The 226,050-nt window shown below is 67.3% G+C and carries 209 protein-coding genes, 2 tRNA genes, 1 pseudogene and 3 riboswitches (2 of these 215 running past the window's edge); of the genes and pseudogenes, 90 read left to right on the top strand and 122 right to left on the bottom strand.

The genetic code is table 11. The features are described from left to right. A protein-coding gene (locus QWY84_RS19035; RefSeq protein WP_290204605.1) for an ABC transporter substrate-binding protein crosses the window boundary here: on the bottom strand, positions 1 to 565 show its 5' portion. The gene continues 371 nt to the left of window position 1, outside the view; the window shows 565 of its 936 coding nt (coding positions 1-565); its start codon is at positions 563 to 565; its stop codon lies off the left edge, out of view. 717 nt (positions 566 to 1,282) lie between these two features. Between QWY84_RS19035 and QWY84_RS20155 the strand changes: the two genes are divergently transcribed. Next, entirely contained in the window at positions 1,283 to 1,618 is a 336-nt protein-coding gene (locus QWY84_RS20155) for a hypothetical protein (RefSeq protein WP_353959916.1), read from the top strand. A gap of 33 nt (positions 1,619 to 1,651) precedes the next feature. Next, entirely contained in the window at positions 1,652 to 2,665 is a 1,014-nt protein-coding gene (locus QWY84_RS19030) for a GGDEF domain-containing protein (protein ID WP_290204603.1), read from the top strand. A 318-nt stretch (positions 2,666 to 2,983) separates the two neighbouring features. On the opposite strand, the gene QWY84_RS19025 is transcribed toward QWY84_RS19030, so the two are convergent. Both QWY84_RS19025 and QWY84_RS19020 read right to left on the bottom strand, forming a co-directional pair. After that, the gene (locus QWY84_RS19025) at positions 2,984 to 4,231 is read right to left on the bottom strand and encodes a hypothetical protein (protein WP_290204601.1); all 1,248 of its coding nucleotides are present in this window, start codon (positions 4,229 to 4,231) and stop codon (positions 2,984 to 2,986) included. Positions 4,232 to 4,289: 58 nt separating this feature from the next. Beyond that, entirely contained in the window at positions 4,290 to 4,778 is a 489-nt protein-coding gene (locus tag QWY84_RS19020) for a GAF domain-containing protein (protein ID WP_290204599.1), read from the bottom strand. Between the two features lie 354 nt (positions 4,779 to 5,132). Beyond that, positions 5,133 to 5,220, top strand: a riboswitch (cyclic di-GMP riboswitch). 91 nt (positions 5,221 to 5,311) lie between these two features. On the opposite strand from QWY84_RS19020, the gene QWY84_RS19015 reads away from it, so the two are divergent. From QWY84_RS19015 to QWY84_RS19000, 4 genes are all read left to right on the top strand, one after another. Beyond that, positions 5,312 to 5,677, top strand: coding sequence for a PAS domain-containing protein (locus QWY84_RS19015; protein ID WP_290204597.1), 366 nt, complete (start codon positions 5,312 to 5,314; stop codon positions 5,675 to 5,677). Next, positions 5,674 to 7,464 (top strand): putative bifunctional diguanylate cyclase/phosphodiesterase, encoded by a 1,791-nt coding sequence (locus QWY84_RS19010; RefSeq protein WP_290204596.1) that lies wholly within the window; start codon positions 5,674 to 5,676, stop codon positions 7,462 to 7,464. Before QWY84_RS19015 ends, QWY84_RS19010 begins: the two co-directional genes overlap by 4 nt. Before the next feature lie 1,430 nt (positions 7,465 to 8,894). Continuing rightward, entirely contained in the window at positions 8,895 to 9,029 is a 135-nt protein-coding gene (locus QWY84_RS19005; RefSeq protein WP_290204594.1) for a hypothetical protein, read from the top strand. Next, positions 9,013 to 9,561 carry an SOS response-associated peptidase gene (locus QWY84_RS19000; protein WP_290204593.1) on the top strand — a complete coding sequence of 183 codons (549 nt, stop codon included), beginning with the start codon at positions 9,013 to 9,015 and terminating at the stop codon, positions 9,559 to 9,561. The genes QWY84_RS19005 and QWY84_RS19000 overlap by 17 nt, the downstream gene beginning before the upstream one ends. A 46-nt stretch (positions 9,562 to 9,607) precedes the next feature. Here the strand turns inward: QWY84_RS19000 and QWY84_RS18995 are convergent, their stop codons facing one another. Further along, complete coding sequence (locus QWY84_RS18995; protein WP_290204592.1) at positions 9,608 to 9,832, bottom strand: hypothetical protein; 225 nt, start codon at positions 9,830 to 9,832, stop codon at positions 9,608 to 9,610. Between the two features lie 336 nt (positions 9,833 to 10,168). On the opposite strand from QWY84_RS18995, the gene QWY84_RS18990 reads away from it, so the two are divergent. Continuing rightward, a complete protein-coding gene (locus tag QWY84_RS18990) occupies positions 10,169 to 10,846 on the top strand; it encodes an endonuclease (RefSeq protein WP_290204591.1) in 678 nt (225 codons plus the stop codon). Between the two features lie 464 nt (positions 10,847 to 11,310). Here the strand turns inward: QWY84_RS18990 and QWY84_RS18985 are convergent, their stop codons facing one another. Continuing rightward, positions 11,311 to 11,466 (bottom strand): hypothetical protein, encoded by a 156-nt coding sequence (locus QWY84_RS18985; protein WP_290204589.1) that lies wholly within the window; start codon positions 11,464 to 11,466, stop codon positions 11,311 to 11,313. A 313-nt stretch (positions 11,467 to 11,779) separates the two neighbouring features. Here QWY84_RS18985 and QWY84_RS18980 point away from each other — a divergent pair, with 313 nt between their 5' ends. Further along, positions 11,780 to 12,286, top strand: coding sequence for an RDD family protein (locus QWY84_RS18980; RefSeq protein ID WP_290204588.1), 507 nt, complete (start codon positions 11,780 to 11,782; stop codon positions 12,284 to 12,286). Between the two features lie 46 nt (positions 12,287 to 12,332). On the opposite strand, the gene lptG is transcribed toward QWY84_RS18980, so the two are convergent. Next, the gene (gene lptG / locus QWY84_RS18975; RefSeq protein ID WP_290204586.1) at positions 12,333 to 13,394 is read right to left on the bottom strand and encodes an LPS export ABC transporter permease LptG; all 1,062 of its coding nucleotides are present in this window, start codon (positions 13,392 to 13,394) and stop codon (positions 12,333 to 12,335) included. Next, entirely contained in the window at positions 13,381 to 14,499 is a 1,119-nt protein-coding gene (gene lptF / locus QWY84_RS18970; RefSeq protein ID WP_290204585.1) for an LPS export ABC transporter permease LptF, read from the bottom strand. The genes lptG and lptF overlap by 14 nt, the downstream gene beginning before the upstream one ends. A 185-nt stretch (positions 14,500 to 14,684) precedes the next feature. On the opposite strand from lptF, the gene QWY84_RS18965 reads away from it, so the two are divergent. Genes QWY84_RS18965 through QWY84_RS18950 form a run of 4 tightly spaced genes read left to right on the top strand, consistent with a single transcriptional unit; the run spans position 14,685 to position 19,739 of the window. Continuing rightward, the gene (locus QWY84_RS18965; RefSeq protein WP_290204584.1) at positions 14,685 to 16,196 is read left to right on the top strand and encodes a leucyl aminopeptidase; all 1,512 of its coding nucleotides are present in this window, start codon (positions 14,685 to 14,687) and stop codon (positions 16,194 to 16,196) included. Positions 16,197 to 16,209: 13 nt separating this feature from the next. Further along, on the top strand, positions 16,210 to 16,644 hold the full coding sequence (locus QWY84_RS18960; protein WP_290204583.1) for a DNA polymerase III subunit chi: 435 nt from the start codon (positions 16,210 to 16,212) through the stop codon (positions 16,642 to 16,644). Further along, positions 16,641 to 16,925, top strand: coding sequence for a hypothetical protein (locus QWY84_RS18955; RefSeq protein ID WP_290204582.1), 285 nt, complete (start codon positions 16,641 to 16,643; stop codon positions 16,923 to 16,925). Before QWY84_RS18960 ends, QWY84_RS18955 begins: the two co-directional genes overlap by 4 nt. A gap of 42 nt (positions 16,926 to 16,967) precedes the next feature. Beyond that, positions 16,968 to 19,739, top strand: coding sequence for a valine--tRNA ligase (locus tag QWY84_RS18950; RefSeq protein ID WP_290204581.1), 2,772 nt, complete (start codon positions 16,968 to 16,970; stop codon positions 19,737 to 19,739). A gap of 81 nt (positions 19,740 to 19,820) precedes the next feature. On the opposite strand, the gene QWY84_RS18945 is transcribed toward QWY84_RS18950, so the two are convergent. The 6 genes from QWY84_RS18945 to ilvN form a co-directional block, all read right to left on the bottom strand. Beyond that, positions 19,821 to 20,051 (bottom strand): DUF2970 domain-containing protein, encoded by a 231-nt coding sequence (locus tag QWY84_RS18945; protein WP_290204580.1) that lies wholly within the window; start codon positions 20,049 to 20,051, stop codon positions 19,821 to 19,823. After that, a complete protein-coding gene (gene rimI / locus QWY84_RS18940; RefSeq protein ID WP_290204578.1) occupies positions 20,048 to 20,545 on the bottom strand; it encodes a ribosomal protein S18-alanine N-acetyltransferase in 498 nt (165 codons plus the stop codon). Before rimI ends, QWY84_RS18945 begins: the two co-directional genes overlap by 4 nt. 19 nt (positions 20,546 to 20,564) lie before the next feature. Beyond that, entirely contained in the window at positions 20,565 to 21,332 is a 768-nt protein-coding gene (locus QWY84_RS18935) for a uracil-DNA glycosylase (protein ID WP_290204577.1), read from the bottom strand. Between the two features lie 43 nt (positions 21,333 to 21,375). Then, a complete protein-coding gene (gene pssA, locus QWY84_RS18930; protein ID WP_435373004.1) occupies positions 21,376 to 22,149 on the bottom strand; it encodes a CDP-diacylglycerol--serine O-phosphatidyltransferase in 774 nt (257 codons plus the stop codon). Between the two features lie 146 nt (positions 22,150 to 22,295). Continuing rightward, complete coding sequence (gene ilvC, locus QWY84_RS18925) at positions 22,296 to 23,312, bottom strand: ketol-acid reductoisomerase (RefSeq protein WP_290204574.1); 1,017 nt, start codon at positions 23,310 to 23,312, stop codon at positions 22,296 to 22,298. Between the two features lie 107 nt (positions 23,313 to 23,419). Next, positions 23,420 to 23,914, bottom strand: coding sequence for an acetolactate synthase small subunit (ilvN, locus tag QWY84_RS18920; RefSeq protein ID WP_290204572.1), 495 nt, complete (start codon positions 23,912 to 23,914; stop codon positions 23,420 to 23,422). A 182-nt stretch (positions 23,915 to 24,096) separates the two neighbouring features. Between ilvN and QWY84_RS18915 the strand changes: the two genes are divergently transcribed. From QWY84_RS18915 to QWY84_RS18905, 3 genes are all read left to right on the top strand, one after another. Further along, positions 24,097 to 24,576, top strand: coding sequence for a DUF4124 domain-containing protein (locus QWY84_RS18915; protein ID WP_290204570.1), 480 nt, complete (start codon positions 24,097 to 24,099; stop codon positions 24,574 to 24,576). A gap of 133 nt (positions 24,577 to 24,709) precedes the next feature. Further along, complete coding sequence (locus QWY84_RS18910; RefSeq protein ID WP_290204569.1) at positions 24,710 to 26,419, top strand: proline--tRNA ligase; 1,710 nt, start codon at positions 24,710 to 24,712, stop codon at positions 26,417 to 26,419. Next, the gene (locus tag QWY84_RS18905) at positions 26,382 to 27,017 is read left to right on the top strand and encodes a lytic transglycosylase domain-containing protein (RefSeq protein WP_353959915.1); all 636 of its coding nucleotides are present in this window, start codon (positions 26,382 to 26,384) and stop codon (positions 27,015 to 27,017) included. Before QWY84_RS18910 ends, QWY84_RS18905 begins: the two co-directional genes overlap by 38 nt. Before the next feature lie 22 nt (positions 27,018 to 27,039). Here the strand turns inward: QWY84_RS18905 and trmH are convergent, their stop codons facing one another. After that, positions 27,040 to 27,711 (bottom strand): tRNA (guanosine(18)-2'-O)-methyltransferase TrmH, encoded by a 672-nt coding sequence (gene trmH, locus QWY84_RS18900; RefSeq protein ID WP_290204565.1) that lies wholly within the window; start codon positions 27,709 to 27,711, stop codon positions 27,040 to 27,042. Positions 27,712 to 27,829: 118 nt separating this feature from the next. On the opposite strand from trmH, the gene QWY84_RS18895 reads away from it, so the two are divergent. After that, on the top strand, positions 27,830 to 28,675 hold the full coding sequence (locus QWY84_RS18895; RefSeq protein WP_290204564.1) for an SDR family oxidoreductase: 846 nt from the start codon (positions 27,830 to 27,832) through the stop codon (positions 28,673 to 28,675). On the opposite strand, the gene apbC is transcribed toward QWY84_RS18895, so the two are convergent. After that, complete coding sequence (gene apbC / locus QWY84_RS18890) at positions 28,659 to 29,753, bottom strand: iron-sulfur cluster carrier protein ApbC (RefSeq protein ID WP_290204563.1); 1,095 nt, start codon at positions 29,751 to 29,753, stop codon at positions 28,659 to 28,661. The genes QWY84_RS18895 and apbC overlap by 17 nt on opposite strands. 105 nt (positions 29,754 to 29,858) lie before the next feature. On the opposite strand from apbC, the gene QWY84_RS18885 reads away from it, so the two are divergent. Further along, complete coding sequence (locus tag QWY84_RS18885) at positions 29,859 to 30,518, top strand: ankyrin repeat domain-containing protein (protein ID WP_290204562.1); 660 nt, start codon at positions 29,859 to 29,861, stop codon at positions 30,516 to 30,518. 11 nt (positions 30,519 to 30,529) lie between these two features. Here QWY84_RS18885 and QWY84_RS18880 read toward each other — a convergent pair whose 3' ends face one another. The 5 genes from QWY84_RS18880 to QWY84_RS18860 all read right to left on the bottom strand — a co-directional run bounded on the left by QWY84_RS18880 (position 30,530) and on the right by QWY84_RS18860 (position 33,268). Continuing rightward, a complete protein-coding gene (locus tag QWY84_RS18880; RefSeq protein WP_290204561.1) occupies positions 30,530 to 31,276 on the bottom strand; it encodes a Rieske (2Fe-2S) protein in 747 nt (248 codons plus the stop codon). A 73-nt stretch (positions 31,277 to 31,349) separates the two neighbouring features. Next, entirely contained in the window at positions 31,350 to 31,889 is a 540-nt protein-coding gene (locus tag QWY84_RS18875) for a superoxide dismutase family protein (protein WP_290204560.1), read from the bottom strand. Between the two features lie 118 nt (positions 31,890 to 32,007). After that, positions 32,008 to 32,544: a molybdenum cofactor biosynthesis protein B gene (moaB, locus tag QWY84_RS18870; RefSeq protein ID WP_290204559.1), complete on the bottom strand. Its 537-nt coding sequence runs from the start codon at positions 32,542 to 32,544 to the stop codon at positions 32,008 to 32,010. Further along, positions 32,531 to 32,998: a molybdenum cofactor biosynthesis protein MoaE gene (locus tag QWY84_RS18865; protein WP_290204557.1), complete on the bottom strand. Its 468-nt coding sequence runs from the start codon at positions 32,996 to 32,998 to the stop codon at positions 32,531 to 32,533. Before QWY84_RS18865 ends, moaB begins: the two co-directional genes overlap by 14 nt. Next, complete coding sequence (locus QWY84_RS18860) at positions 32,999 to 33,268, bottom strand: MoaD/ThiS family protein (protein ID WP_290204556.1); 270 nt, start codon at positions 33,266 to 33,268, stop codon at positions 32,999 to 33,001. 122 nt (positions 33,269 to 33,390) lie between these two features. On the opposite strand from QWY84_RS18860, the gene QWY84_RS18855 reads away from it, so the two are divergent. Further along, positions 33,391 to 33,822 (top strand): SufE family protein, encoded by a 432-nt coding sequence (locus QWY84_RS18855; protein WP_290204555.1) that lies wholly within the window; start codon positions 33,391 to 33,393, stop codon positions 33,820 to 33,822. Positions 33,823 to 33,861: 39 nt separating this feature from the next. On the opposite strand, the gene QWY84_RS18850 is transcribed toward QWY84_RS18855, so the two are convergent. From QWY84_RS18850 to QWY84_RS18820, 7 genes are all read right to left on the bottom strand, one after another. Next, on the bottom strand, positions 33,862 to 34,845 hold the full coding sequence (locus QWY84_RS18850; RefSeq protein WP_290204552.1) for an NADPH:quinone oxidoreductase family protein: 984 nt from the start codon (positions 34,843 to 34,845) through the stop codon (positions 33,862 to 33,864). A gap of 272 nt (positions 34,846 to 35,117) precedes the next feature. Then, positions 35,118 to 36,125, bottom strand: a complete 1,008-nt coding sequence (locus QWY84_RS18845; protein ID WP_290204550.1) for an NADP-dependent oxidoreductase — start codon at positions 36,123 to 36,125, stop codon at positions 35,118 to 35,120. Between the two features lie 41 nt (positions 36,126 to 36,166). Further along, on the bottom strand, positions 36,167 to 37,969 hold the full coding sequence (locus QWY84_RS18840) for an acyl-CoA dehydrogenase (protein ID WP_290204549.1): 1,803 nt from the start codon (positions 37,967 to 37,969) through the stop codon (positions 36,167 to 36,169). Between the two features lie 64 nt (positions 37,970 to 38,033). Continuing rightward, positions 38,034 to 38,744 (bottom strand): TetR/AcrR family transcriptional regulator, encoded by a 711-nt coding sequence (locus QWY84_RS18835; protein ID WP_290204547.1) that lies wholly within the window; start codon positions 38,742 to 38,744, stop codon positions 38,034 to 38,036. Further along, entirely contained in the window at positions 38,741 to 39,442 is a 702-nt protein-coding gene (locus QWY84_RS18830) for a histidine phosphatase family protein (RefSeq protein WP_290204546.1), read from the bottom strand. Before QWY84_RS18830 ends, QWY84_RS18835 begins: the two co-directional genes overlap by 4 nt. A 91-nt stretch (positions 39,443 to 39,533) precedes the next feature. Then, the gene (gene tsaB, locus QWY84_RS18825; RefSeq protein WP_290204544.1) at positions 39,534 to 40,232 is read right to left on the bottom strand and encodes a tRNA (adenosine(37)-N6)-threonylcarbamoyltransferase complex dimerization subunit type 1 TsaB; all 699 of its coding nucleotides are present in this window, start codon (positions 40,230 to 40,232) and stop codon (positions 39,534 to 39,536) included. Further along, positions 40,225 to 41,517, bottom strand: a complete 1,293-nt coding sequence (locus QWY84_RS18820; RefSeq protein WP_290204674.1) for an MFS transporter — start codon at positions 41,515 to 41,517, stop codon at positions 40,225 to 40,227. The genes tsaB and QWY84_RS18820 overlap by 8 nt, the downstream gene beginning before the upstream one ends. Positions 41,518 to 42,032: 515 nt before the next feature. Between QWY84_RS18820 and ectA the strand changes: the two genes are divergently transcribed. From ectA to QWY84_RS18805, 3 genes are all read left to right on the top strand, one after another. Then, positions 42,033 to 42,563, top strand: coding sequence for a diaminobutyrate acetyltransferase (gene ectA, locus QWY84_RS18815; RefSeq protein WP_290204542.1), 531 nt, complete (start codon positions 42,033 to 42,035; stop codon positions 42,561 to 42,563). A 10-nt stretch (positions 42,564 to 42,573) separates the two neighbouring features. Continuing rightward, entirely contained in the window at positions 42,574 to 43,875 is a 1,302-nt protein-coding gene (gene ectB / locus QWY84_RS18810; protein ID WP_290204541.1) for a diaminobutyrate--2-oxoglutarate transaminase, read from the top strand. A 97-nt stretch (positions 43,876 to 43,972) separates the two neighbouring features. Further along, positions 43,973 to 44,362, top strand: coding sequence for an ectoine synthase (locus QWY84_RS18805; protein WP_290204539.1), 390 nt, complete (start codon positions 43,973 to 43,975; stop codon positions 44,360 to 44,362). 108 nt (positions 44,363 to 44,470) lie between these two features. On the opposite strand, the gene fdhF is transcribed toward QWY84_RS18805, so the two are convergent. Genes fdhF through QWY84_RS18790 form a run of 3 tightly spaced genes read right to left on the bottom strand, consistent with a single transcriptional unit; the run spans position 44,471 to position 48,914 of the window. Beyond that, entirely contained in the window at positions 44,471 to 46,627 is a 2,157-nt protein-coding gene (fdhF, locus tag QWY84_RS18800) for a formate dehydrogenase subunit alpha (RefSeq protein ID WP_290204538.1), read from the bottom strand. Continuing rightward, positions 46,624 to 47,298, bottom strand: coding sequence for a 2Fe-2S iron-sulfur cluster-binding protein (locus QWY84_RS18795; protein ID WP_290204535.1), 675 nt, complete (start codon positions 47,296 to 47,298; stop codon positions 46,624 to 46,626). Before QWY84_RS18795 ends, fdhF begins: the two co-directional genes overlap by 4 nt. Further along, positions 47,295 to 48,914, bottom strand: coding sequence for an NADH-ubiquinone oxidoreductase-F iron-sulfur binding region domain-containing protein (locus QWY84_RS18790; protein ID WP_290204534.1), 1,620 nt, complete (start codon positions 48,912 to 48,914; stop codon positions 47,295 to 47,297). The genes QWY84_RS18795 and QWY84_RS18790 overlap by 4 nt, the downstream gene beginning before the upstream one ends. Positions 48,915 to 49,075: 161 nt before the next feature. On the opposite strand from QWY84_RS18790, the gene QWY84_RS18785 reads away from it, so the two are divergent. Further along, positions 49,076 to 50,719, top strand: coding sequence for an acyl-CoA synthetase (locus tag QWY84_RS18785; protein WP_290204532.1), 1,644 nt, complete (start codon positions 49,076 to 49,078; stop codon positions 50,717 to 50,719). Here QWY84_RS18785 and QWY84_RS18780 read toward each other — a convergent pair. The 6 genes from QWY84_RS18780 to QWY84_RS18755 all read right to left on the bottom strand — a co-directional run bounded on the left by QWY84_RS18780 (position 50,716) and on the right by QWY84_RS18755 (position 57,693). Further along, positions 50,716 to 51,408, bottom strand: a complete 693-nt coding sequence (locus QWY84_RS18780) for a PilZ domain-containing protein (RefSeq protein ID WP_290204530.1) — start codon at positions 51,406 to 51,408, stop codon at positions 50,716 to 50,718. The genes QWY84_RS18785 and QWY84_RS18780 overlap by 4 nt on opposite strands. Positions 51,409 to 51,422: 14 nt before the next feature. After that, a complete protein-coding gene (locus QWY84_RS18775) occupies positions 51,423 to 52,271 on the bottom strand; it encodes an HDOD domain-containing protein (protein ID WP_290204529.1) in 849 nt (282 codons plus the stop codon). Between the two features lie 174 nt (positions 52,272 to 52,445). Then, positions 52,446 to 54,359, bottom strand: a complete 1,914-nt coding sequence (yoaA, locus tag QWY84_RS18770; RefSeq protein ID WP_290204528.1) for a DNA repair helicase YoaA — start codon at positions 54,357 to 54,359, stop codon at positions 52,446 to 52,448. Beyond that, on the bottom strand, positions 54,352 to 54,861 hold the full coding sequence (locus tag QWY84_RS18765; RefSeq protein WP_290204527.1) for a tetratricopeptide repeat protein: 510 nt from the start codon (positions 54,859 to 54,861) through the stop codon (positions 54,352 to 54,354). Before QWY84_RS18765 ends, yoaA begins: the two co-directional genes overlap by 8 nt. Next, positions 54,858 to 57,164, bottom strand: coding sequence for a penicillin-binding protein 1B (gene mrcB, locus QWY84_RS18760; protein WP_290204526.1), 2,307 nt, complete (start codon positions 57,162 to 57,164; stop codon positions 54,858 to 54,860). Before mrcB ends, QWY84_RS18765 begins: the two co-directional genes overlap by 4 nt. Before the next feature lie 43 nt (positions 57,165 to 57,207). After that, positions 57,208 to 57,693 (bottom strand): disulfide bond formation protein B, encoded by a 486-nt coding sequence (locus QWY84_RS18755; RefSeq protein ID WP_290204524.1) that lies wholly within the window; start codon positions 57,691 to 57,693, stop codon positions 57,208 to 57,210. Between the two features lie 318 nt (positions 57,694 to 58,011). On the opposite strand from QWY84_RS18755, the gene QWY84_RS18750 reads away from it, so the two are divergent. Then, complete coding sequence (locus tag QWY84_RS18750; protein WP_290204523.1) at positions 58,012 to 60,300, top strand: methyl-accepting chemotaxis protein; 2,289 nt, start codon at positions 58,012 to 58,014, stop codon at positions 60,298 to 60,300. Here the strand turns inward: QWY84_RS18750 and sufU are convergent. From sufU to QWY84_RS18720, 6 genes are all read right to left on the bottom strand, one after another. Continuing rightward, positions 60,288 to 60,749 (bottom strand): Fe-S cluster assembly sulfur transfer protein SufU, encoded by a 462-nt coding sequence (gene sufU / locus QWY84_RS18745; protein WP_290204521.1) that lies wholly within the window; start codon positions 60,747 to 60,749, stop codon positions 60,288 to 60,290. The genes QWY84_RS18750 and sufU overlap by 13 nt on opposite strands. A 22-nt stretch (positions 60,750 to 60,771) precedes the next feature. Continuing rightward, positions 60,772 to 62,028, bottom strand: a complete 1,257-nt coding sequence (locus QWY84_RS18740; RefSeq protein WP_290204520.1) for a cysteine desulfurase — start codon at positions 62,026 to 62,028, stop codon at positions 60,772 to 60,774. Further along, positions 62,025 to 63,353: a Fe-S cluster assembly protein SufD gene (gene sufD, locus QWY84_RS18735; protein ID WP_290204519.1), complete on the bottom strand. Its 1,329-nt coding sequence runs from the start codon at positions 63,351 to 63,353 to the stop codon at positions 62,025 to 62,027. The genes QWY84_RS18740 and sufD overlap by 4 nt, the downstream gene beginning before the upstream one ends. 26 nt (positions 63,354 to 63,379) lie before the next feature. Beyond that, the gene (gene sufC, locus QWY84_RS18730) at positions 63,380 to 64,132 is read right to left on the bottom strand and encodes a Fe-S cluster assembly ATPase SufC (RefSeq protein WP_290204672.1); all 753 of its coding nucleotides are present in this window, start codon (positions 64,130 to 64,132) and stop codon (positions 63,380 to 63,382) included. Between the two features lie 80 nt (positions 64,133 to 64,212). Continuing rightward, positions 64,213 to 65,682: a Fe-S cluster assembly protein SufB gene (gene sufB, locus QWY84_RS18725; RefSeq protein ID WP_290204518.1), complete on the bottom strand. Its 1,470-nt coding sequence runs from the start codon at positions 65,680 to 65,682 to the stop codon at positions 64,213 to 64,215. 13 nt (positions 65,683 to 65,695) lie between these two features. Then, complete coding sequence (locus QWY84_RS18720; RefSeq protein WP_290204516.1) at positions 65,696 to 66,160, bottom strand: SUF system Fe-S cluster assembly regulator; 465 nt, start codon at positions 66,158 to 66,160, stop codon at positions 65,696 to 65,698. A 64-nt stretch (positions 66,161 to 66,224) separates the two neighbouring features. Between QWY84_RS18720 and QWY84_RS18715 the strand changes: the two genes are divergently transcribed. Both QWY84_RS18715 and QWY84_RS18710 read left to right on the top strand, forming a co-directional pair. Next, entirely contained in the window at positions 66,225 to 66,824 is a 600-nt protein-coding gene (locus QWY84_RS18715; RefSeq protein ID WP_290204515.1) for an SH3 domain-containing protein, read from the top strand. Between the two features lie 67 nt (positions 66,825 to 66,891). Then, positions 66,892 to 67,254 carry a hypothetical protein gene (locus QWY84_RS18710; RefSeq protein ID WP_290204514.1) on the top strand — a complete coding sequence of 121 codons (363 nt, stop codon included), beginning with the start codon at positions 66,892 to 66,894 and terminating at the stop codon, positions 67,252 to 67,254. A 17-nt stretch (positions 67,255 to 67,271) separates the two neighbouring features. Here QWY84_RS18710 and QWY84_RS18705 read toward each other — a convergent pair whose 3' ends face one another. The 6 genes from QWY84_RS18705 to QWY84_RS18680 form a co-directional block, all read right to left on the bottom strand. Continuing rightward, entirely contained in the window at positions 67,272 to 67,892 is a 621-nt protein-coding gene (locus tag QWY84_RS18705) for a response regulator transcription factor (RefSeq protein WP_290204513.1), read from the bottom strand. Continuing rightward, entirely contained in the window at positions 67,885 to 69,534 is a 1,650-nt protein-coding gene (locus QWY84_RS18700; RefSeq protein ID WP_290204512.1) for a sensor histidine kinase, read from the bottom strand. The genes QWY84_RS18705 and QWY84_RS18700 overlap by 8 nt, the downstream gene beginning before the upstream one ends. 26 nt (positions 69,535 to 69,560) lie before the next feature. Then, positions 69,561 to 70,985 (bottom strand): dihydrolipoyl dehydrogenase family protein, encoded by a 1,425-nt coding sequence (locus QWY84_RS18695; protein WP_290204511.1) that lies wholly within the window; start codon positions 70,983 to 70,985, stop codon positions 69,561 to 69,563. 13 nt (positions 70,986 to 70,998) lie between these two features. Continuing rightward, a complete protein-coding gene (locus tag QWY84_RS18690; RefSeq protein ID WP_290204510.1) occupies positions 70,999 to 71,694 on the bottom strand; it encodes a TVP38/TMEM64 family protein in 696 nt (231 codons plus the stop codon). Positions 71,695 to 71,803: 109 nt separating this feature from the next. Next, positions 71,804 to 72,448: a DUF3047 domain-containing protein gene (locus QWY84_RS18685; protein ID WP_290204508.1), complete on the bottom strand. Its 645-nt coding sequence runs from the start codon at positions 72,446 to 72,448 to the stop codon at positions 71,804 to 71,806. Positions 72,449 to 72,709: 261 nt separating this feature from the next. Next, a complete protein-coding gene (locus QWY84_RS18680) occupies positions 72,710 to 73,057 on the bottom strand; it encodes a P-II family nitrogen regulator (protein ID WP_290204506.1) in 348 nt (115 codons plus the stop codon). A gap of 300 nt (positions 73,058 to 73,357) precedes the next feature. Between QWY84_RS18680 and cynS the strand changes: the two genes are divergently transcribed. The 3 genes from cynS to QWY84_RS18665 all read left to right on the top strand — a co-directional run bounded on the left by cynS (position 73,358) and on the right by QWY84_RS18665 (position 76,910). Next, positions 73,358 to 73,801, top strand: a complete 444-nt coding sequence (gene cynS, locus QWY84_RS18675) for a cyanase (protein WP_290204505.1) — start codon at positions 73,358 to 73,360, stop codon at positions 73,799 to 73,801. Positions 73,802 to 74,004: 203 nt separating this feature from the next. Beyond that, a complete protein-coding gene (locus QWY84_RS18670; RefSeq protein WP_290204504.1) occupies positions 74,005 to 75,744 on the top strand; it encodes a bifunctional protein-serine/threonine kinase/phosphatase in 1,740 nt (579 codons plus the stop codon). Positions 75,745 to 76,094: 350 nt separating this feature from the next. After that, positions 76,095 to 76,910, top strand: a complete 816-nt coding sequence (locus QWY84_RS18665; protein ID WP_290204503.1) for a formate/nitrite transporter family protein — start codon at positions 76,095 to 76,097, stop codon at positions 76,908 to 76,910. Between the two features lie 150 nt (positions 76,911 to 77,060). On the opposite strand, the gene QWY84_RS18660 is transcribed toward QWY84_RS18665, so the two are convergent. Further along, positions 77,061 to 77,891 carry an SDR family oxidoreductase gene (locus tag QWY84_RS18660; RefSeq protein ID WP_290204502.1) on the bottom strand — a complete coding sequence of 277 codons (831 nt, stop codon included), beginning with the start codon at positions 77,889 to 77,891 and terminating at the stop codon, positions 77,061 to 77,063. A gap of 114 nt (positions 77,892 to 78,005) precedes the next feature. Between QWY84_RS18660 and QWY84_RS18655 the strand changes: the two genes are divergently transcribed. Further along, on the top strand, positions 78,006 to 78,920 hold the full coding sequence (locus QWY84_RS18655) for a LysR family transcriptional regulator (protein WP_290204501.1): 915 nt from the start codon (positions 78,006 to 78,008) through the stop codon (positions 78,918 to 78,920). On the opposite strand, the gene QWY84_RS20150 is transcribed toward QWY84_RS18655, so the two are convergent. Next, positions 78,883 to 79,032, bottom strand: a complete 150-nt coding sequence (locus tag QWY84_RS20150; RefSeq protein WP_353959913.1) for a hypothetical protein — start codon at positions 79,030 to 79,032, stop codon at positions 78,883 to 78,885. The genes QWY84_RS18655 and QWY84_RS20150 overlap by 38 nt on opposite strands. A 558-nt stretch (positions 79,033 to 79,590) precedes the next feature. On the opposite strand from QWY84_RS20150, the gene QWY84_RS18650 reads away from it, so the two are divergent. Beyond that, the gene (locus tag QWY84_RS18650) at positions 79,591 to 79,857 is read left to right on the top strand and encodes a hypothetical protein (RefSeq protein WP_290204499.1); all 267 of its coding nucleotides are present in this window, start codon (positions 79,591 to 79,593) and stop codon (positions 79,855 to 79,857) included. An 841-nt stretch (positions 79,858 to 80,698) separates the two neighbouring features. Here the strand turns inward: QWY84_RS18650 and QWY84_RS18645 are convergent. Then, positions 80,699 to 80,944, bottom strand: coding sequence for a hypothetical protein (locus QWY84_RS18645; RefSeq protein WP_290204498.1), 246 nt, complete (start codon positions 80,942 to 80,944; stop codon positions 80,699 to 80,701). 140 nt (positions 80,945 to 81,084) lie between these two features. Between QWY84_RS18645 and QWY84_RS20145 the strand changes: the two genes are divergently transcribed. Beyond that, entirely contained in the window at positions 81,085 to 81,594 is a 510-nt protein-coding gene (locus tag QWY84_RS20145; protein ID WP_353959912.1) for a DUF3037 domain-containing protein, read from the top strand. Further along, positions 81,558 to 81,992, top strand: a complete 435-nt coding sequence (locus QWY84_RS18640; protein WP_290204497.1) for a hypothetical protein — start codon at positions 81,558 to 81,560, stop codon at positions 81,990 to 81,992. The genes QWY84_RS20145 and QWY84_RS18640 overlap by 37 nt, the downstream gene beginning before the upstream one ends. A 199-nt stretch (positions 81,993 to 82,191) precedes the next feature. Here the strand turns inward: QWY84_RS18640 and QWY84_RS18635 are convergent, their stop codons facing one another. From QWY84_RS18635 to QWY84_RS18610, 6 genes are all read right to left on the bottom strand, one after another. Then, entirely contained in the window at positions 82,192 to 83,472 is a 1,281-nt protein-coding gene (locus tag QWY84_RS18635; protein ID WP_290204496.1) for a hypothetical protein, read from the bottom strand. A gap of 307 nt (positions 83,473 to 83,779) precedes the next feature. Continuing rightward, entirely contained in the window at positions 83,780 to 86,935 is a 3,156-nt protein-coding gene (locus tag QWY84_RS18630) for a type I restriction endonuclease subunit R (protein ID WP_290204495.1), read from the bottom strand. Beyond that, positions 86,932 to 88,080, bottom strand: a complete 1,149-nt coding sequence (locus QWY84_RS18625; RefSeq protein ID WP_290204493.1) for a DUF4268 domain-containing protein — start codon at positions 88,078 to 88,080, stop codon at positions 86,932 to 86,934. Before QWY84_RS18625 ends, QWY84_RS18630 begins: the two co-directional genes overlap by 4 nt. After that, on the bottom strand, positions 88,073 to 89,482 hold the full coding sequence (locus QWY84_RS18620; protein ID WP_290204492.1) for a restriction endonuclease subunit S: 1,410 nt from the start codon (positions 89,480 to 89,482) through the stop codon (positions 88,073 to 88,075). The genes QWY84_RS18625 and QWY84_RS18620 overlap by 8 nt, the downstream gene beginning before the upstream one ends. Continuing rightward, positions 89,472 to 91,181 (bottom strand): class I SAM-dependent DNA methyltransferase, encoded by a 1,710-nt coding sequence (locus tag QWY84_RS18615; protein ID WP_290204491.1) that lies wholly within the window; start codon positions 91,179 to 91,181, stop codon positions 89,472 to 89,474. Before QWY84_RS18615 ends, QWY84_RS18620 begins: the two co-directional genes overlap by 11 nt. 187 nt (positions 91,182 to 91,368) lie before the next feature. Next, the gene (locus tag QWY84_RS18610; RefSeq protein ID WP_290204490.1) at positions 91,369 to 91,665 is read right to left on the bottom strand and encodes a helix-turn-helix domain-containing protein; all 297 of its coding nucleotides are present in this window, start codon (positions 91,663 to 91,665) and stop codon (positions 91,369 to 91,371) included. A gap of 119 nt (positions 91,666 to 91,784) precedes the next feature. Between QWY84_RS18610 and QWY84_RS18605 the strand changes: the two genes are divergently transcribed. Then, positions 91,785 to 92,441, top strand: a complete 657-nt coding sequence (locus QWY84_RS18605; RefSeq protein WP_290204489.1) for a hypothetical protein — start codon at positions 91,785 to 91,787, stop codon at positions 92,439 to 92,441. Between the two features lie 94 nt (positions 92,442 to 92,535). On the opposite strand, the pseudogene QWY84_RS20220 reads toward QWY84_RS18605, so the two are convergent. Then, positions 92,536 to 92,772 (bottom strand): annotated as a pseudogene (locus tag QWY84_RS20220) (competence protein CoiA family protein); the annotation flags it as partial. An 800-nt stretch (positions 92,773 to 93,572) separates the two neighbouring features. On the opposite strand from QWY84_RS20220, the gene QWY84_RS18600 reads away from it, so the two are divergent. Next, a complete protein-coding gene (locus tag QWY84_RS18600) occupies positions 93,573 to 93,773 on the top strand; it encodes a helix-turn-helix domain-containing protein (protein WP_290204488.1) in 201 nt (66 codons plus the stop codon). Between the two features lie 508 nt (positions 93,774 to 94,281). Here the strand turns inward: QWY84_RS18600 and QWY84_RS18595 are convergent. The 10 genes from QWY84_RS18595 to QWY84_RS18550 form a co-directional block, all read right to left on the bottom strand. Continuing rightward, a tRNA-Pro gene (locus tag QWY84_RS18595) sits at positions 94,282 to 94,358 on the bottom strand. Positions 94,359 to 94,400: 42 nt separating this feature from the next. After that, positions 94,401 to 94,757, bottom strand: a complete 357-nt coding sequence (locus tag QWY84_RS18590; RefSeq protein ID WP_290204487.1) for a MerR family transcriptional regulator — start codon at positions 94,755 to 94,757, stop codon at positions 94,401 to 94,403. Further along, positions 94,738 to 95,037, bottom strand: coding sequence for an integration host factor subunit alpha (gene ihfA / locus QWY84_RS18585; protein ID WP_290204486.1), 300 nt, complete (start codon positions 95,035 to 95,037; stop codon positions 94,738 to 94,740). Before ihfA ends, QWY84_RS18590 begins: the two co-directional genes overlap by 20 nt. Positions 95,038 to 95,041: 4 nt before the next feature. Further along, positions 95,042 to 97,420, bottom strand: a complete 2,379-nt coding sequence (pheT, locus tag QWY84_RS18580) for a phenylalanine--tRNA ligase subunit beta (protein WP_290204485.1) — start codon at positions 97,418 to 97,420, stop codon at positions 95,042 to 95,044. Between the two features lie 32 nt (positions 97,421 to 97,452). After that, positions 97,453 to 98,484 carry a phenylalanine--tRNA ligase subunit alpha gene (gene pheS, locus QWY84_RS18575; RefSeq protein ID WP_290204484.1) on the bottom strand — a complete coding sequence of 344 codons (1,032 nt, stop codon included), beginning with the start codon at positions 98,482 to 98,484 and terminating at the stop codon, positions 97,453 to 97,455. Positions 98,485 to 98,621: 137 nt separating this feature from the next. Next, positions 98,622 to 98,981: a 50S ribosomal protein L20 gene (gene rplT, locus QWY84_RS18570; protein ID WP_290204483.1), complete on the bottom strand. Its 360-nt coding sequence runs from the start codon at positions 98,979 to 98,981 to the stop codon at positions 98,622 to 98,624. Between the two features lie 24 nt (positions 98,982 to 99,005). After that, positions 99,006 to 99,203 carry a 50S ribosomal protein L35 gene (rpmI, locus tag QWY84_RS18565; protein ID WP_290204482.1) on the bottom strand — a complete coding sequence of 66 codons (198 nt, stop codon included), beginning with the start codon at positions 99,201 to 99,203 and terminating at the stop codon, positions 99,006 to 99,008. Between the two features lie 71 nt (positions 99,204 to 99,274). Beyond that, positions 99,275 to 99,817, bottom strand: coding sequence for a translation initiation factor IF-3 (infC, locus tag QWY84_RS18560; RefSeq protein WP_290204670.1), 543 nt, complete (start codon positions 99,815 to 99,817; stop codon positions 99,275 to 99,277). Between the two features lie 9 nt (positions 99,818 to 99,826). After that, on the bottom strand, positions 99,827 to 101,752 hold the full coding sequence (gene thrS, locus QWY84_RS18555; protein ID WP_290204481.1) for a threonine--tRNA ligase: 1,926 nt from the start codon (positions 101,750 to 101,752) through the stop codon (positions 99,827 to 99,829). A 115-nt stretch (positions 101,753 to 101,867) separates the two neighbouring features. Continuing rightward, on the bottom strand, positions 101,868 to 103,817 hold the full coding sequence (locus QWY84_RS18550) for a sensor domain-containing diguanylate cyclase (RefSeq protein ID WP_290204480.1): 1,950 nt from the start codon (positions 103,815 to 103,817) through the stop codon (positions 101,868 to 101,870). Between the two features lie 282 nt (positions 103,818 to 104,099). Here QWY84_RS18550 and QWY84_RS18545 point away from each other — a divergent pair, with 282 nt between their 5' ends. Then, the gene (locus tag QWY84_RS18545; protein ID WP_290204478.1) at positions 104,100 to 105,779 is read left to right on the top strand and encodes a methyl-accepting chemotaxis protein; all 1,680 of its coding nucleotides are present in this window, start codon (positions 104,100 to 104,102) and stop codon (positions 105,777 to 105,779) included. 13 nt (positions 105,780 to 105,792) lie between these two features. On the opposite strand, the gene QWY84_RS18540 is transcribed toward QWY84_RS18545, so the two are convergent. Next, complete coding sequence (locus QWY84_RS18540) at positions 105,793 to 106,677, bottom strand: AraC family transcriptional regulator (protein WP_290204476.1); 885 nt, start codon at positions 106,675 to 106,677, stop codon at positions 105,793 to 105,795. A 171-nt stretch (positions 106,678 to 106,848) separates the two neighbouring features. Here QWY84_RS18540 and QWY84_RS18535 point away from each other — a divergent pair, with 171 nt between their 5' ends. From QWY84_RS18535 to QWY84_RS18490, 10 genes are all read left to right on the top strand, one after another. Next, complete coding sequence (locus tag QWY84_RS18535) at positions 106,849 to 108,375, top strand: CoA-acylating methylmalonate-semialdehyde dehydrogenase (protein WP_290204463.1); 1,527 nt, start codon at positions 106,849 to 106,851, stop codon at positions 108,373 to 108,375. A gap of 124 nt (positions 108,376 to 108,499) precedes the next feature. Continuing rightward, positions 108,500 to 109,534, top strand: coding sequence for a DctP family TRAP transporter solute-binding subunit (locus QWY84_RS18530; RefSeq protein ID WP_290204460.1), 1,035 nt, complete (start codon positions 108,500 to 108,502; stop codon positions 109,532 to 109,534). An 18-nt stretch (positions 109,535 to 109,552) separates the two neighbouring features. Next, a complete protein-coding gene (locus QWY84_RS18525; protein WP_290204458.1) occupies positions 109,553 to 110,101 on the top strand; it encodes a TRAP transporter small permease in 549 nt (182 codons plus the stop codon). Further along, positions 110,094 to 111,392: a TRAP transporter large permease gene (locus QWY84_RS18520; protein WP_290204456.1), complete on the top strand. Its 1,299-nt coding sequence runs from the start codon at positions 110,094 to 110,096 to the stop codon at positions 111,390 to 111,392. The genes QWY84_RS18525 and QWY84_RS18520 overlap by 8 nt, the downstream gene beginning before the upstream one ends. 70 nt (positions 111,393 to 111,462) lie before the next feature. Further along, complete coding sequence (djlA, locus tag QWY84_RS18515; RefSeq protein ID WP_290204455.1) at positions 111,463 to 112,218, top strand: co-chaperone DjlA; 756 nt, start codon at positions 111,463 to 111,465, stop codon at positions 112,216 to 112,218. Positions 112,219 to 112,286: 68 nt separating this feature from the next. Then, on the top strand, positions 112,287 to 112,973 hold the full coding sequence (locus tag QWY84_RS18510) for an SOS response-associated peptidase (RefSeq protein WP_290204453.1): 687 nt from the start codon (positions 112,287 to 112,289) through the stop codon (positions 112,971 to 112,973). Positions 112,974 to 113,069: 96 nt separating this feature from the next. Further along, positions 113,070 to 114,485: a cytochrome ubiquinol oxidase subunit I gene (locus QWY84_RS18505; protein ID WP_290204451.1), complete on the top strand. Its 1,416-nt coding sequence runs from the start codon at positions 113,070 to 113,072 to the stop codon at positions 114,483 to 114,485. A 6-nt stretch (positions 114,486 to 114,491) separates the two neighbouring features. After that, a complete protein-coding gene (gene cydB, locus QWY84_RS18500; protein WP_290204449.1) occupies positions 114,492 to 115,496 on the top strand; it encodes a cytochrome d ubiquinol oxidase subunit II in 1,005 nt (334 codons plus the stop codon). 77 nt (positions 115,497 to 115,573) lie between these two features. After that, positions 115,574 to 116,476: an MBL fold metallo-hydrolase gene (locus tag QWY84_RS18495; protein WP_290204448.1), complete on the top strand. Its 903-nt coding sequence runs from the start codon at positions 115,574 to 115,576 to the stop codon at positions 116,474 to 116,476. 111 nt (positions 116,477 to 116,587) lie between these two features. Continuing rightward, a complete protein-coding gene (locus tag QWY84_RS18490) occupies positions 116,588 to 118,213 on the top strand; it encodes an aspartate:alanine exchanger family transporter (protein ID WP_290204447.1) in 1,626 nt (541 codons plus the stop codon). Between the two features lie 155 nt (positions 118,214 to 118,368). Here the strand turns inward: QWY84_RS18490 and QWY84_RS18485 are convergent, their stop codons facing one another. The 14 genes from QWY84_RS18485 to QWY84_RS18420 all read right to left on the bottom strand — a co-directional run bounded on the left by QWY84_RS18485 (position 118,369) and on the right by QWY84_RS18420 (position 134,642). After that, positions 118,369 to 118,899: a hypothetical protein gene (locus QWY84_RS18485; protein WP_290204445.1), complete on the bottom strand. Its 531-nt coding sequence runs from the start codon at positions 118,897 to 118,899 to the stop codon at positions 118,369 to 118,371. A 26-nt stretch (positions 118,900 to 118,925) separates the two neighbouring features. Further along, positions 118,926 to 119,423 carry a hypothetical protein gene (locus QWY84_RS18480; protein WP_290204443.1) on the bottom strand — a complete coding sequence of 166 codons (498 nt, stop codon included), beginning with the start codon at positions 119,421 to 119,423 and terminating at the stop codon, positions 118,926 to 118,928. A gap of 5 nt (positions 119,424 to 119,428) precedes the next feature. Continuing rightward, entirely contained in the window at positions 119,429 to 119,938 is a 510-nt protein-coding gene (locus tag QWY84_RS18475; protein WP_290204440.1) for a hypothetical protein, read from the bottom strand. Positions 119,939 to 119,964: 26 nt separating this feature from the next. After that, the gene (locus tag QWY84_RS18470; RefSeq protein WP_290204439.1) at positions 119,965 to 120,462 is read right to left on the bottom strand and encodes a hypothetical protein; all 498 of its coding nucleotides are present in this window, start codon (positions 120,460 to 120,462) and stop codon (positions 119,965 to 119,967) included. Between the two features lie 75 nt (positions 120,463 to 120,537). Beyond that, positions 120,538 to 121,035 (bottom strand): hypothetical protein, encoded by a 498-nt coding sequence (locus QWY84_RS18465; RefSeq protein ID WP_290204436.1) that lies wholly within the window; start codon positions 121,033 to 121,035, stop codon positions 120,538 to 120,540. A 6-nt stretch (positions 121,036 to 121,041) separates the two neighbouring features. Then, on the bottom strand, positions 121,042 to 123,132 hold the full coding sequence (locus tag QWY84_RS18460; protein ID WP_290204435.1) for a hypothetical protein: 2,091 nt from the start codon (positions 123,130 to 123,132) through the stop codon (positions 121,042 to 121,044). Between the two features lie 21 nt (positions 123,133 to 123,153). Beyond that, positions 123,154 to 124,938, bottom strand: coding sequence for a type VI secretion system Vgr family protein (locus QWY84_RS18455; protein WP_290204434.1), 1,785 nt, complete (start codon positions 124,936 to 124,938; stop codon positions 123,154 to 123,156). Positions 124,939 to 124,964: 26 nt separating this feature from the next. Then, positions 124,965 to 125,666: a PP2C family protein-serine/threonine phosphatase gene (locus QWY84_RS18450; protein WP_290204433.1), complete on the bottom strand. Its 702-nt coding sequence runs from the start codon at positions 125,664 to 125,666 to the stop codon at positions 124,965 to 124,967. Beyond that, positions 125,663 to 126,406 carry a type VI secretion system-associated protein TagF gene (gene tagF, locus QWY84_RS18445; protein ID WP_290204432.1) on the bottom strand — a complete coding sequence of 248 codons (744 nt, stop codon included), beginning with the start codon at positions 126,404 to 126,406 and terminating at the stop codon, positions 125,663 to 125,665. Before tagF ends, QWY84_RS18450 begins: the two co-directional genes overlap by 4 nt. Then, positions 126,403 to 129,951, bottom strand: coding sequence for a type VI secretion system membrane subunit TssM (gene tssM / locus QWY84_RS18440; protein ID WP_290204430.1), 3,549 nt, complete (start codon positions 129,949 to 129,951; stop codon positions 126,403 to 126,405). Before tssM ends, tagF begins: the two co-directional genes overlap by 4 nt. A 77-nt stretch (positions 129,952 to 130,028) precedes the next feature. Then, the gene (gene tssL / locus QWY84_RS18435) at positions 130,029 to 131,318 is read right to left on the bottom strand and encodes a type VI secretion system protein TssL, long form (protein ID WP_290204429.1); all 1,290 of its coding nucleotides are present in this window, start codon (positions 131,316 to 131,318) and stop codon (positions 130,029 to 130,031) included. 127 nt (positions 131,319 to 131,445) lie between these two features. Further along, the gene (tssK, locus tag QWY84_RS18430) at positions 131,446 to 132,792 is read right to left on the bottom strand and encodes a type VI secretion system baseplate subunit TssK (protein WP_290204426.1); all 1,347 of its coding nucleotides are present in this window, start codon (positions 132,790 to 132,792) and stop codon (positions 131,446 to 131,448) included. 45 nt (positions 132,793 to 132,837) lie between these two features. Further along, on the bottom strand, positions 132,838 to 133,320 hold the full coding sequence (gene tssJ / locus QWY84_RS18425) for a type VI secretion system lipoprotein TssJ (protein WP_290204424.1): 483 nt from the start codon (positions 133,318 to 133,320) through the stop codon (positions 132,838 to 132,840). A 59-nt stretch (positions 133,321 to 133,379) separates the two neighbouring features. Next, positions 133,380 to 134,642 (bottom strand): type VI secretion system-associated FHA domain protein, encoded by a 1,263-nt coding sequence (locus QWY84_RS18420; protein ID WP_290204422.1) that lies wholly within the window; start codon positions 134,640 to 134,642, stop codon positions 133,380 to 133,382. A gap of 330 nt (positions 134,643 to 134,972) precedes the next feature. On the opposite strand from QWY84_RS18420, the gene QWY84_RS18415 reads away from it, so the two are divergent. The 12 genes from QWY84_RS18415 to QWY84_RS18360 all read left to right on the top strand — a co-directional run bounded on the left by QWY84_RS18415 (position 134,973) and on the right by QWY84_RS18360 (position 149,680). Then, on the top strand, positions 134,973 to 135,929 hold the full coding sequence (locus QWY84_RS18415; protein ID WP_290204420.1) for a serine/threonine-protein kinase: 957 nt from the start codon (positions 134,973 to 134,975) through the stop codon (positions 135,927 to 135,929). Then, on the top strand, positions 135,929 to 137,089 hold the full coding sequence (gene tssA / locus QWY84_RS18410; protein WP_290204419.1) for a type VI secretion system protein TssA: 1,161 nt from the start codon (positions 135,929 to 135,931) through the stop codon (positions 137,087 to 137,089). The genes QWY84_RS18415 and tssA overlap by 1 nt, the downstream gene beginning before the upstream one ends. Positions 137,090 to 137,125: 36 nt before the next feature. Next, positions 137,126 to 137,665, top strand: a complete 540-nt coding sequence (tssB, locus tag QWY84_RS18405; RefSeq protein ID WP_290204418.1) for a type VI secretion system contractile sheath small subunit — start codon at positions 137,126 to 137,128, stop codon at positions 137,663 to 137,665. Beyond that, complete coding sequence (gene tssC, locus QWY84_RS18400) at positions 137,658 to 139,133, top strand: type VI secretion system contractile sheath large subunit (RefSeq protein WP_290204417.1); 1,476 nt, start codon at positions 137,658 to 137,660, stop codon at positions 139,131 to 139,133. Before tssB ends, tssC (QWY84_RS18400) begins: the two co-directional genes overlap by 8 nt. Before the next feature lie 218 nt (positions 139,134 to 139,351). Then, on the top strand, positions 139,352 to 140,893 hold the full coding sequence (gene tssC / locus QWY84_RS18395) for a type VI secretion system contractile sheath large subunit (protein ID WP_290204415.1): 1,542 nt from the start codon (positions 139,352 to 139,354) through the stop codon (positions 140,891 to 140,893). 23 nt (positions 140,894 to 140,916) lie between these two features. Next, on the top strand, positions 140,917 to 141,741 hold the full coding sequence (locus QWY84_RS18390; protein ID WP_290204413.1) for a type VI secretion system accessory protein TagJ: 825 nt from the start codon (positions 140,917 to 140,919) through the stop codon (positions 141,739 to 141,741). Between the two features lie 33 nt (positions 141,742 to 141,774). Continuing rightward, complete coding sequence (gene tssE / locus QWY84_RS18385; protein WP_290204411.1) at positions 141,775 to 142,272, top strand: type VI secretion system baseplate subunit TssE; 498 nt, start codon at positions 141,775 to 141,777, stop codon at positions 142,270 to 142,272. Next, positions 142,265 to 144,091 carry a type VI secretion system baseplate subunit TssF gene (tssF, locus tag QWY84_RS18380; protein WP_290204409.1) on the top strand — a complete coding sequence of 609 codons (1,827 nt, stop codon included), beginning with the start codon at positions 142,265 to 142,267 and terminating at the stop codon, positions 144,089 to 144,091. Before tssE ends, tssF begins: the two co-directional genes overlap by 8 nt. Continuing rightward, positions 144,055 to 145,089, top strand: coding sequence for a type VI secretion system baseplate subunit TssG (tssG, locus tag QWY84_RS18375; RefSeq protein ID WP_290204407.1), 1,035 nt, complete (start codon positions 144,055 to 144,057; stop codon positions 145,087 to 145,089). The genes tssF and tssG overlap by 37 nt, the downstream gene beginning before the upstream one ends. Before the next feature lie 57 nt (positions 145,090 to 145,146). Further along, positions 145,147 to 147,849, top strand: a complete 2,703-nt coding sequence (gene tssH / locus QWY84_RS18370) for a type VI secretion system ATPase TssH (protein ID WP_290204405.1) — start codon at positions 145,147 to 145,149, stop codon at positions 147,847 to 147,849. 262 nt (positions 147,850 to 148,111) lie between these two features. Continuing rightward, a complete protein-coding gene (locus tag QWY84_RS18365; RefSeq protein ID WP_290204402.1) occupies positions 148,112 to 148,600 on the top strand; it encodes an Hcp family type VI secretion system effector in 489 nt (162 codons plus the stop codon). A 93-nt stretch (positions 148,601 to 148,693) separates the two neighbouring features. Further along, the gene (locus QWY84_RS18360; protein WP_290204400.1) at positions 148,694 to 149,680 is read left to right on the top strand and encodes a hypothetical protein; all 987 of its coding nucleotides are present in this window, start codon (positions 148,694 to 148,696) and stop codon (positions 149,678 to 149,680) included. Between the two features lie 39 nt (positions 149,681 to 149,719). Here the strand turns inward: QWY84_RS18360 and QWY84_RS18355 are convergent, their stop codons facing one another. From QWY84_RS18355 to QWY84_RS18330, 8 genes are all read right to left on the bottom strand, one after another. Beyond that, positions 149,720 to 150,478, bottom strand: a complete 759-nt coding sequence (locus tag QWY84_RS18355) for a tetratricopeptide repeat protein (RefSeq protein ID WP_290204399.1) — start codon at positions 150,476 to 150,478, stop codon at positions 149,720 to 149,722. Positions 150,479 to 150,595: 117 nt separating this feature from the next. After that, positions 150,596 to 151,366, bottom strand: a complete 771-nt coding sequence (locus QWY84_RS18350) for a tetratricopeptide repeat protein (RefSeq protein WP_290204398.1) — start codon at positions 151,364 to 151,366, stop codon at positions 150,596 to 150,598. A gap of 365 nt (positions 151,367 to 151,731) precedes the next feature. After that, the gene (locus QWY84_RS20140) at positions 151,732 to 151,956 is read right to left on the bottom strand and encodes a PAAR domain-containing protein (protein ID WP_353959914.1); all 225 of its coding nucleotides are present in this window, start codon (positions 151,954 to 151,956) and stop codon (positions 151,732 to 151,734) included. A 164-nt stretch (positions 151,957 to 152,120) separates the two neighbouring features. Continuing rightward, complete coding sequence (locus QWY84_RS20215; protein WP_494337368.1) at positions 152,121 to 152,339, bottom strand: metallothionein; 219 nt, start codon at positions 152,337 to 152,339, stop codon at positions 152,121 to 152,123. A gap of 236 nt (positions 152,340 to 152,575) precedes the next feature. Next, positions 152,576 to 153,073, bottom strand: coding sequence for a ferritin-like domain-containing protein (locus tag QWY84_RS18345; RefSeq protein ID WP_290204397.1), 498 nt, complete (start codon positions 153,071 to 153,073; stop codon positions 152,576 to 152,578). Between the two features lie 267 nt (positions 153,074 to 153,340). After that, complete coding sequence (locus QWY84_RS18340) at positions 153,341 to 155,308, bottom strand: AsmA family protein (RefSeq protein ID WP_290204395.1); 1,968 nt, start codon at positions 155,306 to 155,308, stop codon at positions 153,341 to 153,343. A 203-nt stretch (positions 155,309 to 155,511) separates the two neighbouring features. After that, positions 155,512 to 155,588: transfer RNA gene (locus tag QWY84_RS18335), tRNA-Val, on the bottom strand. Between the two features lie 124 nt (positions 155,589 to 155,712). Next, entirely contained in the window at positions 155,713 to 157,350 is a 1,638-nt protein-coding gene (locus QWY84_RS18330) for a methyl-accepting chemotaxis protein (protein WP_290204394.1), read from the bottom strand. Between the two features lie 534 nt (positions 157,351 to 157,884). On the opposite strand from QWY84_RS18330, the gene QWY84_RS18325 reads away from it, so the two are divergent. Further along, positions 157,885 to 158,043: a hypothetical protein gene (locus QWY84_RS18325; protein ID WP_290204393.1), complete on the top strand. Its 159-nt coding sequence runs from the start codon at positions 157,885 to 157,887 to the stop codon at positions 158,041 to 158,043. Here QWY84_RS18325 and QWY84_RS18320 read toward each other — a convergent pair. The 6 genes from QWY84_RS18320 to QWY84_RS18295 all read right to left on the bottom strand — a co-directional run bounded on the left by QWY84_RS18320 (position 158,031) and on the right by QWY84_RS18295 (position 163,975). Next, a complete protein-coding gene (locus tag QWY84_RS18320; RefSeq protein ID WP_290204391.1) occupies positions 158,031 to 158,897 on the bottom strand; it encodes an isocitrate lyase/PEP mutase family protein in 867 nt (288 codons plus the stop codon). The two genes, QWY84_RS18325 and QWY84_RS18320, sit on opposite strands and share 13 nt — an antisense overlap. Before the next feature lie 45 nt (positions 158,898 to 158,942). Next, positions 158,943 to 160,244 (bottom strand): TRAP transporter large permease, encoded by a 1,302-nt coding sequence (locus QWY84_RS18315; protein WP_290204390.1) that lies wholly within the window; start codon positions 160,242 to 160,244, stop codon positions 158,943 to 158,945. Between the two features lie 7 nt (positions 160,245 to 160,251). Next, a complete protein-coding gene (locus QWY84_RS18310) occupies positions 160,252 to 160,719 on the bottom strand; it encodes a TRAP transporter small permease (protein WP_290204389.1) in 468 nt (155 codons plus the stop codon). 76 nt (positions 160,720 to 160,795) lie between these two features. Then, positions 160,796 to 161,812 (bottom strand): TRAP transporter substrate-binding protein, encoded by a 1,017-nt coding sequence (locus QWY84_RS18305; RefSeq protein ID WP_290204388.1) that lies wholly within the window; start codon positions 161,810 to 161,812, stop codon positions 160,796 to 160,798. A 37-nt stretch (positions 161,813 to 161,849) separates the two neighbouring features. After that, the gene (locus QWY84_RS18300; protein WP_290204387.1) at positions 161,850 to 163,178 is read right to left on the bottom strand and encodes a phenylacetate--CoA ligase family protein; all 1,329 of its coding nucleotides are present in this window, start codon (positions 163,176 to 163,178) and stop codon (positions 161,850 to 161,852) included. After that, positions 163,175 to 163,975, bottom strand: coding sequence for a citryl-CoA lyase (locus QWY84_RS18295; protein WP_290204386.1), 801 nt, complete (start codon positions 163,973 to 163,975; stop codon positions 163,175 to 163,177). Before QWY84_RS18295 ends, QWY84_RS18300 begins: the two co-directional genes overlap by 4 nt. 151 nt (positions 163,976 to 164,126) lie before the next feature. Here QWY84_RS18295 and QWY84_RS18290 point away from each other — a divergent pair, with 151 nt between their 5' ends. Then, positions 164,127 to 164,870, top strand: a complete 744-nt coding sequence (locus QWY84_RS18290) for a GntR family transcriptional regulator (RefSeq protein ID WP_290204385.1) — start codon at positions 164,127 to 164,129, stop codon at positions 164,868 to 164,870. A gap of 206 nt (positions 164,871 to 165,076) precedes the next feature. Next, entirely contained in the window at positions 165,077 to 166,324 is a 1,248-nt protein-coding gene (locus tag QWY84_RS18285) for a hypothetical protein (protein ID WP_290204384.1), read from the top strand. Positions 166,325 to 166,384: 60 nt separating this feature from the next. On the opposite strand, the gene QWY84_RS18280 is transcribed toward QWY84_RS18285, so the two are convergent. Beyond that, positions 166,385 to 166,744: a hypothetical protein gene (locus tag QWY84_RS18280; protein WP_290204383.1), complete on the bottom strand. Its 360-nt coding sequence runs from the start codon at positions 166,742 to 166,744 to the stop codon at positions 166,385 to 166,387. Between the two features lie 471 nt (positions 166,745 to 167,215). Here QWY84_RS18280 and QWY84_RS18275 point away from each other — a divergent pair, with 471 nt between their 5' ends. Continuing rightward, positions 167,216 to 168,673: an ATPase domain-containing protein gene (locus tag QWY84_RS18275; protein WP_290204382.1), complete on the top strand. Its 1,458-nt coding sequence runs from the start codon at positions 167,216 to 167,218 to the stop codon at positions 168,671 to 168,673. Then, positions 168,670 to 170,979 (top strand): putative bifunctional diguanylate cyclase/phosphodiesterase, encoded by a 2,310-nt coding sequence (locus QWY84_RS18270; RefSeq protein ID WP_290204381.1) that lies wholly within the window; start codon positions 168,670 to 168,672, stop codon positions 170,977 to 170,979. Before QWY84_RS18275 ends, QWY84_RS18270 begins: the two co-directional genes overlap by 4 nt. A gap of 43 nt (positions 170,980 to 171,022) precedes the next feature. On the opposite strand, the gene QWY84_RS18265 is transcribed toward QWY84_RS18270, so the two are convergent. Beyond that, entirely contained in the window at positions 171,023 to 171,667 is a 645-nt protein-coding gene (locus tag QWY84_RS18265; protein ID WP_290204380.1) for a 2-hydroxychromene-2-carboxylate isomerase, read from the bottom strand. Positions 171,668 to 171,856: 189 nt separating this feature from the next. Between QWY84_RS18265 and QWY84_RS18260 the strand changes: the two genes are divergently transcribed. The 4 genes from QWY84_RS18260 to QWY84_RS18245 all read left to right on the top strand — a co-directional run bounded on the left by QWY84_RS18260 (position 171,857) and on the right by QWY84_RS18245 (position 176,029). Beyond that, the gene (locus QWY84_RS18260; protein ID WP_290204379.1) at positions 171,857 to 172,414 is read left to right on the top strand and encodes an OsmC family protein; all 558 of its coding nucleotides are present in this window, start codon (positions 171,857 to 171,859) and stop codon (positions 172,412 to 172,414) included. Positions 172,415 to 172,514: 100 nt separating this feature from the next. Next, positions 172,515 to 173,384 carry a LysR substrate-binding domain-containing protein gene (locus QWY84_RS18255; RefSeq protein ID WP_290204378.1) on the top strand — a complete coding sequence of 290 codons (870 nt, stop codon included), beginning with the start codon at positions 172,515 to 172,517 and terminating at the stop codon, positions 173,382 to 173,384. 148 nt (positions 173,385 to 173,532) lie between these two features. Further along, on the top strand, positions 173,533 to 174,795 hold the full coding sequence (locus QWY84_RS18250; RefSeq protein WP_290204377.1) for an MFS transporter: 1,263 nt from the start codon (positions 173,533 to 173,535) through the stop codon (positions 174,793 to 174,795). Positions 174,796 to 174,934: 139 nt separating this feature from the next. Further along, complete coding sequence (locus QWY84_RS18245) at positions 174,935 to 176,029, top strand: NAD(P)H-dependent flavin oxidoreductase (protein WP_290204376.1); 1,095 nt, start codon at positions 174,935 to 174,937, stop codon at positions 176,027 to 176,029. 65 nt (positions 176,030 to 176,094) lie between these two features. On the opposite strand, the gene QWY84_RS18240 is transcribed toward QWY84_RS18245, so the two are convergent. Together QWY84_RS18240 and QWY84_RS18235 are read right to left on the bottom strand one after the other, a co-directional pair. Next, positions 176,095 to 176,499 (bottom strand): DUF4168 domain-containing protein, encoded by a 405-nt coding sequence (locus tag QWY84_RS18240; RefSeq protein ID WP_290204375.1) that lies wholly within the window; start codon positions 176,497 to 176,499, stop codon positions 176,095 to 176,097. 128 nt (positions 176,500 to 176,627) lie between these two features. Then, on the bottom strand, positions 176,628 to 177,554 hold the full coding sequence (locus tag QWY84_RS18235) for a LysR substrate-binding domain-containing protein (RefSeq protein ID WP_290204373.1): 927 nt from the start codon (positions 177,552 to 177,554) through the stop codon (positions 176,628 to 176,630). Positions 177,555 to 177,658: 104 nt separating this feature from the next. Between QWY84_RS18235 and QWY84_RS18230 the strand changes: the two genes are divergently transcribed. The 4 genes from QWY84_RS18230 (at position 177,659) to QWY84_RS18215 (ending at position 181,203) form a co-directional block, all read left to right on the top strand. Further along, complete coding sequence (locus QWY84_RS18230) at positions 177,659 to 178,528, top strand: DMT family transporter (RefSeq protein ID WP_290204371.1); 870 nt, start codon at positions 177,659 to 177,661, stop codon at positions 178,526 to 178,528. 124 nt (positions 178,529 to 178,652) lie between these two features. After that, entirely contained in the window at positions 178,653 to 180,098 is a 1,446-nt protein-coding gene (locus QWY84_RS18225) for a TrkH family potassium uptake protein (protein WP_290204370.1), read from the top strand. A 203-nt stretch (positions 180,099 to 180,301) separates the two neighbouring features. Then, positions 180,302 to 180,862 carry a TetR/AcrR family transcriptional regulator gene (locus QWY84_RS18220; protein ID WP_290204368.1) on the top strand — a complete coding sequence of 187 codons (561 nt, stop codon included), beginning with the start codon at positions 180,302 to 180,304 and terminating at the stop codon, positions 180,860 to 180,862. Beyond that, the gene (locus tag QWY84_RS18215; protein ID WP_290204366.1) at positions 180,859 to 181,203 is read left to right on the top strand and encodes a DMT family transporter; all 345 of its coding nucleotides are present in this window, start codon (positions 180,859 to 180,861) and stop codon (positions 181,201 to 181,203) included. The genes QWY84_RS18220 and QWY84_RS18215 overlap by 4 nt, the downstream gene beginning before the upstream one ends. A gap of 52 nt (positions 181,204 to 181,255) precedes the next feature. Here the strand turns inward: QWY84_RS18215 and QWY84_RS18210 are convergent, their stop codons facing one another. After that, on the bottom strand, positions 181,256 to 182,284 hold the full coding sequence (locus tag QWY84_RS18210) for a permease (RefSeq protein ID WP_290204365.1): 1,029 nt from the start codon (positions 182,282 to 182,284) through the stop codon (positions 181,256 to 181,258). A 222-nt stretch (positions 182,285 to 182,506) separates the two neighbouring features. Here QWY84_RS18210 and QWY84_RS18205 point away from each other — a divergent pair, with 222 nt between their 5' ends. After that, complete coding sequence (locus QWY84_RS18205) at positions 182,507 to 183,418, top strand: LysR substrate-binding domain-containing protein (protein WP_290204364.1); 912 nt, start codon at positions 182,507 to 182,509, stop codon at positions 183,416 to 183,418. Positions 183,419 to 183,532: 114 nt separating this feature from the next. On the opposite strand, the gene QWY84_RS18200 is transcribed toward QWY84_RS18205, so the two are convergent. Further along, positions 183,533 to 184,192, bottom strand: a complete 660-nt coding sequence (locus QWY84_RS18200; protein ID WP_290204362.1) for a HupE/UreJ family protein — start codon at positions 184,190 to 184,192, stop codon at positions 183,533 to 183,535. A gap of 106 nt (positions 184,193 to 184,298) precedes the next feature. Next, a riboswitch (cobalamin riboswitch) is annotated at positions 184,299 to 184,506 on the bottom strand. 70 nt (positions 184,507 to 184,576) lie between these two features. Then, a riboswitch (cobalamin riboswitch) is annotated at positions 184,577 to 184,785 on the top strand. 137 nt (positions 184,786 to 184,922) lie between these two features. Between QWY84_RS18200 and QWY84_RS18195 the strand changes: the two genes are divergently transcribed. The 3 genes from QWY84_RS18195 to cobN are packed head-to-tail and all read left to right on the top strand — an operon-like array spanning position 184,923 to position 191,629. Beyond that, positions 184,923 to 186,668, top strand: a complete 1,746-nt coding sequence (locus QWY84_RS18195) for an AAA family ATPase (RefSeq protein WP_290204361.1) — start codon at positions 184,923 to 184,925, stop codon at positions 186,666 to 186,668. A gap of 29 nt (positions 186,669 to 186,697) precedes the next feature. Further along, complete coding sequence (gene cobW / locus QWY84_RS18190) at positions 186,698 to 187,759, top strand: cobalamin biosynthesis protein CobW (RefSeq protein WP_290204359.1); 1,062 nt, start codon at positions 186,698 to 186,700, stop codon at positions 187,757 to 187,759. A gap of 12 nt (positions 187,760 to 187,771) precedes the next feature. Further along, complete coding sequence (cobN, locus tag QWY84_RS18185) at positions 187,772 to 191,629, top strand: cobaltochelatase subunit CobN (RefSeq protein WP_290204358.1); 3,858 nt, start codon at positions 187,772 to 187,774, stop codon at positions 191,627 to 191,629. A 269-nt stretch (positions 191,630 to 191,898) separates the two neighbouring features. On the opposite strand, the gene QWY84_RS18180 is transcribed toward cobN, so the two are convergent. Then, entirely contained in the window at positions 191,899 to 192,741 is an 843-nt protein-coding gene (locus QWY84_RS18180; RefSeq protein WP_290204357.1) for a phosphoenolpyruvate hydrolase family protein, read from the bottom strand. Positions 192,742 to 192,998: 257 nt separating this feature from the next. Between QWY84_RS18180 and QWY84_RS18175 the strand changes: the two genes are divergently transcribed. The 12 genes from QWY84_RS18175 to QWY84_RS18120 all read left to right on the top strand — a co-directional run bounded on the left by QWY84_RS18175 (position 192,999) and on the right by QWY84_RS18120 (position 205,456). After that, positions 192,999 to 193,688 (top strand): phosphoenolpyruvate hydrolase family protein, encoded by a 690-nt coding sequence (locus tag QWY84_RS18175; protein WP_290204356.1) that lies wholly within the window; start codon positions 192,999 to 193,001, stop codon positions 193,686 to 193,688. 250 nt (positions 193,689 to 193,938) lie between these two features. Continuing rightward, positions 193,939 to 194,694, top strand: a complete 756-nt coding sequence (locus tag QWY84_RS18170) for an ABC transporter ATP-binding protein (RefSeq protein WP_290204355.1) — start codon at positions 193,939 to 193,941, stop codon at positions 194,692 to 194,694. Then, positions 194,687 to 195,430: an ABC transporter ATP-binding protein gene (locus tag QWY84_RS18165; RefSeq protein WP_290204353.1), complete on the top strand. Its 744-nt coding sequence runs from the start codon at positions 194,687 to 194,689 to the stop codon at positions 195,428 to 195,430. The genes QWY84_RS18170 and QWY84_RS18165 overlap by 8 nt, the downstream gene beginning before the upstream one ends. A 124-nt stretch (positions 195,431 to 195,554) precedes the next feature. Beyond that, the gene (locus QWY84_RS18160) at positions 195,555 to 196,781 is read left to right on the top strand and encodes an ABC transporter substrate-binding protein (protein WP_290204351.1); all 1,227 of its coding nucleotides are present in this window, start codon (positions 195,555 to 195,557) and stop codon (positions 196,779 to 196,781) included. 81 nt (positions 196,782 to 196,862) lie between these two features. Beyond that, positions 196,863 to 197,750 carry a branched-chain amino acid ABC transporter permease gene (locus QWY84_RS18155; protein WP_290204349.1) on the top strand — a complete coding sequence of 296 codons (888 nt, stop codon included), beginning with the start codon at positions 196,863 to 196,865 and terminating at the stop codon, positions 197,748 to 197,750. A 4-nt stretch (positions 197,751 to 197,754) separates the two neighbouring features. Next, positions 197,755 to 198,738: a branched-chain amino acid ABC transporter permease gene (locus QWY84_RS18150; RefSeq protein WP_290204347.1), complete on the top strand. Its 984-nt coding sequence runs from the start codon at positions 197,755 to 197,757 to the stop codon at positions 198,736 to 198,738. Between the two features lie 38 nt (positions 198,739 to 198,776). Then, positions 198,777 to 199,211, top strand: coding sequence for an SRPBCC family protein (locus QWY84_RS18145; protein WP_290204346.1), 435 nt, complete (start codon positions 198,777 to 198,779; stop codon positions 199,209 to 199,211). Between the two features lie 270 nt (positions 199,212 to 199,481). After that, a complete protein-coding gene (locus tag QWY84_RS18140) occupies positions 199,482 to 200,612 on the top strand; it encodes a molybdopterin-binding domain-containing protein (protein ID WP_290204345.1) in 1,131 nt (376 codons plus the stop codon). Beyond that, complete coding sequence (locus tag QWY84_RS18135; RefSeq protein ID WP_290204343.1) at positions 200,612 to 202,606, top strand: molybdopterin biosynthesis protein; 1,995 nt, start codon at positions 200,612 to 200,614, stop codon at positions 202,604 to 202,606. Before QWY84_RS18140 ends, QWY84_RS18135 begins: the two co-directional genes overlap by 1 nt. After that, positions 202,606 to 203,631, top strand: a complete 1,026-nt coding sequence (locus QWY84_RS18130; protein WP_290204342.1) for an ABC transporter substrate-binding protein — start codon at positions 202,606 to 202,608, stop codon at positions 203,629 to 203,631. The genes QWY84_RS18135 and QWY84_RS18130 overlap by 1 nt, the downstream gene beginning before the upstream one ends. Beyond that, entirely contained in the window at positions 203,628 to 204,671 is a 1,044-nt protein-coding gene (locus QWY84_RS18125) for a FecCD family ABC transporter permease (RefSeq protein ID WP_290204341.1), read from the top strand. Before QWY84_RS18130 ends, QWY84_RS18125 begins: the two co-directional genes overlap by 4 nt. After that, positions 204,668 to 205,456 (top strand): ABC transporter ATP-binding protein, encoded by a 789-nt coding sequence (locus QWY84_RS18120; RefSeq protein ID WP_290204340.1) that lies wholly within the window; start codon positions 204,668 to 204,670, stop codon positions 205,454 to 205,456. The genes QWY84_RS18125 and QWY84_RS18120 overlap by 4 nt, the downstream gene beginning before the upstream one ends. Positions 205,457 to 205,483: 27 nt before the next feature. Here QWY84_RS18120 and QWY84_RS18115 read toward each other — a convergent pair whose 3' ends face one another. The 6 genes from QWY84_RS18115 to QWY84_RS18090 all read right to left on the bottom strand — a co-directional run bounded on the left by QWY84_RS18115 (position 205,484) and on the right by QWY84_RS18090 (position 210,266). Then, the gene (locus tag QWY84_RS18115) at positions 205,484 to 205,912 is read right to left on the bottom strand and encodes a TOBE domain-containing protein (RefSeq protein WP_290204337.1); all 429 of its coding nucleotides are present in this window, start codon (positions 205,910 to 205,912) and stop codon (positions 205,484 to 205,486) included. A gap of 8 nt (positions 205,913 to 205,920) precedes the next feature. Further along, positions 205,921 to 206,736, bottom strand: a complete 816-nt coding sequence (locus tag QWY84_RS18110; protein WP_290204335.1) for a molybdate ABC transporter substrate-binding protein — start codon at positions 206,734 to 206,736, stop codon at positions 205,921 to 205,923. A gap of 96 nt (positions 206,737 to 206,832) precedes the next feature. Next, positions 206,833 to 207,876 carry a porin gene (locus tag QWY84_RS18105; RefSeq protein ID WP_290204333.1) on the bottom strand — a complete coding sequence of 348 codons (1,044 nt, stop codon included), beginning with the start codon at positions 207,874 to 207,876 and terminating at the stop codon, positions 206,833 to 206,835. Between the two features lie 84 nt (positions 207,877 to 207,960). Continuing rightward, positions 207,961 to 208,773 carry an ABC transporter substrate-binding protein gene (locus QWY84_RS18100; RefSeq protein WP_290204332.1) on the bottom strand — a complete coding sequence of 271 codons (813 nt, stop codon included), beginning with the start codon at positions 208,771 to 208,773 and terminating at the stop codon, positions 207,961 to 207,963. A gap of 48 nt (positions 208,774 to 208,821) precedes the next feature. Further along, positions 208,822 to 209,574, bottom strand: coding sequence for an ATP-binding cassette domain-containing protein (locus tag QWY84_RS18095; protein WP_290204331.1), 753 nt, complete (start codon positions 209,572 to 209,574; stop codon positions 208,822 to 208,824). Continuing rightward, entirely contained in the window at positions 209,571 to 210,266 is a 696-nt protein-coding gene (locus QWY84_RS18090) for an ABC transporter permease (RefSeq protein ID WP_290204330.1), read from the bottom strand. Before QWY84_RS18090 ends, QWY84_RS18095 begins: the two co-directional genes overlap by 4 nt. 90 nt (positions 210,267 to 210,356) lie before the next feature. On the opposite strand from QWY84_RS18090, the gene QWY84_RS18085 reads away from it, so the two are divergent. Together QWY84_RS18085 and QWY84_RS18080 are read left to right on the top strand one after the other, a co-directional pair. Continuing rightward, positions 210,357 to 211,265: a substrate-binding domain-containing protein gene (locus QWY84_RS18085; RefSeq protein ID WP_290204329.1), complete on the top strand. Its 909-nt coding sequence runs from the start codon at positions 210,357 to 210,359 to the stop codon at positions 211,263 to 211,265. 92 nt (positions 211,266 to 211,357) lie between these two features. Further along, a complete protein-coding gene (locus tag QWY84_RS18080) occupies positions 211,358 to 212,512 on the top strand; it encodes a putative sulfate/molybdate transporter (protein ID WP_290204328.1) in 1,155 nt (384 codons plus the stop codon). 99 nt (positions 212,513 to 212,611) lie between these two features. Here QWY84_RS18080 and QWY84_RS18075 read toward each other — a convergent pair whose 3' ends face one another. The 10 genes from QWY84_RS18075 to QWY84_RS18030 all read right to left on the bottom strand — a co-directional run bounded on the left by QWY84_RS18075 (position 212,612) and on the right by QWY84_RS18030 (position 223,161). Further along, a complete protein-coding gene (locus QWY84_RS18075) occupies positions 212,612 to 214,126 on the bottom strand; it encodes an amidase (RefSeq protein ID WP_290204327.1) in 1,515 nt (504 codons plus the stop codon). A 39-nt stretch (positions 214,127 to 214,165) separates the two neighbouring features. Then, positions 214,166 to 214,813, bottom strand: a complete 648-nt coding sequence (locus QWY84_RS18070; RefSeq protein ID WP_290204326.1) for an ANTAR domain-containing response regulator — start codon at positions 214,811 to 214,813, stop codon at positions 214,166 to 214,168. Then, complete coding sequence (locus tag QWY84_RS18065; RefSeq protein WP_290204325.1) at positions 214,813 to 215,970, bottom strand: transporter substrate-binding domain-containing protein; 1,158 nt, start codon at positions 215,968 to 215,970, stop codon at positions 214,813 to 214,815. Before QWY84_RS18065 ends, QWY84_RS18070 begins: the two co-directional genes overlap by 1 nt. Positions 215,971 to 216,029: 59 nt before the next feature. Then, positions 216,030 to 217,145 carry an AAA family ATPase gene (locus tag QWY84_RS18060; protein ID WP_290204324.1) on the bottom strand — a complete coding sequence of 372 codons (1,116 nt, stop codon included), beginning with the start codon at positions 217,143 to 217,145 and terminating at the stop codon, positions 216,030 to 216,032. 110 nt (positions 217,146 to 217,255) lie between these two features. Continuing rightward, on the bottom strand, positions 217,256 to 218,302 hold the full coding sequence (locus QWY84_RS18055) for an aliphatic amidase (protein WP_290204323.1): 1,047 nt from the start codon (positions 218,300 to 218,302) through the stop codon (positions 217,256 to 217,258). Between the two features lie 74 nt (positions 218,303 to 218,376). Continuing rightward, complete coding sequence (gene urtE, locus QWY84_RS18050) at positions 218,377 to 219,072, bottom strand: urea ABC transporter ATP-binding subunit UrtE (protein WP_290204322.1); 696 nt, start codon at positions 219,070 to 219,072, stop codon at positions 218,377 to 218,379. Further along, positions 219,065 to 219,814, bottom strand: a complete 750-nt coding sequence (gene urtD / locus QWY84_RS18045; protein ID WP_290204321.1) for an urea ABC transporter ATP-binding protein UrtD — start codon at positions 219,812 to 219,814, stop codon at positions 219,065 to 219,067. The genes urtE and urtD overlap by 8 nt, the downstream gene beginning before the upstream one ends. Beyond that, positions 219,814 to 220,944 carry an urea ABC transporter permease subunit UrtC gene (gene urtC / locus QWY84_RS18040; protein ID WP_290204320.1) on the bottom strand — a complete coding sequence of 377 codons (1,131 nt, stop codon included), beginning with the start codon at positions 220,942 to 220,944 and terminating at the stop codon, positions 219,814 to 219,816. Before urtC ends, urtD begins: the two co-directional genes overlap by 1 nt. 10 nt (positions 220,945 to 220,954) lie before the next feature. After that, positions 220,955 to 221,824: an urea ABC transporter permease subunit UrtB gene (gene urtB, locus QWY84_RS18035; protein WP_290204319.1), complete on the bottom strand. Its 870-nt coding sequence runs from the start codon at positions 221,822 to 221,824 to the stop codon at positions 220,955 to 220,957. 92 nt (positions 221,825 to 221,916) lie between these two features. Next, a complete protein-coding gene (locus QWY84_RS18030; protein ID WP_290204318.1) occupies positions 221,917 to 223,161 on the bottom strand; it encodes a transporter substrate-binding domain-containing protein in 1,245 nt (414 codons plus the stop codon). An 802-nt stretch (positions 223,162 to 223,963) separates the two neighbouring features. Here QWY84_RS18030 and QWY84_RS18025 point away from each other — a divergent pair. Beyond that, entirely contained in the window at positions 223,964 to 224,611 is a 648-nt protein-coding gene (locus QWY84_RS18025; protein ID WP_290204317.1) for a response regulator, read from the top strand. Positions 224,612 to 224,685: 74 nt separating this feature from the next. On the opposite strand, the gene QWY84_RS18020 is transcribed toward QWY84_RS18025, so the two are convergent. Beyond that, positions 224,686 to 225,522: an alpha/beta hydrolase gene (locus QWY84_RS18020; RefSeq protein WP_290204315.1), complete on the bottom strand. Its 837-nt coding sequence runs from the start codon at positions 225,520 to 225,522 to the stop codon at positions 224,686 to 224,688. A 114-nt stretch (positions 225,523 to 225,636) separates the two neighbouring features. Between QWY84_RS18020 and QWY84_RS18015 the strand changes: the two genes are divergently transcribed. After that, positions 225,637 to 225,912, top strand: coding sequence for an Lrp/AsnC family transcriptional regulator (locus tag QWY84_RS18015; RefSeq protein ID WP_290204314.1), 276 nt, complete (start codon positions 225,637 to 225,639; stop codon positions 225,910 to 225,912). A 27-nt stretch (positions 225,913 to 225,939) separates the two neighbouring features. Here the strand turns inward: QWY84_RS18015 and QWY84_RS18010 are convergent, their stop codons facing one another. Continuing rightward, on the bottom strand, positions 225,940 to 226,050 hold the 3' end of the coding sequence (locus QWY84_RS18010) for an ABC transporter ATP-binding protein (protein WP_290204312.1). 579 nt of this gene lie beyond the right edge of the window; 111 of the gene's 690 nt are visible here — the last part of the coding sequence; the start codon falls outside the window, past its right edge; its stop codon occupies positions 225,940 to 225,942.

Here is a 226,050-nt window from a genome sequence, read left to right as displayed (position 1 = left end):
GTACCCACTTTGCTGTGTACAGGTTGCTCCCTGGCAGAACGCGGACGCGTTCGCCGACGCGCTCCCGCAGTCGCGACGTCCAGGGCTCCCACAGCACCGCCGCGTCAATATCGCCTTCGACCAGAGCATCGGATAGTGCCGACGTGGGTTGGTCACTCAACACCGCGTCGTCAGGCCCGATTTGGTGGTAGGTCGCGAATAGCCACCAAATGAACTCCGCGTTCGTCCCGCGCATGAGCCCAACGCGGTGGCCGCGCAGGTCGTCGGGGTTGCGTATGCCGGAGCCCTCCAGGGTGACGACCTGGTTGAGGCGCGTGGAGTGCACCAAGCTTGCGAGGATCACCGGATCATCGGGCTGGCCGGGTGTTTCATCGGCGATGAAGTCCAGGGTGAGGGGCGTGAGCGCCATCAGGGCGAAATCGGTTTCTCCGCTGCGCAGGCGCGCCAAGTTCTCTTGTCCCGACTTCGAATATGCAACCGAGATCGTGTTCCCGTCGGCGCGAAAGTAGTCCCGGCGGTCCGCGATGACCGTGGGCAGATCACCGAGATAGGACACGCCGGCCACGCGAATCTCTGCGCCAGCGTCGTTCGCGATGGCCGCTTCACCGGTGATTAACGCGATGACGCATGCGAAACACCGTGCAGCGAGGACTCGGACGAACCGGGCCGGGGTAAAAGACCACTGCTGGTGTGAGCACGTTTTCCGACGAAAACTCAACGTCGCCCAAGGATTAGCCGTTGACGTTGTTTGATGATAAACGATCGGATGACAACGATGCGACTGGCGCCGAGACGACTCTGATTCGGGGGGATTTTCGCCCTGCCAAGGAGGCGGCGGAGGACGTTGAAAACCTGGTTGGCGTGACGTAAACGGCAAGAAGGGAACCTATGGCATAACGCGGGTGGACCTGCTGACGGAAACGATAGAGACGTTGCCCGGATTGGTAGAAGCCTACGGTGAGTCTATAGCTGGTTTATTGTCGTTTTCAAACCGCATGGGTAATCGGAGCGCCGAGGTAGCGCTCCATGGCGCACCTTCCAAACCGTACTGACACCCCCCGGAGCACAAGAAGTGCGACACGGCCTCTGGGCCGATACGTACTTTGCCAAAGCTGAAACGATCGATCAAGAGAAGCTTGATTGCGCCAGGCCCGCCCGGCCAGGAGCGGCGCACCGCTGGTTAGCCTCGGTGCGCTGCCTTCCGGGGAGGCGCCCATGCAGGTTATGCCTGCGTTCATGAGGGGCTTCTCGGTGGATGCATCGGTCGTAAAAGGCATTATGGATTCTTATCGCAACTGCCATGGTGTTGTTCATGCAGGGCGGGTTCACCGCTCTGGAATCAGGGGTGACCAAGCGGAAGAACACCATCAATGCAACAGCGAAGAACATGGTGGATTTCGGCGCTGCCGTTCTGACGTTTTACATCGTTGGGTATGCGCTGATATCAGCATGCCTGCGCGAGTTCCGGAGCGCGTTGGCTTACCGTCTTGAGGTTCCTCGAACATCTTCGTCGGCGCGATCCCCTTGGCGTCGGCCTTTATGCCACAGCCGGCACGGCAGAATTTGCACTTTGCACGGTCGCCTTAGTGAGGCTCGGTGTATGTTCGACCTGTCATGAACTGATTCTGATCGGACAGCAGGGGTGTTACGCATGCCGGGCACAAGCATCGAAGGCTTTCTACAGATCGCGGATTTCAGCGAGGCATCACTGTTCCAGGCGATCTGGGAGAACTTTCCCGAGAACATGTTCCTTATCCGCGTCGATGAGGCCGCGGACGATTTCGTGATTGAGGCGATCAACCCGGCGCAGGCCACCACGCTGAGCGCACTGTGCCAGGGAAAGTCGGTGCATGAGGTCCTCCCCCGGGCGACCGCTGATCGGGTGGTCGCCCGATACCGGGAGTGCTTGGGGCGGGCCGGGCCGATTCGCTACGAGGAGGGTGACGTCACTTATTTCGACCCCTCCGGTGCGCAGCGCATGGGGAGTTGGTTGACGTTATTGATGCCGCTTCATGACGGCGACGGTCGCATCAGCCACCTGTTCGGCATTTCGCAGGATATTACCGAATTGCGCCTGGCACGCAGCGAGCTGGAGCGCCAGAATCAGGAGCTGGAGGGCCGCGTTGCCGAGCGCACTGCCGAACTCCGCCAGGCCAACGAGCAGTTGAGCGCTGTGAACGCCGAGCTGGAGCGGCTCGCGAGCCGGGATTACCTGACCGGCGTGCACAACCGGCGCAACCTCGAGTTGTTGGTAGAACATGAGCTGCATCGTGCCAACCGCGTTAATCACCCGCTGACCCTGCTGATGCTGGATCTCGATGGCTTCAAGGCAATCAACGACGAGCAAGGCCATGGGGCCGGTGATGCACTGCTTCAGCGTGTTGCATCAACCATGCAGGCACATTTGCGCAGCGTCGACTTGCTGGGACGCTATGGTGGTGACGAGTTCATGATCGTACTGCCCGACACGGAATTGGTGGACGCTGAGCACGTCGCGAATCGCATCCGTCATGACATACGACGCGAGTGCGGAGTGACTGTCAGCATCGGACTGGCGCGTTCGCTGCGTGACGATTTCTGCTTGGATAATCTCGCCCTTCGGGCGGATACCCTGCTAATGGACGCGAAGCGGTCCGGGCGTGACACGTTCCGGTCCGCCAACTGAGGGGACTGCCCGGCGGTACGTGCGATGCCTGACCGCTCGTTTCTCGCTTGCGTGGTATGAGTACAAAGCAGACCAGAACGGGGCGAACTACCTTGATCGAACCTGCACCGCTTGATCTGGCGGCGCGGCCAATCTGTACGCGCTGACGTGGCCAAGTCGCGAGAGCGGCCGGTGAATCATTGTTCGGCGCCGACTGCTCTCTGGTCGAATGTGGCCAAGCGGCGACCCAGGGTGGGGCGGGTTCGGAATCCGTTCCGGAGCGGGATACGTGGGGAGCATGTTGCATGCAGGCTGAGGCTGGCCTACGTGAAGCCGTATTCAAGAGGAGATGGGGTCGTCATGCAGTGTTGAGTGGATCGCCGCTTCCAAAGCCTGATACTTCTCGACCTGCTTCTCCAGGTGCTCCGTCTTCGTCCGTTCCTGGCGCAGAGCTTGATGGAGGCGGTCGAGTTCTGCGTCCTTGCGTGCGTCATCCTCCTGTTCCTTGCTGGTGTCCTGGTTCTGGGCGGCGGGGACGAAGCTTGTGTTCTCTTCCTGGCTCAAGCGAATGAGATTGCGCACCCGCTGGCGCAGTCGGCGGTTCTCCTTCTCCAGGCTGCGGGCGGTGCTCTCGGCATCCTGGTTGTTTTTCTTCAGCCGCTGGATCTCGCGGCTGTAGTTCTGGCGGATCACCTGTTGGGCCTGCTCGGCGCGCTCGAGCTTGAACTCAAGATCGGAGATCGCCTCGTTCTGGTCGTTGAGCACGGCCGGGAACTTCTGACTGGCCGCATCCATGCGCGATGACGCCGTGTCGACGACTTTGTGCATGCGATCCATGCGCTGTTGCCGTCGCCGAGCCCGCTGTGCTTGCTTCGGGCTGGCATCGTCGAAGCTTGCCGCCGTGGCCTCCAGGTAGTCGTCAAGAGCGGCCCGGTCGTTGGCGTAGGTCTGCAGGGCGTCCTGAATGGCTTTCGCCGTTGCCGGGTCTGTCGAAAGGCCGCGTAACGTCTCGCGCAAGGCGACGTTCTCGGCGCTCTCGCGCTGAGCATAGCGGTGCAGACGCAGCCAGGCATCGCGAAACGGCGATAGCTGCTGGATTTCCCGGCGTTGGCGCTCGGCCTGCTCGTCGCGCTCTTTCAGGCTACGCCGAAGTGCGTGGTTGGTGTCCTGCTTGGTGCCGGAGGTGGACCCCGCACCGTCGAGGGCGTTCGGGTCCATGGCGCGAACGGTGTCGATGAGCGACTTAGTGGATGTGGTGCGCAGATCCCAGATCTCGGCGTCGCGGTTCTGGGCGGCCTCGGTGTGCGTCTTGTCCTCCTCCAGGATGCGGCGCTCCAGGTTCTCGAGCCGGGACTCGGCGCCCTTCTGCCGGTGGCGGCGCATGTCGAGGTTGCTGATACGCTCCTTGAGAAACCGCAGATGCGCGTCGCGACGCTGGATCAGGTGGCGCTTCTCGGACTTGAACGCCTGGGCCTCGGTGAAGGCCCGACGGTAGAGCCACCAGGACACGCCTCCGAGCGCGGCCGAGACAATAGCGACCTCGACGGCGACGACGAGAAAGGTCAGAAACAGAGACGAGCTGTCCATGGAAAACTCCCGGGACGGGCACCCCTGGTACTGGGGGGTGTTATCGAGAAATTGTGGCTCAGCGGCCGTGGCGCTGCGACAGCGTCGGCGCCAATAACGAAGCAACCGCGCTCGTCATATCAACGGCGCGTGGATCAGGCGAACCAACCCGATTTGAGTACACCGCCAGGGTTCCGAGCAAACCGTCGTCTGGTGTGATGATCGGCGTCGACCAGCAGGAACGAAGCCCGGCTCTGCGCGCCGCCGTTCGATAGTTTCTCCAGCGTGGGTCGCGCTGGAGGTCGCGGGTGATAATGGTATTACGCCAGTATGCGGCCGCGCCGCACGTACCGAATGGGTCGCCGACGCGAACCCTGCGTGTCTTCTGACGCAACAGGGGCGGCAGGGAGTCGCCGACAATGAGCTGTAGCGTCGCCGCACCTGCATCGAACGCCATGATCGAGACAATGGCCCCTCGGATCTCTCGTTCAAGCAGATGGCAAAGGGCATTCGGCGCGATTCTCTGAGAGGCATCAATGCGCGCCTGGCCACCTCGAATACAGGACACTGGATCCTCTTGCTAATGCAGATGGTATCGGCCGACGGCAGCTGCATCCTCGTTCTGAAACGATCATTAAGGAATGCCAAGCGGCAGTCTACGGCGTGACAATGTGGTGGAACGTGATGCGCATCACAGTGCGACAATGGCCAAGACCCATGCCGGGCATATGCATAAAAACGCCGAAACCTTCGGGCACGAAAATTATGCTCGTCGAATCAAAGTACAAAGGAACTTTATTAAATAACCAATTAGAGGTATTCGCCAAGCTAAGGATCTGGAGTCCGATTGACTACGGCATGGGAAGTTGATCCAATGCCGGATGATTACGTTTTGAATGAAACGGTAACGACCCGATTCAAAACCGTAAACGGGCAACCCCGACCGAAAGGCGGGCACGCAAAGCCGACAGCCTAAGGGATCCTGATCCTATGGCAGTGGGGCCGCCGGGTGAACTACGTCTGAGTGCGGTCCGTCATCGCTCGCGGCGTGCACACTTCCTCCGTGCTGGCCCGTAGCGTAAGACAGGCGAGCATCCTCCCATGGCCGCATCTCCGCCCATCGATCACGAGCGTTTCTTCGCGTCCTCCCCGAATCCGGTCGCCGTCCTCAATCCCGATTGCACCGTTGTTGCTGCAAATCATGGCTACGAGGCGGTTATCGGCCGGCCGCGGGAAGAACTGGTCGGGCGCACCCTCTTTGACCTCTATGCCTCTGCTAGCGAGTACGGCCTAGACCCGATATCGCTGAACGCCTCGCTGAAGCGGGTGATCGACCACGGTGAAACCGACGTGATAGAGCCCGAAGCGGGTTGCGTTGCGCTAAATGGCGCCCCCACGAGCGTGCCGGAGAGAAGCGCCTGCCCGCGTTCGTCAACACCCCGGTATGCGATGACCAGGGACGGGTGACCCAGATTCTGCACTGTACCGTCAACGTGCATGAGAACGTGTCCAGGCGGGCATCCCTCGCGGATAGCCGAGCATCGCGCACTCACACCAGACACGCCCTGCAGGTCGACGGGCAGCGGATGCGGGAGATGTTCGAGCAGGCCCCGGGCTTCATGACGGTCCTGCGCGGGCCCGATCATGTCTTCGATCTGGCGAACAATGCCTACTACCAGCTCGTCGGCCACCGCGAGATCATCGGCAAGCCCGTGCGCGAGGCGCTACCCGAGCTCGCCGGGCAGGGCTTCTACGAGCTGCTCGACCAAGTCTACGCCACCGGCGAGCCATTCATCGGGCGCGCCATGCCTATCCAGTTCCAGTCCCGGCCTGGTGCCGCATTGGAGACGAAGCACATCGACTTCGTCTACCAGGCAATGGTCGACGACGACGGCGCCGTGACAGGGCTTTTCGTCCAGGGCCACGATGTCAGCGAAGCCCATGCGCTGGCGCAGCAGGTCAGCTACCAGGCGACGCATGACACGCTCACCGGCCTCGGCAACCGGCGCAAGTTCGAGCAGGAGCTGGAAGTTGCGGTCCATCACTCCAGCGAAGAACCAACCGGATACGCTCTGCTGTATCTCGATCTCGATCAGTTCAAGGTGGTCAACGATACCTGCGGCCATGCAGCCGGTGACGAGCTGCTGCGGCGCGTGGCGAAGGCCATGCGCGAGGAGCTCGGCAATCACGGCACGCTAGCCCGCCTCGGCGGCGACGAGTTCGCACTTCTGCTGGAAGGCTGCTCGCTGGAGTGTGGCCGGCAATGGGCCGAGGCGCTGCGCCAGTGCGTCGCGGACATCGACTTCGTCTGGGGCAGTCGGCGGTTCGGGGGCAGCATCAGCGTCGGCGTTGTCGCCTTCGGCGGCGAACGGATCAGCACCGAAGAAATCCTGGGCACCGCCGACTCGGCCTGCTTTCTCGCGAAGGAGAAGGGCCGCAATCGGGTGCACGTGCACAGCGCCGACGATGACGAGCTCACCAGTCGGTTGCGCGAGATGGACTGGGTGAGCCGGTTGCGCCAGGCGATGGACGAGCAGCGCCTCGTCTTGTACGCACAGGAGATCGCGCCCCTGCAGGACGACGCTCAGCCGCTGGCACGCCAAGAGATCCTGGTGCGACTGTTGGACACCGATGGCGCCATGGTGCCGCCAATGGCGTTCATTCCGGCGGCGGAGCGATATAGCGTCATGCCCACGATCGACCGCTACGTCGTCCGGGCCGCCTTCCGTCACTACATGGCGCTCGACGCGGATCAGCGCAAGTCGCGCTATTACTCGATCAATCTCTCGGGCACCACACTGAATGACGACACCTTCGTGTCGTTCATCGAGCAAGAGGTGGCTGACCAGGGCATACCCGCCCGGCGCTTTTGCTTCGAGATTACTGAGACGGCGGCAATCGCGAACCTCACCCGCACGGCCAGCGTTGTTCACGCTCTCCGTGAGATCGGATTCCGCTTCGCCCTCGATGACTTCGGCAGCGGCATGTCCTCGTTTTCCTATCTCAAGCACTTGCCCGTGGACTTCATTAAGATCGACGGGGAGTTCATCCGGAATATTCTCAACGACGAAGTCGATCGGGCCGTGGTGCGGTCGATCACTGACGTTGCTCACACCATGGGGATCCGCACCGTTGCCGAATTCGTCGATAACGACACCGTCGCTGCGCTGTTGCGGGATCTGGGCGTTGACTTCGCCCAGGGATTCGGGATCCACAAGCCCGAGCCGATTGAGCGGAGCACTCGTGGTACCTGAGATCTCTCCGGGCACGTATACGTGTCACCATTGCCTCCGACAGAATGCCGCAGGTCGGACACCCGAACGGTCTTCCATACCAGACCGCGAGTGACCGAGTTACCAGTAGCCTGGTTAACGTCTGCTCTAAGCCGCTCGAGGAACGAACATCCGACGACCGAAAGGAGTGAAATTAACGGCGTTATTATAAGCTAGGTTGTATGACATAGGTTAGCACAATAGTAGCAACCATTAATTCTTTTTTCAGGCCACCTCTTTTTAGCCTCTGCCACAGCCCCACGGCAAGATGCATGATGACCTAGACCGATCTGATTCCCACGGTCTGGCATATAAGAGCAACCCGTAGTTGCATTGTGAACTTCATGATCCCCATTAGCCTGCTGATTTTCTTGATAATGAACTTATCCATTTCTCCGTCCTCTCTATACCTATCGAGTTTTCACTACCTCATATAAACTGAAGCAATAGCCTTCACGATGAAGCGATCACTGTGACGGCGTCACAACACCGCCACTGTCAACGGGCGGGCTGTAGTTTATATTGCGTTTACGGGAGCTTAGCGCGGCGATGGGATCAACGCCAACCGATCATTTGACGGCGTGCTATCGCCCCTTCAACTGGAGAGCAGACGCTGGCGGACACCGGGCCAAAGGCCGCAATGGGTCGTACCCTGCCTTCGGAGGTGGGCAAAGCAGGCTGGCTTACACCAACGAGCCTCCGAGAAAGTCGCTACGGTTCAGGGCTTTTCATTGGGGCACAGCCGAGAAAAGGCCCCGGTTCTCTCAGGGCGAGAGCGGCCGAGGCCAACAGGGCAACCGCAGAGGGATTGCCTGCCCGCTGAGGGTGAGTAGCGGGCTTCTGCACGGGCACGTTGTGCAGGGTGGAAGTATAGCAGCGGTGGGCGACATCACCGCTGCCGGAGTCGTTCTGGCGGGAAGGCGCGCACGTGCCAAAATAAGATGCCCCGGCTCTCACAGGTGGGTACGAGAGGCCGGGGCGAGACGAGCATTCCATGTCTATCTCACGCTCTACGAGCGCAACTCCACAGTAGATCGGGGAGCGGATTGTGGTCTGGGCGGTGCCGTACATTCGATCCGGTGCTAGGGGCGTTCTCCGCGGAGTGGAGGATTCGCCTGCGTGCGTCGGGCGGCACAGAAAAGGCCCCGACTCTCGGTAAGGGGAGGGCCGGGGCCAACATAAGAGCAAACCATGTCTAGCTCACGCTCTGAGAGCACAATTCAGACGCTAGACCGGCTGAATGGGCGAGTCGGTGCGCGAGCGTACATCAGACCTCGGTGAACGCACCGGCGCGTCTACGGTCACAGCGGGGGAGATCTTCTCCTCCATAGATCCTTTGCCCCGCTTCGGCGGGGTTTTTTGTGGTCGGTATGCCAGAATCTCGTAAGCACCCCACGATGAGGCATCCAACCATGTGCGGACAGTTCGTCAGCAAGACCGAGGCGGCGATCGAGCGCGAGTTCAACGCCACGCCCCGGCAATGGCGCATGGACTTCGCCAGCTACCGTTGCGCCGACGCAGAAGGCGCCGGTGGTGCGCCTGGATGAGGGCGAGCGCGTCGGCGATATGCTTCGCTGGGGCCTGGTGCCGACATGGGCCGAAGGTCAGCCCACCAAGTACAGCACCATCAACGCCCGAGTGGAGACGGTCGAGACCGCGGCCACGTACCGGAACGCCTGGAAGCGGGAGCAGCGCTGCGTCGTTCCGGTGCTGGGCTACTACGAGTGGAAGCGCGTCGCGGATCGGAAGCAGCCGTACTTCATCCACATGGCCGGCGGCGAGCCGTTCGGACTGTGTGGGCTTTGGGAAGCCTCCCGGGCCCCGGACGCTGAGCTCCTGGAGTCATTCACCATCGTTACCGTGCCGGCGAACCCGATGGTGGCGGAGATCCACGAGAAGGCGCGGATGCCGGCCATCGTGACGCCGCGGGAGTGCGCCGCCTGGCTTGAAGGGAGTAAGGACGCTGCCCGGGCGATGCTGACGCCGTTCCCAGCCGAGCGCATGGACGCCTACCCGGTCAGCACGCGGGTGAACTCGCCGAAGAACGATGACGCGGATCTCCTGGAGCGTGTGGCCTGACGCGTAAGGGGATTGGAATAGCGCGCGGCGGTTGGCGTTGCTATCCCTACAGCGTGGGTTCGATACGCTCCTCCGCTGGCTCCGTCTTCCGATCCCCGCCGTTTGAAGCCCGCGCTTGGGCGATGATGGTTTGGTTCTGCTTGATGATCCGATCCAGTCGGCGATTCGTGCCCACAAGAATGAACGGCAAGAGCAGCCACGCCATCACGAACAGCAATACCAGAAAGCCCAGGACGGGAGACACCACGTCGTTCCCTGCAAAGTCGCTCATACCGGCACCCTGGTTATTCTCATTCGGACGTGCTCAGTGTCCCCGTCCTGGTGGCCTGGCGCCAGCCTAGTAGAACCCATGTTGAGACGCTTGATACGTCGGGAGATGGAGGGCGAACGCCTTGATCCGCCCTGCAATCACACCGTGGTGGTGCGCCGTACTCCTGTTGGGCACCTCCAAGTGCGAGAGACGCAGCGCCAAGACCTGCATCCGTTATTGCGCCCCGCTTCGGTCTCGGCATTGCCTTGGAATTCATAACCTCGGCTTCGTGAAGGAGAGTGTGGCGTGGGCGCGGTTACAATGAAGGATCATCGAGCTCGCACAGGAGGAGACAGGATGCGACGTCGTGGAGTCGTTGGCCTTGCCGGGATCGTCCTGCTTTTCGTGGCTAGTGCTGTATTGGCCCAGCAGACGACCATTCCGGACTACCGTACGGCACGCGATGAATATTTTTGGGCGAAGCTCTACGACGCCGGCGGGGAAACCCTCTACTGCGCGGAGGCATTCGCCGAGAAGGGTTCACTCACGGTGGAGCACATCTACCCCGCGGACTGGATCGCGGAAGCCATGGGCTGTGAGAACCGGAGTGACTGTGACGCGCCACTCTACGGTCGGGCGGAGGCGGATTTGCACAACCTCTGGCCAGCCCGCGGACGCATCAACTCGAGCAGGGGATCACTGCGCTTCGACGAGATTCCCGGTGAAGCGGCTCGGCGGTTCACCGACATCTGCCGAGACTACGAGCGATCAAGCGAAGCGCAGACTGTGAAGCCGCGCAATGCGGTCAAGGGCGAGATCGCTCGCTCGCTTCTCTACATGGCGATCTACTACGACCTCCCGCTCAAGGGCATGGGTCCGATGCTGATCCGCTGGCACCACAATGATCCTCCGGATCGCATGGAGCGCTGGCGAAACTATTCCATCGAGCAAATCCAGGGCACGACGAATCCGTTCATCAGTCCCCCGGCGACCCAGGCACAACAAGAAGGAAGGCGGCCATGCGTCACACGATGACGGCATCCCTTGCTCCCGTTCACGACCTACCCACGAGCCTTGGTCAGGGGCCTCCCCTCCACAGACTCCGCCGCGGGATCGACCGCCTTGTTCCTCTGCTCCATCCGCACTATGCCCCTGTCCGACTTCGGGTCGCTCACATGCTGCTCACATCCTCGCTCCCCGCCCTTCGGGCACCGACTGCCCCAAGGCACCTCTCCGGGACCTCCCAGGTTCCGGTTACTGAACGTCTCCACATGCTCAGGTTCTTCGACCCCGCGGGGCACGCGCTGCTCTGGCCCGAGCACGCAGCTCGTCGTGGCCTTCCGCATCGCTAAGCTACGTCGGCACCGTGGACGTTGATTTCATGGCTCAATAGCCCGGCCTGCGGTCTCCTCTGTCAACACTTCACGCCACCGGTTGCCCGATACCGCGCATGACTCAAGGCCGATGTGGATGGCTGCTCCCTTCCCCGTGCGGGACTCTCACCCGCTGTCCAGTGCCAGCTTTCCGTAAGCGTCCGGGTTCATCTCTGAATGCCCGTTCTCCTTGAGCGCCTCGCAGTAGCGCTTCAGGCCATGATCGATGTCGCCTGACTCGCGCTCGCATTGCTTGTCGTATAGATCCTGATCGACCCACATTGTCCATGTCCTGTTCGTTGTTTAGCATTGCGCTGTATAACAAGCGCACAGGTGGACGCCAGGGCCTCATCCGGGTATCGTGCAACCCAAGTGAAACGCCTCAGGGCGTATTTTGTCGGTGGGACTTTAGGTGGTCCGGTGGACGCCCGTAACCCCCTGATAGGGTGGTTAACGCAGTGCTGTTATACCCCGGAAAACACCCAAGTACAGCACTACGTTAATCCAAAATTGCGCACTCTCACGGCGGAAACCGGGGTTCAAGTCCCCGTGGGAGCGCCATCTTTCTCTTTCCCGCGACCCCCTGTAGACGGCCATGGCGCCAGTGCATTCCGGGGCGGCGACACCGGGGCTCCTGCGGCGCCTGGCCTCCCTGCTCTACGACACGATCCTCGTGACGGCCCTGCTCATGGGTGCCACCGCCGTCCTTCTGCCGCTCACCGACGGCGAGGCCATTCCCGCTTTCGGCCGGCTCGTCACCGTCGCGTACCAGGGCTACCTGCTGGCCGTGGTCTTCGCCTTCTTCGCCTGGTGCTGGACCCGCGGCGGCCAGACCCTGGGCATGCGCGCCTGGCGGCTGCACGTGCGCAACGCCGACCGCACGCCCCTGGGCCTTGCCGGCGCCGCGCGGCGCTTCGGGGCCGCGCTGCTGCTCTGGGCCCCGCTGGCACTGGTCCTTCTCTGGAGCCAGCGCGGCGGCCTGCTCGCCTACACGAGCGCGCCCGTCGCCGTCGTCTTTCTCGCCAGCCTGGGCACCCAGCGGCGGCCGGGCTGGCACGAGCGCCTCTCCGGCACCCGGGTGGGAATGACGCCGAAGCGCTAGCGCCGCGTCCCGGCAAAGAACCTGCTGCTCCGGGCGGGACGCGACACTAGCGGATGCGCGCCGTGAAGTAGGCCGCCGCCGCCAGACACACCAGCGTCGGCAGCAGCGCGCTGATCACGGGCGGAATGCCGTAGACCAGCCCCAGGTGGTTGAGCAGCCGGTTGGACAGATAGAAGGCGATGCCGATCATCACGCCGACGAAGATGCGCTGGCCCGCCCCGGTGGAGCGCAGCGAGCCGAACGCCAGGGGGATGGTCAGCAGCAGCATGGTCAGGGTGGCCAGGGGCGTGCCCACCTTGAGCCACAGCGCGAGCTCGTAGCGCTCGCTCTCGAGCTCGTTGTCCTGAAGGTAGCCGATGTAGGTCCACAGCGCCGAGCCCGACAGGGTTTCCGGATCGATGACCACCACGTCCAGCACCTCGGGCCGCAGCCCTCCCTTCCAGAAGAAGGTATCCAGGCGTTCCGTCCCCACGCGGCCCTCGGTGAACCGGTTCCGCCGGACATCGTGCAGCATCCAGCCGTCGCCGCGGTACTCCGCCCGCGCCGCCGAGACCACGCGCTGGAGCTGCTGGCCCTCGCCGAAGGTATAGATGCGCACGTTCTCCAGCAGCTCGGCGTCCGGCGCCGCGCCCACGCGGACAAAGCTGCGGCCGTCCCGCGCCCAGAAGCCGTTGCGGCTGAGCATGGACACCTGGCCGTCGCCGGTGCGCGCCTCCGCCTCGCGGGCGGCACGCTCCGCCGCCGGCGCCACCCACTCGCCGATGGCCGCCGCCATAACGGCCAGGAGCAGACCGGCCATCATCACCGCGCGGCCGATATTGAGCACGGACATGCCCGCCGCCCGCATGACCACCAGCTCGTGCCGCGCCGCCATGCCCCCCAGCGTCATCAGGCTGCCGATGAGCGTGGCGATGGGAAAGGCTTCGTAGGCGCGCTGCGGGCCGGTCAGCGCCACCTGCAGCATCGCCTGGAAGGCGGTGTACTGCTCGCCGAGATCGGCGCTCTCGTCGACGAACGAGAAGATCAGCTCCATGCAGACGATGATCAGCAGCACCGTCAGGCTGCCGGCGATCACGGCGCGGGCGATGTAGCGATCAAGAATCCGCATCGCGCCCCCGCATCCCGGCCCCGCGGCGCTTGCGGCGCAGCAGCCCGTACTGGCGGGCGAGCCACAGCAGCGCCAGCACGGCGACCAGGGCGTGCACCGGCCACAGGCCCAGCCAGGGCGGCAGGGTTCCGTCCTCCAGGGCACCCTGGCTTACGGTCAGCCCGTTGGAGTAGATGGCGTAGACCAGAACCGCCAGCAACAGCCGGCCGTAGCGTCCGTCCCGCGGCGAGCTGCGGCTCAGGGGGATGGCCATGAGGCCCAGGGTCACCACCATGATCGGCATGGACAGGCGCCACTGCAGCTCGGATCGGTCGCGGAGGTCGTCGGAGCGCCACAGCTCGGCGGTGGGCTTGCCGTCGCGGTTGACCCGCAGTGCCGGCGGCTCGCCCTCGGTGATGCGCACGCCGTGGACCTGGTACCGGTACTGGCGCCACTGGGCCTGGCCCGGAACGCCGTCGTAGCGGTGGCCGTCAAGCAGGACCAGGTACTGGTCGCCGGTGTCCGGATCCGTCTCCACGTAGCCCTCGTCCGCGGCCAGCAGGATCTGCTCGCCGCCCTGCCGGGTCTGCAGGAACACGTCCTGCATGCGCTCGCCGTCGTCGGAAAAGCCCTCGATGTAGAACATGCCGTCGGCACGGCTGGACTCGATGAAACGCCCGGGCCGAATGGCCTGGATCTCCACGGTCTCGCGGGCGAGCTCCTCGGCGGCATCGCCTTCCCGGGCCGCCCACGGCCCCATGTCCAGCGCCATCCAGGCGATCACCAGGGTCAGGGGCGCGGCGAGCAGGAACAGCGCCCGGTACAGCGTACCCGGCCCCACCCCGCAGGCGCCCAGGGCCGCCATCTCGCTGTCGCGGTACAACCGCCCGAGGGCGAGGATAATGCCCAGGAAGAAGCTGCCGGGAATGGCCAGCGCCATGTAGCTCAGGGCCTTGTAGCCCATGAGCTGCATGACGATATCCCCGGGCAGGGCGCCGCTGGCGGCATCGCCCAGGTAGCGGACCAGGCGGTTGGTGAACAGCACGGCCACCAGCACGGCGGTCACCGCGAGCCACGCCTGGGCGATCTCGCGGATCAGGTAGCGGGTGACGATGGCAATGCCCACGAGCGCGTTCCTTTCCGGCAATGGCCGGCCCTGTTCCTTGCGGCCGGTCAGTAGCAATACGCGACGAAACATTAGTAGACTGCGCACCGGCCCTGGCGCGCGCAGCGAAAGGATACCAGTCCCATGGTCGCTGCACCGCATGATGCGCGTCGGCCCCGCCTGTTCCGAGCGCCGAGGAGCGAGCAATGGAGTACAGCGTCAAGAGCGGGAGCCCGGAGAAGCAGCGAACGGCCTGCGTGGTGGTGGGCGTCTACGACAAGCGCCGGCTGAGCGGCGCGGCCCTGCAGCTGGACCAGGCGTGCGATGGATACCTTTCCCAGCTCGTGCGCCGCGGCGACATGGACGGCCGGTCGGGACAGTCGCTGATGCTGCATCGGGTGCCGGGCCTGGCGTGCGACCGCGTCCTGCTGGTCGGGCTGGGCCGGGAGCGCGACTGCGACGAGCGCGCCTACCGCCGGGCGGTGGAGACCATGGGCGAGGCCCTGCGTGACGCCGGCGCCGGCGAGGCCACGTGCTATCTCACGGAGATCGCCGTCAAGGCGCGCGACGTGTTCTGGCGCATCCGCACCGCCGCGCGCACCGTGGAGGCCCTGCTCTACCGCTTCGACCGGCTCAAGACGGAGACCGCATCCCGCCGCAAGCTCTACCTGCGCCGGATCACCTTCAGCGTCCCCAGCCGCCGGGAGCTGGCCGACGGCGAGAAGGCGGCCGTGGAAGGCGCGGCCATCGGGCGGGGCATGAACCTGGCGAGGGATCTGGGCAACCTGCCGGGCAACCACTGCACGCCGCGGTACCTGGGTGAACGGGCCCTCTCCCTGGCCGACGAGCACCCGCGCATGGAAGCGGAGCTCCTGGACGAGGCGGCCATGGAGGAGCTGGGCATGGGGGCGCTGCTGGCCGTCTCCCGGGGCAGCCGGGAAGAGGCCCGGCTGATCGTTCTCCGGTACCGCGGCACCGACGACGATACCGCCCCCTACACCCTGGTGGGCAAGGGCATCACCTTCGACACCGGCGGCATCTCGCTCAAGCCCGCGGCGGCCATGGACGAGATGAAATACGACATGGCCGGCGCCGCCAGCGTCCTCGGCACGCTGCAGGTGGCCGCGGAGCTGGAGCTGCCGCTGAATGTCGTGGGGATTGTCGCGGCGGCGGAGAACATGCCCGACGGCCGGGCCATGCGGCCCGGCGATGTCGTCACCAGCATGTCCGGGCGCACCATCGAGATCCTCAATACCGACGCCGAGGGCCGGCTGGCGCTGTGCGACGCCCTGACCTACGCCGAACGCTTCCGGCCGCGGGCCGTGGTGGACATGGCCACGCTCACGGGGGCCGCCATCGTGGCCCTGGGACACCACACCCACGGCCTGATGGGCAACAGCAACGGCCTGGTCAACGAGCTCCTCGGCGCCGGCCGGCACGCGGGCGACCGCGCCTGGGAGCTGCCCCTGTGGGACGAGTACGAGGAGCAGCTCAAGAGCAACTTCGCCGACGTGGCCAACATCGGCGGGCAACCGGCGGGTACCATTACCGCCGGGTGCTTCCTGGGGCGCTTCGCCGGCAAGTACCGCTGGGCGCACCTGGACATCGCCGGCACCGCCTGGCGCTCCGGGGACAACAAGGATGCCACCGGCCGGCCCGTGCCACTGCTCAGCCAGTGGCTGTTGGAGCGGGCGGCGCGCCATGCCGCCGGACGCTGAAGGGGCAGTGCCGATGCCGCAGGTGGACTTCCACATTCTCGCCTCCGCCGACCCGCAGACCCGGATGACCTATGCCTGCCGCGTCGTCGAGAAGGCATTCCAGCGGGGTCACCGGATCTACCTGCGGGTAGACGATGACGCAACGGCCGCGAGTATGGACAATCTCCTGTGGACGTTCCGCGACCGCAGCTTCATCCCGCACGCCGTGGATGGGCCGGGCATGCCGGATGAACCGGTCGTCATCGGTACCGGCGATGCGCCGTCGCGGGGCGAGCCGGACGTGCTGATCAACCTGGCCCCGGAGGCGGCCGCCGAGCCGGAGCGCTTCCAGCGCATCGTCGAGATCGGCGACAATCAGGCCGACGTATTGCGAGCGGCCCGGCAGCGGTTCCGGCAGTACCGGGAACGCGGCCTGGAACCCGAACACCGGACGGTAGAGAGGGCATGACCACGACACCGGACCCGCCCGTGCTCGACGACGTCGTCATTGCCGGCGATCGGCTCCGTCCGCGCGGTCTCTGGCTGCCGCTGCAGGAGGTGCAGCAGCGGCGGGCCGCCGCCGGGTGGCCCGGGGACCTCGCCCCGGACGTGCGGGCACGGGCCGAGCGCATCCTCCCCGGCGTGCGGCAGCGGGCCCTGGGCGCCGCGCTGCGGGCGGCCCACGCGCATCTGCCCGCGCCGCCGGCCGGGCCGCCCGTCGATGACGCGGGAGACGACGACAGCCGGTAGGCATCGAGCCGATCTGACCACGAATCAACCGAAAGGCAGCCCATGGACAAGACCTACGACCCGCACCGGATCGAGCAGCGCTGGTACGACTTCTGGGAGCGCGAGAACCACTTCGCCCCCGGCGGCTCCGGAACCCCCTACTGCATCATGATTCCGCCGCCCAACGTCACCGGCACGCTGCACATGGGTCATGCCTTCCAGGACACCATCATGGATGTCCTGACCCGCTATCACCGCATGCACGGCTACAACACCCTGTGGCAGCCGGGTACCGACCACGCCGGCATCGCCACCCAGATCGTGGTGGAGCGCCAGCTCAACGCCGAGGGCACCAGCGGCTACGACCTGGGCCGGGAGGCCTTCGTCCAGCGCGTCTGGGACTGGAAGCACGAGTCCGGCGGCACCATCACCCAGCAGCTGCGGCGCATGGGCGCCTCCGTGGACTGGTCCCGGGAGCGCTTCACCATGGACGAGGGGCTGTCCCACGCCGTGCGGGAGGTGTTCGTGCGGCTCTACGACGAGGACCTCATCTACCGCGGCAAGCGGCTGGTGAACTGGGACCCGGTCCTGCTCACGGCGGTCTCCGACCTGGAGGTAGTCTCCGAGGAGGAGCAGGGCCACATCTGGCACATGCGCTACCCGCTGGCCGACGGCAGCGGTCACGTCACCGTGGCCACCACGCGGCCGGAGACCATGCTCGGCGACACCGCGGTGGCCGTCCACCCCGAGGACGACCGCTTCCGCCACCTGGTCGGCCGCATGGTGCAGCTGCCCCTGACCGGCCGGCAGATCCCCGTGATCGCCGATGACTACGTGGACCCGGAATTCGGCTCCGGCTGCCTCAAGATCACGCCGGCGCACGATTTCAACGACTATGCCGTGGGCGTGCGCCACGCCATGGAGCCCATCAACATCCTCACCGAGGATGCCCGCATCAACGACAACGCGCCGGCCGCCTACCGCGGCCTCGACCGCTTCGACGCCCGCGAGCGCATCGTCGCCGACCTGGAGGCGGCGGGGCTACTCGCGGCCACCGAGAAGCACACCCTCATGGTGCCCCGGGGCGACCGCAGCGGCACGGTCATCGAGCCGTTTCTCACCAATCAGTGGTTCGTGCGCGCCGAGCCCCTGGCCCGCCCGGCCATCGAGGCCGTGGAGGACGGCCGTATCCGGTTCGTTCCGGAGAACTGGCAGAACGTCTATTTCGACTGGATGCGGCGGATCGAGGACTGGTGCATCTCCCGCCAGATCTGGTGGGGCCACCGCATCCCCGCCTGGTACGACGCCGAGGGCAACATCTTCGTCGCCCGCGACGAGGCCACGGCCCGCGAGCGGGCCCGGGCGCAGCACGGCCGCGAGGTGGAGCTGGTCCAGGACGACGACGTCCTGGACACCTGGTTCTCGTCGGCGCTGTGGCCGTTCTCCACCCTGGGCTGGCCGGAGGACACCGAGGCGCTGCGCACCTTCTACCCCACCAGCGTGCTGGTCACCGGCTTCGACATCATCTTCTTCTGGGTGGCCCGCATGATCATGATGGGCCTGAAGTTCATGGACGACGTGCCCTTCCGCGAGGTCTACATCCACGGCCTGGTCCGGGACTCGCAGGGCCAGAAGATGTCCAAGTCCAAGGGCAACGTCCTCGACCCCATCGACATCATCGACGGCATCGACCTGGACTCCCTGGTGGCCAAGCGCACCTCGGGGATGATGCAGCCGCAGCTCGCCGAGCGCGTGGCGGACATGACCCGCCGTGCCTTCCCGCAGGGAATCGCGCCCCACGGCACCGACGCACTGCGCTTCACCTTCTGCTCCCTGGCCACCACCGGCCGGGACGTGGTCTTCGACATGGGCCGCGTGGACGGCTACCGCAATTTCTGCAACAAGATCTGGAACGCCGCCCGCTACGTGCTCATGAACACCGAGGGCGAAGACTGCGGTGCGCAGCCCGGCGCGGACGTGCGCTACACCGCCGCGGATCGCTGGATACGCTCGCGGCTGCAGGCCGCCAGCGAGGCGGTCAACCGCAACATCCAGGGCTACCGCCTGGATCTGGCGGCCCAGGCCCTGTACGACTTCATCTGGAACGAGTACTGCGACTGGTACCTGGAGCTGTCCAAGCCGGTTCTCCAGACCGCCGACGACGAGGCGCTGCGGCGGGGCACCCGGCAGACCCTGGTGCAGGTACTGGAGACCGTGCTGCGTCTCATGCATCCCATGATGCCGTTCATCACCGAGGAGATCTGGCAGCGGGTCGCGCCCCTGGCGGGCCGGGACGGCCGCACGGTGATGCGCGAGCCCTTTCCGCTGCCCGATGCCGACGCCAGGGACGCGGCCGCCGAGGCCGACGTGGCGTGGATCCAGACGTTCATCCTCGGCGTGCGCCGGATCCGCGGCGAGATGGATATCTCCCCGAACCACGCCCTGCCGGTGCTGCTGCAGCAGGGCGATGCCGAGGACCGGCGGCGGCTGGACGACTACGGCGTATTCCTCGGCCGCCTGGCCCGCCTGGAGCGCATCGACTGGCTGGAGCCCGACCAGGAGCCGCCGGAGGCGGCCATCAGCCTGGTCGGCGACATGAAGCTGCTGGTGCCCATGAAAGGGCTCATCGACAAGGAGGCGGAGCTGGCACGCCTGGACAAGGAACGGGCGCGGCTGCGCCAGGAGCTGGACAGGACCGAGAAGAAGCTCGGCAACGCCAGCTTCGTGGAAAAGGCGCCGGCCGAGGTCGTGGCCCAGGAGCGCCAGCGCCTGGAGGAGCGGCGCACCAGCCTGGAGCAGCTGAACGCGCAGTACGAGCGTATCCAGCGGCTGTAGGGCGGGCTACCAATCGCCGGGCCCGGCACGATCACCGCGTTGCCGGGCCGGCCCGCCGCGCCCGCGGGCGCGACGGCGCGTTCACACGCCGGCGTTGCTGAGGATGACGTTCACCACCACGATCAGCACGATGATCAGCAGCACGGTGAACACGACGCCGCCGATGATGTACGGCACCGGCGTAGGACTCTGGAAGTCGCGCTTGCGGGCCTCGTTGGTCTGCACGCCGAGCGCGCCGGCAAGCACGCTCTGGACCACCTCCCAGAACGTCGGCCGCCTGGGCTGCTGCTGGTCGGAATCGTGATCGCTCATTCCTGCTCCTCGTCGTACCCGGCGCTACCGATCTCCAGCGCCAGGATCAGTGCGTCTTCCCGCTTGCCCTGCCGCACCGGGTAGTACTCGGGCCGCACCCCGACCTCGCAGAACCCGGTGCGGCGATACAGGTCCACGGCGCGGGTGTTGGACGGGCGCACCTCCAGGAACACCGTCTCCACCCCCAGGCGCCGGGCGTGGTCCAGCCCCGTCTCGAGCAACGTGCGGCCGTAGCCCGAGCCGTGCCAGTCCGGGTCCACGCAGAGGTTCAGCACATGGGCCTCGCCGGCCACCATGGACATCACCAGGTGGCCGGTCACCCGGCCGTCGGCGAGCAGGACCCAGCACCCGTATCCCACCCGCATGCAATCCCGGAACACCGCCAGGGTCCACGGAAAATCGTAGGCACGGCGCTCCACCCCCACCACGCCCGGCAGGTCGCTCTCCCGCATGCGCCGGACTTCCGCGGCGTCCGGCTGCACCGCCGCATTCATCGCGCCACCTCCGCCGCCGTCATCCGGGCAGGTTCTCCCGCAACCGCTTCAGGTCGTCCCAGGCCTTGGCCTTGTCCGCGGGCGAGCGCAGGAGATAGGCCGGATGATAACTCACCACGACCGGAATACCTTGCGGCTCCAGGGTATGCAACCGTTGCCGCAGCATGCGCAGCGGCTTGTCCGTCGCCAGCAGATTCTGGGCCGCGACGCGACCCACCGCGAGAATCACCCGCGGCGCCACCAGAGCGATCTGCCGCTCCAGATAGGGCCGGCAGGCTTCCACCTCGGCGGGCTCGGGATCCCGGTTGCGGGGCGGCCGGCACTTGAGGATGTTGGCAATGAATACCCGCTCCCGCCCGTACCCCAGGGCTTGCAGCATGCTGTCCAGCAGCTGCCCGGCGCGGCCGACGAAAGGCTCGCCCCGACGATCCTCTTCCGCCCCCGGGGCCTCGCCCACCACCAGGATGTCGGCATCCCGGCGGCCCACGCCGAAGACCGTCTGCGTACGGCTCTCGCACAGGGGGCAACGGGTGCAGCCCGCCACGGTCGCGGCCAGCTCCTGCCAGTCCATTTGCGCGACGGCATGGCCGGACGCGGCGGGCTCGCCGGGTTGCGCCGGTTGCGGCGACGGCTCCGGTGCCGTCGGCGGCGCCGGCTCGGGCCCGCCGGCGTCCACGGCCTCCGTGGCCGCCGGGGTGCCGGCGGGCGCCTCCCTGGGCACCCACACGTCGATCCCCATGCGCCGCAGCAGGGTACGTCGCCGCTTGTCACTGTCGTCACCGGTCATGCGCATCCCGCCCCGGACTCCCGCTGCCGATCGACTCCGCGCGTCAGGTGCCCCGCCGGCCGTGGGATCGCCGCCGCCGCTGCACCAGGGTCATGGCCGGCCCCGAGACCGCATAGGCCACGAAGGCCAGGAACAGCACCACCGGTGGATGAATGGACGCGAACGCGATGATCAGCACCAGCACCACCAGCACGATGAAGGGCACCCGATACCGGAAATCGAATTCCTTGAAACTGTAGTACCGGAAATTGCTCACCATGAGCAACCCCGTCGCCACGGTGACCAGCAACGCGATCATCCTTACCACGGAACCGTCCAGGGCCAGCGCGGTGCCGAGCCAGACCATGCTGGCGATGCCGGCCGCGGCCGCCGGGCTCGGCAGGCCCTGGAAATAGCGCTTCTCCGCTACGCCGGCCTGGGTGTTGAAGCGCGCCAGCCGCAGCGCCGCACAGGCGGCGTAGGTGAAGGCGCCGATCCAGCCGAGCTGGCCCCAGCCGTCGCCCAGGTCCGCAAGACCCCCCAGGGCCCACTGGTACACCACCAGCGCCGGGGCGAGACCGAAACAGACCATGTCCGACAGGCTGTCGAACTGGACACCGAAGTCGCTCTGGGTATTGGTCAGACGCGCGACCCGGCCGTCCAGGCCGTCCATGACCATGGCGATGAAGATCCCCAGGGCCGCCAGGTGGAATTCCTGGTTGATCCCGGAGATCATCGCGAAGAAGCCGAAGAACAGCCCCGCCGTGGTGAACAGGTTGGGCAGCAGGTAGATACCGCGCCGGCGCTTGCTGTGATGCTTTGAGGCCATGCCGGTCATCCGCTTGCCGGTGGAGAACTCGGGCCGGCCCGCGACGGCCGGTACCGGCGCTACCGCACCCGATACCGGCTGCCGCGGGCCGGCCGCCCGGCGGTGCCACCGGAATCGCTCGCCCTGATGACACCGCAGACCACGCTACTGCCGGATCAGTTCCGGTTGCGGTCCACCAGCTGCTTCTGGCGGATCCACGGCATCATGTCGCGGAGCTTCTCGCCCACCACCTCGATGGGATGCTCCCGGGCCAGGCGCCGCCGCGCCTTGAGCGTGGGCGCGTTGGCCTGGTTCTCGAGAATGAAGTCCCGGGCGAACTTGCCGCTCTGGATGTCGTCCAGGATCTCCTTCATGGCCTCACGGGACTCTTCGTTGATCACCCGCGGGCCGCTGACGAAGTCGCCGTACTCCGCCGTGTTGGAGATGGAGTAGCGCATGTTGGCGATGCCGCCCTCGTAGAGCAGGTCGACGATGAGCTTGACCTCGTGCAGGCACTCGAAATACGCCATCTCGGGGCTGTAGCCGGCCTCCGTCAGCGTCTCGAAGCCGCCCTGGATCAGGGAGGTCAGGCCGCCGCACAGGACCACCTGCTCGCCGAACAGGTCGGTTTCCGTCTCCTCGCGGAAGGAGGTCTCGATGATGCCGGCACGTCCGCCGCCGATGGCCGAGGCGTAGGAGACCGCAACCTCCTTGGCCTGGCCGGAGCTGTTCTGCTCGATGGCCACCAGGCAGGGCACGCCGGCGCCGTCCACGTAGGTGGAGCGGACCAGATGGCCTGGACCCTTGGGCGCGACCATGACCACGTCGAGGTCGGCGCGCGGCTCGATCTGGCCGTAGTGGATATTGAACCCGTGGGCGAAGGCGATGGCGGCGCCCTTCTTCAGGTTGGGCTCGATCTTCTCGGCGTAGATGGCCCCCTGGTGTTCGTCCGGGGTCAGGATCATGACGAAATCCGCCTGCCGGCTGGCCTCCTCGACGCTGGCCACTTCCAGGCCGGCCTGCCGGGCCTTGTCCGCCGACGCCGAGCCCTCGCGCAGGCCGACGACCACCGAGGCGCCGGATTCCTTCAGGTTGTTGGCATGGGCATGCCCCTGGGATCCGTAGCCGATGATGGCGATCTTGCGGTTCTGGACAATGGACAGATCCGCATCCTTATCGTAGTAGACTTTCATGCTTCCCCCGTTCTGGGTTGGTTGGTTCCGACTCGGCCGTCCGCCGACGGCGACGCGCCGCGCGGGCGGCCTGCCCGGGCCTGCCGGCGCGCCCCGCCGGACGCCCGCTAGACCCGCAGGTGCTTCTCCCCGCGCGAGATCCCGATCACCCCCGAGCGGACCACCTCCAGGATGGTGTTGTGCCCCAGGGTGTCGATGAACGCGTCGAGCTTCGCGCTGGCGCCGGTGAGCTCCACGGTGTACACCCGCTCGGTGACATCCAGGATCCGGCCCCGGAAGATGTCGCTGAGCCGCTTGATCTCCTCGCGGGACTCGCCGGTGGACGCCGCCACCTTCACCAGCATCATCTCGCGCTCGATATGGGCGCCCTCGGTCATGTCCATGACCTTGACCACGTCGAGCAGCTTGTTGAGCTGCTTGATGATCTGCTCGATGATACTGTCATCCCCGATGGTCACGAGGGTCATGCGCGACAGCGTGGGGTCATCGGTAGGCGCGACGGTAAGACATTCGATATTGTAGCCGCGCGACGAGAACAGCCCGGCCACCCGGGACAGGGCGCCGAAGTCGTTCTCCACGAGAATGGAAATGATATGCCGCATATGCCCCGGAATCCGTTCAGCGTCTTCGCAGCAAGGCCTCACGGACCGCAGCGGGCCGACGTAGCCAGTGCGCCCGACGGCATTGGAAAACGCATGAAATACGGCCACTTTACCGGCCGGTGAAAGCTCGCAAAACTACTGTGGATTGCGGGGAACGTCAAGGCAAAGCGCAAGGAGGATGCATGCACATCAGGAAACTGCCGGCCCTGCTGCTCGGGGTCGCGCTGGCCACGTCGGCCGGTGCCGAGATCTACCGCTGGACCGACGATAGCGGGCAGGTGCACTACGGCGGCAACCCGCCGGCCAATGTCGACGCCGAGGTCGTGGACAACCCCGCCCGGGAGCCCGCCGGTCAGGGCGGTGAGGACGAGCCCCCGGCCGAGACCGCCGAGGCGAAAGACGGCTCCGGCGACGAGGCCGCCGACGGCGACGCGTCCGGGCAGGACGGCGACAGCGGCGAGCAGGCCGGCAGCAACGCCGAAGGGGAGAGCAACCCCCAGCTGGCGGAAGCCTGCGATACGGCACGCCAGAACGCCGAAGTGTTCGGGGACGAATCCGTGCGGCGGGTGCGCACCGAGGACGGCGAGGTGGAACGCATCACCCCGGAGCAGCGTGAGCAGCGCCTGCAAGAGGCGCAGGCGTTCATCGAGGAGCACTGCTGAGCCGCCGGCCCTGCGGCCGGCTGCCCGCTTGAGCCCCACCACTGTCCCGGCCGGGCGGTGGTGGGGTATTCTGTGGCGCCGGCCCCGGCGCCGCCGGAGCCCACACGAGACCAACAAGGACACGATACGGCCGATGCGACTTTCCCGATTCCCCCTGTCCACGACCAAGGAGACCCCGGCCGACGCGGAGATCGTCAGCCATCAGCTGATGCTGCGCGCCGGCATGATCCGCAAGCTGGCGGCCGGGCTGTATACCTGGATGCCGCTGGGCCTGCGGGTGCTACAGCGGGTCGAGTCCATCGTGCGCGAGGAGATGAACCGCAGCGGCGCCGTGGAGCTGCTGATGCCGGCCGTGCAGCCGGGGGAGCTGTGGCAGGAGACCGGGCGCTGGGACAAGTTCGGCCCCCTGCTGCTGCGCTTCCGGGATCGCCACGAGCGGGATTTCTGCTTCGGTCCCACCCACGAAGAGGTCATCACCGACCTGATTCGCCGGGAGATCCGCAGCTACAAGCAGCTGCCGCTGAACCTCTACCAGATCCAGACCAAGTTCCGCGACGAGACGCGGCCCCGCTTCGGCGTCATGCGGGCGCGGGAGTTCCTGATGAAGGACGCCTACTCGTTCCACCTCGACGCCGAGTCCCTGGCCGAGGAATACCAGGAGATGTATGACGCCTACACCCGCATCTTCCGGCGCACCGGCCTGACGTTCCGCGCCGTGCAGGCGGACTCCGGGGCCATCGGCGGCAGCGTCTCCCACGAGTTCCACGTGCTCGCGGAATCCGGCGAGGATGCCATCGTCTTCTCGGACGGCAGCGACTACGCCGCCAACGTCGAGCTCGCCCCCGCGCTGCCGCCGGCCGGCGAGCGTCCCGCTCCGGGCGGCGCCATGACCACCGTGGACACCCCCGGCGTGCATACCATGGACGATCTTGCCGCCAGCCTGGACGTGCCGCTGTCGCGCTGCCTCAAGACGCTGCTGGTCCGGGGCAGCGAGGCCCCCGTGGTGGCGCTGCTGCTGCGCGGCGACCACAGCCTCAACGAGCTCAAGGCGGAACGCCATCCCGCCGTCGCCGAGCCCCTGACCCTCGCGGATCGCGACACCATCCGCGCCGCAGCGGGCTGCGAGCCGGGCTCGGTGGGACCGGTGGGCCTGGATGTGCCCCTGGTCGCCGACCACGCCGCGCTTTCCCTGGCGGATTTCGTCTGCGGCGCCAACCGCGACGAGCAGCACCTGCGCGACGTCAACTGGGGGCGGGATCTCCCCGAGCCTGAGAGCGCGGATCTGCGCGAGGCCGGCGCCGGGGATCCGAGCCCCGACGGGCAGGGGAAGCTGGGCGTCGCCCGGGGCATCGAGGTCGGCCACATCTTCCAGCTGGGCACCCGCTACAGCGAGGACATGAACGCCGCCGTGCTGGACGACGACGGCAACAGCCGCTTCGTGCACATGGGCTGCTACGGCATCGGGGTCTCCCGCGTGGTCGCCGCCGCCATCGAGCAGAACCACGATGCCAACGGCATGATCTGGCCGGAGGCCATCGCGCCGTTCACGGTGGCGGTGGTGGGCATCAACATGCACAAGTCCACCCAGGTGGCGGACACGGCCGAGCGCATCTACCGGGCCCTGCTGGATGCCGGCATCGACGCCGCACTGGACGACCGCGAGGCGCGCCCGGGGGTGAAGTTCGCCGACATGGAGCTCATCGGCATTCCGCACCGCATCGCTGTCGGCGATCGCGGCCTCGAGCGCGGCCAGGTGGAATACCGCGGACGCAGGGATACGGACAGCCAGGAAGTGGCCGTTGACGATGTGGTGGCCCACGTTCGCAGCCTGCTGCAACGATAGCGCCGGCGGGAGACGACGACGCCACCGGGGCCGGATCCTGGCCGCGGCGCTGCTGCTGGCGTGCTCGCTTCTGGCAGCAGCGGCCGTCCCGGCGCGGGAACCGGTGGACCCGGAGCTGCGCGCCCGGCTGAAGGAGGCGGTGGCCCGCTCCGAGAGCTTCGAGAACCGCTTCGCGGCCCAGGTATGGCTCATGGACATGAGCCAGCGCCTGGAGCCGCACATCCGCGATCACGGAGAGCGCCTGGAGCTCCTGCGGCAGGTTCACGCCGAGGCCCGCCGGGCCGACCTGTCGCCGGAGCTGGTCCTGGCCGTGATCCAGGTGGAGAGCAATTTCAACCGCTTCGCCATCTCGTCGGCGGGCGCCCGCGGGCTCATGCAGATCATGCCCTTCTGGCTGGAGGAGATCGGCCGGCCGGACGCCAACCTGTTCCGCGTGCGCACCAACCTGCGCTTCGGCACCACCATCCTGCGCTACTACCTGGACCGAGAGAACGGCGATCTCACCCGCGCCCTGGCCCGCTACAACGGCAGCACCGGGCAGGTGTGGTACCCCAACCGTGTCTACCGCGCGCTGAACCAGCGCTGGTACCGGCAATAGGAACGAACCGGGTATAGCCAGATCACCCGGTATCGGAGCGCGGCAGCCCCCCGACCACGTGCCCTTCCTCGTCGAGCTCCGGGTACGCCAGGCCCTGGCGGCGGCAATAGCGGGCGATCTTCGGCTGCATCCACTCGAACAGCGTGCGGCGGTAGGTCTCCGGGTCCAGCCGGCAGCGGTCGTAAAGCCCCGCCGCCGCGCGCTGGCGCTGCGCCTCGAACAGGATCACCGCCGCGGCCACCGAGACGTTGAGCGACTCCGTCAACCCGGCCATGGGGATGCGCACGTGCTGGTCCGCGCGCGCCACCGCCTCCTCGGGCATGCCCTCGAGCTCCCGTCCCAGGATGACGGCGCTGGCACGCGTGTAGTCCACGGCGCGGAAGTCCACCGCCCCGGGGGACGCATGCGCGGCCAGCAACTGGAACCCCGCACCGCGGAGCTCGTCCAGCCCGGCGGCGATGTGCGCATGCTGGCGCACCTCCACCCAGCGCGTCACGCCGGCCGATGCAGTGCGGCGGATGGCCAGGCGGCCTTCCTGCCCCATGCTGTGGAGCAGCGGAACGCCCACGGCGTCGCAGGTGCGGATCACCGCCGAGACGTTGTGCTCCTTGTGGACCCCGGCCATGACCACCGTGAGATCCGGCTGGCGCAGCTCCAGGGCCCTTTGCATGCGCTGCAGACGAGTCGCGCTCATTGCTCGTGGGTTCCTTGCGTGTCACCGCGTGCGTACCATTCAGGGCTCCGGGGCGTACCGGCCGGTCTGCACCGGATCGCCGGGCCGGGCACCATTCTACGACACACGGGATTCTGTCATGGCAAACGTACTCATCGCGGGTTGCGGCGACCTGGGCAACGGCGTCGGCGAGGCGCTGGCGTCGCAGGGGCACCGGGTCTGGGGGCTGCGCCGGCGCCCGGAACACGTCCGGCCGCCCGTTCAGGCCCTGGGCGGTGATTTCTCCCGGCCCGACGGGCTCCCGCAGCTGCCCCCGGGGCTCGACACCGTCTACTTCATCGCCACGCCCGGCCGCTTCGACGACGAGGCCTACCGCCTCGCCTACGTCGAAGGCATGCGCAACCTCCTGCGCGCGCTCGCCGACCAGGGGCAGGCGCCGCAACGTCTCATCATGGTCAGCAGCTCGTCCGTCTACGGCGTCACCGACGGCAGCTGGGTGGACGAGTCCACCCCCGCCGAGCCCACCGGCTTCTCCGGAAGCCGCCTGCTGGAAGCCGAGGAGCTGCTGCGCTCCGCCCCCTGGCCCGGGGTCGTGATCCGCTTCGGCGGTATCTACGGCCCCGGCCGCAACCGCATGCTGCGCAAGGTGCGCGGCGGCGAGGCGGTGGTCACCGATCCGCCCCAGTACAGCAACCGCATTCACCGGGACGACTGCGTGGGCGCCCTGGTGCACCTGTTCGGGCTGGAGCAGCCCGCACCGCTGTATCTGGGCGTGGATTCCCACCCGTGTCCCCAGGTCGAGCTCACCGACTGGCTCGCCGAGCGCCTCGGCCTGCCCAGGCCGCCGCGCACCGCCGGCCCCGCCGGCGGCATCCGCGGCAGCAACAAGCGCTGCCGCAACGACCGCCTGGTCGCCAGCGGCTACCGCTTCCGCTACCCGGACTACCGCGCCGGCTACGAGGCGATCCTCAGCTCGTCTTGTTGACGACGATGTTGGGGAACCGGCTGCCCTGCTCCGACGACTGCTGGGACAGCTTGGCACCCACGCGGCGCGCGATGCCGCGATAGGTCTCGGCGCTGGGGCCGTCGGGATCCGCGATGACGGTGGGCTTGCCGCCGTCCGCCTGCTCGCGGATGTGGAGGGCCAGCGGCAGCGAGCCCAGCAGGTCCACGCCGTACTGCTCGGCGATCCGGTCACCGCCGCCGGCACCGAAGATGTGCTCCTCGTGGCCGCAGTTGCTGCAGATGTGGGTGCTCATGTTCTCCACGATGCCCAGCACCGGCACGTTCACCTTCTCGAACATGCGCAGGCCCTTGCGGGCGTCCAGCAGGGCGATGTCCTGGGGCGTGGTGACGATCACCGCGCCGCTGACCGGCACCTTCTGGGACAGCGTGAGCTGGATGTCCCCGGTGCCCGGCGGCATGTCCACCACCAGGTAATCCAGGTCCTGCCAGTTGGTGTCCCGCAGCAGCTGCTCCAGCGCCTGGGTCACCATGGGCCCGCGCCAGACCATGGGCGTCTCCTCGTCGATGAGAAAGCCCGAGGACATGACCTGCACGCCGTAGTTGGTCAGCGGCTCCAGGGTCTTGCCGTCCTTGGAATCCGGCTTGCCGGTGACGCCCATCATGCGCGGCACGCTGGGCCCGTAGATGTCGGCGTCCAGGACGCCCACCCGGGCCCCCTCGGTGGCCAGGCCCAGGGCGATGTTCACGGTGGTCGTGGACTTGCCCACGCCGCCCTTGCCCGAGGCCACGGCGATGATGTTCTTCACGCCCTTCACCAGGGAGGTGCTGCTCTGGGTGCCGTAGGTCTCGATGCGGGAGCTGATGTCGACGGCCACCTCCTGGACGCCCTCGAGGCCCTGCACCGCCTCCTGCACGGCCCGGCGCAGGTCGTCCTGCCACCGCTTGGCCGGGAACCCCAGGACCAGGCCGATGCGCACCTTGCCGCCGTCGATGCCGATATCGTCGACGCAGCGGGCGGCAACCAGATCCTTCCCCAGGTGCGGCTCCACGTACTCCTGCAGACGGGCTTCCACATCCGCCCGGGTGATCTCGCTCATACGAACCTCCAGCATGCCCCGGCCGCGGCGTGCTCTTGCGTTCCCGGGCCAGGTAGTATTTGCTTGGTGCTGTCTCAGCCCGCTACCGGGAGAGCATCCGCCATCATGATACCGCATCGCACCGCGCTCTTGGCGTTGCTGTTGCTCCTGGCGACCACGGCGACGGGCGCCGATCCGTCCGGTGATCAAGCCCTGCTGGAGGCGGTGCGCGACGGCGATGCACGCAAGGTCGAGCAGCTCCTGGAGGCGGGTGCCTTCCCGGAGGCCGCCACGGCCTCGGGAGAGCACCAAGGCAAGACCGTGCTCATGTGGGCCGCCGACCGCGGCCATCGGCGCATCCTGCAGCTGCTGCTGGACGCCGGCGCCGCCGTGGACGCGCAGAACCCCAAGGGCGGTACCGCGCTCATGTACGCCGCCGTCCGGGGTCACGAGGAGGCGGTGCGCATGCTCGTGGGCGCGGGCGCCGACCCCGGCCACACCGTGCGGCACGGCTGGAACCCGGTGCTGCTGGCCGCCGCCAAGGGATTCGACGACACCGTCGCCGCCCTGGTGGAGCTGGGCGCGGATCACGACCCCCGGGACGTCTACGGCTGGACGCCGCTCATGCGCGCCGCCCAGCGGGGCGACCGGGAGATGGTGCGCACGCTGCTGGAGCTCGGCGCCGACGTCGATGCGCAGGACGAGGCCGGCAACACCGCGGCGACCATCGCCCGCCGCACCGGCAACCACGAGGTCCTCGAGCTGCTGCGTGACGCCGACGCCTGACCGATGTCTCGTCAGGTCCCGGCGTCGTCCTGCGGCTCGCCGCCGGTGGCCGCCCCGCAGCGGACCACGTTGCGGCTGAACCCGCGCAGCGGCACGACCCGGGCCTCGCCGCGGACCCGCGCCTCCGGCTCGGCGTTCGGATGCTCCAGGCGCAGGCGCTGCTCGAAGGCGTCGAAGAAGCGCTGGAACAGCTCGCCGCCCAGCGTGCCGCGGGCGTACAGGGCGCCGTCGTCACGGTCGTGCTCCAGCAGCACGGCCGCCAGCGGCTGATCGGCGGGTCCGGACTCCACGGCGCCCCCGGCATAGGGATTGTAGACGCTGTTCTCCGCGCAGCAGGTGATCCGGCCCTGCCGGCCGCCGCCGTCCGCCGGCCGGAAGCCGATATAGCTTACCTGCTGCGTGGGGTAGGCCATCCGGTGGGCGCAGATCGCCGAGAACGCGACGATGGAGCTGCCCGGCCCGACGCCTCCGGGCCAGTCGTAGGTACCGCCGTCGCGGGTACGCAGGCCGTTGCGGCCGGGGACGGACTCGCCCAGGTCCAGCAGGAAGCACGGGGTGGCAGTATACGGATAGTGGAAGATGTAGTTGCGGCCGGCTTCCAGCGCCGACGGCCGCAACGGCTCGCCGCGCCGGTCGACGAGCTGCACCGTGTCGTACTCCCGGGGTGTGACCTCGCTTGCGGCCAGCAGCCAGCCCGGCCCGGCCCCGAGACACCCGATTCCGGCCGCACAGACCTGGACGAAGCCGCGTCGTCGCATGAACCCCTCCTCGCACGAGGGCCATCCCGGGCCGGACGGCGCGGGCTACGCGGGCCCGGGCCCGACACGGATATCAGTCGGCCTCAATGACACCGCAGGCGAGCCGCGAACCGGCGCCGCCGATGGGCTGCGTCCGATGGTCGTCCCGGCTCTCGTGGATGACCAGGGCGCTGCCGTCATCGTCCAGGACCGCGGCGCCCATGATCCCGCCGTCCAGGCTTACGCGCTCGTTGAACACCTCCACGCGCGCCGTGCCGTCGTCGTGGACGTAGAAGTTCGGCAGGTCACCGGCGTCCGGCCCTTTCTCGTTCAGGAAGCCGTGCTCCACGCCTTCCGGATTCACGTGGCCGCCGGAGGCCTGGAATCCCTCGCCGGCATCGTCACAGGCCCCCGTGCGGTGGATGTGCATCGCCTTCCAGCCCCCGGGCAGCCCCGACACGTGCAGCTCGATGACGACGCCGGCCGGCCCCTGCCGGAGGTGCGCCTCGCCGATGGACTCGCCGTCGGTATTGATGATCTCGGCGCTCGCGGACGGATGCTCGTCGGCCGCCAGGGGCCCCGCCAACGGCAGCAATCCGGCCGCACAAACAAGAAGGAGATGGCGTGCCTTCATGATCATACCTCCGGAATGCGCTGGTTTGCATACGCCGTAAAAGGCTCCTGCACCGTAAGCATAGCCGGCAAGGGCCTAGGCACAAGCAATGGCCCGGCTCCGGGAGGCGGCAGTGCCGTCACTCGCGCAGGCGGGGGATGAGCGAGACGAAGTTGCAGGGCTGGTGGCGCCGGTCCAGCTGCTGCCGCAGTATGCCGTCCCAGGCAGTGGCGCAGGCGCCGCTGGAGCCCGGCATGACGAACACCAGCGTGGCATTGGCCACGCCGCCCACCGCGCGGGACTGGATGGTGGAGCTGCCGATCTCCTGCCAGGACAGCTGCCGGAACAGCTCGCCGAAGCCGTCCACCTCCATGTCCAGCAGCGGGCGCACCGCCTCGGGCGTGGTATCGCGGCCGGTAATCCCGGTGCCCCCGGTGGTGAGGACGACCTTGACCGCCTCGTCGGCGATCCAGCGGGAGACGATGGCCCGTACCTGATAGATGTCGTCGGGCACGATGGCGCGCTCGACCACCCGGTGGCCGGCGGCCGCGGCCCGCTCGGCCAGCAGGTGGCCGGACTTGTCGTCGGCCTCGGTGCGGCTGTCGGAGACCGTGAGCACGGTCACCGGCAGGGACACGAACCCCGTTGCATCGGCCTGGAGCTCATCGGTCGCCATGCCCGCCCCCGTCGTCCGGCCCGGCGACTCCGGCGGTGGCCAGGGGCGTTCCGTCCTGGTAGCCGCGGGAGCCGTCGGTGTAGAAATCCTCCTTCCATACCGGCAGACGCTCCTTGAGGGTATCGATGGCGTACTGCCCGGCGCTGAACGCATCGCCGCGGTGGGCGGAGCGTACCGCCACGAGGACGCTCGTCTCGCCGATGCCGAGCTCGCCGATGCGGTGCACGATGCGGCACTCCGCGACTCCGAAGCGCCGGCGGGTCTCCTCTTCCAGCTCCTCCAGGACCCGCTCGGCCATGGGCTCGTAGGCGCTGTAGCGCATGCCGGCCACGCCGCGGCCCTGGTGGTGGTTGCGCACCGTGCCGCCGAAGACCACGAAGGCGCCGCAGGTGTCGTTCTCGGTGTCGCCGAGCAGGCTCGCGACATCCAGTGGCTCGCGGGTAATCCGCTGCATTCAGCTGCCCTCCTGCGTGCCCATGGCGCCGCCGCTGACCGGCGGCAAGAGAACCAGCGGGCGGGTCGGATCCACCGGATCCGCCCGTCGCACCAGCGCATCGCCCTGGGCGCAGGCCACCCGCGGCAGATGCTCCGACAGGGCCGGCACCTGCCCGCGCAGCCGTTCCAGGACCTGATCCACGGTCACGGCGTCGTCCACCAGCTCCACCTGCAGCGAGCGGGTGCCGGCGACCTGCTCGAGAACCCCGTAAAACTGCACGTCCAGCATCAAGCCTCCCGGGTAACAGGGGTGCTGCACCGATGGTACCGAGTATGCCACACGCCACCGGCTGCTGCCGTGCCCGGGGCGTGTGTTATCGTAGGAAACTCTGACCAACGTGGTGAAGCATTATGGAACTCCAGGACCTGGTCGACACCTTTGAATTCCTGGACGACTGGGAGGACCGCTACCGGCTGCTCATCGACATGGGCCGGGAGCTGCCCGAGTTCCCGGACGAGGCCCGCATCGAGGACAACCGCGTGGACGGCTGTACCAGCAACGTGTGGCTGATCACGGACGTGGAGGACGGCGACCCGCCGCGGCTGCACTTCCGTGCCGACAGCGACGCGTTCATCGTCAAGGGCCTGGTGGCGGTCCTGCTGAAGGCCTACTCGGGGCGCACGCCGCAGGAAATCCAGGACACGGACATCGAGGGGCTGTTCGATCAGCTCGGCCTGGGCAAGCAGCTTACGCCCAACCGGCGCGACGGCTTCTTCGCCATGGTCCGCCGCATCCACGGCCTCGCCGACGAGTACAGCACCGCCAGGGCCGCCCACGCGTAACGGCTTGGCGCCCGCGCCCGGCGCCAAGCCCGCAGCCGATCAGCTCCTTCCGGTGGTCAGGACGATCTTGCCCGTTGCCTGACGGCTCAGCAGGGCGTTGAGCGCCTCGCCCGCCCGCTCCAGGGGATACGTCTTCCAGACATGGGGCTTGAGCCTGCCTTCGCCGTGCAGCGCGAACAGCTCCTGGAAGTTTCTGGCGTTGTCCTGGGGCTGGCGGCGCACGAAATCCCCCCAGAACACGCCCACGACGCTGGAGCCCTTGAGCAGGGGCAGGTTCGCCGGGATCTTCGGAATGGTGCCGCTGGCGAAGCCGATGATCAGCAACCGGCCGTTCCAGTTGATGCACCGCAGCGCCTGCTCGCAGGCCTCGCCGCCGACCGGGTCGTAGATCACGTCGGCGCCCTTGCCGTCGGTGAGCGCCTTGACCTGGTCCTTCAGGCTGCCCTCGGCGTAGTTCACCAGCTCGTCGGCACCGTGCTCGCGCGCCACCTCGAGCTTGTCGGCGGAGCTCGCGGCCGCGATGACCCGCGCACCCATGGCCTTGCCCAGCTCCACGGCAGCCAGGCCGACGCCACCGGAAGCGCCCAGCACCAGCAGCGTCTCGCCGGCAGCCAGGCTCGCGCGCTGCTTGAGCGCATGGTAGGACGTGCCGTAGACCATGGGGAAACCGGCGGCGGTGACGTAGTCCATGCTCGCGGGCATGGGCAGCACCCGGTCGGCGCCGATGACCACCTCCTCGGCGAAACCGCCCCAGCCGGTGAGCGACATGACCGGATCACCGACATTGAGATGCTGCACGCCGCTGCCCACCTCCAGCACCTCGCCGGCGACCTCGGAGCCGGGCGAGAACGGCAGATCCGGCTGGATCTGGTACTTGCCCTGGATGATGAGGGTATCGGGGAAATTCACGCCGCAGGCGTGGATGCCGATGCGCACCTCGTTCTCCCCCACCGCCGCACTCGGCGCCTCGTCCACCACCAGCGACTCCGGCGGCCCGTGCTCCTTGCAAAGAACTGCTCGCATTGTCTCCTCTCCTCTCTAAGATCCTGTTCAATGTCACTACCAGGTGCCGGGGGCGCAGCCAGGCCTCGCGGCCGCCCTGCTCGGCGTACCCGCGAGCCACCCCGGCAGAATATGCCGCGCCGGCGGTCGGGCGCGTCGGTCGCGGACCGTCTGCGGCCAGGACGGCCGCAGTCGAGCCTACAGGGACGTATTCACGGCGTGTCCGCGACCGACGTGGCCGACCGCCGGCCCAAGCCCGGAGCCGGCTCCGAGCCCTCCGGGAAAACCTCCGTTCACTCGTCCTGCGCCCGGATCACCAGCTTGCCGAAGTTCTCCCCGCGGAACAGCATCATCAGGTGCCCGTGGAAATCCTCGATGCCGTCCACCACGTGCTCGCGGGCATGCAGCCGGCCCTCGCCGATCCATTGCGCCATCTCCCGGGCCGCCTCGCCGTAGCGGCTGGCGTAGTCGAACACCACGAAGCCTTCCATGCGCGCCCGGTTGACCAGCAGCGACATGTAGTTGCGCGGCCCGCTCAGTGAGTCGGTATTGTTGTACTGGGAGATCGCGCCGCACAGCACCACCCGGGCGTTGAGCCGCAGCCGCGCCAGCGCCGCCTCCAGGGCCTCGCCGCCGACGTTGTCGAAGAACACGTCCACGCCCTTGGGACAGGCGCGCTTGACGCCATCGTGGATCGACTCCGCCTTGTAGTCGATGACGTCGTCGAAACCCATCTCGCGGGCCAGGTCGCACTTGGCCCGGCCGCCGGCGATGCCCACGGCGGTGCAGCCGCGGATCTTCGCGATCTGCCCCACCGTGGCGCCGACCGCCCCGGCCGCCCCGGAGACCAGCACCACGTCGCCTTCCTGCGGCCGCCCCACCTCGAGGAGCCCGAAATAGGCCGTCATGCCCGGCATGCCCAGGACCCCGAGATAGCGTTCCAGCGGCGCGATGGACGGGTCGACGCGGGTCACGCCCTTGCCGTCGGACACGGCGTAATGCTGCACGCCGAACATGCCGGTGACGTAGTCCCCCGCGGCGAAGTGCTCGTTGTTCGAGCGCACCACCCGGCCCACCGCGCCGGCGCGCATGACATCGCCCAGCTGCACCGGCTGGATGTACGAGCGACCCTCGTTCATCCAGCCGCGCATGGCCGGATCCACCGAGATGTAGAGCACCTTGACCAGCATCTCGCCGTCGCCCGGCTCCGGCACCGGCGCGTCGGCCACCTCGAAGACCTCCGGGTCGGGCTCGCCCACCGGACGCTGCGCCAGTCGTACCTGCCGATTCGTTTCGCTCATGACGTCTCCTCGCGTTTGCTTGACCGCGCCCGGCGGGCGCGTCAGAACCAGTCCTCCTGCATGCCCAGGCAGGTGTCATCCAGCCGGCACAGGAGGCGACCCTGCTGCTCGATGTGCGGCAGCTCCCAGTCCACGTAGTACCGGGCGGCCTGCAGCTTGCCCCGGTAGAAGCCCTCCTCCGCCCCGGATACGCCGTCCGCCAGCGCCGCCGCGGCGACACGCGCCTGGCGCAACCACAGCCAGGCGACCACGAACCGCCCGACGAGATCCAGGTACACGGACGCGTTGGCGAGCACCCGCTCGGGGCCGTGGGTGGCGAACGCCTCGCCGAGGGTGTCCGCGGTCGCCGCCACGGTCGATCGCGCCTGCCGCAGCGCGTCGGCCAGCGGTGCGGCCGTCTCCAGGCCCCGGGCCTCGTCGATGGTCGCATCCACCCGGGCCAGCAGCGCCCGGAACCCGGCGCCGCCGTTGTGGTGCATCTTGCGGCCCAGCAGGTCCAGCGCCTGGATGCCGTTGGTGCCTTCGTGGATGGGGTTCAGCCGGTTGTCGCGGTAGAACTGCTCCACCGGGTAGTCCCGGGTGTAGCCGGAGCCGCCGAGGACCTGGATGGCCAGGTCGTTGGCCCGGCAGCCGTACTCGGCCGTCCAGGCCTTGACCACGGGGGTGAGCAGGTCCAGCAGCTCCTGGGCCTCCCGGCGCTGCTCCGGCTCCGGGGCGGTGGTGCTGTCGTCGAACAGCGCCGCCGCGTACAGGCACAGCGCCATGCCGCCCTCGGCATAGGCCTTCTGCGCCAGGAGCATGCGGCGCACGTCCGGGTGGCGGATGATGGCGACCTGCGGCCCCTCGCCCTTCGCCGTCACGGGCCGGCCCTGGGGACGCTGCCGCGCGAAGGCCAGGCTGTGGAGATAGCCCGTGTAGCCGAGCATGGCAGCCCCCACGCCGACGCCGATGCGCGCCTCGTTCATCATGTGGAACATGTAGGCGAGGCCCTTGTTGGGCTCGCCCACCAGGTAGCCGTGGCAGTCGCCCCGGTCGCCGAAGTTCAGCACCGTGGAGGTGGTGCCGCGGTAGCCCATCTTGTGCAGCAGGCCGGCCAGGGCGACGTCGTTGTCCTCGGCCGGCTCGCCGCGCTCGTCCAGGCGGTAGCGCGGCACGATGAACAGCGAGATCCCCTTGACCCCCGGCGGCGCCCCCTGGATACGGGCGATGACCATGTGGACGATATTGTCCGTGATGTCCTGGTCGCCGCCGGAGATGTAGATCTTGTTGCCGACGATGCGGTACGTGCCGTCGTCCTGCGGAATCGCCCGGGTGCGCAGGTCGCCCAGCGACGAGCCCGCGTGGGGCTCGGTCAGCGCCATGGTGCCGGCGAAGCGCCCGTCCAGCAGCGGCGGCAGCCAGCGCGCCTTCTGCGCCTCGCTGCCGTGGGCCCGGAGCAGGTTGCCGGCGGCGATGGTCAGCATCGGATACGCCGTGGTGGCGATGTTGGCCGCGTAGAAATGCGCCTGGCAGGCCTGCTGGATCAGCGCCGGCAGCTGCATGCCGCCGGCGGCGGCATCGTGGTGGGCCGCCAGGAAGCCGGCCTCGGCGTACGCCCGCCAGGCGGCCTTGGTCTCCGGGATGGTCCGGGCGCGGCCGTCGACGAACGCCGGCTCGTGCTCGTCGCCCTTGCGGTTGTGGGGCGCGAACTGCTCGGCGGCGATCTGCCGCGCCGTCTCCACGGCCGCATCGAAGGTCTCGCGGCCGTGCTCGCGGTAGCGCTCGCGCTGGATCAGGCGCTCGGCATCCAGGACCTCGTAGAGCTGGAAATCCAGATCACGACGACAAATCAGCGTTTCGTCCATTGCGCCCTCCTGCGGCCGGGGCCGTCGACTGCGTTGTCGTCCATGGGGCTCTCCCCCGGCGGCTTCACGTCTCCGCAGCCCCGTTCAGGGCCGCGTCCACGAAGGCGATCATGCGGTCAGCGTAGTCGTCCACGCCGATTCCGCGACGCCGGTACTTCCAGCGCTTGAGGTACCACTCCTGCAGCAGCGGCTTGATCAGCGCCGCCGTGAGGCCCGTGTCGCGCACGGGGAAGACGGCCTGCGCGACGCCCTCGTCCAGAAGATCCGCGATCAGCCGCTCGGTGCGGAGCTCGCCGGCGATGGTCTGCTCCCGGGTATCGCGGTCGAAGTGGCGCGACTCCATGTAGGAAAAGTAGAACCACGGCTGCATGACCTCGGTGATATAGACGTGGGTGCGCAGCACGTGATGCAGCCGCTCCCGCGGCCCGGTCAGCGCCTCCGGGATGCGCAGGGTATGGTCCACCACCACGTGGCCATAGGTGAGAATCATGCCCAGCAGCCGTTCCTTGCTCTCGATGTACGAGTACAGCGAGCCCATGCTGATGCCGGTGGCCTCGCTGAGATCCCGTACGCTCATGGCCTGGAAGCCGTGGCGGTTGCTGATCTCCAGGGTCTTGTCGAAGATCGCGGCCAGCTTGCGGACGACCACCGATTCCTTCTTCACGCGGATGGCTTCCTGGTGCCGCGCGAACACCTCGCGGATGTAGTCGTCCCGGCGGCTGCACACCTGCCGGTGGAACGCGGGATAGCCTGCATGGGCCGACGGCGTGGTCATCGGAACGTGATCATCTCGGCGCGGTCGGGGTGTTCCAGGTGCGGCACGCTGTTGAAGTCCAGCAGGCTGATGCGGCCGGAGCGGCCGATGCGCAGGCGCGTCAGGGAGCTGTTGTAGATGGTCCAGCCCATGCGCACCGCCATGGCGCTGTCCAGGCCGAGCACGCGGGCGAGCAGCACACCGATCACCCCGGCCGATGTCACCACGCCGATCCGCGCCCCCGGTACCTGCTCGGCCAGCAGCTCGTCCAGCGCCCCCTCGCAGCGCTCGCGGAACGCGCTCCACGGCTCCAGGCCCTCCGTCGGCGTCAGGCGGTTGTCCACCCAGGCCATCATGGCCTCGGTATAGAAACGCTGGAACACGCGCCGGTCGCTGTTGAGCACGTCCCGGTCGGGCATGCTGTCCGGGTCCTGCTCCCGCAGCCGCCGGGCCCACGCCCGCAGCACCGGCTGATGGGCGAACTCGTCCAGGCACGCGGACTGGCGCCACTCCGGGGCCAGCTCCCCGCTCATGAGAATGCCCGCGGTACTGCGCTGGCGATGCAGAAGGCCGCAGTAGATGACGTCGAACCGCAGGCCGAGCGCGCGCCAGTGATCGCGCAGCAGCAGCGACTGCTGCCGCCCCGTCTCGGAGAGGCGATCGTAGTCATCGCTGCCGAAGGAGGCCTGGCCGTGCCGGATCAGGTGGATTTCGCCCATGCTCCCTCTCACGTTGCTTCCCTTGGCCCGCTTATCGAGCGAGCGCTCGCTCTATTTTTATCGCATTCCGCCCCGGCGAACAAGCCGGATCTCACCCCGTCACGCGGTCACGCAGGTACACCGGCACGGCATCCCGCGCCGCAACGACGTCACCGCGCTCCAGGCGCTCGCGGGCCAGGGGAATCAGGTCCCGGGCATCCGGCAGCGCCTCCGGATCGAGCCGCTCCGGGCCCGGGCAGCGGGCCGCCAGGATCTCGCCGTAGGCGCCCCAGCCAGTGCCCACCCCGCCCCAGGCCTCGCCGGCACCGGCCTCCGGGACCGCTTCCGGCCGGCAGACGCGATCCGCGGCCGTCGCGCGCATGAGTGCACTCGCCTCCTCCAGGGCGTACTCGCCCCAGTAGACCTCGCCCATGCGCGCATCCATGGCCACGCGCACACGCGTCGCACCGAAGCGCCGGTGTGCCCCCTGTGCGAGCACCGCCAGGGTCGAGACACCGATCACCGGCAGGCGATGGGCCCAGGCGATGCCCTGCGCCACGCCCGCGGCGATACGAACCCCGGTGAACGCGCCGGGGCCGTGGCACCAGGCCACGCCGCCGAGATCCGCCACCTGCACGCCCAGCTCGGCGAGCACCTCGTCGATCATGGCCAGTACGCGGGCGGCGTGCCCGCGGGGGGCCACGGCATGGCGCCAGGCCTCGGCGCCCCCGGCGCCGGCGGCCACGGAACAGGCGTCCGTGGCGGTATCCACGGCCAGCACCGGCGGCCGGCGCGTCCCGGAATCAGCCATGAGCCCCTTCCTCCTGTTCATCCGGCATCTCGAAATCGAACTCGAGCTGGGCGTCCTCGGACTCCGGATCCAGCCCCGTCCAGTACTGGGTGGAATGGGTCGCCTGGGGTGCCGCCCGGTAGCGCTCCTGGGCCTCCACCTCGATGGATACGCCGACGCGATTGCGGTACCAGCCGAACGCGGCAACCAGCACGGCCACCACGGCGAACCCCAGGAACAGGCCGTGGGCACCGGTCCATTCCATGACCCGCGAGAGCACCACCGGCCCGGCGATCATCCCCAGGCCGTGCACCAGCAGCAGGGTAGCACTGGCCGGCACCCGCTCGTCCGGGGCCATGAAGTCGTGGGCCATGGCCAGGCCGAGGGCGTACAGGGTGAAGTTCGCGCCGCCCCAGAACACCACCAGCACGATCACCGTCCACAGCGGCTGATCCCGCAGGAACACCAGCGCCAGGCTGGCGAAGGCGACGATCAGCGCGACCACCATGATCACCCGGCGGCGATCGAAGTGGTCCGAGAGCCGGCCGATGAGGTACTGGAGAAACAGCCCGCCGAGGACCGCGGCGCCCATGAAGGTCCCCACCTCCCCGGCGCTGAAGCCCGCCTCCACGGCGAACACGGGCCCGAGCGCGAAAAAGCCGCCGTTGGTCCCGCCCGCGCCGAACGCGGTCACCGTGGCCAGCGGGGAGATGCGGTAGAGCTGGCGCAGGCTCACGCGCCCCGTGGACCGCAGCTCCGGCGACGGCACCCGGGCCAGCGCCACCGGGATCAGGGCGGCGGCGAGCAGCATCGCGGCCACGCTGAACAGCTCGTGGCTGGACACGTCCCCCAGCCCCAGGGCGAACTGGCCCAGGCCCAGGGCCGCGGAGGTCACCACCACGTAGACGCCCAGCACGCGGCCGCGGACCTCCCGGGGCGTGCGATCATTGAGCCAGCTCTCCGCGACCATGTACAGGCCGGCGATGGCGAACCCGAACATGATGCGCATGCCGGCCCACAGCCACGGATCGACGTGCAGCCCGTGGATCAGGGCGGCACACGCGGCAACCGCCGCCAGGGCAGCAAACACCCGGATGTGGCCGACCTTCTGGATGATGCGGTCGCAGAACAGCGTGCCCAGGACGAACCCCACGGAGTAGCAGGCCATGACCAGGCCGACGGTGGTCGCCGACACCCCCTCGACCCCCAGCCGCACGGACAGCAGGGTGCCGAGCAGACCGCCGCCGAGCAGCAGAATGCCCACGGAAGCCAGTAGTGCCGCCAGCGAGGCCAGCGTCGGAAGCATGGTCACGAACCTTGACCCACCCGGTGCGGGTCGCCTGTGCCGGAAACGCGTCAGGCGGGAATCGTCCGCCGCCATCCGCCGCGAGTCAATCGCCGACGATCGCCCGCTTCGAGCCGTTGCCGAAGCGGCCCGACCGGCTCCCGGAATGCGCCGAAATCCACCGGCAAATCAAAACCCTACCCGAACAATAATGGAACAAAAACAACCAGCTAGGCTTGACTCCGGGACCCCGGCGTGGTTTACTTCCCGCGGAATACAAACCGAGAGGCCAATCGTTGGCTGACCTGACAACACCTCGACCGGCAGCGTCGGCGGGTGGTCCTGGATGTCTGCTCGCGCCTTCGGCGGAAGGCCTGTCACCGCGGATTTTCCCCTTTTTCCCCTTGAGCAACAGCTGGTACCGGACCGCATCGGCGGTAGCGGGCGATGATGCGTCCCGCCTGCCGCGTGCGGCACGGAGCCCGTGCTGATCCTTGCCCAACGCTTCCGCCACTCGAAGGCCAAGGGGGTCCATCGTGAACGAGCCATCCAGCAATACCATCCGCTTCCGTAACCCGGGCACCGACGACGGCGCCGCCATCTGGCGCGTGGTCCGGGATTCCGGGGTGCTCGACCTGAACTCCGCCTACATGTACATGCTGCTGGCGCGGGAGTTCGCCGACACCTGCGTGGTCGCCGAGCATCGCGGCGAGGTGGTCGGCTTCGTTACCGGTTTCCGGCCGCCGCAACGCCCGGACAGCATCTTCCTGTGGCAGGTCGGGGTGGATGCCAGCATGCGCGGCCAGGGGCTGGGCAAGCGGCTCCTGACGGCCTTCCTGCAAAGTCCCGGGGCGCAGGGGGCCAGCATGCTGGAGACGACCATCTCGCCGTCCAACGAGGCGTCCCGGGCCCTGTTCACCGCGGTCGCGCGCGAGCTCGGCACGGACATCCGCGCCGGCGAGGGATTCCGCGCCGACCAGTTTCCGCCGGAAGGCGATCACGAGGCCGAGGACTGGTACTTCATCGGCCCCTACGCGTCTTCCGCACCCAGTCAACTCAAGCCGTGAGGAAAGACTCATGACCATGGACTATATGGACGTTATCAGCCAGCACGAATCGGAAGTCCGCAGCTACGTGCGCGGCTTCCCCACCACGTTCGCCAAGGCGAGCGGCTCGTACATGTACGACACCGAGGGCCGGGCCTACCTGGACTTCTTCGCCGGGGCCAGCGTCATGAACTACGGGCACAACCACCCGGAGCTCAAGAAGGCGCTGATCGAGTACCTGAGCGAGGACAACATCACCCACAGCCTGGACATGGCCAGCGTCGCCCGGGCGGAGTTCCTGGAGGCGTTCAACCGCCTCATCCTCGAGCCCCGGAACATGCGCTACAAGGTCCAGTTCCCGGGGCCGACGGGAACCAACGCCGTCGAGACGGCGCTCAAGCTGGCGCGCAAGGTCAAGGGGCGGGACACCGTCATGGCGTTCACCAATGCCTTCCACGGCATGACCCTGGGCTCGCTGTCGGTCACCGGCAACGGCTTCAAGCGCCAGGGCGCGGGTCTCACCCTGGACAATGCCTCGCACATGCCCTTCGACCACTACATGGGGCCCGGAACCAACACCCTGGACTACATCGACCGCATGCTGGCCGACTCCGCCTCGGGCATCGACCGGCCGGCGGCGGTGATCACCGAGACCGTCCAGGCCGAGGGCGGCGTCAACGTCGCCGACCTGGAGTGGCTGCGGGGGCTGGAGAAGCTCTGCCGCAAGTACGACATGCTGCTCATCGTCGATGACATCCAGACCGGGCTCGGCCGCTGCGGCTCCTTCTTCAGCTTCGAGGCGGCCGGCATCAGCCCGGACATGGTGACGCTGTCGAAATCCCTGAGCGGCTACGGCCTGCCGCTGGCCGTCACCCTGATCAAGCCGGAGTACGACATCTGGGCGCCCGGTGAGCACAACGGCACGTTCCGCGGGCAGAATCCGTCGTTCGTCACCGCCCGGCGCACCCTGGAGCTGTTCTGGTCCGATGACGCCTTCGAGCAGGAGATCGCCCGCAGGGGCAAGCGCATGGCCGAGTTCCTGGAAGGCCTCGCCCAGCGCTATCCCCAGGCCCAGGGCAGCCGGCGCGGCCGCGGCATGATGCAGGCCATCGAGTTCGGCCACGTCGAGCTCGCGGAGAAGATCTCCGAGATCGGCTTCCGGCACGGGCTCATCATCGAGACCGCCGGCACCGACGACCAGGTCCTGAAGCTCCTGCCGCCGTGCACCACGGAGGACGCGGACCTGGAGAAGGGCCTGGCCATCATCGAGAAGAGCCTGGTGGAAGCCATGGACGAGCTGGGGATCAGCCGCGACCGGGCCGCCGGCGAGTAGCACCGCCGCGACACGAGCCGACGGTGGTGCAAACCGCGCCGCCGTCGGGCACCATGGGGATGCGCTCGTTCACTCCCATTCCAGGAGACTGAGACCAATGAAGATCGTCAACATCGAAGACATCAAGGGCACCGAACGGGAAGTCCAGGGCGAGGGCTGGACCAGCTATCGGATGCTGCTGAAAAAGGACGGGATGGGATTCTCTTTTCACGAGACCATCATCCCGGCGGGCGCCGAGCTGCACCTGTGGTACAAGAACCATCTGGAGGCGGTGTACTGCGTCGCCGGCAACGGCAGCATCGAGAACAAGGCCACCGGCGAGGTGCATCAGATCCACGACGGCGTCCTCTACGCGCTGGACCAGCACGACGCGCACATCCTGCGCGGCGGCACCGCGGACATGCGCCTGGTCTGCGCCTTCAATCCTCCCGTAACCGGCCGTGAAACCCACGACGCGGACGGTTCGTATAACCTGGTCGAGGACTGAACCACAAGCGACGCCCCGCCCTCGGGCGGGGGTCGCGATACCACGTCCGGTCGGGGCTGAAGCCCCTCCCATATCCTGTGGCCTGCTCGGCGCGCGCCGCCATCCCTCCTACGCGCTCGCCTCGACGGCGACCCGCTCGACGCGTACGGCGCAGTACTTGAACGCCGGGATCTTGCCGTAGGGGTCCACCGCCGGGTGGGTGAGCACGTTGGCGCAGGCCTCGCGGAAGTGCATGGGAATGAACACGCTGCCGCGCGCCACCCGGTCGTCGACGCGGGCGCGAACGCGGATGGTGCCGCGGCGGGAGGTCACCGCCGCCCAGTCGCGGTCGCCGATGCCGTAGGCCGCGGCGTCGTCCGGGTGCATCTCCACGAACCCCTCGGGGCTGATCGCGTGCAGCGCCCGGGAGCGGCGCGTCATGGTACCGGTGTGCCAGTGCTCCAGGACCCGGCCGGTGTTGAGCACCAGGGGGTACTCCGGATCCGTGGGCTCCACCGGCGGCGACGGCTGCGCCGGCACCAGCAGCGCGCGCCCGCGCGGGAAGGTCTCCTGGAAGACGATGGGCTCGCCCTCGGAATGCTCCGGATCCGGACAGGGATACCAGCGCCCGCGGGAGCCGAGCACCGCATGGCTCAGGCTCGCGTAGCTGTTGGTGCAGCCGGCGAACTCGTCGAACACCGCGGCGACGTCCGGGTAGTCCATGGGCAGCCCCATGCGCTCGGCGATGTCGCGGATGATGTGCCAGTCCTGGCGGGCCTCCCCCGGCGGCTGGAGGGCCTGGCGGCCGACCTGCACGCGGCGGTCGGTGTTGGTGAAGGTGCCGGTCTTCTCGGCGAAGGCGCTGCCCGGCAGGATGACATCCGCGAACTCGGCGGTCTCGGTGAGGAAGATGTCCTGCACCACCAGGAAGTCGAGCCGGGCCAGGGCCTTGCGCACCTTCTCCACGTCCGGATCGGAGACGAAGGGGTTCTCGCCCAGGATGTACATGCCGCGGATGGCGCCCTCCAGCGCGCCGTCGGTGATCTCCGTCACCGTGCGCCCGGGCGACGGCGACAGGGGGCGCCCCCAGAACGCCTCGAAGCGGGCCCGGGCCTCGGGGTCGGCGACCTTCTGGTAGTCCGGGTACATCATGGGGATGAGCCCGGCGTCCGAGGCGCCCTGGACGTTGTTCTGCCCGCGCAGCGGATGCAGGCCGGTACCCGCGCGACCCGTGTTGCCGGTGATCATGGCCAGGGCGATGAGGCAGCGGGCATTGTCCGTCCCGTGGGTGTGCTGGGAGATACCCATGCCCCAGAACAGCATGGCGGCGCGGGCCCGGCCGAACAGCCGGGCCGCCTCCGTGATGCGCTCGGCGGACACCCCGCAGAGCTCCGCCACCGCCTCGGGCGGGTACGCCGCCACGTTGTCGCGCAGCGCCTCGTAGCCCTCCGTGCGCTCGGCGATGAACGCCTCGTCGACCAGGCCCTCGCGGATGATGACGTGCATCATGGCGTTGTAGAAGGCCACGTCGGTCCCGGGGCGGATCTCCACGTACATCGCCGCGTGGTCGGCGATGGCCGGTCGCCGGGTGTTCACCACCAGCAGCTCGGTGCCCCCGGCGGCGGCCTGCTTCATGAACGTCGCCGCCACCGGGTGGTTCTCCGTGGGATTGCAGCCGGTGATCAGCGCCACGTCCGCCCGGGCGATGTCGCGCACGATATTGGTCACGCCGCCGGAGCCGATGCCCTCCAGCAGGGCCGCCACCGACGACGCGTGGCAGAGCCGGGTACAGTGATCGACGTTGTTGGTCCCGAAGCCGGCGCGCACCAGCTTCTGGAACAGGTAGGCCTCCTCGTTGGAGCCCTTGGCGGAGCCGAAACCGGCCAGGGCATCGCCGCCGTCCCGGTCCCGGATGCCGGCGAGGCTGCCGGCGACGCGCTCCAGCGCCTCCTCCCAGGTGGCCTCGCGGAAATGCGGCAGAACGGTCTCCGGGTCCACCGGGCCGCCGGGGCGCCGCGGCCCGCGATCGTCCCAGGACAGCGCGCCCTTGGGATAGGCGTCCTCGCGCCGGATCAGCGGGCGCGTCAGGCGGTGGGCATGGGTGGTGTAGTCGAACCCGTAGCGGCCCTTGACGCACAGCCGCCCGGCGTTCGCCGCGCCGTCCCGGCCGCGGGCCTCGACGATGCGGTTGCGCCCGGTGTCCACCACCCAGCTCAGGGCGCAGCCCACGCCGCAGTACGGGCACACGGACTCGACCACCCGTGCGGAAACGTTGGTGTCGGTCATGGCGTCTCTTCCTCCACCAGATGCAGACCTTCCAGCGCCCGGTTGGTCAGCGCCCCCGTGGGACACACGGCCTGGCACTCGCCGCAGGACACGCAGGTGCTCTCGCCCATGGGCACGTCCAGATCGAAGGCGATGCGCGTGGTGGCGCCCTTGCCGCTGCGGGTCATGACATGGTTGTGCTGCAGCTCGTTGCAGCCGCGGATGCAGCGGTCGCACAGGATGCACGCCTGGTGATCCACGGCGATCACCGGCGAGCTGGCGTCCCGGCGCGGCGCCTCCGGCGTGCGGCTGCCCTCGAAGCGGCTGCTGGTGACGCCGTACGCCCGCGCCAGGGCCAGCAGCTCGTCGTCGCCGGTGCTGGCCTCCCGGGCACTCGGGTCGGGATAGTCGGCCATGAGCAGCTCCAGCAGCATACGGCGGTTGCGCACCACCCGGTCGGAATCGGTGCGCACCTCCATGCCCTCCTCGCAGGGCCGCACGCAGGCGGCCTGGAGATTGCGCGCGCCGGTGTCCACGACGCACATGCGGCACACCCCCACGGGCCGCATGCGCGGGCTGTGGCACAGCACGGGAATGTCGATGCCCAGCTCCCGGGCGGCGTCCCACAGGCTGGTGCCCGCCGGCACCGTCACCGACCGGCCGTCGATGGTCACGCTGACACTGTCGCTCATGCTTCCTCCGCCCGCAGTCGTGCCGCCTCGTCCGGGAAATGGCGCAGCAGGCTCATCACCGGCGCCAGGGCGACCTGTCCGAGCCCGCAGATGGACGTCTGCGCAAGGGTCTCGTCGAGCTCCTCCAGCAACCGGGTGAGCCCCGCCTCCGGGCGCCCCTCCTGCGCCGCCTCGAGCTTGCGCACCGCCTGGGCCGAGCCGGTCCGGCAGGGCACGCACTTGCCGCAGGACTCGCGGCTGAAGAAGCGCACCTGCTGGATGGCCAGATCGAGCAGATCCCGCCCCTGCCCCACCACGAACAGGGCCCCGGAGCCCAGCCCGGAGCCGGCCCGGGCCAGGGCGTCGAAATCCACCGGTGTACCGGCCCGGTCCGCCGGCAGGAACGGCGTCGAGGCGCCGCCCGGCGAGAACGCGTAGAGCGCACGGCCGCCCGCCATGCCGCCGGCGCGCTCGATCACCTCGGTGATCGGCATGCCGGCGGGGACGCAGTACACGCCGGGCGCCGCCACGTCCCCGGAGACGGACAGGAACTTGACCCCGGAGAACCCCTCGCGGCCGCGGGCCTGCCAGCCCTCGACGCCGTCCTGGAGGATGCGGGGGATCAGGGCGAAGGTCTCGACGTTGTTCATGAGCGTGGGGCCGCCGTCGTAGCCGACCTGGGTCGGGAACGGCGGCTTGTTGCGGGGCTCCCCGCGCTTGTCCTCCAGGCCCTCCAGCAGGGCGGTCTCCTCGCCCATGATGTAGCCGCCGGGCGAGACGAAGATCTCCAGGTCGAAGGCGAAGCCGCTGCCGAGCACGCTGTCGCCGAGCACACCGCGTTCCCGCGCGCGCTCCACGGCCTCCTCCAGCGCCCGCCGCGCCGGCTCGTACTCGTGGCGCAGGTAGATGATGCCCCGGGAGGCGCCGATCACCCAGCCGCCCAGCACCATGGCCTCGATGATCAGGTGCGGCACGCGCTCGAGAAGCAGCCGGTCCTTGAACGTCCCCGGCTCGCTCTCGTCGGCGTTGCACACCACCGTCCGCGGCGTCCCCCCGGCCGCGCGGGTAAAGCGCCACTTGCGGCCGGTGGGAAACCCGGCGCCGCCCATGCCGCGGAGGCCCGAGGCCTCCAGGGTCTCGATCACCGCCTCCGGGCTGCCTTCCGACAGCGCGCGCTCCAGGGTTCCGAAGCGCTGGTCCGCCCCGGCATACGGGTCCACGGCGGAGGTCTCCGCCGGCGGCTCGGCGACCAGGGGCAGAGGCCGGTCGCCGGCCATGCCGTCGCGCAGCATGCCGGCGCCCCCGGACACGGGCAGCTCGCCGGCCAGTGCCGCCGGCGCCGCGTGGCACAGCCCCAGGCAGCTGACCGCCTCGACCTCCACGCCGCCGACACCCTGCAGGGCCTCCGCCACCTCGTCGGCAAAGCGGGGCCCGGCCCGCATGCGGCAGGCCACGTCGCGGCACACCGACAGCTTGCGGGGTGCACCGGGCTCGCTGCGGAAGGCGGGATAGAACGAGCGCAGCCCCTGCAGGCGATGGAGGGGCAGCCGCCACTCCCGCGCCAGCGCGTTCAGGCTTTCGTCGGTCAGGGCCCCGTGCCGATGCTGCAGGGCCATGAGCCGGTTCAGGAGCTCCATGGCGTCTCCTCAAGCGAGGGCGGACGGCACATCCGCCTGGATGCATCCAGAAAACCACGGCACACGACCCGGGTAAATAGCGCGGGACGGCACCGATCATGCAATCTGCGACAGGTGATACGCTTACGTGCACGACACCACGAACGACACCGGAGGAGATCATGGCCCGTACCGAGGTAACGCCCCCACGGCCGCAGCCCAACGACGTCCCGCTGACGCCCCTGTCGCTGCTGGACTGGGCCGCCAGCGTCTACCCCGACCATCCCGCTGTCATCCACGGGGCACGGACCACCAGCTACGCCGAGTATGACGCCCGCTGCCGGCGACTCGCGTCCGCCCTGCTCGGCCGCGGCATCGGCGCGGGCCAGACCGTCGCGGTCATGCTGCCCAACATCCCGGCCATGCTGGAGGCGCACTTCGGCGTCCCCATGGCCGGGGCGCTGCTCAACACCATCAACATCCGCCTGGATGCCGGCACCGTCGCCTTCATTATCGACCACGGCGAGGCGGATGCGCTGATCACCGATACCGAGTTCGCGCCGGTCATCCGCGAGGCCCTGGAGCGCTGCGAGCGCCGCCCGCTGGTCATCGACGTGGCCGACCCGGAAGGCCCGGGCGGCGAGCGCCTGGGTGCACTGGAGTACGAGGACCTGCTCGCCGAGGGCGACCCCGGGTTCCGCTGGCAATGGCCCGCCAGCGAGTGGGACAGCATCAGCCTCAACTACACCTCCGGCACCACCGGCAACCCCAAGGGCGCCCTCTACCACCACCGCGGCGCCCACCAGGGGGCGTTCAGCAACATCATCGCCTGCGACATGGGCCGCCACCCGGTCTACCTGTGGACGCTGCCCATGTTCCACTGCAACGGCTGGCGCTTCCCCTGGACCCTCCCCGCGGTGGCCGGCACCAGCGTGTGCCTGCGGCGGGTGGAGCCGGCGGCGATCTTCGCGGCCATCGGCGCCCACCGGGTGAGCCACTTCTGCGGGGCGCCGCTGGTGCTGAACATGCTCACCAGCGCTCCGGAAGCGCGCACGGCCACCTTCGAGCACCCGGTCACGGCGTACACCGGGGGCGCGGCGCCGCCGTCGGCGGTCATCGGGGCCATGGAGGCCATGGGCATCCACGTGGTGCACCTGTACGGCCTGACCGAGACCTACGGGCCGTCCCACTACTGCGCCTGGCGCGCGGAATGGGACGCGCTGTCGCCGGAGGAGAAGGCCCGGCGGACGGCGCGCCAGGGCGTGCGCTACCTCAGCATCGAGGAGAGCATGGTCGCGGACACCGACACCCTGGAGCCGGTGCCCATGGACGGCGCGACCATGGGCGAGATCATGGTGCGCGGCAACTCGGTCATGAGCGGCTACCTGAAGAACCCCGACGCCACCGACGAGGCCTTCCGCGGCGGCTGGTACCACACCGGCGACCTGGCCGTGTGGCACCCGGACGGCTACCTGGAGATCCGCGACCGGGCCAAGGACGTGATCATCTCCGGCGGCGAGAACATCTCCACCATCGAGGTGGAGGATGTCCTCTACCGCCATCCCGCGGTACTGGAGTGCGCGGTGGTGGCCGCGCCCAGCGAGCGCTGGGGCGAGACCCCGTGCGCGTTCGTCACCCTGCGCCCGGACGCCGAGCCGCCCGGCGCCGCAGAGCTGCTGGCCTTCTGCCGGGAGCACCTGGCCGGCTTCAAGATCCCCCGGCACGTGGTCTTCGAGGAGCTGCCGAAGACCTCCACGGGCAAGATCCAGAAGTTCGTGCTCCGGGACCGGACCGCCGGGCTGACCGACGCGGACATGGTGCGCTAGTCCACATCCGGCAGGTAGGCCCGCACGGTCTCGAGCAGTGCCTCCTGGGACTGGATGAACTCCAGTCCCAGGACCAGGCGCCCGCCGCCGGGCTGCTGGTGGCGGCGCACGGTGGCGTCGATCTCGGCGGCGCCGGTCTGCCCCGGCAGATACGCCCACACCCGTACCTGCGCCCCCTCGGCGAGAATGCCGGGGTCGGTGCGGATGAGATCCACGCGGCAGCCGGTCTCGCTGACATCCGTCAGGGCCGCCTGGTGGACGGTGTCGCCGACTTCCAGCCGCGCCGCCGCAAAGCAAGGCACCCGCATGGCCGAGCGGATGGCGTGCTCGGCCACCTCGTCGGGCCACTGGAGATACAGCAGCGCCTCGGGAACCCGGTGCACGGCCAGCACCGGCGACCGGAAGCCGAAGGCGATGCCGTGGAGAACGAACCGCGCCAGGACCATCTCGTCCTGGACGAAGCGCATGCGCTCGATCCGGTCGTCCGCACGGGCACCGCCGCGCAGGATCAGGTACCGGTTCTCGCACTGGCCGACGTAGCGGGCCACGATCCGGGACCGGCTGTTCAGGGCCTGGACCTGGATCTCGTGCCCGGGCCTTAGATCCAGGCGGCGGGACGAGCGGCTCGCGCCCGCCTCGCGGTCCTCCTGCTCCACCGGCTCGGGCCCGGCCCCCGAAGACGTTGCCATATTCCCCCTTCCCCCTATACAGCGAGCAGCTGACGGCTGCGTTCATGCCAGCGAGCGAACGGCGGCCAGTCGCCGAACGCCACGTCCGGCGGCAATCCCAGGCGCTCCAGGCTGGGCACCCGGCACGCGGCGAGCTCCGCCATGGGATGATCGCTATCGCGGCGCAGGTCGAGCTGGGCCGCGATGACGACATCCGCCAGGTCCACCTCGCCGTCGTCGGTCTCGCGGATCCAGTTCTCGTGGGCCTCCACGGCGGCCACCACCGCCTCCGGAAACCGCCACACCCGCAGCAATGCCGCACCCACGTCCGGGTGCCCCTCGTCCAGCAGCTGCTCCAGGCGCCGCCAGTCCTCGCGCAGCTCGGGCTTGCCGCTGGCGAAATGGAGCGTGACCAGCTTGCCGATATCGTGGAGCAGCCCCGCCAGCAGCGCGCGCTCGGAGTTCAGCCGCGCGCAGGAGCGCGCCAGTGCGTGGCAATGCACCGCCACCTCGCGGCTGTGCCGGTAGAGCTCCAGGACGCTGGAGCGGTACGGACCGCGGATCCGGTGCACCATCTGCATGAGCGAATAGTTGGTGACCAGCACGCCGGTGAGGTCCAGGCCCAGCCGCTGCAGCGCCCCGGACACGGTGCCCGTGTCCACGTCGCCGCGCACGGCGACGCTGTTCGCCATCTTGATGACGTAGGCGGACACCCCGGGGTCCTGGCGGATGCAGTCGGCCAGGCGGCGCGGCTCGGGTTCCGGGCGTGCCAGCTCCTCGCGCACGTGCGCCAGGATCCGGGGCACCCCCGGCAGCGCCACACGGCCTTCCGTGATGTCCTCCCGCAGGGCGTTCAGGTCGGCTGTAAACACTGACACTGACATTGCGTGCGGCCCGTACCCGTGGGTGTTGTTGTGTTCGTCGTTCCGGCACGCGAGTCGTGCGGGTCCGCCGGCGCCCCTCCGAACTGAACGATCAACCGGGGCGCGCGTTCAGTGTCCCATATGGGAGGGCCCTGTCTACCCCCGGGGGCCCGTCCCTCCGCGCCGAATATGCACCTAATCGTTGCCGAAGAACGCCCGCACGACGTTGATGTCGCGGGTGCGGCCCATGCGCGGCAGGCTGTCGAGGAACTGGCGGCCGTAGGAGCGCCCGGTCAGCCGGGGGTCGCCGATCATGAGAACGCCATAGTCGGTGGAGTCCCGGATCAGCCGGCCCACGCCCTGGCGCAGCGCGATGACCGCCTGGGGCAGCTGGAAGTCCCGGAACGGATTGCCCTGGTGGCGCCGCAGGAAATCGATGCGCGCCTCGGTGACCGGATCGGTGGGCGCGGCGAACGGCAGCCGGTCGATGAGCACCGCGGACAGCGCCGCCCCCTTGACGTCGACGCCCTCCCAGAAGCTGCCCGTGCCCAGCAGCACGGCGTTGCCCTCCTGCCGGAAGCGCTCCAGCAGCTGGTTCTGGGATGCATCCCCCTGGACGAGCACGGGGTACGGCAGGTGCTCGCGGAACGCCTCGGCCGCCTCCCGCAGGGCACGATGGCTGGTGAACAGAACGAAGGCGCGGCCGCCGCTGGCATGGATGACCTCCTCCGCCCGGTCGCGGAACGCCCGGGCGTACGCCGGGCTGTTCGGCTCCGGCATGCCCCCCGGGGCGTAGAGAAGCGCATTGTTGCGGTAGTCGAACGGGCTGTCCACGCGCAGGGTGCGCACCTCGTCGTCGAGCCCCAGGCGCCGGGCGAAGTGATCGAAGCGCCCTTTCACCGACAGGGTGGCGGAGGTAAAGATCCATGCCCCCTTGTGCCTGTGCATGCGCGCCTGGAACTGCTGCCCCACGTCCAGGGGCGTGAGGCGCAGGATGAACGCCTGGGCGTAGGTCTCGTACCACTGCACGAACTCGTCGGATTCGCCTTCGGCGAAACGCTCCAGCAGCCCCGCCATGTCCACCGCGCGGCGGTGGCAGTTCTCCAGGCCGCGGCCGCGCTCCGCCAGGGTCTCCAGCACCGCGGCCAGCTCCCCCGTGGCCGTGCGCAGCTCCTGCAGGGCCCCCGTGACCTGCTCGTTGCCGGCCATGGGCGCCCAGGCCGCGCGCTGACCCTGCTCGCCCAGCGCCAGGCGGAAGTCCATGACCGCCTTGCGCACGCGCTCCAGGCCGTCCGGCAGCGCCGGCTGATCCCCCGCCTCGCGCAGGTACTCCGCCTGGGTGTCGCGCAGCAGATCCTGGAACTGCCGGCTGCTGATGGACAGGCCGAAGAACTGGGAGGCGACGTCCGGCAGCTGGTGCGCCTCGTCCAGGATATAGGCATCGGCGGTGGGCAGCACCTCACCGAAACCGCCCTCCTTCAGCGCCATGTCGGCCATGAGCAGGTGATGGTTCACCACCAGCAGATCCGCCTCCTGGGCGCGACGGCGGGCGCCCATGAGAAAGCAGTCGTTGAATTGCGGGCATTCCTGGCCGAGACAGTTGTCGGCGGTGGACGTGGCGCGGGCCCACACCGGCGCGTCGTTGGGCACGTCGGCGAGCTCGGCGATATCCCCGCTGCGGGTGACCCCGGCCCACTGGCGGATGGCCTGCAGCTGCTCCGCCGTACCGGGACGATCGAAGCGGGCATCCGCTTCCGCCTGCTCCATGCGGTACAGGCACAGGTAGTTCGTCCGCCCCTTGAGCAGCGCCGTGCGCACCGGCAGGTCCAGGGCATCGCGCAGCAGCGGCAGATCCTTCTCGTAGAGCTGATCCTGCAGCGTCTTGGTGCCGGTGGAGACGATCACCCGCCGCCCCGACAGCAGCGCCGGCAGGAGATAGGCAAAGGTCTTGCCGGTGCCCGTGCCGGCCTCGGCGATCAGGGTCTCGCCGTCCTCGATGGCGGCGGCCACCCCGTGGGCCAGGGTCTTCTGCTCCTCCCGGGGCTGGAAGCCGGGCAGCGCGGCCGCCAGGGCGCCGTCCGGCCCCAGGTGGTGATCGATCTCAGTCACCGCCGGCCTCCTGCAGACCCCGGGCGCGCTCCCGTGCCCGGGCGGCGCCGTCCTCGTCGCCCAGCATCTGCCGGCTGGCGGCGATCACCTGCCAGTTGCGCGCCTTGAGCTCGCGGTTGTCGCCGGCGTGGCTCAGGGAGCGCCCGGCGAGATCCGCCGCCTGCTCGTAGGCTGCCTCCCGGTAGCGCACGATGGCCAGGTTGTGCCAGAGCACGGCGCTGTCCGGACGGATGCGCAGCGCCCGTTCCAGCAGCGCACCGGCGCGGTCGTTGTCGCCGTTGTCCGAGGCCGCGCGGGCGTCGGCAAGCAGGCGCTGGACAGCCGCCATGCCGGCCTCGCTGTCGGCGTCCCGGTCCGGCTCGGGGGCCTCCGCCGGCGCCTCGTCGCCGTCATCCTCCCGGGACGGCGGCTCCACCACCGCACAACCGGCGAGGGCGAGGACCAGGACCAGCGCCAGCGCGACAGCCGCAGCCCGCAGCGCACCCGGCCCGCCCGGGGTCACCGGAACAGGCCCCGCAACCAGCCATCCCCGTCGTCGTTCCGCTGCGCGCGCCGGCGTCCGCATTCCGTCCACTGCTCCGGTTCGTGCCCGCGATGATACGGCAGCTGTCGCGCTCCCGTGCAGGCCTCGTGAGTCCTTCGCCCGGTCTCGGCATCCACCCAGACGGGCACAACGTTGTCGGGACGCTCCTGGCGGAAGCCGCGCCGGGCCACTGCGTCCATGGTCTGCGCCCACAGCGGCAGCGCCCCGGTGCTGCCCGTCAGCCCGGTGGTGCCGTTGTCGTCGCGGCCCATCCAGACCACGCCCACCACGTCGCCGCTGAACCCGGCGAACCAGCTGTCGCGGTTGTCGCTGGTGGTACCCGTCTTGCCCGCGAGATCCATGTCGCGGGAGATGACGTCATAGGCGCCCTGCCCGGTGCCTTCGCGCACGACCCGCTGGAGGGCGTAATTGATCAGGTACAGCGGCGCGTCGTCGATCACGCGCTCGGCCTCCAGTGGATAGCGCTTCAGCCGCTCGCCGTCGTCGTCGCTCACCGCCCGTACCGAGCGCAACGGCGTACGGAAGCCGTCCCCGGCGAACACCTGGTACATCCGCGCCACGTCCAGTGGCGACCGCTCCGCGGTCCCCAGCATGTACGAGGGATAGGCGCGTCGCGGCGCGTCCTGCCCCAGGCGGCGCATGACGTCGGTGACGGCCGTCACCCCGACATCCATGCCCAGGCGGATGGCGGGTATGTTATACGAGTGAGTCAGCGCGTCCACCAGCAGCACGTCGCCGCGGAACGTGCGGTCGAAGTTCCGCGGCGTCCACACCTCGCCCCGGGCATCTTCCAGCCGCAGGGGCGAGTCGTCCAGGATACTGCCCAGCCCCCAGCCCGACGGGCGCTCCAGGGCCGCCAGGTAGATGGCGGGCTTGATGAGCGAGCCGATGGGCCGACGGGCGTCCAGGGCCCGGTTGAAGCCCGCGAAGCGCGGGTTCCGTCCCCCGATCAGCGCCGTCACCTCCCCGGAGTCGGCGTTCACCGTGACCACGGCGGCCTCCAGGCTGTCGGGCCGCCCTTCCAGCTGTCTCCGTACCGCGCGCTCCGCGGCATCCTGCGCCCGCGGCGACAGGGTGGAGAACACGCGCAGGCCGGCGGTCTGCAGGTCCTCGCGGCGGTAGTCCCGCTGCAGGTGGCGCTGCACCAGATCCATGAACGCCGGGTAGTCATGGCGTGTCGAGGCCCCTTCGTCCACCATCCCCAGCGGGCGGCCCCGGGCCTCACGCGCCGCCTCCGGCGAGATCACGCCATTGTCCGCCATGATGCCCAGCACCACGTCCCGGCGGCGCTTCGCCCGCTCCGGGTGGCGCCGCGGGTTGTAGCGGCTCGGGCCCTTGACCATGGCCACCAGCAGGGCCTGCTGGTCCACGGACAGCTCCGCCAGCGGCCGGCCGAAGAAGTACGGCGCCGCCAGGCCGAAGCCGTGGATGGCCCGGTTGCCGTCCTGGGCCAGGAAGACCTCGTTCAGGTAGGTCTCCAGGATCGTGCGCTTGTCGTAGCGCATCTCCAGAAGCACCGCCATGACCGCCTCGTTGAGCTTGCGGGCCAGCGTCTGCTCGCTGGAGAGGTAGAGGTTCTTGACCAGCTGCTGGGTCAGCGTGCTGCCGCCCTGGACGATACGCCCGGCGCGCAGGTTGGCCAGGGCGGCCCGGGCGATCGCCGTCGGCGAGACGCCGAAATGGCGGTGGAACGCCCGGTCCTCCACGGCCAGAAGGCCGCCGATCAGGGTCACCGGGACGTCGTCGAGCTGCACCAGGAGACGGTCCTCGCGGCGCGTCGGCGCGATGGCGCCGATGGCCGCCGGATCCACGCGGACCAGCGGCAATGCCTCGCCGGAGGCGCGGCGCTGGATCGTCTGCACGCGCCCGTCGGCGAACCCGACGCGCAGCCGGCGGGACGGCTCGCTGCCGTCCCAGTAGTCGAACGCCCGCGTGGTCAGGTCCACGGTAGACCCGTGCCGGGCCCAGGTACCGGGCCGGGCGCCGTCCCCGGCCTGCCGGTAGCCCGCCGCCCGGAGCTCGGTGATCAGCTCGTCGGGCGTCAGCGCACGCCCGGTGTAGAGCTCCAGCGGGCGGGCGTACACCGTCGCCGGCTCGGACCAGCGCTTGCCCTCGAACAGCGTACGGACCTCGTAGTCGAGCCAGGCGACGTAGCCGGCAGCCGCGACCAGGGCCGCCGCCAGCCCGATGAGCAGCCAGCGCCGGAGGGGGAAGGTGCGTTTCCGTGATGTGGACCGTTTCCGGGATTGCTTGCGCGCCATCTCGAAGACCGGGTTCGCCCCGCGGGGCCGTTCCTGTCCGTGTTCACCGCGGCCGACGGCCGATCCACAGTCCCCAGAGCCCGAGCAGGATATAGGCGCCAAGGGTCCAGGCCGGCAGGGTCACGCCCAGTACCGTGTGCACCTCGGCACACTCGCCGGAGCCCGCCAGCAGCATCGGCACGGTGTCCATGAACCCGAAAGCGCTCAGCATGTAGTCGAGGCCCGGCCCGCAGGCCGGCACCTCGTCCGCCGGGAGGCTCTGCAGCCACAGGTGCCGCCCGGCCACCCCCGCCCCGAGGGCGGCCACGAGCGCCACCAGGCCGCCGTGGACGAAGCGTCCCCAGCCGGTGGCCCCGTGCAGGAAGCCCAGCAGGAAGACCACGGCCAGGGCCGCGAACACCAGGCGCTGAACCATGCACAGGGGGCACGGCTCGACGCCGCCGATCCATTCGAGCCCGTAGGCAGCAACCAGAATCAGCAGGCTGACCAGCAACCCGAGCCCGTGGCCGCGACGCTGGCGCTGGCGCATTCGGGTCTCGGCTGTGACAAACATCGGACGCATGGCCGGGCTCGCGCTGCACAGTTGACGGCATAGCCTAACAGACGCGCGCGTCGGCAACAGGTGCGCCCCGTCACAACTCGGCACGAATCCTGGGGCACGGGACGCGACCTGTCCAGATGGCGCTGTCCGGCGACACCGGCTTCGGCACCGGCGCACCGCACCGCGGGCAGTAAAGATTTTGCAATGCCTGCCGCTACCCCGGAGGACAGCGCGACTCGAGACATGCGCCCCGGCCCCCCGAGGGCGCATCGAACCGCCTGCGGTCACGGGATATCAGGAGTGCCTATGCGTTTCCTCTTGCCAGCCGGGCGGAGCCACTCCGCCGCCCACGAGAACGCCGCCGCCACGGTGGACCCGGAGCTGAAGAGGGGGCTGCGCGAGCACGCCGGCGCGCTGCACGGCGCCATCGAGCGGATCCAGCAGGATCTCGACGCGGTCAGCAACCGCGTCGACCAGGAGGCCGATGCGTTCCAGTCCCTGGTGGGTCTGGGCGAGCAGCTGGGCGGGCTCAACGACACCACCAAGGCAGCGGCCAGCGAGGCCGGCGACGCCACTACCCGGGCCGGGCAGGCCGTGGCGGAGTCCCGGGAGACGCTGACGCGCTCGCTGGAGGACATCCGCGCCCTGACCGGGGCGGTCGCCGCCATCGAGCAGCAGATGGCGGACCTGGACGGCGCGCTGGAGGAGGTCAACAACGCCGCCGACACCATTGCCACCATCGCCAAGCAGACCAACCTGCTGGCGCTCAACGCCACCATCGAGGCCACCCGTGCCGGGGATCACGGCCGCGGCTTCGCCGTTGTCGCCGAGCACGTCAAGGAGCTGGCCAAGCAGGCCAGTACCACCACCGAGGACATCGGCACCATCCTGGGCGAGCTCCGCGACTGCGCCCGGCAGCTCATCGAGGCCGCCAGCGAATGCGGCCGCATCCAGGAGACCGTCAGCACCGGCACCGCCACCACGCAGACCCTGCTGGAGACCGTGGACGCCGCCATGGCCTCTCTCGACAGCATCTACGAGCGCATCAATGCGTCCGTGGAGCATATCGACGGCTATTGCCGGGAGACCGTCGACGGCCTGCAGGGCATGGCCGACGACGTGGGCACCGCCCGGGGGACGCTGGCGGAGGCGCGGGACGATGCCCGCGGCCTGCAGCAGACCGCCACGGACCTGGCCTCCGGCCTCGAGGCCCCCGATGCCGGCGACGGCCGCATCATCGAGTCCACCGCCGCCGCAACGGGAACGTTGACGGTGCAGGTATCCGACATCGCGGGCAACGCCGCGCAGGTGCGCGACCGGGTCAACGAGGAAGTGGACGTGCTGGGCCAGCTGGCCGGAACCGCCGGCCAGCTGGCCGCCACCGGCCAGGACGTCCACGCCGCCGCGGACGAGGCCCGCTCCACCGCCGCGAGCGCCGCGGGCAGCCTGCGCGAGTCCGGCGACGACGTCCAGGAGGCGGTCAGCGGCCTCCAGGAGATGACCGCCCAGGTCGATCACATGACCTCGGGGCTGGGCCGCTTCCAGGACGCCCTGGAGCGCATCCAGAAGGCCTCCACCAGCATCGCCGCCATCGCCAAGCAGACCAACCTTCTGGCCGTGAACGCCAGCATCGAGGCGGCGCGCAGCGGCTCCGCCGGCCAGGGCTTCGGCGTCGTCGCCGAGCAGATCGGCACGCTGGCGGAAGAGACCGGTGAGGCCACGCGCAACATCCAGCGCACCGTCGAGGGTCTCGCCACCAGCGCCCGCGCCCTCATGGACAAGGGGCGCGACGGCGCCGACCGTGCCGGGCGGGTGCGGGCGGACAGCCGCAACATCGGCGACGTCCTGGCCACCCTGGAAGGCGCCATGGATTCCGTGGCGAGCCAGTCCGGGCGGATCCGCGACGCCGCCACGGAAATGGGCCAGACCTGCAGCCAGGTGGACGCCGGCATGGACCAGCTGCGCCAGGAAGTGGAGCACTCGGCACGGGACCTGGGCAGCGCCAGCGAGCACCTGGACGAGCTGCTGGGCAAGGGCGAGGCGCTGCTGAACCTGTGCAACAGCACCGATGCCGACACCCCGGACCGCCCCATGATCGAGCAGGCCCGGTACGGCGCCGCCCAGGCCGGGGCCGCCCTGGAGCGGGCCGTCGCCGAGGGCAGGCTCCGCGAGGCCGACGTCTTCGACCGGGATCACGCCCCCGTGCCGGGCACCAACCCACAGCAGTACACCACCCGGTACGTGGACGTCACCGATGAGCTGTTCCCGGCGTTCCAGGAGGAGATCCTGGAGGCCCACGAGAAGATCATCTCGTGCTGTTGCACCGACGACCACGGCTACATCGGCACCCACAACCGGCACACGTCCAAGCCGCAGCGGCGCGACGACCCGGACTGGAACCGCGCCAACTCGCGGCACCGGCAGATGTACACCGACCGGGTCGGCCTCGGCGCCGCGCGCAACACGCGGCCGTTCCTGCTGCAGGCCTACCGGCGCAACATGGGCGGGAAGTTCGTGCTCACCAAGGACGCCTCGGCGCCCATCTACGTCCACGGGCGGCACTGGGGCGCGTGCCGGGTCATCTACGTGCCGTGACGGAAGGGCTCCTCGGTGCTGGCTACCTCGTCGCCCGCCAGCGCGGCCTCCAGGGAGGCCCAGGGAAGATTTGCGCACTTGATGCGCGACGGGAACTGCCGCACCGCCCGCAGCGGCTCCAGCGCCTCGGGCAGCGGTTGCGGCTCGCCCGCCAGCGTGCTCCGGAACGCCGCCATGAGCTCGCGGGCGCGTGCCAGGGTGGCGTCCTGGAGCACCTCCGTGAGCAGGGACGCCGACGCGGTGGCGATGGCGCAGCTGTCCCCCTGGAAGCCGACGGCGCGGATGACACCGCTGTCGTCGACGTCCAGCATCAGCTCGATGCGGTCGCCGCACAGGGGATTGTAGCCGCGGCCGTGGTGGGTCGCGGCCTCCAGGACAACGTAGTTGCGCGGGTGCCGGTTGTGCTCCAGCACGACGTCCTGGTACAGCTGAAACAGCTCGTCGGCCATTACGAACCTTTCAGGAAGTAACTCAGCGGGCGAACAGCCGGCGGACCTTGTCGATGGAGGCAACCAGGCGGTCCACGTCGGCCCGGGTATTGTACACGCCGAACGACGCCCGCGCCGTCGCCGGGATGCCGTAGCGCTGCATGACCGGCTGCGCGCAATGATGCCCGGAACGGATGGCCACGCCGTCGTTGTCCAGGATCGTGCCGATGTCGTGAGGGTGCGCCTCGTCCATGACGAACGACAGCGCTGCCGCCTTGCGGCGGGCGGTGCCGATGATGCGCACCCCGTCCATGGCGCCCACCTGCTCGTGGGCGTAGGCCAGCACGTCCGCCTCGTGGGCGGCCACCCGGTCGCGGCCCAGGTCCATGAGCCATTCCAGTCCCGCGCCCATGCCGATGACCCCGGCGATATTGGGGGTCCCGGCCTCGAAGCGCTGGGGCGGCTCGGCGAACTCGGAGCGCTCGAAGGAGACCGTCTTGATCATGTCGCCGCCGCCGTGCCACGGGGGCATGCTCTCCAGCAGCGCGTACCGGCCCCAGAGCACCCCGGCGCCGCTGGGCCCGTAGGTCTTGTGCCCCGAGAACACGTAGAAATCGCAGCCCAGGGCCTGGACGTCCACCGGCATGTGCGGCGCCGACTGCGCCCCGTCCACCAGCACCGGGACGTCGCGCTCGTGGGCCAGGCGCACGATCTCCTCCACCGGGTTGATCGTGCCCAGGGCATTGGAGACGTGGATGACGCTGACCAGCTTCGTGCGCTCGTTGATGCGCGCGGCCACGTCGTCCAGGTCCAGCTCGCCGGCGTCGGAGAACGGCACCGCCACCAGCTTCGCCCCGGTGGCCTCGCACAGCAGCTGCCAGGGGACGATGTTGGAGTGATGCTCCATGCCGGTGACGAGAATCTCGTCGCCGGCCTGGAGCCGCGGCCGGACGAAGCTGTTGGCCACCAGGTTGATGCCCTCGGTGGTTCCGCGGGTGAACACCACCTCCTCCTCGGAGGCGGCGTTGAGGAACCGTTGCACCGTCCCGCGCACGGCCTCGAAGGCCGTGGTGGAGCGCTGGGAGAGATCGTGCACGCCCCGGTGGATGTTGGCGTAGTAGCTGCGATAGCAGTCGCTCACGGCGTCGATCACCACCTCGGGCTTCTGCGCCGTGGCGCCGTTATCCAGATAGACCAGGGGCTTGCCGTTGATCTCCTGGTGCAGGATCGGGAACTGGGCCCGGATGTGCTCCAGGTCCAGCCCCGAGACTCCGCCTACCACCGGATCCGCCTGACTCATAGCAGCTTCCTCACCGTCTCCTCGCCGGGCAGCAACGAGATCAGCGCCTCCCGCTCGTAGGTCTGCAGGGAGGCCAGCGGCATGTCGTCGAGCATCTCGTTGGCGAACGCGAAGGTCAGCACGCCCCGGGCCTCCTCCTCGGAGACCCCGCGGGTGCGCATGTAGAACACCGCGGCCTCGTCCAGCTGCCCCACCGTGGAACCGTGGCCGCACTTGACGTCGTCCGCGTAGATCTCCAGCCGCGGGTTGGAGTGCGCCAGGCCCTTGGGGCTGAGCAGCAGGTTGCGGTTCTCCTGCTCGGCATCGGTCTTCTGGGCGCCCTTGGCCACCTGGATGAGGCCGTCGAAGACGGACTCCGACTTGCCTTCCAGCACGCCCTTGACCAGCTGCCGGCTGGAGCAGTGATCGGCGTTGTGCCGCACCCACGTGTGGATGTCCGAGAACTGGCCGTTGTGCACCAGGTACAGCCCGTTCAGGGTCGCCGATGCGCCCGGGCCGTCCAGGTTCACGTAGATGTCGTTGCGCACCCGCTGGCCGCCGGCGTGCATGGCATGCGCATACAGCTGCGCATCCCGGTCCAGGGTGGCGTGGATGACGCCCAGGTGCGAGCCGCTGTCGCCCTCGTCCACGTAGTGGAAGAGGCGGACATTGCAGTTGGCCTCGGCGATGACCTCCGTCACCGGGGCCGTCAGGTAGGCGGCCCCGTCCGCGCCCTCATGGCGCTGCACCACGGTGAACTCGGAGCTGGTCGCCCCGTGGATCAGCACCCGCGGCCAGGACGCCACGCCGGCGCTGTCCGCGGTCATGATGTTCACCAGCTCGATGGCCTGCTCGGGCGCGGCGCCGCTGGTGACCTCGATCACCGTGCCTTCCGTGGTGAAGGCGGTATTCAGCGCCAGGAACGGGTGCGGCTCGGCGTCGGCGTGACGGGCCAGGTGCTGCTCGGCGACGCCGCCGTCTTCCTGCAGCGCCGCGGCCAGGGTCCGCACCCGCAGGCCGTCCGGCAGGCGCTCCAGATCGGAGCGGCCGGTATCGAGGATGCCGTCCACCAGGACGATGCGCACGGCGTCGTCGACCACCGCGAGGCGCTGTTCCGCGGCGCCGCCGAGGCTGCCCGGCGCCGGCGCAGGCCGGAAATGCTCCTGGGTGACGTTGCCCAGGCGTGTCTGCTTCCACGCCTCGACCTTGCGCGTGGGGAATCCGGCGGCCTCGAAGCGCTGCATGGCAGCCTCGCGCCGGGTCTCCCACCAGGCCGGCTCCGCCGAGCGATCCCGGGCCTGGAAATCCTGCAGGTAGACGCTTTTGGGTTCTGCAACAGCTTCCATCATGTACCCCGTTGATCGGCGTTGGCTCAGGCTGCGCTGCCTTCCTCGAACAGCGAATAGCCGGACTCTTCCAGCTCGATGGCCAGCTGCTTGTCACCCGACTTGACGATGCGGCCGTCCACCATGACGTGCACGGTATCCGGCACGATGTAGTTCAGCAGGCGCTGGTAGTGGGTGATCAGCAGGAACGAGCGTTCCGGCGAGCGCAGGGCGTTGACGCCGTGGGAGACCGTGCGCAGGGCGTCGATGTCCAGCCCGGAGTCGGTCTCGTCCAGGATCGCCAGGCGCGGCTCCAGCACGGCCATCTGGAAGATCTCGTTGCGCTTCTTCTCGCCGCCGGAGAAACCGGTGTTGACCGGGCGCTTGAGCAGCGACTCGTCCATCTGCACCAGCTGCATGCGCTCGCGCACGTGCTTGAGGAACTGCGCGGCATCCACTTCCGGCTCGCCGCGATGCTTGCGGATGGCGTTGGCCGCCGCCTTGAGGAAGTAGGTGTTGGACACGCCCGGGATCTCCACCGGGTACTGGAAGCCCAGGAACATGCCCTCGCGGGCGCGCTCCTCCGGCTCCATCTCCAGCACGTTGTTGCCGTCCAGCAGCACCTCGCCGTCGGTGACCTCGTAGCCGGGATCACCGGCGATCACCTTGGCCAGGGTGCTCTTGCCGGAGCCGTTCGGCCCCATGATGGCGTGCACCTCGCCCGTGTCCAGGCTGAGGTCGATGCCCTTGAGGATCTCCTCGCCATCCACCTCGGCGTGCAGGTTGCGAATCTCAAGCAATGCCATTTCCAGACTCCAGATTCAGTTCGATTCGTCGTGGCCCGGCGTCCGCGTCGGGCCGGATTCAGGGGAATACCGGTTCAGCCGACGCTGTCCTCCAGCGTGACCTCCAGCAGCTTCTGCGCCTCCACGGCGAACTCCATGGGCAGCGTCTTGAACACGTCCTTGCAGAAGCCGTTGACGATCAGCGACACGGCCTCCTCGGCGCCGATGCCCCGCTGGGTGCAGTAGAACATCTGCTCCTCGCTGATCTTGGACGTGGTGGCCTCGTGCTCCACCTGGGCGCCGGGATGCTGGATGTCGATGTACGGGATCGTGTGCGCCCCGCACCGGTCACCGATCAGCATGGAGTCGCACTGGGAGTAGTTGCGCGCCCCGCTGGCCGTGGGGTTGACCCGCACCAGGCCGCGGTAGGTCTGGTCCGCCTCGCCGGCGGAGATGCCCTTGGCGACGATAGTGCTGCGGGTATTCTTGCCCATGTGGATCATCTTGGTGCCGGTATCGGCCTGCTGCCGGTTCCGGGTCACCGCCACGGAGTAGAACTCGCCCACGGAGTCATCGCCCTTGAGCACGCAGCTCGGGTACTTCCAGGTGATCGCCGAGCCGGTCTCCACCTGCGTCCAGGAGATCTTGGAACGCTTGCCGGCGCACAGGCCCCGCTTGGTGACGAAGTTGTAGATGCCGCCGACGCCGTTCTCGTCACCCGGATACCAGTTCTGCACGGTGGAGTACTTGATCTCGGCATCGTCCAGGGCGATGAGCTCCACCACCGCGGCGTGCAGCTGGTTCTCGTCGCGCATGGGCGCGGTGCAGCCCTCCAGGTACGACACCGAGGCGCCCTCCTCGGCGATGATCAGCGTGCGCTCGAACTGCCCGGTGTGGCCCGCGTTGATGCGGAAGTACGTGGACAGCTCCATGGGGCACTTCACGCCCTTGGGGATGTAGACGAACGAGCCGTCGGAGAACACCGCCGAGTTCAGCGCCGCGAAGAAGTTGTCCTTGCGCGGCACCACGGTGCCCAGGTACTTCTGCACCAGCTCCGGGTGGTCATGGATGGCCTCGGACATGGAGCAGAAGATGATGCCCTGCTCCTTGAGCTTGTCCTGGTACGTAGTGCCCACGGACACGGAGTCGAACACCGCGTCGACAGCCACGTCCGGCTTCTCGCCCTCGGGCTTCTCCACGCCGGCCAGGGCCTCGCGCTCGTGCATGGGAATGCCGAGCTTCTCGTAGGTCTCCAGGAGCTTGGGATCGACCTCGTCCAGGCTGCCGGGCTTCTTCTTGGGCGCGGCATAGTACGAGATCGCCTGGAAATCGATGGGCGGGAAGCGCACCTTCTGCCAGTTCGGGTGCTCCATCTCCAGCCACCCGCGGTAGGCTTCCAGGCGCCATTCCAGCATCCACTCCGGCTCTTCCTTCTTCGCGGAGATGAACCGGATGATGTCCTCGTTCAGGCCCGCCGGTGCATACTCCTGCTCGATGTCGGTGATAAAGCCGTACTCGTAACCCTTCCTGGTTACCTGCTCGATGGTTTCGTTGCTCGCTGACATTGGCTCGCTCCGCTCAGCTCACTGCGGTTTTAATCCGGATGTCGATGCCCCGGAGACTGGGGTGCTCCGGCGACAGTGGTTGACTCATGTCCTTGATGCTCACTCCCTCGAGGGCGCGGTGGAAGGCATCGTTGATGCGCGACCAGTTGCTGCTGATGACGCAGTAGGGGCTGTACTGACATGCCTCGCCGCCTCCCTCGATGCAGTCCGTCAGGGCGATGGGCCCTTCGATGGCGCGTACCACCTCGGCGATGGAGATTTCCTCCGCCGGCCGTGCCAGACTGTACCCGCCCTTGGAGCCGCGATGCGACTCCAGCAGCCCGGCGTGCACGAGCTGCTTGAGGATCTTGCTGACCGTCGCCGGCGGCAGGCCGCGCCGGTCCGCAAGCCAGGTCGTGCTGAAGCGCTCTCCCGGGCCCTCGGCCATGACGCCGAGAATCGCTGTCGCGTAGTCGGTTTCCCGGTTGATGCGTATCATAGACTCAGTCTACATCAAATCGGACCATTTTGGTACACATTCAGTTTCTCACGGACGCAATCCCATGAACAGGCACCGCCTGGGCGCCGCCGCGCTCCTTCTTGTCTGCTCGTCGCTGCCGGCACAGCCGGGGGATTTCTGGGAGATCCGGGAGCACTCCTCCAACCTCCGCGCCGGCCCGGGCACCGAGCACGGCGTCCTGACCCAGCGCAACCGCGGCGCCGCGGTCATGGAGCTGCAACGGCAGGAGAACTGGATGGAGGTGGCGATCAACGGCGAGGGCCGGCGCGCCTGGATCCACCGCGACCTGCTGGAGCGGCTGACCTCGCCCCCGGACGAGGCCCCGGCATCGCCGGATTTCGACAACTTCGCGGCGCTGTTCGAGCCCGCCAGCCCGGCCAACCCCTTCGGCCCGCCGGCCTACTTCCGGGCACCGGTGCACCTGGGCTTCGGGGTGCTGCAGGTGGATGCGCACAACGGCTTCCTGGAGTTGCCCGCCGAAACCCGCAAGGAATACCTGGACAGCCTGCTGCGCCTGTGGGCCACCGCCGACAACTCGGGGGTGCCGGCGACCGTCGTCATCCGCGACCCGGCCTCCGGCGCTCATCCCTACATCCACAGTGCCTACCGGGGCGAGCACGCGCTGACCCCGGAGGCGCGCTGAATCGGGCTGGACCCGCACGGCGACGCACGCCATCCTGTTGCGTCTTCAGCAACTGCAGGGGGTTCGCATGACCCGCATGACGGGATTCATCGTCTTCGTCGCCGCCATTGTCGTGGCCGTCGCCGCCGTCATCCTCTCGGGCCTGCATCGCATGCCGGAGCCCTACGCCGGCTGCGTCGACACGCACCGCGAGCGCCCGGATATCGCCCTGGGACGGATGTACGACGCCGACCTCATCCTCGACGAGGAACGCTCCGGCGTCGAGGAGGATGCCCACGACGGCATCGGCTACCGGACCATCACCGCCCGGGTATCACCGGCGCCGGCCACGGCGGGGGACACCATCACCCTCACCTGCTACGAGGTGGACGGTCACGGCAGCCTGATCCTGCAGGAAGAGACCCTCCGCGAGATGGTGGGCATGGAGTAGCCGCGCGGGCCGCCCCCCTACAGCAGCCAGTCGCGGTAGCGGTCCGTGGACAGGACCATGCGCACCATGTCGGAGCTGTTGCGGGCATGCAGCTTCTCCAGGACGTTGGCCCGGTGCACCTCCACCGTGCGCGCGCTGATATCCAGGTCGTGGGCGATGACCTTGTTCAGCTTGCCCTGCAGCATGCCTTCCATGATCTCGGTCTCGCGGGGCGTCAGCTCGTCGAGCCGCCGCTCCACCTCCGCCCGCTCGGCGTGGTGATCGCGCCGGTAGCGGTCCAGCTCCAGGCCGTTGCGCACCTTCTCCAGCAGCACCTCATCGCGGAACGGCTTCTCCAGGAAATCCAGGGCACCGGCCTGGACGGCGCGTACGGCCATGGGGATGTCGCCGTGCCCGGAGATGAACACCACCGGCATGTCCACCGAGCGCGCACGCAGGGCATCCAGCAGCTCCAGGCCGTCCATCTGCGGCAGGCGCACGTCCAGCACCAGGCACCCCCGGCTGCCCGGGTCGACACGGTCCAGCAGGGCCTGCGGCTCGGCGAACGTCGCCACGGCGAGCCCGTCGCTCTCCAGCAGGAACGCGACGGCGTCGCGGACGTCCGGATCGTCATCCACCAGGTAGATCTGCTCAGCCATGGCTTGCCTCCTCGTTCGGGCCCGGGTGCTGGTCGCGAACGGGCAGGCGGATGCGAAAGCACGCCCCGGCACCCGGCTCGTTCGCCGCGTCGATGCGGCCGCCCTCGGCCTCGATGATGGAGCGGGCGATGGCCAGGCCCAGGCCGGTGCCGGACTGGCGCGTGGTCGTGAACGGGTCGAACAGCCCCTCGTCGTCCGGGTCGGGCAGACCGGGCCCGCCATCGACCACGGACAGGACCACCTCGCGGCCCTCGCGGGCCAGCGCCGTCTGCACCCGGACCCAGCGCCGCGCGGCGTTGCCGCCGGCATCCACCGACTCCAGGGCGTTCTGCATGAGATTGACCAGGACCTGCTGCATGCCCAGCGGCTCGACCTCCACCACCACCGCGGCATCGCACAGGACGAGATCCAGGGTCACGTTGCGGCGGCGGAACTCCGGCTCCAGCAGGCCCCGGGCATCCCGTGCGAGGTCGTTGAGATCCACGGCCTCGTTCCGGGCCTCGCCGCCGGCGAGGAACCGGCGGGTCCGGCGGACGATGTCCGACGCCCGGTCCGCCGTGGTCACGACGCGCTCCAGGGGAACGCGCAGCTCGTCCGTCGAGGCGCCGCGGGCCAGCATGCGGTTGGCACTCTGGGCATAGCTGCTCAGGGCGCACAGCGGCTGGTTGATCTCGTGGGCGATGCCGGCGGCCAGGGCGCTCATGGCGTTGATCCGCCCGGCGCGGGCGAGCATGTGCAGATGCTCCCGGGCGCGGGCCTCCGCGGCCAGCCGCTCCTGGCGCAGCACCGCCAGGAACAGCCCGGTCGCCGCCAGCAGCGCGAGCTGCGCGTGCAGCGACAGCAGGTCCGGTCCCATGCCCTCGTGGGCGAACGGCCCCTTGTTCATGGCCGTGCACTGGATGGCCACCATGGCCGCGAGAAGGGTCACCGCCGCCGCGGCCCAGGGCGGAAAGCGCAGGGCCACCAGCATCACCATGGGGAACACCGCGTAGGACAGGGGCAGCGCGAGCGCGTCGGGGATCCAGCTGGAGTAGACGACGAAGGTCAGCAGCGGCACGACGACCAGGGCGGCCAGCAGAGCCAGGGCCTGCGGGGCGTGGAAGCGCTCGCGCCGCAGGCTCACGGCCAGGGGAGCGAACAGCAGCACGCCCATGCCGTCCGCCAGCCAGCACAGCAGGATGCTCTTGGTCAGCTCCGGCGCCATGCCGGTGAGGACCAGGGCGCCGCTGGTGCCGCTGAGCAGGCCGGTGGCACCGATGCCCACGGCGATGAGCTTGAACAGCTCCGGCATGCGCGCCAGGTCGCCGCGGAAGTGCAGCCGCCGCAGCAATCCCGCGCCGATAACGGCGGCGACGGAATTGCCCAGGGCGAGAAGCGTGGCCTCGTGGGCGGGCACGCCCAGCGTCGCGTAGGACAGCGTGGAGGCGGCGAAGACCGTCAGCGTCAGCGGGTAGCCGAAGCGCCAGATGGCCGCGAGGGCGACGCCGGTGGCCGGCCAGATCAGGGGCACGTCCGGGTCCGCGAACATGAACTTCGATGCCCAGACGGCCAGGCCCAGGTAAAGGGCGAACGTGGCCCCGTGGGCAAGCACGCCGGACCACCCCCGGAGGCGCGCTTCGCGGGTGTCGGCAGCATTCGCCATCATCGATCTCCGCGACCCGCTCGCGCTCATGGCAGCAACCGGTGCAGCCAGCGCACCAGCCGCCGCGTCGACGGTGCGTAGAGCTTGTCGGCGTACAGCGTGTTCACGGCCCGCCGGTGAATCTGTGCCAGGGTCGGGTAGGCGTGGACCGCTGCCGACAGGTGCTTGATCTTCACCTCCGCCTGCATGGCGAGCACGAGCTCGTGGATCAGCTCGCCGGCGTGCGGCCCCAGCACCGTGGCCCCGATGATGCGCTGCTTGTGCACCACCAGCTTGAGCAGCCCGCCGGTGGTCCCTTCCGCCAGGGCGCGATCGACGTCGGCGAACCGGAACCGCGCCACCTGCACAGTATAGCCGTGCTCCCGGGCGGTGGACTCCGTCAGGCCCACGTGCGCCAGCTCCGGCGCCGTGTAGGTGACCCACGGAACCACCCGGTAGTCCGCCTTCTTCGGCAGCTTGAACACGACGTTGGCGATGACCACGCCGGCCTGGTACTCGGCCACGTGGGTGAAGGGGTAGAGCCCGGTGACGTCGCCGCAGGCGAAGATGTGCCGCGCGCTGGTGTGCATGCGGGCATCCACCGGTATGCCGCCCGCCTCCACCCGGACCCCGGCGTTGTCCGGCTCCAGGCTTTCGACGTTGGGGCGACGCCCCGCCGCCACCAGGATGCGGTCGGCGTCCACCGCGAACGCCTCGGCACCGTCGCGGCACGACAGCCGGGCCCCTTCCGAGCCGGCGTCCACCCCCTCGACGGTGGTGCCGACCCGGATCGTGATGCCCTCGTCCGCCAGGAGGCGCTGCAGCTCCCCGGTGATCTCGGGGTCTTCCCGGGGGAGGATGCGCTCGGCCATCTCGATGACCGTCACCTCGCTGCCCAGCCGCGCGAACGCCTGGGCCAGCTCCAGGCCGATGGGGCCGCCGCCGAGCACCGCCAGGCGGCGCGGCAGCTCGCGCTGGTCGAAGACCGTCTCGTTGGTCCAGTAGCCCGCCTCCTCCAGCCCCGGCACGGGCGGCACCGCCGGCCGCGAGCCGGTGGCGATGAGGAATCGCCTGCCCTGGAGCCGGCGATCGCCGACGGCGACGGTGCGGGCGTCGACGAAGCGCCCCTCGCCGAAGACCACGTCCACGCCGTAGCCGCGGAAGCGCTCGGGGTCGTCATGTTCCTGGATGCGCGCGACCACCTCGCGCACGCGGTCCATGACGGCGCCCAGGTCCGTGGCCGCGGCCGTGGCGGCAACCCCGTAGCGGCCGGCATCGCGGGCGAGATGGGCGACCTCGGCGGAGCGGATGAGCGTCTTGCTGGGCACGCAGCCGTAGTGCAGGCAGTCGCCGCCGAGCCGGCCCGTGCGCTCCACCAGCGCCACGTCCAGGCCGAGCTGACCGGCGACACTGGCGGTCACCAGACCGCCGACACCGCCGCCGAGGATGACCAGGTCGTAGCGCTGCGTCATGGGCCTCTCCGGGTCACTGGGTGGGCTCGTCCGCTTCCGCCACGTCCGCGGTGGGGTCGCGCTTGACCCGCCGGACCAGCCGGGGCAGGAAGATCACCGCCGCCAGCAGCCCCAGGGCGATGAGCAGTGCGTTGATGCCGCCGCGGCCCCCGGCGACGGTCTCGGCGCCGGCATGGCCCACCCAGGTGTAGGCGAACGCGCCCGGGGCCATGCAGATGTAGGTGGCCAGCGCGTAGGGCAGGATGCCGATGCGGGTCAGCCCCAGGGCGTAGTTGAGCAGGTTGAACGGGAACAGCGGCACCAGCCGGGTGAACGCCACGAACCGCCAGCCTTCGCGCTCCACGCCGACGATGACCTTGCGCAGGCGGCCGCCGGTATAGCGGGCCACCAGGTCCGAGGCCAGGTAGCGCGCCACCAGGAACGCCAGCAGGGCGCCGACGGTGGCGCCGGTGAGGCTGTACGCCGTGCCCAGGACCGGCCCGAACAGCACGCCCCCGGCAATGGTGAACACCAGTCCCGGGACGAAGGCCACCGTCGCCACCGCGTACGCGCCCATGAAGACCAGCGGGGCCAGGGCGCCCAGCTCGTCCAGGCGACGCTGCAGCATGTCCGGGCTGAGCTCGCCGCGGAACTGGTAGCCCGCGACCACCGCGGCGACCAGGCCCAGGGCCAGCGCGATGCGCACCATGGTCCGCCATTGCAGGGTCATGCGCGTGTATCCTCCGGAACTGCGAGCGATGCAACCGGGTTGCAGTATGCCCGTCGCCGCCGGCCGGCGGCCATGCGTAGTTTTGCTGAGTCGCCCGCGGCGCGCGTGGCTACTCGGGCAGCAGGCGAATCTCCCCGTACCACGCCTCGGCGGGCTCGCCGACGTCGTCACAGTCGGTCATGATGGCGAAGGCGTTGATCCGCTCCAGGTCGCGGTCGTGGAACCGACGGAAGTCCTCGCGCAGATTGCGCCGCTCGATGTGCCACTGGCCCTCGCGCTCCGGCGGGCCGGAGCGCACCGCGATCATGTGGGCCTGGGAGGCATAGGCATTGGGCCAGTCCGCGCCCTGCTCCATCTCGCTGCTCCAGACGTAGTTCAGCGCCCGGGTGCGCCAACGGAGAATGCTGTGCTCGTCCACCGCGTAGATGCGCGCGGGGTAGTCGTCGCCGGCCTTGGTGGTCTCGTCGATGCCGCTGAAGGCCTCGTCCACGCGCCACCGCCACTCGACGATGGGCGTGGCCTCCAGGTCGACCTCCTCCTGGAGGAACAGGCCCGAGGCGCTGGCGTCGGTGCAGCGGGCGTGCACGGCCTGCCGGCCGTCCACCTCCACCAGCTCGTAGCGGGTCTCCCCCGAGAACGAGTGGCCCTCCCAGTCGATGATGTCCTCCGGCGTATAGACCACCGGCTCCGCCGGCAGGGCCGGCGGCAGCAGGAGGCCGGCGGCCCCGAGAATCGTCACCAGTCGTCTCTGCACGTGCCACCCTGTTGTTGCCTGCTGAACGGTTCGCCGCACTGTACGCATCCCGCCCACCGGGCGCCCATACGGGAAATCCACGATGCGCGGGCGAAGCGGGTTTCATCATAGCAGCGGCCGGGCCCCTTGCCGGGACGGCGTGGTCCGGCAAGGGAGGCCGCCGACGCTCGGCGGCCCGGAGACAATGCGGAATCTACGTATTGCAGCAGCGATTCCCGCCGCGTACAGACGTCGGCTTCCATCGCCCGGGGCACGGCGCGCTCAGGCCTCGTCGTTGAGCCGGGACTGGAAGCGCTCCAGCTGCTGCGGATCGATGCCCGCGACATGCTCCAGCGGCAGGGTGAACACCACCCCCTTGCTGTGGGTGTCGAGCTCCAGGTCCCGGGTCAGGCGCTCGACAACCCGCGCGGAAAGCTCCTTCTCCAGCACGAACAGCAGCACCGACTGGCTGTCCTCATAGGGCAGCCCGAAGAACGTCTCCTTCTCCCTGGTGCCGATCCCGCGGGCGTCCAGGATGGTCACGCCGCCTGCCCCCGCCTCCCTGGCGGACTCGATCGCCTGCTCCTCCAGGTCATCGGCCAGAATGGCCACCAGCGCTGCGAACTTCATCTCGGCCCTCCCCTCGCCCTGGTGACGAGCTGAATGGGGCCAGCGTAGACCATCACGGCGAGGCGCGGGAAACCACCCCGCCGGTGCACCACTGTCGACGGTTCCGCCCCGGGACGGTGCAGACCCGGCACCGCCGGCCGGGGCGAAGTGCCGCCGCTGCCCCGCCTGGAGCCGATTCACCCGCTGGCACGGTCTTCGCTAGTCCCTGCAAAGCCGCGTTCGCGCACGGCCAGCACCAGGCGGACGCGCCTTACCAACCTTGCAGGAAGTCCATGCAAACCCGACTGATGGAGGTCGTCCATGACCAAGAACGAGATGCGCGAAGCCGTCCTCGAGGCCAAGGCAGCGAAGAACATGAGCTGGGAGGATATTGCCGCCAGGATCGGCTGCTCGCCGGTGTTCGTCTGCGCCACCTGCCTCGGCGAGCACAGCATGACCTCGGAACAGGCCGAGAAGCTAGCCGACACGCTGGGACTGGGCAGGGAAGTGGTCCCGGCGCTGACCCAGTGCCCGACCAAGGCGCAGCAGGGCGAGGCGCTGATGAACGACCCGCTGGTCTACCGCTTCAAGGAGATCGGCCTGGTCTACGGCGAGACCATCAAGCAGATCGTCCACGAGAAGTTCGGTGACGGCATCATGAGCGCCATCGACTTCACCATGGACATCGACCGGGTCGAGGACCCCAAGGGCGACCGGGTCAGGATCACCCTCGACGGCAAGTTCCTCCCGTACAAGCGCTGGTAGGGCGAGCGGACTCCGCCATACCCGGCGGGACGCCGGCCTGCCGCGTCGTCCCCGAAGCGCGCAACCGGCCCCGGCACGGCATCCAGCGTGATGCCGTGCCGGCCGCCACCGATGCCGACCGAGTGCCGGATCGCTCCCGTTGAAGCGGACGCCTTTCGCCGGCAACGTACCCGCCCATCGCCCGTCACCACGGACAAGCGACCATGACCGCTGGACTGCAGGTAGCCATAGGGCAGCACTCCGACAAGGGCCGCAAGGAGGCGAACCAGGATTTCCACGGCGCCTGCGTCCCCGATGAGCCGCGGCTGAGCGCCAAGGGCGTCGCCGCCGCCGTGGCGGACGGCATCAGCAGCAGCGACGTGGCGCACATCGCCAGCGAGACCGCCGTCAAGAGCTTCCTGGAAGACTACTACTGCACATCCGAGGCGTGGTCGGTCAAGAAGTCCTGCCAGCGCGTGCTCGCGGCGACCAACTCCTGGCTCCACGCGCAGACGCGCAGGAGCCGGTACCGCGACGACATGGACCGGGGCTACGTCTGCACGCTGAGCGCCCTGGTCATCAAGTCCACCACCGCGCACCTGTTCCACGTGGGCGATGCCCGGATCTACCGCGTGCGCGGCCGTGCCGTGGAGCAGCTCACCGAGGACCACCGGCAGTGGGTCGCCGGCGACAGGAGCTACCTGGCCCGCGCCCTGGGCGTGGACCACCACGTCGAGATCGACTACCAGTCGCTGCACGTGGAGCCGGGCGATGTCTTCGTCCTCGCCACCGACGGCGTCTACGAGCACGTCGGCACCGCATTCCTCGCCGCGACCGTCGGCAACGGCGACGGCGACCTGGATACCGCCGCCCGCGCGCTGGTCCATGAGGCGCTCGACCGGGGCAGCGGGGACAACCTGACGGTACAGATCCTCCGGGTCGACGCGCTGCCCGAGCCGGCCGCGGCCGACGTCCACCGGCGGCTGACGGACCTCCCGTTCCCCCCGGAGCCGGACGCGCGCGCGGTTCTGGACGGCTACGAGATCGTCCGCCCCCTGCACGCCAGCAGCCGCAGCCGCGTCTACCTCGCCGTGGACCGGGAAACCGGCGCGCGGGTCGCCCTCAAGACCCCGGCCAGCGACATCCGCAACGACCCCAGGGCCCTGGAGCGGTTTCTCATGGAGGAGTGGATCGCGCGGCGGATCAACAGCCCCCACGTGCTCAAGCCCTTCGAGAAGACACGCGAAAACCGCTACCTGTACGTGGTCATGGAGCTCATCGAGGGAACGACGCTGACCCAGTGGATGAAGGACCACCCCAAGCCCGACGTGGAGAAGGTGCGCGCCATCATCGAGCAGATCGGCAAGGGCCTGCGGGCATTCCACAGGCAGGAGATGCTCCACCAGGACATCCGCCCCGACAACATCCTGATCGACGACACCGGCACGGCGAGGATTATCGACTTTGGTTCCGTGCGCGTCGCCGGCATCACGGAAACCGCCCGCGCCGACGACGGCGAGATCCTGGGCACGGAGCAGTACACGGCGCCGGAATACTTCCTCGGCGAGGGAGGCTCGTCCCGCTCGGATCTCTTTTCCCTGGCCACCATCGCGTACCAGATGCTCACCGGAAGCCTGCCCTACGGCACCCGGGTCCCGCAGTGCAGAACGCGGGCGGCGCGTAACAAGCTCAAGTACACGTCCGTCCGCCGCTACAACCGGGACTGCCCTGCCTGGATCGACGGCGCCCTGCGCAAGGCGCTGCACCCGGACCCCGCCAAGCGGCATGACGAGGTCTCGGAGTTCCTCTTCGACCTGCACAACCCGCGCAGGGAGTTCATCAGCGAGACGCGGCCGCCGCTGATCGAGCGGGACCCGGAGCTCTTCTGGAAGGGCACCTCCCTCGTGCTCGCCGTCATCGTCGCCATCCTGGCCATCCTTCTGCTGAACCAGGCCCCGTCATAGGCGCAACGCCGGGAACGGCGCACCGGCCCGCGCCCCACCCGTGGGCATGCGGGGCGCCAGCGCACCAGCGCTGTGCAACGCCCTGCCCTGACCCGTCACCCGCCATCGGCGCACCGAGCCCGTCGCCCCCGGCGGGATTCCGCTGTCAAGCGCCTAACGCCGGCGCATCCGGACGCCGCGAGCAGCCGTTTGCGCCGGCGCCGTCGGCCGGCTCGCCGCCCTGGCACGTGTGATGCAGCGCAGCGACCGGGATGCATGCGATTTCGTCGCGGGATCCGCGGGACAGCGCCGCGGGCCCGGTGAACCTTTGCAACGCAACTGGATTATCCACAGAAAAGGGGGATGCAACCTTGTCCTATCTTCAGCCATCCGAGTTCGTCACGAAGCTCGTCGACCAGGGCGAGTCCAAGGTATACATGGGGCCGCGGGATACCCTGATCCGCGCCTTCATGGCCGGGGCCACCCTGGCGCTGGCGGTGATCTTCGCCATCACCATCGCCACGCAGACCGGCTCATTCCTGCTGGGGTCGCTCCTGTTCCCCGTCGGCTTCGCCATGCTCTACCTCATGGGCTATGACCTGCTCACCGGCGTGTTCACGCTCGTGCCCATGGCCTGGCTCGACGGCCGACCCGGGGTAACCCTGCCCCGGATGCTGAAATGCTGGGGTCTGGTCGCCCTCGGCAACCTGGCCGGCGCCCTGTTCATCGCCGTGTTCGGCGCGCTGAACTTCACCATGGGCTTCACCCAGGAGATCAGCGACGTCGGCCGGACCATGATGAGCGCCGGCGAGAGCCGGACCGTGGGCTACCAGGACGCCGGGCTGGGCGGCTGGATCACGCTGTTCATGCGCGGCATGTTCTGCAACTGGATGGTGTCCATGGGCGTCGTCGGCGCCGCCATCTCCACCTCGGTGCCGGGCAAGATCATGGGCATGTGGATGCCCATCATCGTGTTCTTCTACCTCGGCTTCGAGCACTCCGTGGTGAACATGTTCCTGTTCCCCATCGGCCTCATGATGGGCGCCGACTTCACCCTGTACCAGTACATCATGTGGAACGAGATCCCGACCGTGCTCGGCAACCTCGCCGGCGGCCTGATCCTCGTGGGGGCGGCGCTCTACACCACGCACGTGCGCACCCAGCCCAAGCGCCAGTTCGCCGCCTGAGCAGTAACGAAAGGGAAATGGGTCAGGGAGCGGGAGGGTCCGGGAGCACAGACGCCCGGCAACCCTCCCGCTCCTTTCGGAAACTCTGAAACGAAAACGGGGGCAAGCGGTTCCGCACCGCTTGCCCCCGCTGGGGTTCGCTAACTGCGATCAAGCAGTCTGGTCAGCAGAAAACGATATTTCTTTTTGCTCCTCCACCAAGCGAAGCCGTTCGGTTAGCGCCTGGCTGATGGACGCATAAGCGGTGCTCCCCAATGCGAGACGGAAAGGTGGCTTCTCAGCATCTACCGCCGCCACCATGGCATCCGCTGTCCGACTTGCGTCGCCCTTAACGGCGAAGGCGCCAGACGCTAATGCCCGCCGGACCTCACCCGCCGGAGTGTCGTCATAGCAGGCCATGGACCGGGCATGATCCAGTCCGGAAGCAAAATGGGTTTTCGTCGGGCCCGGCTCAACGATCAGGCAATCGATTCCAAACGGAGCAACTTCCTTGGCGACAGATTCGACAAATCCCTCTATGCCCCACTTGGTCGCGTGGTAGAGACTGAAATTGGGATAGGTGATCTGTCCACCTTCCGACGATACCTGAACAAGGCGGCCACCCTCCTGTTCCCGTAAATGAGGAAGCGCCGCCCGTATAAGCTGGATCGATCCCATGAGGTTCGTGGCAATCTGTCGCTCGATCTGGGAGTCGCTCAGCTCTTCAGCCGCACCGAACAGACCGTATCCAGCATTGCTCACAATAACGTCGATGCGCCCCAGTTCACTGAAAGCGGCATCAACCACCTTCCGTATTTGGTCCGTCTCTGTGAGATCGAGCTGAGCTACCCAGAGACGGTCGCCATATCGCGCCTTGAGATCATCGAGGCTACCGCGTTTGCGCAGTGTCGCCGCGACCCTGTCGCCACGTGCCAAAAGCTTTTCTGTCATCAGGCGGCCAAGCCCTGAAGAAGTACCGGTTATAAACCACGTCTTTGTCATCTGTTGTCTCCTTAGAGAGTGGATCACGTATCGCAAGTCATGGTGTGCGATAGTAAGCTCCCCTCTTTGATGTGATAATCCGTTCCTTATTGGATATACAGATGCACTATTTGCATGAATAAAAAGCCCGATCTCAATGTGCTGGCCGCTTTCTCCGCGATTGCCTCACACGGTAGTTTTCGCAAGGCGGCGGATGAGCTTGGGATGCCGCCGTCCACACTGAGCCACATGATGCGCACCCTGGAGACGCGACTGGACGCTCGGTTGTTTAACCGTACAACCCGAAGCGTGGCACTGACCGATGCCGGAGCCAGGCTGCTGGGGCGCGTGCGACCCCTGCTACGCGAGTTTGACGCTGCCTTCGAGGAGATTGAACTGCAGCAGAATCGTCTGAGCGGTGTCGTTCGGCTCAACGCCACTGAAACCGCGGCACGCATACTGCTACGCCATGTCGTTCCGGTGTTTCGAGAGCGATTCCCCGAGATTGAAATCGATCTGGTAACCGAAGGACGGTTGGTCGATATCGTGGCAGAGGGCTTTGATGCCGGTATTCGCTTGGGCGAAACCGTACCTCAGGACATGATTGCCGTCCGGTTCGGTCCCGAAATCCGGTTTTTGGCCGTCGCTTCACCCGCTTATCTCACGTTGCATCCGCCACCCCAAACCCCCGATGAGCTGCGGAGACACGCTTGCATCCGTCATCGAATGCCCAGTGGAAAGCTTTATCGCTGGGAGTTTGAAAAAGACGGGAAAGAACTCTCAGTCGACGCTCAAGGTCCGTTGACCCTCGATCACCTGGAGCTAATGGCCGAAGCTGCGTCAGCCGGAATGGGCATCGCCTATCTTCCTGACATGGTTGCCCGGCCCTATTTGGAAAACAACGACCTGGTGCCGGTGCTGTCTGACTGGTGCCCGCCCGAGCAGGGACTCTGCGTCTATTACCCCGGCCATCGTCATGTCCCGGCACCATTGCGTGCGTTTATCGATGTGCTCAAGGAAGTGAATATTCCCACCGGGGTTTCGCACTGACAGCAACCCACAGTGCTGTATTCAGTGCGACGCCGTTCAGCAGTCGCGCAGCCGCCTCGGCGTGCACTGACTTGAGAGTCTCAGTAGCGAGGGCGTACGCACAATGACGCATGCGACACGAACGGGCTCGGAATCTTCGGGGTTTCGACACGAAATTCCCGAAGCTTGGCTAGGATACGCTCAAAGTCCTGCGGGAGGGATCACTCTCATCTACGATGATGACGTCTTTGTCGGGGCACCTACAGATTTCTCGAACCGCCAGACCCGAGACGGGCGGACTGCAGAAAACACCGCTCTGATTGAGCTCACCAGAGCGGCGATTAGGCAATTTGATTGGTCGGGGTGGCAGGATTTGAACCTGCGACCACCTGCACCCCATACCGATAGGCGCTAGCGCAAATCAATGGCACTGACGACCCGGAACCGACCTTACCCTTCCCGCACTGTTGGCCACCCTGCGTTCCGCGGCTGCCAGCGTGGAAACCGCTGTCAAATCATTGGTTGGCATCCCTCAGCCATTCCACGCTAACCTACTGTCAACATGGTGAAAAGCTGCTCCCCTTCTCCGAGAGTGTGGCTGATGTCTAGCCTTTACGATGATCGAATCATCGCGAACGCGCTTCCTTCACTGTTACGTGCATGATTAGCCGATGATTTACGAGGGTGCTTTATGGCGAACTGGGAGGGTTTAACGTCCGACGCGCAGGACGTGTACGTCAATCTTGGGACCCGAAACCACGAAATCATCCGAAAGATCGAGACTAGGCGGCTAGTAAACGCAATAAGAGAGTCCCAGTTTGTTGGTTATGACAAAGCCTCGCCGTATAACTGGCTGGTGTTCGAGTACGAAAGAAGGAAGACACAGCGGAACTGGATTCTTGGAGTAGTTGCAGTAGTTGTCGCAGCTGGCAGTGTAGTTGCCACGGCCGTCTTTTAGCACACGTAACACATCGCAGCAGCATGCGGCCAATGGCCGCCTGACGTGACCGTGCCTGCGGAGTTGCACCCACGGCAATCGCACGTGCCAGCATGCTGGCGACTTGCCCATGTCATATATGGCGTGGATTCGCTCAGGCCGACCGTTCGATACCTGACTCCCGATGGCAGGGCTTACGGCTCCAAGCGGCAGCTGACTAAATCTCGTGCAGGGGTATTGAACGATGACAGCATCAGCGATAGCGTTTTACTCATACTGCGGGCCTCTCCCTTCCGATCACTGCCCTGCCTGTACGCTACTTATTGTGGAAGACAACACGTGCTTCGTCATGTCAACTCTGCCCACCTTCTGAATTATCCGGGGTGATATCACAGGCGCTGCCAGCAGAACAAACGCGCCGGCTATCAACCCTCACGCAAAAGGTGCCTCTATGGACGCGCACATCCCCGTTCTCGACAGCTCCCACTACCTGCAGCCACTTGCAGCCGCGCCGGAGGGATTGATAGGGAACACTCATTTCGCATTTATCGACTTTGGCGACGGCAACAAACGCAAGGCGTGCGTATAGCTTTATAAGGGCGATCTACTAATCCTCAATGAGATCATTGGACACGTGTTGGCCGTTGCAGCAGAGCAGTGGGTACCAGGACACGCGGCTCTACTTGAGGTCCAAGGATGCGATCTAGGCGATTATAAACCCCCGTGGTTGGCACACGATCAGCGGAGGTGGGCTTGGTGCACGGAGTACGTGGAGGCGCCCTCGTTCGCCGTTTGGTTCGAACGCAGTTCAGCACACACAAGAGCCGTCGAAAGGTTGCTCACCACGAGCCACCAAGTCCCATCAATCATCGCGTTCGACAACTGGCTGGCAAACACAGACCGCAACCTGGGAAACCTGCTTCAGGTGCATAGAGGCAAGATCATGCTTATCGACCATGGACAGATATTCGGTGCCTGCGACTGGCCAGAAGACCGGCCCGACCCCGATGCAGATTACCGCAACATCCTCCGTGAGGTGCTTGCTCACCTTTTCCAGCAACCCAGTGAGATGCAGGACCGGGCCGTTGCGGCGGCCGATCAGCATCATATGGCGCTCGACTCTGTGCGTTCTATCCTGCGCGAGTGGCTAGCGAGTATACTGAGTGAGGACGAAGTCGCGTTCGCTTACGCGTTCTTGGAGCGACGTGCATCGTCCGCCGTCTACCATCCGCAGCTAGGCGTGATGACATGAAAGCCTTTGACCCCGTGGCCAGCAGCAAACCGCGTGAAATCGGTGTCAGGGGCCAGTGGGCACCAATCCGGCTTGTGCCCGAATTGACCACAGGCGAGATGCTCAACGCTGGTGTCGTGCTGCTGGACGAGCACCATCGGGTGCACTATCACGTCCTCAGTCAGTTCAGCGGCCTGGAATGCCTGTTCCGCAACCGGCTAGCGACGCAGGACATAGCCTTGGTAATGCAGGCCGTCGAGGAGTCCTTGCCGGAGCAGGCCAACAGTTTAGAAGAGATCCAGCTACCTTCCCCACACGTATACTTGGGACCCTCCCAACCAGCCAGGGACAGTACCGTCGACGCTGCCGTTAACGGCCTATTTCAAGGCGTCGTGACGCTTGCGGTTCATCCGGCAGAAGCCGAGCCGGCTGACACCAGCGCCCTCGCAGCCTGTCCAACAAGCAGGCGCGGCAGCGGGTGTTCTCACGTATGCGCCAAAAAGCGGACTGGGTCGACGCGTCCCTGATCGCAGAGGACTGGAACTGGTTGCTTATGGACCCGGATGATACGGCGGCAGACATCCAAAGGCGGCGGACGCTGGACATGCCGTTGCGCGGCCGTGGACGATTCGGAACTCTGCTGTCCGCAGTCTACAGAAGCCGCAGTACACGCGAACTACACATGCTGCGGGGCGCCGTGGACATCGAAACGGCACTCCGCGTGCATGAAAAAGACAGCGCCGGCTTCTTTATTATGCGGCCTCGGAAGGACATGCTCGGCTTCGACGAACGTACACTCAACGAGGTCGAAAACAACATCGACTTTGTTGTGTGGCGGCTGCGCAAAGACGCTCGAATCAACGCTCAGGTCGAGGACGAAGAAGAAACGATGGCCGAGCGTATCTTGGAATGGGGTGATGCGTGAGGGCATGCGATAGGTTGCGGCAGGAACACCGTTTACCTGGTCACTGAATAACGGAAGGCCAGCACCGTTGACCGATGATGGACGCCAAGCACAGTCTCATCCGCATACTGGATAATTACCACATCGCCGTAAGCAGGGTGCTATCACCACTGCTGGACGAATAGATCGTAGACTTAGTGCAGGTCGGTGTCCGTTAAGTTCACTCAGAGCCTTCCGGATCAACATGAGGCGCATCCCCCGCTTCTTCGTCCTCTCCACCTCTTTCTGAATCAATTTCCTCAATGGATCTATACTCTATTCCAAATACCTCCACGAATCCTCCCCGGAATTGTTTGGTCCCGCGGAAATCTCTAAAAAGGGGCCACTCCCTGTAGTCTTGCTCAGCGATTCCCCCGTTAATCCCAATAGCGATCATATAATTTTTAGCTAAATCATAATCCTCTTTCAGCACTGCAACAGCGAGCTTGAAATCGTTACTGCAAGATGTCCAATCATGCTGATCTAGGCATTTCAATGCTTTATCTGAATCGCCTCCTTGCTTTGTCGCTATCGCATAATTAATAACAAAAATCCTCTTCTTTACATCGTTAGAATGATTCTTTATCGTATTAAGCGAGAAGCCCAATAAATTCTCCGCGAGCTTCCACCGTTCGGCGACAAGGAGTTCGTACGTTAGTTCGATCAGACTATTATCTGCATTCTCTAAGTCATCCGGAAACAATTTTCTCCAGAGAACGTGCGCCAACTTAACTCCTATCTCGTACAGAACTTCATAGGAGTTTTTTACGTAACGCCTGCTTGCGCCTAGATTGCTGCCAATATCCGGGATGGGAGTTGGTAAAGCACCATTATTTCTACACTTCGCTATATATTGTTCTGATACGATACCTTCATTGTGGACAAATAGATTTCGCCTCTCAGTAAGCTCAACGAACGCCCCCCATGTGTCGAGCCCCTTCCTTAATGACACTGAGAACCTGTTCTCAAGCCAGCCAAATTGTTCTTCATGGCTCTTACGCAAAAGGGTCTCTATTTCTTTTTCTAGGATACTCTCTCTCGCTTCCTCTATAGAAGAAAACTCAACTAGCTGAGAATATGTAATGTTACGATCGGATCCATTGAGTAAATCTGGTTTCCTATTTAAAAATACACGTAGCAACCTACCAATATAAGCATCGTACTCACTAACAAAAGAGACGATAAACGATCTTGGTAGCAAACTTGCTGCTGCCTGAGTAGTATCTATTTTCTTCTTTTTCCTCGCTGCCATTCTATTCTTCTCGGGAGGAATAGAAAAGGTCCTCACACCCTCACCGTCTTCTTCGACTTCTTCACCGTGTTCTTCTAGAAACTTTGTGAAGTTATCTGACGCATCCTTTCTTGCAATACTTGTCATCGCCATAACAAGTGGCAATGAGGTATACAGTGCGTCGAGATGCTTTGCGAACGTTTCAATTTCCGCATGTATACTATAGTTCATATAAACCTAAACCTAGCTGTGTAACCAACAGTGAATGAACCATCCTCATCAGAATACGTTGACCGCGACGGCGAGATATGCACCAGGCTGTCAGTGGAGAAAACCAACCTTGATACCAAGTTCACAGAACGCTTAGCGTCAGATGGTCGGGCGACGGCGACGCCAGCCGAGCATTGAACCGCTTGTTTGTCCGCCGTCAGTCGGAAAGCTGATGGTAGTTTATTGTTTAAACAAGATCCGCAAAAAATTCCGATCTGACAACCCCATCCTCCCAGACCATGGGCAAAGCATCGACAGGAATCTAAGATTACGACGCTGCACTCCACTGCTCCGACAGCGCCTCTGCCTGCTCCAGAACCAACTCCACAGCGTCGCTCGCCCGATCCGGCGGATACTTGTACTTCCGCAGGGTGCGACGCACCAGTATCCGCAAACGCGCCCGTACGCTCTCGCGCACCTGCCAGTCGACCGTCGTCGAGTTGCGGAGCTTGTGGGTGATCTCCTGGGCGAGCTTCTTCAGCGTCTCATCTCCCAGCTCTCGAACGGCGCTTTCGTTATTGGCCAGGGCATCAAAGAAGGCGACTTCGTCCGGGTTCAGGCCCAAGTCCTCCTCGCGGGACATCTGTTCCTGGAACTCCTTCGCCATCTGGATCAGCTCTTCGATGACCTGGGCAGTCTCGATTGCGCGGTTGTTATACTTGCGTAGCGTCTCTTGCAGACGTTCACCGTATTTCTTCTCTTGGACCACGTTGTTGGCGGTCTTGGACTTGATGTCGTCCTTGAGAAGCTTTTCCAGCAATTCCACGGCCACGTTTTTCTGGGGCATCTGGCGGACGTCTTCCAGAAAGTCATCGTCCAGCAGGCCGATATTGGGCTTCTCCAGACCGCACAGGGCGAACACGTCGGAGACGCCTTCAGCCACAACGGCGTTGTCTAGGATCTGCTTCAGTGTGGTGTTCTTCTCTTCCTCTGAGCGCTTCCGGTCAACGCTTGAGACCTTGGAGATGGCCGCTTTGACGGCGCTCAGGAAAGCAATCTCGGTGCGCAGTTCCTGTGCCTGGTCCAGTGTGTTACACAGGGAAAAAGCCTTGTTGATGGCCAGCACGCCATCCAGGAACCGTTTCTTGCCGTCTTCCAGGCCGAGGATGTAGTTGGCGGCAGGTAGCAACAGCGCGTCGGGGTTGTCCGCGAAGCCAGAGTAGTCGAAGCCCTCGCTCTTCGGTCCCTTGGCGAACATGGCGCGCACCGCATCGAGCTTCTCCAGCAGCGTTGCATAGGCCTCGTGCGCGTCTACCGTTGGCTGGCCTCGGCCCTGCGCCTCGGTGTAGATCTTCATCGCATGCTTCAGCTCATTGGCAATCCCGATGTAGTCCACCACCAGCCCACCGGGCTTGTCCCTGAATACACGGTTCACGCGGGCAATGGCCTGCATGAGGTTGTGGCCCTTCATGGGTTTGTCGACGTACATGGTATGCACGCAGGGAGCGTCGAAGCCGGTCAGCCACATGTCCCGCACGATGACCAGCCTCAGCGGGTCGTCCGGGTTCTTGAAGCGCTGTTCCAGACGCTTCTTGGTCGCCATATTGTAGATATGCGGTTGCAGCAGCGATTTGTCCGAGGCGGAGCCAGTCATTACTACCTTGATGGCTCCCTGCTCCGGATCCACGTGGTGCCAAGCCGGACGCAGGGCCACGATCTCGTTGTACAGGTGGGCGCAGATGTCCCGGCTCATGGCCACGACCATGGCCTTACCGTCCAGCGTAGCGTTGCGTTGCTCGAAGTGAGTCACCAAGTCTGCGGCCACCTGCTGCAGTCGCGGCTCGGCACCCACAAGCTTCTCCAACCGGCTCCATTCTCCCTTGGTTCGCTCGCGCAGGCCCACGTCCTCCTCATCCTCGACGACCTCATCCACCTGTATGGAAAGCGCGTCGATCTCGTCGTGGTTCAGGTCCAGCTTGGCGAGACGGGACTCATAGTAAATCGGCACCGTAGCGCCATCGTCCACGGCGTCCTGGATGTCATAGATGGAAACGTACTCACCGAAGACCGCACGCGTATCCTTGTCTTCCTGGGAGATCGGCGTGCCAGTGAAACCGATGAAGGCAGCGTTGGGGATGGCATCACGCATGTGTTTGGCATAGCCGTACTTGTACCGACCATCCCTCGTCAGCACCGCCTTGAGTCCGTACTGGCTGCGGTGCGCCTCATCGGAGATCACCACGATGTTGTGGCGGTCGTTCAGAACCGGGTGCTGATTTTCGTCTTCCAGCAACGCAAACTTCTGCACCGTGGTGAAAATGATCCCGCCGGACTCGCGCTCGGCCAGCAGGCGGCGTAGTTCGTCCCGGTCGTCTGCCTGCACCGGCGCCTGCTTGAGCAGCTCCTGGGCGTTGCTGAAGGTGGTATAGAGCTGACCGTCCAGGTCGTTGCGATCCGTAACCACCACGAGTGTGGGATTGTTCATGGCAGGGTGTTGGAGCAATTTGCCGGCGTAGCAGCACATCGAAATGCTCTTTCCAGAGCCTTGGGTGTGCCAGACCACACCACCCTTCTTGCTGCCCGGTTCCACCTTGTCACCATAGGCGGCACGACGCTCAGCAACCCCTTCAGGCTCACCCGCGGCGACAACCGTGGCCTTTACTGCCTCGCGCACCGCATGAAACTGATGATAACCGGCGATTTTCTTGGTGATCTGCTCACCGTCCGTCTCGAACAGGATGAAGTGGCGGAGGTAGTCCAGCAGCAGTTCCCGGTCGAAGAAGCCCCGCACCATGATCTCTAGCTGCCACTCGACCAGCGGCTTATCGTCCTCGTGCCGGATCACGCGCCACGGCATGAAACGCTCCTGGGGCGCTGTCACTGAGCCTACACGGGCATGAAGCCCGTCACTGATGACCAGGGCTTCGTTGAATACGAACAGGTCGCTGATCTCGTTCTTGTAGGTCTCTATCTGGTTGAAGGCGGCCCAGATGTCAGCGTTCTCATCAAGAGGATTCTTCAGCTCCAGCACGGCCACGGGCAGGCCGTTGATGAAGCAGACCACATCCGGTCGGCGAGGTTGCTTAGTGCCCGTGATGGTGAACTGATTCACCACAAGGAAGCGGTTGCGACTGACGTCCTCAAAATCGATCAGAAAGGCGCGGTCGTAGACTGTCTCGCCGTTGCGCTTGTATTCGACCGGTACGCCGTCCAGCAGCATCCGGTGAAACGCTCTGTTACTGACGATGGGGTCCAGACTCTCCGGCTTCAGAGTTTGCCCCACCACCTGCTCCACGCACTCGTCGGGCAGATGCGGGTTGATGCGCCGCGCCGCTTCGCGGAGCTGACCCTTAAGGGCGACCTGGCGGTAATCCTCGCGTTCGGGGCTGTCACCATCGGGCGCGATGTCTGGGCCATGTGCCACGTCCCACCTTTGCTCGCGGAACCATTCGAGGCATTGATTTTCGAGTTGTTCTTCATTCATGGTCCCGCCTTGCTGGCACCCTGTTTTCGAAGCGAATCCGCCGCCCTCTTCAGAGGGTCACTCATTGTCTGCTCCAAACGCTGTGCGTGCATCACAAGCCAGTCAATCATCCAGGGCCAGTTATCTTGATTGAAGCCGTCCACCGAACAAGCGTACTGGATGCGGCAGGCCTTACGCTCCGGCAGCGAACGCCAGACCAGGAGATCGCCGAACGCCTCTTCCAGCGCCTCCCTCTCCGCCTCCAGTTGATCGTAAATGAACTGGTTCTCGTCCGCACGGCTGCGCTGGAGGCTCAGTTCGACGCGGACCTGGCCTTTACCGAAGATCAGGTTGTAAAGGACGCCGCTCACACCAGAACCCGCGGCCAGCCAATGGTCCTTACTGGGGCTGATATTGTCATAAAGTCGGCAATCGCTGTTTCGTAAGGCTTCCAGGCATTGCTCCCAGAACGCGGGCCGAAGCTGATGGCTCTGCCGTAGCTCCTGCTTAGCGCTTTGCTTCTCTTCTTCCTTCCGCGCCATGCCAATCATAAAGTCTTCGGACTCTGGCGGCGGGATGATCTGCTCGATGTTCAGAAAGAGCTCATCCCCCGATTGATAGGGCGTGGCTTTGAAGCACTGGCACTGGATGCCGAACTGGATCAGCCAGAGAACGGTATTTGTTACTTCCTTGCGGTAGTTGGCCGCGACGAAGATCAACCGCTGGGACCGGCTGCCATTGATTTCTGCCTCCGCCAGGTCCTCAACACCCAGAAACTCCGCGATCTTTTCGGCGGCGTTCTCCTCCTCGGCGCCACGGGCGTTAAGGTACCGCTGATGGATCTCCACAATCTGATGTCGACTGAGGTTGGCGCAGTAGCTCGCATACTTGAGCCCTTGCCACACCACGTCCCGGCCGGAATCATCCAGCTTGTTCTCGATCACCACCAGATTCCCGGACGTGTCCAGCGCCAACAGGTCCAGGCGCTCGCGGGTGTCATCGAAGCCATCGAACTCCTTCTGGATGATCAGAAGCTCCTCGCCAAACGCCTCGGGCGTATTCTCCAACCACTCCTGCAAGTGATACCGCTCCGAGAAACCAAGATCCGCGAAGCGCCTTTGCTCCAAGGAGGTTATGCGGTTGGAGGTGGTGTCGATCTTAAACATCGGCAGCTTCCGGCACTTCTTTTTCTACCTCCGAGAGCGTCAACTCGCCTGAAAGCAATTTGGGAAGCAATGTGTCCCTTAGTTCTGATAGAATCCTTGACTCTTTGACGTTCTCAGCGCTCTTTTGAAAAAGGGGCGTTACGCGACGACTAAATTCTTCAATGAGATCGCTTTCCGGCAAAACGACTGGCATTTTTATGACTTCTTTGGGCTGGGCTCGCTGCCTACTGCCAGTTGAACCACTCACTCGCTCCAGCATGCTGCGCTGAAAAGGTTCTGACAGTACCAGACCGGCGACGAACCCTCGCCACTCCGTACTCATAGGAACAAAGGGCATAAATTCCGTAGAACAAACAGACAACTTGGAGTTGAAAACAAGAGGCCACCAAATCCGGGGAAATCGAGGATTCAGCTTGGAGACAAGAACTGCCGAATTTGGAACCTGGTACTTGTTACTCTTGATTTCATCGCCACGATCAAAACTAGGATACTTGCCCTCGTCGTACGCAGGAATGCTGTAATGCTCCCACACTTCATCCGAAGCGTCGGAGGGCTTGATGGATCGCGTTCTTAGGGTGGCAACGTCCGAAATCTGGCCTACGCTCCACCCCTCTGGAATCTCCCCAAGCTCACTCTCCATCATAGCCGACGGAAACAGCGCGGCGATGCGTGCAAGGTTGTCGTGCTGCTCGGGGTTCTGGGTTCTCAGGCTGTCGAGCTCAGCGTCGCTCTTGCCGCTGATGGCCTGCATGGCGGCCCTTTCCGCGTCCTCGGTGGTACTGCCAGCTTCCAGTACGGCCATCTTGGCTTTGACTGGCTCGAACTCAACGAACCAGCTTTTGAAGAGGGCTTGAGCGATTTGTTCCAGGTTTCTATTCATTTGCAGATTAATCTCGGCCTTCTCATCTAAGATAGAAAGAACATTAACTACATATTTCTGCTCCTCAATCGGAGGAACTTGAATTGGAAAATCAGGAAGCTCTTTAAGCGAAATGCGATCGACCGTACTCCCATGTACAGTTCTGGCTTTTATTACGCTTTGAAAGGCCGGGGCGAGATAAGCGTACAAGAGATACTCAGGAATCACTTTATCTCGCTTCGGACGGAGAAGCCCCATTCTACGACCAAGACAACAACGAACACCCTTTGGGATAATGGCGGCTTCACCAATACGTGTTTCATAAGAGAAAACAACGTCTCCCTCTTGCGGGGTAACCCGCCTAGTCCATTTCTTAAAATCTTTCTCTGAAACATGCGCGGACTGACTCAGGTTCAAACTACCAGAGCTCAGGGATGCAATACCGAGAAAAAATGGGCCAATATCTGTCTTCTTTGGTGTAGCATGGGGACCATCAAAAACCTCAGCTATATCATCAATAGTGGTCCAATTCTTAGCACTCATAGCCGAGACTCCACAAACTCCTCTGAATAGCTCTCTTCAATCGCTCACTTTCCTCGAATTGGTCGCGCAACTCGCTATTTAAGCGCTCCATTTTCTCTGCGAACTGCTCGCCGTCATCTTCTTGCTCTGGCGCACCCACATAACGCCCGGGCGTCAGCACATGACCATGCTTGCGAATATCATCCAAGCTGGCCGAGTAGCAGAAGCCCGCCTTGTCCTCATAGCACTCACCCTTCTGCCATTGATGGAATGCGTCGGTGATAGTCCGTATGTCTTCGTTGGAGAAATCCCGGAGCACCCGATCCTTCATGTACCCAAGGTTGCGGGCGTCGATGAACAGGGTTTCACTGCGCCGGTCACGCTTGCGTTCATCGAGTACCAGACCGTTCGCTTTGTCCTTGGTAAGAAACCAAATGCAGGCCGGGATCTGGGTATTCGTAAAAAGCTGTCCCGGCAGGGCGACCATGCATTCCACCAGGTCTGCCTCCACCAGCCGTTCCCGGATGTCACCTTCACCGCTCTGGTCCGAACTCATGGAACCATTGGCCAGAAGCAGTGCCATCGAGCCGCCGGGCGCCAAGTGATGCAGCATGTGCTGGAGCCAGGCAAAGTTCGCGTTGTTCTTCGGCGGCTCCCCGTATTGCCAGCGCACATCCCCTTCCAGCTTGGCGTGCCACCATTCCTTCATGTTGAACGGCGGGTTGGCCATGACGTAATCCGCACGCAGGTCCGGGTGCTGGTCGTCCAGGAAGGTGTCCGCGTTCTTCTTGCCGAAGTTGAAGTCGATGCCCCGGATGGCCATGTTCATCGCGGCCAGGCGCCAGGTGGTGGGGTTGGATTCCTGACCGTAGACAGAGATCTGCTTCTTCTGCTCAGTGGGGTCATAGTGCTGTTCTTCCGCGTGGTTCTCGATGAATTTGTCGCTCGAGACGAAGAAACCACCGGACCCCATGGCCGGGTCGTAGACGCGGCCCTTGTAGGGTTCGAGCATCTCCACGATCAAGGTGACGATGCTCTTGGGCGTGTAGTACTGCCCACCCTGCTTGCCTTCGGCCAGGGCGAACTGACCGAGGAAGTATTCGTAGACGTGGCCGAGTATGTCCTTGCTCTGCAGATGGAGCTTCTCGCCCTTGTACTCGGGGTTGCTGAAGCTGGTGTCCGAGAAGGAGTTGATCAGCCCGATGAGCTTCTCGTTGTCCAGCTGGTACTGGCTGATGCGCGGGAGAATGCCCTTGAGCTTGGAGTTCGCCTTCTCGATCTCGTCCAGGGCGTTGTCAACGAGCCAGGAGACGGACCGGAGCTTCACATCCTGGCCACGTTCGTCTTGCCAGAGAACAGTGCCAGTGGGCAGCGCGGCCTTCTCGCGTAGCGTCTGCCATCGGGCCTCACGAGGTACCCAGAACACATTCTGTTCCCGGTAGTAGTCCAAGTCCTCCAGCTCTTCCGCAAGGGCCTCCTGATACTCCTCGTCGTCCTCGAAGTCCTCCGGAGGCAGGTAGTACTCGTGGTTCTCGTCCTTGAATCGGCTGAGCAGCTTTCGCTGATGCTCCTCGAAGGCATCGGATACGTACTTGAGGAAGATCAGCCCGAGGACAATGTGCTTGTAGTTGGCAGCGTCCAGGTTGTTCCGCAGGCGGTCAGCGGCGTTCCAAAGCTTGGCATCCAGTTCGCTGAGAAATTGCTGTTCGGTCGTGTTCATCGTCGATGACAGAATCCTAAGGTTCTGGGTGAACTTTTTGGGAAACGCGCAGGCGGCGAAGCTCACTCGCTCCGAGCGCTAACGGTGTCGGAGCTGAATGCAGATGATCGAGGCAGTGAGCAATCGGTCGCTTCGTCAGTCAGGTTGATTCTTCCCGCCTCGTCACTCGCTCAAATCCTCGATGCCGTCACTGCTTCTCCGGACGCTTGTTATCCGTGAGGCGGTCCACGACCTGCTGCGCGAAGTAGATTGCGTGCTGTCCCTGCTCGTCTTCTGCCCCGAAACGAATGCCTAGATCCGTGAGTGCCTGCTCAATCGCCTCAATGGTCACCATTCGGGCCGATGCCTCCTGCCGCTCAATCCGATTGATCTGCGGGTGGCTCACGCCCGACAGGCTCGCCAGATCCTTCTGACTCAGCCTGAGTATGGCGCGAGCCCCCCTGATGCGTGCGGCCACAACCGCCAATGAAGATTCTTTTGACATCTTTAAAGATACATTTTTTATCTTTTACAGTAGATTCTGCATCGTAAGATGCGAACTATCAACCCCGACGCTCCACACGGCACCCCAATGCCAGGAGCCACAAAGAGGACTCAGTAACTATGAAGACGATCAGTGTGAACACAGAATACCAGACCGTTCGGGTCAGCCTGGAAGATCTCGAGTACAGCCTGCTGGCTGTGAGGCTGGGGCGCGAGCCCGAGGGCTTCATGGCCGACTACGACATTGCGGAGTGGCTGGAGCAAAGGCTGAAGACCTACCCGACCGTTCTGCTGTTGACGCAGCCCGAAGAGACGGTCAAGGCAGAAGTCATCAAGGCCATCACTGCTCCGCAGCTTCTGGATTCCCTGCGCGCCGTGCCTTCGGGTGGTGTCACTCCGGAATGCGCGAGCATGCGTGGGGACCCCGAACACCCAAGCAACCGGGACGCATATGTACTGGCCAGGAACGGTTCCTGGTTCACCTATAGTATGCCGCGGGTGATGAACGATCTTCTGGCCACGACCTTGAGCGAAGTGCCGCGCACGGCGCTGGCAATGGAGCGGATACGAATGGGTCTGCAGGAGGCCGTCAACGATCTCAGAGGCGTGGAGGAGAACCGAATCGCTGAGGTTCTGGACGAGCAGGTCCTATTGATGCTGAGTGATCTGGAAGTCGGTCATTCGTACCAAATGTGGAGGGAGTCGGTGGGCACTGACCTGCCCGACGCGGGACGGCTAGGCCAGAACCCACGCCAGCCTCTACCTCTCGTCGACTGATGCCGTTCGAGATTGACAAACTTGCGTACACCGAATAGCGGTAGATCCTTCGACGTGGGCAAAAGCGCGTCAAACAGCGACCGATTTCCGTGCACTCGGACAGCCACAGGGTCCGCACACCCGAGGCCGCGTAGCGGGCCTGGCGCTCCTTGTACGTCTCCAGCGTTTGCGACGACCACTGGATCTCTACCGCGAAACACGCTTCTCCGCGCTGGCAGAAGACATCGGCGATCCATTCCTCGCCACCGGGTGTTGTGCCGGCGTACTCCGTTGTCACCGACCAGCCGGCGGCGTGTGCCGCCTGGGCCACCACCCACTTCAGGTAGAGATGCTCCTGAGTCTCTCCGGCAGACGTGCACTAGCCACGCCGGGCATGTGCGAAGAACTGCGTTCCGCGTTTGCTAACTTTCGGAATCGCCCGCTCGCCACAGCATGCAGTCACCAGCGAGCGGCTTTTATAGGAGGCCTTCAGCGCCGCCCAGCGCTCGGGCACGTACGCAAACGATTCGGTTTGCTCTCCATCCAGGACGGCTCGCAGGGGCATGGGAGCGCTCGGCGGCATGTGCTTGGGCCTGATATCAGCATGAATGCGCTCTGAGCGAAAGGGCTGTATTGGTGCTTGCCGTCCCGTTGCGCAACGATCGAAGTCGTCGCCCCACCTTTGGCGGGGAAAGCCCTACGCCCGCATGAACCGATCACAAAGAGAAAACACTTGCGTATTCCGGCGAAACTGAACGCTTTACCCGGGCCCTCGTGACCGTTTTCGGCCTTGGCGCCGGAATCCCCGGTTACGAGGGGGCCGGAATACGTACTACTCCGGTTTCCCTCATATGGTTGTGGGATCGCGACTTCCCCGGCATTCGCTCGGGCCTATGTTTTACCGAACAGCGCCTCCGCACATTTCCGCAGCGAGTCACCGGTTCACTACCACCCAGCATGCACGCCAGTGACTGTGGCGTAGGCAGTGCGATCGCGAACGCATTCAATGACGCCGCGCCAAGTGGAGACCACCAGGCCCCGTATAACTTGCCGCGATTCACGCTCTACAGACGGCCTACCGGCCTGCCCCACCAAATTGTTGTCAGTAAGCGCCCTACCCCCGACGAGAATCGCTGAAACGGGGATAAACCCATGCAAGAGATTGCTGTACTGACGACGTCGCAGGCCGCAGAGTATCTATCGGTCTCCTGCCGGACGCTCATCCGGTTTCGTGTTCAACGTAAAGGACCCGCCTGGACCTATGTCGGGCACCAGGTTCGCTATCGAAGGAAAGATCTCGATGCGTACCTAGACGCCAATCGGCACGTTCCAGTTCGGGAGGACAGGGAGTAGTAGCGACGGGACTCACCACTTCGGCCTCCTCTGGTGGTGGAGTGGTGATTTGCTTCAGGAGGGCGTCGAGCAGCGTGTGGCGTATTTCGACCGCTTCCGGTTGGTCTCTCTCGCGGGTATGCAGAAGCATGGCGAGATCCCGCGTCGGCTCCAGGCATCCCATGGCCTCGTCGAAAGACGTTTTCCGCACACAAGAGTCGTGTATCAGCCATGATCCACCTCCCGTGCCTGGAAGGCTGCAACACGCACCCGACTTTCGCGGGCCTGTCGCTGGTGCTCCGGGCACAGTAGCGCTTCATGGTGTGCGTTTAGTGGATGGTAGGCGGTGCCGGCATTGCGGCACTGTGAGCCGACGCGGTTGAGCGCCTAGCAGCGGCGATGGGACTGATTAAGAACTGACATGGCCTTCTCCTGTCGCTGTAGTGGACAGGGAAGGCCAGACTGTGACTATTGCGTGACTCGTCGGTTTGTGAGCCTTTCGGCAGAAACCGTAAGCAGCTGTTTTGTATGGTCGGGGTGGCAGGATTTGAACCTGCGACCACCTGCACCCCATGCAGGTGCGCTACCAGACTGCGCCACACCCCGGACGACTGGGGATATTACACAAAACCGGCGGTGAGGCCAAGCTCACCGCTTCAGGGCCTGGACCACCTCTTCCAGCTCCAGGCGGATCTGGTGGATGACCTGCTGGCTCTGGTTGAGGTCCTCGCGGGCGTCCTCGCCGGAGAGCCGCTGGCGGGCGCCGCCGATGGTGAAGCCTTCCTGGTACAGCAGGGAGCGGATCTGGCGGATCAGGATCACGTCCTGGCGCTGGTAGTAGCGCCGGTTGCCCCGGCGCTTGACCGGCTTCACCTGGGGGAATTCCTGCTCCCAGTAGCGCAGCACGTGCGGCTTGACGCCGCACAGCTCGCTGACTTCACCGATGGTGAAGTAGCGCTTCGCCGGAATCGGCGGCAGCTCGTCGTTATTCCCCGGTTCCAGCATATGCTTCCACCCGCGCCTTGAGTTTCTGCCCGGGCCGGAAGGTGACCACGCGGCGGGCAGAGATGGGGATTTCCTCCCCGGTCTTCGGGTTGCGGCCGGGCCGTTCCCCTTTGTCCCGAAGATCGAAGTTGCCGAAACCGGACAACTTCACGGCAGTGCCGTTCTCCAGGGCCTGACGGATCTCCTCGAAGAAACACTCGACCAGTTCCTTGGCCTCGCGCTTGTTCAAGCCGACTTCCTCGAACAATCGCTCCGCCATGTCTGCCTTGGTCAATGCCATGCGTTCAACCCCTCAATTCGGCATTCAGCTCGGTGCGCAGCGCGGTCACGACAGCGGCCACCAGCCCGTCTACGTCACTATCCGTTAGAGTGCGCGAGAAATCCTGCAAAATCAACCCAATACCGATGCTCTTCCGGCCCTCGGGGACGCCCTTGCCCTGGTAGACGTCGAACAGCACCGCGTCCTGGAGCAGCTCGCCCGCCGTGCGGCGCACGCACTCGGCCAGGGCGGCGGCGGAGACGTCGTCGTCCACCACCACGGCCAGGTCGCGGCGGATGGACGGATACCGGGACAGCGGCGTGAACCCGGGCAGCCGGGCCGCCTGCAGTGCCTGCTGGGCGATCTCGAAGACCAGCACCGGCTCGTCCAGGTCCAGGCGCTTGCGCACCTCCGGGTGCAGCGCGCCCAGCCACCCCACCGGCTGGTCGTCCAGGAGAATGCGCGCCGACTGCCCGGGATGCAGCGCCGGATGCTGCTCGGCGGTGAAGCGGAAGGCGTGGGCGCGCCCCGTCAGCGCGATCAGGGCCTCCAGGTCGCCCTTGATGTCGAAGAAGTCCAGGTCCCGGCGCGGCTCGCCCCATTGCTCGGGGCGGGCCGGCCCCAGGGCGACGGCGGCCACCATGGGGTCCTGTTCCAGCGTGTCCAGCCCGCCGCGGAAGCGCAGGCCGGTCTCGAACAGCCGCACCCGCGGCTGCTGGCGGTGCCGGTTGTACAGCGCGGCCCGCACGAGCCCCGGCCACAGCGACGTGCGCATGACCGCCATCTCCGCGGACAGCGGGTTGGCCAGCGGCACCGGCGTGTGCTCCGGGTCCAGCAGCTCCTGCATGGCCGCATCCACGAAGCTGTAGGTGACCGCTTCCTGGTAGCCGCGGTCGATCAGCCCGCTGCGCAGGCGGTGCAGCGGCACCCGCTCCTCGGAGTGCGGCAGGATCCGCGCGGGGGATGCCGGCCGCGTGCTCGGGATGTGCTCGTAGCCGTAGATGCGCGCGAGCTCCTCGACGAGATCCGCCTCGATGGCCACGTCGAAACGATACGCCGGCACGGTGACCTGCCAGGCGCCGTCCTCCGGCCGCGCGTCCATGCCCAGCCGGCCGAGGATGTCGCTCACCCGCTCCGCGGGGATATCCATGCCGAGCAGCTGGCGGATGCGCTCGCCGCGCAGCCGCACGCTCCGGGCCTGCGGCACGTGCGCCGCGGACTCCTCGGTGACCACCGGGCCCGGCTGCCCGCCGGCAATGCTCTGGAGCAGCGCCGTGGCCCGCTCCACCGCCCGCACCTGGCCGGCGGGGTCGACGCCGCGCTCGAAGCGGTGGGACGAGTCCGTGTGCAGGCCGTACGCCCGTGCCCGCCCCGCCATCGCCTCCGGCGCGAAGAACGCGCTCTCGAAGAAGATGTCGGTGGTGTCGTCGGTCACGGCGGAGGCCGCGCCGCCCATGACCCCGGCCATGGCCACCGGCCCCTGGTGGTCGGCGATGACCAGCGTACCCGCCTGGAGGGTCACGGTCTCGTCGTTAAGAAGCTGGAGCCGTTCGCCCTGGTCCGCCTGGCGAACGATGATCCCGCCCCGGATGCGCTCCAGGTCGAAGGCGTGCATGGGCTGGCCCAGCTCCAGCATGACGTAGTTGGTCACGTCCACCACCGGCCCCAGGCTGCGCACGCCGGCCCGGCGCAGACGCTCCTGCAGCCACACGGGCGTGGCGGCGCTGACGTCGACGCCGCGCAGCACCCGGCCCACGTAGCGGGGGCAGGCCGCCGGGTCGTGCAGCTCCACGGGCAGGGTCTCGTCGATGGACGGCGCCACGGGGGCGGGCTCGCCGGCGACGCGGTTCACGCCGGTAAGCGCCGATACCTCGCGCGCCACGCCGATCATGCCCAGGCAGTCGCCGCGGTTGGGCGTCAGGTCCACCTCGATGACGCTGTCGTCGAGCTGCAGCCACTCGCGCAGGTCACGGCCCACCGGAGCGTCCGCCGGCAGCTCCATGAGCCCGGCGGCGTCGTCGCTCAGGCCGAGCTCGCGGGCGGAGCACAGCATGCCTGCGGAGGCCTCGCCGCGCATGCGGGCGCGGCGGATGGTGACATCCCCCGGCAGCACGCCGCCCACGCGGGCCAGCGGCGCACGCAGGCCGACGCGGGCATTGGGCGCGCCGCAGACCACCTGCAGCCGCTCGCCGCTGCCGTCGTCGACGTCGCACAGGGACAGCTTGTCGGCGCCGGGATGGGGCCGGCAGCCCACGATCTCGGCGACCACCACACCGTCGAACGCCGGCGCGGCGGGCTCGACGGCGTCCACCTCCAGGCCGGCCATGGTCAGCCGATGGGCGAGATCCTCGGTCGCCAGCTCCACCGGCACCCATTCGGTCAGCCACTGCTCACTGATCCTCATTCGAGCTCCTCAGCTCTGTCACCGCCCGGGCCCTAGCGAAACTGGCGCAGGAAACGGAGATCGTTCTCGAAGAACATGCGCAGGTCGTTGACCCCGTAGCGCAGCATGGCCAGGCGCTCGACGCCCATGCCGAAGGCCCAGCCGGTGTAGCGCTCGGAATCGATCCCGCAGTACTCGAACACCCGCGGATGCACCATGCCGGAGCCGAGCACCTCCAGCCAGCCGCTGTTGCCGCACACGCGGCAGCCGCCGCCGTCGCAGTGCACGCACTCGACGTCCACCTCGGCGGAGGGCTCCGTGAAGGGGAAATACGACGGCCGGAAGCGGACCTCCAGGCGCTGCTCGAAGAACGCTTCCAGGAAGTCGTGCAGGGCGCCCTTGAGGTCGGCGAAGGTGATCCCCTCGTCCACCAGCAGCCCTTCCACCTGGTGGAACATGGGCGAATGGGTGAGATCGGAGTCGCACCGGTAGACGCGGCCCGGCGCGATGATGCGCACCGGCGCCCCTTCCGTTTCCATGACGCGGATCTGCACCGGCGAGGTATGCGTGCGCAGCAGCCGGGTGGCGTCGAAGTAGAAGGTGTCGTGCATGGCCCGCGCGGGATGGTGGGCCGGGATGTTGAGGGCCTCGAAGTTGTGGTAGTCGTCCTCGATCTCCGGGCCCTCGGCGACGCGGAACCCCATGCTCGCGAACAAGGCCTCGATGCGGTCGAGGGTCCGGGTGACCGGATGCAGGCCGCCGGTGTCCTGGCCGCGCCCGGGCAGGGTGACGTCCACCGCATCCCGCGCGAGCTGCTCTTCCAGCCCGGCGCTCTCCAGCTCGGCCCGGCGCGCTTCCAGGGCGGCCTGGACCTCGTCCTTGGCCGCGTTGATGGCCTGCCCCGCCGCCGGCCGCTCCTCCGCCGGAAGCTGCCCGAGCTGCTTGAGCTGCGCCGTGATCCGCCCCTTCTTGCCCAGGTAGGCCACCCGCACCTCGTCAAGGCCGGACACGGTGCCCGCCTCGCGCACCGCGGCGAGAGCTTCCTGTACCAGGGCCTGGAGTTCCTCGGATCGTTGCGTGCTCATGCTCTTCCGCCATCGCGGTCGCGGCCCGGCACACCGCCCGGGCCGCATCACCGTCACGAAAAAAAGGGAAAGGCCCGGCCCGCCTTTCCCTTCATCCCGGCTCCGCCCGGCGGGCGGGCCTCCGGAGGCAAGCCGGCTCAGCCGTTCAGCGACGCCTTGGCGCGCTCGGCGACCGCGGCGAACCCGGCCTTGTCGAACACCGCCATGTCCGCCAGGACCTTGCGGTCGAGCTCGACGTTGCCCTTCTTGAGCCCGCTGATCAGGCGGCTGTAGGACAGGCCGTTGTTGCGCGCCCCGGCGTTGATGCGGGTGATCCACAGGGCGCGGAACTGCCGCTTGCGCTGCCGGCGGTCCCGGTAGGCGTACTGCCCCGCCTTGATGACCGCCTGGTTGGCGATCCGCCAGCTACGGCTGCGGGCGCCGTAGTAGCCCTTGGCCCGGGCCAGCACCTTGTTGTGCCGGGCGCGGCCGGTGACGCCACGTTTAACTCGTGCCATGTCTCAGAACTCCCCGATTACCAGTCAGCTGTACGGCAGCAGGCGCCGCACGCTCTCGTGATCCTGCTTGGCGACCAGCGTGAAACCGCGCAGGTTGCGCTTCCGCTTCTGCGCCTTCTTGGTCAGGATGTGGTTGGCAAACGCCTTCTTGCGCTTGAAACGACCCGACCCCGTTCTCGCAAAGCGCTTCGCCGCGCCGCGATTCGTCTTCAACTTGGGCATTGCCAGTCTCCAGTCAGAAAAACAGCCGGCCAGCGCGGGGCTGGCCAGGGCAGTGTTTCCAGAAATGTCAATCAGCTCTTCTTGCGCGGCGCGAGCATCATCACCATGGTGCGGCCCTCCATCTTGGGCCGCTGCTCCACCACCGCGATGTCCTCGAGATCCGCCTCGACACGCTCCAGAAGCTTCAGACCCAGGTCCTGGTGCGCCATCTCCCGGCCGCGGAACCGCAGCGTGACCTTGCCCCGATCGCCCTCTTCCAGGAACCGGCGCAGGTTTCTCACCTTCACGGAGTAGTCGCCCTCGTCCGTGCCCGGGCGGAACTTGACCTCCTTGAGCTGAACCTGCTTCTGCTTCTTCTTGGCGGCCTGCTGCTTCTTGCTCGCCTCGAACTTGTGTTTGCCGTAATCCATGATCCGGCAAACGGCCGTCTCCGGGTGAGGTACCATCTCGACCAGGTCCAGGCCGGCATCCTCCGCACGCTGGAGCGCGTCCTCCAGAGAGACGATACCCACTTGTTCACCTTCCTGGTCGATCAGACGGACCTGTTGCGTCTGGATCTGATCGTTGACGTTCTTGTCGTCAGCGGAACCAGTACGCTTTCGCTTGTTTTTCAGAGCGATGCCTTAATCCTCCGCAGTGCCACTATTCGGCCGTGCAGCCTCCGCCTCGAGCTTCTCGATCAGCGCCTCCACGAGCATGGAGCCGAGATCTTCGCCGGAGCGCGTCCGCACGGCCACGGATCCTGTTTCCATTTCGCGGTCCCCGATGACGAGCATGTAGGGGACCTTCTGCAAAGTGTGCTCGCGGATTTTAAAGCCGATCTTCTCGTTTCTCAAGTCGCTTGAAGCGCGAAATCCCCGGCTGCGAAGGGTTTTTTCGAGGCTGCGGGCCGCCTCCGCCTGGCGGTCGGTGATATTGAGAACCACCGCCTGCTCCGGCGCCAGCCACAGCGGCAGGGCGCCGGCGTGCTCCTCGATGAGAATGCCGATGAAACGCTCGAACGAGCCGAGAATGGCCCGGTGCAGCATCACCGGCTCGCGGCGGCTGCCGTCCTCGGCGACGTACGACGCCCCCAGGCGGCCGGGCAGCGCGAAGTCCACCTGGATGGTGCCGCACTGCCACACGCGCCCGAGGCAGTCCTTCAGCGAGAATTCCACCTTGGGCCCGTAGAACGCCCCCTCGCCCGGCTGCAGGGTAAAGTCCAGGCCCGCGTTCTGCAGCGCGGTGTCCAGGGCCGCCTCGGCCTTGTCCCAGACGGCGTCGGAGCCCACGCGCTTTTCCGGGCGCGTGGACAGGGCGATGAGGATCTCGTCGAAGCCCAGCTCCCGGTAGGCGCGGAACACCAGGTCGATGAACGCGGCCACCTCGGACTGCACCTGGTCCTCGGTGCAGAAGATGTGGGCGTCGTCCTGGACGAAGTTGCGCACCCGCATGAGCCCGTGCAGCGTGCCCGAGGGCTCGTTGCGGTGGCAGGAGCCGAACTCCGCCATGCGCAGGGGCAGATCGCGGTAGCTCTTCAGGCCCTGGTTGAAGATCTGCACGTGGCAGGGGCAGTTCATGGGCTTGACCGCGTAGGTGCGGTTCTCGGATTCGGTGTAGAACATGTCGTCACCGAACTTCTCCCAGTGCCCCGAGCGCTCCCACAGGCTGCGGTCGACGAGCTGCGGCGTGCGTACCTCCTGGTAGTCGTGCTCCTGCAGCAGGCGCCGGATGTAGTCCTCCAGCACGCGGTAGATGCGCCAGCCGCGGTCGTGCCAGAAGACCATGCCCGGGGACTCTTCCTGGACGTGGAACAGGTCCTGGGCCCGGGCGATGCGCCGGTGATCGCGCTTCTGGGCCTCCTCCAGGCGCTTGAGGTAGGCCTTGAGCGCCTTGCGCTCGCCCCAGGCGGTGCCGTAGACGCGCTGGAGCATCTCGTTGGCGGCGTCGCCGCGCCAGTAGGCGCCGGCCAGCTTGGTGAGCTTGAACGCCTTGCAGAAGCGGGTATTGGGCACGTGCGGGCCGAGGCACATGTCCACGTACTCCTGGTGGTAGTACAGCGCCATCGACGCCACGTCGGGCATGTCCTCCACCAGCTGCACCTTGTACGGCTCGTTGCGCTCGCGGAAGATGCGCAGGACCTCCTCCCGCGGCGTCACCTCCTTGATGACGTCGTACTCCTGGTCGATGAGCTCGGCCATGCGCTGCTCGATGCGCTCCAGGTCGTCCGGCGTGAAGCCCGGGTCGTAGCGGATGTCGTAGTAGAAGCCGTCCTCCACCACCGGGCCGATGGCCATCTGCGCCTCGGGGTAGAGCTGCTTCACCGCCTGCCCGAGCATGTGGGCGCAGGAGTGGCGGATGATCTCCAGCCCTTCGTCATCCCGCGGGGTGATGATCTGCAGCTCGGCGTCGTCGGCGATCAGGTCGCAGGCGTCGCGCAGCTCGCCGTTGACGCGGCCCGCCAGGGTCGACCGCGCAAGCCCGCTGCCGATATCCGCGGCCACGCGGGAGACGGGGACGGGTTCCGGGTACTCGCGGCGGCTGCCGTCGGGAAGGGTGATAACGGGCATGGACACATCTCCTGCCAGTGGTGACCCATACGAGAGGCCACATGCATTCCGGCGCAGCGGCCGCACGGCCGCCACGCTCAACAGGCCGGCGAGTATACCGGCCCGACGCGCCGGATCAAAGGGAGATCCCCGGTTCCGCCACCCCTTCAACGCGATTGCGGCCGCGGTTCTTGGCGCGGTAGACGCCGGCATCGGCGCGGGCGATGAGCAGCGCAGGCTCGGCCCCCATGCCCACGGCGGTGGCGCAGCCGACGCTGACCGTCATCATCCGCCTGCTGGCGGTTTCCGTGTGCCGGATCCCGGCGCGCTCCACGGCGACACGGATGCGCTCGGCCACGACGGCCGCCGCCTCGGCGTCGGCGACGGGCAGGATCACCGCGAACTCCTCGCCGCCGTACCGGCAGATGAGATCCGACGGGCGGTTGACGCTCGCCTCGAGAATGGCCGCAATCCGGCACAGCGCATGGTCGCCGGCGGGGTGACCGAAGGTGTCGTTGAACAGCTTGAACTCGTCGACATCCAGCATGAGCAGGGACAGGGGGTTGCCGGTGCGCCGCGCCCGCGCGCTCTCCCGCTGGAGGCTGGAGTCGAGCATGCGCCGGTTGCCGAGCCCGGTAAGCGGATCCCGCGCCGCCTGCTCCTTGAGGCTGGACAGTTCCCGGGCACGGTCGGCGATGTCGTGGAACACCGCCACCACGCCCCGGCGCACGCCCTGCAGCGGGCTCACCGTCAGCGATACGGGCAGGCTGGTGCCGTCCCGGCGCCGCAGCTCGTGGCGATCACTGCGGTACGTGCCCCCGGTGCGCAGCACGTCCCAGCCCGGGATCCGCGTCGGCCGTCCCTGCGCCCCGGAGGAGTCGTAGAACAGGGCGTTCGCCTTGGCCCCGGTGATCTCGTCCGGGCGATAACCCAGCATGGCGCTCGCCGCCTGGTTGACGTAGCCCACCCGGCCCGTGGCATCGAGCACGTAGACGCCCTCGCCCATGCTCTCGGTGATGGCATGCATCTGCTCGCGCAGCGCCCGGGCACCCCGCCGCCAGCGCACCATGAGCACGGCGACGTTGCTCAGGGCGCCCACCAGGAGGAACACCACGCCCGCCGAGACGGCCATCTGGTTGCGCCATGCGATGATCGGGCCGGCCCCGCTTTCCGAGACCGCGTATCCCAGGGGGCGCCCGGCCATGTCCTCCACGGGCACCATGGCGACGGCCACGTGACGCCCGTAGGCATCGCGCACCAGGGCGCCGACGGGATCGTTGTCGGCATAGCCATCCGCCAGGGCGTGGCGCAGGGACCGGGACTTCTGGAACCAGTGCGGAAGCCGCGAGCCGAGGCTGCCGGTCTGGATCGGCTCCACGAGCCCCGGGTGCAGCTCCGTGTCCTGGAAGCGCTGGGACCCGCCCTCCGTCTCCAGGGCGGGCGGCAGGGCGTCGCGGCGCAGCAGAATGTGGTACAGCAGCGCCTGGCTGCCGATGCGGCGCAGCAGGGTCACCAGGTCCCCCGGCTGGAGCACCGCCTCCACGCCCCCCACCAGCTGCTGCTCGTCCCAGATCGGCAGAATCCGGCGATAGGCCAGGCCGGTGCGGCGCACCTCGAAGCCCTGGGCGCCGAACCGTGTCGCCATCAGCTCGGGAGCGACCGCACGCTCCGGAAAGCGGCCGGCCTGCCCTTCGCGGAGACGGGCGTCGAAGTGCACCAGCGAGGCCCCGCTGGCGTCGAGCACGTGCAGGCTCGCCCCGCAGCAGGTACGCAGGCTGCGGTGCGCCTCCCGGCCCACCTCCAGTATTGCGTCGCGGTAGAAGGCGCTTGCCTGGCCGGGCCGGCCGTCGAACGGCCGTGTCAGCACCTCGCGCAACCGGCCGCGGCCCAGTACATCGGCAAACGCCTGGTTGGTCATGGTCCGCAGCAGGCGATCGGTGCTGCGCAACGCCGCCTGCAGCTGGACGCGCTCCCGTTCCAGGTAGGCGTCGACCTCGCGCTCGTGGATCAGCCAGAACGGCACGCCGACCACGGCAGCCGCCAGGCCCCAGAGCAAACCGATCTGCAGGGGAAACGAAATGCGCATGGACGCGACCCTGTCCGGCTCGCCGACCAGGGCGGCCAGCACGAGCTCCCTGAAACCTCCAGCAAACCATCACCCGCGCGATTCTCTACCGGGTTGCTGGGCTAACACTGAACCATTACAGGGATCGCCACCAAACGCAAGCGCACGTTCCGCTGGACGGACCACCCGCGACGCCGCCGGGAAGGCCGGCACGTCAGCCGGAATTCTCATGTTTGCCGCGCCTTCGCCGATAGGCCCTGCAGGAGGCCTGGAGGTGAACTCGTGGCAATCAAGAACCAACCCATGACACAGAGACTGCTGATCCTCGGGGGCAGCCTGACGCTGCTCCAGCTCGCCGGGCTCGCCGCCCTGACCCTGGCCCTGCCCGGGGGCGAGCTCGCCGCGGCGGCGTGCCTCGCCGCGAGCGCTGCCCTCGCCGCCGCAGCCGTCGTCTTCTGGGGACGCCGCGCGGACCGGGCGATGGAGGAGCTGCGCGTCATACTGGAGCGGGTCCGCGACGGTCACGGCGACCTGTCGGCCCGGGTGGAGACCCATGAGCCGGCGCTGTCGGGCCTGGACCAGGGTCTGGCACGGCTGCTCGGCGACTTCCGCGGGACCATGGCGGACCTGCGCCACCGGGCCCTGGACATCGCCGTGGAAGCCGCCCGCCTGCGCAAGACCACCGGCGGGGCGGCGGACCGCACAGCGGAGCAGGAGAACTACTCGCAGCTGGTCTTCCAGTCCAGCGAGGAAACCACCCGGGCCCTGGAGGACATCTCCACGCGCACCAACGCCATGTCCTCCAGCAACGCGGAGAACCTGGACAGCGTGCGCCGGTCCCGGGAGGAGCTGGGCCGGGCGACGGACCAGATCACCGAGATGAACCAGCGCTTCGAGCAGTTCGCCGAGACCGTCGGCCGTCTCACCGAGAGCGCCCGGCGCATCAGCTCGATCATGGAGATGGTCCAGGGCTTCTCCCGGCAGACCAACCTGCTGGCCCTCAACGCCGCCATCGAGGCCTCCCGCGCCGGCGAGGCGGGCCGCGGCTTCGCCGTGGTGGCCGAGGAGGTGCGGGACCTCGCCGGCAAGGTGCACAGCGCCACCGACGAGATCAACGACATCGTCACGGGCATGGACACGCAGGTGCAGGAGACCGTCAGCGGCAGCGAGCAGATGCGCCAGTACGCCGCTGACAGCCGCCAGGCGGTGAGCGGCGCCGCGGAGACCTTCGCGGGCATGGTGGACGCCCTGGAGAAGGCCCACGGCGAGCTGCTCGCCATCGGCACCTCCATCGAGGAGCTCACCGTGACGAACCAGGAAATCCACAGCCGCAGTACCGAGATCCGCAACCTGGGCCAGCAGGTCAACGAGGCCATGCGCGAGTCGGCGGGCTACTCGGCGACGCTGCGGGAGGCGACGGAGGCGTCCATGGCGCGCCTGGCCGGCTACCGGACCGGCCAGGGCACGTTCGAGACGATTCTCGAGACGGTCACCGCCTACCGCGATCGCTTCCGGGACGAGCTGGAAGCCATGCGGCAACAGGGCATCGACATCTGGGACCGGGACTACCAGTGCGTGTTCGACGGCGACCCGCGCAAGTACACCACCGACTATACCGAGGCGTTCCAGGAACGGTTCCAGCAGGCCATCGACCGGGCCCGGGACGAGATCCCCGGAGGCGCCTACCTGCTGCTCACCGACACGCAGGGCTACATCGCCGTCCACCACGGCGACGTCTCCGAGCCGCCCACCGGCGATCCGGAGCACGACCGGCCCCGGAGCCGCCACCAGCGCATCTTCGCCGACAACGACACGGAGATCCGGCGCGCCCGCAACACCGACCCGCTTCTGCTGCAGACCTACCTGCGCGACACCGGCGAGGTGCTCAACGATCTCTCGCTGCCGCTGTTCGTCGGCGGGCAGCACTGGGGCGCGGTGATCTGCGGATTCCGGCCCGAGGTGGCCATGGATCGCGACGACTAGGCCGGCGAGAGCGTCACCCGTGCCGCGAGGCGCGGTAGCCCGACGGCGAGACGCCCATGACCTTGCGGAACAACCGCGAGAAGTAGTAGGCGTCGTCGTAGCCCAGGCTTTCCGCGATGTCGGCCACCGTCTGCTGGCTGATGTCCAGCAGGTAGCAGGCACGCTCCATCTTCAGGTGCAGGAAGTGCTGGTAGGGGGAGTTCCCGGTCTCCGCCTTGTAGCGGCGGCAGAAGCCGTGCCGGGACATGCCCGCCACCTCCGCCAGGGTCGCCAGGTCCAGGCGGCCGTGGAGCTTCTCGTGCATCACCGCGTGGATGGATTCCAGATCGAAGCCGTCTTCCGCGGCGGGCCGCAGGTGCGTGGAGATCATCAGCCCGAACATGCCGAGCATCTGCCGCAGGTGGTTCGCCGCATGGATGAAGAACCCCTCGCGGAAGCCCGTGTCGCGCACCTCGAGCAGCGTCTGGAAGTCGTCGATGATCTTGGGCGCCGCACCGATGTGGCGCACCGCGCGTTCGGGCAGGAAGTTCATGTGCTCCCAGAAGGCGTCCACCTCGGTGCCGTCGAAATGCACCCAGTACAGGGTCCAGGGCTCACGGCCGGACGAGGCATAGGCGTGCAGCACGTCCCGCGGCAGCATCATCAGGTCGCCGCGACCCACCGGGTACTGGCGGTGATTCACCCGCAGCATGCCGCGGCCGCCGGCACAGTAGAGCAGCAGGTGGTCGGCGTGGTGCCGGCGTTCCACGCGGTGGCCCCGGGCCTCCGGATAGTAGCCCATGGCGCGCGGGTACAGCCCCCGGGTCAGGGGGTGGCGCTGCAGGCGCTCCAGCATGAAGTGGGGCACCATGAAGCGAACCCCCTCGCGGGGCAGCGGCCAGTCGGACGGACCGGTCATGTTCCACCCGATCGCAGCAGGGTTTGCCAAGAAGATCCATTACCCGAGCGATTTCGTCAATCCTCCCCGCACCCATAACCTGCTAGAAATACGAGGTCTGCACAGACAGCCCGGCAGCGGGCGCATCGGCGCCGGCCGCCAAGAAGCTCCATTCGAGAGGAGGAGAGAATCATGTCCCAGGTACGCACAGCCCCGACGGAATCCAGCCTGATCGGGCACTACATCAACGGCCGGGTCACCGACAAGCCGTCGGACCGGACGCTGGAGGTCACCAACCCGGCCACGGGCGAGATCTCCGCCCGGGTCGCGCTTGCCGACCGGGCCACCACCCGCGAGGCCATCGCAGCCGCCAGCGCCGCGCTGCCCCAGTGGTCGGCGGTCACGCCGCTGAACCGGGCGCGCGTCATGTTCCGCTTCAAGGAGCTCGTCGAGCGCCACTTCGAGGCCATCGCGCGGCTGATCACCGCCGAGCACGGCAAGGTCATCGAGGACGCCCGCGGCGAGCTCACCCGGGGCCTGGAGGTGGTGGAGTTCGCCTGCGGCATCCCGCACCTGCTCAAGGGCGAGCATTCCCTCAACGTCGGCGGCAGCGTCGACAGCCACAGCATGATGCAGCCCGTGGGCGTGTGCGCCGGCATCACGCCGTTCAACTTCCCCGCCATGGTGCCCATGTGGATGTTCCCGGTGGCCCTGGCCTGCGGCAACACCTTCGTGCTCAAGCCCTCGGAGAAGGACCCGTCCGTGCCCCTGTACCTGGCGCAGCTGCTCAGCGAGGCCGGCCTGCCCGAGGGTGCGCTCAACGTCGTCAACGGCGACAAGGAAGCCGTGGACACGCTGCTCACGGACCCGGACGTCGCCGCCGTGAGCTTCGTCGGCTCCACGCCCATCGCCGAGTCCATCTACGCCACGGGCTCGGCCCACGGCAAGCGGGTGCAGGCCCTGGGCGGCGCCAAGAACCACATGGCCGTGATGCCCGATGCCGACATGGACCAGGCCGTGGAGGGGCTGCTGGGCGCGGCCTACGGCTCCGCCGGCGAGCGCTGCATGGCCATCTCCGTGGCCGTGGCCGTGGGCGACGAGGCCGCGGATGCGCTAGTGGAGAAGCTCAAGCCGCGGGTGGAGAACCTGCGCATCGGCAACGGGCTGGAGGAGACCGGCCTGGAGATGGGCCCGCTGGTCACCCGGGATCACCTGGAGAAGGTGCGCGGCTACGTGGACCTGGGCGAGCAGGAAGGCGCCAAGCTGGTGGTCGACGGCCGCAAGCGCGATTTCGGCGACAGCAACGGCTACTTCCTGGGCGGCACGCTGTTCGACCACGTCACCAGCGACATGCGCATCTACAACGAAGAGATCTTCGGGCCGGTGCTGTGCGTGGTGCGCGTGCCGGACTACGACAGCACCGTGGAGCTGATCAACGCCCACGAGTTCGGCAACGGCACCGCCATCTTCACCCGCGACGGCGACGCCGCCCGGCAGTTCAGCGCCGATATCCAGGTGGGCATGGTCGGCATCAACGTGCCCATCCCGGTGCCCATGGCCTTCCACAGCTTCGGCGGCTGGAAGCGCTCCCTGTTCGGCCCGCTGCACATGCATGGCCCCGACGGCGTACGCTTCTACACCAAGATGAAGACCGTCACCGCTCGCTGGCCCAAGGGCGTACGCGCCGGCTCGGCGTTCGTCATGCCGACCATGGAGTAGGCGCCGACAGATCGGATACGGCATCCGCCACAATGCCGTATCCGATCCTTGAATCCCGATCCGCCGCGTGCTTGCATTTCTCCTCGTACAGGACACACAAGAAATCCTGCTGGAGGAGACGACAATGATACGGATACAGCGATCGGGCGGCGCCTGCACACGGGCTTTCCTTTCCGCCACCGTGGCCGCGGCCATGGTTGTCGGTGTGAACGCCGGCGCCAGTGCCCAGCAGACCCTGCGGCTGACCCACAATGTCAGCGACGAGACCACCTGGCACGAGGGCGCCGAGCGCTTCAAGGAGCTGGTTGCCGAGCGCACCGACGGCGAGCTGGAGATCCGGCTCCATCCGAACGCCGAGCTCTCCGGCGGCGACCAGATCCGCATGGTGGAGATGGTCGGCCGCGGCCAGCTGGACTTCGCCCTGACCTCGGCCATCAACGCCACGCCCATGATGGAAGAGATGGCGGTGTTCTCCCTGCCGTACATCTACGAGGATTACGACGACGTCGACGCCACGCTGGAGGGGCCGCCCGCCGAGCGCATGGCGGAGATCATGCGGGAGGAGGGCCTGGTCACCCTGGCCTGGGGCGAGAACGGCTTCCGCCAGATCACCAACAGCCAGCACCCCATCCGCACGCCGAGCGACCTGGAAGGCCTGACCATTCGCGTCGCCGGGCCCATGTACATCGACGTCATGGAAGACCTGGGCGCCAACCCCGAGCAGATGCAGTGGACGGAGGTATTCTCGGCGCTGCAGCAGGGCGTGGTGGACGGCCAGGAGAACCCCATCGGCGCCATTATCGTGCCGCAGCGGATCTACGAGGTGCAGGACTACATCACCGTGTGGAACTACTCCTACGACCCGCTTTTCCTGGCCGTCTCCGAGCAGCTGTGGACCAGCCTCGACGCCGAGACACAGGAGATCCTCCGCGGCGCGGCCCAGGAGGCCATGGAGTACCAGGTGGCCATCAGCCGCGAGCGCACGGCCGAAGGGCTCGACCGGCTCCGGGAGGAAGGCATGGAAGTCACGGAGCTCAGCGCCGAGGAGATCGACGCGTTCCGCGAGGCCACCCGGGACTCGTACAACGCCTGGCGGGAGCGCATCGGCCCGGAGCTGGTGGAGCTGTTCGAGGAGACCGTCGCGGAGAGCCGCCAGTGAACGACGCCGGCCGGCGCCATGACTGAGACGGCACCGTCCGGGGGTACCGGCTTCCCGGCGCGCCTGCGCTGGGTCGCCGGTCATTTCGAGGAGCTGGTCACGGCCGTCGTGTTCCTGGTCATGACGGCCGTGGGTTTCGCCAACGTGGTCGTGCGCTACCTCACCGCCTACTCCCTGGGCGGCGTCTCGGAGCTGCTGCCCAACCTGTTCGTGTGGCTCACGTTCTTCGGCGCTGCAATCGCCGTCAAGCGCAAGGCCCACCTGGCGGTCACCGTGCTGGTGGAGCGCCTGCCCACGGCCCTGCAGGTGGCCGCGGCCGTGCTGGTCTACGTCCTCGGCGCGGTCTTCTTCGCCGCGGTGATCTACCAGGGATACGTGCTCACCGCCCAGGATATCGCCTCGGGTGTGCGCACGTACGCGCTGGGCCTGCCGCGCTGGACGTTCTCCGTGGGTCTGCCGGTGGGCGCCGCGTTCATCCTGCTACGGCTGACCGAGGCGGCGGTGCGGGACATCCCGCTGATCTGGCGTAGCGGCGGCATGCTGGCGGCCGGGCGGCACGATGTTTGACTTCCTGCTCGTGCTGTCCCCCGGCGAGACCATGATCGCCGCCTTCTTCGTCCTGCTGGCCCTGGGCGTACCCGTCGCGTATTCGCTGGGGATTTCGGCGCTGCTGGCCTTCTATCTCATGGGCTTCGGCTTCGACATGATGGGGGATCTGCTCTACGCCGCCGTGGCCCGGTTCTCCCTGCTGGCCATCCCGTTCTTCATTCTCGCCGGCGTCATCATGGGCTACACCGGCATCGCCGCCCGGCTGGTGTATTTCATCCAGGTGCTGGTGGGGAGCTTCCGCGGCGGCATGGCCCTGGTAACCACCGTAGTGTCGCTGTTCTGGGGCGCGGTCAGCGGCTCCGGGCCGGCCTCGGTGGCGGCGATCGGGCCGTTCCTCATCGAGGCCATGGACCGGGAGGGCTACGACAAGGCGTTCGCCACAGCGCTGGTCTGCACGGGCTCGGCCCTGGCCATCGTCATCCCGCCGTCCATCGCCCTGATCATCTTCGGCGTGCTGGCCGACACCTCCATTACCGGCCTGTTCATGGCCGCCATCGTTCCGGGTGTGCTCATGGGCGCCGTGATCCTGGCGGTTGCCTGGATCAAGGTCTGGCGCAACGGCTGGGGCACCGACGCGGTCTACAGCCGGGCCGAGGTATGGCACGCGTTCAAGCGCGCGTTCTGGGGCCTGATGACACCGGTCATCATCCTGGGCGGCATCTACGGCGGCGTATTCACGCCGACCGAGGCGGCCATCGTCGCGGTGGTCTACGCCCTGTTCGTGGGCACCGTGATCTACCGGACCCTCGACGTGGGCACGCTGTTCCGCGCCCTGGGAGACGCCACCTCCGCGTCTGCCGTGGTGATGCTGGTGATCGCCGCCGGCGGCCTGTTCGGCTGGGTGATGACCGCGGAGGGACTGATCGAGTCCATCTCCGGCGCGCTCCTGGGCCTGACCGACAACGAGATCGTGATCCTGCTGCTGATCAACCTGATCCTGCTGGGTATCGGCATGATCATGGACGCCGTGACCATCATGCTCATCTCCCTGCCGGTGCTCATGCCGGTGGTCCGGCACTTCGACTGGGATCCCACCTGGTTCGGCGTCATGATGACCGTCAACCTGGCCATCGGCCTGGTCACGCCGCCCGTGGGCATCAACCTCTACGTCGGCGCCTACATCGCCCGCCTGCGGTTCGAGCGGCTCTGCGTCGCGGTCGTTCCGCTGGTGCTGGCGGCCGTCGCCGGCCTGCTGATCATCGCCTTCGTACCGGAGCTGTCGCTGTGGCTGCCCGCGTTCCGGGACTGACTCCCGCCGACGGCGATACCATGGCGCCCGCCTGGCCCCGCCTGGCTTCAACTTCTGTTACCCTCCGCGCATGCTACTCATCATAATCGGCGGCTTAATCGGGGCACTGGTCGGCGGCTTCAGCGGGCTCGTTATCGGCGCGGGCCTGGGGTACCTGGCGCGTTGGATCCTTCAGCGGGTGCTGCGGGGCGGGCTGGAGCTGGTACAGCAGCAGTACCTGCACTCCACGTTCGCCGTCATGGGCGCCCTGTGCAAGGCCGACGGCGTCGTCACCCGGGACGAGATCAAGACCGCCGAGACCCTGTTCGAGCGCCTGCACCTGTCCGAGGAGCAGCGCGCCTCGGCCAGGGAGGCGTTCGAGCGCGGCAAGGCGGAGGATTTCGACCTGGACGCCGAGGTGAGCCGGCTCGCCCGGGTCTGCCGCGGCCGCCGCGCAATGCTCCAGACGTTCCTGCAGGTCCAGCTGACGGCGATCGCTGCCGACGGCGCGGTCCACCCCGCCGAACACGACATGCTCGTGCGCGTAGCCCGCGGTCTGGGGCTGTCCGAGGCCGACGTCGCCCGGCTCGAATCCCTGCTGCGGGCCTCCTCCGATGCCCCGTCGCGGGAACAGAAGCTCGAGGATGCCTACGCCGCTCTCGGCGTCTCGTCGTCCGCCAGCGATTCCGAGATCAAGCGCGCCTACCGCCGGCTGATGAGCCAGAACCACCCGGACAAGCTCGCCGGCAAGGGCCTGCCGGAGAACATGCGCGAGGTCGCCGAGGAGAAGACACGCGAGATCGCCACCGCCTACGAGCTCATCAAGGAAGAGCGCGGCATGACCTGAGACTCTTCGCGGCCGCCGCGCTTCGCGACGGACACGGCCCGGCGGCCCCTGGAGGCATTCACGGCACGATGTGTGGTCGCTACTCCCTGTACGCGCCGCGTTCGGAAATCGCACGACGGTATCGCGTGGACGAGGACCGCCTCGGTCCCATGGAGGCGCGCTACAACATTCCGCCGGGCACGGATATCCCGCTGATCGCCACGCTGCACGGGGACGACGGCCCGTTCTCGGTGCTCATGCCATCCCGCTGGGGCTTCCATCCCCCGTGGGCAGGCGACGACGCGCCCTCGCCCATCAACGCCCGCGCCGAGGACATTGCGTCCAGCGACTACTTCCGGGATGCATTCGCCACCCGCCGCGCGCTGGTACCGGCCAACGGCTGGTATGAATGGCGCGACGATGGCACCGGCACCAGGCAGCCCTACTTCGTCAGCCGCGCCGACGGCGAGCTCATGATGCTCGCCGCGCTCTGGCAGCCCACCCGCACGGGCGATGGCTCGAGCTGCGCCATCATCACCCGGCCGGCGGCGCGGGAGCTGTCCCACATCCACCCGCGCATGCCGGTGGTCCTGGACCCGGCGTGCTGGCATGCCTGGCTGGATCCCGCACTGACCGAGCGCGCGCGGATCAGGGAGGCGGTCAGGGCGGTGCCGGTATCGGCGCTGATCGCCCACCCGGTCGATCCCCGGGTCAACTCCCCCGTCCATGACGACGCCTCCGTCGTCCTGCCGTCGCGGCCGGCCGCGGAAGGCTGATTGCGTTATCGTTTGACATGGATCAAGGTGCCGGCCGGCGCGCGTGGCACCGTAGCGGATACCTCGTTTTAACTACCTTTTAGTGGGTATTCGCTCATGGAACTCGATCCGCTGCTGCTGTCACGCATCCAGTTCGCCTTCGTGGTCTCCTTCCACGCCCTGTTCCCGGTATTCACCATCGGGCTCGCGGCGTACATCGCCACCCTGGAGGGCCTGCTCTACCGCACGGACAACCCCGTCTACGCGCGCCTGTCCCGGTTCTGGACGCGGGTGTTCGCGGTGGTCTTCGGCATGGGCGTGGTCTCCGGGATCGTCATGGCCTTCCAGTTCGGCTCCAACTGGAGCGAGTTCTCCTATCGCTCCGCCAACTTCCTGGGGCCGGTGCTGAGCTACGAGGTGGTCACGGCGTTCTTCCTGGAAGCCACTTTCCTGGGCGTGCTGCTGTTCGGCCGCGACAAGGTGCCCCGGGGCGTTCACCTCTTCGCCGCCTGCATGGTGGCGCTGGGCACGTTCATCTCGTCGTTCTGGATCCTCTCGGCGAACAGCTGGATGCAGACGCCGGCCGGGGTGGAGATGCGCGACGGGCTGCTGTACGTCACCTCGTGGACGGAGGCCATCTTCAACGCCTCCCTGTGGCCGCGATTCTTCCACATGGCCCTGGCATCGTTCCTCACCGCGGGGTTCGTCGTCGCCGGCGTGAGCGCCTGGTACCTGCTGCGTCGCCGGGCACCGGAGATGAACCGCAAGGCGCTGGGCATGACGGTTGCCTTGCTGGCGGTCATCGCTCCTGCCCAGCTGGTGGTCGGCGACTGGCACGGGCTCAACACCTTCGAGAACCAGCCGGCCAAGGTGGCCGCCATGGAGGGCGCGTGGGAGACCAAGAACGGCGCCCCGCTGCTGCTGTTCGCGATCCCCGACGCCGCCGGCGAGACCAATCACCTGGAGGTCGGCATCCCGAACCTGGCGAGCCTGATTCTCACCCACGAGCTGGACGGCGAAGTCCGCGGCCTCAAGGAGTGGGCCCCGGCGGACCGCCCGCCCGTGGGCATCGTGTTCTGGAGCTTCCGCGTCATGGTGGCCATCGGGGTGCTGATGATCGTGGTGGCTATCACGGGCCTGATCCAGCGATTGCGCGGGCGCCTGTTCGACTCGCCGCGCCTGCTGCGTGTGTTCACGTGGATGATTCCCCTGCCCTTCGCCGCCGTGCTCGCCGGCTGGTTCGTCACCGACATCGGGCGACAGCCGTACCTCATCTACGGCGTCCTGCGCACCGCGGACGGCGTAACACCGTCGCTGACCGGCGGCATGGCCCTGTTCAGCCTGGTGGGCTTCATCGCCGTCTACGCCGTGATCTTCACCGCCGGGCTGTACTACCTCCTCCGCCTCATCCAGGCCGGGCCCGAGTCGCTGGAAGACACGCCGGACGCCGCGGACGGACGGCCGAAGCGCCCGTTCTCCGCGGTGGACACGCGCCTGGACGAACACGCCGCCCCCGAAGGTGCACGAGGATAAGCAACCATGGAACTGATTGACCTGACCCTGATCTGGATCGCCATCATCGGCCTGGGTGTCTTCATGTACGTGCTCATGGACGGCTTCGACCTGGGCGTGGGCATTCTCTTCCCCTTCGCCCCGGACGAGCCGTCCCGGGACATCATGATGAACACCGTGGCGCCCGTGTGGGACGGCAACGAGACCTGGCTGGTCCTGGGTGGCGCCGGCCTCCTGGCGGCATTCCCCCTGGTCTACGCGGTCTTCCTGCCGGCGCTGTACATCGGCGTGTTCCTGCTGCTCGCCGGGCTCATCTTCCGGGGCGTGGCCTTCGAGTTCCGCTTCAAGGCCAACCGCTCGCGCTACCTGTGGAACTGGTCGTTCTTCGGCGGGTCGCTGGTGGCCTCCTTCGCCCAGGGCGCCGTGGTGGGGGCGTACATCCAGGGGTTCGAGACCGACGGGTTCACGTACGTGGGCGGGCCGCTGGACTGGCTGACGCCCTTCACGGTCATGACGGGGCTGGCCCTGGTCGCCGGCTACACGCTGCTGGGAGCGACCTGGCTGGTCCTCAAGACGGAGGGCCCGTTACAGAGCTGGGCCTATGCGGTGGCGCGGTGCATGCTGGGCGCGGTGATGCTGTTCTTCGTCATCATCAGCGTATGGACGCCGCTGGCCGAGGGCCGCGTCATGGAGCGCTGGCTCGGCAACATGGACTGGCTGTGGATCTTCCCGCTGGTAACGCTGGCGGCGGCGGCATGGCTGTGGCGCGCCATCGAGAACCGGCGCGAGGGCGTGCCCTTCGTCGCCACCCTGGTGCTGTTCATCACGTTCTACGTGGGGCTGCTCATCAGCATGTGGCCGCTGGCGGTACCACCGGATCACACGTTCTGGGATGCGGCATCGGCCCCGGGCAGCCAGCTGTTCCTGCTCATCGGCGTGCTGTTCATCACGCCGGTCATACTGGGTTATACGGCCTGGACGTACTGGGTGTTCCGCGGCAAGGTCACGGTAGAGTCGTCCGGCTACCACTGACGGGCTGCATGCACACGGCTCCGGTCTTCCGCGCCGCGCGGGAGCACCGGAGCCCGACCGGCGGAGAGGCGACAACCGTGACGGGAACCATGCGAATCTCCGAGGGCCGGCCCGTGGTTGCGGGCTTCTTCGAGCCGCGCACCTTCAGCATCCAGTACGTGGTGAGCGACCCCGCAACACGCCGGTGCGCCATCATCGACCCGGTGCTGGACTTCGAGGAGAACGCCGGCGCCACGGCCACGCACTCCGCCGACGCGCTGCTGGACTACATCCGCGGCGAAGGCCTGGACGTGGAATGGATCCTGGACACGCACCCGCACGCGGATCACTTCTCCGCCGCCGGCTACCTCCACGACGTTCTCGGTGCTCCCACCGCCATCGGCGCCGAGGTCACCCGGGTGCAGACTCTCTGGCAGGAGATCTACAACCTGGGCGATACGCTGGCAACGGACGGCTCCCAGTGGAGCCACCTGTTCGCCGCCGGCGAAGCCTTCCGCGTGGGCAGCCTGGACGCCCGTGTGCTGTATTCGCCGGGCCATACCCTGGCGTCGGTGACCTACGTCATCGGCGATGCCGCCTTCGTCCACGACACCCTGTTCCAGCCGGACTTCGGCACCGCCCGCGCCGATTTCCCGGGCGGCGACGCCGGCCAGCTGTGGGACAGCATCCAGGCGATCCTGGCGTTGCCGGAGGAGACGCGCCTGTTCACCGGCCACGACTACATGCCGGACGGGCGCGAGCCCCGCTGGGAGAGCACGGTGGGCGAGCAGAAGGCGCACAATCCCCACGTTGCCGGCATCACCCGCGACGACTACGTTGCCCTGCGTAACCGGCGCGACGCCGGGCTGCCGATGCCCCGGCTCATCCTCCACTCGCTGCAGGTGAACACCCGCGGCGGCCGCCTGCCGGAGCCCGAGGACAACGGACGCAGGTACCTGAAGATCCCCCTCGACTGCCTCGATGCGCGCTGGAGGGGATGACTGTCGCGGAGCGCGACGGTCCACGGCCGCGGGGCATCGACGCCAATGAGCCGCCGGCGGTGATACGGTGCATTCGTGTACGCCCATTTTCCGGCAGGAAGCATCTGATCCATGCCCGAGCCCGAAACACTGATCCCCATCGAGATCTTCTTTCAGCAATCCGATCTCGTGGTGACGTTCCTGCTGGTCCTGCTCGGGATCGCTTTCGGCAATCTCACCATCAAGGGCATCGGCTTCGGCTCCAGCGGCGTGCTGATCGCCGCCATGGTTGCCGGCTACTTCTACCAGTTCCAGCCCATTCCCATTCTCGCCGACCTCGGTATCGTCCTGTTCCTGCTGTGTGTCGGGCTGGAGGCGGGGCCGAGCTTCTTCCGGGCGTTCAAGCAGCACGGGCGGCGCTTCATCACGAACGTGCTGGTACTGCTGGCCATTTCCGGCGTCAACACCGTCGCCATCATCGCCGTAACCGGCATTCCCATCGGCATCGGTCTCGGCCTGTTCGCGGGCTCATTCACCTCCAGCCCGGCGCTCATCAGCGCGCTGCAGTTCAGCCCCGAGCAGGAGGTCATCTTCGGTTACGGCGTCGGCTATCCGTTCGGGCTGCTCGGCGTCATCCTGTTCATCAGCATTGCCGTGCGCCTGCTGCGCGGCCGCATGGCCGCGGAGCTCGCAGGACGCAGCCGTCTGCATGCGGCCGTCTACAAACTCGAGAACCCGGAGTTCCACGGCAAGCTGATCCGCGACGCGACGGTCTTCCAGGAGCACGACGTCGCCGTCTCGGGCATCCTGCGCGACCTGTCAGTGCGCTCCGCCAGCGGCAGCACCGTCCTTCAGCAGGGTGACATCCTGCGCCTGGAGGGCCTCCCCGAAGATGTCGCAGCCGCAGGCGACGCCATCGGCGAACAAGTTCACGAGGCCTTCGACGAGCACTCGGAACTGGACACCCGCTCCATCGTCGTCGAGAACACGTCCGTGGTGAACCGCTCGCTCCGGGACCTGGGCCTGCGTCTTCGCTTCAACGCGTCCCTGACCCGGATCATCCGCACCAATGTGGAGTTCGTCCCTTCCGAGGACGAGGCACTGGCCCACGGTGACGTGGTGGTGGCGGTGGGTACGCCGTACCAGCTCGATCAGCTGGAGCTGTTCCTCGGCCACGAGCACCATACGGTGCAACGCAGGGTCGACATCGGTTCCCTGGCCGCCATTCTGTTCCTGGCTTTCGCCATCGGCGGCATCGTCGTACCGATCCCCGGCCTGGGGCCGTTCTCCCTGGGCATCGCCGGCGGAGCACTGATCGCCGGTCTGCTGTTCGGACACTTCGGCCGTATCGGCAACTTCATCGGACGTTTCCCGCGCAATGCCACGGCGGTGCTCAAGGAACTCGGCCTGGCACTGTTCTTCGTCCAGGTCGGACTGGAGACGGGGCAGAGCTTCGTCGAGTCCCTCGACTTCGAAGCGGTGTACTACGCGCTGTACGCGGTGCTCTTTGCTGTTGTACCGATGGCGGGAAGCTTCCTGATTGGACACTATCTGATGCGGATCCCGATCAGCGAGTGCTTCGGCGTCATTTGCGGCGGCATGACCTTCACGCCCGGGCTGGACATCATCCGCCAGGTCGACAGTTCCGAGCGCCCCATCGTGGCGTATTCCTCCGTGTACCCCGTGGCCCTGATCCTCGTGATCGCTCTAGTTCAGGGCATGCACCTCGCCCTCGTCAGCCTGGGTGCCGTGGCTTGACGCCCCCCAGTGACCTGCACGGGGGACGGGCCCCTGCGACCAGTGCCAGTTCCGGCAAACCGCGGACGGTGCATGGCACCGCATCGGGATGGGCCGTCGGCCAGCTCGTCCGTATTACCCCGTAGAGATGGAACCTGTCGGCGGTGGATATGGTCTCAATCAGTGCGCCAGTGCCCGGCGCTGCCCGCTCCCCCCTGAGCGGGCGCGACGACCCAACCCCGGGTCGTCAGTCTTGGCCCCGGTCTTTCCCCCCGAGAGCCGGGGCCTTTTCTTTTTACCCGGCGCAATGCACGGATCCGGCATTCACCGTACAAGCCGAGGGCACCCCCGGCAACGTGTACGGGCTTCCGCCGCCCCGGAAAACGCCGCGACTTCTCCCTCTCTGTGTCGCTGTCGAAATACGCACTGCGAAAGTCGTTGGTCTCGCAAGAAGAGTTCCCATCATTCCGCACCTCATCCATGGCGCTCCGCGCTTCCCCGTAGCGCTGCGCATAGCGATCGGTCATGACCTCATCGACTCGGTGCGGGTCGATATAACTGATTTCCTGCTTGGCGAACGCCGCCATGTTCCGGTTCGTGGGGACGAAGGTACTGGCCTCCTCGCGTAGGTTGCTCTGCTGGAGATCGACCACCGCCACGCTGTAGTCGGCCTCGGGGTCGTCCTCCTTGCCAAGCAGCTGTGCCAACGCCCGGAGGTCGGGTCGCCCGGCTCCTACAACGCACCCGCCTCGTACTGCCGCGCCCACTCCTTGAACTGCTCCAGCAGCCCGTCACCGAACAGCCACTCGTCCGTGAGCTGGACGACCTGCGAACTCCGACCGTTGATATGGCTGTAGCGATCCAGATTGGCCAGTTCGTATCCGGCCGGCTTCATCGAGCGAGTAATCAGGACACGTTCATCTTGAACTGTGTCCTCGTAATGGATGCTCCCCGCCGCAATCCCGCCCTCGCGTGGGCCCTTGAAGAACTTGTTCTCCAGCGCCCACGGCACCCAGCCGACAATGGCCAGCGGGAACTCCGACTGCGCATAATTCCACTCGGTCTGCCCGGTGTTCGGAAACCGATGTAGTGCTTGAGCATAGATCAGCAAATACGCCTGCCAAACAACGAAGAAGTGCTCGTACTTCGGCATATCAGGCGGGCGGGAACGCAATAGCAGCCGGGCGTCGACAGGCAGATTGTCCGGGTCGATGAGGTCGAACGAATGCATAAGATTTAGTCTCCGGTTACCGGATCAGCGTCGAGGCGCTCGACGCCGGTGAGCTCATTGTAGGTCCGTGGCTTACGATCGAAGGTGTACGTCTCCAGCGAACCGGTTTCCTGGCCGGCACCGCCATACGCGGTTCGCCCGTCGCCCCTGAACTGCGCGTTCGCCCCGAGCTCGCGCTCGATGGCGGCGCGCGTCTTGAAACGCCGACGCTCCGCGGCGTTGTCGAAGTAGGCCCGGCTGAACTCCTCGGTCTCGTAGGGCGAATTCACATCACGCCCCGCCGCATCCATAGCGCCTCGCGCTTCCCCGTAGCGTCGGGCATAGCGATCGGTCATGACCTCATCGACTCGGTGCGGGTCGATATAACTGATTTCCTGCTTCGCGAACTCCGCCATGTTCCGGTTCGTGGGGACGAAGGTATTGGCCTCCTCGCGCAGGTTGCTCTGCTGGAGATCGACCACCGCCACGCTATACTCGGCCTCGGGGTCGTCCTCCTTGCCAAGCAGCTGTGCCAACGCCCGGAGGTCGGGTCGCCCGGCTCCTACAACACACCCGCCTCGTACTGCCGCGCCCACTCCTTGAACTGCTCCAGCAGCCCGTCACCGAACAGCCACTCGTCCGTGAGCTGGACCTGCTGATAGCTCTCCCCGTCGATATGGCTGTAGCGGGCCATGTTAACCAGGCTATAACCCGGTGGCTTCGCCGAGCGGTTTAAAACCACCGGTTCACCGGCCACCGTGTCCTTGTAATGAATGCTCCCCGCCGCAATCCCCCCCTCACGCGGGCCCTTGAAGAACTTGTTCTCCAGCGCCCACGGCACCCAGCTGACAATGGCCAACGGAAACTCCGACTGTTCGAGCGTCCATTCCGTCTCACCTGTTTTGGGGAACCGGTGCAGTTCTTGTCGGTAAATAAGAAAGTAACTCTTTTGGATTAGAAAATAATATTCGAACGTCGGAAATGTCGGTTGCTGGCAACGTAAAAGCAGCTCGGCATTTGCGGGAAGATTGTTTGGATCGATGAGATCGAATGAAAGCATAAGATTTAGTCTCCGGTTACCGGCTCAGCGTCGAGGCGCTCGACGCCGGTGAGCTCGTTGCGGGTCGCCCGGCTCCTACAACGCACCCGCCTCGTACTGCCGCGCCCACTCCTTGAACTGCTCCAGCAGCCCGTCACCGAACAGCCACTCGTCCGTGAGCTGGACTTGTTGATAACTTCGACCATTGATGTGGCTGTAGCGAGTCATGTTAACCAGGCTATAACCTGGTGGTTTCGTCGAGCGATTCAAAACCACCGGCTCACCGGCCACCGTGTCCTTGTAATGGATGCTCCCCGCCGCAATCCCGCCCTCGCGCGGGCCCTTAAAAAACTTGTTCTCCAGCGCCCACGGCACCCAGCCGACAATGGCCAGCGGAAACTCGGCCTGATTGCGTGTCCACTCGGACTCTCCAGTTTTGGAGAATCGGTTCAGCGCTTGCCGGTAAACAAGCAAATACGCTTGCCAAACAATGAAGAAATGCTCGTACTTCGGCTCATCGGGCGGGCGGGAACGCAATAGCAGCCGGGCGTCGACAGGCAGATTGTCCGGGTCGATAAGATCGAATGAAGGCATAAGCGGTTAGTCTCCGGTTACCGGCTCGGCGTCGAGGCGCTCGACGCCGGTGAGCTCATTGTAGGTCCGTGGCTTGCGATCGAAGGTGTAGGTCTCCAGCGAACCGGTTTCCTGGCCGACACCGCCGTAGGCGGTTCGCCCATCGCCCCTGAACTGCGCGTTCGCCCCGAGCTCGCGCTCGATGGCGGCCCGCGTCTTGAAACGCTGACGCTCCGCGGCGTTGTCGAAGTAGGACTGGCTGAACATATTGGTAGATTCAGCGGAATTTACATTCCGCCCCGCCGCATCCATAGCGCTTCGCGCTTCCTCGTAGCGTCGGGCATAGCGATCGGTCATGACCTCATCGACTCGGTGCGGGTCGATATAACTGATTTCCTGCTTGGCGAACGCCGCCATGTTCCGGTTCGTGGGGACGAAGGTACTGGCCTCCTCGCGCAGGTTGCTCTGCTGGAGATCGACCACCGCCACGCTGTAGTCGGCCTCGGGGTCGTAGTCCTTGCCAAGCAGCTGTGCCAGCGCCCGCGGGTCGGTGTCGCCCGGCTCGGCGGTGCGCAGCGGCGCGGTCCAGTACTTGGCGTTGCCGTTGGCGTCCGTCGGCCCGATGGTGTCTCCATCCCCCGTGTACTTGCGCTCGGTCAGGCGCACGATGAAGCGGTCGTCGATGCCGTCCGTCCGGGCGCGCTCGGCCATGCGGGCGAGCTGGTCATCGTCGTAGCGGGGCCTTGCCGCCGCCAGGCCCTGCTGCCTGATCCGCTCACGCTGGCGCTGCAACCGCTCCAGGGCTTCACCGAGGCTGTTCGGTACCGTGTACCCGGGCGCGCCGGGCTGGTCCGCATCGCGATCACGGTCATCATGGTTCCTGTCCCGGCGCCAGGGGATGATGTCCTCGCGGCGGCGGGACGGCGGCTCCGGCAACTCGTCCGCCGCGGCGCTCGCGCGGGCTCGCCGCAGCAGGCCCGCGAGCTCCTCCATGAGCTCGATCAGGGTCCGGCTGAACCGGCCCACCCGACGCCCGAGACTGGCCACGCTCCCCACCGCCGCCAGGCCCAGCGCAACCAGCACCTCGATGGCGATCCCGCCGACGAGCTGGCCGGCGGCGTAGACGAACGCCGTGTCGCGGTAGCTGTCGAAGTAGCCCCACAGGAAGTCCTTGAGAATGCGCCGCGTCCCGGGGTCGCCCAGCAGCGTCTCGACAATCGCGGCGCCGGTCTCGGCGAGCTCCCTGACCCGCTCCCAACCGCCCTCGATGTCGGCACCGAGGCCGGCCATGGCCTCGCGCACGCTCTCCCACTGGGACGGCGTCACGGTCGCCACGAAAGCGACCGGCCCGCCGGCGGCGGCCGCCAGGACAAGCCGCCAGTCGTCGGCGTCCATGCTCTGCACGGCGTCGCCGACAATCTCGAACGCCATGGTGAGGCCCGACAGCGCCCCCTCGTACGTGGCCATGGCGACATCGCCAACCCCGCTGGCAAAGCCCCCGGCCAGCGTCAGCGACTGCATGAGCGCGTTCTGCTCGTAGAAGACGGCGTCGGCCGCGTCCTTGCTCCGCCAGCGCACCGCCAGGATGCGCCCGCATTCGCTCGCCAGGCGCCGCCGCAGCTGCCTCTCGGAGCGCTCCCCGCCGCCGAGCTCGTCATCGACCGCCGGCTGAACCGGCGCTGCAAACAGCGGGTCGTCCGGATCGAACAACCGCTGGCGCTCGCCGGCGGCGAAACGATACAGCTGGATGCGGCCCCGCCGGATCTGCTCCTGGACGGTGGCGACCAGCGTGTCGCCGACGAGGACATCGCCGACCAGGCCGAAGTGCTGCTCGCGCCACCAGTCACCGGCGTCGTCGACGTCGGTAAACGCCTCCACGAGCCGCTCCAGGGCGTCGGTCGACAGCCGATCCGTGAGCGAGGCCCCGGGCAGCGCGTCCCAGATCGCGACCTCCGGCGAGCGCCGCCGCAGGATCATCATGAACGACGGCTGAAACCGCGGGCCCGTATAGACGTCGATGGTGTCGCCATAGACGTGGGCAATGGCGACACCATGATTGTCGAAAGCGGCGTGGCTGAGCGTGAACGTCTCGCCAACACCCGATTCGCCGAAAAACATGAGCCCCTCCCTGGACTCGTTCTAGTTGATACTCACCTGCTGGCCGTTAATGGTGACGCCGCTGGTGTCGATGGTGACGGTGTTGCCGCCGACCTGCAGCGTGATCGAGTTGCCCGCGGTGATGATGAGGTCGTTGCCGACATCGCACGACTCGTTGTTGCCCACGCGCCGGGTGACATCGTTACCCACCTGCTGCTCGGCGTCGTTGTCGATCTGCTCGCTGGCGTTGCGCTTGACCATGGCGTTGTAGTCGCGCTCGGCCTGAAAGTAGACTTCCTCGGCGCCCGTCTTGTCGTCGAAGCGCAGCTCATTGTAGCCCGACGGCTCGGCCCCACCGCCGGTGAAGCTCCGTGTCTTCACGCCCGAGCAAGTCGGCCGGTCGCCGTAGGGCGGGGGCGTGTTCGGATGCGGCAGGGTACCGAGGACGAACGGCCGGTCCGGGTTACCGTTCTCGAAGGCAACCACCACCTCCGCGCCCACGCGCGGCAGGGCGTAGAAGCCGGCGAAGCCGTTGCCGCCGCCGCTTTGCATCACCCGCAGCCAGCAACTGGAGTCGGGCGTGTAGGTGCCCTCCCGGTCCCAGTGGAACTGCGCCTTGATGCGCCCGAGCTGGCGCTGGTTGTGGTCGGTGTAGACGGTATCCGCCTCGTGGCCGGTAACCACCGCCGTCTGCAGGCTGGCGATGCGCGGCGCCTGGCCGCGCGGATACACCAGCTCGCCGTCAGGCACGGCATCAAGATGGCAGCTGTGGCGCGGCCCGTCGGCGGCGTTGGTGACGTTCAGGCTCACCCGCGAGAGGACGAACGTCCGGCCGTCGTCACCGAAGATCTCTTCGCCTGGCTCGCCCGCAAGCGTGAAACGATGGCCCGCCAGCAGGTGGCGGTAATTGCCGCGCGCCTGCGCGACGGCGTGTCCGCTGCTTTGCTGCGCCAGGGTGCGTTCGGTGTCGGCATTGCCGGCGCTGCGGTCGTCATACAGCTCGGAATAGCCGTAGCGCCGCAGGTCCTGCGCCCGGGACAGGCCAGTGATCCAGCTATTGGCCGGCTGATCGGCCTCCACCGCCTGCTCGGGCGAGAGATAGTTGTAGCAGCGCTGGGTCAGTCTGCCGCTGGACAGCGCCCGGCGGTGCGTCCAGCTCAGCAGCGCGTCGTGATCCGCCGTATCCGCGGCTCGCAGGTGCAGGGTCTCGGCCCGCACCCACGGCAGGCGCTTGGGCTGGTCGGTGAATGTGACGGTGTGGCTGCCGCTCTCGTGCTCGATGTAATAGCAAAGGCCGGCCCGCCGGGCAATGCGATGGATGAAGTTGAGAGTGGTCTCGTTGTACTGGACGACCAGCTCCTGCTCGGCGTGACGTCCCTGGATGTCCATGCGCAGCTTGCCGTAACCGCTCCACTCCCCGGCCACGCGCTCGATGACCGCGGGCAGCGTCATGTCCTGGAATACACGGCAGTCGGTGCTCTGGCCGAGCAGCCACAGCCAGGAGACCAGCGTGAGCTCATAGCCCCGGGTCCGGTCCTCATCGCGCACGCCGAGCGGCCGCAGGGCCTTAACGTAGCCGTTGATGTATCGGTCGCGGCCGTCCTCCTGGACGATCACGGCCGTTGCCTGCTTGCCGACTAATGCCTCGGCGCTGACCTGGTCAGCGTCATCGGCGGCCGCGAAGACTTTGATGTCGTAGATGAAACCGCCGGAGAGCGTTTCCTCGCCCTCCAGGCGAGTGGGGATCAGTACGTCCGTCCCCAGGGCCGTCTCCAGGCGCAGCAGGCGCCGGTTCTGGCTGAAGTGACTCGGCATTGACTGGGCCATTACTCCGTCCTCTGGTGTTTCTGGCGTTATCCACTGCCGCCGCGCACGAACACGGCGACACAACTGATGTTGTCCGGCCCCCCGGCCGCGAGTGCCGACTCGACGAGGCGCTCACCGACTGCGACGGGCTCCGCGTGGCCGAGAACGCCGGCGATCGTCGCCTCTCCCACCACGGCCGTGAGCCCGTCGGAGCACAGGAGGAAGACGTCGTCTTCGTAGAGCTCGCCGCCGACGGCGTCGACCTCAAGGGCCTCCCGCGCCCCGACCGCGCGGGTGAGCACCGACGACGCAGTGCCGTCGGCGGCCTGGCAGTGATCCCGGGTCAGCTGCTCGAGGCGGCCGTCCCGGAAGAGATAGGCGCGGCTGTCCCCGGCCCAGCAGCAGTAAAACCCATCTTCCTCAAGGGCGAGGACGACGGCGGTGCTGCCCATGGTCGCGTCATCATCGAGGGACGCGGCACGGGCGTGGATCCGGGCGTTCACCTGCTGCAGGGTGGGTGCCAGCATCCGGGCCAGGCCGTTGCCGCGACAGGCGGCGGCGAGATCATCGAGCCCGGCGATGACTGCCCGGCTGGCCTCATCTCCGCGGCTGTGGCCGCCCATGCCGTCCGCAACCGCCCACAGGCCGTAATGATCCCGCGCCAGCACGGCATCCTCGTTGCGGCTCCGGCGGTAGCCGGCGTGCGTGACGGCAATACTGAACAGACACTCGTCAACGGGGCTACTCACGGCTCGGCGGCCTCCTCGCACCGTTGTTCCTCACCCCAGCCCCAATGTTCCCAGTCACCGTCGAGCATGGCGGCCGTCTGGCCGGCCTCGGGCAACCCCGGGCTAACGAGCAGACACGGAGCCACGCGCTCGGAACCGGCAGTCCACCAAAGGCTGTACGCCCCAAGCCAGCGGTTGTAGGCCTGGTCCAGGAGCGCCAGCGCACGGTCGTTGCCGCTCATGTCGGCGTCGGCCCCGATGACCCACCCGCGGTCGAGGCCGTGGCTCGGCGGCCGTGTGCTGTAGTCCGGCGCGGCCGGCAACTCGGGTAGCGGCAACGCCTCCAGCTGCTCGACCAGGGCCATGTAGCCGCAGTCCTCACGCAGCGCGGCCATGGCGACCGTTTCCGCCTGGCGGTACCAGTCCGCGGCATGGAGATAGGCGGACCACACGGGGTACAGGCCGGTCACGGCGAGACACAACGGGAAGTACCGCCCGACCTCGTCGACACTCGGGATGAGCACGCCCATGACCGCGTCCGGCCCGCACACTTGGGGCGCGAGGGCAAACCGCCATGCAGGGCTGGTGAGGTAGAGTTCCAGCCAGTGGTCACCGAGTTGCTCGCGGGTAATCGACAGCCCGGCCTGCGCCCAACTGTGCCAGGTCTCGACAAACACCTCCGGCAAATGGAGGTGCACGAAATCCGGTTGCTGCGGCACCTTGCCGAACAAACCACAGAGCTGCTGCTCGCTTGCCGTCATAGTTCCTCCGGTAGTGCAAAGCCCTTGAGGGGGTTGTCGCCGAAGGGGTGATGGACGCTGCGGGGGCGAATGATGTAGCTCGCCTCGGCCCCGTCGAGCTCGAACTCGATGCGGTACGCGTCGCCCTCCTCCATCTCGTCCACGGCGGCCGCCCGATCAAGCAGACGGAACAGGCTCCAGGGCCCCCGGGTTCGCCGGCTGAGCGGGGTACGTCCGCTGCCGGGGTTGAGAACGACGCGCGCGCCGTTAATTCCGTCACCCGGCCACTCGACCACGGACGAGCGCACAGGGCCGTGCCGGTACTCGATGCGGGTGCCCGCGAGTTCCAGCAGCGAGCTCGTGACGGCGGCGTCCATAGTATATGGGCGGACGACAAAGCTGGCGCTCGGCTCCTCGCCATCCCGGAAGTAGGCCTGGCGGATCCGGCGGGCGCGCTGGAACAGCGCAAGGGCGTCGTCCGTGATGGCGACGTCCGTGGTCCAGCGCCAGCGTGGCCCGGTGGTATCGACGAACGGCGCCACGTACTGACGGAAATACCCCTGCAGGATGCCGCCGGGCCCGAAGAAACGCTTGAAATCCTCCAGCCGGATCTCACGCCCGGCATCCGGCGTCACCGGGTATCGGCCGGCGATGGAGTCGCGGTAGAAGCCGACGACTTCCGACTGCCAGGCATTGTTGATGTGGTCCTCGGTGGCGCCGGCGTTGACTTGGCGGGCGCTGCTCGGCAGATCCGCGAACCAGTTCTGGACGACCGGAGGCGCATCAGCGAGCGCCTGGCGCAGCGCCGTGACGGGGTCGTCCCCGTCGCGGCTGGCCTGGAAGGCCTCCCGACCGATATCGCTTGAATAGGCGAGCCGGTCCAGGTACGTCTTGAGCTCCTCGAGCGCGGTTTGCAGGCGCTCCAGCGGCACGCCCTCATCGGTGGAGACGTAGTCGTTGAAGCCGATGAAGGCGCTTGTCACCTGACCGCCGGGCAGACTCGGCGTGGCGCCCTCGGCAGCGTCATCCGGAACCAGGCGCTCCAGGCGCCGCGTCTGATTCGGCATGGCCTCGTCGCTGACCGCCTCGGCGGCCTCGGCAGCGCCTTCGGATGTCTCCGGCGGCTCGCTGAGGGCGGTGTGCCGGCGGATCGCTTGAAGGACCTCCACCAGCGGCTGCTCGGAGCTCGCCAGCACGCGCAGCACTTCATGCCCCTCGGAGGCATTGCGGAACGGACGCACACGCACATCCTCAAGAAATGCCCGCCAGCGACTGACGTACTCGTTGAAGTAAAGCTCACGGACTTCTTCCTTGATCTCTTCGAGCCGCTCGTCGCTGAGCTCGCCGGTTGCCTCGTCACCATAGATCCAGCGCTCGCCGGCCAGTCGTTCCGCCAACTTGCCGCTGGCGACGTTGAATCCGGTATGGAAATACTTGTAGGTGAAAAAGCGCGAGACGCCCTCGTCGAGAGATTGATCGCTGCGGCGATAGAAGATCACTTCCGCCGTGCTGCCGATGACGTCTTTCAGGGTGAAGGCATCGTCATTCCCGGCCATGTATTCGCGCTTCAACCGCCGGTAGGCGCGGCGCGCGAGCGGCGTCTCGGCCAGCACCTCGCGGGCGCGCGCAACCAGCTCCTCGTCCATGGGCGGCGGCTGCACGCCTTCGCTGAGTGCGGCACGCAGGTGGTCCTGGAGGCTCCGACGTACGGACGCGGCGCGCTCCCCTGGGAGCGCATTCCGCCACATCAGTCGCGCCCAGAGCTGGAGCTCCTCATCATCCCGGTGCTCGGGGTTGTAGAGCATCAGGTAGAAACGCAGGGCCTCATACAATCGCTGAGGGTCGTCGCCGTCCGGCTGGATTCGACGAGCAAGGCTCGACGCCAGGCTAGGCATGAAGAAGCGCTCGAGCGCATCCAGGTAGGTGCGCCGGGCCTGTGCACCGACCTTGTGCCCCTGATACAACCCGAAACCCATGCGCCAGGGGGCATCGTCCGGGTTGCCGTCGTAGCCGCGCGGCAATGCCCGCAGCGCGTCCAGCCCCGCCGCCAGCCTCTGCCAGTCCCGGTTCGTGCCTGGTGATAGCACCCCGTCCGTGCTGGTTTCGTAGTCGTCGACATGTTCGACAACCCGGGTGAGGTAGTCGTGGTTGGCTTGATGGCTGGTATACCAGGCACCCACCGCACCGATGAACGCTGCCAGGGTGAGCCCGGTGAGCGCCGCCGCACTCCAGCGGAAGCGCCGGCGCGCGCGATCGCTGGAAGTAGCCAGCTGTGCCTCGCCGAAGATCACGTCCCGGAGCAGCCGCTTCAGGAAGAACGCCTTCGGCACGGACGCTTCGGCGCTCACCGATGGCTGGCACAACGCCGGCGGCACAACGCCCGTGACCCGCTGACCCGCCGTTGCCGTCTGCGTGCCACTGGCCAGATAGACTCCACGCAGCAGGGCCGGCCGCTCGAACTGGTTGGGCACGAACATGTCCCGGAGAAAACCCTCGAGGCGCTCCCGCAGGGCAAGGACCTGGCGCGGGAACTCGTAAATGAGGGCGTTTCGCCGCGGCTCGCGTTCGTGGTCGAGGCGCTGCAGTAACCGGTCGTCGAGCCGGGCGGCAAGAGCCTCGATCTCATCCGGCAGCCGTTCCAGTGCGCCGCCGGTGTCCCGTGCCCGGGTGTGGTGGAAGGTCACGCCCCAGACCTGTTCGCGATCTTCCTGGCCCAGGTCGGCGAAGAACTCGTTAAAGCCGGCGAGCAGATCGCACTTGGTGAAGATGACGTAGACCGGCAGATCCATGGCCAGCTGCTCGTTGAGCTCCTGGACGCGGTGCTTGATCGCCGCACCCTGCATGGCAAGCTGCGTGTCCGTCTTGTTGAGCAGATCGAGTACGCTGACGGTCACGATGACCCCGTTGAGAGGCCGCTTGGGCCGCGCCTTGCGCAACAGATCGAGAAACCCGCGCCAGGCACGGGTCTCGACTTGCTTGGGGTCGTCCTGGGTGGTGTACCGGCCGGCGGTATCCAGCAAAACGGCCTCATCCGTAAACCACCAGTCGCAGTAGCGCGTGCCGCCCGCGCCCTTCACCGGCTGGGCACCCATCTCGCTCTGCAAGGGAAAGTGAAGCCCGGACTGCTGCAGCGCTGTCGTCTTGCCGGAGCCAGGCGCACCGATGATGACGTACCACGGCAAGTCGTAGAGCCGGCGCCCGCGGGCCAGGCGCGCTTCCCGGAGGGTATTCATGGCCTCCTTGAGCTGGCGGGCCAGGACCGCCTGCTCCGCCTGCACCTCGGACTGGTCCGCCCCCTGGGCTTCCTGCTCGGCGTCCTCAGTCACGGCATCGGCGAGCTTTTCGTCGGCTTTCGCGCGGGCATTGCGCAGACGCAGGTTGTTCAGCCCCCAGCCGAGCAGGAGGACCAGAATGGTTGCCAACCGCGCGACGGGCGAGGCGAGCGGAACGTAGCCGGCGATCGCCACCAGCGGTCCCGCGAACCAGACCAGCAGGGCCAGCGCGAGCACGATGATCAGTGCCAGTACCCAGGTCTTGGTGAGAAAGCAGAGCAGTCTCCTGAACATTCTGCGAACTTCCTGTGTCTGCGTTTGCCCCGCCTGCGCGCCGGCCCGGCTGCCGCGGGGTAAGCGTCTTCCATGTTCTAGTCGCGTTCGGCACCGCCGAGCGAGACGCTGAGAGTCACACGCCGGTTCTGCGCCCGGCCCTCAGCGGTGGCGTTGTCCGCCACCGGTTCGGTGGCGCCGCGCCCCTCTGGAACGAGGCGTCCCTGGAGATTGGCGGCTTGATCCATGTACTCGGCGACATTGGTCGCCCGCGCCAGCGACAGATGCCAATTGGACGGATAGCGCGGCGTCCGGATGGCGCGGTCGTCGGTATGTCCGGCAACGGTGATCCGACCGGGTACGATCTCCAGCGCTCTGGCGATCTTGTCCAGCACCGGATGCAGTGCCGGATCCACCGCGGCGTCCCCGGAGTCGAACAGCTCACCCGCCCGCAGCACGACGCGTACTCGATTCGGAAACGCCTCGACCGCCACCACGCCTCGCTCGATCTCGGGCGCAAGCAGTTCGCGCAGTTCCACGACCGTCGGCGGCACGCGATCCGCCGAAACAGGCTCCTCCTGGGCGGGTTGTGGAACGATGGCAGCGAGCTCAGCACGGACGCCGTCGCTGGCCTGGTTGAGCTCGATCAGCCAGTTGCCGTAGATACCACACGCCGCAACCGCAAGAACCGCCATAAGCGCCCAGACGGGGAGGAAGCTCTGCAGCCGCTGACGGGTTGCCGCAACCGGCTTCGCCGAGGGCGACAGGGCTTCCTTCCGCCGGTCCCGCTGATTGTGGAGCTCGCGGTAGAGCTCGCCGCGGAAGCGCTCAACCTCCTGGCGCCCGCCGGCCTCCAGCCGGTACTTGCCCAGGAAGCCCAGTGACAGCGCCAGATAGGCGATATGGAGGAACTCGTGGTCCTTGCGCACCGTCGCCATCGCCTGGTCGACCATGTGGAAGACGCGCTCGCCGCCGTAGGTCTCACCGTGGAACGTGCGCAGCAGGCTCTTCTGGCTCCAGTCACTGTGCTCGCCCCAGGGCGAGTTGAGCACCAGCTCGTCGAGCAGGGAGCACAGGACGTAACGGGATTTGTCGACTGTTGTCTCGTCGACCCCGCCAGCGCGGGCACGGGCCTCGAAATCCCGCACGTGCTGAACCGCCTGGCGGTGGAGCGCGGCCGTATCCACTTGGCCCTGCATCTGGCCGATCTCGCCGGCCAAGGTGAGCAGCGAGGCCGCGGCTTCCGCAACCGTCTCCCGCCGGAGGCGCGGGACCTGGCGAAGTTCCAGGCGGTCGCGCGCGGGCGAGCGGCGTCGCTGGATCTTCGTGGCGTCGCCGTCACCCGCCGGCATGGCCGGCGGAGCGCTGCCGCCGGGCCGTGGCCGCACTACGGTCTCGTCACCCTGGCTCGGTGTGGATCGCTTGCCACCCGGGCGGGGCTTGATGACAGTCCTGTCGCCGTCCATAGCCTGTGTCTCGTTCGTGTGCTCCTGCCGGCCGGCGCCAGCGCCGCGACTACTGCCGGATGGCCCACAGTTCCAGTTTCAGGTCCGGAATATCCTCGGCCACATGGATCGCGAATCCCGCCGATTGCTTGAGCTCCTCCCAGTGCGGTGAACTGCCGTCGAGCTCGAAGTAGACGGAGCCGGCGTGATACGGGATCTCTCGCGGGGCCACCGGCAACGCATTAACGGGAATGCCGGGCAGCTGGTTGTTTACCAGATCGCGGATCGTATCCACGGTGCCAACCTTGATCAGCGTCGGCAGCTTCTCGCGCACTGTCTCGGTGGGCGCGTCAGCGCGTGCGGCGAGAACGAAGTGGGCCTCACGGGCCAGACTCCGGTCGCTGAGCCGGGCAACGCGGATCCCGTAGTCGCGCTCCTCGACGGTCAGCGCGATGGCTGTCTGCTCGAGCACCGTGCTGAGCTCCTGCTCGAGGCTGTCCATCAACCCGCGAAAGCAGGCATAGAGCCCCTCGTGCTGATACGGCACCAAATCCGGCGGCCGCTTGGTCCGGGTCGTGAAGGTGGCCAACTCTCCGGTCAGCCCCGCCAGCTCGGTGTACAGCTGCTCGGGATGGAGCTGGCGAACCGACTGATAGTGGCGCAGGCGCGTTTCGTAGCGATTGATCAGCTGCAGGAGCAGGAAATCGGCGATGGCCGAGGACCCGCCCCCGGAACGGCCGCTTTCGTTGAAGCGTGCCGCCAGGGCCTCGCCGCGTTGCTGAAGCATGCCCAGCGCATCGCCGAGATATCCCTTGAGGTCCCGCTGCTGCGCCACATCCAGCGACGGAGGGATGAAGCGCGACTCGAGGACGACCGCGCCCTCCTGCGTGACCTCGCGTATGCGCGCCACCGGCAGCACGCAGTAGCCACCGAGATCGGAGCTCTCCAGCGCCAGCGACGCATTCAGCGTCGCGGTCTCTACCGGCTCGGCCTTGCCGCCCTCACCGGAGTAGTCGAACACCTCGTCGATGGAGAGGTGATATCGGGCGACGGTATCGGGCTGCCGGCCCTCTTGTCCGGTATCCACAAATCGGGCGCCGGGCTGATACCGGGACACCGCGAGGAACGCGGACAACTCCTTGGTCCCCGCAGGTACGTCCAGAGGAGCGGGCAGCGGAGCGGAACCGGGCAGATCGAACGGCGTACCGTCGCTCATTAGGCCGCTGGCCCGGGTCAGAGCCAGTTTGCCCTCAGCCAGCGCGCCCTGATCGATACTCAGCTCGTAGACCCCCCAGACATACGGGCGGATCGCGCCCGCCCGGGCCTCCATGCGGCTCTCGAGATAGCGCTCCTGCTGCTGAAAGTGCTGCGGAAACAGGTATTGGCCCTCAAGCCAGGCGATCTTCTTGTCAATCATTCGGCGTTCCTAGGAGCATCCGTGTCATCCCTTGTGCAACGGCGATCAATCCACCTCGTGTGCTTCGCCATCCGGCTCGCCAAGGATCAGGCCATCGGCAGTCAATGTGACCCGATGGTCGGAATACCAGTTGGGACTGACCGAATAGACCAGCTTCCAGCGAGCTGCATCGATCGCGCGATAACCCGCCACCACCGCCATGTGGCTGGCATCACCCGCCAGCTCGGTGGTGTGCTCAAGCGACTCGCCGGGGCGCAACGTGAACTCCGCGGCCCCCTTGAGCTCTCGACCAAGCAGGCTCTCGGCATTGCCGAAGGCATCCCGGAAATCCAGCGTATCGAACGTATTGCGATCGGTGAGCTGATAGACCCGGACCACCACGGGCGACGGCCGGCCATCGACGTCGGGGTTGACGTCCTCGGAGGCAACGAGGGTGAGGTCGTCTGTCGGCGTGTCCACGTAACGGTTGAGACCGCAGGAACTCGCCAGCAAACTCAGCAAGACGACAATGATAATGCGGTATGCCATTGCCTACATCCGTGTTGGCCGGAGGTCTTCCTTACGCGCTCATTTGGGTCGAGCGCCGCTCAATGCGGATCGGAGCTCGCGGTATCCTTCCGCGCTCCTCCGCCTTGATCCTGGTGTCCGAGCTTAACCTTCTTGAGACGCTTTTCAAACAGGGACTGGACGACGCCCTCGGGCCTATCGCCCCGCTCGGCATGCCATGATCGAAACTCACGCCAATAGTGGCTGCTTGGGGCCAGCCGGAGCGTCAACCGGCACCAGAGCGAACGCAGCCCCGTGCCGGCATCGGTTTCGACGGCGCGTTTCGCCCGCTGCTCAAAGCGGCGAGGCTCGAACAGCCGCACGACGCCCGACGCGACATTATTCAGCACCGCCACGATCCGCTTCGGCCGACCCGGCAGATCGGCCGTCACGGCCTGGATCCGCGACAGTTCTTCCCGTGCCTGGTCATCATCGCCGGCCACCAGACGCCGGATCGCATGATCCGCGTCACGACGAACGCTGCTGCCGGGCAGCGAGCGATCGGCGCGTGTGGGTAATCGCTGCTCGAGATCGTCGAGTTCCCGACGCACTGCCATCAGGCACGCCAGCGTCTCGCGCATGCTCGCCCCCAGCGCGTAAGCCTGCTGTCGACTCAACTCAAGGGATTGGATGTCCTCCGCACCGTGGCCCAACCCCTCGATCAAGCCGCGAGCGACTTCCGGTTCCAGGGTCTCCAGCTGTTGGCCGAGCGAAGGCAGCCCGCCCTCCGCATTCTGATCAAGGCTACCAGCGACCTCGAGATCCCAGTCCTCCGGGATGGTCACGGAAGGCGGCTGGAATGCGTCCCGTGTCCCTCCGAGGCCCAAATTCCGGCTTGCGGCGACATGCGTCGTGCGGGCAGCAGTATCGCCAGCCGGACCCTGCAGCGGCGCCGCTGGTACGTCCGGGGCTGCATCCATCCCTGGCCCGGGCGCCTCAGGGACGTCCGACATGCTGCCGGTCTGTGGTGCACCCGCCTCGCCGGGCGCATCGAGCAGGGTGACAGCAAGCGTATAGGGACCGATCTGCAGCCGATCGCCCTGGCTCAGCGCCGCCCGCTGCCCTTCACCGAGAGGCTCGGGCGCGTCGTTCACGTAAACGCCATTGGCACTGGCGTCGTATACAACGAAGTGGTCGCCCTCGCGGCTGAAAAATGCGTGGCGGCGGGAAACCAGGCGCTCGCCGCAATCCAGCTGCCAGTCGCAGGCCGGCGCACGCCCGACGACGGCTACGTTCTCGACGAGGTGATACGGACGGTGGCCTTTGCCGTCGTCATCGCCCTGGAGATCCAGTCGCAGGCGCATATCCCTATGCCTCCGCTCATCCCACTCCGGCCCCGCCCCGAGAACCCCACGGGATCTGCCGACAGCACGGCACCGCCAGCAAAGGGACCGGAAAAAGTCCTTGACAACGCGAGGATAAGCTAGTTTGACTAACAAAGTCGAGAGGCGCGGTTCGCTCGGGCATGCCAGCAAGGCGAGTGGGTCGTGCCAAGGATTCGGCCATCCGTCGTACATCAAAAACGCGGGCTTAGCATGGAAGCTAGGGATAGCGCGGCCGTTGTGCCGCTGAAGTCACGGAATGACAAACGAAGCTCATCGTCCCTGACGCGCTCGGAGAAGCTCCCGTTTGCCGTGGGCGCGCTCATCGCGGGCCGTTTCCGCCTGTGCTCCCTGCTCGCAGTGGGCGGCACGAGCTGCTTATATCGAGCCTGGGACCAGTACGCGGCCTCAGCGGGTCTCAACGACCCCTCGGTGGTCATCAAGGTCCCGCGCCGAGTCGTCGAAGCCGACTGCGGAACCGATCTCATATTCCGCGAGGTAGCCGTATCGCGCCGCATTCGGCACAGCGGCGTAATCAGCATCTTCGACCTGCATCAGCACCATGGCCGGTTCTTCCTGACCCAGGAACTGATCCGGGGCGAGTCTCTCCGGGAGCGGCTTGATCGCGCCGGCGGTCGCGGGCTGCCATACAGCGCATGCATGGCCATCGGCCGTCAACTCGCGGCCGCCATCGGAAGCCTCCACGCAGCCGGGCTGGTGCACTCGGACATCAAACCCGGCAATGTCCTCCTCGGCCGCGACGGCCGCTTGTGCCTGATCGATCTGGCGACGGCCCGTTCCACCGCGTCCGCCGACGACATCGCCGCACCCCCGTTTCACGGTTTCTCGCCAGCGTATGCCAGCCCCCAGACCCTTGGCGACGAGCCCGCTCGCCCGGCCGACGATGTCTACTCCCTGGCGTGCCTGCTGTATGAGCAGCTGGCCGGCTATCACCCGTTCGCCGGGATCGATGCCCGACGCGCCCGAGCCGAGGGGCACACGGCACGGCGACCGCCCGCCGTGGGTCATTGCCAGTGGCGGGTACTCCGCCGGGCATTGGCGTTTAAAGCAGAGCGCCGCCCGGCGAGCGTCGAGCGCTTCTGGCGTACTTTCGTCGGTGCCCGCTACCTCGCCCCGCTGATCGTGCTCACGCTGGTGCTTGCCACTGCGGCCCTGTTCGGGCTGGCCACCGCCAACCAGGCCGGACCGCCAGGCCTCGCAGCGAGCACCCATCTCGCCATCAATTCATCATTTCCGGAGGGTCGCTGATGTCCAGTGAGCCCATCATCGACGCCGAGGAGCTTGTCGAGCGCACCGGCTTGCCCGAAACGGTGGAGGCGATCCTGGAGCCGATAAGCGAACAAGCACCCGCCGGGCGCGACCTGCGCGAGGACGAGACGCTCGTCCATGAATACTACCGCTTGCGCGATGTCCGCACGGCCAACCGCAACCGCGAGCGCGAGGCGATCACCGAGGGGAACACGGACCACCTCCGGCCACGGGACTGGCAACCCCTGGCCGACGGCATACCGCCGGTGCTCCGCGGCCAGAGCAAGGACGCAGAGCTCGCGGCCTGGCTCATCGAGGCCCTGACCCGCTTGCACGGGTTCGCCGGGGCGGCACTCGGGTTTCACGTCGCCGCCCGCCTCATCGAGACCTACAGCGAGGCGCTCTATCCGCCCCCCGACGCCGAGGGCGTAGCCACACAGCTCGCGGCACTCGCCGGACTCAACGGACTCGGGACGGAGGGAGCATTGATCACGCCCCTGAAGTCCCTACCGCTAACCCAGGGCAACGATCCGGGTCCCTTCTGTACCTGGGAATGTGAGCAGGCCTTCGAGCTCGCGCGCCTGTCCGACACGAGTAAGCGAGAAACCCGCAGTCAGCGCGGATACGTCACACCGGAGGCCGTGGACGAGGCAGTAGCCCAGACGGACACGGATTTCCTGCGCGGCAAGCGCACGGATATCCAGGCAGCGATCGCCGAATTCAATCGCTACCGCGCCGCCCTGGACGCGTACGTTCCGGACAATCCACAGCCGACGTCAAGACTGGAAAGCACGCTCGACGGGTGCCTGCGCACCATGAACTATCTCGCCGGTGAGCGCCTGGCGGACGAATCCCCGCCGGCGTCGACGACATCTGCTGACGGGACACCGGACGAGACGGCTGATGGCGATTCGTCGACCCATGCCGCGACGTGGGCCGGCGGCCACATCACTGATCGGGAGGCCGCGCTCCAGCAGCTTCGGGAGATCGCACGCTTTTTCCGCCGAACGGAACCGCACTCGCCGATCTCCTACAGCATCGAGCAGGTCGTGCGGTGGAGTGACCTGTCGCTCCCGGAGCTCATCCAGGAACTCATCCCCGATGAGGGCGCCCGCTCGAATTACCGAACGCTCACCGGGATTCCATCCCGTGAGGACTAGCTCTGCAGACCAGGACCCAATAGGGGGGGCAGACCCATGAGAACGAGTATTCACGACAAGCTCAACAAAGTCCGCAAGCCCCGTGTCCACATCAGCTACGAGGTGGAGACCAACGGCGCCGTCGTCGAGAAGGAACTGCCTTTCGTGGTCGGCGTGATGGGCGATTTCTCCGGCGACCCGACCACGCCCCTGAAGCCGCTCAAGGACCGACGCTTCGTGCAGATCGACCGGGATAACTTCGATCAAGTCCTCGCAAGCATGAACCCCGGGCTCAACCTGAAGGTCGACAACAAACTCGACGGCGACGGCGATAGCGAGATGGCGGTCGAGCTGAGCTTCAACTCTATGGAGGACTTTGAACCGGCGGCCGTCGTCCAACAGGTCGAGCCGTTGCGCCGCCTCATGGAAACCCGCAACAAGCTCCGCGACCTATCGACGAAGGCCGACCGCTCCGAGGAGCTTGAGGCAATCATCGAGCGGGTACTGACCAACGACGCCGATCTCAGCGAGCTCGCCGAGGCCGTCGGCGTCAGCAACGACGGCACAGCGGGAAGCGAGGAGAAGAACGATGAGTGACGCAACCAGCGCACGCGAGGAGAACCGGGCGGACGAAGCGGAGGCCATGAGCCTTCTTGATCAGGCCGTCCAGGCAACCAAGCAAACGGAAACCGAGGAAGCGCAGGAGTTGCTGCGCGTTCTGACCGAGCAGGCGATGGAGGGGACTGTCACCTGGAACAAAAACCTCACGGTGACGTTCCGCAAGGCCATCGCTGCAATCGACGACGCGATAAGCCGCCAGCTGCGCGAGATCATGCACCACGACCGCTTCCAGCAGCTTGAGGGCTCGTGGCGCGGCCTGCACTACCTGGTGATGAACACCAACACCAGCAGCGGCCTAAGGCTCAAGGTCTTCAACGCGGGCAAAAAGGAAGTCGCCAAAGACCTGGCCAAGGCAGTGGAATTCGACCAGAGCCAGATGTTCAAGAAGATCTACGAGGGCGAATTCGGATCCCCCGGCGGCGAGCCCTACGGAGCGCTCATCGGGGACTATCAGTTCAGCAATCACCCGGAGGACGTCGAGTTCCTCACCAACATGTCCAATGTGGCGGCGGCGGCATTCTGTCCGTTCCTGACCGCCGCCGAACCTGGCCTGTTCGGATTCCAGTCGTGGGAGGAACTTTCCCAGCCGCGGGATCTGTCCAAAATCTTCGACTCCACGGAATACCTGAAATGGCGCTCCTTCCGCGAGTCCGAGGATTCCCGTTTCGTCACCCTGACGCTGCCGCGCGTGCTCTCGCGCCTGCCCTATGGCGCCGACACCAAGCCGGTCGAGGCGTTCGACTACGAGGAGATGGACAGTTCCCGCCCCGCATCCAGCGAGTACACCTGGATGAACGCGGCGTACGTCCTGGGCACCCGCCTGACCAACGCCTTCGATGAATACGGCTGGTGCACCGCGATCCGCGGGGCCGAGGGCGGCGGCCGGGTCGAAAACCTTCCCGTCCACCTGACCACGACCGATGATGGCGACATCGACATGAAGTGCCCGACGGAGATCGCCATCACGGACCGGCGGGAGGCGGAGCTGAGCAGCCTCGGGTTCATGCCGCTATCCCATTACAAGAACACCGACTATGCGGTTTTCTTCGGCGCCCAGACCGCCCAGAAGCCCCAGGTGTTCGATCAACCGGATGCCACCGAGAACGCGGCCATCTCCGCCAGACTGCCCTACATCATGGCCACCTCCCGCATCGCCCACTACCTCAAGGTCATGGCGCGGGACAAGATCGGCAGCTTCATGGAAGCCGAGGACATGGAGAACTGGTTGAACCGCTGGATCAACAACTACGTCAACGCCAGTGAGGGAGGCGGCCAGGACATGCGGGCCAAGTACCCGCTGCGGGAGGCCCAGATCACGGTGCAGCCGGTGCCGGGGCGCCCCGGGTCCTATAACGCCGTGGCCTGGTTGCGGCCGTGGTTGCAACTCGAGGAGCTCACCACGTCCCTGCGCATGGTAGCGCGGATCCCGGATACCGGTGGCTAAGCGCGCCCGGTACAGCAGCCTTCCGGCGCGCCGCTCGTGCCGGGAAGCTGCCTGGGGCGGCGCCCGGGCGTCGCTCCAAGGGTTCTGGGACAGAGGCGTAGCGGCCCGCTCGTGGGCGGCCTGGCCCGCGGGATGATGGAAGGCCCGCGTCCAACGCGAGCATGCCATCAGCGTGCCTCGCTTGAACCAATGGATCGTCAACAGTGGCCGCCCGACCTATGCGGCCACGCGACGCAAAAGGATTTGCTGGATTGCACCGAGTCGCGAGCACTGGCTCAACCAACGAAGAGCGCGTGGAGACCGCACCGCCGGCGCGGCGCGTCCAGGAGGTCGACGGGGGGAACCGTGCTGGTCCCGAGGCCCCCGGTCGCGAGCGCCGTTGCGCGGATTCGGCTCCGGACCGAGACCACCGGACCCAGGTGGCAATCGAACGTGCCGTCATCAATATCGATCGGCGGATCAACGCGCAACTCGACGCCATCCTCCACCATCCCCGCTTTCAGGCACTGGAAGCGTCCTGGCGCGGGCTCTATTACCTGGCTGCGGTGGAGGCGGCCCACGATGAAGAGGTATCGATCAAGATCCGCGTGCTGAACGTCTCGTGGGCCGAGCTCGCAAAAGACGTCACCCGGGCGCTGGAATTCGATCAGAGCCAGCTGTTCCGCAAGATCTACAGCGAGGAGTTCGACACGCCGGGTGGCGAGCCCTTTGGCGTGATGCTGGGTGACTACCAGGTCGCCCACCGCACTACGCCCGGGGTTCCGGTTCCCGACACGGAGGTTCTTCAGGAGATGGCGCGGATCGCCATGGCCGCGCTTTGCCCGTTCATCGCCAACGCCAGCAGCACACTGCTGGGGCTGGACAGCTTCCGCGAGGCCAGCCAGCCCTTGGGGCTGGACGCGTTATTCCGCCAGACCGAATACCACAAATGGACAAGCCTGCGACGCGACACTCATGCCCGCTTTCTCGCCTTGACCGTTCCGCGCGTACTAATGCGCGCGCCCTATCTCGATGACGGCAGCCGGCACGAGGGCGTGCAATACCGGGAGAACACTAACGCAAATCCGGAGCATTACCTCTGGGGCAGCGCATGCTACGCGCTCGGCGGCGTCATTCTCAGGGCATTCGCCAACACTGGCTGGTTTGCCGACCTCCGGGGCGGTCCGCACGAATTCGGCGAAGGCGGTGTCGTGCCGGATCTTGAGTACCTCCCATTGGCAGTGGACCGTGAGCAGTTGGCCCCGCGGTTCGCCACCGAAGTCATGTTCGACGACTTTACCGAGCGCGAGCTCAGCGACGCCGGCCTGATTCCGCTGTGCAGCTACCACACGGCACAGCGCTCCGTGTTTTTCAGCAACAGCTCACTGCATGAACCACCGGCCGAGGGATCCGAACTCGCGCGCCTGAACGCCCGGTTATCCTCAATGCTTCAGTACGTGCTGTGTGTATCCCGATTCGGTCATTACATCAAGATAATCGGTCGGGACAAGGTGGGCCGTTTCGCTACCGCGGAGGAGCTCCAGCAGCTGCTGCAAGACTGGCTGCACCAGTACACCACCTCGAACGAGAGCGCCTCCGCCTCGCTCAAGGCGCGCTATCCGCTGGCCGCGAGCCGGGTGGAGGTCGCGGAGCGCCCGGGCGAGCCGGGCCACTTCAGCTGCGTGGTTCACCTCAAACCGCACTTTCAGCTCGATCAGCTGGTTTCGACCATCCGACTGGTTACCGAGATCGCGGTGGGGCCTAACCCGGCACCGGAGTAACGCCAAGCGAGGGACGACACGATATGACAACGAGCCTGGACCACTTTCGCGCAGGTCGCCTGGCAGAAGCCATTGACGCGGCAACGGCCACCCTGCGGGGCGATCCCGCCGACACGTCCGCACGCAGTCTTCTGGCGGAACTGTTGTGCCTCCGGGGTGAATTCGAGCGGGCAGACCGGCAACTGGCCACTCTCGCCGACTTCAGCCCGGACCGACACGAGGAGATTGCCGCCTGGCGCGGCCTCCTTCACGCCGCCCGCGCACGCGCTGATGTCTTCGAGCACGGTGCCACCCCGGAGCTGACGGGCCCTGCGACGCAGCGAATCCGCGGCCTGCTGGAGGCACTGCTCGCGTGGCGCGAAGACGAGGCGGACAGCGCGGAACGTTACCACGGGCTGGAGATGGAACGCGTGCCCTGGCGGGCGATCGTCGACGGTACCCCGGTCACCGACGTCCGCGAGCTCGATGACCGGATGGCCGGGATTCTCGACGTCATGACCACCCAGGGCCAATACCTGTGGGTCGACGTGGCGGATGTCGCCTCGCTGAATCTCGTGCCTCGACGACGACCGCTCGAGGCTGCCTGGCGGCCCGCCCAACTCACGCTTCGTGACGGCTTCAGCGGCCGTGTCTACATACCGATCATCTACCCGACCGCAACGGACGACGAGGCGTGCCTGCTCGGCCGCCGCACGGACTGGCAGGACCGCGACGGAGTCGTGATCGGCCTGGGCCAGCGCTGCTGGCTGGCCGGTGACAGCGTGGTGCCTCTCGGCGAGATCGACGCCGTGGAAGGCCCGACGGACATCGGAGAACCGGCAGCCGCCGGCACGGAGACAAGCTCTTGAAGGGATGGAATCCCCGGCGAAGAGGGAGCCGCAATGAACCGTAGCCGTTCCCGTGAAGCGGTCCTGCCGTCACTGCTGGACCGGCTCATCGACGCTGAACCGGACCGTGAGCATGAGTCGGTGCGATCCCCGGGGACGCGCCTCGAAGTACTGCGTGCCGGCGTGCGCCGAGACCTGGAGAATCTTCTCAATACCCGGATCGTGCAGACCGTGCCGCTGGGAACCTACCCCGAGCTCGCCACCTCGGTCGTTCATTACGGTTTACCGGACTTCAGCTCGGTGGTGCTGGGTGCCCCGGAAGAGCGCGAGGCGTTCCGCGCACGCATCCAGCGAACCATCGCACGTTATGAGCCGCGTTTCCGGCAGACGCGGGTCGAGACCGTGCCGACCGGTGACGAAGCGGATCGTACTCTGCACCTCAAGATCACCGCCACGCTCCTCGTGGAGCCCGATCCGGTGCCGCTGCGCTACGAGTCACAGGTGCACGCGACGGATCGCCTCGTGCGACTCAAGGAGGTCCGCGATGGATGACAGCCTGCTGTCGTACTACAACCGGGAGCTCGCCTACATCCGTCAAATGGGCGCGGAGTTCGCCGAGAGCCACCCGAAGATCGCCGGCAGGCTCCGCCTGGACGGTGACACCGTGGAGGACCCCCACGTCTCGCGATTGATCGAGTCCTTCGCCTTCCTGACCGCGCGCGTCCGCTACAAGCTCGACGATGAATTCCCCGAGCTCACCGAGGCCCTGATGGGCCTGCTCTACCCGGACTACCACGCGCCGGTCCCGTCCATGAGCATCGCGCGTCTGGCGCTGCAGCCCGGGCGCTCGGAGGTCATGCAGATACCGGCGGGCACCAGCCTGTACACGGACTCCAACCCCGCCGGCACGTGCTACTTTCGTACGGCTTTTGATACGGACATCCTCCCTGTGGACCTGGAACAGGCCGAGTTCCGCGCGCAACCTTTCGAGGCCCCGTCGCTGCCGGAACCCGAGCGCCACCGCGGGGTCCAGGCCGTTCTGCGGGTTACCCTCCGTGCCCGTGCGGAGACCACCCTGGCGGAGGCAGCCCCCCAGCGACTGCGCTTCCACCTGCACGGCCAGCCGCAGTTCTCGAACCGGCTCTACGAGTTCCTTCTCAACGAGACCACCGGCATCGCCATCGCGGCACATCCCCACGACCCGGAACCGGTCTTTGTGCCCGCTGATCGGCTGCGCCCCGTTGGCCTGGACGAGGACGCAGCCGTGCTGCCCTGCGACGGCAGGAGCTCACACGGGAACCGGTTACTCATGGAGTATTTTTCCTTCCCTGAGAAGTTCCTCTTCGTGGAGCTCGATGACATCGGTCATGCCTGGTCGCGCTTAAGCGACAAGGCGATGCTGTTCATCTACTTCGCGCGCAGCCACTCGGAGCTGGTTCAGGGGGTCAACGCGCAGAGCCTGCTGCTCGGCTGCACCCCCATCGTCAACCTGTTCCACGCGACCATGGAACCGCTGGCTGCGAGCGAGCTCGAACAAGAGGTCCGGCTCTGCGTCGACGCTTCGCAACAGGAATCGGCGGATATTCACACGCTGCAAAGGGTGGACGCCTGCGACGGCGGCGGCCGGACGGTGCCCTTGCAGCCGTTCTACGGTGCCCACCGCAACCAATCCGGCACCACCACGCCGCGGTACTGGCATGCGCGCCGGGAGATTAGCCATCACCACAACGGCCGGCGCAGTCGCGGGGTCGATACCTATCTGTCGCTGGTGGATCGGGACTTCCGCCTGACCGCCCCGGACAGCGACTGGCTCATTCGTGCCGACGCCTTGTGCACCAACCGCGACCTGCCCGATCGGCTCCCGTTCGGGCCCGACGCGCCCCGGTTCCAGTTCCTGCGGGGCGGAGCCGGGTTGTCGGTGCGCTGCACGACGCCACCGACCATGAGCCTGCAGCCGCGCCTGGATGACGCCAGCCGCTGGCAACTCGTCACTCAGCTCACGCTCCAGCATTTCACGGGCGAGGACGGCCTCCAGGCACTCAAGGAAACGCTGCGGTTGCACGACTTCCGCGAGGCCCCCGAGAACCAGGCGATCGTCGAGAGCCTCGTCGACCTCCGCTCCGAGGTCACCACGGAACGCATCGCCCGCAGCGGCCGCGTCGCCATCTGCCAGGGCACCCGCATCCGGATCGAGGTCAACGAGAACCGCTTCAGCGGAGCGGGGCTGTTCCTGTTCGGAGCCGTGCTGAGCGAGTTCCTGGCGCAGCACTGCACGATCAACACGTTCGTTCAGCTCCAGATCACGAGCCGGCAAAGAGCTGGGAGGGTAATGACATGGCCACCGCGCAGCGGCAGTCAACGCCTGATTTAAGCGCCGCGTTCGGCGGTCCCGGGCATCGGTGCGACGACTTCTACCAGCTTGTGCGCGCTCTGGAACGACGCCTCGAGCTCGCCCAGGGGCGTCACGAGACGGCACCGGTCGGCGGTGACGGTCCACCGTCCCGGGAGCCGGTGCGCTTCCGCGGCAGCAACGAGGCAGCGTTTCCAGCCCGAGCCGTGGAGTCCCTGCGCCCGCGCAAGGCGGACCGTGGGCCCGAGCACGAGATGCGGGTGAACTTCCTCGGCCTGACCGGCCCCACCGGAGCCTTGCCCGCGCACTACAACGTTGTCGTTCGACAGCGGCTGAAAGAGCGCGACACCGCGCTTGCGGATTTCCTCGACCTCTTCAATCACCGCCTCGTCGCTTTGTACTACCGGGCGTGGAGCAAGCACCGCCTGCCGATCCAGTACGAGCGCACCGACTCCAGGGAGAGGGACTCGTTCACTCGTGCAGTGGACGCCTTTTCGGGACAGCCCGCGGGGCGGCGGGATGAGCCGCGCCGCTATTATGCCGGCCACTTCGCGCGGCAGACGCGCTCGCCGAGCGGCATGGCGGCTATTCTCCGTGACTACCTGGGCTATGACTGCCGAGTGGAGTCATTCGTCGGCCAGTGGCTCCCGGTAGGCATGGACAGTCAAACACGCATCGGCGGCAACCGGCAGGGACAACACAACCGGCTCGGCGACGGCGTGCTCATCGGCAACCGGGTCTGGGACCTACAGAGCAAGATCCGCATTCATATCGGCCCCATGGAGCTGGCCGAATACGAGGCGCTGCTTCCCGGCACGGACCGCCACAAGGCCATGTGCCGGCTCATCCAGGGCTATCTGCCCAGTCACATGAACATCGAGTTGCGCTTCACCATTCACGCCGGAGAAGCGTCACGCCGGCTCGGCCGGGGCGTGCGCTGCGCACGCACGACCTGGTTGCGCTCCGATCCGGACCGCCCGATGGAGGCGCGATTCGAGCTCAAGCCGGCAGTGGCCTAGGCAATCAGCAACGGTGCTCCACGCGAGGACACCCCGACGGACGAGGTACGACGGGAAATGGAATTCGAGCAGTTGATGCAGCGAATGAGCGCCCCCTGCCGCGAACTCTTCGAGCAGGGTGTCGCCACGGCATCCTCCCGAAGCCACCACGCCCTGCAGGTGGAACACTGGCTGCGCGAAGCCGTGCAGCAACAGGACCCGGAGATCGACGCCGTCCTGGCGCTGTTCGACCTGGAGCGCGCGCGCCTGCTGGGCGACCTGGAGGCCGCGGTCGAGGCCCTGGAGACGGGCCATGCGGGCTTTCCCCGCATCTCCACGGAAGTCGCCCGGCTGCTCTTCGAAGCCTGGATGATCGCGTCCTCCCAGTTCGAGCAGCTCGCGATCCGGCCGATCCATCTGCTTCTGGCGCTGACCGAGAATGACGTCCTGCGGCCGCGGGTGGCGGGACTGTCCTCGGAGCTGAACCGTCTCTCCGGAACGGCGCTGCGCGAGCAGTGCCAGGGGCTCCTCGCGGGCACAGCACAGCCGGGATCAGCCGCCGGCAATGGCGCCACGGAATCCCGCAGTCAGGCGCTCGACCAGTTCACCGTCGACCTCACAGCCCAGGCCCGGGAGGGCCGCATCGACCGCGTCCTGGGTAGGGATGGCGAGATCCGCCAGATGGTGGACATCCTCTGCCGCCGCCGACAGAACAATCCCATTCTCACCGGCGAGGCCGGTGTCGGGAAGACCGCGGTTGTCGAGGGACTGGCGCGGCGTATCGCCGACGACGATGTCCCCGAGCGGCTGCGCGGACTGTCGCTACGCACCCTCGACCTGGGCCTTCTCCAGGCCGGCGCCGGCGTCAAGGGCGAGTTCGAGAACCGCTTGAAGAACGTCATCCACGAGGTCCAGACGGCCACGCCGCCGGTCATTCTCTTCGTCGACGAGGCCCACACGCTCATCGGCGCCGGCAACCAGGCCGGCGGCGGCGACGCCGCCAACCTACTCAAGCCCGCCCTCGCTCGCGGCGACCTGCGTACCATCGCCGCCACCACCTGGGCGGAATACAAGAAATACTTCGAGTCGGACGCCGCACTCACCCGCCGCTTCCAGGTGGTACACGTGGACGAGCCCGACGAGGACAACGCCATCGTCATGCTCCGGGGCACCACCGAGGCACTGGAGACCCACCACGGCGTGGCCGTACTCGAGGAGGCCATCGACGCCGCGGTGCGTCTGTCCAACCGCTACATCACAGGCCGCCACCTACCGGACAAATGCGTCAGTCTCCTGGATACCGCCTGCGCGCGCGTCGCGCTCAGCCAGACAACGACACCGCCGGCACTGGAGGCGACCCAGCAGGCCCATGACAACGCCCGCGCGGAACTCGAGCGCCTCACCCGTGAAAGCCGGCTAGGCCATGACCACGCGGCAGCCGTCGCCGCGCTGGAAGCGCGATGCGAGAACCTTCAGGCGTCTGCCGCGCAGCTGCAGGAGCGCTGGCGGGCGGCACACGCAGAGGTGGCCCATGCCATCGAGCTCCGCCGGCGCATCGAGGCGACCGACAACGGCGACGCCGCGGAAACGGGCGACACGACCGCGCTACGCGATGAGCTGGCGGCAACGCGAGCCCGACGCGCGGAACTCGAAGATGGCGGCGAGGCCCTCCTCCATGAATGCGTGGATGCCGATATCGTCGCGCGCGTGGTGGCCGACTGGACCGGCATCCCTGTCGGCCGCATGCACACCGACGAAATCAAGAGCGTGCTGCAGCTCCGGGAGCAGCTTGAACGACGCGTCATCGGCCAGCCCCACGCCCTGGAGCTCATCGCCCGCCACATGCGCACCGCCCGGGCCCGGCTCGCCGACCCGGGGCGACCTCTCGGGGTGTTCATGCTCGTCGGCCCGAGCGGCGTGGGCAAGACGGAAACCGCCCTGGCCCTGGCCGAGCAGCTCTACGGCTCCGAACAGGCGATGACCACCATCAACATGTCGGAGTTCAAGGAGGAGCACAAGGTCTCCCTGCTCATGGGCTCACCCCCCGGCTACGTGGGGTATGGCGAGGGCGGCGTGCTTACCGAGGCCGTGCGACGCAAGCCTTACAGCGTCGTGCTGCTCGACGAGATCGAAAAGGCCCACCCCGGCGTCCAGGACCTGTTCTACCAGGTCTTTGATAAGGGCGTACTGCGCGACGGCGAGGGCCGCGACATCGACTTCCGCAATACCGTCATCCTGATGACCAGCAACACCGCCGCCCCCGAGATCGAGCGCCTGTGCGCCGATCCCGACACCTTGCCCACAGCCGAAGGCCTTGAGGGCGCCATCGCGCCCACGTTACGCGAGACCTACAAACCGGCCTTCCTCGGGCGCCTGCAAGTCATCCCCTACTACCCGCTCGACGACACTGCGCTCGCCGAGGTGGTCCGGCTCCAGCTCGAGACCATTCGCAGCCGCATGCAGGACTACTACCAGGTGCCCCTGGACTACGGCGAAGCCCTGATCCAGCACATCACCGGGGCGTGCAACGCCTCGGACACCGGCGCGCGCCAGATCAGCGCCATCGTCAACAACGAGCTGCTGCCGCAGGTCGCCGAGCGGATCCTGGAGAGCCTCGCCCGGGGGGAGGCGATCACCGGTATTCATGTCGACCGGGCCACGCAGGAAGCGCGGTTCGACGTCCGGGTAACGACGGGCAATAACGCGCCGGAGCCATCATCGATGTCCCCGGCCGCGGCGGCCACCGATTGCCAGACCGATGGCAGAGCCATCGGCTCGTAGCGGACAACACCCGTGCGGCCGCGAGAGCTCCCACGTCGCGCCCCCGCACCACCGGATACCCGGGCGACCCGGCTTCAAACGCCCGGTGGCAGGGCATCGCCGGCCCCGTCGGCGACGGAGACCGCAACAGAGAGCAATGGAAAGGAGGTGAAAGGAGACGCGAAGAAGGGATTTCACAGATCAACCAACGGGTGCGCGTACCCGAGGGCTTTCCAGCCCATCCTGAAATGACTCATCAACGGATAAACGTAAAGAGGAAGTTATGTCCATTTTCATGAACTACGACGGTCTCAAGGGTGAAGCCACGGACAAGAACCACCAGGACTGGATCGACGTCGATCAGCTCTCCTGGGGCGTCCGCCGCAACATCACCTCCAACACCGCAACGGCCAAGGACCGCGAGTCGGCCAACGCCGAGATCACCGACCTCACCCTCACCCGCCGCATGGACAAGGCCACGCCGGACATTTTCATGGAGTCCTGCTGCGGCAAGGGCAAGGACGCGGTGATCCATCTGTGCAAAACGGGCACCGGCAGCGGTACCGACACCTACATGGAGTACACGCTGAAGAACGCGTTGATCAGCCACTACACCGTCAACGCCGGGTCACAAAGCGACGACCGTCCCAAGGAATCGATCACGATCAGTTTCCAGAAGGTCGAGCTGAAGTACACGCCCTACGACGACGACGGCAACGCCGAAGCCTCCGTCGCGGTCGGCTTCGATACGACCACCAACGAGAAGGCGTAAGGGCGGTACGCCCGCTTCACGGGTAACGGATGCCGCTCGGCATCCGTTATCCCATTCCAATTAGTCTTCAGGAGCAATACCAAGGAGGGAGGCATGGCCGATTCATGCAACGACGAGCAAGCATCCGCCGACCTCGAAGCCATGGCCCATCGCATCATTTTGCAGAAGCAGCACGAATGGCTTTCACTATTGTCCGACGCTCTCGATGAGCTCCAACCACCACAAGTACCAACGCCCGACCCGGGGGGCGAGGTCGGGCTGGCCTTCGGCTTTAATCTGGTGAATAACCTCTACCCCCATGTACAACCCGATCTCGCGACAACCACGGCCAATCTGCTCCGCGGCGGGTTGTCCCGGGCGGCGTTACCGATCTTCCTGATCAGCAAAGCCCAGGCGGAGTTCGCACGCCAACACGCTGCCGATATTCGTGACGTCAATCAACGCTTGAACAGGCAGTTCGGCGAGTTCACCGCCGAGATCTATAACGCGGCCAGCGATTCCGTCGATGCGACCGGCACCGCCGGGAGTCATCTGGACCCTGAGCTCTACCAGCTGCTGCGCGACGCCATGGTTCGCGAAGCGGAGGCGACGGTCTCCCGACCAACGGACCAGATAGCGGAAACTGAAGCGAGGATGCGCCGCCTCATTGACAAGGCGGGACTCATCGAGACCGACAAGGACATGGTTGAGGCTCGGGTTCGGGCCGCCTTTAACCCCATTGCCGAACGCATCGAGCTCATTGCCAGGAACTCACCAGCCAACAGGCATTTGGATTGGACCCAGCGTCGGCTGGCGTACGCGGCCTCCGGCGATCAGGTCTGGCGTACGACGATCAGCGGCTTCGGTTACACCACGTACGAGTGGGATCGCATCACTGATCAGGAGCACGCCCGCTACCTGATGAAGCAGGCGTACAAGATGGAGGTCAAAGAGGTGACCTATTACAGCCAGGGCGCCCCGATTCGCGAGACGCAGGTCATCAACCGCATGCCGAGCCGCGAGCCCGCCGACCTGGTACCACAGCTCGGCGACACTCGAACGGAACTGCAAGCCGACCTGGCCCAGGCCTCATCCGCCTGATGATCGGGGCCGCCCGGTGAGGGGCGCGATCGCCGGCCCTCACCGATCGCAGCCTCCCTCGATGCGTTCATACCAGAGGCGTTTGGGCGGCTCCGGATTGTCAGGGAAGTGGTGAACCTCGTCATGCTCTGCCTCCCATTCCTCGACGAGGCGCTCAGCGCGGGCCACCTCTCCATCGGTCATTTGCTCTTCCAGCTCCGCCAACTGGTCTTGATAATGCGACCTGTCAAATCCAGAGGGATTGCTATCGGGAGGCACCCGCGGGATGGTCAGGCTATACCACTTGTAGGCCTGCACGTAGTCTTTCTCGACGACACGGCCCAGCTTGTAATAATCGGCTACGCGGAACATTGCCGTAACGTGCCCGGCTTCGGCTGCCCGTCGATACCAGTGCAGTGCCTGGGCGTACTCGCCCATCCTTTCCGAATACGTCCCCATCGTTGCCTGTCCCACTGCGTGCCCCTGCTCGCCCGCCCGCCGGGCCCAGGACGCGGCGCGATCGACATCCCGCCCGTAGAGCATCCGGCTCAGCATATACTGCGCTTGAGCGCACCCGTTTTCCGCTAACGGCCGAAACAGGTTCAAGGCCTCCTCTCCTTTCGAGCCAGCCTTGAGCTCAAAGGCCCAATTGTCCGGATCCGACTCGTGAAACGTGCGCATCGCCTCCTCCAGCTGCTCCTCGACGGAGTCGAACCCGGGCAACGGCACGTTCGGGGAGTCGTCCTGGGCGACACCGACCTGAAGGCCAACCAACATGAGCGTGGTCACAAGGGTTGCGTTCTTGATGAGCGGTTTCATGAGCGAGGGTCCCTCCCCACTGGGTGTGGCTTTTCCAATTACTCGCGACTGACAGGCCTCGTCCCATCCGCCTGATGATCGGGCCGTCGCCCGGTAAGGGGCGCGATCGCCGACCCCTCACCGATCGCAGCCCCCCTCGATGCGATCGTACCAGAACCGAACCGGGGGCTCCGGATCATTCGGAAAATGGCGTATCGCGTCGTGTTCTTCTTCCCATTCCTGTGCGAGCTTCTCAGCTCGTTGGACCTCGGCATCGGTCATATTGCTTTCGAGCTTCGAAAGAAGGTCTCTGATATGGGACCGATCAAAAGCTGGCAACGTGTAACCAGACTCATCCGGCGGAACACGCGGAATGCTGAGAAGGTACCACTTGTAGGCTTGAACGTAGTCAATTTCAACGGCCTGGCCTGTATAGTAGTTCGAACCCACACTCGACATCGCGTTAACCTCTCCCTGCTCTGCCGCACGCCGGTCCCACATTAAGGCTTCTTCCGCTTTTAAGGACGTTAGTTCAAGCATAGTCGCCAGCAGCATCTGGGCTCCGGCATGGCCCTGTTCTGCCGCGCGGCGGGCCCATGCTTGGGACTGCGGGGGGTCTGTCACGTACATCATTCGGGTCAACATATACTGGGCTTGCGCACATCCGGCTTGCGCCAGCGGCCGGAACAGTTCAAACGCCCGCTCGCCCTGCGTGTCAGGTTCAATACCCATGCGCCAACTCATTGTTTCCGCCTCGTAGAAGAGGCGCATCCCCTCCTCAAGCTGCTCCTCGACGGAGTCGAACCCGGGCAACGGCACGTCCGGCGGGTCGTCTTGGGCGACACCGACCTGAAGGGCAACCAACATGAGCGTGATCACAAGGGTTGCGTTCTTGATACGCGGTTTCATGAGTGAGGGTCCCTCCCCACTGGGTGTGGCTTTTCCAATTACTCGCAAACTGAAAAGTAGGCAGACCTTTCGAGTCGCTTATTCAGTCCATTTACCCGAAACAAAAATTGAAACGAAATCGAATCGGGGATAGCGGTACTCCAGGAACTCATTCGCGGCGGCATTCGTGAGGTTGCCGGCCAGCGCAGGCGTGGCTATGGACGACGGTACTCTCACTGCGTGAGGTTCCCTTCCCTTTGAATCGCGCTGCTTCCATGCCGAACTCCGTCGAGCGGTTACCTTTCTCTGGCCGGATCGCGCCTGAGCACATTCTGCGTGAAGGTCGTTCACTATGCCGCCGACACGGAATTGACGTTGCCGGGACTTTAGCCCCCGATAAAGACATCCGGCGACCCGGTAGCAAGCTCGCCGCCGCAGTCCACGGCATCACCGACCCGGGACGCCGGCCGGCCGTTGATGAGCACCGTCGCCGCTCCTTCGGCCACTTTTCGCGGGTGCGACGAGCAGGTCGAGCAGCCGTGGGGGACTAGGGCATCCCCCAAGCGAACTACTGACAGACCGTTGATGAAGACATCCGGACTGGCGGTCATAGTGGGAGTTGCCGGGTAACAGCCGTGGGCCGAGCCGATATCGCCCAAGCGTGCGCCGCTGGAAGCCATACTCCCCTCCTCTGGATCGTAAACCGTCCGCGCGCGGTGCGCGCCAGGACTCGCTTTCCCTGCACCCTAGAAGTTCCAACGTCAAGAGCCGCGTGTCAAGCCGTAAGTCTTTCGCAGGAGTGTGCACAGTGGGCGCAGCAGTACATGCGCCCGTCGGCCTCGACACCGTGTTCCATGATCCGGCAGCCGCATCGTCTACAGGTGGGCGCCAGCTTGTGGATGGCGCATTCAAATGCGTCAAACGTATAACGCCGACCGGCCATCTCGATGACGAACGCCTTGTCGTAGTCGTTCCCGCAGCAATCGCACTCCATCATGGTGTCACCCTCCAGAGGCTGGATGTCCGTGCGCCTCGCCAGAAAGCTCGCTCGCGGCTCAAGTTCACAGGAAGCAACGAGCCCGGCCCTTGGGCGCCGTGAGATCTTGGGTTTCCGCCAGCCACGGCCGGTATCACGCCATGGCGGCGCACTCCTTGGCGCAGCGATGACAGGAGGTGGCGCAGCGCTCACAGTAGGCCGCGCGGACATGGCAAGCTTCGATGCACGATTGGTTACGCTGCCGGGTTGATGTATGACCTGGCAATCTGTGTCAATTTGGTGTCGATGTTCTTTTCCTCGTGCAGCGTGTCTTCGAGTTGCTCGGCGATTTCCCCGTATCCCAACTGCAACGCCATGGTGTGTGCGGTCCCGTACGCCGCTATTTCGTAGTGCTCGACAAGCTGCGCCGCGGCAATGAGGGCGGCGTCACGCACGGTGTCACTTCCATTGGCGTTGATTACTTTCTCGCCCTCGCGAAGCAAACCCTTCATGGCCTCGCACGCCTCACGTTCCGGACTCTTCCCGAGCGACTCGAAAATCGCCTCGAGGCGTTCGATCTGGCTTTGGGTTTCTTCCAGATGATAGCTAAATGCATCGCGTAACTTAATCTGTCCCGCAGCATCACGCATTTCCGGAAGCGCGCGCGTCATGCGCTTCTCGGCGTCATACAGATCTTCCAGTTGATGGATGAAAAGATCGTCGAGGGAATCAAGCGTGTCTTCGTTTGCCATGAAGCAGGCCTCCTGCACAGGGGCGAAAACTGTTTACGCCTCCCTTCCCGTCAAGCGAGTGCTCGCATGCTTCGACCGTCACCGCAGCAGCCGGCGCCCAGGGCGCAGTACGCGCAAGAACGGAACGGGAAGTGTTTCGAAATGGCCGACCATGGGACGGCAAGTGCCCAACCATCAAGACCTTCTCGATATACGCCGGGAGAGCGCAGGAGGTTCCACACCCACCACCCGCGACTCGTAATTCATCGGCGGAGCGAGCAACAACAGTCAATTGTCGGCATCACCATCACTGCCCAGGGCCTGCTCCAGGTCGAGCTGCACGTCCGGGTCCGTCAGAGGGCCGTGTAGACGCAGCGGAATACTGATCCCCCGGAGCAGCTCCAGCAGTTCCTCGCTCTCGGTCTCGAAGGCATCGACGATGGTGAGATCGAGCTGGTAGTCCAGTTCCAGCTCCGCCAGGTCCAGGTTCCCCGAGCCGCCGACGCTGAAGTAGTCGGAGTCAGCGTGCGCGTCGGGATTCTTCAGTACGCCGCCTTCCATGACCAGCTTGCCGGCGATACTGTCGAACGACGTCGTGGCATCCCGGGAAAAGGGCGCCTGGTCAACACCCCCCATGGCCCTGGGTACCGCGTCCTCGATCAGTCGTGTGAGGCTGAAGCGGTTGATGCGGCCGTCACGAAGCGTCAGCGTCCCCTCGGCCTCCAGGGATTCGCGAATGTCCGGCCAGTGCATGCCGGTGAACGAGCCGCTCCAGTGCGCGTCCACCTCCGCTTCGAGCACGGCCCAGCCGAACAGGGCGGTCAGGGGCTCGCCCAGCGCCATGCCGTCGATGCGTTGATCGAACCGGACCGTGTAAGGGGTGGCGCGGAGAGGGACGTTGAACGTGCCGTAATAACTGCCCCCGTAGACGGATGCCTCCAGCGGCAGGACGGTCAACTCGTCTCCCTGGGACCGGATCGTGGCCTCGAGGGCTTCGAAGGTGAGCCCGGTCGCCTTCAGGGTGTCGACCATGATCGTGCCGTCCAGGTCGATCCCGGTGACGGAATCAAGGATGAAGCGGGTGATGGTGCGCACTGCATCCGGATGGAACTCTTCCGGCGTGTAGCGGCCCACGTCGATGGCATCCAGCGCGGCGTCAAACTCCCATAGCGGATCTGCGCCGAAACGTGCGTCAATGCTGGCCTCGAGCTTGGAGTCATCCAGTTCCACGCGCACCGCTTCAAGCCTTAAACGCTGCTGCTGCCACTGGAAGGTGCCCTCGGTGTGCAGGCGCTGCAGCGCGCCGGGGTCCTCGGCATTGGGGTCGTCGCCGATCAGGGTGTGCAGCCGGTCCCTGAGCGCTGCATCGGTTACGGTGAAGGACCCTGACGCCGACTGATTGTCATCCTCCCAGGTCACGTCCGTCTGCAGTTCGGCGTCGAATGCATCGCCGCTGACTGTCAGGTGCGACAGGGTGATAGCGTTGTCCTCCGGCGCGAATTCCAGGCGTGCCGAGGCATCGGCGGCGAGGGTGTCGGGACGGTCGGGGTCCGGGGTCCATTCAAGCCGCAGGTGGGTGATCTCGGCCGCGCGTGGCCGCAGAGCCTCATCGAGGTCGAAGTGAGCGGCAATGTCGCCGTCGACTCGATTGAACGGCGCCCCATGCGCCTGCCAGCGACCGTCGATGGTGGTGCTGCTGCCGGAGCTGAGATGGTCCACGGCGATATCGCTGGCGGTGAAGCGATATCGGGTCTCCCGCTGGTGGTCGACATAGTCCACCGTGATGGCATCGATGCGGGTGTGGTGGATACCGGAGAACGCCAGTGGCGGGTCATCGTCCCGCGCACCAACGGCGTCGATAATCGGCACCCAGTTGGCATCGCCCTCGGCGTTGCGTTCCGGTCGCATGGAAATGGCGTCGACTTCGACCGCGCTAAGCTCCAGCTCGCCGGTAAACAGGGGGAGCGGCCGGATGGCGGCATGTAGACCGGAGGCTTCGGCGAAAGGGGCGTCGGTGTATCCATCCACATTGGCGATCGTGGCAGATTCAAGGGTGATTGCCGGGCGCGGCAGCAACTCCAGGCGGATCTGCCCGTGCACGGCCACCGGGTGGCCAAGCGCTTCGCTGGCATGCCGGTTGATGGCGTCGCGGTAATCGTTCGGATCGACGAACCACCAGGCAGCCACGAGCAGAACACCCACCAGCACCAGGAATGCCAGCAGGGACAGAGCGATTCTGCGCAGCAGGGTGGGCATTGTTGCTGGGCTGCCAGATCGTACCGATCAGTCATGGTACCCGCTTTCCAGGATGCCGACGACTCTGCTTGCGCGGGGTGCCACGCGGCATTCGCTGCGGCGCCACCAGTCTGCCGCCGGGCTTGGATCACCATGAAGGCGAATTCGGCCTTGAAACGAAAAAAGGGCCTACGGGATGACCCCGTAAGCCCTTGATTCCTGCCTGGTAGGCGCGAGTGGACTCGAACCACCGACCCCCACCATGTCAAGGTGGTGCTCTAACCAGCTGAGCTACGCGCCTGTCTTGATACAGGCCGGTATTCTACAGCCTTGCGGGGGCCTGTCAAACGGGACGTAACGCTCTGTTTTCCCTGGCGTTCACCGAGAAACAACCGTAACCGGGGTAACGCTCGGCAACAACAGGTTCAGCTCGATGTCCGAAAGCGCCCGGCCAGGTCCTGCAGTGAGGCCGCGAGCTGGGTGAGCTGCCGGCCCGAGCTGGCAATCTGGTTGACGGAAGCCGCATTGCTGCTCGCAACATCGCTCATGCTCGACACGTTGCGGTTGATCTCCTCGGACGCCGAGCTCTGCTCCTCCGTCGCCGTCGCGATCTGGCCGGTGAGGTCCGTGATGACCTGAACGCCCGCATCGATCGTATCCAGGGCCTGCGTCGCCTCCGCCGCTTTTCCTTCCGCGACCTGCGCGCGCTCGTGGCTCACCTTGATGGTGTCCACGGCCGCCCGGGTCCCGTGGCGCACTTCCTCGACAATGGTCTCGATGCGATCGGTCGAGGACTGCGTTTTCTGGGCCAGCGTCCTGACTTCGTCGGCGACAACCGCGAACCCGCGCCCCGCTTCGCCGGCGCGCGCCGCCTCGATGGCCGCATTCAGCGCCAGCAGGTTGGTTTGCCCGGCGACGTTGGTAATCACGTCGATGACCTCGCCAATATCCCTGGTCTGCTCGTCGAGCTTCTCGATCGCGCTGGTCGCATCCTGCAGTGCCGCGTTCACGGAGGCGACGGCATCCGCGTTCTCCTGCACGGTGCGTCGACCGCTGGCACTGCCCTGCTGAGCCTCGCGGGCCGCCTCCGCCGTCTGTGTCGCGTTCCGGGCCACTTCCTGGACGGTGGTGCTCATCTCGTTCATCGCCGAAGCGACCTGGTCCGTGTCGCTTCGCTGCTGATCAACGCCGCGACTGGTCTCCGCGGCAACCGTCGACAGCTCTTCGGCCGCGGATGCGACCTCGTTGGCCGCATCACGCACCTCGCCGAGCGCCTTCGCCATATCCGTACGCAGCCGCTCGCCGCTGCGGGCGAGCGTACCCAGCTCATCGCTGGAATCCAGGGTGATGGCGTGGGAAAAGTCCCCCTCGGCCATCCGTTGCAGGTCTTCATCGACCTGCTTCAAGGGCCGCGTGACGCCCGAGCGGATCAGCCACGTCGTGACAACGCCCGCGACGATCAGCAGCAAGCCCATGCCCAGCGCTCCGGATGTGGCACGGCTGAACGCTCGCTCGTCCATGGCCTTCGCGGCGCTCTCGGCGTTTTGCGCGGTTGCTGTCTCGAGTTCCCTGAGCGCGTCCTGCACCGGCTGCGTCTCGCCTGCGAGCTCATCCTCGACCGCCTGAACATCGAAGCCGTTGGCCTGCAGGGTTTCCCGCGCCTGATCGAGCCGCTCGACATAGCCCGCGTGCGCCTCTTGCAGGCGGTTGAGCGCGGACTCCGCGGACGGATATGACACGGTCTCATGCAGCTCGTCCATGTATGCCTGGGCGGCATTCTGGGCCTCCATCACACGCCGCCAGTACACTTCCCTTTGGGCCTCGTCCTGGCCCCGGATGAGGTAGTTCTTCCATGCAATGGTTTCCGCCGTGATCTCCCGCTGCAAGGCGGCCTCTTCCTTCAACTCACCAACCACCTGACGTTCCAGGTCGTGGTACTGCTGGACGACGGACCACATTCCGGCGAACGCGACGACGGCGCTCGCGACCACGGCGCCTGCGCTGAGCCCTGTTATGCCGAGAATCTTGCCAAGCACACTGTTGGGTAATAATCGCCGGATCATCGTTTACTCCTGTATCTCCCATGAGTGGATCAAGCCCGGGAGAAACTGGACACTCCCAAAGCTCGGCAACGCTGCAAGTAAGCGTGCTAACGCTAGCCCAAGGGCTGCCTTGCCGTTGTGAATGGGTTCACAAACATTTTACATTAATTGTACATCTGTTTTTTGGTCCGGACACCGCCCGGAGGTTTCCACGGCACCATTGGGCCTTGCCGTCAAGGCGTGGCCTTGACGGGTCCGGTATCGCATCGGGATAACAGGTAAAACCCTTAGCTCTGCGAGGACTTCTCGCCTATTCTCGGCGTTAATGGTGAGGAGTGGCAACCGTTGTATACAGGTTTTTACTTAGAATTGCTCTCTCGCTATAACCCGCGCCTCCGCCTTCGGGCCTTCCCGGAGTACGCCGGCCCCGGGCAGTCATCGTTGACGAACGGCTGCTGGTGCTCTCGCTGGGGACGAGCCTGTCGATCGGGCCCTCCACGGCCTATCATTCACGATAGAGCGATCGTCGCCCACTGCCGGCGAACGGAGCGCATCATGAGCTGGAATCCCGCACTGACCCCGGGCTGCCCGGAGACGATCGGTGTCGACGCCGTCGAGACGCTGATGATTCCGCGGGCCTACGATCCGGGAGGGTTCGTATCAGGACGCACGGCCCTTGTGGCGAGGCCTTCCCCCGGGGGTCAGCTCCTGTAGCGGGCTTCGAGGTCCCGGTATGCGTCCAGCCCCAGAGCGCGGTTGAACTCGTCGAAGGAGATCGCGGCACTGCTCGGCTCGCCCGGCCGCCCGTCAGCCAGCAGCGCGTCCAGGTACGACCGCACCGCGCCGGCCGCCGCGTACAACGGCCCCACGGGATAGATGGCGATGGCGAAACCAAGCGCTTCCAGGTCCTCCCTGCCGAGAACCGGGGTTCGCCCGCCCTCGACCATGTTCGCCAGGGTGCGGGTCCCCCGGAACGCCTCCTGCACCTGCCGGAGCTCGTCCACGTCCTCCGGCGACTCGATGAACAGCACGTCCGCCCCGGCTTCCCGGTAGAGGGCGCCGCGACGCAGCGCCTCGGCGAGACCGTGGGCTGCGCGGGCGTCCGTCCGCGCCACTACCACGAAGTCCTCGTCGTGACGGGCATCCACGGCCGCCCTGATCTTCTGCACCATCTCCTCGGCCGGGATCACTTCCTTGCCCGCCATGTGCCCGCAGCGCTTCGGGAACACCTGGTCCTCGAGCTGGATGCCGGCTACGCCCGCCTTCTCGTAGCCCCGGACGGTGCGCCGCACGCTCAGCGCGTTGCCGAAGCCCGTATCGCCGTCGGCGAGGATCGGCACGTCCACGGCGTTGGCCATGTCGTCCGCCCTCTTGAGCATCTCGCTGAAGCTCAGCAGCCCCATGTCCGGCTCGCCCAGAACGCTGGCGGAGGTGCCATAGCCGGTCATGTACACGGCCCCGAAGCCCGCCTGCTCCGCCAGCCTTGCACTCAGCACGTCGTAGGCCCCCGGCGCCAGGAGGAGCCCGGGTGCATCCAGCAACGCCTTGAAACGCCGTGTCGGTGTCATGATCGATCTCTCCGGGGGCCGGAAGTGGATTACGGTAGCGCAGCCCTACATAAGCAGCTCGGGCAACGCCATGGTCAGGGCGGGAATGCTCAGGAGCAGGCCGATGCGCACCAGGTCCGCAATGAGAAAGGGCACGACGCCGGCGGCGACGGTCTGGTAGCGCAGGCCGTCCACCGCCGCGGTGATCACGTACAGGTTCATGCCCAGCGGCGGGGTGATTAATCCGATCTCCACCACCGAGACCACGAGAATGCCGAACCAGATCGGATCGAACCCCATGGACGTCACGATGGGGAAAACAAGAGGCAGAGTGATCAGCATCATCGACAGGGCATCGAGAAAGCACCCGAGGATGAGGTAGACCACGAGAATCGCGACGATGACGGCCATGGGCGACATGCCCAGGGTATTGATCCAGTCCACGATTACCCGCGGCAGCGTGGACGACTCGATGAAGAACTGCAGCACCGACGTGCCCACCAGGATCATGAACAGCATGCCGGTAATGGACGCCGTCTCCAGCAGGGCATCGCGCACCACGGCCCGGTTGAACTGCCCGCGCAGGAAGGTCAGCACGATGGCGCCGAACGCTCCCACCGCCGCGGCCTCCGTGGGCGAGAAGACGCGCACGTAGATTCCGCCCATGACCACGCCGAACAGCGCCAGAATGGGCACCATGTTGGTGAACGCGCGCCGGAACTCGATGTGGTCCGGCGGCTCGGTCTTCGGCGCCAGCGACGGCTTGATGAGGACGGTGACGTAGATGGCCGCCATGTACAGGATCGCCGCGAGCACGCCGGGGATCATTCCCGCCAGGAACATGCGGCCGATGGACTGCTCCGTCAGGATGGCGTAGAGCACCATGATGATCGACGGCGGGATCAGGATGCCCAGCGTGCCGCCCGCGGCCAGCGCCCCGGAGCTGAGGCGCCGGTCGTAGCCGATGGCCGTCATCTCGGGGACCGCCACCCGGGCCATGGTGGCCGCCGTCGCCAGGCTGGAGCCGCACACCGCGCCGAACAGGGCGCAGGCGCCGACGGTCGCCGAAGCCAGGCCGCCCCGCCAGTGCCCGATGAGCATGTGCAGGGACTGGTACAACGCCGCCGACAGCCCCGCACGCGCGGCGAACGCACCCATCATGACGAACAGGGGAACCACGGACAGGCTGTACGCAGAGACGGTATCGAATGGCTGCGAGCCGAGAATGAAACCCAGGCTGAACCAGCCCTGAAGCACGTAGCTTCCGACGACGCCGACGATCCCCATGGCGATGGCAACCGGCACGCGCAGGGCGATCAGCGCCAGAAGGGCCACCAGGCCGACAACACCGATAATGGGTGGAGACATAGTTCGGCTAACCCGTATTCCGGCCGGTGGAGAGTCGAACGATCAACCAGAGGTTGACGGCGAGCGAGGCAGCCATGCCGATCAGCAGGGGCAGCCAGTACCAGACCATGGGGATGCCGATGGACTGGCTGCGATCCCCGTACTGGATCTCCGTAAGCATCTGCTGGTACGAAAACCACAGTACCCCCGCCAGCACCACCACGGCCATGACCGCAGCGGCCACGGCGAGAAGCCGCTGCACCGTCTCCGGCAGACCGCTGGTGAACAGATCCACCGAGACGTGCTCGTCGGCGGCGAAGCCGTAGGGGATGGCCAGCATCGCGCCGATCATCGTGCACAGGGTGACGATGTCCGTCAGACCGGGAACGGTCAGCCGGCTCACCGAGCGCAGCGCGATGTCGGTCACGGTCAGGGCGACCGCCACCAGCAGCGCGACGGTACCCAGCAATGCCAGTACACGCGTTACCTTGAGCAAGGCGATCTCTCCTGGCGAGCCCGGGCCGGCATGCGGGCGCCGCCGGGCGCCCGCACGCCGCGCCGCGGCCTACCGACTACTCCTGGCAGCGCGCCACCGCCGCACGCATGTCCTCGTACAGGGCACGGGCCTGCTCGGCACCGAGGTCCGACTCTTCCTCCAGGTAGGTGTCGATGACCGGCTGCAGGCGCTCGCGCCACTGATCACGCACCTCGTCCGGGACCTCGATGATCTCGTTGCCGTTTTCACGGGCCGCATCAATGGCGTCCTGGTCGGTGTCGCTCCACCACTTGCCCCAGCGCTGCGTGAACCAGTCGCCGCTCATGTCGTCGATGACCTGGCGGACATCGTCGGGCAGGGAGTCGTAGGTGCGCTGGTTCATGAGCACGTACATGCTCACCGGATTGATGCGGGCGTCGTAGTGGTACTCCAGCACCTCCCAGAGCTTGAACGCGCCCACGGGACCCCAGGGCATGATATTGCCGTCCACCACGCCGCGCTCGACGCTCTCGTAGATCTCCGTGGGCGGCATGCCCACCGGCGTTGCCCCGATATGCTCCAGCATGGCGGTGATCGCCGGCGTGGGCGTGCGGATCCGCATGCCTTCCAGGTCATCCAGGCTGGAGATGCGCTGGGTCGTGTGGGCCGCACTCGGCTCGGTCACCGTCAGGGAAAGGATCTTGGTGCCCGGGAAGTCCGGCTTGAGCTGATCCTGGATTGCCATGAGCGCGCACGTACCCACATCCGAGTCGGGAACGGTGAACGGCAGCTCGATCAGGGTCGTGCGCGGATGGCGCCCGCGGGGGATCGCCGGAATGCCGACGGCCACGTCGACGACACCGCTGCGTACCTGGTCGAACTGCCGCGTCGCGTCCCCCAGGGACGATCCCGCCGGGTGGAAGGTGAACGCCACGCGGCCGTCGGTGCGCTCCTCGATCTCCTCGGCCCACTTCTCCAGCGCCAGTGTCTGGATGAAATGGGTGGACGGGAACATCGTGGAAATGTCGAGCTCGTACTCCGCCGCCGGAGCCGACGTTCCCCAGGCAGCGCCCAGCGCCACCGCCGTTGTCGCGATCAGTTGTTTCATTTTCATGGCCTTCTCCTCCTCCGATTACACGCCCCCGGGTCGATCACTCCTGCCGATCGGCCGCTTCCGAGTAGTCGATCAGTTTCGACTTGTATTCGCTCCGGGGCAGGCTGCCCCACGGCACGGGATGGATATCGGTGGTGACCACCAGCTTGTCGCGGATCCGCTGCCGGATGCGCTGCGCCAGTGCATCACCGCCCTCGGTGCCTTCCGCGAGCTCCACCAGCACCTTGAGGGGCGGCTGCTGGTTCACGCTCCGGTGTCCGGGCCGGATGCTGATGACACCGCTCACCGACGGAGCGAACTCGTTCACCACCTCGCGCACCGCCGTGGGAAACAGGTTGACGCCGCGCACGATGAGCATGTCGTCCGTTCGGCCGATGCAGCGCACCCGGGGCGCGGTCCGCCCGCACCGGCAAGGACTGGTGTGGACCTCCACGTGATCGCGGCTGCGGAAGCGCAGCAGCGGGGCGGCCTCGTGCACCAGGTGCGTGTACACCAGCTCGCCCTGGGCGCCGTCCTCCATGGGGACCGGGTCGCCGGTGGCCGGATCGATGAGCTCCACGTGGATGAAGCCGCGCCCGCTGAAGTGCATGCCCGCCTGGGCCTCGCACTCCCCCCACAGGGACGCGGCGATGTCGCCGATGCCCATGGCCTCGGTCACCAGCGCGCCCCAGCCCTCCTCCAGCAGGTGCCGCATGGCCGGCTCGCCGCCGCCGGGCTCGCCGGCCACGAGGATGCGCCGCACCGTGCTGGCGGGCAGGTCGATGCCGCGCTCCGAGGCCCACTCGGCGAGGTGCAGCGCATAGGAGGGCGTGCAGGCGAGGGCCTGGGGCGCGAGCCGCTGCACCGCGGCCATCAGGCGCTCGGTATTGCCCATGCCCACGGGGATCTGGCACAGGCCGAGGCGGTTGAAGCCGTCCAGGGCCGCTCCCGCGACGAACGGCCCGGCGTTGTAGGTGCTTACGATCCGCTCGGGGGCCGCGATCCCCGAGGCGCCGTAGGTCCGCGCGGAGATGCGCGCCCAGCGGTCCAGGTCCGCCGCGGTGAGCGGGATGTAGCTGGGCACGCCGGTGGTGCCGCTGGTGGAGTAGATGCGCGCCACGGACTCCATCGGCGCAGCCAGGTGCGTCCCGATGGGGTCGGCCTCGGAGCGTGTGGCCCGGAGCTCGTCCTTTTCCGTGAACGGCAGCGACGTAATGTCGTCGAGACCGCCGATCTCCGCGGGGCCGTCGAACCCCGCCGCCGACAGCTTGTCACGGTAGAAGCGCGAGTTCGCGAGCAGGTAGGCCAGCTGGTCACGGTACGCGGCGTCGTCGTGCTGTCGCTGCAGGCCCCAGTCCAGGGTCTCGATCTCCGGCTCGAACATCATGCGCCCTGCCCCTGCCGACCGCCCGGCACGTAGTCGACGGCCGCCTCGGCGTGCGAGGCCATGAGAAAGCCGATCTGGTCGCCCTGCTCCTCGGCGAGGTGTGCCAGGATGCCGGCCGTCCGCGCCAGCAGGGGCACCGCCTTGACCATGGCGGCAGGGAAGTCCAGGTCCAGGAGAACCGCGGCGATGGGCATGGACACGTTCATGGGCAGGGGCTTGCCCCAGGCCGCCTCCACGGCAGCGGGGAACGCCCGCGCCAGCTGCAGGTGCGCGCCGTCCACCCCGCGCTGCTCGGCCAGTTCCAGGATGCGCTGTGCACGGGGATCCACAGGCCGGTGCAGGGGATGGCCGAAGCCCGGAAAGCGTTCACCCGCCGCCCGGCTGGTGCGCGCCATGTCGTGGACGACCGCGTCGGTGTCCTCGCCGGCGGCCACCCGCTCCCTGGCCTCGACCAGCACGCGGCCGCACGCCTCCGAGGTGCCGAGGACCACGGACCCGCACCCGAGGATGCCGGCGGCGACGGCCGACTGCAGCGACTGCGGATCGGCGTCGTAGGTCATGCGCGCCGCCTGGGCCGTGGGCGTCAGCCCGTGCTCGGCGATGGCCACCAGCAGGAGGTCCAGGAAGTAGCGCTGCTGATCGCCCGCCTGGCGTCCGGTCACCAGGAAGTAGAAATACTCCGTGAAGCTCATGCCGCCCATGAGGTCGCCACAGAGGTCGCGCTCGCGGATGGTGATCGAGGCGGCGTCCGCGGTGCAGATTGCCGTCGTCGCCGCACCCCCCTTGCCGATCTGCATTGGTCCTCTCCTCCTGCTGCGGTATTGCGTCGTCTCCGGCACCGGCGATTGTCGTCGGCCGCCGGGCGGCAGTAACCTTTATTGATAGACGAGATTGTAGGACAATAATGAGCGTGTCAACCTGAGGAAACAGAAGACCGGGCATCAGGGAATGGACGAGCACGAGCGCACAGAGCAGGACAGCGGCATTGCCACGCGGGCCAACGGCTCACGCGACGGCAACGCAGCCAGCCACGGCACCACGGTGGACCGCGTGGTCGCGCAGCTGCGCGAAGGTGTCATGAACGGCACGTTGCCCCCCGGTCAGCGCCTCGTCGAGGCGGACCTCACGCGCGACTACGGAATCAGCCGCGGGCCGGTACGCGAGGCGCTGCGGCGACTCTCGGCCGAGGGCCTGGTGGAGCTGGTACCCAACCGCGGCGCGGTTGTGCGGAGGCTGTCGTACCGGGAGACCATCGAGCTGTTCGAGATCCGGCTCCCCCTCGAGTGCCAGGCGGCACGGCTCGCCACGGCGGCCATCGACCACGGCGACAACCGCGACCGGTTCAACGCCGCCATCACGCCCATCTGGAGCGACGCACCGCGGCGCTATGGTACGGCCTACCACGAGGAGAACAGGGAGTTCCACGAGGCGATCTTCGCCATTTGCGGCAACCGCCAGCTCGCCGACCTGTGTCGCCGGCTCCAGCTGCCCCTGATCATGCTGCAGCTCAGCGGCGTGATGACCCCGGCGATGTACGCCGATTCCGTGGCCGAGCACCGCGAGATCGCGCGATGCATCCTGGCGGGCGACGCCGAAGGCGCCGCTGCAGCGGTGTGGCAGCATCTGCGGCGCGCCCAGGGGATCGTCGAGCACATGCCGGCATCGACGTTCCGCCAGGGTGAACCGGATTGACCGGCCGGCATGAACCATCCGGAACCGCCGACCCTCTGCTCTTCCGGAAAGCGCTGACTCTCCAGTGTGAACATCATCACACTAAGGTGGCTGCTCTCCTCCTAGACTGCACGCGACGTCCCTTACCATCGTTCAAGTAAGCTCACTCGAACGGCAAGCCATCATCACCAGCGCGGGAGCCGGCTTCCCGTCCCAGGGAGTCCGTGATGGACAGCTCCTCGCTCTTCCTGACCTTTCTCGTCGTCGCCGTCGAGATCGCCATCGTCTCCGCCGCGCTCGGGGGCGTGTCCTGGTGGCTCTATCGCCGGGCCTTCAGCGAGGCCCAGGCGTTCAAGTCCGAGAAGCGCCACCTCCTCCAGCGCCGCGATGCGCACCTGCGGTTTCTCAACGACCGCCTGAACACGCTGGCGATGCGTCGCCACCGGCAGAAGGGCACCGAGACCCGGCTGGAGAACCTGGAGCGCCGCATCCTGGAGGAGGACAAGAAGCACACGGAAGCCGCCCGGGACCGCGACACCGAGATCTGGGACCTGCGCACCGCGTCCACGAAGGCCCTCATCGACGCCGTCCGCGCCATGGACCCGAGCGCCCTGGACGGCGCGGGGCGCGCCTCCGGCTCCAGGCAGGACACCAGCCACGCGCTTCGGCACAGCCTGAAGGAGCGCGAGGAGCAGGTCGAGCGTCAGCGCCGGGAAATCCAGCAGCTGTCGCCGTTCCGCGATGCCTGGTCGCGCCTGCACCGCTACGCGCGGAACGAGAGCGCCGAGAACGCGGCATTGCGGGATGCTTTGCGGCGGATCCCCGCGGACGCCGCCACCACCGAGGCGATCGGCAACGTCCTGCAGACCTACGCCAACGATCGCGCCGCCCTCGACGACTACCTCGAGGCGACAGCTGCAAGCTACGAAGAGGCCAACCCCGAGCAGGCCCGCCGGGCGCGGCAACGGCAGCAGCGCATGAACCGCATGCACAAGGTCGTCGATACGGCGTCATCGCGCATGGACGCGGCCAGCCAGCGCTTCCCGGCCGTGCTCAACGACCAGAACGAGGCGATCTCCGATCTCGAGTTCAAGCTCGAGCGCGCCGAGCAGGCCCAGCAGGTGATCCGCCAGAACTACAGCCGCGAGATCCAGCGGCTGAAGAAGAACAACCAGGATGCCGAGAACACCGCGCGCAGCCTGGAGAAGGAAAACCGCCGGCTGCGCCAGCGCGTACGCAACCTCATCCGCCTGACCCAGGAGGACAGCATGGCTTTCGTACCCGGCAGCCAGGCCGGCGGCACGAGCCAGGAAGCCGAGGAGAACGCCCGCAAGGATGCCGAGATCGACCGCCTGCACCAGGCGCTGCGCCAGGAGCGGACGAAGACGGAGCGCCTGGAGAAGCAGGTCGAGAAGTATCAGACCCTGGAAGCAGCCATCCAGTCAACGCTGCATGAAGACAGCCAGCCGGCCTGATCCGCCCGCGCCCGTCATGCCGCAGGGCTTGCACCGGCACGCACCCGGTTCCGCCGGGACTTAGCCGACGTTCTCGCTATCCGCGCCGAGCGGCTCGGGCCCCGACGCGCCGATCGCATTGAACTCGCAGATCAGCCGGATCACCTTCGCCTCGTCCTCCGGCTTCAGGTTGATCCCCCGGGCGATGAACTCGCGGCGCGTCTTGGCGACCACTTCCTCGATGTACTCAGCGCTCAGAACGCCTTCCACGGGGAGGCGTGTAACGGAATCGTCGCGGCTCCGGCCCGTGGCCAGCCACTCCACGCTGACACCCGCTTCCCTGGCGATGACGACCACCTTGTCCAGGCCCGGCAGGGAACCCGCGAGGTACTTGCGGATCAGGCTGTCGCTGAGCCCGCACGCATTAGCGAACGAATGCACGGAGCGCTCACCGATGCATTCCCTGAGGCGGCGAGGGAATTCTCTCTTGAGTTCTGATAGAAGAGAAGCATACGACTCGTCGACCTGCTCTCTTATGTCTTTATCCATTCTATATTTTCCTGAAATTCAAGACGCCCGGCCCGACATCTCGGATGTGTGAAATTGTCGGCAAAATCGCACTTCAGTGTTGAGCGATTAACTCCCTGGAGCTAGAGTGGCGTCTTAAATGACTTCCTTTATCAAGAACACGTACCAAGCGACGGTCGTCCGCACCCCAGTGGGCCGCTGTCACGTGGCGCCGTGTCTCACACCATGGTTTGACCCAGGCCGCGGGATGCGATGGCAGCTGCCCAGGCGAAGCATTGTCGATTTCTGACACGACACCCGCGCAGGCAGCATAACACTCGGCCAGGGAGATCCGAGAACAAGCACTCGCGACGGATCGATCACCGACAGTAACGGGGACAAAGTATGGGTACCGACGCCGATGAGCGAGTTCTCACCGGTGTAGCAGGCTTCGACGCGATTCTGCGCGGAGGCCTGATTCCCCGGCGGGCCTACCTGATCCGCGGCGGACCCGGCTCCGGCAAGACCACGCTCGGCCTGCACTTCCTGGTCAACGACCCCACGGAGAGCAGCGTGTTCATCACGCTCGGCGAACCCGAGGATCAGCTGCGCAGCAATGCCGAGCGCAGCGGCGTGCCCATGGACAAGGTCGCGGTGCTCGACCTCTCGCTGGGGCAGGCGGAGGTGGCCAGCGGCAACTACAGCCTGCTGGAGAGCTGGGACGTCGAAGGCAACGCCGTCCACGACGGGATACTGGAGTACGTACGGGAACATCGGCCCCGGCGCATCCTGATCGACTCGCTCAGCCAGATGCGCTACCTGGCCTCGGACTCGTTCCAGTTCCGCAAGCAGGTCCTGTCGCTGCTGCGCACCCTGACCGCCAGCGGCGCAACGGTGGTGTTCACCTCCGAGCAGGCGGCGAGCGAGGACGACCACGCCCTGCCCTTCCTCAGCGACGGGGTCATCAGCCTGGAGCATACCGACAACGGCCGACGCTGCGTGGTGACCAAGCTGCGGGGTTCCTCGTTCGCCGAGGGCCCGCACTACTTCAGCCTTGGTGACGGCGGGATGACGCTCTACCCGCGCCTGATTCCGGACCGGCACGGCCGGCCCGTGGAGCACACGCAGCTCGGCTCCGGCATTCCGGAGTTCGACGCGCTGACCCGCGGCGGCATCGAGCGCGGCACCGTCACGCTGCTGTCGGGGCCCACCGGGGTCGGCAAGACGACGCTCGGCGCCCAGCTCATGAGCGAGGCGGCCCGGCGCGGCGAGCGCTCGGTGATCTACTGCTTCGACGAGGGCACGTCCACGTTCTTCAGCCGCTGCCGCCAGGTCAACCTGCCCATGGAAGAAATGGTCGACAGCGGTCATCTCCACTTCGAGGCCGTGGAGCCCCTGCACTACAACCCCGATCAGTTCGCCGCCGGCGTACGCACGGAGGTGGAGCAGCGCGGGACCACCACGGTGATGATCGACAGCCTGTCCGGCTATCACCAGTCGGTGCGCGGCGACGAGCTGCAGCAGCGTGTTCACGCCCTGTGCCGCTACCTGGTGAACATGGGCGTCACCGTGCTGCTGGTCAACGAGGTCTTCTCCATCACCGGCGAGCAGACGCGGGTGACGGAACACGGGCTGAGCTACATCGCCGACAACATCATCATGCTGCGCTACATCGAGCTCGACGGCGAGCTCCGCAAGACGGTCGGCGTGCTCAAGAAGCGTGCCGGCGGCTTCGAGAAGGGGCTGCGCGAGTTCGAGATCACCCAGGAAGGAATCAGGATCGGTGCGCCGCTGCGCGGGCTGCGCGGCATTCTGAGCGGCATCCCCGAGATCGTGTCCACGCCCTCTCGGGATACTCCATGACGGCAGGCGAGCTGGCCGCAGAGCAGCCACCGGGGATTGCCGCAGCCCTGGCGAACACGGCCAACAGCGAGGTCCTCGAGCACCTTCTGGGGGAGCGCTTCCGGGTCTGTCATCACATCACCGATGACGGCAACCACGACCTCCACGACGACGTGGACCTGGTCGTCGTCGATATCGCGTCACTGCGCCGGAACTACGATCTGCTCCTGGAGCTCCGCCGGCGGGCCGACCCGATGGTTCTGCCGGTACTGCTGGTAGTGGACCGGCACACCCGGCCCCACTCCCGCATCACGGCCGAGCTGGGCCACAGCGTCGATGACATCCTGCGCATTCCCACCAGTCAGGCCGAGCTGCAGGCACGGATCAACAACCTCCTGCGGCTGCGCACCCTGTCGCGAGCGCAGGACAACGTCCGCCAGCAGCTCGAGGGCGTCGTCAGCGCCCTGCGCACCCTGAATGCCTGCGACAACGTCGTGGTGCGCTCGAAGACCGAGGAAGAGCTGCTCGGTGCCCTGTGCCGGACCATCATCGACGAGGAGGGCTACAGCCTGGCGCTGGTCGGCTTCGAGACGCTCGACGGCAGCGACTCCGTGGAGATCTGCGCCTCGGCCGGCCCCTCCCGGGAGTTCATCAAGGACCTGCGATGGGCCTGGGACAACGGCCTAGTACAGGCCGATACGCTCCACCGGGCGGTTCGCACGGGGCAGACACAGATCGTCGGCGACGTGGCCAACGAGATCACCTCGCGCTACATCCGCGAACGGGCCCTGGCACACCGGCTGGCAACGGTGATCACGCTGCCCCTGCGAACGGATACCGTACCCCGGGGCTGCCTGACCATCTGGGCCGATACGCCGGGGCATTTCGGCCGGGAAGAGCGCCAGCTGCTGGAGCGCCTTGCCGACAACCTGGTGTTCGGGCTCAACGCGTTGCGCATCCAGCGCGAACGCGAGCAGCAGGCCGCCGAGATCCAGTACCTGGCCTATACCGATGCGCTCACGGAGCTGCCCAACCGCCGGCATCTCGTCGACTACCTGGACAGCGTGCTGCGGGGGGACGACGCGCCCGACGTCGCCGGTGCGCTGCTGTTCATCGACCTGGACGGCTTCAAGCTGATCAATGATGCCCTGGGTCACGAGGTCGGCGACCAGGTCCTGCGCCAGGCCGCGCACCGCCTGCAGGCGGCGGTGCGCGACTCGGACCTGGTCGCGCGCCAGGGCGGCGACGAGTTCCTGGTGGTCATCGTCGACGCCCCCCGCGACGGCGCGGCGCACGACGCAAGCGACATCGTCGCCATTGCCCGGGCCCTGGCCGAGCGCATCATCGCGCACCTGAGCGAGCCCCTGACCGCAGGCGGCTACAAGCACACCGTCAAGGCCAGCGTGGGCATCAGCCTGTTCCCCGAGCACGGCCGCGACGCCGCCATGCTGATCGAGAAGGCCGACAAGGCCATGTACGAGGCGAAAAAACGCGGCGGCACGGCCAGCCACGTGTTCTCGGAGGCGCTCTCGGCGAGCCGGCAGCAGCGCTTCTCCATGGAAGCCCGGCTGCGCCAGGCACTGGAGGGCGAGGAGTTCACGCTGCACTACCAGCCGATCTTCGAGCTCGACTCCTGCCGCATCCGGGCCGTCGAGGCCCTGATCCGCTGGCCCCAGGGCGACGGCGAGGTGCTCATGCCCGGCGCATTCATGCCCGTGGTCGAGGAGACGGGGCTGATCCATCCCCTGAGCGACTGGGTGCTGGAGACCGCCGCGCGCCAAATGGGCGCCTGGCACGAGCGCGGCGTGCCTCTGGACATGGCGGTCAACCTCAGCATGAAGCAGCTGTCCACCGGAGTCGACGCCGAGCGATTCGCCGCCCTGGTGCGCCCCCATATCGATCCCTGCCGGATGCACCTGGAAGTCACGGAGAACGCCCTCATGGCCGATCCGGCCGCGGTCGAGAAGCTGCTGGCGGATCTCCACGACCAGGGCTTCCAGATCGCCATCGACGATTTCGGTACCGGCTATTCCTCGTTGAGCCGCCTGCAGCACCTGCCCATCCAGACGCTAAAGATCGACCGCAGCTTCGTCCGCGAGCTGGGCCAGACGGGCAGCAAGGGCGCCGTGCTGGTCGCGCTCATCCAGCAGATGGCCGCCCGCATGGAGCTCCACACCATTGCCGAAGGCATCGAGACGGACGACCAGCGCCGGTTGCTGATGGACTCCTCGACCGGTGGCGGCTGGGGACAGGGCTTCTGGATGAGCCCGGCAATCCCGCCGGACGACGTCGAGAAGCTCCTGGGGCGCAGGCCCCCTGCGCGCTGAGCCGTCCGCTAACGGCGGCCCGCGTGCCCGGACAGCCTGCCGGTCACGACGTACCGCTGTCACCGCGCCCGGGATCCGCCGCACTTGCCGCCGCCTCGGCATGAGCGTCCCGCCACCACTGCAGCGCCTCGTCGAGCCGGTCATGGCCCCAGAACAGCTCGTCGCCGACCACGAACGTCGGCGCCCCGAAGATCCCGCGGGCGACGGCATGCTCCGTATTCATGCGCAGGCGGGACTTCACGTCGTCGTCCTGCGTGGCCGCCAGCGTTCCGGCGGGGGCGGCCACAAGCCCATCCAGGCAATCGCGCAGCACGCCCGCATCCGCGATATCCGCATCCGCGGCGAAGCCCGCGGTAAAGACCCGGCGCACGAACTCCGGCACCCAGGAGGCGTCGGGCTCGGTACACACGACCCGCGCGGCGAGCAGGCCGTTGCGCGGGAACTGCGACGGCTTCCGGAACGCCAGCTGCGCACGGGCGCAGATGCGCTCGAGATCCCGCCACATGTACCGCCCCTTGGCCGGGTACAGGTTGAACGGCGAGTCGTTCCACCCCTGCTGGCGAAAGATCGGGCCGAGCAGGAACGGGCGCCACGCCACGGGGCACCCCAACCGCCGGGCGGCGCTGTCGATGCGCATGGCAGCGGGATAGGAATAGGTGCTGGCAAAATCGAACCAGAACTCGATCATGCGCGGCCTCGCTCGTCCCCGCCCGGGACCGTTCGGAAGACAGACCCGATCATCCGCCCGGGGTGCCCGGGAAGGCAAGACCCCGGCAGGTGAGCGTTGCTCACCTGCCGGGGAGCAGCGCTCGCTTGCCCGCCGCTGCCGTGTGGAGAACAGTTGACGCTGCTGTTCATCGCCACGGGAGGCCCGGAAATGAGGCGCCATCTGATCCACCACTATCAGGTCAACACGGCCTGGACGGGCAACGCCGGGACAGGGACGAGCGGCCCGAAGGCCTGCAGCGGCAACCATGCGCTGCTGGTGGAGGGCAAGCCGCCCCTGCCCGGCTCCGCGGACCCCGCATTCCCGGGCGGCGCCGGACGATCCACACCCGAGGAGCTCCTCATCGCCGCCCTGTCCGCGTGCCACATGCTCTGGTACCTCCACCTGGCGGCCCGTGAGCACGTCATCGTTCAGGCGTACACCGACCGGGCCAGCGGCACCCTGGTCACCCCGCCGGGCGGCGCCGGCTATTTCTCCGAGGTGACACTGCGCCCGACGGTCTCCGTGCCGGCGGCAACCAGGCTCGCGCAGGTGCACGCGCTCCATCGGAGGGCCCGTGCACTGTGCTCCGTTGCACGCCCGGTCCGATTCCCGGTGCACTGCGAGCCCGCCATCGAGCTGGTCAGGGGCGACCCTGCACCCGCGGCGGCATATGCAGGCGACGCCACCGAGCAAGCCGCCGCTCACAGCGAAGGGGAACCGGCGTAGATCCGGCGGGATGCCAGCGCACCGCTGCCGGATGCAGGCATGAACGACGGTCACGCAAACGGGTTATTCTGGACCGCAGGCACCGAACTCGAGGACGCGCGTGCGCCAACGATTACCACCACTGAACACGCTGAGGCTGTTCGAGGCGGCGGCCCGTCTCGGCAGCTTCAAGGCCGCCGCCGGGGAGCTGTCGCTGACGCCCAGCGCGGTGAGCCACGGCATACAGACCCTGGAGGACTGGCTCGGCATCCAGCTGTTCATCCGCTCCCGGCGGGGACTCGAGCTCTCCGATGCAGGCGCCCGGTATGCGCTCACGGTCCGCGAATCCCTGTCCCTTCTGCACCGGGGGACCGAGCAGCTGCTGGGCGCTCCCAGGGATCAGCGGCTCGCCGTGAGCTCCGCGCCCATGATGGCGGCGCGCTGGCTGCTGCCGAGGCTCGCGGATTTTCGCGCACGCCACCCGGATGTCACGGTCCTGGTCGATACCCTGCAGGAGCAGGTATCGCTGCAGCACGGCGCCGCGGATGTCGCCCTCCGCATGGGTCACGGTCCGTGGCCCGGCCTCGCGGCCGACCGGCTGTTCACCGAGCGCCTGCTGCCGGTGTGCGCGCCGGAGCTCGTCGAGCAGGTCCGCGCATCGCCGCAATCCGTAGCCTGCATCCACGTGCGCACGGCGAGCGAGGACTGGAACCGGTGGTGCGAGCGGACCGGCCGCCCGGTTCCGGACCCCGGTCGCGGCCTCGGCTTCGACACCCTGCAGCTCGCCTACGCGGCCGCGGCGAACGGACTGGGGCTGGCGGTCGGGCGACGCCCCCTGGTCGACGTCGAGCTGGACAACGGCTCGCTGGTGGCCCCCTGGCCGGAGGAGGTGGAGACCGACTCCGGCTACTGGCTGGTCGCGCTGGAACACCGCAGCCGCGAGCCCCTCATCGCCGCGTTCCGGCGCTGGGCGCTGGCCATGGTGCAATAGCGCTCCCGACCCCGCCCCGGCCGTGGGTGGATATCGCCTCTCTCCCGCCCGTCGAGTGAACGGCCTTCACCCGACAGTGACCAGAACGCGTTTGCCCCGGCGGGCGGCCGCGAGTGGAATTGATCCATCCACTCCGGAGATCGCCGCCTTGCCGACAGCCCGCACACGAACCCCCGAAATCCCGGCCGGCAGCTCCCTGCCGCTGTCCCTGCTCGTGCTCGTCGGCTGCGCCTGCGGGATCTCGCTGATCACGTTCGGGGTACGCTCCATCTTCGGCCTGTTCACGGACCCGGTGGTGGCGACGCACGCCTGGTCACGGGACGTCTTCGCGCTGGCGATCGCCCTGCAGAACCTCGTCTGGGGCCTGACCCAGCCGTTCGCCGGCGCGCTCGTCGACCGCTTCGGTCCCGTACGGGTTCTTGCCGCCGGGGGACTCGTCTACGCCCTCGGGATCGTCCTGATGGCGGTGGGTACGACGCCGCTGGAGCTGCACCTGAGCGCCGGCGTCCTGGTCGGCCTCGGCATGGGCGGGGCGTCCTACATCACGGTACTGGGCGCGCTCGGGCGGCTCGTGCCGGAGTCACGGCGCGCCTGGGCGCTGGGCGTGGGCACGGCGGCGGGGTCGCTCGGCCAGTTCGTCTTTGCCCCCTTGGGCCAGGCCTTCATCGGCGGATACGGCTGGCAGCAGGCCGCCCTTGTTCTCGCGGGGTTCGTATTGCTGGTTCCCCTGCTCGCCACCGGCCTGCGAGGCTCCCCTGCCGCCTCCGCCGGCAGCGGCACAGGGGGCGGGCCGTCGCTGGCCGCGACGCTGGGCTCCGCGCTCCGGCATCCCAGCTATCTGTTCCTGCTGCTCGGGTTCTCGGTGTGCGGCTTCCAGCTCGCCTTCATCACCATCCACCTGCCCCCGTACCTGAATGACCAGGGCGTCAGCGCCTCGGTGGCGGGCTGGGCCATCGGGGCCATCGGCCTCGCCAATGTCCTGGGCGCCTACGCAGCCGGCTTGCTCGCGGCCCGATTCACCAACCGGAGGCTGCTGTCCGTCATCTACTTCGGGCGGGCGCTCACCATCGCGCTGTTCCTGGTGATTCCCGTCAGCCCGTGGACCGTGATGCCCTTCGCGACGGTCATGGGGCTTCTCTGGCTGTCCACGATACCGCCCACGTCGGCCCTGGTGGCGCTGATGTTCGGCACCCGGTTCATGGGGACCCTGTTCGGGCTCGTGTTCCTGAGCCACCAGGTCGGATCCTTTCTCGGCATATGGCTCGGTGGCGCGGTGTTCGAGCTGACCGCAGGCTACGACGCCATATGGTGGCTGACGGTCGCGTTCGGCGTCGTTGCCGGCTTTCTCCACCTTCCCATCGCCGAGCGACCGGCGCCTGCGTTCGCCGCCGCCGCGACAGCACCGGGGTAACGGGGTAACGCAGCCGGCAACGGCGCGGAAACCACGGAGACCTGGCCTGACCTGCCGAAAGCTTAGTAAGCTCGGACGACACCCCGAAGCCTTCCGGCACCGGAACACCGGTCGCCGCCCAATACGCGAGGAACCGCCGATGCATCAAGCGCAGCGTGGAATCCGGACAGCCGGCCCCGTCGAGCGCGCCGAGCGCTTCTGCAACGATTACGGGCTGGACGTGCCGGTTCTTCTCGCACCCATGGCCGGCGCCTGTCCGGTGGGTCTCTCGATTGCCGTCGCCAATGCCGGAAGCATGGGAGCGATGGGCGCGGTGCTGACGCCCCCCGAGGGCATACGCGAGTGGGTGGATACGTTCCGTGCCGGCAGCGACGGCCCGCTCCAGCTCAACGTCTGGATCCCGGACCCGCCGGCCCGCCGCGACGCGGACGCCGAAGCCCGCATGCGCCGTTTCCTCGCGGGCTGGGGCCCCGAGGTCCCGGAGACCGCCGCGGACACCCCGCTGCCCGAGTTCGAGGCGCAGTGCGAGGCATTCCTGCGCGCCCGGCCGACGGTGGTCTCGTCCATCATGGGGCTTTTCCCGCCGGAGCTCGTGCAGCGCTTCCGGCAGGAAGGCATACGCTGGTTTGCAACGGCGACCACCCTGGGCGAGGCGCAGCAGGCCCGGGATGCCGGGGCCGATGCCGTCATCGCCCAGGGGTTCGAGGCCGGCGGCCATCGCGGCTCCTTCAACCCGGCCCGGGGCGAGCGCCAGTCGGTGGGCCTGCTCGCCCTGCTGCCGCGCCTTGCCGACCACCTGGACATCCCCGTCATCGCCGCCGGCGGTATCGCCGACGGGCGTGGTGTCGCCGCGGCGCTCACCCTGGGGGCAAGCGCAGCCATCGTGGGAACGGGCTTCCTGCGCTGCCCGGAGGCGCAGACCCACGCCAGCTGGGCCGACGCCCTCATGGGCCTGGAACCCGAGGAGACAATGCTCACCCGGGCGTTCACCGGCCGCGCGGGCCGCGCCATTGCAACGGATTTCGTGCAGGCCATGGCGGCCCCGGGCGCGCCGGAACCGATGCCCTATCCGGTCCAGCGGGCCCTGACCGGGCCCATGAAGCAGGCCGGGGCCGCGGCGCAGGACGTCCATCGCATGCAGGCGTGGGCGGGGCAGTCCGCGGCCATGGCCGCGCCGGAACCGGCGGGCGCGCTGGTCGCGCGACTCTGGAACGAGGCCAGGGCCGCGCTGTAGCCACTGCGGCAGCGGCCCGCCGCGGGGGCGCGCAACGCGATGGCCGCACCCGCCGAGGGGCGCTGCTACTGCCGCTGCTCGATCATGCGGACCACTTTCTCGCGCAGGTCCGTATCCCGTTCCAGCGCGGCGGCGACGGCGGAGTATTCCTGAACTTCCAGGCCTTTGGCCTCGATGGCTGCCACCATCTTGTCGTTGGCCTCCTGCTGCAGCGCCTGGGCGTCCTCGGTGGCCTCCGTGCCCTGGAGGCGCTCCGAGTACTCGTCATGAACCTCGCCTACGGCCACGTAGGCATCCGCGAAGCGCTCCAGGGTCTCGTCATCGAATTCCTGCTGTTCCTGCATCGGTTCCGGAGCCTGCTCCTGCTGCGCGCTCTGGCCGCCCTGCTCGTCCTGGCCGTAGAGCATCAGGGGCAGGAGCAGCCCGGACAGCAGCGGAACCACGACACGGAGGCTTGTTCGGTGTTTCATCGGTGGGTCTCCTCGGACAGCGCGGGATGGACGGGTCGCGGGCGAGCGTCCCGGGGCCACTGCAAATGACGGACATCGCATAGCCGCACAGGTTCCGCGCGGCCCGTTCGGCGCGCCTGCCTCACCGCCTACCGCGACCCGGGAGCCTGGCGACGCTCCTGGGCGGCCTCCCCCGGCACCCGTGCGCCATCCAGCCGTTCCTGGAGCTGCATGGCGAGCTGCCGCGCCGGCTCGCTCGGACGCCCGGGGCTGCGGTGCAGGGCCACCTCGATGGCGGGCATCTCCGGGAGCCCGTCGTCCGGGCCGAGAACGCGAAGCCCGGCGCCCAGCATCGAGGGGGTCAGCACCGTCACCGCCAGGCCGGCATGCACAGCGGAGCACAGGCCGGACAGGCTGGCGCTGGTATAGGCGACCCGCCACGGCAGGCCGGCGGCGTCCAGCGCGGCAAGAGCGCTGTCGCGGAAGATGCACACGCCTTCCCGGGACAGGGCCAGGGGCAGGGGCGAGCGCTGGTGCGTGTCGTGAACGGGCGACCCGGCCCAGACCAGGGGCTCGCGGCGCAGGACCTCGCCCCCGGGGCTCTTGGGCTGGCGCGTGACCACGGCCAGATCCAGCGTGCCCGATCGCACCTCCGTGATCAGGTCCACGCTCAGCCCGCACTTGACCTCGAGGTCGACGCCCGGGAACCGGGATTCATACGCCGCCAGCGCCTCGGGCAGATACACCACGTAGTCGTCGGGAATGCCCAAGCGGACAACGCCGTCCAGGCGCTGCTCCAGAATGTCCTGCCAGGCCAGGGCGTTCTGCCGCAGCATCTGGCGCGCATGGGCCAGGAGCCGCTCACCGGCCGGCGTGGGCGCGGCCAGGCGCTGGCCGCGCTCCAGCAGCTGGCGCCCCAGGGTTTCCTCCAGACGGGCCATGTGGGCGCTGACCGTGGATTGCGCCAGGTGCAGCCGCTCCGCCGCCGCCGTGAATCCGCCGGCCTCCACCACGCCCACGAACGTCTGCAGGACCACGAGATCCAGCGGCCTGCGCGGTGCAGCATCAGCCATCATGATTTATGATCACCTGATTACGATACTTCGTTTCCATGATTACCTCCCTGCTCCTACCGTAAGCGTCGTCACGAGGCACGGCAAGCACGGTCGAGGGGAAGAAAATGGTCAACTGGGCGGCGGTTACAGGCATATCCGCGGGGCTGTTCACGGTGTCCCTCTGGGGCAGCCTGCCCGTCCTTCGCAGCCTGGCGGCGCTGCCGCCCATGCTGGTGGCCGCCGTGGCCATGGCGTGCGCCGCCGGGCTGTCGACCCTGATGGCGCACCTTCAGGCACCGCCGGAGGCCCAACGGCAAACCCGGGACTGGCGCTACTGGGCCGGCGGCGTCGGCGGACTCGTGGGCGCGCTCTATTTCTACTTCCTGGCGCTGGGAAGCGGTGATCCCGCGCGTATCACGCTGATCACCTATACGTGGCCGCTGGGCTTCGTCCTGATCTGCGACCGCCTCGCCGGCAGAAAGCTGCGGCCGCGGACCCTGCTCGGCTCCGGCGTGGCCTTCGCCGGCCTGGCACCGCTGATACTCGCCGACAGCCAGGGGATCGCCACGCCCGCCGGCGCCTACGCCGCGGGACTGGCCAGCGGCGCCTCGTGGATCGCCTTCTCCGTGTTCCTGCGCCAGGCCGGAGCTCTGTCGGCCCGCGGCTACCACTCCCTGTTCCTCCATGCCGGCCTGGTCGCGCTGGCACTGCACCTGGCATTCGAGACCATGCCGGCGACGACCACCTCCACCGACTGGGCGACGGCGGCGCTCATCGGTATCGGCCCCTACGGACTGGCCTTCATGGCATGGGGCTACGCCCTGCGCCGCGGGCCCGCGAGCCTGCTCGGGGTGCTGACCTACCTGGTGCCGGTGATCGCTGCCGTGCTGCTCGTCCTGCTGGGCTGGAGCACGCCGAGCCCGGAGCTGTTCATCGCGACCGTGGCTGTCGCGGCCGGGGCGCTGCTCAGCCAGGGACCCTGGCTGCGCCAGTAAGGGGTCGAGAATGAGCCAGGCGGCCGTCACGTGCTCGCGGCAGTAACATCAAGCAGTGACATCAAGTGGCGCCGGCATGCTATGATGCAGTGCAACTTGCCCTGCCGGGAGCGCGCTGGCGGCCATGCACTGGTTCGCGGTCCAGAGAATCGTCGGGATCCTGGTGGCACTCTTCAGCGTCACGTTCCTGCCGTCGGTTGCTGTCTCCCTGCTCTACCACGACGGCCAGGCCGTCTACTTCCTGCTGTCCGCCTCCATCGTCCTGATCGCCGGCCTGGCGCTGTCCCTGCCGGTGTGGTCCCACCGCCAGGAAGTTGCCGTGCGCGACGGCTTTCTCATTGTCGCGCTGTTCTGGACGATCCTCGGTGTGGCGGGGGCGCTGCCCCTGATACTGAGCATTCATCTCAGCTTCACCGATGCCGTTTTCGAAGCCATTTCCGGGTTCACGACCACCGGCGCGACCGTCGTCCTCAACCTGGACTCCCTGCCGGCCTCGATTCTCTATCACCGCCAGCAGCTCCAGTGGCTCGGCGGAATGGGCGTGATCGTTCTGGCCGTCGCTATCCTGCCCATGCTCGGGGTCGGGGGCATGCAGCTCTACCGGGCCGAGATGTCGGGGCTGTCCCAGGGCGAGAAGCTCACGCCCCGCATCCAGGATACGGCGCGGGCGCTCTGGGCCATCTACGTGTCCCTCACGCTCGCCTGCGCGGCGCTCTACTGGCTGGCCGGCATGTCGGTGTTCGACGCCGTCGGGCACGCGTACACCACCATCGCCACCGGCGGCTTCTCGACCCACGACGCCAGTTTCGCCCATTTCGACAGCACACTGATCGAGTCCATTGCCGTGGTCTTCATGATGCTCGGCGCGGTCAACTTCTCGCTGCACTTTCTGGCGTGGCGCCGCGGCTCAACCCGGGGCTACCTGCAGGATCCGGAGCTGCGCGTCTTCCTGGTCATCACCCTGACGGCGACCGCCTTGATCGCCCTGCCGCTGGCCATGACACACACCTATGCCGGACCCATCGAGTCGCTGCGCTACGCCCTCTTCCAGACGGTTTCCGTGATCACGACAACCGGCTACGGGACAGCGACGTTCGCCGAATGGCCCCTGTTCGTTCCCTTGCTCCTGGCGACACTGGCATTTATCGGCGGCTCGGTCGCCTCCACCTCCGGCGGCATGAAGGTCATTCGCATCATGCTGCTCTTCCTGCAGGGCTCCCGCGAGGCGTTCACCCTGATCCATCCGCGGGCGGTCTCCAACATCAAGGTGGGCGGGCGGGTGGTTCCGGATGAGGTCATCCGATCCGTCTGGGGCTTCTACAGCCTCTTCGTCCTCACCGCCCTGCTGCTGACCGGATCCATGATGGCGCTGGGGCTCAACCTGGAGACCGCCTTCGGCGCGACGGTGGCCTCCCTGACCCTGCTCGGTCCCGGCCTGGGCGAGGTAGCGACATCCTTTGCCACGGTCGGCGACTCCGTGAAGTGGCTGGCGATCTTCGGGATGCTCGTGGGCCGCCTGGAGGTGTTCACCCTTCTGGTTCTGTTCACTCCCGCCTTCTGGCGTCGTTGACCACCTGAACCGCCCGCGCCAGGCGAGCCGCGTGCCCGCCGCCGGAAGATGCAAGCCGACGCTCCGATCCCCGTCCCGCCTCCGCCTCACGGGCCACTGGCGCCTCCTGCGGCGCGTCACGTTACCCGTCACGGGGCACACGCCCGAAACGGTGCCGGCAGCCAGCATTTTACAACATACCATCCGGATGGTATGTTTTTTCCATGCGTTCCAGCTACAGCAGAAAGAAGCAGCCGGATGTCGTCCGCCGCGAGATATTGAACCGCGGCGCGATGCTGTGCGCGACCAAGGCGGTGGCCAGTGTCTCGCTGCAGGAGGTCGCCGACGCCGCCGGCGTGACGAAAGGCGGCCTGCTGCATCACTTCCCCAGCAAGGAAAGCCTGGTGACGGCCATCGTGGACGAGCTGCTGGAGCGCTTCGAGGCCGATATCGAGGATCTCGCAGGGCAGGATCCGGAGCGTTACGGGCGATTTACCCGTGCCTACATCAACGTCACGTTCGCCATGATGGCCGAGACGGAGCTCGCCCACTGGAAGGCGTTGATCATGATCCTGTTGACCGAGCCCGCACTGACGGAACGGTGGAACCGGTGGCTGGAGCGCAAGCTGGAGGAACACGGGGAAACGGATTCCTCGCCCGAGCTGCAGCTGGCCCGGTTCGCCGTCGACGGTATCTGGTTCGCCGGGCTGCTGGGCAGTGAGCCTGAGCCCCGCGACACGGCGCACGCGCGCGCCAGGCTGATCCGCATGACGGTGCAACCATGAACCCGCTACTCGCCACCTACCTCGCTCTGGCGACGGCGATCGCGCTCGAGGTGATCGGAACGACATTCCTGCAAAAGTCCGAGCAGTTCAGCAGGCTTGTCCCGACGGTTCTGATGGCCGTGAGCTATCTGGGCGCCTTCTACCTGCTATCCATCGCACTGAAGACGATCCCGATCGGTCTCGCCTATGCCATGTGGAGCGGGCTCGGTATCGTGCTGATCTCCCTCATCGGCTACTTCCTTTTCCAGCAGTCGCTGGATCTGCCGGCGATCCTCGGCCTGTCGCTGATCATCCTGGGCGTCGTCATCGTGAACGTGTTCTCCGAGTCGGTCGGTCACTGACCAGGAACCCGGCGCTCATCGTGCCCGGGCGCCACGACCGCGACAGCCGCCGTCAGCCGGTTCCGCCTTGCCCGGGGATCGGTACACCGACAGCATCAACCGTATACCCGGCGACAATCGCCCCGACGACGGCCAGCCCGATATACAGCGCGAACACCCGCAGGTGCACTACCGAGAACACGGCCACGGCGGCATACAGGCTGACGGCCGCGCCGGCGACCAGCAGGGCCATGACCGCACCGGTGGTCATGCCCAGCTCCGCCAGCCCGCGGGCCAGCGGCAGCGCGGCGTAGCCGTCGAGGTAGACGGGCGCACCCACCACGGCCGCCAGGGGCACAGCCAGCCAGTCGCCGCCGTTACCGAGAGTGGCCTCGATGACCTCCGGCGGGATGTAGCGTTGCAGAAGGACCTCCAGCACCAGCGCCAGCGCCAGCCAGCGGGCGATCAGCCGGGCGTTGCCCAGCGCCTCGCGGGCGAAGATCACCCACCCGCTGCGCCCCGACGCCCTGCAGTCGGCCCCATCGGCCACCCCGGCCCGTAGCAGGCGATCGCCGGAGGCGCCGACGGGCAGCGCCCGGGTCGCGGCGCCCGCGAACAGGCCGATGCCGAACGCCGAGGCCGTCTTGGCAACGGCGAACGGCATGCCGAGCACACCGGCGGTCATGGCGAGCATGGCCGGGTCGGTCACCGGCGATGACACCCAGAACGCCATGACCGCCGGCAGCGGCAGCCCGCGCCGGAGGAGAACGGCGATCAGCGGGATCATGGCGATGCCGCACACGGGCGTTACAGCACCGGCGGCGCTGCCGATGACGATGCCCCGCAGCGGGTGCGGGCCCAGGGCCGCCAGGATGCGGTTGGACAGATCCGTGGCCGCCAGGGCGCCGGCCAGTGCCGCGGCGATGGCGATGATCGGCAGCAGGGCCGCCCCCTCGGCAGCCAGCGCCGCCGGGACGCTGGTATCGAGCCGCGGCGTGACGCTGACGAGCAGGACCAGGCCTGCCGTCACCAGCCAGGTGATGAGCTCCCCGTTCCGCCAGGGAGCCGCGTTGCGGGCGGCCGTTGTCGAGTCGGACTGCATGGCGTGACCTTGCACCTGTTCGGCCTGTCCCGGTCCGGTGCCCCCAGTCAATCGACGGGCGGCTCGCCCGGCAAGCAGGAAATTCTTGGCCTTTATCAAATTCAGCTTGATTGCAACCGGGAACTCGATAGGTAAACATGCTGTAATGAATGGATATTCGCGGGAAACAAGGAAGAGAACGTAAATCTCCACTGATCGTCCGTAGCGACTGGAGGCGCTTCCATGACCCCCTCGGCCCGACGTCTGCCGTCACTGACAGCGCTGGCGGCCTTCGAGGCGCTGCTCCGGCGCGGCAGCATTACCCTGGCGGCCCGGGATCTCTCGGTCACGCCGCAAGCGGTCAGCCATCACGTCAAGGCACTGGAAGCGCAGGTCGGCGTCGACCTGATCCGCTACACCAACCGGGAATGGCAGCTGACACCCGCCGGGGAAGCAGGCGAAGCCGCGCTGCGCAGCGCGTTCGACGGCCTGCGGCTGGCCGTGCGCCGCATGCGCGAGGCAACCGACCGCGGGCGCCTGACGGTCAGCGTGGATCCGGCGCTGGCCAGTACCTGGCTGGTCCGTCGCCTGCCCGGCTTCCACGCCGGGTCCCCCGAGACCGAAGTCCTCCTGGACGCCACGACGCGCATCGTCGACCTGGACGCGGGCGAGGCGGACGTCGCCATCCGCTACGGCCGGGGCGAATACGGCGGGCTACGGGCGCAGCGCCTGTTCGACGAGCGGGTCTTCCCGGTATGCAGCCCCGCCCTCGCCGCCGGCGACCCGCCGCTGCGAAGGCCGGCGGATCTCGCCGGGCATACCCTGCTCCATCTGGACTGGCAGCCGGCCGCGGGCGGCTGGCCCGACTGGCCGGACTGGTTGCGGTCGGCGGGTGAGACGAGCGTGGAGGCGACTGGCGGGCCGCGGTTCACGGATCACGCCCTGGCGCTGCAGGCCGCCATGGCCGGACAGGGCGTTGCCCTGGGCAGCTCGCCGCTGACCGCCGACGCACTCGCGGAGGGGTTCCTGATGCGGCCGTTCGGCCCGGTCATCGACAGCGGCTTCGGCTACGACGTGGTTACCCGTGCCGACGAGCCGTCGGAGTCCGTCCACCGCTTCGTCGCATGGATTCTCGGCCAGACGGCTGATCGGTGACGGCTTGACGGCCCGCTACGGTCGTGCCGTCGGCCAGGCAAGCGCGACGCAGGAGCACGGCCATGCGCGCTCCTGCGTCGGCTCCATCTCCGGCGTAAGGCCGCGCAACGGGGCTCAGGCGAGCCCCAGCACGGAGAAGAGCATCCCCTCCACGACCTCCAGCGACAGGAACAGTCCCATGCCGGCCACGGCGGCACCTGCCAGACGCGGCTGGATCGCGGTGGCATCCCGCGCCTGCCAGACATTGCGGGTCATCCAGCCGGCGAGTACCGCCATGCTGTACTGGAGCAGGCCCAGGCCGAGGAGATAGCCCACCAGCACCTGCACGGTGCTACCGGCCTCCGCCGATGCCATGGCCCCGCCGAAGGCAGCCCCGTGGAACAGCCCGGCCAGCGCAAACAGGCCCAGGGCCGCACCGAAGCTCAGGGCACGGCCGGAGAGCACCAGATAGCCGAGCACCAGGAGCGACAGGGCGATCACGGCCTCGATGCCCGGCAGCGCAACGCCGAAGGTCATCAGCACGCAACCGGCGAGCATGGCGCCGATGTACCCGGCTGGCGCGGTGTAGGGCCGCCCGGTGAACGCCGCGGCGACGCCCACCAGCAGGATGAAGAACAGGTGGTCGAAACCGAGCAGCGGGTGACCGACCCCCGAGAGCATCCCGTGCATGAAGGTGGTCATTTCCATGCCGCCGAGCGGATGGTGGGCCAGGGCTGCTGGCGCGACGCCCAGCGCGACAAGCGCCGTAACGGCGCGGGAGATCGATGGTTTCACTGTAGACATCCCCGTGTTTGTTCGAGTGATACGGGGGTGTTGGGCGGCAGATTGGGAGATTCCCTTTTCCGCTCACGGCACACCCCGTCCGTTACCGGTCCCGCCCCGAATGGGGACGCGCATGGCTGGTCTCCTGGCTCGCGGGTCAGCGTGCGTCGTCCCCTTCCCGGCGTATCGCCAGTGGCTACGGACGGGCACTCACCGCTTACAGTCGCGGGGGCGGCTGTGGCATTGACCCGGCACAGGGGTCGCACCACATTCCCATATCCGCGCCGGCGAACGGCCGCCGGCGCACCATGCGCGAACCAACCTGCCCCACCCCGCGGCGGGTGTCAAGCCGCACCGCCCTGGGGGCGGCCGCGTTGACCCTCCGACACCCCGGATCTACAATCCGCCGTTCAAGGTGCTGCCCATGCGGCAGAGAATCGGGAAATGTGGTGCGTGCACCGGGTCCGGCGCACAAGGCCACTGCTGCCCCCGCAACGGTGATCGAGTTCCGTGTTCGCTGACGCCACTGTCCCCGGACGGGAAGGCGCGGACACAAGACGCTGTCGCTCGTAAGCCCGGAGACCGGCCTTGAGCCCATCCACCAGCGAGCGCACGGGTGAGTGCGCAGGGGAGTTGTCATGCCATCCAGCTCGACCGCCCCGCCGGCCGTCCGCCGGCATCGCAGCCAACGCTGCCGCCGTGGTTCGCACCGGGTGCTCGCCCGCGTGTACGGAACGCGCCCATGACCACCGCGACCCAGCGTCCCGCCTTTCCCTTCACCGCCGTGGTCGGCCAGGAGGCCCTGAAGACGGCACTGATCCTGGCGACCATCGCGCCGGCGCTGGGCGGCGTCATGATCAGCGGCCCCCGGGGCTGTGCCAAGTCCACCCTGGCCCGCGGCCTCGCCGACGTGCACCCGGGTACGGCGGAGCGCTTCGTCACCCTGCCCCTGGGGGCCACCGAGGAGCAGCTCATCGGCAGCCTCGACCTCCAGAAAGCGCTGGACGAACGCTCCGTCGCGTTCAGCCCCGGCCTGCTGGCACGCGCCCACGGCGGCGTGCTCTACATCGACGAGGTCAATCTCCTGCCCGACCCGCTCGTCGACTCGCTGCTCGACGTGGCCGCCTCGGGGGTGAACCGCGTGGAGCGCGACGGCATCAGCCACAGCCACGCCGCCGAGTTCCTGCTGATCGGCACGATGAATCCGGACGAGGGCGAGCTGCGCCCGCAGCTGCTGGATCGCTTCGGGCTGGCGGTGGAAATGACGAACCCCGTCGACGTCGCCGAGCGCACCGCCATCATGCGCCAGCGCGTCGCCTTCGAGCACGACCCGCAGGCGTTCGTCGAGCGCTACGCCGACGCGCAGGCAGCTCTGCGCCGGCAGCTCGACGGCGCCCGGGCCGCCTACCCCGGCGTGGACTGTCCCGAGGAGCTCGAGACCCGCATCGTCGAGCGCTGCCTGGCTGCGGACGTGGACGGCGTACGCGCGGACATCACCTGGCGCAAGGCCGCGGCCGCGCACGCCGCGTGGCAGGGGCGCGACACCGTTACCGGAAGCGACGTGGACGCCGTCGCCGAGCTCGTTCTGAGCCACCGGCGGCGCAACGATGCCGCCGCCCCCGACACGCCCGACGCCCCCCCGCCGGGCCAACGGGACGGCGACGACGACAGCGACTCCGGGAGCGGCGGGGCCGACGGCGGTCAAGGCGGGCCGGCCGGCGACTGGGGCGGCATGCCGCCGCGGGCGGTGAGCCCGGCCGGGCGGCGCTCCCTGCCCGCTCACACCGCCCCCGTCGATCCCCGCCCCCGTCCCGCACCGCCCGGCGTGCCGACGACGCCCAGTGCCGAGCGCCACCGCGGTGCCCGGGAAAGCCGCCGCGGCACCCCGGGCCGGGGGCCCGATCCGCGGCGCGTGGACTGGTTCCGCACCGTCGCCGGCCACCGGCTTGCCCCGGAGGGATCGGCGCCGCCCATCCACTACCGGCCGGCCCGGCGCGCCGCCGCGACGCTGAATTGCGTGCTGCTGGATACATCCGGCTCCACCCTGGACAACCGCGCCCTGGCGGAGGCCGAGGCGGTAGTCCTGGGTATCGCGGAACGCGCCTACCACGCCCGTGAGCAGCTAGCCATCCTGGCGTTCGGCAACGACGGCCACCGCTGGCTGCTCACGCCGCGCCGCGCGCCGAAGGACTGCACGCCCTACCTGACCGGGCTCCCGGCCGGGGGCGGCACACCGCTGCGCGGGGCGCTGCTGGCGGCCCGCGACCGCCTGGCGCGGCTGCGCCGCCAGGAACCGCAACTCAGCGGCCGCTTCTACCTGCTCACCGACGGCCTCAGCCGCCAGGCCGTGGCGGACATCGAGCTGGACGCACCGCTGTGGGTCGTCGACACCGAGCGGGCCCGCGTGCCGCTCGGTCGCTGCCGCGAGATCGCGCGGGCGCTGGGCGGCCAGTACGTACCACTCGCCCGCGCCGCCCCGACACCCTGACGGCCATCACCCACGGAGTGAACCGCATCATGCAACTCGACAAGATCCACGCCACCGTCGTCACCGGCTTTCTCGGCAGCGGCAAGACCACCTTGCTCGCCAACATGCTCCGCAATGCCAACGGCAAGCGCATCGCCGTGATCGTCAACGAGTTCGGCGAGATGGACATGGACGCCGAGCTCCTCCGCGGCTGTCCGCTGGACTGCGCCGACGGGACCGATCGCGGCGACGGCATCTACGAGCTCGCCAACGGCTGTATCTGCTGCACCGTCGAGGAGGAGTTCGTGCCCGTGATGCGCAAGCTCATCGAGCAGCGCGACCGCATCGACCACATCCTCATCGAGACCTCGGGGCTGGCCCTGCCGAAGCCCCTGGTGCAGGCGTTCAACTGGCCCGGGGTCCGTGAGCACTGCACCGTGGACTCCGTCATCTCCGTGGTGGACGGCCCGGCCGTGGCCGCCGGCCGCTACGCCAGCGACCCCGAGCGCGTCGAGCGCCAGCGCCTCGCCGACGACAGCCTGGACCACGACCCCACCCTGCGCGAGCTGCTGGAGGATCAGCTCGGCTCCGCGGACCTGGTCATCGTAAGCAAGAGCGACCAGCTCGCGGACGGGGACCGGGAACGGGTCACCGCCGCCGTTCGGCACCACCTGCCGGAGCCGGTGAAGATCCTGTTCGTCAGCCACGGCGAGGTGGACAGCGAGCTCCTGATGGGCCTGGACGCCGCCACCGAGGCGCGCATCGAGTCCGTGGAGACCCACCACGACCGCCATCACGCCGAAGGCGAGGAGCACGGCCACGCCCACGACCATTTCGACAACTGCGTGGTGCGCCTCGGCACCGTGGACAGCGACCGGCTGCTGGAGCGCATGCGCGCCCTGATCGCCGACCATGCCATCTACCGCGTCAAGGGGTTCGCCGCCACGGGCAAGCCCATGCGGCAGGTGGTACAGATGGTCGGCGAACGGGCCGCGTGCTACTTCGATCGCCCGTGGGAGCCCGACGAGGTCCCCGAGACACGGCTGGTGGTCATCGGCCGTGAGCTCGACCGCGAGCAGCTGCAGCGCGAGCTCGCGGCCGCGGAGGCCTGACCGGAGCCCGCCATGCACATGCTCTCGGCCCAGCCCGGCGGCTTCAACGACGAGCAGGGCATCGTCGACCTGGCGCAGAGCCCGGGGGAGCTGGTGATCCTCGCCGCGGCGGACGGCACCCTCGGGCTGCTCGCCGACGCCGCCGAGGACCTGCCGGAGGACTACCCCGGCGTGCGGCTCGCCAACTGGCTCAACCTGACCCAGCCCGCCGCCCTGGACCTGTACCGCCACAAGGTCATCGATCACGCCCGCGTGGTGGTGGTCTCCCTGCTCGGCGGCAGCGCCTACTGGCCCTACGGCCTGGAGCAGCTCCAGGAGTGGGCGGCCGGCGGCGACGACCGCACCCTGATCGTGGTTCCCGGCGACGACAGCGAGGATGCCGAGCTGCTCACCGGCGGCACGGTGGACGAGGCCACGGCGCGGCGTGTCTGGCAGTACCTGCGCGAGGGCGGCGACGCCAACGCCGCGGCGCTGTATCGCTACCTGGGCGCCGCATGCCTGGGCCGTGACGATGCCTGGATGGAGCCCCGGGTGCTGCCGCGGACGCTGGTCTACCACCCCGACCACGGCCGGGTGGAACTCGGGGACTGGCACGCCGACTGGCAGCTGGGCGCCCCCGTGGCGCTTGTCCTGTTCTACCGCAGCCACCTGCAGGCGGCGAACATGGACATGTTCGACGGGCTGATCGCGGTGCTGCAGGAGTCCGGCCTCAACCCCCTGCCAGTGGCGGTGGCCTCCCTGAAGGAGGATGCCTGCCTGGAGGCGGTCAACGCCCTGGCCCGGGAAGGCGGCGCCGACATCCTGCTCAACACCACCGGCTTCGCCCTGCAGGCCGGCGGCGACGCCGCCATGAGCTCGCACTCCGGCGCCCGCACCTCGCCGTTCAGCCGGGACATGCCGCTGCTGCAGCTCATCATCGCCAGCTGCACCCGGGACGACTGGCAGGAGCACACCCAGGGCCTGCGCGGGCGGGACATCGCCATGCACATCGCCCTGCCCGAGCTGGACGGGCGCATCATCACCCGCGCCGTCAGCTTCAAGAGCGCCAGCCGCTACAGCGAGCGCTGCCAGCTCGACGTCGTGCGCTACGAGCTCCACCCCGAGCGCGCGCGCTTCGTCGCCACGCTGGCGCGGCGCTGGTGCCTGCTTCGCAGCCAGCCCAATGACGCCAAGCGCATCGCCCTGGTCCTCGCCAACTACCCCACGCGGGACGGCCGCATCGGCAACGGGGTCGGGCTGGACACGCCACAGTCCACGCTCACCCTGCTGCACGCCATGGCCGCCGCGGGCTATCCGGTCGCCGATCTCCCCGAGAACGCCACGGCGCTGATCGAGCACCTGCAAAGCGGCGTCACGAACAGCACCGAGACGCTGGACACCTCACCCTGCTACCAGAGCCTGGACGTGCAGACCTACCGGGCCTGGTTCGCGACCCTGCCCGATGCCTGCCAGCAGGCCGTACGCGCGCGCTGGGGCGAGCCCGAGGCCGACCCCAAGTACCGCGACGGCCGCCTGATGGTCGCCGGCGTGCGCCTGGGCGAGACCTTTGTCGGCATCCAGCCGGCCCGCGGCTACAACATCGACCTCTCGGCCAACTACCACGACCCGGACCTGGTGCCGCCCCACGGCTACCTCGCCTTCTACTGCTGGCTGCGCGAGGTCTACGGCGTCTCGGCCGTGGTCCACGTCGGCAAGCACGGCAACCTGGAGTGGCTCCCGGGCAAGGGCACGGCGCTGTCGGACCACTGCTGGCCGGATATCGCGCTGGGTGCCATGCCGCAGCTGTACCCGTTCATCGTCAACGACCCCGGCGAAGGCGCCCAGGCCAAGCGCCGCACCCAGGCGGTGATCGTGGACCACATGACCCCTCCCCTGTCGCGGGCGGAGACCCACGGCGAGCTCGCGGAGCTGGAACGCCTGGTCGACGAGTACTACCAGGCGCTGGGCCTGGACCCGCGGCGCGAGGAGCACCTGCGCCAGGCCATTGTCGACCATGCCCGGTCCAGCCACATCGCCGAGGAGCTGCCCCCGGCGGACACCCGCGAGGCCGCCGATCCGGATCCGGACGCGGAGCTGCTCCGGCAGCTCGACGGCTACCTCTGCGACATCAAGGAGGCCCAGATCCGCGACGGCCTGCACTGCCTCGGCGAGCTGCCGCCCGCCCGTTCCCTGCGCGACACCCTGGTCGCGCTGGTACGCCTGCCGCGGGGCGACGCCCCCGAGGACGCAGGGGTGCTGCACGCGCTCGCCGCCGACCTGGGGCTGGACGGAGACTTCGATCCGCTGAAAGCGGACGCCTCTCCCTGGCGCGGGCCCCGACCGGAGGTTCTTGCCGCGGTGAGCGAGGAACCCTGGCGCCACGGGTACGACACCCGCGAGCGGCTGGAGATCCTGGCCGCCCGGCTGGTAGCCGGGACCGTCCTCGGCCACGACGACGGCATGGCCGCGCCGCCGGAGTGGACCCGCACCGCGGTCCTGCTCGACCACCTGCAGCGCGTGGTCCACCCCGCGCTGGCGCAGGGCGTGGGCGACGAGATCGATCACTGCCTGGCGGGGCTGGCGGGCCGTTTCGTACCGCCGGGCCCGAGCGGCGCCCCCACCCGGGGGCGGCTGGACACCCTGCCCACCGGGCGCAACTTCTACGCCGTGGACAGCCGCGCCATTCCCACCAAGACCGCCTGGGAGCTGGGCCAGGCCTCGGCCGAGGCGCTGGTGCGCCGCCACCTCCAGGAGCACGGCGAGTACCCGGAGCAGATCGGCCTGTCCGTGTGGGGCACGGCCACCATGCGTACCGGCGGCGACGACATCGCCCAGGCCTTCGCCCTGCTGGGGGTGCGCCCCATCTGGGCCGCCGGCTCAAACCGCGTGGTGGACTTCGAGGTCATGCCCAACTTCCTGCTCCGCCGCCCGCGTATCGACGTCACCCTGCGTGTCTCCGGCTTCTTCCGGGACGCCTTCCCCAACGTCATTCGCCTGTTCGACGCCGCCGTGCAGAAGCTCGCCGGGCTCAGGGAACCGGGCGACAGCAACACCATCCGCGCCCATGTCGAGGCCCGGTGCGAGGCGCTGGAGGCGGAAGGCGCCGACGCGGACAGCGCCCGGCGCCAGGCCGCGTTCCGGGTCTTCGGCTCCAGGCCGGGCGCCTACGGCGCCGGCCTGCAGGGGCCGATCGACGAGCGCTGCTGGGACGACGGCGCCGACCTGGCCCGCGCCTACATCAACTGGGGCGGCTACGCCTACGGGCAGGACGCCGAGGGGGAGGAGGCGTTCGACACCTTCGCCCACCGCCTGGGCCAGCTCGACGCCGTCATCCACAACCAGGACAACCGCGAGCACGACATCCTGGATTCCGACGACTACTACCAGTTCCAGGGCGGCATGACCAACGCCGTGCGCGAGATGCGCGGCACGGCCCCAAGCACGTATCACAACGACCACAGCAACCCGGCCGCGCCCAAGGTGCGCACCCTGAAGGAGGAGCTGAACCGGGTGGTACGCAGCCGCGTGACCAACCCCAAGTGGATCGCGGCGATGCAGCGCCACGGCTACAAGGGGGCCGCCGAAATGGCCGCCAGCGTCGACTACCTGTTCGCCTACGACGCCACCACCGGCATCGTCGACGACTACCAGTACGCCAACGTCAGCGATGCGCTGGTCTTCGACGCCGACAACCGCCGGTTCCTGGAGGCGCACAACCGCGAGGCGTTGCGCGAGATGGGCGAGCGCTTCCTGGAGGCCATGCAGCGCGGCCTCTGGGCGGAGCCCGGCGACTACCGCGAGGCCGTGGAATCCGTGCTCCTGGAGCTCGCCGAAGCGCGCGAGGGCGCCGCAACGGCGAGCGACACGAGCGACCTGGCCAGGTCCTCCTGACCCGGCTGGGGAAACGCTGAACCATTCGCGCGCGCCTCTGGCCGAGCAGCGCGGGCGCAGCCGGCGTTGCGTTGCTTGACTGTACCGCCAGTACAGCGCGGCGCAACGCCGGCTGCGCCCGCGCTGCTCGGCCCCGAAGGGCGCTCCCCAGCGGCGTTGTGGTCTGCGTTGGCCTTCTTGTAAAGGGCGACGGCCATTCACGGCGAATGCCGCCTTGCCACAACGCCGCTGTGAGGCGCAGAGGCACGCGGGAATGGTTCAGCGTTTCCCTAGGTGACACGCCTCCCGCCAATCGCCTTGAACGTCTCGATCTGGCGGGTCAGCGCGATCTCCGTGGGCAGCCGCTCCATGCTGCTGGCGCCGTAGAAGCCGTCGCAGTGCTCGCTGTGCTCCATGACGTAGGCGGCATCCTCGGGACTCGAGATCGGCCCGCCGTGGCAGATCACCAGCACATCCTTGCGTACGCGGCGCGCCGCCTCGCCCCATTCGTCGATCAGGCGGACCGATTCGTCCAGGCTCCGGGCCGAGGTCGCCCCGATGGACCCGCCCACGGTGACCCCCATGTGCGGCACGATCATGTCGGCTCCGGCCTCGGTCATGGCCGTCGCCTCCTCGGCGCTGAACACGTACGGTGTCGTGAACAGGTCCAGCCCGTGGGCCATGCGGATCATGTCCACCTCCGAGCCGTAGGTGATCCCCGTCTCCTCGAGGCTCATGCGGAAGGTCCCGTCGATGATGCCCACGGTGGGGAAGTTCTGGACCCCGGAGTAGCCCATGTCCTTCAGCTCCCGCAGCAGCCGCGGCATGATGACGAACGGATCGGTGCCGTTGACGCCGGCAAGCACGGGAGTCCGCTCCACCACCGGGAGAATCTCCACCGCCATGTCGCGCACGATCTCGTTGGCGTTGCCGTAGGCGAGCAGCCCGGCCGAGGAGGCGCGCCCGGCCATGCGGTAACGCCCCGAGTTGTAGACGATGATCAGATCGATCCCCCCCGCCTCCTCGCATTTCGCCGAGATGCCGGTCCCGGCACCGCCGCCGATGATGGGCTGCCCGCGGCGGGCCATTTCCTGAAAGCGCTCGACCAGCACCCTGCGTTCGACATAGGCCATGCTTTCTTCCTCCGTGGTTTCGTGATCGTTTTCTGTTTGGCCGGCGGCGACCTGGCATTCGTCCTGCATATCCAATACCCTTGCGCAGAAGCCGACCGCTTCGGCCGGTCCCTACGCTCGCCGCCGACACGCGCCGTCGCCGTGCCTCCTAGCATTCGGCGTGCCAAAGGCTCGCGGGGATTTGCGGAGGCACCATGCGGAACCGGCGATCACGCGACGACAGGCCCTGGAAAATCAGCCCCGGACGGAACCGACGCATGCCCGCGACGCCCCGTGAATCAATCCCTGCATGGCAGCACAGCGACGGCTGGTTCGTTGCCACCATCGACGACGCGGTCTCGCGCGGCGGCCCCTGCGTGCTGAGCCCCTTGACGGCGGGACTGCCGCCCGGGCTTGCGGACATGGCGTACGCCCTCCCCGTGGGCGATGCCAACGGCCTGGTTCTGGACGCCCTGCAAGCCCGCGATGGCGGCGCGGCGGAGATCGTTGCCGCCGTCTTTGCGGGTGACCCGTTCCGGCGCATCGACGACCTGCTGGACGACCTGGCGGCCCATGGCGTGCGGGGCGTGATCAACTGGCCCAGCGTGGGCATGCTCCCGGGCGAGTTCGGTGCGGAGCTGGTCCACTCGGGCTTCACCTTTGCGCTCGAGCTGGAGATGCTCGAACGCGCCCGGCAGCGGGGCCTGGCGACCATCGCGACGGTCAGCGACAAGGACCAGATCCGCCAGGCGGCCGCTGTGCACCCCGACATGCTGCTCGTCACCCCGGGGCTGGCCGCGGACGAGAACGATGCCCCGGCGACCCGCCCGGCGCGGCTCCAGGAACTCCTCCGGGAAGCCGACGAACATGCCCCCGCCATCGAGCGGCGCGCCTATCTGCATCCATCGCAGCCGGGCGCCGGGGATACGCCGGCCGGTTCCGATCACGCCGTCATCCGCCATTCGTAGGCGCTCCCGCCCGCGGTTCGCCCGCTCCGGTTCCGGTTGAAACCGGGGCGAGGCAGCCTATGGGTAAAAGCGGGGCCGTACGGGTCGATTCGGGTAAATCCCGCCCCCGTTTTACCCATTCGCCAGTGACTGCCTTGCTGCCGTAACCCGCCCGCCACCTCTCCCGGGGCACCTTGGCCCGCTTGATGCATTCAACGCCCGAAAGCGCGACCAGCGAAGTCGCCGACAACGACAAGAAGGGAACTCTGCAATGAGCGAACCGATTCTCGAGGCCTCGAACCTGAGCAAGAACTTCAACGGGTTTCACGCCGTCAACAACGTCTCCCTGCGCATCGAGCAGGGCACGATTCACGCACTGATCGGCGCCAACGGCGCGGGCAAGACCACCTGCTTCAACCTGCTGTCGAAGTTCCTGGCGCCGAGCAGCGGGCGCATTCGCCTCAAGGGACGCGACATCACCCGATTCCGACCCGATCGCGTCGCCCGCCTGGGGCTCGTGCGCTCCTTTCAGCTGTCCGCCGTGTTCGCCTCGCTCACCGCCCTGGAGAACGTGGGCCTGGCGCTGCAGCGCCGGCGGGGCGAATCGTTCGACTTCTGGCGCTCCACGCGCAAGCTCGACGACAACCGGGCACGCGCCGAGGAGCTCCTGGACGCCGTCGGGCTCGCCGACGACCACCACACCCTCGCCGCCGAGCTCCCCTACGGGCGCAAGCGCGCGCTGGAGCTGGCGACGACGCTGGGCAAGGACCCGGAAGTCATGCTGCTGGACGAGCCCACGGCGGGCATGGCCACGGAAGACGTCGGCCACATTACCCGGCTGATTCGCGAGGTCGCCCGGGGGCGAACCGTCGTCATGGTGGAGCACAACCTGGGCGTCGTGTCCGAGCTCTGCGACCGGATCACGGTGCTCGCCCGCGGCGAGATCCTGGTGGAAGGGGATTACGACACCGTCGCCCGGGACGAGCGCGTCATCGAGTCCTACATCGGCGGAGGCGGCCATGCCTGAGACGGCGCGCGCACACGCCTCCGGGGTCGACGCGGCGGAGCCCATGCTCCGCATCGAGAACCTGCATGCCTGGTACGGCGAAAGCCACGTACTCCACGGCGTCAACGTCGATGTCCACCCGGGTGAGGTCGTCACCCTGCTCGGCCGCAACGGCGCCGGCAAGTCGACCACGCTGAAATCCATCATGGGCATCATGCCCCGGCGCGAAGGGTCGATCCGCATCCAGGGCGAGGAGACCATCGCCCGGCCGGCGCACCGCATCGCCCGCTGCGGGGTCGCCTTCTGCCCCGAGGACCGGGGCATCTACGCCACGCTGAACGTCGCCGAGAACCTCGAGCTGCCTCCCCCCGTCCGCCCGGACGGCCTGAGCACGGACGAGGTGCTGGCGCTGTTCCCGAATCTCCAGGGCCGCCTCCGCAGCGCCGGCTCGAAGCTCTCCGGCGGCGAGCAGCAGATGCTGGCCATCGGCCGCATTCTCCGCACCGGAGCGCGCCTGCTGCTGCTGGATGAGCCGACGGAGGGGCTGGCGCCGAGCATCGTCAGCCAGATCGGCGACACCATCCGGAAGCTCAAGGAGCAGGGGTACACGATTCTCCTGGTCGAGCAGAACGTCCGGTTCGCCATGACCGTTGCGGACCGCTACTTCATTCTCGATCAGGGGCGGATCACCGACGCCCACGACAAGGCATCCTTCGAAGACAACTTCGAGTCGCTGATGGCGAGCCTGGGCGTGTAACCAAGGGAGGGACGTTTTCAATTGCCCGGCCGTCGAGCAGAGCGCTTCGCGGGCCGGACCCGGAACGAACCACAGCAACCACGCAGTACGCACAACCAATGATAAAGACCAGGAGGAGACAACAATGCAAACCAGGAAAACCCTGATAACCACCGTTCTGGCGGCTGCCGGCGTGGGGCTCGGCGGCATGTCCGGCGCGGCGGCGAGCACCGGATTTTCCGACGACGTCGTGCGCATCGGCGTGCTCACGGACATGTCCGGCATCTACACGGACCTGTCCGGCGAGGCGGCGGTGGAAGCCGTGCGCATGGCCGTGGAGGACTTCGGCGGCGAGCTCAACGGCACCCCCATCGAGGTCATCTACGCGGATCACCGCAACGATCCCTCCGTGGGCGCCAGCCGGGCACGCGAATGGTACGAGAGCGACGGCGTGGACATGATCAACGATCTGTCCAACTCCGGCGTGGCCCAGGCCGTGGCCGGGGTCGCCAAGGAGCAGCAGCGCCACGCCATCGTGAACTCGTCCTCGACGCTCGCCATCACCAACGAGCACTGCTCGCCCTATGCGACTCACTACACGTACGACGCCCACTCCCTCGCCCACGGGACCGGCAAGTCCATTGTCGAGGAAGGCGGCGAGACCTGGTTCTTCCTGACCGTGGATTTCGCCTTCGGCCACGGGCTGGAGGAAGCCGTCTCCGAGGTGGTCCGCAACGCGGGCGGCCAGGTCGTCGGCGCGGCGCGGCATCCCCTGGATACCACCGATTTCTCCTCCTATGCCCTGCAGGCGCAGGCCTCGCAGGCGGAGATCATCGGTATCGCCTCGACGGGCGCCGATGCCATCAACGCCATCAACTCGCTGGCCGAGTTCGGCGTCACGCCCGACCAGCAGCCGGCGGCACTGCTGCTGTGGTTCGACGACGTGGATTCGCTGGGCCTCGAGGCCGCCCAGGGCCTGCTGCTCACCAACGCCTTCTACTGGGATGCCGACGAGGACACCCGCGCGTTCTCGGAGCGTTTCTACGAGCGCACCGGCCGGATGCCCAACATGGCCCACGCCGGCAACTACTCCTCCACCATGCACTACCTCAACTCGGTGCAGGCCGCGGGCACGGATGACCCGGACGCAGTCTCGGAGAAGATGCGGTCGATGGAGATCAACGACTTCTTCGCCGACGGCGGCTATATCCGGCCGAACGGGCGCATGGTGCACGACCAGTACATGTGGGAGGTGAAGGCTCCGGGCGAGTCGGAGTACGACTACGACTACATGGAGCTGGTCAGCACGATCCCGGGCGAAGAGGCGTTCCAGCCGCTGGAAGAGAGCACCTGCTACCTGCTCGACGACTAGGCGCATGCGGCCCGGGCCGCGTGCCGGTGTCCCTGCCGGTACGCGGTCCGGTGTTTGTCATCCTTCTCCGGGATCGACCTTATGGATCTGTTCGGCGTACCCATACAAGCCCTGCTCGGCCAGTTGATGCTGGGCATCGTCAACGGCTCGTTCTACGCGGTCCTGAGTCTCGGGCTCGCGATCATCTTCGGCGTGCTCAAGATCGTGAACTTCGCCCACGGGGCCTTCTTCATGCTGGGCGCCTTCGTCGCCTTCATGGCGGGAAGCTATCTGGGCATCGACTACTGGGCGGCCCTGCTGATCGCGCCCCTGGTGGTGGCCGGCATAGGCATGCTCTTCGAGTACCTGTTCCTGCGCCGGGTGTACGGCCTGGACCCCATCTACGGCCTGTTGCTGACGTTCAGCCTCGTGCTGGTGCTGGAAGGGGGCTTCCGGGTCGCGTTCGGCTCCTCGGGGCAGGCGTACGCCACCCCGGAAGCGCTGCGGGGCGCCATCAACCTGGGCTTCATGATCCTGCCCGAATACCGCGCCTTCGTGGTGGCCGCTTCCGTGACCGTCTGTCTCGCCACCTGGTACGTCATCGAGCGCACCCGCCTGGGCGCCTACCTGCGCGCCGCCACGGAGCGGTCCGAGCTTACCGGCGCATTCGGCATCAACGTGCCGTTGCTGGTGACGCTCACCTACGGCGCGGGCGTCGGACTCGCCGCCTTCGCCGGTGTCCTGGCCGCGCCCATCTTCCACGTCAATCCGTCCATGGGTTCGACGCTGGTCATCATCGTGTTCGCCGTGGTGGTCATCGGCGGGCTGGGGTCCATCTTCGGCGCCGTCGTCACGGGTCTCGGGCTCGGCATCGTCGAGGGGTTCACGCGGGTGTTCTATTCCGAGTTCTCGTCGACCATCGTCTTTCTCGTGATGGTGCTCGTCCTCCTCGTCCGGCCCGCCGGACTCTTCGGGCGTACGGAGGGATAGCGCCATGCAAACGGCACTGAGACTGGTTGCAGTACTGGCGCTGGCGGCGCTGCTCGCCGTGCCCCTGTTCCCGCAGATCGTCTATCCGGTGTTCGTGATGCAGACGTTGTGCTTCATGCTCTTCGCCTGCGCGTTCAACCTGCTGCTCGGCCATACCGGCATCCTGTCGTTCGGCCACGCGGCCTTCCTGGGCAGCGGTGCCTACATTACCGGGTACTGCGCCAAGTTCCTCGCGCTCCCCGCGGAGCTGAGCATACTGGCGGGGACGCTGACCGGGGCCGCGCTGGGCGCCGTCTTCGGCGCCCTCGCCATCCGGCGCAGCGGCATCTATCTCGCCATGATCACGCTGGCGATGTCGCAGCTCGTCTACTTCTTCTACCTGCAGGCCCCGTTCACCGGCGCCGAGGACGGAATGCAGCAGATCCCGCGCGGCACCCTGTTCGGCCTGCTCGATCTACACAATGACGTCACCCTGTACTACGTAGTGTTCGCGACCATCGCCGGCGGGTTGTGGGTCGTCTGGCGCACGGTGAACTCCCCCTTCGGGGCCGTTCTGCGGGCCATCCGCGAGCACGAGCCCCGGGCCATCTCCCTGGGCTACCCGGTCGCCCGCTACAAGGTTGTCGTCTTCACCCTGTCGGCGGGGCTTTCGGGGCTCGCCGGATCGATGAAAGCGATCATCTTCCAGCTCGCCGCACTCAACGACGTGCACTGGCACACCTCCGGCGACGTCGTCCTGATGACGCTGCTGGGCGGCATGAACACCGTGTTCGGCCCCGCCGCCGGTGCGTTGCTGGTGTCGGCGCTCACCCGGTACCTGGATCCCTTCGGCGCCTGGGTCACCGTCGTCATCGGCGTGGTCTTCATGGCGTGCGTGCTCGTCTTCCGGGAGGGCATCGTCGGCAAGCTCCAGCACGTGCTCCGACGGCGCCCCCGGGAGAAACGGCAAGCCGTCGACCGGGAAGGCATGGTCCGTACGAGCGAATAGAACGAATCACAGCATCTCGAAACAAAGGAGGAACTGCCATGGCCAGGGTGTATGTAAGCGCCGTAATCGATGCAACCATCGAGCAGGCATGGGGCGTGCTGCGCGATTTCAACGGGCTGCCGGACTATCACCCGTTCTTCGCGACGAGCTTTATCGAGGACGGCAAGCCGGCCGACCAGATCGGCTGCGTACGCAATTTCCAGGACCACGACGGCGGCGTCATCCGCGAGGAGCTCCTCGCGCTGTCCGACCGCGAGCGCACCTGCTGCTACCGCATCCTGGAAGCGGGCCTGCCGGTACGCAACTACGTCGCCGAGATGCGCCTGTACCCCGTCACGGAGACGAATCAGACCTTCGGCGAGTGGTGGGCGGAGTTCGACGTCGAGACGGCCGACGCCGCCGACACCATCGCCCGGGTGCATGACACGTTCCGTCTCGCGTTCGAGAGCGTGTCCGAGCGCTTCTCCGGCTGACCGGCGCGACACGCGGCGGGGCCGTTCCGTACGGACACCAGCAGGGCCCCGCCGCCGGCTCTCCTGCTGTGCCGCAGCCCCGCACAGCAGGGCAGGGTCTTCCGCCACCGGCAGCGCTTACCTCGCCATGTTGTTTTCCTGTTTCTTACTGTCTGTATTTCATCGTCCCAACAGCGGCACAGGCAGAAGTGATCCAATCCTCGGATACCGGACTGCAAACGGGGCCGCCCGGGGAAGCACCAATCGGTCCCGCGGGGGATCGCGAGGCTGATGCAGGACATCCATCCGTTCGTGACGGCGCGGGCCTGGCTCCTCCGCCAGTGCCGGCCGGTCGCCGGGACCGAATGGGTGCCGGTGACGGCGACGCCGGGACGGCGGCTGGCGATGACGGCGCTGGCGCGGGACGCAATGCCGGCGGTCCCGGTGGCCACACTCGACGGCGCAGCCGTCCGCGCGGAGGAGACGCTGGGCGCGTCGCCGTACAACCCGATCCCGGGCTGCGCGCTCGGCACGGTCCGGCCCGGAGATCCGCTGCCCGCGGGGGCGGATGCGGTCGCTCCGTGGGACGCGGTCGTGAACGAAGGAGCCGTGCTCATGGTTGTCGCGGAAATGGACGCCGGCCACGGCGTGTGCGATGCCGCCCGGCTCCTGCGCCCGGGCCAGCCCGTGACGGGACCGGACCGCAGGCTCTCGGGTCCGGGCGCGGCCATGCTCCTGTCCCTCGGATTCGACCAGGTCCCGGTCCGCCGTGCACCCCGCGTCCGCATCCTCCACGCCGAGCCGCAGGGCGGCACGCGCGCGATCGACGTGCTGCTGTCCGCCGCTCTGCGCCCCGACGGTGCGCTTGTCGAGACGACCGCAAGTCATCCCGGGCCGGTTTCCGATGGTGAGCTGGTGGAAGCCGCCGCCGAGGCCGATCTCGTCGTGCTTGTCGCCGGTCCCGGCGAGCGGAGCAGCCGAACGGCAGCCGCAGCCGTCGCCCGCATCGGCCACCTGGAGGCGCACGCCATCGGCATCCGCCCGGGCGTCTTCGCGGCCCTGGGGCACGTCGGCGACACGCCGGTCGTGATCGTCCCCGGCGAACCGGTCTCCGCCCACGTCATCGGCGAGCTCCTGGCGGGTCCGGCCGTCCGCGCTCTCTCCGGCGATGGGCCCGAGCTTCCCCACGCACGCGTCGAGGCCCCGCTGACCCGCAAGGTCACCTCGACGCTCGGCCTGGTCGAGTGCATCCGGGTCCGCATGGAAGGCGAAGGCCTTGCTCCCCGGCGCGTCAGCACGGACCTGGACCTCCCGGCGCTGGCGGCGACGGACGGGTTCATCCTGATTGACGCGGACTCGGAAGGCTACCCGGCGGACACGGCGGTCACGGCCTACCTGGATCGTGCTGGAGGTGGAATCTGATGACAACGAGCAAGCGGCACCCCATTGTCGAGGCGCGGCAGGAGCAGTTCCTCAACGTCCTCGACCGCGACGCCGCCCATGAACGGTTCGAGGCCCACATCGACGCCGCACCGCTGGCCGCCGAGCACGTCCCCCTGGATGGCGCCCTGGAACGGACGCTGGCCGAGGACATCGCCTCCGCCGTGGACGTGCCCGGGTTCGACCGCGCCAACGTGGATGGCTTCGCCATCCGGTCCGCCGACACGGAGGGGGCTTCCGCGGACGCCCCCGTCCGGCTGGTCCTCAATGACGAGGTGATCACCCCGGGCCGCAATCCCGCGGCCGCCGTCGAGCCGGGCACGGCGACGGTGGTCGCCACCGGCGGCATGCTGCCGCGCGGAGCCGACGCGGTGATCCTCGTGGAAGACACGGACCTCGACGGCGACGAAGTGCTGATCTACCGCAGCCTGGCCCCCGGGCGCTTCCTGACGTTCGCCGGGGCGGACATCGCCCGGGGCGAGACCGTGCTGTTCCAGGGCCAGGTCATCGGCTCCCGCGAGATCGGCGTCCTCGCCGCCATCGGCATGGATCCGGTACCGGTCGTCCGGCGCCCCCGGGTGGCGATCCTCTCCACCGGCGACGAGCTCATCGCCCCCGGGGAGCCGTACCGAACCGGCCATATCTACGACTCCAACAGCCACATCCTGGCGGCGGCCGTCCGCGAGCTGGGCGGCGATGCGGCGTTCCTCGGGATCTGGCCCGACGACGAGGCGCAGCTCCAGAAGCAGCTCTGCGCGGCCGTGCGCGCCTACGACATGGTGCTGCTCTCGGGCGGGACGTCCAAGGGTGCTGGTGACGTCTCCCACCGCGTCGTCAATGCCGCGGGCGCGCCCGGCGTACTCGTGCACGGGGTGGCGCTGAAGCCCGGCAAGCCCATCTGCCTGGCGGTGTGCGACGGCTGCCCGGTGGTGGTGCTGCCCGGCTTCCCGACGTCCGCCATCTTCACGTTCCACGAATTCGTCGCACCTGTCATCCGGCGCTGGTCGGGCCGGCCGCCGGAGCGCCGCGAGACCCTGGAGGCACGCCTGCCGGTGCGCGCCCAGTCGGAGATCGGCCGCACCGAGTATCTCCTCGTGGGCCTGGTGGAGACCGACGACGGCGTCGCCGCCTACCCCACCGGCAAGGGCTCCGGCGCGGTCACGGCGTTCAGCCAGGCGGACGGGTTCGTGACCATCGACGCCATGACGGGCCTCCTGGAGGCGGAGTCCACGGTGCAGGTCCAGTGCATCGGCGAGCGCAGGGGGGCGGCGGACCTGATTGCCGTCGGCAGCCACTGCGTCGGCCTGGATCTGCTGCTCGGTCGCCTGAGCCGGGACAACCTGTCCGTGAAGGCCATGCACGTCGGCAGCACCGGCGGCCTGGTCGCCGCGCGCCGGGGCGAATGCGACATCGCCGGGATCCATCTCATGGACCCCGACAGCGGCGAGTACAACCGTCCCCTGCTCACGGAGGGCCTGTGCCTGGTGCCCGGCTACCGGCGCATGCAGGGCATCGTGTTCCGCAAGGACGACCCGCGGTTCCAGGGGCTCGGCCTGGACGCCATCCTGCGCCTGGTCTGCCGCGACCCGGACTGCATGATGGTCAACCGCAATCCGGGCAGCGGCACGCGCATCCTGCTCAACCGCCTGCTGGGCGACAACCGTCCGCCCGGCCACAGCGTCCAGACCAAGTCGCACAACGCCGTGGCGGCGGCGGTGGCCAGCGGCCGCGCCGACTGGGGCATGGCCATCGACGTGGTGGCATGGAAATACGACCTGGGCTTCGTGCCGGTCCAGGAAGAGCACTACGACTTCGTCGTGCCCGAGGGACGCCTGCAGCGCCCCGGGGTCCGGCGCCTGATGGAGTTGCTGCAGGACCCGCAAACGCGCGCGGACCTCGCCGCCCTCGGTTTGCGGCTGGACCCCCAGGAGAACGATCTGGAACCCGTTGCCCCACAGCGGGCGGGAGGTGTGTGATGCGTTCCATCACGTCCTGCATCGCCGCGACGGTCCTGCTGCCGGCGGTGGCACTGGCCGCCGCGTTCGAGGATGACGCCGGCCGCGTCGTCGAGCTGCCCGATGAGCCGGAGACGGTGTTCGCCGCCGGCCACCCGGCGTCCATCCTGCTTTTCACGCTGGCGCCGGAACGCCAGGTGAACTGGACCCGCGGCCTGTCCGATGCGTCCGAGGCGCTGCTCCCGGAGCGGGCGGCGGAGCTGCCCGATCTCGGGCGGCTCACCGGCCGCGGCGACACCGCCAACATCGAGGTGGTGCTGCGCGCCGACCCGGATCTCATCATGGACTACGGCTCGGTGACCGAGACCACCGCCGATCTGGCCAGCCGCGTGCAGGAGCGCGTGGGCATCCCGTACATCCTCCTGGATGGCCGGTTCGACCGCATTCCCTCCACCTATCGCCGTCTCGGAGACGCGCTCGGCCTGGAGGAACGCGCCGGTAAACTGGCGAGCGAGGCGCAGCGATTGCTGGACCGGGCCGATGCCTTGCGCCGGCGGGTCCCCGAGGACGAGCGCGCCCGCGTCTACTACGCCCGGGGCGGCGACGGCCTGGAGACCGGCCTGCCGGGCTCCCTGACCACGGAGGCGCTGGCGCGCGTCGGCGGCATCAACGTCGCCGACGTGGCGGGCGAAGGCAATCTCGTGTCCGTGTCCATGGAGCAGGTCCTGCGCTGGGACCCGGAGATCATCATCACCATCGAGCGCGGATTCCCCGGGCGGGCCGCGCAGGACGAGCGCTGGCAGCCGGTGCAGGCCGTCCGCGAGGATCACGTGTACCTGGCCCCGGATCTGCCCTTCGGCTGGTTCGACCGCCCGCCGTCGGTGAACCGGCTGCTCGGCCTGGAGTGGCTGGGACGGGTGCTCTACCCCGAGTACTACCAGGGCGATTTCCGGGCGGAGGTCCGCCGGTTCTTCCGCGTGTTCTATCACCGTGAGCCGGGCGACGACGAGCTCGACCGGCTGCTGGACCGGGCGCTGCCCGAATGACCGCGACCGGGCGCGCGGCGGGGCGCTGGCGGCTGCTGCTGGCCGGCTACGTCCTGCCGGTGCTCGCCATCCTCGGCCTGGTGGCTCTGGCATTCAACCTGGGGCGCTACCCGGTGGCGCCGGGCCAGGCCCTTGCAATCCTGTACGCGGCGGCGACGGGCACCGAGCACGGGCTGCCGGCCACCCTGGAGACGGTGGTCATGGACGTGCGGCTGCCGCGCATCGGCGCCGCGCTCGTGGTGGGCGCCGCCCTGGCGGCCGCCGGCGCCACCTACCAGGGCATCTTCCGCAACCCCCTGGTGTCGCCGGACATCCTCGGCGTCTCCTCCGGGGCCGCGTTCGGCGCGGCCCTGGCGATCTTCCTGGCCCTGCCGTTCCTGTTCGTGCAGGGCCTGGCGTTCGTCTTCGGGCTGGTCGCGGTGTCCGCGGTCTACCTGATCGCCACGCTGGTCCGCGGCGCCCACAATCCCCTGCTGGTCCTGGTCCTCGCCGGCGTGGTGGTGGGCTCGCTGCTGTCCGCCGCGGTGTCCATGCTCAAGTACCTGGCCGATCCCTACGATCAGCTCCCCGCCATCGAGTACTGGCTGCTGGGCAGCCTGTCGGCGGCGCGGGCCGGCGACGTGCTGGGCATTCTCGTGCCCGTGGCCCTGGGGCTGATTCCCCTGGTGCTGGTGCGCTGGCGGATCAATCTGCTCTCCCTGGACGAGGAGGAGGCGCGCGCCCTGGGCGTGAACACGGGGCGGCTGCGGGTGGTGGTGATCGCCGCCGCCACGCTCATCACCGCCTCGGCGATCTCGATTGCCGGCACCGTGGGATGGGTGGGGCTGATCATCCCGCATCTTGCGCGGATGCTGGTCGGGCCCAACTACATCCGCCTGCTGCCGGCATCGATTCTCGTGGGCGCCGGCTACCTGCTCGCCGTGGACACCGTGGCCCGCAACGCCGCCGCCATCGAGCTGCCCCTGGGGACGCTGAACGCCTTCCTGGGGGCGCCGTTCTTCCTCTATCTGCTGGCGCGGGCGCGCAGGAGCTGGACATGAGGCTGGAGGCCGCGGATCTCGCCATCGGCTACGGCCGCACGCGCGTTGGCAGCGGCATCCATGTCGCCGTGGCACCGGGCGAGGTACTGGCGTTGCTGGGGCCGAACGGCTGCGGCAAGACCACCCTGTTCCGCACGCTGATGGGCCTGCTCCCCGCGCAGGGCGGCGAGGTGCGCCTGGGCGGCGAACGGCTCGGCACCCTGTCCCGCGCCGCGATCGCCCGCCGCATCGGCTACGTGCCGCAGCACGCTGAGGGCTACTTCCCCTTCACCGTGCTGGAGACCGTGCTCATGGGCCGCACCGCCCATACCGGCATCTTCAGCACGCCGTCGCGGCAGGACTACGCCGTGGCCCGGGCGCACCTGGAGCGCCTCGGCATGGCGGACTACGCCGAGCAGCCGTTCACCCGCATCAGCGGCGGCCAGCGCCAGCTGACGCTGATCGCGCGGGCACTGACCCAGGAAGCGTCCATCCTGGTGATGGACGAGCCCACGGCGAGCCTCGACTTCGGCAACGAGCTGCGCGTGCTCGACCGCATCCGCCGCCTGGCCGCCGACGGCCACGCGGTGGTGCTGTCCACGCACAACCCGGATCACGCGGACCGCTACGCCGACCGCATCGCCGTGATGCACGACGGCGGCATCATCGCCCAGGGCAGCCCGGGCGCCGTCCTCACCGGCGAGCTCCTCTCGGGCATCTACGACGTGGCCGTGGAGCGGGCACCGGTGGCAACGAGCGCCCCCGGTCCCCGCGTACACGTCACCCTGCCGCGCGGGACCCTGTAGTCCCGCCGTCGACCGCCGCAGGGGCGGCTATTCGGTCATCACCAGGACATCGCTGGCCTTGATCAGGGCCGCGGCCGAGACGCCGGCCGCCAGCCCCAGGCGCTCGGCCGATGCCCGGGTAATGCTGGCGGTGACCTCGGTCCCGCTCGCCGTGCGCAGGCCGATGACGGAGTGCACGGCGCCGTGCTCCACGTCCGTGATCTGGCCGGCGAGCCGGTTGCGCGCACTGGTGCTCACGCCGGAACCGTCGCCGGCGAGAACCAGCACGCTGGACGCCTTCACCACCGCCCGCACGCGGGCGCCCTGGGTGAGGCCCAGGGCATTGGCCGAGGCGGTGGTAATGGAGGCGACGGCCGCGTCGCCGGTTTCGAGCCGCATCCGGACCTCGGTGGACACGGGTCCCTTGTCCACGTCATCCACGATGGCGGGCCAGTTGTTGCGGGCGCTGATCTGCATGGCTCACCTCATTCGTCCGATGCCACCCGCGTCGGGGTGTCGAATCCATACTCGTGGAGGATCGCCTGGCCGGCGTCCGAGAGGATGAACAGGGCCAGGCGCGTGGCGTCCGGATTGTCCGGGGCCAGCACGGTGAGCCCATAGTCCGCGCCCACCGAGAGGCTGGCCGGCACCTGGACGATCTCCAGGGATTCCGTGTCCTGCTGCGCCAGTACGGCGTTGGTGCAGTAGGTGAGGAAGATGTCGGCCCGGTCTTCCGTCATCACCCAGGCGTAGTTGTTGCGCCCTTCCGGGGGCTTCGGCGAGTCCGGGCCGCCGGTGAGCTTGCGGGCCTTCGCGTTCAGGGTCTCGAAGCTGCCCGGGCGCACCTGCTCGGCCTTCTCGAACAGCTGCCAGGCATAGTCGCCGCTGGGGTCGGCGTTGGGGGTGGAGGTACCCACGCGGACGTCGTCATCCAGCAGCACATCCAGGAACGAGTCGGTCGACACCTCCAGCTCCGGCTGCGCGAGCCCGCACAGCCGGTTGCGCGCGAACATGACCACCGGCCCGCCCGTGCCGCGTTCCGCCAGCGTCCGCGGATGGGCCATGTTGGCGGAGGCGAACACGTGCGGGCGCTCGCCCTCCTCGATGCGCTGGCGCAGCAGGCCCGACGGCGAGAAGGTCGTGTTCACGTCCACGCCGTGACGCTCGCTGAACGCCTCCGCCACGTCGCTCAGCGCGGCGCGCAGGCTGCCCGCCGCGTAGAGCTCCACGGGCTCACCCGCCTGTACCGTGCTTCCCCAGGTCATCGCTACTCCAAGAAGAACAAGCGCGAACTGCTTCATGCCAGCCTCCCAGGGGCGCCAAGCCGCCCCCTTGTTCCGGTTTTCGTTGCTCGGCCGTGAGCGACGTCCGCTGTCCTCCCACACACGGGTGATCTGCTAGAACTTGTAGACCGTCCCCACGGCAAAGGCGCTCGCCGTCTCGCCAACCGCCGAGGTGCGATCCAGCGTGCTCGCCTGCACCCAGGGCTGCCGGTTCTGGGCGGCCTCGTTGTCGATCTGCGAGTAGTTGGCGTAGAAGCCGAGATTGTCCGCGTACTGATAGTCCACGCCCACGGCCACCAGGTCGGCATCATAGTCGCTGTCGTCGGCGTCCAGCAGGTAGTACTGGGCCTTGAGGTGGACATCGGGCACGACGGTATAGCGCACGCCGCCGCCGTAGGCGTTGTCATCCGGATCCGACGCAGTCTGCGCGAGCCCGGTGATCCGGAACGATGCGATGTCGACGTAGGCCGCTGCTCGAGTAACGTCCCGTTCCTGGGGGTAGACGCGACTGCCTCCGGCCATGGCGTCGGAGTAGTTCCACTGCTCGTGGGAAACGGCCGCATAGACCGGGCCCTGCCGGTAGGTGATCGACGCGCTCCAGGCGTCGTTCTCGTTGCCGTCCACCGAGTTGGTGTCCTCGGCGGTCTCCACGCTGTAGTGGGCATCGGCGAAGAAGCCGCTCACCGTCGGTGTCCGATAGGCGACGCCCTTGCGGAAGCGCTCGTCGAAGCCCTGATTGCCATCATAGTTGCCGCGAATGACATTCCGGGAATCGCCTACCTGGTTCCCGAAAAGGTCCGTACGGGTGCGGAGAATCTTGTTGGGCGTATCGAAACGGCCGGCACGCAGCAGACCCCAGTCGCCCTGAAGGCCGGCGAAGCTGTTGCGGGACGTGAATCGCTCCGCCCCGTTGTTGTCGAAGTTCACCTGACCCTCGATCTGGACCATGCCCCGCACTGCGGGGGTGAAGTCATGACCAACCCTGAAGCCGATCCGGCTTCCGTTGCTGGACAGGTTGGCCGCGCTGTAGTCGGCGCCGTCATCCAGGTAGCTGAACGCGAGATGGGCCTGGCCATAGACTTCCACTTCCTGGGCATGAGCGGTGGATGCCGCAAGCAGGCCCGCTGCCACCATCAGAGCGGTTGTTGTGGTTCGCATGACGGACTCCTCCGATTCGTTATGCTTCATCGGCCCGATACCGGGGTGGTCCGTCACCCCGGTCGCGGCTGCCGGATGTCGTGGTTATTCCGCGTTGGGGAAGAACAGCTGCTGGCCGCGCAGCCGGTAGCTGGCGATGGCCTCCTGGCCGTCCTCGGAGAGCAGCCACTCGTGCCACTGCTCGGCGAGATCGTGCTTGAGGTCCGGGTGGCGCTCCGGATTCAGCAGCAGGCTGCCGTACTGGTTGAACAGCGCCTCGTCGCCCTCGTAGAGGATGGTGAGGTCCTGGCGGTTGTCGAAGGCCACCCAGGTGGCGCGATCCGCCATGACGTAGGCGTTCATGCCGGCCGCGGTGTTGAGCGTCTCGCCCATGCCGCTGCCCAGCTCGCGGTACCAGCGTCCGGACGGATCCTCGACACCGGCGCTCTCCCACATGCGCAGCTCAGCGCGGTGGGTGCCGCTGTCGTCGCCGCGGGAGGTGAACGGCGCCTCGGCCTCGGCGATGCGGGCGAAGGCGTCGGCGGCACTGTCCGCCTCGCTGATGTTGGCCGGGTCGTCCTCGGGCCCGATGATGACGAAGTCGTTGTACATGACGTCGGCCCGCTCGGTGGCGTAGCCGTTGTCGACGAACTCCTTCTCGCCGGTGGTGTCATGCACCAGCACGATATCGGCATCGCCGCGGCGGCCGATCTCGAAGGCCTGGCCCGTGCCCACGGCCACCACGCGCACGTCGATGCCCGTCTCCTCGCGGAACTCCGGGATGATGTGCTCGAACAGCCCCGAGGCCTCCGTGGACGTGGTCGAGGCCAGGGTAATGTAGCGGTCGTCCGCCTGGGCGGCCGTGACCGCCCCCAGAACGGCGACCACTGCGACGAGATTCCTGAACAGGTGTTTCATGGTTCTCTCCTCCAAGGTCGTCACTGCGAAGGAAGCCGCCGGACCGCGTTACCAGACCAGATCGCCCCGGATGAACGCGGCCGCTTCACGGCTTCGTGGTTGCTCGAAGAACGCGGTCACCGGCGCGCGCTCCATCAGGCGGCCGTTGACCAGGAAGATCACCTCGTCCGCCAGACGCCGGGCCTGGCCCAGGTCGTGGCTGCTCATGACGATGCGTGTTCCCTGGGCATGGAAGGTCTGCACGGCTTCCTCCACGGCATTCATGGCCGCCGGGTCCAGGGCGGAGGTCGGCTCGTCCATGAACAGGATCTCCGGGCGCAACGCCCAGGCGCGGGCCAGCGCCAGGCGCTGCTGCTCGCCCCCGGACAGCACCCGTGCCGGCCGGTGGGCGATGGACTCCAGACCGAAGCGCTCGATGGCCTCGTCCGCCCGGCTGCGGCGCTCACCCCGCGGCACGCCCTGCACCGCCAGGGCATAGCGGACATTGGCCAGTGCCGAGCGGCGCAGCATGACCGGCCGCTGGAACACCATGGCCTGGCGCCGCCGGATGGCATCGCCCGAGGCCCCCTTGCCCGTCCAGCGCACCGTCCCGGTGGACGGACGCAGCAGCCCGTGGCAGATGCGCATGAGCAGGCTCTTGCCGGCGCCGTTGGGACCCATGAGCAGCGTCTTGCCGTTGCGCTCCAGACGCAGGTCCAGGCGCTCCAGCAGGGTCTGCCCCCGGTGGCGGAAGCTCACCCCCGCAAGCTCCAGGGGCAGCAGGGACGTGGTGTCGATATCCGGCGTCTCCATGCGGTTCATCCCAGCCGCCTCCGCGCCGCCTCACCGACCACATAGGCCACGCCGTTCACCGTGGCCACCAGGAGCAGCAGAATGATGCCGAGGCCCAGGGCCAGGGGCAGATTGCCCTTGTTGGTCTCCAGCGCGATGGCCGTGGTCATCACCCGGGTAAAGCCCTGGATGTTGCCGCCGACGATGAGCACTGCGCCCACCTCGGCGCTGGCCCGCCCGAACCCCGCCAGCACGACCGTGACCAGGCTGAAGCGCGCATCCCAGAGCAGCGTCGGGATGGCGCGCAGGCGCGACACGCCCAGGGACTGGAGCTGCTCCCGGTACTCGCCCCACAGCTCCTCGACGATCTGGCGCGACAGCGCCGCCACGATGGGCAGGATCAGGATCACCTGGGCGATGACCATGGCCGTGGGCGTGAACAGCAGCCCCAGCTCGCCCAGAGGCCCGGCGCGCGACAGGGTCATGTAGACCATCAGCCCCGCCACGACGGGAGGCAGGCCCATGAGCGCGTTGAGGATCGTGACCACGACGCCGCGCCCGGGGAACTGCCACAACGCGATGGCCGCGCCCACCGGCAGGGCGATGATGCTGGCGACCACCACCGCCGTCAGGGAAACGCGCAGCGACAGCGTCACGATTCCGAGGAGCTCGGGATCCATTTCCAGAATCAGGCGCAGGGCTGTCTGGAAGGCATTGTCCATGTTTTATTTACCCCAGCGATGCCCAGCGACTCAGTATGTGGCATTCTGTGCATGAACTACCGATAACGCACTTATTGATGAAATCAGTGCATGCTCATGACAGAAAATGACACCACATGGCCGCATCGTTACCTGACCACGGCCGAGGTCGCCGCTTACCTGCGCATGAAGGAGCGCAAGGTCTACGACCTCGTGCGCCAGGGGCTGATCCCCTCCACCAAGGTGACGGGCAAGCTCCTCTTCCCCCGCGACAGTATCGACCTGTGGGTCATGAATCATCTGGAGGGGGATCAGGCCCCGCAGCAGAAGCTTCCGCCGGTGCTCGCGGGCAGCCAGGATCCGCTTCTGGACTGGGCCATCCGCGAGGCGGGCTCGGATCTGGCGTTCCTGTGCAACGGCAGCGGCGACGGCGTGCACCGGCTGCTCCGCGACGAGGCCATGGTGGCCGGGCTGCACGTTATCGACCACGACACCGGCAGCTACAACGACCCGCGGCAGCTGGGGCTGTCCGGCATGCGGGATCTGGTCGTCATTCACTGGGCACGCCGCCGCCAGGGCCTGCTGGTCCGCCCGGGCAATCCGCTGGGCCTGGAGCGGCTCGAAGACCTGGTATCGGACCGGGTGCGGGTGGCCCATCGCCAGCGCGAGGCCGGCGCCGACGCCCTGTTCCGCTCGCTTCTGAGCGCCAGCGGTATCGATCTCGGGGCGCTGCGGTTCACCCCGTATGCATCGCTCAGCGAGGACGACCTGGCACTCGCCATTCGCGAGGGCGAAGCCGACGTGGGGCTGGCCGTGGAGGCCGCGGCGCGCCGCCACGGCCTGGACTTCATTCCCATGCACCGGGAGGAGTTCGACCTGGCCATGCGCCGCCGCGTGTTCTTCGAGCCACCGCTGCAGCGGCTGTTCACGTTCGCACGCAGCGAGCGGCTGCACGCCCGGGCCGAGGCCATGGGCGGCTACGACGTCGGCCAGCTGGGCATCGTCAAGTACAACGCGTGAACCGGTTACTGGCCGGCGCAAGCCGACCCGGCACCTTGAATCAATAACCTCTCGGCGAGGTTCTGCGACAGCAGCGCGGAGACCGGCCCGGCATGAGCACGCATCGCAAAGGCGCACGTTTCCGTCTCGGGCTCCGGGAATGCAACGGGGCCCTGGGGGACACGGGAACCCTCGTGCCGCTCACGCTGGGCGCGATTTCCGTCTCCGGCCTGGCACCGACTCCGGTGCTCCTGGGCTTCGCCCTGTTCTACATCGCCACGGCGCTCTACTACCGCCTGCCCATGCCCGTCCAGCCGATGAAGGCGATGGTCGCGGTGCTGCTGACCACGGGCATGGCGCCCGAGCAGATCGCCGCCGGCGGCGTCATGGTCGGCCTGGCGCTGCTGGTCCTGGGATGCACGGGATGGATCGCCCGGCTCGGACGTGCGATCCCGCAGTCGGTGCTGACCGGGCTTCAGCTGGGGCTGGGTATGGCTCTCGCGCTGATGAGCATCGACCTGATGGCGTCCGCCCCGCTCATCGCGTCGGCCACGCTCCTGGCCCTGGCGGCGTGCCTGTTCAGCGAACGTTACCCGGCCGTGCTCATCGGGCTGGCCGTAGCCACCGCACTGGCCCACATGCTCGGGCATTCCGGGACACTGGCGGGCGTAGAGACGTCGGCGGGCCTGGTGGCCATTGCATCGTGGCCATCGGTGGGCGCGCTTCGGGAAGCCTTCTCGACCCTCGTGCTGCCGCAGCTGGCGCTGACGCTGACGAATGCCGTGCTGCTAACCGCCCTGCTGGCGGGAGAGTATTACGGGGACCGCGCCGACCACGTCACGCCGGCACGGCTCTCGGTCACCAGCGGTCTCGCGAATCTTCTGCTCGCCCCCCTGGGGGCTCTTCCCATGTGCCACGGGGCCGGCGGCGTCGCGGCGCACTACCGCTTCGGCGCCCGCACCGGCACAGCCCCTCTGCTGATCGGGCTGATCCTGCTGGCGCTGGCGCTGGCCCCCTACGGTGCCGGCACGGCCCTGCTCACCGCCGTGCCGGCGGCCGGGCTGGGCGCGCTGCTTCTGGTCACGGCCGGCGAGCTGATGCTCACGCGGCGCCTGTTCGACAGCAAGCCCTCGTGCTGGCCCGTGATCGCCGTGACGGCCGCGGTCACGATTGCCGCAGACCCGTTTTGGGGGCTCCTTGCCGGCGTCGGCGCCGAGCCCGTCCGGGCGGGCCTCGTCCGACGGCTGGGAGGCAAGGCCCGTCTCTGAAAGGCCGACGCGCGGTCGCTGTGCACGAGCCGACGAGGGCGCGATACCGGCGCAGCATCATGCGACGCCGGGCGGCGGACGGAGCATTCCGGGTCGGGATCAGCTGCCGTTCGCCACCTGGTAGGCGTGGGCGGCCCTGAGCACTGTCGCCTCGTCCCAGCGCCTGCCGACCAGCTGCATGCCCACCGGCAGGCCCTCCGACAGCCCCACCGGCACGCTCATCGCCGGGTGCCCGGTGACATCGAAGGGCGCCGTGTTGTGCAGGTTGCCGAGCGCTCCCGCCAGGGTGCTGCCGAGGCTCTTGTCCGCAGGCCGGGACATCGCCTTCATGGCCGTGGTCGGCATGACCAGCAGGTCGCACTGCTGCAGCGCCTGGTCGTAGGCACCGCGCAGCCGACGGCCGATGTTCTGGGCCTTGCCGTAGTAGTGCCGGTTGTAGTGCTCCGCCATGTAGTGCCCGGCGAGCACGGTCACCTTCACGGTGTCGCTGAAGTCGTGGCCGCGGGCCCGCCGGGCGCGGCCGTAGAAGTCCATGAGCTCGGTGCTGTAGTGGCCCCGCCAGTTCGTGCCGAAGGCATCACCGCGGACCATGAGCTCGGTGGCGCCCTCGAAGGCGATGGCGCTCCAGATGGCGAGGCCGTCGGCGTGCATGGGTACCGAAACCTCGGACACGCTCGCCCCGGCCTTCTCCAGCACGCTGACCGCCTCGCGGACCGCGGCGTCGACGTCCGGCTCGCTGGCATCCGGGATGCCGAAGCCTTCCCGGAGAACGCCGATCCGCACGCCCGACAGGCTGTCGCTCAGCGCCTCGGTATACCGGGCCGTGTGCACGTCGTACTGGCGCGGATCCAGCCCGTCGGCACCGGCGATGACCTCCAGCATGCGCGCGCAGTCGGCGGCGGTCCGCGCCATGGGGCCGACATGGTCCAGCGTCATCTCGATGGGGAAGATGCCCGTGTAGGGCACGAGCCCGTGGGTGCCCTTGATGCCGTAGCAGCCGCTCCAGGACGCCGGCAGCCGGATGGAGCCGCCCTGGTCGCCGCCCAGGGCCATGTCCACCTCGCCGTTGGCCACCACGGCACCGCTGCCGCTGGACGACGCGCCGGGCAGGCGCTGCGGATCGTGCGGGTTCACCGGCTGGGGCTCGGGATAGCCGGTGCAGCCGCCGCCGTCGAAGCAGAACGCCGGCACCGCCGTCTTGCCGATGATGTGCGCGCCGGCATCCAGGAGCCGCGTGGTGACCGTGGCGTCCTCCCGCGGCACATAGCCCTCCATGACCGGCGAGCCGTTCAGCATGGGGATGCCCGCCAGGGCGATGTTGTCCTTGAGCGCGACGGTGCGGCCGGCGAGCGGGCCGTCCTCGGCGCCGGGGACCGAGCACTTCCAGGCCCAGCCGTTCACCGGGTTGTCCTCGCCCACGGGCCGATAGCCCGTCTCCGCCCGCGGGTACTTCACCGGCAGGTACGCATCGGCGAGCTCGTCCAGGCGATCGTAGACCGCCATGGAGGCGGCCACCGCCGATTCGAACTCCGCCAGCTCGTCCGGCGCCAGATCGAAGCCGTAGTAGTCGGAAATGGCCTGCAGATGATCACGATTCGGGCGTTTGACACTCATGGCGACACTCCTCCCGGGCCTGAGGGCGCTCCTGCTGCATCATCCCGAATCCGCGCTCCGGGAATCATCGCCGTCGGACTGGCTGTCCATGACGACGTTGTGCAGCAGGGCGTTGGATTCGATGATGGACTGCGCCACTTCCGTGACCGTCTTGCGCAGCGCCATGGCCTGCTGGCGGATCGCGCGGTAGGCGCGATCCTCGTCGATGCCGTGCAGGCGCATGAGGACCATCTTTGCCTCGTTGAGCTTCTGGCTGTTCTCGACCTTGCTCTTGAGTTTAGCGATCAGCTTCTGGTTCGCCCGCCCCTCCTGCCAGACGCGCCGGGCGATGACGATGCTGCTGAGCACGCCGTAGGGGCGCACCGGCTTCGGCAGAACGCCGTCCACCTGCAGGTCGATGAGGTTCTGCAGCACGGAGGGGCTCTCGTAGCCGGCCAGCCCGATGAGGGTGGGCCGCTCACTGGTCAGGCCGAGGAAATCGCCGATGACCTGCGAGGGCTTCTCGCGCACCTCGACGAAGGCGATATCGACCTTCTCGGTGGCCACCCGCGGCGGCGGCCAGACCGCCTGGGTCCGGCAGCCGATCCGGTTGAGCTGCTGCATGAGCTCCTCGGCATCCCCGTCCCGGGGGTGCAGGACGAGGACGTTGAGCCCACGCAGCTTTTGTATGATGTCCTCGTTGTCCATCATTCCTTCCGGATCGGCACGTTCGCCCAGTCGTTCAGGGCCGGGACGGCGAGATAGGGGTCAGGCTTGATCGGACGGGTGGCCTCGCGCTCGACGACATATTCCCCCTCCTCGTCGACCCGCGCAATGCGGGACTGCAGGTAGGTATGGTTGTTGTCGGGGTCGATCTTCACCCGCCCCTGCGGCGCCTCGAACTCGGCGCCGCGCAGGACGCGGCGCAGCGGGTCCGCGCTGGTCGTCCCGGTGAGACGCAGGGCGTTGGCGAACAGGTGGACCTGGAAGTACGCGGCCTCGCAGCAGCTGGTTACGGTATCGGTCTCGCCGAAGCGGGCGTGGTAGCGCCGCAGGAAGGACGCGTTGGCCTCGGTGTCGAGCCTCCGGAAATAGGGGGCCGCGGTGATGTGGCCGGCCGCGGCGGCGGCCCCCATGGCGGCGACCTCGGCCTCGTTCGTGGTGAGGCTCGCGATCGGGCGGACGCGACCGTCGCCCCCGCTCTCGTGGTACGCGCGGTAGAAATTCACGGTGCCGGTGCCCACCACCGTGGAGAAGATGACATCGGGCGCGCGCCGCTCGATGTCCTCGAGAATCCACTGGAAGTCCTTGGGGCCGGCCTGGAGGTCGACATACTCCTCGGCGACCACCTCCCCCCCGCCCTGGCGGACGATATTGCGCATCACGCGGTTCGACTCCCGCGGATAGATGTAGTCCGAGCCGACGAAATAGAACCGTCCGCCGTAGTTCTCCATGAGATAGCTCGCCAGCGGCAGGCTGTTCTGGTTCGGCGCGGCACCGCCGTAGATGACATTGGGCGAGTACTCGAAGCCTTCATACAGCGTCGGGTAGAAAAGGAAGGCGTTCTGCCGCTCCACCACCGGCAGCACCTCCTTGCGCGACGACGACATGTAGCACCCGAACAGGACGTTGATGTCCTCTCCCGCCAGCAGCTCCTCGGCGAGCTCGCGGTAGCGCTGCGGATCCGAGCGCGGGTCCAGGATCACCGGCTCGATGGGGCGCCCCTCGATGCCTCCCGCCTCATTGATCTCGTCGATCGCCAGCAGCGCACCGTTGAGCTGTGACTGCTCGATAATGGCGGTGACCCCGGTCTGGGAGAACAGGACACCCACGGTCCAGGGTCGATCGACAGTCGGTTTCGCCATGATGCTTCCGCAGCCTCCTTATATCGTTTGCTCGTTGCCGGACCCGCCGGCACCGAAGTCTATCCCTGCCGGACGAAACGTATACTGCCACCCCGGCGCTGCGCGTCGTAGACCCGCTCGCCCGCGGCGCCGTCATCGGCGAAGGAGCTCAGCAGGTACTCGGCGAACGGCACCTCGATCTCCGCGCGCACGGTGCGTCGCAGCGCCCGGGCGCCGTACTGCCGGTCGAAGCCGACAGTCGCCAGGTAGCGCCGCGTGTCCGCGGTGAGCTGCAGCCGGCAGCCGTGCTTGTGCAGGCGCCGGTTGAGGCGATCGATCTCCAGGTCGACGAGGTCCTCGACCAGGTCCCGCTCGATCCAGTTGAAAACGGTGACGTTGTCGATGCGATTGACGAACTCCGGCGAGAACGCCTCGTTGAGCCGGTCCCGCAGCATGCTCTGCAGGCCCGCCGTGGCAGCGGCCCGGGCCCCCGGCAGGAACCGCCGCCAGCCGGACTGCGCCGCCTGCTCCCGGCGCTGGATCTCGCGGGCGCCCAGATTGCTGGTCATGAACACCAGCGCGTTGCGGAAGCTGTAGGTCCGCTCCCCCGACGCCACGGTGAGCTGGCCGTTGTCGAACACGTTCAGAAGCGCCTGGACGACCTCGGGGCTCGCCTTCTCGAGCTCGTCGAAGAGCACGATCCCGGGCCGGCCGCGGCGCCCCTCCAGCCGCTCCTGGTCGAGAATGGTCTTGCCCTCCTTGGCGCCGACATAGCCGGGCGGCGCCCCCGTGAGCGCCGCCGCGTAGTGCTCCTGGGACAGCGTGTTCATGTCCACGCGGCAGATGGCGTCGGCGTCGCCGTAGAGGCCCCGGGCCAGGGCGCGCACCGTCTCCGTCTTGCCGACACCGGTGGGCCCGAGGAACAGGGCCGTGAACGGCGGCCGGCGCGGGTCGGCGATATCGGCGCGCACCACCTTGAGCATGCGCTCGATGGCGTCCAGCGCCTGGGGCTGCCCGCGCACCTCGTGGCGCACCGTGGCCATGACGGCGTCCACGTCGAAGCGATACCGGGACCGCAGCGCGTCATTGCCGTCCCCCGCGGGCGCCGCGACGCCGGACCGGCTCTCGGCGGCAAGCGCTTCCCGGTCGGCGTTGTCGCGCTCGACGGAGTCGAGCATGTCGTTGATGAATGGCATCAGTGCTCCCTGTACGTGCCAGGTCCCGGCTCGCCCGGGAATGCTGCAGATCGAAGCGGCGCCCCGTCTCGCCCGGCATGCCGGGCGAGACGGGTATCCGCATCCGGCGCCTAGCGGCCGGCCTCGGTCTCCTTCGCCTTGTACGGCACGCTGCCCACCGGGCACTGCGCCGTCCCGGCGGTGGAGCGGGTGATCCGCTCGACGTTCTCCTGGGCCTTCTGCGCCTCGGTAACCCAGGTCTTGTAGAACTCGAACGGGCACTCCGCCATGCCCTTGTCGCCATCGCCCGAGGCATGCATGCCGGTATAGCCCCGGTGCAGCAGCTTGAACAGGTGGTTCTGGGACTGGTCGTTCTCCCGGGCGTCGCGGATCTGGGAGATGGACAGCTGGCCGTACTGGATGCCCATCTCCTCCTCACCGCACTCACCCAGGGTGCGGCCGTCGAAGCCGATCACCGCCGAGTGGCCGAAGTAGCTGTAGACGCCGTCGAAACCGCTGGCGTTGGCCACCGCCACGTAGGAGTTGTTGGCCCAGGCCATGGTCTTCGCCATCATCACCTGCTGGTCCTTGGCCGGGTACATGTAGCCCTGGCAGCGGACGATGAGCTCGGCACCCTTCATGGCGCAGTCGCGCCAGATCTCGGGGTAGTTGCCGTCGTCGCAGATGATCAGGCTGACCTTCATGCCCTTCGGGCCCTCGCTGACGAACGTCTGCCCGCCCGGGTACCAGCCCTCGATGGGGCACCAGGGAATGACCTTGCGGTACTTCTGGACGATCTCCCCGTGGTTGTTCATGAGGATGAGGGTATTGTAGGGGTTCTTGCTGGGGTGGTCCTCGTGGCGCTCGCCCGTGAGCGAGAACACCCCCCAGGTGTTCGCCTGACGACAGGCCCTGGCGAAGATCTCGGTTTCCTCGCCCGGGACGGTCGACGCCGTCGCCATCATCTCGTCCGGGTCGTACATGATCCCGTGGGTGCTGTACTCGGGGAAGATCACCAGGTCCATCCCGGGCAGCCCCTTCTTCATGCCGACGATCATGTCGGCGATGTTCTGCGCGTTGTCCAGGACCTCGGCCTTGGTATGCAGCCGCGGCATCTTGTAGTTCACCACGGCGACGCCGACGGTGTCGTTACTGCTCGAAATATCACCATGTCGCATTTCGCTTTCCTCCTGCTCGTTGTGCGAAATACACGGGAAGGCCAGCCCCCGGATACGGCCCGATCGAATCGCGCCTAGATGGCGAGATACCGGTCGACTACCTCACTGGTCAGCTCGTCGCCGCGGCCGCGCAGGGCCACCCGGCCCTTGTCCAGCAGGACGAAGGCGTCCGCGGCCTGGCGAATGAAGCGCGTGTTCTGCTCGACGAGGACGATGGTCAGCCCGAGCTCCCGGTTGAGCCGGCGCATGACGTCCTCCAGCTGCTGCACGATGTTCGGCTGGATGCCCTCGGTGGGCTCGTCCAGCAGCAGCACCCGGGGCTCCATGGCCAGGGCGCGCCCGATGGCGAGCTGCTGTTGCTGCCCCCCGGAGAGGTCGCCGCCGCGGCGGTTGATGAACTCCGCCAGAATGGGAAAGAGTTCGAAGATGTGCTCCGGGATCCTCCGGGCGCCGTCCCTGCGCGGGAACGTGCCCATGATCAGGTTCTCGCGCACGGTGAACCGCGGGATGATCTCCCGGCCCTGGGGAATGTAGGCGATGCCCGCGGCGGCTCTCCGGGGTGTGCTCAGCCCGAGCAGGTCGGCCCCGGCGAAGGACATCACGCCGCGGGCGCGGTCGGTCAGGCCCATGATGGTGCGCAGCAGCGTGGTCTTGCCCACGCCATTGCGGCCGACGATGCCGAGAAAGCCGCCCTCCTCGACGCGGAAATCGACGTCCTGGAGGATCGGGCTCTTGCCGTAGTAGGAATACAGCTCGCGCGCCTCAAGCATGGGCTTCGTCTCCCGTATCGGCCAGGTAGGCTTCGCGCACGGCGGGATCGGACTCGATCTCCCGGATGCTTCCCTCCGCCAGCAGGCTGCCCATGTCCATCACAGTGACGGTCTCGGCGATGTCGCGGACAAAGGTCATGTCGTGCTCGACCACGATCATGGTGTGATCGCCGCGCAGCTGGCGGAAAAGCGCCGCGGTCTGCGCAGTCTCCTGGACGGTCATGCCCGCCGTGGGCTCGTCCATGAGAATGACCTTGCAGTCCTGCATCAGGAGCATGGCGATCTCCAGCCACTGGGTCTGGCCGTGGGAGAGGTTGTCGGCCCGGGTATGGATTGCGTCCGCCAGGCCGACCATTTCCAGGACGTCCTGGACGCGCCCGCGCACGGGGGTGCGGAACACCCGCAGCGTGTCGAGCACGCCGGGCCGGGCCGAGCGCCCGATCTCCAGGTTCTCGAGAACGGTCAGGCTCCGGAATACCGTCGGCGTCTGGAACTTGCGCCCGACGCCGGCGCGGGCGCGCTGGTACTCCGGCAGGCCGGTGATGTCGCGATCGCCGAGGAGCACGCGCCCGGACGTCGGCTGCGTCTTGCCGCAGATCAGGTCCAGTGTGGTGGACTTGCCGGCGCCGTTCGGCCCCAGCAGGCAGCGCAGCTCCCCGTCGCGCACGTGCAGGTCCAGGCCGTCGACGGCCACGAGGCCGCCGAAGCGCACGGTCAAGCCTTCCAGGATCAATGCAGCCATCAGTCTGTCTTCCCCTCGCTGGCGACGCCGGTGGGCGGCACGACCTTGCCCGCCCCGGCCGCGTTCTCGCGGACCGCGCCCGTGCGTGCGCTGAGCATTTCCCGGGCGCCGTCGAGCAGCCCGTACAACCCCCGGGGCAGGAACAGGACCACGGCGATGAAGATCACGCCGAGCATCAGCGTCCACTGGTCGAAAAAGAGATCCGACAGCCGCCCCTCCGCCATGTTGACGCCGATGCCGCCCAGAGCCGCCGCCACGATGGACTCCCGGCCGCCCACGGCGGCCCAGATCACCATGGCGAGGCTGAGCGACAGGCCCATGTACGTGGGCGAGGCGAACTCCAGCACCAGGCAGTACAGCATGCCCGCGACCCCCGCCATGGCTGCGGAGGCGGAGAAGACGATGGTCTCGTAGCGGGCGACGTCGTAGCCGAAGAAGCGCACGCGGGCGGCGTCGTCCTTGATGGCGCGCAGCACCAGCCCGGCCTTGCTGCGGATCAGCACCAGCCCCAGGGCCAGGACCGCGAGCAGGCAGCCGGCCGCCAGGTAATAGAACGGCAGCGAGTAGGTATCCACGCTCCAGCCGAACAGCTCCAGCGGCGCCAGGCTGGTGATGCCGTTCTCGCCGCCGGTCCAGCCCTGCTCGTTGATGATCCACAGCTGCACGGCGAGCATCAGCGACAGCGTGATGATGGCCACGAACACGCCGGTGATGCGGCCGCGGAACATGAACATGCCGAGCAGCCCGGCGACGATCACCGGCACCAGGACCCCGGCGGCGAGGGTCAGGGGCAGCGAGCGGAAGGGCTCCCAGAACCACGGCAGGCTCTCGACGTTGGTCCATACCATGAAGTCCGGCATGCCGCCCGGCTGGGACGCGCTCGCCTTGAGCTTGAGATGCATGGCCATGACGTAGGAGCCGATGCCGAACGTGAGCGCCTGGCCGAGGTTGAGGATCCCGGCCGTCCCCCACGACAGGGCGACGGCCGCCGCCACAACGCCCAGGGCGAGGTAGCGCGCATAGCTGTTGAGCTCGTAGCCGCTGAAATCGACCATCCACGGCATCAGCAGCAGGACGAAGGCGGCGAACAGCGCGTAGCCGATACAGTCGACGGTAAAACCCTTGTTCATGCCTTACCCCCTAGCGCCGAACCGTGTCCGGGAACAGGCCCTGGGGCCGGAACCGGATCAGCACGATCACGCCGAGAAGAATGAGAATCCGGCCGGTGGTCTCCGACGACAGAAACGACAGCCACGCGGAGGCCTCACCGATCATGAGCGCCGAGGCCGCGGAGCCGAGCACGCTGCCCACGCCGCCGACGATCACCACCAGGAAGGCATCGACCACGAAGCTGGTGCCCATGGTCGGCGTGACGCTCACCAGCGGTGTCACCAGGGCGCCGGCGACGGCCGCCAGGCCGGCACCGTAGGCGAACGTCAACGCGTACACCCGCTTGGCGCTGATGCCGTAGCACCGCGAGATCTCGGTGTTCTGGATGACGGCGCGGAGCTTCGTGCCGAACTCGGTACGGAACAGCAGGTACCAGGTCGCTGCGAGCATCGCCAGCGAGAACAGGATGATGAACAGCCGGTACGACGAGACGTAGGCGCCGAGAAACAGGAAGCCGTCCTCCAGGAACGCCGGCCGGGCGACGTAGCGCGAGTCCGAGCCGAACCCGGCACGCACCAGCTGCTCGATGACGATGCCGATGCCCCAGGTGGCGAGAATGGTGTCCAGCGGCCGGCGGTAGAGCCGGTGCACGATGGTGCGCTCGATGCCGAGCCCGATGAGCGCGACGACCACGAACACCACCGGAATGGCGACCAGCAGGCTCAGGCCGAAGGTGGTCTGCAGCAGCCAGGCGCCGTAGGCGCCGAGCATGACGAACTGCCCGTGCGCCAGGTTGATCACGCCCATGGTTCCGTAGATGATCGCCAGCCCGAGCGCGACCATCAGGAGAATCGAGGCGAGGCTGAGACCGATGAACGCCTCGTTGAACAAGCTCTCCATGACCTACTCCCCGGTACCGTACCCTTGGTGGCGGCTGCCGGCACCGCATCCCTGCCGGCGCCGGCGCCGCTCGTCAGTAGCAGCCAGCGGGCTCAGGCCTGCTGGAGTCCCTCCGCGGTGCAGATCTGGCCCTCGTAGGCCCAGTACGGCTCCGGGGCGACGCGCTCGGACGACTCCACCAGCACCTTCGCCTGGCCGTCCGACTGCCACTGCCCGATCTTGGGCCAGAGGTGGGTGTGGAGGTTGCCGTCGATCTCGACCTGCCCCTGCGGCGCCTGGAAGCGCAGGCCCACGGCCGCGTCCCGGATGGCGGCCGGCGTCACCTCGGCGTCGCCGAGCGCCTCGAGCGCGGCCTTGAACTGGTAGACCTGGAAATAGGCGGCCTCATTGACGAAGTGGGTGACCTTGTCGCTGCCGTACCTGCGCAGGTAGGCCTCGACGAAGCGCTCGTTCTCCGGCGAGTCGTGCCCCATGAAGTACGGGGCCGACGAGAAGTGCCCGGCCGCCGCGTCACCGCCGATGGCGCTGACCTCGACCTCCGAGCGCGTCAGGCTCGCTACGGGCATGCGCTCCGGGTCCAGCCCGGCGCTGCGGTACTCGCGCTGGAACGCCACGTCCGAGTCGCCCACCAGCGTGCAGAAGATGACGTCCGGCTCCTCCCGGCGGATGCGGCTGATGACGGAGCTGAAGCTGTCGTGCCCCATGGGCACGTACTCCTCGTTGACGACCTCGCCGCCGATGTCACCGAGGATCTTGCGGCAGACGTTGTTCTCCTCCCGCGGGTAAACGTAGTCGTTGCCGAGCAGGTAGAAGCGCCCGCCGAAGTTCTCCTTGAGCCAGGGCACGAACTCCTGCTGCTGCTGATTCGGCACCGCCCCGCCGTACATGACGTTGCGCGAGCACTCGCGCCCCTCGTAGAGGGTGGGATACCAGTAGAGGTTGTTCTGCCCCTCCACCACCGGCAGCACCGCCTGGCGGCTCGCCGAGGTGTACGAGCCGAAGATGGACACCACGCGGTCGCGGCGCACCAGCCGGTTGGCCCGGTCCGAGAACGTGGCCGGGTCGGAGGCCGGATCCTCGACGTAGGGATTGAGCATGCGGCCCTGGATGCCGCCGCTGTCGTTGATCTCCTCGATGGCCATCATGCAGGCGTCGTGGAGGGTGCTCTCGACAACGGCCACGGCCCCTGTCTGCGAGAACAGCACGCCCACCGGGATATCCCCCGATGCCGCCAGCGCCGTCCCGCCCTTCACCCAGATCCCGGGGAATCCGCCCAGACCGGACGCCCCGGCCACCCCACCAATGGCCATGCCTTTCAACAAGTCGCGTCGTTTCATCAGTCACCCCTCCATCCCGGCCGTGCCGTGCTGGCAACCCCGGGTTGCGCTATCGCAGAACCAAAAAAAAGCCCCCCACGCCGGACACGTCAGTGTCAGCATGGGGGGCTACTCTGCCCGTTTGTGGTTGTACCACCGGCATCGGCTTTGACGCCGGTGTTGCCATTTTAGTCAGGCACAGGTTTCACAGCCTGTCAAGAACATGTCTGCGCACGTCCTGCCCGACAGGCCGGGCGAGCACCTCTCGCGCCCACCTCCCCGAGCCGTCCCACGGGCGGGCTCGCCGGTCCGCTCACAAGACCGCGCCCTTGCGGCCGGCGTCGCTCCGGCGAACCCCGTCGCCGTTAGCTATGCATTCTTCGTGCCAGGAAACCGTGATTACGCCAGGACGTTGATCTTTCTTGTTTTATTGGCATGGCAACGGCGGCAGCGCCGGTCACCGGCATGTCGCCATGCACCGGTGGGGAGCGTTGCCGGGAGCCGTACGCGCCATCATGCTGCACCGGCCCCCGGGGCTAAACTCCTGGGGTGCTTTGTCGTCCCGAATACTGCGCAAGGCGTCTTTCGGTGTACTGTCCACGGACGGGGAACATCCCGCTGCACGTTGCTCAGATGCCGCCCGAGTTTTCGTCGCGAAACCACTCCGGCTTTCGCTCCCGCAGAACATCCGTTATTGCACGTCGCCGCAGCAACCGCTCGCCGTTGCTTGCCGTGAACGCGCTCGGCCGCTCAGAATGAAAGGTTATCTGTGGGACACGGCACTAGGTATGGCAAAGTGTTGCAGGATGCTGATAATCGCACCATGATCCGCGTTCTCCTGGCCGACGATCACCGTCTGATCCGGTCCGCTCTGATGGGTCTCATCAACTCGTTCGAGGGTATTCAGGTCGTAGCCGAAGCCGGCTCGGGAAGCGAAGCAATCGCCGCGGCCCGGAGCAACCGCACGGACATCGCACTGGTCGATTCGGCGCTGCTGCCGATGGATTCGGGGAATCTGATTGCGCAGCTTCAATCGGTTGATCCAGCGGTCAATATCCTGGTTGTTTCCACCTATATCAGCGACAGCTATATCCGACGCCTGATCGCCTCCGGCGCGCGCGGATTCATTCACAAGGACGCCACCGTCGACGAGCTCGAAACCGCCATCCGCGAGGCCGCCGCGGGGCGACAGCCTATCTGCCCCGGGCGTGAACCCATCGGGCCGTGCACCACCGAACGGGAGACGGATCAAGCCCCGGCGAGGCACGCCTCGCTCACCCGGCGGCAGCGCGAGGTGCTGAGGCTGCTGGCCCACGGCTACCGGAGCCGGGCCATCGCGGAGGAGCTCAACCTGAGCGTGAAGACCGTGGAGACCCATCGCACGCAGATCATGCGCCGTCTGGGCCGGCAGAACATGGCCGGGCTGGTTCACGACGCGATTCGCCTCGGCCTGCTGCCGGTCCCCCGCTAGCCTTTCAGCAAACCGTGTCAGGTTTCAGCGCCGTTGTGCGGTGAATACCGAACCCCGCGCGAGACCGGGGCGGATCACCCGCTGGACCGGATCATGCCGATCAGCCGATCCGTCCAGCGCCCGCCGCCGAAGAGCTCGGTGACCACGCTGAAGTGGTTGCGATCCGGGATCTCCTCGCGAACCACCGGGACGCCGGCTCGTGCGGCGCGCTCCGCGTAGTCCTCCGTCTGCCGCCGGAACTCCGTGGACTCGCCGCCGCCGACCAGGCACCACAGCGGTACGGTCGCGGGCGGCGCAGGCCATCGCAGCGGCGAGCGGCGGCGCGCCTCGTCCGCGTCCAGGTGCAGCTCGTTGTTGATGCTGGTCCACAACAGCGGTTCCAGATCGAACACCCCGGAGACCGGTACGGCCGCCTGCAGGCAATGCGGCCGATCGCGCAGCAGCGCGGCGACCAGCTGGCCCCCGGCGGAATGGCCGGATACGCTGACACGGTCGGCGCGGCCTCCCAGCCGCCCGGCACGGGCCACGACGAAGTCCAGGCAGCGCACCAGCTCGGTTTCGATCTCCGCGACCGTCACGGCCGGGCACAGGTCGTAGTTGGGGATCACGGTGGTGATCCCGGCCGGGGCGAGGTGCCGGGCGATGAAGGCGTAGTCGCGCTTGTCCTGGCTGCGCCAGTAGCCCCCGTGGATGAACACGTGGATGGGCGCGTCCGGCGAGGCGGCCGGAAAGACGTCCAGGGTTTCCAGCGGCCCGTCGCCGTAGGCGATGTCCGATTCGTGGGCGAGCTCACGGCGCGCCTGCTCCGATTGCTCCTGGTACCGGGCGAAGTACGGCGCCGGATCGCCGACGGATACCCGGGGGTTGTACTGCTGCTCGAGCTCCCCGGCGTCGTATTCATTCCACGTCATGTCGCCCCCCTCGCGCGCCCCGTGGGGCCCGCGTGTTGTTGTCACCCCTGTGGCTCAGTGATACCTTGAAAATCCTGCCAGCCGCCGGCGCGGCTCAAACGTACGGAGTACACAATGGTCACGGCAATCGTCCTCATGCACGTGGAGGGGAAGCGGGTCAACGAGATCGCCGAGTACCTTCCCACCATCGACGGCATTTCCGAGTGCTACTCCGTCGGCGGCACCTACGACCTGGTGACCCTGATCCGCGTGCCCACCAACGAGGAGCTCGCGGCCCTGGTGACCGAGCACATCGCCCCGCTGGAAGGCATCCAGAAGACCGAGACCCTGGTGGCGTTCAAGACGCACTCGCGCCACGACCTGGAGCACATGTTCTCCATCGGCATGTAGCCGCCGCCTGTTGCATCCCGCGGACAATCAGACGCCGAGATAGCGCTGGCGCAGCGTCGGATCCGCGGCCATGGCGGCGGCATCCCCGGTCCAGCCGATACGCCCCTTGTCGATCAGGTAGAAGCGGTCGCAGAAGCG

It is taken from the genome of Aquisalimonas lutea (genome assembly GCF_030409225.1).
Lineage (GTDB): Bacteria > Pseudomonadota > Gammaproteobacteria > Nitrococcales > Aquisalimonadaceae > Aquisalimonas > Aquisalimonas lutea.
Note: the sequence above shows the minus strand (reverse complement) of the source record. Positions and strands in the feature narration are given on the sequence as shown.

Coding starts and splice junctions, on each gene's coding strand:
- QWY84_RS19030 (WP_290204603.1), top strand. CDS start 1,652: ATGCCGGGCACAAGCATCGAAGGCTTTCTACAGATCGCGGATTTCAGC.
- QWY84_RS19025 (WP_290204601.1), bottom strand. CDS start 4,231: ATGGACAGCTCGTCTCTGTTTCTGACCTTTCTCGTCGTCGCCGTCGAG.
- QWY84_RS19015 (WP_290204597.1), top strand. CDS start 5,312: ATGGCCGCATCTCCGCCCATCGATCACGAGCGTTTCTTCGCGTCCTCC.
- QWY84_RS19005 (WP_290204594.1), top strand. CDS start 8,895: ATGTGCGGACAGTTCGTCAGCAAGACCGAGGCGGCGATCGAGCGCGAG.
- QWY84_RS18995 (WP_290204592.1), bottom strand. CDS start 9,832: ATGAGCGACTTTGCAGGGAACGACGTGGTGTCTCCCGTCCTGGGCTTT.
- QWY84_RS18990 (WP_290204591.1), top strand. CDS start 10,169: ATGCGACGTCGTGGAGTCGTTGGCCTTGCCGGGATCGTCCTGCTTTTC.
- QWY84_RS18985 (WP_290204589.1), bottom strand. CDS start 11,466: ATGTGGGTCGATCAGGATCTATACGACAAGCAATGCGAGCGCGAGTCA.
- QWY84_RS18980 (WP_290204588.1), top strand. CDS start 11,780: ATGGCGCCAGTGCATTCCGGGGCGGCGACACCGGGGCTCCTGCGGCGC.
- lptG (WP_290204586.1), bottom strand. CDS start 13,394: ATGCGGATTCTTGATCGCTACATCGCCCGCGCCGTGATCGCCGGCAGC.
- QWY84_RS18965 (WP_290204584.1), top strand. CDS start 14,685: ATGGAGTACAGCGTCAAGAGCGGGAGCCCGGAGAAGCAGCGAACGGCC.
- QWY84_RS18960 (WP_290204583.1), top strand. CDS start 16,210: ATGCCGCAGGTGGACTTCCACATTCTCGCCTCCGCCGACCCGCAGACC.
- QWY84_RS18955 (WP_290204582.1), top strand. CDS start 16,641: ATGACCACGACACCGGACCCGCCCGTGCTCGACGACGTCGTCATTGCC.
- QWY84_RS18950 (WP_290204581.1), top strand. CDS start 16,968: ATGGACAAGACCTACGACCCGCACCGGATCGAGCAGCGCTGGTACGAC.
- QWY84_RS18945 (WP_290204580.1), bottom strand. CDS start 20,051: ATGAGCGATCACGATTCCGACCAGCAGCAGCCCAGGCGGCCGACGTTC.
- rimI (WP_290204578.1), bottom strand. CDS start 20,545: ATGAATGCGGCGGTGCAGCCGGACGCCGCGGAAGTCCGGCGCATGCGG.
- QWY84_RS18935 (WP_290204577.1), bottom strand. CDS start 21,332: ATGACCGGTGACGACAGTGACAAGCGGCGACGTACCCTGCTGCGGCGC.
- pssA (WP_435373004.1), bottom strand. CDS start 22,149: ATGACCGGCATGGCCTCAAAGCATCACAGCAAGCGCCGGCGCGGTATC.
- ilvC (WP_290204574.1), bottom strand. CDS start 23,312: ATGAAAGTCTACTACGATAAGGATGCGGATCTGTCCATTGTCCAGAAC.
- ilvN (WP_290204572.1), bottom strand. CDS start 23,914: ATGCGGCATATCATTTCCATTCTCGTGGAGAACGACTTCGGCGCCCTG.
- QWY84_RS18915 (WP_290204570.1), top strand. CDS start 24,097: ATGCACATCAGGAAACTGCCGGCCCTGCTGCTCGGGGTCGCGCTGGCC.
- QWY84_RS18910 (WP_290204569.1), top strand. CDS start 24,710: ATGCGACTTTCCCGATTCCCCCTGTCCACGACCAAGGAGACCCCGGCC.
- QWY84_RS18905 (WP_353959915.1), top strand. CDS start 26,382: ATGTGGTGGCCCACGTTCGCAGCCTGCTGCAACGATAGCGCCGGCGGG.
- trmH (WP_290204565.1), bottom strand. CDS start 27,711: ATGAGCGCGACTCGTCTGCAGCGCATGCAAAGGGCCCTGGAGCTGCGC.
- QWY84_RS18895 (WP_290204564.1), top strand. CDS start 27,830: ATGGCAAACGTACTCATCGCGGGTTGCGGCGACCTGGGCAACGGCGTC.
- apbC (WP_290204563.1), bottom strand. CDS start 29,753: ATGAGCGAGATCACCCGGGCGGATGTGGAAGCCCGTCTGCAGGAGTAC.
- QWY84_RS18885 (WP_290204562.1), top strand. CDS start 29,859: ATGATACCGCATCGCACCGCGCTCTTGGCGTTGCTGTTGCTCCTGGCG.
- QWY84_RS18880 (WP_290204561.1), bottom strand. CDS start 31,276: ATGCGACGACGCGGCTTCGTCCAGGTCTGTGCGGCCGGAATCGGGTGT.
- QWY84_RS18875 (WP_290204560.1), bottom strand. CDS start 31,889: ATGAAGGCACGCCATCTCCTTCTTGTTTGTGCGGCCGGATTGCTGCCG.
- moaB (WP_290204559.1), bottom strand. CDS start 32,544: ATGGCGACCGATGAGCTCCAGGCCGATGCAACGGGGTTCGTGTCCCTG.
- QWY84_RS18865 (WP_290204557.1), bottom strand. CDS start 32,998: ATGCAGCGGATTACCCGCGAGCCACTGGATGTCGCGAGCCTGCTCGGC.
- QWY84_RS18860 (WP_290204556.1), bottom strand. CDS start 33,268: ATGCTGGACGTGCAGTTTTACGGGGTTCTCGAGCAGGTCGCCGGCACC.
- QWY84_RS18855 (WP_290204555.1), top strand. CDS start 33,391: ATGGAACTCCAGGACCTGGTCGACACCTTTGAATTCCTGGACGACTGG.
- QWY84_RS18850 (WP_290204552.1), bottom strand. CDS start 34,845: ATGCGAGCAGTTCTTTGCAAGGAGCACGGGCCGCCGGAGTCGCTGGTG.
- QWY84_RS18845 (WP_290204550.1), bottom strand. CDS start 36,125: ATGAGCGAAACGAATCGGCAGGTACGACTGGCGCAGCGTCCGGTGGGC.
- QWY84_RS18840 (WP_290204549.1), bottom strand. CDS start 37,969: ATGGACGAAACGCTGATTTGTCGTCGTGATCTGGATTTCCAGCTCTAC.
- QWY84_RS18835 (WP_290204547.1), bottom strand. CDS start 38,744: ATGACCACGCCGTCGGCCCATGCAGGCTATCCCGCGTTCCACCGGCAG.
- QWY84_RS18830 (WP_290204546.1), bottom strand. CDS start 39,442: ATGGGCGAAATCCACCTGATCCGGCACGGCCAGGCCTCCTTCGGCAGC.
- tsaB (WP_290204544.1), bottom strand. CDS start 40,232: ATGGCTGATTCCGGGACGCGCCGGCCGCCGGTGCTGGCCGTGGATACC.
- QWY84_RS18820 (WP_290204674.1), bottom strand. CDS start 41,517: ATGCTTCCGACGCTGGCCTCGCTGGCGGCACTACTGGCTTCCGTGGGC.
- ectB (WP_290204541.1), top strand. CDS start 42,574: ATGACCATGGACTATATGGACGTTATCAGCCAGCACGAATCGGAAGTC.
- QWY84_RS18805 (WP_290204539.1), top strand. CDS start 43,973: ATGAAGATCGTCAACATCGAAGACATCAAGGGCACCGAACGGGAAGTC.
- fdhF (WP_290204538.1), bottom strand. CDS start 46,627: ATGACCGACACCAACGTTTCCGCACGGGTGGTCGAGTCCGTGTGCCCG.
- QWY84_RS18795 (WP_290204535.1), bottom strand. CDS start 47,298: ATGAGCGACAGTGTCAGCGTGACCATCGACGGCCGGTCGGTGACGGTG.
- QWY84_RS18790 (WP_290204534.1), bottom strand. CDS start 48,914: ATGGAGCTCCTGAACCGGCTCATGGCCCTGCAGCATCGGCACGGGGCC.
- QWY84_RS18785 (WP_290204532.1), top strand. CDS start 49,076: ATGGCCCGTACCGAGGTAACGCCCCCACGGCCGCAGCCCAACGACGTC.
- QWY84_RS18780 (WP_290204530.1), bottom strand. CDS start 51,408: ATGGCAACGTCTTCGGGGGCCGGGCCCGAGCCGGTGGAGCAGGAGGAC.
- QWY84_RS18775 (WP_290204529.1), bottom strand. CDS start 52,271: ATGTCAGTGTCAGTGTTTACAGCCGACCTGAACGCCCTGCGGGAGGAC.
- mrcB (WP_290204526.1), bottom strand. CDS start 57,164: ATGGCGCGCAAGCAATCCCGGAAACGGTCCACATCACGGAAACGCACC.
- QWY84_RS18755 (WP_290204524.1), bottom strand. CDS start 57,693: ATGCGCCAGCGCCAGCGTCGCGGCCACGGGCTCGGGTTGCTGGTCAGC.
- QWY84_RS18750 (WP_290204523.1), top strand. CDS start 58,012: ATGCGTTTCCTCTTGCCAGCCGGGCGGAGCCACTCCGCCGCCCACGAG.
- sufU (WP_290204521.1), bottom strand. CDS start 60,749: ATGGCCGACGAGCTGTTTCAGCTGTACCAGGACGTCGTGCTGGAGCAC.
- QWY84_RS18740 (WP_290204520.1), bottom strand. CDS start 62,028: ATGAGTCAGGCGGATCCGGTGGTAGGCGGAGTCTCGGGGCTGGACCTG.
- sufD (WP_290204519.1), bottom strand. CDS start 63,353: ATGGAAGCTGTTGCAGAACCCAAAAGCGTCTACCTGCAGGATTTCCAG.
- sufB (WP_290204518.1), bottom strand. CDS start 65,682: ATGTCAGCGAGCAACGAAACCATCGAGCAGGTAACCAGGAAGGGTTAC.
- QWY84_RS18720 (WP_290204516.1), bottom strand. CDS start 66,160: ATGATACGCATCAACCGGGAAACCGACTACGCGACAGCGATTCTCGGC.
- QWY84_RS18715 (WP_290204515.1), top strand. CDS start 66,225: ATGAACAGGCACCGCCTGGGCGCCGCCGCGCTCCTTCTTGTCTGCTCG.
- QWY84_RS18710 (WP_290204514.1), top strand. CDS start 66,892: ATGACCCGCATGACGGGATTCATCGTCTTCGTCGCCGCCATTGTCGTG.
- QWY84_RS18705 (WP_290204513.1), bottom strand. CDS start 67,892: ATGGCTGAGCAGATCTACCTGGTGGATGACGATCCGGACGTCCGCGAC.
- QWY84_RS18700 (WP_290204512.1), bottom strand. CDS start 69,534: ATGGCGAATGCTGCCGACACCCGCGAAGCGCGCCTCCGGGGGTGGTCC.
- QWY84_RS18695 (WP_290204511.1), bottom strand. CDS start 70,985: ATGACGCAGCGCTACGACCTGGTCATCCTCGGCGGCGGTGTCGGCGGT.
- QWY84_RS18690 (WP_290204510.1), bottom strand. CDS start 71,694: ATGACCCTGCAATGGCGGACCATGGTGCGCATCGCGCTGGCCCTGGGC.
- QWY84_RS18680 (WP_290204506.1), bottom strand. CDS start 73,057: ATGAAGTTCGCAGCGCTGGTGGCCATTCTGGCCGATGACCTGGAGGAG.
- cynS (WP_290204505.1), top strand. CDS start 73,358: ATGACCAAGAACGAGATGCGCGAAGCCGTCCTCGAGGCCAAGGCAGCG.
- QWY84_RS18670 (WP_290204504.1), top strand. CDS start 74,005: ATGACCGCTGGACTGCAGGTAGCCATAGGGCAGCACTCCGACAAGGGC.
- QWY84_RS18660 (WP_290204502.1), bottom strand. CDS start 77,891: ATGACAAAGACGTGGTTTATAACCGGTACTTCTTCAGGGCTTGGCCGC.
- QWY84_RS18655 (WP_290204501.1), top strand. CDS start 78,006: ATGAATAAAAAGCCCGATCTCAATGTGCTGGCCGCTTTCTCCGCGATT.
- QWY84_RS20150 (WP_353959913.1), bottom strand. CDS start 79,032: ATGCGTCATTGTGCGTACGCCCTCGCTACTGAGACTCTCAAGTCAGTG.
- QWY84_RS18650 (WP_290204499.1), top strand. CDS start 79,591: ATGGCGAACTGGGAGGGTTTAACGTCCGACGCGCAGGACGTGTACGTC.
- QWY84_RS18645 (WP_290204498.1), bottom strand. CDS start 80,944: ATGATGCTGATCGGCCGCCGCAACGGCCCGGTCCTGCATCTCACTGGG.
- QWY84_RS20145 (WP_353959912.1), top strand. CDS start 81,085: ATGAAAGCCTTTGACCCCGTGGCCAGCAGCAAACCGCGTGAAATCGGT.
- QWY84_RS18640 (WP_290204497.1), top strand. CDS start 81,558: ATGCGCCAAAAAGCGGACTGGGTCGACGCGTCCCTGATCGCAGAGGAC.
- QWY84_RS18635 (WP_290204496.1), bottom strand. CDS start 83,472: ATGAACTATAGTATACATGCGGAAATTGAAACGTTCGCAAAGCATCTC.
- QWY84_RS18630 (WP_290204495.1), bottom strand. CDS start 86,935: ATGAATGAAGAACAACTCGAAAATCAATGCCTCGAATGGTTCCGCGAG.
- QWY84_RS18625 (WP_290204493.1), bottom strand. CDS start 88,080: ATGTTTAAGATCGACACCACCTCCAACCGCATAACCTCCTTGGAGCAA.
- QWY84_RS18620 (WP_290204492.1), bottom strand. CDS start 89,482: ATGAGTGCTAAGAATTGGACCACTATTGATGATATAGCTGAGGTTTTT.
- QWY84_RS18615 (WP_290204491.1), bottom strand. CDS start 91,181: ATGAACACGACCGAACAGCAATTTCTCAGCGAACTGGATGCCAAGCTT.
- QWY84_RS18610 (WP_290204490.1), bottom strand. CDS start 91,665: ATGTCAAAAGAATCTTCATTGGCGGTTGTGGCCGCACGCATCAGGGGG.
- QWY84_RS18605 (WP_290204489.1), top strand. CDS start 91,785: ATGAAGACGATCAGTGTGAACACAGAATACCAGACCGTTCGGGTCAGC.
- QWY84_RS18600 (WP_290204488.1), top strand. CDS start 93,573: ATGCAAGAGATTGCTGTACTGACGACGTCGCAGGCCGCAGAGTATCTA.
- QWY84_RS18590 (WP_290204487.1), bottom strand. CDS start 94,757: ATGCTGGAACCGGGGAATAACGACGAGCTGCCGCCGATTCCGGCGAAG.
- ihfA (WP_290204486.1), bottom strand. CDS start 95,037: ATGGCATTGACCAAGGCAGACATGGCGGAGCGATTGTTCGAGGAAGTC.
- pheT (WP_290204485.1), bottom strand. CDS start 97,420: ATGAGGATCAGTGAGCAGTGGCTGACCGAATGGGTGCCGGTGGAGCTG.
- pheS (WP_290204484.1), bottom strand. CDS start 98,484: ATGAGCACGCAACGATCCGAGGAACTCCAGGCCCTGGTACAGGAAGCT.
- rplT (WP_290204483.1), bottom strand. CDS start 98,981: ATGGCACGAGTTAAACGTGGCGTCACCGGCCGCGCCCGGCACAACAAG.
- rpmI (WP_290204482.1), bottom strand. CDS start 99,203: ATGCCCAAGTTGAAGACGAATCGCGGCGCGGCGAAGCGCTTTGCGAGA.
- thrS (WP_290204481.1), bottom strand. CDS start 101,752: ATGCCCGTTATCACCCTTCCCGACGGCAGCCGCCGCGAGTACCCGGAA.
- QWY84_RS18550 (WP_290204480.1), bottom strand. CDS start 103,817: ATGCGCATTTCGTTTCCCCTGCAGATCGGTTTGCTCTGGGGCCTGGCG.
- QWY84_RS18545 (WP_290204478.1), top strand. CDS start 104,100: ATGACACAGAGACTGCTGATCCTCGGGGGCAGCCTGACGCTGCTCCAG.
- QWY84_RS18540 (WP_290204476.1), bottom strand. CDS start 106,677: ATGACCGGTCCGTCCGACTGGCCGCTGCCCCGCGAGGGGGTTCGCTTC.
- QWY84_RS18535 (WP_290204463.1), top strand. CDS start 106,849: ATGTCCCAGGTACGCACAGCCCCGACGGAATCCAGCCTGATCGGGCAC.
- QWY84_RS18530 (WP_290204460.1), top strand. CDS start 108,500: ATGATACGGATACAGCGATCGGGCGGCGCCTGCACACGGGCTTTCCTT.
- QWY84_RS18525 (WP_290204458.1), top strand. CDS start 109,553: ATGACTGAGACGGCACCGTCCGGGGGTACCGGCTTCCCGGCGCGCCTG.
- QWY84_RS18520 (WP_290204456.1), top strand. CDS start 110,094: ATGTTTGACTTCCTGCTCGTGCTGTCCCCCGGCGAGACCATGATCGCC.
- djlA (WP_290204455.1), top strand. CDS start 111,463: ATGCTACTCATCATAATCGGCGGCTTAATCGGGGCACTGGTCGGCGGC.
- QWY84_RS18510 (WP_290204453.1), top strand. CDS start 112,287: ATGTGTGGTCGCTACTCCCTGTACGCGCCGCGTTCGGAAATCGCACGA.
- QWY84_RS18505 (WP_290204451.1), top strand. CDS start 113,070: ATGGAACTCGATCCGCTGCTGCTGTCACGCATCCAGTTCGCCTTCGTG.
- cydB (WP_290204449.1), top strand. CDS start 114,492: ATGGAACTGATTGACCTGACCCTGATCTGGATCGCCATCATCGGCCTG.
- QWY84_RS18490 (WP_290204447.1), top strand. CDS start 116,588: ATGCCCGAGCCCGAAACACTGATCCCCATCGAGATCTTCTTTCAGCAA.
- QWY84_RS18480 (WP_290204443.1), bottom strand. CDS start 119,423: ATGCATTCGTTCGACCTCATCGACCCGGACAATCTGCCTGTCGACGCC.
- QWY84_RS18470 (WP_290204439.1), bottom strand. CDS start 120,462: ATGCTTTCATTCGATCTCATCGATCCAAACAATCTTCCCGCAAATGCC.
- QWY84_RS18465 (WP_290204436.1), bottom strand. CDS start 121,035: ATGCCTTCATTCGATCTTATCGACCCGGACAATCTGCCTGTCGACGCC.
- QWY84_RS18460 (WP_290204435.1), bottom strand. CDS start 123,132: ATGTTTTTCGGCGAATCGGGTGTTGGCGAGACGTTCACGCTCAGCCAC.
- QWY84_RS18455 (WP_290204434.1), bottom strand. CDS start 124,938: ATGGCCCAGTCAATGCCGAGTCACTTCAGCCAGAACCGGCGCCTGCTG.
- tagF (WP_290204432.1), bottom strand. CDS start 126,406: ATGACGGCAAGCGAGCAGCAGCTCTGTGGTTTGTTCGGCAAGGTGCCG.
- tssM (WP_290204430.1), bottom strand. CDS start 129,951: ATGTTCAGGAGACTGCTCTGCTTTCTCACCAAGACCTGGGTACTGGCA.
- tssK (WP_290204426.1), bottom strand. CDS start 132,792: ATGATTGACAAGAAGATCGCCTGGCTTGAGGGCCAATACCTGTTTCCG.
- tssJ (WP_290204424.1), bottom strand. CDS start 133,320: ATGGCATACCGCATTATCATTGTCGTCTTGCTGAGTTTGCTGGCGAGT.
- QWY84_RS18420 (WP_290204422.1), bottom strand. CDS start 134,642: ATGCGCCTGCGACTGGATCTCCAGGGCGATGACGACGGCAAAGGCCAC.
- tssA (WP_290204419.1), top strand. CDS start 135,929: ATGTCCAGTGAGCCCATCATCGACGCCGAGGAGCTTGTCGAGCGCACC.
- tssB (WP_290204418.1), top strand. CDS start 137,126: ATGAGAACGAGTATTCACGACAAGCTCAACAAAGTCCGCAAGCCCCGT.
- tssC (WP_290204417.1), top strand. CDS start 137,658: ATGAGTGACGCAACCAGCGCACGCGAGGAGAACCGGGCGGACGAAGCG.
- tssC (WP_290204415.1), top strand. CDS start 139,352: ATGCGGCCACGCGACGCAAAAGGATTTGCTGGATTGCACCGAGTCGCG.
- QWY84_RS18390 (WP_290204413.1), top strand. CDS start 140,917: ATGACAACGAGCCTGGACCACTTTCGCGCAGGTCGCCTGGCAGAAGCC.
- tssE (WP_290204411.1), top strand. CDS start 141,775: ATGAACCGTAGCCGTTCCCGTGAAGCGGTCCTGCCGTCACTGCTGGAC.
- tssF (WP_290204409.1), top strand. CDS start 142,265: ATGGATGACAGCCTGCTGTCGTACTACAACCGGGAGCTCGCCTACATC.
- tssG (WP_290204407.1), top strand. CDS start 144,055: ATGGCCACCGCGCAGCGGCAGTCAACGCCTGATTTAAGCGCCGCGTTC.
- tssH (WP_290204405.1), top strand. CDS start 145,147: ATGGAATTCGAGCAGTTGATGCAGCGAATGAGCGCCCCCTGCCGCGAA.
- QWY84_RS18365 (WP_290204402.1), top strand. CDS start 148,112: ATGTCCATTTTCATGAACTACGACGGTCTCAAGGGTGAAGCCACGGAC.
- QWY84_RS18360 (WP_290204400.1), top strand. CDS start 148,694: ATGGCCGATTCATGCAACGACGAGCAAGCATCCGCCGACCTCGAAGCC.
- QWY84_RS18355 (WP_290204399.1), bottom strand. CDS start 150,478: ATGAAACCGCTCATCAAGAACGCAACCCTTGTGACCACGCTCATGTTG.
- QWY84_RS18350 (WP_290204398.1), bottom strand. CDS start 151,366: ATGAAACCGCGTATCAAGAACGCAACCCTTGTGATCACGCTCATGTTG.
- QWY84_RS20140 (WP_353959914.1), bottom strand. CDS start 151,956: ATGACCGCCAGTCCGGATGTCTTCATCAACGGTCTGTCAGTAGTTCGC.
- QWY84_RS20215 (WP_494337368.1), bottom strand. CDS start 152,339: ATGGAGTGCGATTGCTGCGGGAACGACTACGACAAGGCGTTCGTCATC.
- QWY84_RS18345 (WP_290204397.1), bottom strand. CDS start 153,073: ATGGCAAACGAAGACACGCTTGATTCCCTCGACGATCTTTTCATCCAT.
- QWY84_RS18340 (WP_290204395.1), bottom strand. CDS start 155,308: ATGCCCACCCTGCTGCGCAGAATCGCTCTGTCCCTGCTGGCATTCCTG.
- QWY84_RS18330 (WP_290204394.1), bottom strand. CDS start 157,350: ATGATCCGGCGATTATTACCCAACAGTGTGCTTGGCAAGATTCTCGGC.
- QWY84_RS18325 (WP_290204393.1), top strand. CDS start 157,885: ATGAGCTGGAATCCCGCACTGACCCCGGGCTGCCCGGAGACGATCGGT.
- QWY84_RS18320 (WP_290204391.1), bottom strand. CDS start 158,897: ATGACACCGACACGGCGTTTCAAGGCGTTGCTGGATGCACCCGGGCTC.
- QWY84_RS18315 (WP_290204390.1), bottom strand. CDS start 160,244: ATGTCTCCACCCATTATCGGTGTTGTCGGCCTGGTGGCCCTTCTGGCG.
- QWY84_RS18305 (WP_290204388.1), bottom strand. CDS start 161,812: ATGAAAATGAAACAACTGATCGCGACAACGGCGGTGGCGCTGGGCGCT.
- QWY84_RS18300 (WP_290204387.1), bottom strand. CDS start 163,178: ATGATGTTCGAGCCGGAGATCGAGACCCTGGACTGGGGCCTGCAGCGA.
- QWY84_RS18295 (WP_290204386.1), bottom strand. CDS start 163,975: ATGCAGATCGGCAAGGGGGGTGCGGCGACGACGGCAATCTGCACCGCG.
- QWY84_RS18290 (WP_290204385.1), top strand. CDS start 164,127: ATGGACGAGCACGAGCGCACAGAGCAGGACAGCGGCATTGCCACGCGG.
- QWY84_RS18285 (WP_290204384.1), top strand. CDS start 165,077: ATGGACAGCTCCTCGCTCTTCCTGACCTTTCTCGTCGTCGCCGTCGAG.
- QWY84_RS18275 (WP_290204382.1), top strand. CDS start 167,216: ATGGGTACCGACGCCGATGAGCGAGTTCTCACCGGTGTAGCAGGCTTC.
- QWY84_RS18270 (WP_290204381.1), top strand. CDS start 168,670: ATGACGGCAGGCGAGCTGGCCGCAGAGCAGCCACCGGGGATTGCCGCA.
- QWY84_RS18265 (WP_290204380.1), bottom strand. CDS start 171,667: ATGATCGAGTTCTGGTTCGATTTTGCCAGCACCTATTCCTATCCCGCT.
- QWY84_RS18260 (WP_290204379.1), top strand. CDS start 171,857: ATGAGGCGCCATCTGATCCACCACTATCAGGTCAACACGGCCTGGACG.
- QWY84_RS18245 (WP_290204376.1), top strand. CDS start 174,935: ATGCATCAAGCGCAGCGTGGAATCCGGACAGCCGGCCCCGTCGAGCGC.
- QWY84_RS18240 (WP_290204375.1), bottom strand. CDS start 176,499: ATGAAACACCGAACAAGCCTCCGTGTCGTGGTTCCGCTGCTGTCCGGG.
- QWY84_RS18235 (WP_290204373.1), bottom strand. CDS start 177,554: ATGATGGCTGATGCTGCACCGCGCAGGCCGCTGGATCTCGTGGTCCTG.
- QWY84_RS18230 (WP_290204371.1), top strand. CDS start 177,659: ATGGTCAACTGGGCGGCGGTTACAGGCATATCCGCGGGGCTGTTCACG.
- QWY84_RS18225 (WP_290204370.1), top strand. CDS start 178,653: ATGCACTGGTTCGCGGTCCAGAGAATCGTCGGGATCCTGGTGGCACTC.
- QWY84_RS18220 (WP_290204368.1), top strand. CDS start 180,302: ATGCGTTCCAGCTACAGCAGAAAGAAGCAGCCGGATGTCGTCCGCCGC.
- QWY84_RS18215 (WP_290204366.1), top strand. CDS start 180,859: ATGAACCCGCTACTCGCCACCTACCTCGCTCTGGCGACGGCGATCGCG.
- QWY84_RS18210 (WP_290204365.1), bottom strand. CDS start 182,284: ATGCAGTCCGACTCGACAACGGCCGCCCGCAACGCGGCTCCCTGGCGG.
- QWY84_RS18205 (WP_290204364.1), top strand. CDS start 182,507: ATGACCCCCTCGGCCCGACGTCTGCCGTCACTGACAGCGCTGGCGGCC.
- QWY84_RS18195 (WP_290204361.1), top strand. CDS start 184,923: ATGACCACCGCGACCCAGCGTCCCGCCTTTCCCTTCACCGCCGTGGTC.
- cobW (WP_290204359.1), top strand. CDS start 186,698: ATGCAACTCGACAAGATCCACGCCACCGTCGTCACCGGCTTTCTCGGC.
- cobN (WP_290204358.1), top strand. CDS start 187,772: ATGCACATGCTCTCGGCCCAGCCCGGCGGCTTCAACGACGAGCAGGGC.
- QWY84_RS18180 (WP_290204357.1), bottom strand. CDS start 192,741: ATGGCCTATGTCGAACGCAGGGTGCTGGTCGAGCGCTTTCAGGAAATG.
- QWY84_RS18175 (WP_290204356.1), top strand. CDS start 192,999: ATGCCCGCGACGCCCCGTGAATCAATCCCTGCATGGCAGCACAGCGAC.
- QWY84_RS18170 (WP_290204355.1), top strand. CDS start 193,939: ATGAGCGAACCGATTCTCGAGGCCTCGAACCTGAGCAAGAACTTCAAC.
- QWY84_RS18165 (WP_290204353.1), top strand. CDS start 194,687: ATGCCTGAGACGGCGCGCGCACACGCCTCCGGGGTCGACGCGGCGGAG.
- QWY84_RS18160 (WP_290204351.1), top strand. CDS start 195,555: ATGCAAACCAGGAAAACCCTGATAACCACCGTTCTGGCGGCTGCCGGC.
- QWY84_RS18155 (WP_290204349.1), top strand. CDS start 196,863: ATGGATCTGTTCGGCGTACCCATACAAGCCCTGCTCGGCCAGTTGATG.
- QWY84_RS18150 (WP_290204347.1), top strand. CDS start 197,755: ATGCAAACGGCACTGAGACTGGTTGCAGTACTGGCGCTGGCGGCGCTG.
- QWY84_RS18145 (WP_290204346.1), top strand. CDS start 198,777: ATGGCCAGGGTGTATGTAAGCGCCGTAATCGATGCAACCATCGAGCAG.
- QWY84_RS18140 (WP_290204345.1), top strand. CDS start 199,482: ATGCAGGACATCCATCCGTTCGTGACGGCGCGGGCCTGGCTCCTCCGC.
- QWY84_RS18135 (WP_290204343.1), top strand. CDS start 200,612: ATGACAACGAGCAAGCGGCACCCCATTGTCGAGGCGCGGCAGGAGCAG.
- QWY84_RS18130 (WP_290204342.1), top strand. CDS start 202,606: ATGCGTTCCATCACGTCCTGCATCGCCGCGACGGTCCTGCTGCCGGCG.
- QWY84_RS18125 (WP_290204341.1), top strand. CDS start 203,628: ATGACCGCGACCGGGCGCGCGGCGGGGCGCTGGCGGCTGCTGCTGGCC.
- QWY84_RS18120 (WP_290204340.1), top strand. CDS start 204,668: ATGAGGCTGGAGGCCGCGGATCTCGCCATCGGCTACGGCCGCACGCGC.
- QWY84_RS18115 (WP_290204337.1), bottom strand. CDS start 205,912: ATGCAGATCAGCGCCCGCAACAACTGGCCCGCCATCGTGGATGACGTG.
- QWY84_RS18110 (WP_290204335.1), bottom strand. CDS start 206,736: ATGAAGCAGTTCGCGCTTGTTCTTCTTGGAGTAGCGATGACCTGGGGA.
- QWY84_RS18105 (WP_290204333.1), bottom strand. CDS start 207,876: ATGCGAACCACAACAACCGCTCTGATGGTGGCAGCGGGCCTGCTTGCG.
- QWY84_RS18100 (WP_290204332.1), bottom strand. CDS start 208,773: ATGAAACACCTGTTCAGGAATCTCGTCGCAGTGGTCGCCGTTCTGGGG.
- QWY84_RS18095 (WP_290204331.1), bottom strand. CDS start 209,574: ATGAACCGCATGGAGACGCCGGATATCGACACCACGTCCCTGCTGCCC.
- QWY84_RS18090 (WP_290204330.1), bottom strand. CDS start 210,266: ATGGACAATGCCTTCCAGACAGCCCTGCGCCTGATTCTGGAAATGGAT.
- QWY84_RS18085 (WP_290204329.1), top strand. CDS start 210,357: ATGCTCATGACAGAAAATGACACCACATGGCCGCATCGTTACCTGACC.
- QWY84_RS18080 (WP_290204328.1), top strand. CDS start 211,358: ATGAGCACGCATCGCAAAGGCGCACGTTTCCGTCTCGGGCTCCGGGAA.
- QWY84_RS18075 (WP_290204327.1), bottom strand. CDS start 214,126: ATGAGTGTCAAACGCCCGAATCGTGATCATCTGCAGGCCATTTCCGAC.
- QWY84_RS18070 (WP_290204326.1), bottom strand. CDS start 214,813: ATGGACAACGAGGACATCATACAAAAGCTGCGTGGGCTCAACGTCCTC.
- QWY84_RS18065 (WP_290204325.1), bottom strand. CDS start 215,970: ATGGCGAAACCGACTGTCGATCGACCCTGGACCGTGGGTGTCCTGTTC.
- QWY84_RS18060 (WP_290204324.1), bottom strand. CDS start 217,145: ATGCCATTCATCAACGACATGCTCGACTCCGTCGAGCGCGACAACGCC.
- QWY84_RS18055 (WP_290204323.1), bottom strand. CDS start 218,302: ATGCGACATGGTGATATTTCGAGCAGTAACGACACCGTCGGCGTCGCC.
- urtE (WP_290204322.1), bottom strand. CDS start 219,072: ATGCTTGAGGCGCGCGAGCTGTATTCCTACTACGGCAAGAGCCCGATC.
- urtD (WP_290204321.1), bottom strand. CDS start 219,814: ATGGCTGCATTGATCCTGGAAGGCTTGACCGTGCGCTTCGGCGGCCTC.
- urtC (WP_290204320.1), bottom strand. CDS start 220,944: ATGAACAAGGGTTTTACCGTCGACTGTATCGGCTACGCGCTGTTCGCC.
- urtB (WP_290204319.1), bottom strand. CDS start 221,824: ATGGAGAGCTTGTTCAACGAGGCGTTCATCGGTCTCAGCCTCGCCTCG.
- QWY84_RS18030 (WP_290204318.1), bottom strand. CDS start 223,161: ATGAAACGACGCGACTTGTTGAAAGGCATGGCCATTGGTGGGGTGGCC.
- QWY84_RS18025 (WP_290204317.1), top strand. CDS start 223,964: ATGATCCGCGTTCTCCTGGCCGACGATCACCGTCTGATCCGGTCCGCT.
- QWY84_RS18020 (WP_290204315.1), bottom strand. CDS start 225,522: ATGACGTGGAATGAATACGACGCCGGGGAGCTCGAGCAGCAGTACAAC.
- QWY84_RS18015 (WP_290204314.1), top strand. CDS start 225,637: ATGGTCACGGCAATCGTCCTCATGCACGTGGAGGGGAAGCGGGTCAAC.